A 230,686-nucleotide genomic window follows, 5' to 3' on the forward strand; every position below is an offset into this window, starting at 1 on the left:
TGACGCCGGGGCGCGGACCGGAGGAGCGGCTCGGCCTGTCGGTGACACTGTGTGCGCTGCCGTGGTTGGGGTTCGTGCCGACAAAGTGGCCGCTGCGCCGCCGGTGGAGGTGGCACGGCTGGCCGAACCCCAGGCGAGGTCCTTCAGTGGCTTTGTTCGAGCCGACGGTTGACCTTCAGCGGACACGCGGGAGGACCTTCGTCTGGATGTGCCGACCAGGCGAGATGCCGTCTCATTAAGGGTGTCCGCTGATCTGTCCGATGCGGGGGTGCTTACCGTACGCTTCCCGCGTGACTGCAACCCTCATCGGCTACGCTCGATGCTCCACCGACGAGCAGGACCTTACTGCGCAGCGACAGATCCTGTGTGGGCTCGCAGTCGCCGAAGATCGGATCAACCTCGACCATGGCCTGACCGGCACTCGCCGCGCCCGGCCAGGTCTCGACCAAGCTCTCGCGGCCGTCCCGGCCGGCGACTTCCTGGTCGTCCCCAAACTCGACCGGCTCGCCCGTTCGGTGCCCGACGCCCGCGAGATCGGCGACTCCCCGGTCGCACGCGGTGTGAAGCTGTCGTTGGGCGGCACCATCTACGACCCGACAGACCCGATGGGCAAGATGTTCTTCAACATCCTGGCCACCTTCGCCGAATTCGAGGTCGACCTGGTGCGGATGCGCACACGCGAGGGGATGGCCGTTGCGAAGGCACAGGGCAAGCTGAAAGACAGGCAGCCTAAGCTTTCGGTCCGCCAGCAGTCCCATTTGCTGCAACAGCACCGTTCCGGCGAGCACACCATCGCCGATCTCGCCGACCTGTTCTCCGTGAGCCGCGCGACGGTCTATCGGGTCCTGGAACGCCAGAAGTCCACGGTTTCCTCGTCTACCAGGGCAGGGCAGTGACGTGCTGCCCTACACCTACCGGGTCACCAAATACGACCCCGCCGACCGCGACGAGTATGGCAGCTATACCGGCGCCGAGGACGCGCTCAGTGACCACGGGCCGATCGAAGCTGCTTACCTGCAGGCGGTGGCCGCCTTCACCGAAGACACCGGCGTCGATCAGCTGGCCATACGAGAACCGCAGATCACCGGCCTCGTCCACTTCGGCCTGGAGCCGACTATCGAAGGCCACGGTCTGGCCGGGCTCTTCCCGACCGATCTCACCGGTTTCCACGACGGCGCGCCGGTGCCGGTGGCCGTTGGCCTGGAACTGATCCGGGCAATGCTTCGCGACAACGGCGCCTCATGCCGTCTGGAGGTAGAGGACGTGTTCGCCGTGCACGTCGGGTGGGACCAGTACCTCTACGTCGGCACCAACCAGCCCTGTGAAAGGGCGCTGTCCCGTACCCGCGCACTGGGATTGTTTCCCGAACGGCTCGAGGCATCCCCCTACGATGCGGTTTTCGACGCCGAGCCCGGCGAACAGCGACCCGCCGACGACATTTTCTGGGCTCGGCTGCGGTGGTGCATCGCCACACACCAAGCTGTCCTCTTGGAAGAGGGATACATCCTCAACGCGTCGCGTTGGCACCGACTCACCAGCGACACTGTGGACGCGGTACGCGCAGAACTCACCCCTCGTGCTCTACTCACCGTCTGGCCCGACTTGTCGACCGACGTCGACGAGGTCCTTGCGGCTCTCCCCGCCGAAGGCTCGATCGAACTCGTCTGGGAGGACGAACACGGACAGATCACCAGCGTCATTGCCGACGAGACCCAGTTCACTGAACTGGCAGCGCAGGTCACCGGCGCACGTGCCGCAACCGCGATTTCCCTGTACGTCGACGAACGCCACCCCCTGTTCACCGCCGTCCTACCCGACAGGGACGGCGTCCTGCGAGCCCGGTGGAGGACCGAACTCACCCCCAGCGACCGCAACTGGGCATTGTTGAAGACCTTGCACCCAGGCCAGGTCATCAACGGCACCGTCAGTGAGATCGCCAGCTTCGGGGTGACGTTCGTCGACATCGGCGGCTTCACCGCGATGATCAACATCCCGGAACTGTCCTGGCGACCCGTCAGCCACCCCTCCGCGATCCTCACCGTCGGCCAGGAGATCACCACACAGATCCTCGACGTCGACACGGTGTGTGAACGTGTGGCTCTGTCGCTCAAAGCGTTGCAAGAGGATCCCATGCCGCAGATCGTCCAGCAGGTCGGCCAGATCGTCCGCGGTCGCGTCACCAAGCTCGTGCCGTTCGGCGCGTTCGTCCGCATCGAGGACCGCCCAGACGGCTTCGAAGGACTGGTACACAACACCGAACTGGCCGCGGGACACGTGGACAAGCCCGAAGGCATCGTGCAAGTCGGCGACGATCTCCACGTGAAAGTCATCGACGTCGACTTGAAACGCCGCCGAATCACCCTGTCACTCAAACAGGCCGTTGCAGCCACCTGCTCGACCGGCTCGGCCGGTCCCTCGAGCACCTGATCGAGCTGTCCAAGGCAGTTCGGGATCGCGGTGTGGACCTGATGGCGCTGGATCAGGGCATCGACACCTCCACCGCCGTCGGTCGCATATTCTTCCAAATCCTCGGTGCCATAGCCGAATTCGAACACGTTCTGATGTCGGAGCGCCGGGCGACGGCCTGGCCGCAGCCTGCTCCCGCGGACGTACCGGTGACCAGAAACCCGAACTCGGCCCCCGGCAGGTCCAACTGGACCGGGACCCCGATCCGGGCGCACAAATGTGGGCGGTTCGGTCTCACTGCTCGGGGAACCGGCGTGTCGAGGCTTCGGACCGAAACGTGTCGGGGGCGGTGGCGATAGACGGGGCAGTCCCACAGGTGTCAATACTGTGTAGGGCCGAAAAAGGCTGTAGACCAACAACTCTGGGTGCGGTCCGTACGGCGGTGATCCATGGTGAGACGCGTTTGCTCCTCGTCGGGGAAGCGGCCTACCGAAGCCGGCGCCCGGGACGCGCGCCTCTACCTCGGAATCGGGCAACCATGGCAATAACACGGCGACATGCCGTCGTCCTCATCGCTTTCGTGGCAGTCACGCCGGCAGCTTCGGCGTGTGGCACCCAGGCCACGTCGCCACCGTCAACCAACGCGCGGCTCACCACCTCGACGGCACCCGCCACCCGCGCGACACCTACCCCGACGGCAACCATCTCGGTGACAACCGCTTCGGTGATACCGACTACACCAGCCACGCCACCAGGGATCATTGCGCCCGTACCGCCTGTTGCGGCGCCCGCGCCGGCCGCACCTCCAGCCACGGCGCTGGGGCCGACAACCCCTGCGCCTCCCAGTGTCTATTACCCGAACTGCGCCGCAGCTCGGGCGGCGGGCGCCGCGCCGCTACGACGAGGCGAACCCGGCTACAGTTCGAAACTGGACCGCGACAACGACGGCGTCGCCTGCGAGTAAAGCCCTGCACAGACACCGAAAGCCGCTGCGCCACACCCTTGCTCGGGGAGCGGGTGCGGTGACAGTTATCGCGCGTGTCCGAGCCGACCGCGTGCGCTGTTGCGTCGTCGAGGCGGCGCGGATCGGGGGCAGGACACAGTCGGAATGCGTTTCACCTACCGCGTAGGGGTGGTTGTGGTGGAAGGTGTCGCGTGCGCGGAAGTGGTGCTCATGGTCTCGGGAATGCCGAGCTTGACCTTGATAGTGGGCTTCAGAAGGGTCTCCCACGCGGATCGCATTCTGTTGTATTCGTCGACACACCCGGCGGCACGCTGGTAGGGCAGGCGGCCTTTTTGCTCAGGCTCGTCCGGTTGTGCCAACAGAACGCCGAGCGCGCTGGGTAGGGCGCCGTAATCCCAGCACAGCAGGTTGTAGGCGCGTACCTGGGAGAGTGAGTGTTCGTCGGCGAAGGTGCGCGCGTCGAGACTCGCCGGATCATCGGAGATGTCGAACCAGAAGTCGGCCGCGGCGGCCACGCTACCGACGCCGACGGGGCCGGGAGTGGTCAACTCGAGCAGCGCCCCGAGCTGGTCGGCAGAGTCCTCCTCGCGTCCCGTTGTCGGCAGCGAATACAGGTTGATCGCCATATGCGCGGACTCGTGAAAGGTGATCATGCGCGTGACGCCGTCGAAGTACAGGTTGAAGTAACCAGGCGTTCCCTCGGACTGCAGCTTCGCATATTTCTCGGCAACCCCGAACATCTCATAGCAGAGGACAATCTCCTGCTTCTCCGGATCCCAGTATGCGTTGAATTCTCCGCATTCCTTGCCGACGACGGGAATGTCCTTGGGCAGCTTGTACACCGCGCCCAGGGACTCGGCAAGGTCTTCGATGACCTTGTTGTCTTGAGTGACGGTCTTGCCGTCCTTGGCCAGTTGCGAAAGCATCGCACGGTCGTACTTGGGCACGAACTTTCCGGTGTCCGGCACCTGGCTCACAGTCGCTGTGCCTGCAGTCCCTGCAGAGCCAGGTGGCTCCGGCTTTCCCTCCTTGTTCGACGAACACGCCGCGGTCGCCGCAATCAGGATCGCCACCGCCCCTGCCCGTCGGCACCATGTGGGAACCATTGCAATCCGCCTCTCCACACCGCAGAGTTCGAAGCTTGCTAGATAGTAGCAAGCGCGAGTGCTCGGCACGGCGGATTTGCGTCGCATCACTCAGGCGTCGTCGCGAACCGACACCTTCTCCGACCCGTCGGTCGATCGTGGCCGTCACCGAGAAATTGTGCTCTGAACTGCAATTAGCTAAGTTATCCGAGTCGAGTGCGCGAGCGAGAGAGGCCTCCGTCGCAGGGCGGCGTTTGGTCGTTGACGCGTCGGTTTCGCACGCCGCTCCTTGGGAATATTTGTGTTGCTGCTACATAACTCACGAGCTTTCGGACGCTGATGAGGCCAGCCTGAAGCGCTGCACACCTCGGAATGCGGCAGCGGTTCGCCGGCGCAGTGGAGGCATGATCGCAGGTTCGGATTCGTTGCTGTCGGAGCGGAATTACATTGCGGCCGAGCGGGAGCGCTCAGACCGTGAGGACCATGCGGTATCGGGCTCGTCCTTGTTCCATCGCGGCATACGCCTCGGCGGCTTGGTCCAGTGGCCGTTCCTGGATTCGCGCCCGCACGCCGGATCGGACGGCGAATTGCATCGTTTCCTCGATATCGCGCGCAGTGCCGGAGGCGTGGCCGGTGACGCTGAGTCCGGCCACGATCAGCTGCATCGGGCTGATCGGGAATGCCTCGGTCGTGACGCCGATGGCGATGAGTTCACCGCGCGGCAGCAGTCCACCTACCGTTTGGGCCATCGCTGTGGCGCTGCCCACGGTGCCCAGCACGACCGACGCACCGCCGAGCCCGCGCAATGCTTCGCTGACGTCGCCGGCGGTCGAGTCGATATAGCGGTGGGCGCCGAGAGCGCTGGCGTCTTCGGCTTTGTCGTGGCCGCGGGCTATCGCAATCGTTTCGAAGCCCATCGCGCGCGCGAACTGCACGCCGAGGTGACCCAGTCCGCCAATTCCCAGAATGGCCACGCGGTCGCCGGGCACCGCCCTGGATTCGCGAAGCGCGTGGTAAGTGGTGACTCCGGCACAACCCATCGGTGCGGCCTCGGTGAGGGAAAGCTCGTCGGGGACGCGGGCCAGTGCGTTGGCCGGTACAGTCACCGACTCGGCGTAGCCGCCGGGGTATTGCCAGCTGGGAACCTGCAAGTTCTGGCAGTGGATGAAGTCGCCGTTCCGGCATGGGATGCACTTACCACAGTGTCCACCGAACCAGCCCACAGCGACACGGTCACCGACGACGTAGTTGTCGACATCGGCGCCGAGTTCGGCGATCGTGCCTGCGATCTCATGCCCGGGTGTTAGCGGCCATGCCGTGTCCGGGAACGCGCCGCCGACGAACGCACGGTCGGTGCCGCAGATCCCACACGCCGAAACCGCGAGGCGCACATGGTCGCGAGGCGGTGAGGTCGTTTCGACATCGACGAGTTTCAACGCCGCACCTGCGGACTGCACGTGAACAGCCTGATGAGTAGACATCGATTTCCTCGCTTTCCTCGGGGAGCGGTCAGGAGCGGCGAGGGCCTCACCGCAGCGGGATCGAGGCAGCGGCGCCGGCAATTCTCCAACGGCCGTCCGGCCATCAGGTGACAATCGCCGATGCCAGGTCTTGGATGAACGCATGCATGCCCGCCAGCGTGTGCGCGGGCATCATGATGTCGCAGTATGGCAGGGCTGCCGCCATCGCACCGGTGGCCGGTCGGAATCGGGAGTCGCCCGCACGGGGATTGAGCCAAATGACGCGCCAAGCCCGGCGTCGAATCCTGGCCATCGCACGGGCGAGGACATCAGGAGTGTCGCTGTCCCAGCCATCCGATGCGATCACGACGACGGCGCCGCGCACCGCGTTGCCGGGCGGCGTGGCGAGCAGCGCGCCGAGGCATCGGCCTATGTGCGTGCCGCCGTAGCGGTCGACCACCTTGTCGTTGGCCCTGGCCACCGCGACCTCCGGCGAACGGTGCGCCAGCACCGAGGTCAGCCTGGTCAGCGAGGTGGAGAAGGCGAACACCTCGGGGCGATCGGGCGAACGGCGCTGCATCGCGGCCCGCATCAGGTGCAGGTAGATCGTCGAATACGGCTGCATCGAGCGGCTGACGTCGCAGATCATGACGATTCGGCGGGGGCGGCGCCGGGGCCGAGTGCGGACCAGCACCGCCGACTCCCAACCGGTGCGCCGGGAGTTGTTCATCGTCGCCCGGAAGTCGATCCGCTTGCCGTGCGGATGGTTTTCGTAGCGCCTGCTGCTGCGCTGCGGCCAGTGCGCCGACGCCTGCTCCAGCCAGGTTCCGACCGTTCGCAGATCGTCCGGATCGAAGTGGTCGAACGGTTCCTGTGCTCGCGCCGCGAACCGGCTCGGCAGCATGTCCGGCAGTGTCACACTCTGGTCGGTCGATCCACCGGCATCGATAGCCGATCGCATTGTCGCCCAAGGGACTTCGCCGCTTTGCTGCGACTGCCCACCGCCGCTGACACGCGGTGCCGACGCGCGATCGGTCGGTAGTCCACCCGTTCGGCTCGGCGGGTCCACGCCCAACACCGCGTCGGCGAACACTGTCGCGAAGACCGCGTCGAAGGCCGCGAGATCCTGCATGCGATCGACGAGCGTGAGTCGCGCGGCCCAGTAGAATTCGGTGCGCGACCGCGGCGCCATGCGGCGCAGGGCACGCACGAACAGCGCGGACCCGCTCGGCGCCACCGCGACGCCGCCACGCCGCAGCCGTGCAACCACCGCGACCGCGAATGCAGCCAGGTCGACACCCCGCAGCAGCACTGCCCGTGTCATCGCTTCCTACGCATCAGCTTGCGTACCAAGACAATTGCGACCGCGGCGGCAACCCCGAAGGCGATCGCAGGCGCATACTTCTTGATGATCGCGGGCCCGACCAAATCGACGAGATCGAGTGGTGCCGGTTCTGATTGTGCGGCCGGTTGCGGCCGCATCCCTCGGCTGTCCGGCCCGACCACCGGCTGGGTGACGACCGAATCGCCCACCGCGAGTTTCGCTTCCAGGGCTGCCACGAACTGACCGACCAGTTTCTCGGACACCTGCTGCAGCATCCCGCTGCCGAATTGGGCAAGCTTGCCGACGATCTTGAGGTCGGTGTCCACGGTGACGCGGGTCTTGTCGCCGTCTTCACGCAGCTGCGTGATGATGGTCGCCGCTGCGTTGCCGGATCCGCGTGAATCCCGGCCGCTGCCGTTGATAACGGCCCGATGGTCGTGTTCGTCGCGTTCCACGAAATGTGCCTTCCCAGTGAATTCGCTGATCACCGGGCCGACTTTGATCTTCAATTTGCCGAGGAAGTCGTCTCCCTCCCAGCCGACCATTTGTGCGCCTGGCATGAGCGGGACCACCTGTTCGAGGTCGGTCAGTACCTCCCATGCCTGCTCGACGGGTGCGTTGACGGTGAACTCATTGGCGATCTTCATCGACGTGTCCCTCTCATCCGGTAGCCAGGCCTTGGGTGTACTCGACGAATGCCGCCTGCACGGTGGTGCGGTCGTCGGGTGTCTTCGCCAGTGCGCTGAGCGCGGCGACCGCCTCCGGTGCGGTGAGATCGGCGACGTCGAGCGTCGCCAGCGCGGCGATCCAGTCGATGGTCTCGGCGACACCGGGCGGTTTGTCGAGATCGAGATCGCGGGCGCGGCCGACGAATCGGGTGGCGTGCTCGATCAGTGCGTCGGTTGCCCCGGGCACGGTGCGTCGCACGATCGCCACCGCGCGGGCCGGCGCTGGGTAGTCGATCCAGTGGTAGAGGCAGCGCCGTCGCAGCGCGTCGTGCAGGTCGCGACTGCGGTTCGAGGTCAGCACCGCGGTCGGCGGGTGTTCGGCGACAAAGGTCCCGAGTTCGGGAACGGTCACCGTGGCCTCACCGAGGAATTCGAGCAGCAGAGCTTCGAATTCGTCGTCGGCACGGTCGATTTCGTCGATCAACAGCACCGGGGGCATTGGACCGCGATACCGCACGCAGCGCAGGATCGGGCGGTCCACCAGGAATGCCTCGGTAAAGAGGTCGGCTTCGGTGAGGTCGGTGCCCCGCGCCTCGGCGAGCCGGATGCTGAGCAGTTGACGTTGGTAGTTCCAGTCGTACAGCGCTTCGCTCACGGTGAGGCCCTCGTAACACTGCAGGCGGATCAGCGGTGCGCCGAGCACGGTGGCCAGGGTCTTCGCCGCCGTCGTCTTGCCCACTCCCGGTTCACCTTCCAGCAGCAGTGGCCGTCCCAATGTGGTGGCCAGATAGAAGGCGGCGGCTGTTCCGGTATCGAGCAGGTAGTCGTCGGCGTCGAACCGTCGCATCACATCCTCGATATCTTCGAACGGTGACATCATGGTGAGGTCGCGGCGCGCAGGCGCTCATAGTCGTCCCAGGTGTCCACGTCCAAGGGCATCGGTGCGTCGATGTCGAGTCGCGACACCGGGACGCGGCCCGCCTCGATGATCTTCCACACGGCCTTGTCGCCGTGCGACCGGGCCAACTCGCCGAATATGCTGCGACTCAGCCAGAATGGATGCCCGATGCCGTCGTGGTAGTGGCAGACCGTGATCGCGGTGGACATTCCCTCGGCGATCAGTCGGTCGACGGTCGCCGCCGACACACCCGGTTGATCACCGAGCATCAGCACGATTCCAGCAGCCCGGGGATGCACCGAGCTCAGGGCCGAACGCAGCGAAGACGAACAGCCCGAATCGAAGTCATCCGCCATGACAATCTTCACCCCGGTGAGATCGACCTGCTGACGCACCGCCGCCGCCGCGCCGCCGAGGGTGACGATGATCTGATCGAAGGCGCAGGATCGCACTACGTCGAGGGTGGCACCGAGAACCGTCGTATTCCGATACGACAGTAACTGTTTCGCAGTGCCTAGACGCCGTGAGGTGCCGGCGGCGAGTACCACTCCGGTGACGACCCCGTTCGTCATGATCCTGTCTTCGTCGCTGCGAAGGAGGCGCGGCAGCCGGAGCTGCAGAACCAGTAGTCGACATCGTCGATAATGAGATGTGGCGTGTCCGGCCCGACCGTCACCGTCATGCCGCACACTGGATCGAGCACCTCGACCGCGACATTCGCCCCGCGGGGTGTGACGACCAGGCCACCCTTTCGGACCGCCTGGATCACTTCCGCGACAATCGAGACGGCGATCTCCCCGGATGTCTTCGCGCCGATCGGTAAACCCACCGGGGTACGCACACGAGTCCGCTCCGCGTCGGTCAATTCGAGTTCGTCGAGGATCGACGCGCCCCGAATCCTGCTGGCCACCAACCCGACATACCCCACACCCGCGTCCAGCGCGACCCGGATCATCGCGGCCTCCGGGCCACCGTGGCTGGCGATCACCACCGCCGTCGTATCGGCCAGCGACTCCATCGAGTCGAATTCCGCAACACCGCGCCGGACCCCGAAACCCACCAATTCGCACGCGTTGGCCAAGGCGTCGGCGATGGGTGTCGCGCCGCAGATACCCACCAGCGGCGCCGGGATCTGCGGCTCGAGGAAGATCTCCAGCGCTCCGCCGGATAAACAGGGATTCACCACCACCGCCGCGCCGGGCGCTTCAGGAAAATGCAGGTCACCGTCGGGTAGCACGCGCAGTAGCACACTCTCGTGCGACTGCAGCGCACCCAGCGCCGCCTTACGGACCGAGTTCTGGGCGCACTGGCCGCCGACGAAGCCTTCGATCGTCCCGTCCTGCAACAGGATCGCCTCATCCCCGGCGTGCGCCGAGGTCGGCTGCTGTGCGCGCACGACGGTTGCCTGCACGAACGGAGTCCGGGTGCGGACCAGTTGCTGTGCGCGCTCGGTCATCTTCATCGGTGATCCCTCACTCAGATGGGCGGTGTGGCCCGCCCCTGCATCGCTTCCCACACCCGCGACGGTGTCAGCGGCATGTCCGCGTGCCGAACTCCGAACGGCGCCAGGGCATCCACCACCGCATTGACCACCGCCGGCGGTGATCCGACCGTGGCCGATTCGCCGATGCCTTTGGCACCGATCGGGTGGTGCGGCGACGGGGTGACCGTGTACCCGGTCTCGAAATGCGGAACCTCGAGCGCCGTCGGGATGAGGTAATCCATCAGGGATCCGCCGAGGCAGTTGCCGTCCTCGTCGAAGGCCATGATCTCCATCAGCGCCATGCCGATGCCGTCGGTGAGGCCGCCGTGCACCTGGCCCTCGATGATCATCGGATTGATCCGGGTGCCGCAGTCGTCGACAGCTAGGAAGCGCCGGACCTTTACCACCGCCGTCCCCGGGTCGACATCGACAACACAGAAGTACGCACCATACGGGTAGGTGAGATTCTCCGGATTGTAACAGATCTGCGCGTCGAGTCCGCCCTCGATGCCCTCGGGCAGATCACCGGCGCCGTGTGCGCGCATCGCGATCTGCTGGATTGTCACGGCCGCGGACGGATCACCCTTGACGTGGAACGAGCCCTTCTCCCACTCGAGGTCGGCGACGGAGACCTCGAGCATGCCGGACGCGATGATCCGCGCCTTGTCGCGCACCTTCCGCGCCACCAGTGCGGCAGCGGCGCCCGAGACCGGTGTCGACCGGCTGCCGTAGGTGCCCAGGCCGAACGGAGTCTGATCGGTGTCGCCGTGCACCACGTCGATGTCGTCCGGCGGGATGCCGAGTTCTTCGGCGACGATCTGGGCGAACGTCGTCTCATGCCCCTGACCCTGGGTCTGAACCGATATGCGCACAACAGCTTTGCCGGTCGGGTGCACACGCAGCTCGCACCCGTCGGCCATACCGAGTCCGAGGATGTCCATATCCTTGCGTGGACCCGCGCCGACGGCCTCGGTGAAGAAGGACATCCCGATGCCCATCAACTCGCCGCGGGCGCGCTTGCCCTGCTGCTCCTTGCGTAAGGCGTCGTAGCCGATCATGTCCATCGCCAGGCGCATGGTCTTCTCGTAGTCGCCGGAGTCGTAGACCCAGCCTGTCTTGCTGGTGTACGGGAACTGTTCGGGGCGAAGAAGATTCCGCAGCCGCAGCTCGGCTGGATCCATTTTCAGTTCGTAGGCGAGGCAATCCACCAACCGCTCGACGAAGTAGACGGCCTCGGTGATCCGGAACGAGCACGCGTAGGCGACGCCGCCAGGGGCTTTGTTCGTGTAGACCGCGGTCATCTTGCAGTAGGCGGCTTCGATGTCGTAACTACCGGTGAAGACGCCGAAGAAGCCGGCCGGATACTTCAACGGAGCGGCCGTACCGTTGAACGCGCCGTGATCGGCGAGGACGGTCGACCGGATGGCCAGGATTTTCCCCTCGGCGGTGGCGGCGATCTCGCCGACCATGATGTAGTCGCGGGCGAACCCGGTACTGGTGAGGTTTTCGCTGCGATCCTCCATCCACTTCACCGGCTTGCCCAGCAACAGCGACCCGACGATGGCGCAGACGTATCCCGGATAAATGGGCACCTTGTTGCCGAACCCGCCGCCGATATCGGGTGAGATCACCCGGATCTTGTGCTCGGGCAGTCCGGCCACCAACGCATAGAGCGTGCGGTGGGCATGCGGTGCTTGGCTCGTGGACCACAGCGTGAGCTTTCCCGTCACCGGATCGAGATCCGCGACGGCCCCGCAGGTCTCCATCGGGGCGGGATGCACTCGCGGATACACGATCTCCTGCTTGACGACGACATCGGCGCGCGCGAACACCGCCTCGGTCGCGGCGGCGTCGCCGGTCTCCCAGTCGAAACACCGGTTGTCGGTCTTGCCCTCGAGATCATCGCGGATCACCGGCCTATCGGGCGCCAGTGCGGTCCGAGCGTCGATCACCGGATCGAGCATCTCGTACTCGACGTTGATCAGCTCCAACGCATCACGCGCGCAGTAGCGGTCCTCGGCGACGACGAAGGCCACCTCTTGGCCCTGGAACCGGACCTTGTCCGTCGCCAGCACCGCCTGCACATCGTTGGACAGCGTCGGCATCCAGGCCAGTCCCTTCGCCGCCAGATCCGCACCTGTGACCACTGCCTTGACCTTCGGATGTGCTTGTGCCGCGGAGACATCGACGCTCACGATCCGCGCGTGCGCGAACGGGGAACGCAGGATAGCCAAATGCAACATGCCGGGCAGCGACACATCGTCGACGTAATTGCCGCGTCCGCGAATGAACCGTGGATCCTCCTTGCGCAGCATCCTGCCGTGACCACACGGCTTGTGGTCGTTGTCGACACGGTCTTCGGGCCGGGACTCGACGGCGGTCATGACGCGCTCTTTATCGGCGCCGGTGTGGCAACGGGTTCGGGCTCCACCGCTTCGCCTCGTTGCTTCGCCGCGGCCCACTGGATCGACCGCACGATGGTGGTATATCCGGTACAGCGACAGATCTGGCCCGAGATCGCCTCCCGGATGGTCTGCTCATCCGGATCAGGGTTGCGGTCGAGCAGGGCGCGGGCGGTGATCATCATGCCGGGCGTGCAGAATCCACACTGCAACCCGTGACACTGCATGAAGCCCTCCTGCACGGGATCGAGTTGGCCGTCCACCTCGAGCCCCTCGACAGTGCGTACCGCACGACCGCCGGCCATGACGGCCAGCATCGTACACGACTTCACCGGTTCGCCGTCGACTTCCACCACACAGGTACCGCAGTTGCTGGTGTCGCAACCCCAGTGGGTTCCGGTGAGCCGCAACTGGTCTCGCAGGAAATGCACGAGCAAGGTTCGCGGCTCGACCTCCGCGGTCACCGACTCGCCGTTGACGGTCATAGTTACCTGCATGGCTAATTCCCTTCCAGCGCAGGAGAATTCAGCACGCGCTCGACCGCGGTGCGCAGCACGCGAATCGTCAGTTCGGACGCGAGATGACGTTTGTAGTCCGCGCTGCCGCGCGCATCGGAGGCAGGTGAGCACGCTGCGCTCGCCCGGCGGCCCGCCTCCGCGAAGGCCTTCTCGGTGGGCGGCTCACCGAGAAGCACATCCACCGAGGATGCGAGCGCCACCGGATCGGGGTTGACCGCCGTGAGACCCATCCGCGCGGCGGCGATTGCCCCCTCTCGCAGTGTCACCGTCGCGCCGGCCGCCGCGATCGCCCAGTCGCCGACCCTACGCTCCACTTTCGCGTAGGCACTCGATGTCCGATGCCGTACGGGAATTCGGATCTCGATGAGAATTTCGTTGTGCGACATAGCAGTTTCGTACGGACCGACCAGGAAGTCGTCCATCGTGATCTCCCGTTCGCCGGACGGTCCGCGGACCAGGCAGGTGGCACCGAGGACCGTGCAGACCGTGGTGAGATCTTCGGCGGGATCGGCCTGGCACAGCGAGCCGCCGATCGTGCCGCGGTTGCGCACGACCGGATCGGCGATCACGCGCTCGGCGTCACGGAAGATCGGGCACACCGCGGCGAGGCGGTCTGATTCGAGCAAGTTCCGATGCCGGACCATCGCACCGATTCGCACCAGGGTCGGATCGGTGACGATGTAACCCAGCTCGGCCGCCAAGTCGTTGATGTCGATGAGGTATTCCGGATTGGCCAGACGCAGCTTCATCATCGGCAGCAGGCTGTGCCCGCCCGCGACGACGCGCGCCTCCTCCCCCAACCGGTCCAGTAGTCCGATGGCGTGGTCCACGCCCGTTGCGCGCTCGTACTCGAATGGCCCAGGAACTTGCATGTGATCGACCTCACATCAGCGGGAATGAGATCAGCCTCTGCCCCGCCGATGCGGTCGTCAAGAGCGAGTTAAGGAATCACTTAATTCGCTGTTCACGACCGGTGTGTGATGAATTCGGCCGCCGGTTTGGGCAAGTGAGCGCCCGCGTCCGCCCCAGCGGCGTGCGATGATCTCGGCCGCGATGGACACGGCGGTCTCCTCCGGCGTCCGGCCACCCAGATCCAGCCCGATCGGGCTGGCGAGCCGGGCGAGCTGCTCGTCGGTGAGGCCGGCCTGTCGCAACCGGGACAGTCGCTCGTCGTGTGTGCGGCGCGACCCCATGGCGCCGACATAGCCGATTTCCGGCGCGCACAGTGCCACCTCGAGCAGCGGAACGTCGAACTTGGGATCGTGGGTCAGCACGCAGACGACGGTCCGCGAATCGACCGCGCCTGCCGCAATCTGCGCGGCCAGGTAGCGGTGCGGCCAGTCGACGACGACCTCGTCGGCGGTCGGGAACCGGGCGGAGGTCGCGAAGACCGGCCGCGCGTCACAGACTGTCACCCGGTACCCGAGGAACGATCCCTGCTGAGCGACGGCGGCGGCGAAATCGATCGCCCCGAACACCAGCATTCGTGGCCGTCGGGCATAACTGGCGACGAACACCGCCATGCCCTCGCCGCGGCGCTGCCCGTCCGGACCGTAGGACAGCACCTCGCTGCGGCCGGCCGCGAGCAGCCCACCCGCGTCATCGAACACCGCATCGTCGGCACGGTTCGACCCCAGCGTGCCCCGCGCATCACTCGACCGGATCAGCAGTCGTCGCCCTACCCGCGCGGTGTCGGGGTGCTCGATAACGGTCGCGATCGCGACCGGCCGCTGGTCGGCGATGTCCGCGGCGACCTCGCCGAGTTCCGGGAACGTCTCCTGTGAGATCGCTTCGACGAAGATGTCGATGATTCCTCCGCAGGTGAGACCGACGGCGAAGGCGTCGTCATCGGAAAGGCCGTATCGCTGCAGCACCGGACGACCGGTCCGGACGACGTCGGCGGCGAGTTCGTAGACCGCGCCCTCGACGCAGCCACCGGAGACCGAACCGCTGACCGTCCCATCCGGGGCGACCACCATGGCCGCACCCGGCGGTCGTGGCGACGAACGGAAGGTCCGCACGACTGTCGCGACCCCAGCGGTGCCCCCGGCGTTCCAGGTTGTCATCAGATCGGTGAGCACGTCCTGCACGATGTCCTCCAGGCACTATGCGGCTGTCGGCGGTGCGTCCACCTCCAACGTAGACTCGAATTGTGACGCCCGCCCAGCTTCGGGCCTACTCGACCGTGGTGCGGCTCGGCTCCGTCCATGCGGCGGCCAGAGAGCTGGGGATGTCGGATGCCGGTGTCTCGACGCACATCGCCCAGCTGCGCAAGGAACTCGACGACCGCCTGTTCACCCGCGTGGCGTCGGGTCTGGCTTTCACGCCCGGCGGGCTGCGTCTGGCCAGCCGGGCAATCGAGATTCTCGGTCTGCAGCGCCAGACCGCCATCGAGGTGAGCGAGGCGGCGCACGGCCGACGACTGCTGCGCATCGCGGCTTCGAGCGCGTTCGCCGAACATGCGGCGCCCGGGCTCATCGACCTGTTCGCGGCGCGGGCGAAGGATCTGTCGGTCGAGCTGAGTGTGCATCCCACCAGCCAGTTCCGCAGCCTGATCGAGTCCAGGGCGGTGGACATCGCGCTGGGACCAGGGCAGGACAGCACCGACACGACCATCACCGCCCGGCCGTTCCTGAAGTATCAGATCATTTCGGTCGCGCGCCCCGACAGCCCACTTGCGGATGTCGCACCGCGCCCAGCGCTGCTGCGAGAGCAACAGTGGATGCTGGGCCCTGGCGCTGGCAGTGTCGACGGGCACATCGCGACAATGTTGCGCGAGTTGGCCATTCCCGAATCACACCAGCGCATCTTCCAAAGCGATGCTGCCGCCCTCGAAGAAGTCCGCCGTGTCGGGGGTGTCACCCTGACGATCGGCTTCGCCGTTGCCTCCGACCTCGCGGCCCGTCGGCTGAGCCACATCAAGGGACCCGGCCTTCAGGTATCCGATGAGTGGTGCGCGACCACCCTGCCCCCGGACACCCGCCAGCCCGCGGTATCGGAACTGCTCCGGTTCATCACTACCCCGCGCTGCATGCAGGCAATGATCCGCGGGTCCGGCGTAGGCGTGACGCGGTTCCGCCCGAAAGTGCATGTGACGCTGTGGAGTTGAACACGGGCACTGCGGTGGACTGCGGGTCCGCTCCTGCTTCGATGGGTCACACTGGGCCGGTCACACGCATGACGAGTGGCGTGCGTTGGGGGTAGCAGCAGCCGTCGATGCCCGCGGCGAGGGTGCCTATCATCGTGCCCGAATCGTCACCCGCTCGTTCAGTCGCGCGGCGATCCTCGCACACCAGTCTTACCGTCGCGACGAAAATTCGTCACCATCGTAGATACATCGCGATTGCTGAGGCAACGCGGCGAGGTCGAGATTGTCCTCCGGTGACAATGCCCGCCGTGAATTTCATTCATGCGCGACGGTGCCGAGCGACCGCATGATTTCTACCGTTGTCGTCATGCCCTGACCCCGTCCTGAGGACCGCTCATGAATCTTTCGACTCTCCCGGACCGTCGCGCCGCCGCCGCACCGGACGCAGCCGCCGTCGCCGACGACAGCACCGACCTGAACAACACAGGATTCTTGGACGCTGTGCGGCGCGCCGCCGGTACCCTGCGCGCCGCGGGAGTCTCGAGCGGCGACGTGGTCGCAATCATGTTGCCCAACACTGCTGCCTTTGTCGTATCCCTGTTCGCTACCTGGCGTGTGGGTGCCACGGTCACCCCTATCGACCCGTCGCTGACCGCCGCAGAGGCCGACCGCCAGCTGACCGACACGGGCGCCAAAGCCCTGATCACCGCAGGGCCGCCCGCCACCGGCGCTCCGGTCCACGCCGTCATACCCGCCGATGATCTCACCACCGCAGAACCCGATGCCGTGGAACCCGCACAGCCTCGCAACGACACACTGGCGCTGCTCATTTGTACCAACGGCACCATGGACAAACCCAACAGCGTGACGGTCGACCATGCCAACCTCAACGCCATGTGCTCCATGGTGATCGAGGCATTCGAACTCACCGGAGCCGACCACAGCCTGCTGACCCTGCCGCTGTTTCACGTCAACAGCATCGTGGTCGGCACCTTGTCACCGCTACTGGCCGGTGGCCACGCCACCATGGCCTTCAGCCCGAAGACGTTCGTCGACCGAATCGAGCGCAACCGTGCCACATACATCTCCGCAGTCCCGACCACGTATGCACTGCTGTCGGGTCTGCCCGACGAAATTCGACCGAACACCTCATCGGTACGATTCGCCATCTGCGGCGAGGCTCCGGCAGGCATCGAACTGCTGACCGAATTCGAACACCGCTACGGAATACCGATCATCGACGGTTATGTCTCCGAAGTTCCCGCACGCGTACGCTCGTACTGGTCACCGGAATCCGCAAGACGGACACCGTCGGAATTCGCTTGCCGGGCAAGCTGATTCGGGCCGCTGTCCGGAGCGTTCCGGTCGGGCCTCTCGATGGAAACGGCCGGCCACCAAATCCCGCGAATGCATGGCGACCTGCTCCACGACGCGTGAGGCTCATCGGAGGTGACACGTTCGGCCCCTCCTGGTGCGGAGTGACCGTGTTCAGGGCCGCGCCACGCTGAGATGACGGCGGAACCAGTCGAGGGCCAGATCCGCCACCTGCTCGAGTGCGCCGGGCTCTTCGAACAGGTGTGTCGCGAGAGGAACAACATCGATCTCGCTCGGACACGGCATTCGCAGCCGGGCCTCTCGATTCAGTTCCAGTACTCGCTTGTCGTTACCGCCGACGATAAGCAGCGTCGGTACGCGCACCAGCGCCAGCCGTGGACCGGCCAGGTCGGGGCGGCCGCCTCGAGAGACGACGGCGGCAACCTCGATACCGGGTTCGGTGGCCGCCCACAGAGCGGCACCCGCTCCGGTGCTCGCCCCGAAATATCCGGTGAGAAGGCCGCTGACTGCAGGCCGCGTGCGCAGCCAGCAGGTGACGTCGACGAGACGATGGGCGAGCATCTCGATATCGAAAACGCGGGCACGATCTCCCTCCTCGTCCGCGGTAAGCAGGTCGACCAGCATCGTCGCGAATCCCGCACGATTCAGTACATCAGCGACGAATCTGTTCCTCGGACTGCGCCGACCACTACCGCTCCCGTGCGCGAAGACGATCAGAGCGGCGGAGTTCTGCGGGACGGCCAGTAGCCCCGTCAGCCGGACAGACTCCGACGGCACGGTGACCTCGTCGGACCACGTCAAAGGATCGGATGCAGAGGGCGGCATCGAACACCTCCTGGTATTTGGAGTACTCGACCAGTCGGTCATGCGCAAGAGGTAGGGCAATCCCGCTGCGGCAAGCCAGCGACTGGATCGGAAACCGCCCGGCGCGGTAGGCGGCGCTCGGCGGATCACCGTCCGCGCGACAGCGCACCCACCGCATGTCGCACGAAGTCGGACCCGCTTCCGTGAGTGTGTTCCTCGAGCACTCGACCGATCTCGGAAAGCACTTCGGGCGTGGTCATCTCGTCGTGCGTGACGTCGAGCTGATAGGTGGCTACGGTTCCCGCGATATGCCTGCGCCAACGCCGTGCCGCGGTGTTCGGATCGGCCTTCACGGCGCCCTCGTGGTCGCGTGCCGCGGCGAAGAAGACCAGATCGCCGTCGTATCGCCGCGGATGGTGGCACTCGACCATGCGCACCGCCGCGTTGTAGGAGGCGGTCCACCGCTCCAGGTCGGCGCCGGTCACGTCGAGTGCGCCCGCCGGACTGTGCCGGAGTGCCGCGGCGGCCGCCGTCGCACTCAGTGCGCTCGATTCGATGGGCAGGCCGAGCATCGGGCCGAACTTGTGGACGAATTGACCGGGGGTGAGCTGATCGGGTGGCTCGAGGTGCCGCACCGCCAGATCGGTGTCGAGCAACACCAGCCGCACATGCTCACCGGCGCGCCGCAGCCGTGCCGCCATCTCGTGCGCGACGAATCCGCCGAAGGACCAGCCCAACAGCTCGTACGGGCCGCGCGGCGCGATCTTGCGGATCTCGCGCACATAGCGGTCGGCGTACTGACCGATGGTCGCCGGACCGCAGCCGCCGGGTCCGGCCGCCAATGTCGGCGACTGCAGCCCGTAGATCGGGCGGCGCGGGTCGACATACGCGCCGAGCCCGGCATAGCACCAGGCCACGCCCGAGGCGGGTGCTACACAGAACAGCGGTGGCAGGTCGATGCCCTCGGTTCTGGCTCGGATCGGCAGCACCACCTCCACGGCCGCTCGCATCGCTGCGGCGGTTTCCTTCGGTCCCGCCGCGCCCTTGTCGATGCGTTCGGCCAAGCCGGCGACTGTCGGATCGGTGAACACGGCCAGCACCGTGACCTCGGTGTGCAAGGCCGCCCCGAGCAGCCGTGCCGTCATGACCGCGCTCAGTGAATTGCCACCCAGATCGAAGAAGGAATCGTCGATACCGATGCCTTCGATGTCGAGCACCTTTTCGAATACATCGATGATGGTCCGCTCGCGGTCGGTCCGTGGCGCCCGGTGGGCGCGGCGCGGCGCGGCGCGTAGGTCCGGTACAGGCAGGGCAGCGCGGTCGAGTTTGCCGACCGGTGTGATCGGAATGCTGTCCAGCGAGACGATGACGGCGGGCACCATAGAGGCGGGCAGCGCCGAAGCGATCCGGCGGCGTACCTCATCGATATCCAACCGCACCCCGTCGGTGGGCAGTACGTAGGAAACCAGCAGGGTGGCGCCCGCCGGGCCTTCCTGCCCGGTGGTGATCGCGAACTCGATCTCCGGCAGCCCGGTAAGTGCGCTGTCGACTTCGCCGAGTTCGACCCGCAGGCCGCGAATCTTCACCTGAAAGTCGATGCGGCCCACATATTCCAGCGTGCGGGCATCCGCGCGCCAGCGCACCAGGTCCCCGGTGCGGTACATCCGCGCGCCCGCGGTGTCGAACGGATTCGCGACGAAACGCGTGGCGGTCAGGCCGCACCGGTCCAGATAGCCGCGCGCCAACGCAGGACCGGCCAGCCACAGTTCACCGACCGTGCCCGCGGGCACCGGCTGCAGCCAGGAGTCCAGCACCAGCACAGCCGTGCCGCAGATCGGGGTGCCGATGGAGACCGGCTCGTCGGCAGCCAGTTCGCTTCCGGTTGCCCAGATAGTGAATTCGCTCGGGCCGTACAGATTGAGCATGCGACGGCCGGTTGCCCACTCGGCCACCAGTTCCGGACCGCATGCCTCGCCCGCGACAGCGAGCACCTGTAGGTCGGGTAGATTGGTCGGCTCCATGGTGGACAGCACCGATGGGGTAATCACCACGTGGCTGACGTGTTCGTCGCGCAACAGATCTTCCAGTGCCGCACCGGCATACACCTCCGGGCGCGCCACCACCATCCGCCCACCGGATCCGTGCGCCATCAGCAGCTCGAACATCGAAGCGTCGAAACTCGGCGACGCCACATGCAGGACGCTCGCGGCGGAATCAACGAGCAGCGATTTCTGTTGTGCGGCAACGACACCCGCGATGCCACGGTGCCCGATCTGCACCGCCTTCGGCGTGCCGGTGGAACCGGAGGTGTAGATCAGATAGGCGGCCTGATCCGGGTGTATCCCGCCGCCCCGCTCGCAGTCGGTGATCGGCGCGGTCGAGCGGGTGACCGAGGCAGCCGCGGTGGCGACATCATCGAGTTGCAGCCAGTCCACCGCATCCGGCAGCTTCGCGCGACAGCCGGTGGTGGTGAGGCCGAGATCGGCCCTGGCATCGGCGACGAGGTAGGCGATCCGGTCGGCCGGATGGCCGGGATCGAGCGGGACGAACGCGGATCCCGTCTTCGCGACAGCCCACACCGACACCACCGATTCCACCGAGCGGGCGAGGGCGAGCAGCACCCGCCTGTCGGGGCCTGCGCCGTGCTCGAGCAGCAATCGAGCCAGCTGATTCGAGCGCAGGTCCAGTTCGCGGTAGGTCAGGTGGATGCCATTGCACGACAGCGCGATCGTCTCGGGTGCGCGGGTGACGACCGCATCGAGGATCGCGGGCAGCGTCTGCGGTTCCGGCGCGGGCGGTCCTGACACCATCGCCACCGCCGCGGCCGGATGGAGGGCGGCCAGCTTTGTCCTGTTGCCAGTGGCGAGTTGTGCCAGCAGCCCCTCGAAATGGTCGAGCAACCCGGCTGCCAGCGGGGTGTCCATGACGCCCCTGCGGTACTTCAACGTCACCTTCAGCGTTTCGGTCCGCTCGCCATCGGCGTCGTCGGTGCGGCGCGGCAGTACTTGCAGACACAGCGGATAGGGCGTGCTGTCGGTGGCGGTGACGTCGAGCACCCGCATACCGGCAATGTCGGGCATCTCGGCCAGCGCCTGTCGATCGAGCGGATAGGACTCGAACACAATTGCGGTGTCGAATAATTCGCGATGCCCGACAACATCGAGGGTGTCGACCAAATCGGCGTGCTGATGGTCGAGTAATGCGGCCTGCTCGGATTGGATGCGGCACAACAGTTCGGCGATGGTCAGGCTCGGGTCCAGCCGCACCCGGACCGGAACCGTATTGATGAACAGGCCGATGGTCGATTCCACATCGGCAAGCTGGGGTGGGCGACCGGAGACCGTGGCGCCGAAGACGACGTCGTCGTGGCCGGTGCGCGCGCGGAGAACCAGTGCCCATGCGGCCTGCACGGCGGTGTTCACGGTGACGCCCAGGGTGCGGGAAAACTCCCGCAGCCCAGCCACTGTTCGGGTGTCGATCTCGCACGACACCGCACCGGCCGCTGCTGCGGGAGAGCCCGCCGCGGCCGCCAGGGTCGGTGCGTCGATCCCCGTGAGGGTCTGTGCCCACGCGTTTCTGGTCGCTTCCGTGTCCTGTGTCGCGAGCCAGGCCAGAAACTCCCGATAGGACGGTGCGGCTGGCAGTCCGCGCGTATCGCCGTCGGTCGCATACAAGGTCAGCAGCTCCCGCACCAGTAGCGGCGTCGACCAGCCGTCCAGCACGATGTGGTGGTTGGTGAACAGCAAGCGATAGGTCTGGGCTCCGAGGCGGATCAAGTGCAGTCGTAGCAGCGGCGGATGTGCCAGATCGAAGCGCATTGTCGCGTCCTCGGCGACCAGTCTTTCGTATTCGGCGCGTGCCGAGTCCTCCGGTAGCCACGCCAGGTCGGTGGTGCGCCAGTCGATCTCGGCCGACCCGACGACGAGCTGTCGAACCCCGCCGTCGGAGGCCACGAATGCGGTCCGCAGACTGTCGTGGCGAGCCAGCGCCGCGGCCGCGGCGCGACGCAGCCGATCATCGTCGACAGTTCCCGCCAGTGACAGTACGAGCTGCACTACATAGTCGTCGACACCGTTGTCGAAACACGCATGGAAGTACAGTCCGAACTGCAGCGGCGAAAGCGGCCACACATCGGCCAACGTCGGGTATTGCCGCTCCCAGCCGTCGATATCCCGCTGTGTGCAGGCGGCGAGCGGGAAGTCCGACGGGGTGTGTCCGCCCGTCTCGACCTCTTCGGCATGTCGGGCCAGCGCGCCGAGCGCCTCGACCCAGAGGTGCGCCAGCGCCTCGACCTCGTCGGTGTGAAGGATCTCGGCGGCGAAAGTCCAGGTGGCGGCGATCTCGTCGCCGTCGGACATCGCATCGACATCGACCACCGCGGGCAACGCCATCGCAGCATCCCGGGTGACCGCGAACGGTGCGCCGGAACCGGAAATCGCCGGGCGGGGCAGCCACGGCCCCGACAGACCCCGGGTAGGGACTCGGCCGAGATAATTGAAGCCGATCTGCGGGGCGGGCAGGTCGGCCAGCACGGTCGCCGTGTCGGGGTTGAGGTGGCGCAGCAAGCCGTAGCCGATGCCGTTGTCCGGCACTGCGCGCAGCTGCTCCTTGATTTGCTTGATCGCCCGGCCGGCATGCAAGCCACCGGCGAAGGCATTGTCGATGTCGATCCCGCTGAGATCGAGGTCGACGGGGAACACCGTGGTGAACCAGCCGACGGTGCGGGCAAGATCCGCCCTCGGCGCAGGTGTATCCCCCCGTGCGACAGCAGGACTCACATCAGCATCCCCCGGGTCGGCACTCGATCCGGGTGCAACGTCTGCGCCGCCGCGGGATGCCGCGTTGCGGGCGGCGTCCTCCTCACGGCCGTGGCCTTCCAGCGCAACCAGCGTGTGTGCAGTCTCCACCGCGCCGCGTTCTGCTCGCCAGCGGGACACCGCCAATGCGAGCGCGGTCAACAGCACGTCGTTGGCGCCGCCGTGGAAGCGTTCCACAGCAGTGCCGAGCGCAGCCGCCGCGATGTCCGCGGGCACCCGGATATCGATACGACCCATAGTCGCCGCGGTGTCGCGGACCGGATCCAGCTGCCGCACATCGAGACCGGCGTCACGCAGGTCGAGCGCCTCCCGCCAGAAAGGCAATTCGGCGGCCCGGACCCGGTGTACCGCCTCGTCGGCCAGCGCCCGCGCCCAACGGCGCAGCGTGGTGCCGACCGGTTCCAGCGCGGGCGGCTGCCCCGCCATCAGCTGCGCCCACGCGTGTGCCAGGTCGGGCAGGATGATCCGCCACGACACCCCGTCGACCACCAGATGGTGCAGCACCAGCCACAACGAATCAGTTCGATCCCCGCTGCGTTCCAGCCACACGGCCCGCACCATTTCGCCGGCGGCCGGATCCAGCTCGTCGGCGGCGATCCGCAACTTTCGAGCGGCCCAGCTGCCGTCTCCAGCAGCGGTGTCCTGGGTGGCACGCTCGCCGCTGCCGGCACCCGATCGACCCGAAATATCGAGGCCCGCACGCACTTCTCGACCGGCGACCCCGTCCGATGTTGCGGCGGGCCCACGGTCGGACTCGGCCCGATCGACGACGGAATCGAAGCGGCTGTGCCGCAACACGGATTCGGCACGCACCGTGCCGACCGGCCGAGTGACCATCGTCCACGTCTCGCCGGTCCGGTCCAGCCGGGACCGCAGCACGTCGTGGTGGTCGATGACCACCTGCAAGGTGGCGGTCAGAGTGGCATGATCGATGCCCGGTGGGAGTTCGACGAGCACCGCTTGGGCGAAGTGGTCGAAGTTGCCGTGCGCCAGTACCTCGTCGGCGATCGGCATCGGCGCTATCACGCCGATGCCGCCGCCGGGTAGCTCCTCCAGTATCGGTGCCGCACCAGCTACCTCGGTGGCGACGGCGGCCAAGCCGGCAACGGTCTTGCGCTCGAACACATCCCGCGCGGTGAACGCGAGACCGGCCGCGTTCGCCCGCGCGACCAGCTGTACCGAGACGATGCTGTCGCCGCCGAGTGCGAAGAAACTCTGCTCCGCTCCCACCTCGTCCAAGCGCAAGACCTCCGCGAACAGTCTGGCGAGCAGGTGTTCGCGTGATGTCGCGGGCGGGCGCGAGACCTGTTCGTGCGCACCGAAATCCGGGGCAGGCAGTGCGGAGCGATCCACCTTGCCCGCAGTGGTCAACGGCAGCGCCGCGAGCAGCACCACGGCCGAGGGCACCATGTAGTCCGGCAGGAAATCGGCGACGAAGATCGTCAACTCGGCCGGGTCCGGCGCCGAATCCGGCTTGGGCGACACATAGGAGACGAGCACAGTACCGCCGGCCGGTGTGGTGGCGGGGACAGTGACCGCCATGGCCACCTCCGGATGCCGTTCCAGGCAGCTGTCCACCTCGCCTGGCTCGATGCGCAGGCCGCGAATCTGGACCTGCAAGTCGCTGCGGCCGAGGAACTCGAGGCCAAGGCCGTGGTCGGCCCACCGCGCGATGTCACCGGTGCGGTACATCCGGGTGCCGGACGCGGCGAACGGCGCGGCGACGAAACGTGCCGCAGTGAGGGCGAATCGGCCGAGGTAGCCGCGGGCCAGGCCGGGTCCGGTCAGATACAGCTCACCGGCGACGCCCACCGGGACGGGACGGAGTCGGCGGTCGAGAACGACAGCCGTCATCCCGGGCATCGGCCCACCGATCGCGTTCGGAGCATCCGGGTGCATGGGGTCGGTCATTGTCGCCGCGACGGTGGCCTCGGTGGGCCCGTAGCTGTTCACCAGGCGAACCCGGAAGGCCCAACGCGACACCACATCTACCGGGCACACATCCCCGCCGACGACCACCGCACGCAGCGCGGGTACCTCGGCGGGGTCGATCGAAGCGAGCACCGCCGGGGCGATCGAGAGCTGGGTGACGTCGTTGCTGCGCAGTACCGCGGCGAACTCCGGTCCCGCGTAGGCCTGCGGCGGCACGATCACCAAGGTGGCGCCACAGGCGAAGGCCACGAGCAGTTCCTCGATGGAGGAGTCGAAACTGGGCGAATCCGCGTGCCCGAGACGGGATGTCACATCGACGTTCAACGCGCGGCGCGACTCGGCGACCAACGTTGCCAGTCCGCGATGGGTAACGGCTACGCCCTTGGGCAATCCGGTGGATCCGGAGGTGTAGATCACATACACGGTGTTGTCGAGGCGGACCGGGGCGCGACGGTCGGTGTCGGTGATCGGGGCCGCATTCTGCCGTGCGCACAACGTGTCGACGCGCGCGTCGTCCAGGACGAGCCAGTCGATGCCGACAGGCAGCCCTGCCTGCGCCTCGGCGACGGTCAATCCGATGCTCGCGCCGCAATCGGCGAGCATGTGGGCGATCCGATCCGCGGGCAACATCGGGTCGATCGGGACGAAGGCCGCACCGGTTTTCGCCACGGCGGACGCCGCGAGTACCGACCGCACGGACCGTGCGATCACGATGGCGACCGCGCGTTCCGGGCCCGCACCGCGCGCGATGAGCAGCCGGGCCAGCCGGGTCGATTGCGCATCGAGCTCGGCGTAGGTCAGCTGTGTTTCGTCCGAGACAACCGCGACACCGTGCGGATTACGGCGCGCCCCCAGTGCGAGAAGCTCCGGGAACGATTGCGGCGCAACCGGATCCGCTCCCCGCACGGGCGTCAGCTGGGCGTACTCGCCGGGGTCGAGCAGTTCTACCGACGATACCGGCCGCTGCGGCCCGGCCGCGAGGAACCGGTGCAGGTAGCCGACGAACCGCCGATGGTGGCGCGCCAGTTCCGCCTCGGTGTAGAGATTCGGGTTGGCTTGGAAGTCGATATTGGTGCTCTCGCCACCGATGCCCGGATACAGATTGACGAACAGGTCGTCGATGACCCCCGAGGTGAGCACTCGCAGCCGACCGACGGCTTCGCCGAGGACCACCTTGGTATCGAGCGCCATGATGTTGACCGAAGGGCCGAAGCTCGCGACTTGATCGCTCGCGAAGCCGAGGTCTCGGAAGATGTCTTCCTGGCGATAGCGTTGCCTGCGCAGCGCGCCGGTGAGTTCATGCTGAGTGGCGCGGATGGCCGCGCCGACCGTGATCTCTTCGTCGATGGTGATGCGCAGTGGCACCACATTGGCCACCATGCCGCCGGAGTGACGCAGTGCGGCGGTGGTGCGCGCCGAAATAGGCAGGCTCAGCAACACATCGTCGCTCTCGCTGTCCCTGGCGCCGCTGGTGACTCGGGATAGATACGCCGCGAACGCGGCGACCAGAACCGGCGCCGGGCTCGAGTTTGCCGCCCGAGCCACCGATTCGAGCAACTCGGCGGTCTCCTTCGGTAGCGTCGCGCTCACCAGAAGTGGATGCGCATCCGCCACCGCCACCGCGCCGGACAGGCTCACCGCGGCCGGTGCCCCGTCCAGCCGCTGGGTCCAATACGCACCGTCGGAGTGGAAGCGCTCGGAATCGCGGTAGGCGGCGTCAGCAGCGACGATGTCGGTCAGGCACTGCGCCCGCGACGGCGGCACCGGCGTCCCGTTGACGGCGGCGGTGTAGAGTTCGGCGATCCGGCCGACCATCGTTGCGGCCGCGTAGCCGTCCAGCGCGATGTGGTGGATCCGGCAGTACCACAGCCAGGTGTCCTCGCCGATGCGCAGACCCGCGCCCTTCACCAGGCGATCGTGCAGGAGATCCAGCGGCGCGGTGTAGTCCGCGTGCATCCATTCTCGGGCCGCTCGCATCGGATCCGGTTCCGCGCGCAGATCGATGATCGCCTGCTCGGTCTCCATCGTCGGGTCCACGATCTGGTACGGGATGCCGTCGATCTCGATCAGGCGCAGGTAGCCGGTGCCGAACTCACGGCCGGCGCGACAACTCGCAGCGATCATGGCATCGAGGTCGATGTCGCCGATGCTCTCGATGTACTGAGCCATGGAGATCGGCACGGAACCGGCGACCTGCTGTGCGAACCAGATACCACGCTGCGCCGCCGAGAGCGGAAACGGCCCGGCCTCCATATCCCGTGTCGTCGTGGGATCGGTGTCTACATCCGCCGGTCGGTACCGCATGTGTTCCTCGCTCGAGCTATTCCTTGCCACCGACCACCGGGTGTAAGGACGCTCCCGCAAATCGCCGCATTCGAACCTCTCGCTGCACGCGTCTTACATCCTGATGCCACGTCTGGATGACCCGAGGGGGGCGTATCCTTCGCCCTGTCAGGCGTACGACCTGCCCTGGACCTAATCCTGTCTACCACTGAATCGTGCCACCGATGTTCACGGGTTACACGACAAAAACGAAATGCGGTGTGCGAGAAGTTCACCTCCGTGCCGAAATGATCGAAAAATCTCGTCGATCCAGAAACGAAAACCACTGCGTGACCGGCCGTCGCGGATCTTGCTGAGCGCTATATCACCGCGCGACAGGGTGGGGATGCGGTGTTCGATCGGCCACGATCGACATCGGCGCAGCGAGCGAGGCCATTCGGTGACCAGAATTCTCTGCTGGTCACGTCGACGCGCATCAGCGGTCGTTTTCAGGAGCACGTCCCTGGCGTCAAGGCTCGATCTCAAGGCGAGGTTCATGCTTTTCCGCATCGACTACGTCATGACCAGTATTACGACTACCAAAGAGGTCGCTCGTCGCGAACCCGGAGAGAATTCGCCGAGCGCAGTACCAATGCAGCGCGCATGTTGTTCTCTCGCGCACACAACCGCCACCGAATAGACCTCCTTCATTCGGTGAGTTCTGGCCGTATGTCTTCGACGTGAGCGGGTACGCAATTGGGTGCGAATTAGCGTGACATTTCGCATTCCTGGAATTCAAAACACAAAGTTCCCTGTTCGCACCGCTTCATTGTTCAAGTCTTGTTCGTCGACTCGAGAGTTCGCTCCTATTGCTGGGAATCACATTGGGGCACACGGAGATCAGTAGCGGAGGCCATCGGCGGCAGAGCATAGCCCCCGCATCCCCTCGTCCTTCGAATACATCGGTGTAACAACACAATTAGGCCCGCGCGCCGTTAGCTACTACTGCTCGACGCGGCGCACCCTGGCCAACCAAGCCGCTTCGTCGACCGTACTGCCCGGGGCGAGTCCGAGCTGCTCGGCCTCGACAACCACCTCGGTGACACGACCGCGGTAGCGAACGGGCCGCAACTCCTCCAGCACCCAGCCGCCACCGAACGCGTCGGTAATGGCCTCGCGCCCGATGCGTGGACCGAAACCCGGTTCGGCGGTCGAGAGGGCGAGGACATGGACCAGCCCGCCGGGCTTGCACACCCGGTGCAGACTGCGGACGTAGTCGGTCGGGTCACCGTCGTCGTGTGCGAAGACATGGAACAGCGCGCTGTCGATGATGGTGTCGTAGCGAGGCGCTCGGCCGAGATCCAGCGCATCGGCAACCTCGAAGCGCGCGGAGACACCGTGTGCGTCCGCATTGGCTCTGGCGTAGGCGATCGCGCTCGGCGACAGATCCACCCCGAGTACGTCATAGCCGAGCCGGGCCAGATGAATGGTGTGTTCACCGGCTCCACACCCGACGTCGAGCACCGCGCCGCGCACCAGGCCCTGCGCGATCACGTCGACGATCGCGGGCTGCGGCTCTCCGATCACCCATGGCGCAGCACCGCTGTCATAGACGGAATTCCAGAACTCGGCGGATTGAATCATGCCTCCAGTGTCCAACCTCGACTTTGATTGATGTCAATGCCGATCTCGCTGATACCTGGCACAGATGACAGAGGCCGATGCGGCCGTGGAGCTATGTAAGGCGCGGGACGAAGACGCGGAGTCCATTGCGGTGATCGGGTACGCCGGAGCCCGACAGCCATCATCGACGATGCGCCATGTCGTACCACTCGTGGGGAACCGACCAATCCCACCGCACGGCAGGCTGTGTGTCGACGGGGTTGGCGCGAGCCCACTCCGCGTAGCACCGCGCCGATCCGCCGAAGCACGCTCCGCACAGGATCAATCCACGAAGCAGGGAGCGCCACAGGGTGCGGCCTGAATTGCGTCGCGGCATCGCGACCTCCTCGACGGTGACAGCGGTTCCGAGCAGCCAATGCCTCAGGTCACGGACGATACCGCCGGGTGACGCCGGAGGAACGCGAAATGAAAGTTGTCGGTGCCCAGTGGCACGATCGGTGCATGGTCACCGTCGAGGACGTGCGCGGACTTGCACTCACCCTCCCCCGTTCCTACGAGGCGATCGTGGCGGACCGCGTCAAGTTCCGCGTCGGTCGGATCGTGTATCTCGCCTTCTCCCGCGACGAGTCGATCATGGGCTTCGCCTTTCCCAAGCAGGAACGCGCCGCACTCATCGCGGCCGAACCGGAGAAGTTCCGAATGCCGCGGGTGTCGGATCAGCGCTACAACTGGGTCGACTGCTGGACGGCCGCCATCGACGAGCAGGAGATGCGCGAACTCGTCCTCGACGCGTGGCGCATGGTGGTGCCGAAATTTCTGCACGATCACCCGAGCACGTCCGACCAGTAGTCCGGCTCGCGTCCATCGCGCCCGCGGCGGCTCGGCACGAGCGATCGCGGCTGCCGCGGCCGTGCCGACGGTTTAATCTCGGGTATGCGAACTACGTTGCCTGCCAAGGTTGTGGAGGCGATCAACGGCGGATTGCTCGCCCATCTGGTCACGACCAACACCGACGGCTCACCGCACGTCCGCTGCGTGTGGACGCACGCCGAGGCCGATGCACTCACCATTGGGTCGATGGGCCTGGACAAACGCTACGTCCGTAACCTGCAGCGCGATCCCCGCGTCGCGGTGTCCTATGAATCAGGCCGGATCGACGACCACGGTCTTGCCGAATATGCGGTTGTCGAGGGCAATGCCATGGTGGCCGGGCCCGGTGGCCGTGAGCTGCTGAACCGGCTGGCCAAGTTCTACATCGGACCCGACTCCGACTTCCTGTCCGATCCGGCGGCCGGTGCCGGTGACCTCATCCACGTGACCATCACCAAGGTCAGTGGTATCGGCGACTGGCTGAACTGACTCACCTCTCCACCGTGTCACCGAGCGCGGCCGTTCAGGTTCCGATGGCCCGGCGTCCGATTCCCGTTAGCATGCACCGTATGACGCAGAGCCGGAGATGGCGTACGTCGGTGCTGGGAGCCTGCGTGGTCGCGCTGGCCGCCACGGGATGCATCGGTGCAGTCGATCGCGGCGACTTCGAGAACCTGGTACACGAACGGGGCGGCGGGTTGGTGACCGCACTGCCTGCCGCGGCGATCGAGGCATTGCGGGAGCGCTTGGGGGTGGCGGACTTTCAGACCAACGTCATCCTGTTGACCGCGCCGAACTCATCGCAGTTGCGGATCGTCGTGCCCGATCAACCGACCCAGCTCACCCGATTCTTCAGCGAGAAACACGACCTCGCGGGCCCGCAAGCGATGGCGCACTTCCGTATTCGGGTGCCGCAGCAGCCGGAGCAGCTCGACGACTACACGTTCGGTCAGAGGTCGCTGAGCAAACCGACGCCGGTCCAGGTGTCGGCGTCCGATAACCTGGACGGGGAGACGTTTGCGGTCAGCGAGGTGACCGGCTTGTCGCGGATCGAGGACATAGTCGATACTGCACTCGCGCGTAGCGGTCTCGAACAGGGCTATGTATCAACGATTTTGGCGAATCGCTTCACCCGCGACATTCGGATCACAGTCAACGTCACCTCGCCTCGTGCCGCGGCGGTCGCCCAGTTCGACAACGCCGGAGTATTCATTCGGGTGCAGCGAGTATGAGGCTCGGGAAACTGGCGGGGGTCCTCGCCGTGATCGCCGGATGCACCGCGCTTGTCGGATGCTTACTGCCGATTGCGATCTGGCCCGGAGAGGCGAAGCTGACCGCACCGTTGTTCTGCACCGCGCCGTATACCGAGCCGATGGTCGTATCGGATACCTTCGTCGACTCCGAAGGCACCGGGACAAATTTCACACTGTACTGCGTGGGCGATCGCGGCCAGTCCACCGACGAGGGCTTCCTACTGCCGTGGCTCGCACTGTGGGCCGCGCACACGGTGCTCGTCGGCGTAGTGGCGCTGCTGATCGCCGCATCCCACCGCGGCAGGCCTGAAGGTTTCGACGCCAGGCCCGAAATCTCCGACCCGTTGTAGTTCGGGGCACGGGCCGTGCTGTGTGCCGGGTATCGGCATTGCCAGGGTAACGCCGACCAAGACGTGCCCTACCTGCGAAAATAGTGGAGATCCCCGGTGTTCAGGCGTCTGACCGAACCAGCGCACGGTGGCAGAGATCGACGACGAAGCCTTCCGAACTCATCCTCACCACCGCCGGGATAATCCTTGCCGGATCCGGAACCATCGAATGCTCGACGCCATGGGCGGGGCCTGCACGGACCCTGGTCGTCCACCTGACCGACGACCATACGATCGGCGAGCGTCAGTAACGCCAACGTCGTTCGCCGGACCCGACGCTCGGGGCTGGCGTGCACAGCGAGTGGAAGATGTACTGAGGCAAGTAAGTTGAGTCCATGAGTGTCTGGATGGGCCTGATTTCCTTCGCCGCTGTGGCAGGATTGCTCACGTTGATTCCCGGCGTGGATACCGCACTGGTGCTGCGCGCAGCCATTGTCCGAGGCTCCCGCCACGCCTTCGCGACGGCGCTCGGTGTGGGGACCGGTGTGCTGGTCTGGGGCGCCGCCGCGGCGTGCGGCCTTTCGGTGTTGCTCACCACCTCGCATCTGGCCTACACGGTGTTGCGGATCGCGGGCGCTGTGTATCTCGTCTGGCTCGGTGTGAAGACCCTGGTCACGCTGTGGCGCGGTCGCGGGTCCACCACCGACGCCGACCACGCCGAAGGTGACGCGAGCGGTGGTCTGCTGCGCGCGTGGGCGCGCGGCGCGGCCACCAATCTCCTCAATCCGAAGATCGGCGTCTTCTACATCGCGATGCTGCCCCAGTTCATCCCGCCGGAGGCGCCACACCTGGCCATGGGGGTGGCGCTCGCGGTGGTTCACGACGTCGAAGGCATGCTGTGGTTCAGTGTGCTGATATTCGGCGTGCAGTTCACGAGGACATGGATAGCCCGCCCCTCGGTCAAACGGGCGATGGAAGCGATGACCGGCTCGGTCCTGCTGGCATTCGGAGTGAAGCTGGCATTGTCCGAGACACCATGAGCCTTGCGGCTATTTCTCGATTCCTTCGAAGTCGAACAGTCCGTTCCAGGTGAGCTCGGCCTTCCGCACTCGGTCCGACCGCCCCGCGGCAGCAACGTAATCGAACAGCGGGATGTCGGCCATGTCCGCGAGCAGCAGAGCCTGAGCGCGGGCCACGATCTTGTAGGACTCCTCCAAGGTCGCAGCGGCGAGCGCGGCATCGAGCAGGGCGTCCAACTCAGAGTTCTTGTAGTCGACATTGTTGATCGTGGAGAAGCTGTAGTACATGGAGGTCAGGAACTGCAGCATGGTGGGGTAATCGCCCTGCCAGCCGTAACGGAACGCCCTGCCGATGGTCCTCGAATTCACCAGATCTCGAATGTTTTTGAACGTCGGATACGGCGCACCGACCGCATCGATGCCGAGGGTGTTCTTGATGCTGTTCGCGACCGCTTCGACCCACGCTTGGTGGCCACCGTCGGAGTTGTAGGCGATCTCATAACGACCTGACCACGGTGAAATGGCATCCGTCTGCGCCCACACCTTCCTGGCCTCTTCCGGGTTGTACCGCAATACCTCGGAGCCCGGCAGATTTCCGTTGAATCCGGGCAGGGTGCTCGCGGTGAAATCCCGCGCGGGCTTCCGAAGGCCCTGGAAGATGTTCTCAGATATCTGTTCTCGATTGATTGCCATCGACAACGCTTTGCGACGCAGCAGCCCCTCCTCGCCGCCGAAGTGCGGAACATTGGTCTGGATGCCGAGGCATGCTTTGTACGCGATCGGCTTGGTGATCGCTCGGTCGCCCAGCTCTTTTTTGTAGGTCGAGAGCGCCGAGTCCGGGATGATGTCGAGGGTATCGAGGTTGCCTGCCTGCAGATCGGAGTAGGCCGTGTCGAACGACTGGTACATCACGAATCGCAGGCCCTTGTTCTTGGCGGGGCGCCCGCCTCGGTAATCCGGGTTGGGCACCACATCGATCTTGACGTTGTGCTCCCACCTTTCGAACTTGTACGGCCCGTTGCCGACCGGGTTCGCACCGAAGGCCTTCATGTCCTTGAACGCCACTTCGGGTAGCGGATAGAACGCGATGAAGCCCAACGCCGTCTCGAAATCGATAGACGGTTGCTTCAACTCCACGGTGAAGGTTCGGTCGTCGACGACTTTCAGCCCCGACATCGTCTGTGCCGTCGGCTTTTCCGCTGATACCTCGTCATATCCGAGGATCGGGTCGACCATCGAACCCTGCGGCTGCGCATTGGTGGCGAGTGCGCCGTAATTCCAGGCGTCGACGAACGACTTCGCTCCGCGAGGGTTTGTCCCGGATGTAGTTGCGTTCGATCTGCCCGGCGACGGCCAGGACCGCGAAGAACATCGCGCCCATGCCGTTGGGGTCGTAGATACCGGTGTCTCGGGCGCGGCCTCTTTCACCTGGTGGGCCGGCGCGAGCACCCGCTCGAGCTCGGGCCGGACCCTGACACGGGTGCTGGGTTGAAGCGGTCCCCGGGGTGGCCGACTGGACAGTCCCGGCGGGATTTATCTTGCGGTTGAGCATTGCACTTGGAGCGGGCTGCATTGTGTTGGTACGGGTTAGGGCTCGAGCACGATTTTGCCGTGGGTGTGTCGGCGTTCGAGTTCGGTGTAGGCCTGGCGGACCTGTGCCAACGGGTAGACGTTCGCGATCGGGACTTCGAGGTGTCCCTCAGCGATCAGGGCGGCCAATTCGGCGAGTACCTCAGCGCCCGGCCTGGCGTTCGTTCCGGGCTCGGTCATGACTCCGTACTTCGCGGCCGCGGCGAAATCGGCGATGGTATCGATCCGCTCGACCGCGACACCAAGAGCCAGTGCCAGTTCGACGTACCCGCCGCCGTGGGTGTCGATAAAGGCATCGATGCCGCCCGGTGCGGCTGCCTTCATCCGGTCGATGACGCCGTCACCGTATACGACCGGGATCACACCGTGGCTTTGCAGCCACTCGTGGTTGTACTGGCTCGCCAGGCCGATGACCGTGGCTCCGGCACGGCGCGCGAGCTGAACGGCGAGCGAGCCGACTCCTCCGGCTGCGGCGGAGACGACAACGGTCTCCCCCTTGTCGAGTTGCACGGAATGTACTGCCCCCCAGGCAGTCACCCCGGCGACGTACAGGCCGCCAGCCACCTCCCAAGGTACGTCGTTCGGTTTGGCTGTGAGGTTGTCGACGTCGACCAGGACCAACTCGGCCTGAGCGGCCCGCTTCTCGGAGAACCCGATCACCTCGTCGCCGACCGAGAATCGGTCGACTCCGCCGCCGACTTCCGCGACAACCCCGGCGAGATCACTGCCCTGCCCGGACGGAAAGGTCGAGGGAAAGATCTCAGCCATCGCGCCGGATCGGATGGCTGCCTCACCAGGGTTGATGCCTGCCGCTTTGACCCGCACGAGGACCTGCTCGTCCCCGGGCACCGGGCGGTCGATCTCGTCGACCCGCAAGACCTCGATTCCGCCGAACTTGTCGTATCTGACTGCCTTTGTCATTGTCGTGCTTCTCCTGCGACACGCGACGCGCGACTGACTTCGAGAACCGAAATGGTGGCCACCAGTGCGTCTGTCACCAGGACACCGTTCCGGCGTCGTCGAAGAATCCTCCGGTCGGGCCGTCGTCGGGCAGGGTCGCTAGGTGAATCGCGATGGCCGCACCCTGTTGCGGTGTACGGACGCCGCGAAAACCGTTGAGGTCGGTCGCGGTGAAACCCGGGCAACCGCTGTTGATCAATATATTGGTGTCGGTCAGCTCTTTGACGTATTGGATCGTGACGGCGTTGAGAAACGTCTTCGATGCCATGTATGCGGTGATCGCAAAAGAACCGATCTCGGTACTGGGCAGACCGGGCGTGGTTTGCAGGGTGAGAGAGCCGACGCTACTGGACATGTTGACGATGCGCGGAGATACGGAATCGCGCAGCATCGGCAACATCGCGTTGGTAACGCGAATGACACCGATCACATTGGTTTCCACGACGGTCCGCATGGTCGCGGGATCTACCGTGGTGGGTGTCTGTGGATGATCGCCGACGATTGCCGCGTTATTGACCAGGACGTCCAGACCTCCGGCGTGGTCGGCGATGAAACCGGCCGCCTCGGTCACACTTGCGTCGTCGGTCACGTCGAGCGGCACACCGAACGCATCGGTCCCGGCCGCGCGCAACTTCTCCACCGCGGTGTCACGACGGAGCCGATCCCGCGCACCCACACCGATTCGCCAGCCGAGCGCGCCCAGGCCAGCGGCGATCTCGTATCCGATTCCTTTGTTCGCGCCGGTCACCAGCGCGATCGTCTGTTCACTCACATCACCGATCCTGCTGCGGTTGCGGGTGCAGCGTCCAAGACCGATCGGGTGGGCGGCGATACCGCACGGGTATTGGTCGTGGTCATCGCCGGTTACCATGACCTGGTGGAGACGCGGGAGTTGCGATATTTCGTCGCCGTCGCCGAGGAGTTGCACTTCGGGCGGGCGGCACAACGGCTCGCGATGGCGCAACCACCGCTGTCGCGGGCAATCCAGCTGCTCGAACGGCGGCTCGGAGTCGTCCTGCTGCACCGTACCGCTCGCGCAATCACTTTGACCGAGGCCGGGGCGGTGCTGCTGCGGGAGGCCCGGACTGCGCTCGACGCGGTCGAAGCCGCTGAGCGGCGCACCCGTCGTGCCGCGGCCGACCGGCCCGGTGTGGTGCTGGCCACCAAGGCTGGAGCGTCCAGAGAACTGTTGTCGAAGCTGCTGCACGCCTACGCCGCCGAACCGGGCGCCGTGGCAGTCGAGGTGATGCTGTGCGGGCCCGGCCAGCCGGAAAGTCTGCTGCGCAACGGGCGTGCCGATGTTGCTCTGCTCCACCGGCCGTACGACACGACAGCCGGATTCGACACCGAGGACCTGCATACCGAACAGCAGGTCGTGGTCCTGCCCGCGGGTCATCCCTTTGCCAACCGGGCGCATGTGCCGTTGGCCGAGGTCACCACCTTGGCGAACCTGCCCCTGCCGCGCTGGCCTGGACGGGATGGCAGCTATCCGGACGGCCCCGGCCCCCAGGTGCGCGACCATACTCAACTATTCCAACTGATCGCGCTCGGGCTGGCCTGCGCGGTCGTGCCCGAATCGCTGCGAACCCAGCTGCGCGACGATCATGCCGTCGTGCCCGTGCCAGACGCACCGGCCGTCACGACCGTCATCGCTTGGCCACCACACAGCAGATCCAAGGCCGTTGCCGACCTCGTCCACACCGCGACACGCCTCTAACCCGACACCACTGTTCGCCGGCCGTACCGAGCATCAGCGATCTTTCGGGGTACATCCGGATTCGGGGTGCATCCGGAAATGCCGTGTGGCGTGCGGTTCTGAACGGCCACAGCTGAATGTCGAGCACGACCGGTGACGTCAGATATCAGAACAGTGTGTCGCGCATTCGTAAGGGTCGATAGCCGGTCGGCCCGAGTTGCGCCAGCTCGGCGTCGATATCGATATCGACCTCGATCGCGCCGAAGTAGTTGATGTTCTCCCCAGTGGGCCGGGGACACATGCGCCGGCACCTCGTGTCGACCCGGCGGCCTTCGCGCCGCATTTGCTCCACCGCGAGACCGAAATATTCTGTTGCCCAAACGATTACCGCATTCGTCGCCAGGGTCAGGCGCCACATTTGTTCGGCCTGGTCTCGAGATGGCATGCGACTCGATCTCCGAGCGCGACCTCGGCCGGTACAGGGTGATCTTGCCCAGATCCCGGATTCGGGGCGAGAGCTGCAGGCCGAGCAGTTCGAACAACGCGAAGTTGACCAGGGTCACCCCGTGGGTATCGGTCGCATGTCCGGTGATCGGCAGACCCTTGGCGTTGCCCAGGATCTCGTCCAACACGTAGTGCGCCTCGCGCCGCGTCGTGACGATCACCATGGTTCCGTACATGGTGTGCTGATCGGTGACGTGAGTGTGGGTCGACAAGTTCTGGTCGGCGAAGAAATGCGGGACCGTGCGGGCGGTGATCGACTTGCCGCGAGTCGGGAACCGCTGCCTGTCGCTGGAGGACAGGGTGCCGCCGTCGAAAGTCGCGGTGAGCGGCAGCCTTTGGCGGTAGACGCCCGTCGTCAGGGTTCGCCGCGCGCAGCGTATCCTCCCGCACGTCCCCTTCCTCGGTCCACCGCAGAATGTCGTTGGAGATGCCGCAGGCGTCGGCCATGCTGTACAGCCCGAGGTTGGTCGCGCCTGCCAAGCAGGACCGCGATGAGATTGCGTTTCAGATCCGAGCTGCGGGCCTGCTTGCCGGTGGCGTGGGTTACTACCGGAACCCCGATCATCAGCCACCGACCGGACGAACAATGCGACTTGCCAACCACCAGCCACGCTCGACGCGAAGGCACCAACCCATACAAAAGTCTCCGACCGACAAGGCCACAACACACCACAGGAGCTCTGCCACTTCGCCCCTGGGCTCGACACTCACCTCGGTACGGCAACCACCGACGCGGACAGCCCACGCCTACCGCAGTGAACTGTTCCAAGTCAGCAGTGGCGCCCGAGCCGAATGCATCGCATCGGGTTCCCATCGCTGGGAGTCCGACCTTGCCGTGGGGGTGGCGACGAAATGATACGGAACTGGGGTGAGCCATATGACTGAATTGATCGAACAGGTCGAGAAGCTGGCACGAGAGTTCGCGGCGAGCGGCGCGACAGTGGGAACGGTGGAGCTGCACAACGGTGTCGGCGGCTACGGCGCGTGGACTCGCGACATGGTCGGCGTGCAGAGACCGGTGCGTCTGGACCCCCTGCTCATATCGGCGGCGGTGCGTGCTGAACTGGGCGCGGAGGCGAACGACATGACGCAGATGCGGCTGCGGCTGTTCGGCGATAGCTATGAGTTCCAGTACCGTTGCGAGTCAGGGCGTTACTACGACGTCTTCGAGTGGGAGTTTGCCCGACAGGTGATCTGCGACCCCGCTTACCGCTATCCCGGCCATGCTATCCCGGTCCCGGTCCCGGTCACCGACGCCGCCCCCGATGGCCGCCCCACCGATCCGGAGTTGGTCGCGACCGTGGCCGACCTGGTCCGCGAGTACGTGGAGTTGCGCACTCGGCAAGAGGGCCACACGCCGCAGTTGGGCGGCGGGAACACCGAAGCCGAGATTGTCGCAGCCGAGACGCGGATCGGTTTCCGGCTGCCGGAGGAGCTGCGTGCGCTGTATCGGGTGGTGAGCTATGACGATGACCTAGGTCTGCTGGCGTTCACCCGGCTGTTGCCACTGGCTACCGTCGCCGCGGCCCACCTCAACGATGACGTCGAGACGGCCGGCCTGGACTACGGCAATGGCACCATCGGAGCGTGGCCGGACTCGCTGTTCGGCGGCCGCGGAAGCAGCGTGTTCGAATCTTGGCCCCACGGCGTGGTGCGCCGAGTCTCGCGCAGCCCGAAATGGCTGATTATCGGCACCTACGACCGCGATGTGACCGCTGTCGACCTCGACCCTGGCCCGATCGGCGTGTCCGGACAGGTGATCGATTTCGAACCCGACGGGACTTCCTCCGCAGTCCGGCGGGACGATTCCGTTCTCGCAGTGCTGCGGCGGACAGTCGAGTCGCTGCGCGCGGGCAAGTCGGTGCTGGAGGAGTACGACAACCCCCATCCGCTGGCTTGGGCGTGCCTGCGCGGCGTGGATGAATCGGTCGCGGAGCTTCCCGGTGCGATCGCCGTACAGGGTCTCACGGTCGAGGGTCGTGACTCGTTCGACGCCGCGGAACTGGCGGCGCTGCCGCTGCTGCGGGCGCTGCGCGTGCGCGGTGTGGAATCGGTGCAGCTGTCCGTGCCGCACACGGTTCCGCTGGAACAGTTGGAGCTCACCGCACCGCGTATCGATCTGGAGCCGCTGGCGGGCCACCCGACTCTGTGGGACCTCACTCTCCGTGGAGCGACCGAGCCCGTGCACATCGGCCCGTTGGCCACACTGCCGTCGCTGCAACGCCTGGACGTCTCGGAGATCGAGGTCTGGGACCTCGAGGCGGTCGCGGCGCTTCCGACCTTGCGGGTGCTGGTGGCCACCGTGCGGCAGTGGCAGCTGCTGCGTGATCGGGACGCGGTGCCCGCCGGACTGGCCGCCGCGGAGCTGGCGGGTGACGCCGCCTTCGACGACGAAATCACCTGGGCCGCAGGTTTCGGCGTGGACCCCGTCACCGCTTCGCTGCCGATCGTGCGCGGCACGCTCTGACGAGTTCCTCGATATCTCGTACTGGGTGATCGGAGCTACACCCACGACCTCCGACCGGTTTAGACCTGCTGATGCGTGCCTGGTCCGATCGCGGCTGGGCGACGCGAACCGATCGGAATACGCGCCCACGCACCACCGTTTACGGACGCACCTTCCGACAGATACGGTCGCACTATCGCGCAGAGTATGAACGGCTATCTCATCAGATCCAGGTTGAGTGCCCGCAACCGTTGGTCGGCGGCTGTAGCCGGTCCGAATGTCAGGCAGGGCCGGTCGGGAACAGCGCGCGGCCCGAGGTCCAGGCGCGTGATCGGCTCCCCCTCGGGTGGGGTGAGGTTGAGCACCCAGTCGCCGAAGCGGCGGATCGTGCGCGTGATGTAGGGGGTGATGGTGGCGAGGTCGTCGGGGTCGACCGGATGTCCTTGCGCGGCCAAGGCGTTGGCGTCGTCGGTGATGTGCAGGGCGGTCGAGTAGATCGTGCAATTCGCGACCAGTTCGTTGAACTTCACCACCCGTTCCTCGTGAACGGGATCGTTGTGACCGATCAGCTTGCCACCGAACATCAGCCACGCGGCGAACCCGTGGAACGTTTCCACCCGGTTGGTGATCGCGGTGATCTGCTGCCGCAGTTCGGGTTCGGACAGAAACCGGGCAGCGTGATAGTCCTGATGACGCGCCCAGCCGCTAACGGACATCCGAGCGATGACCAGTCGATGATGTCGTCCGGTGCGCTGGTCGCGCTACGGGCAGCTGGTCGTGAGCGGCCCACCCCGCAGTGCGGTATCGATCAGCTCCCGTACCGCGCTGTCGACAGGTTCGTCGGCGTGGCCGACCTGCCGTCCGGGACAGAACGACTGAAGGCTCCTGTTGGTAGCCCCCGGCAGTGAGTTCGTCTCTCCCCCGGCACCTTCGGTGAACAAGTGATAGGCGGGCAGGCCGGGCGGCACTGCGGGGTCAGCGTTGAGTTCGTGAGGAACTCCGATCCAGGAGCCATGTCGCGACAGCCCTCAGACCACACTGCACACAGCCATCCAAGGGGTTCACCGAGTTCGGGCGTGCCGAAGTCGACGTAGGTGCCGACCTGATCCGATCCGCCGAGGAACTTGGTGTAGTGCCGTTGGGCCAGGCCACCCATGGAGTGGCCGGCCAGGTCGACGTGCACCGCGCCGGTCTCGCGCCGGATCTCCGCAACCTTGTCGGACACAGCCCGCGCCGAGTCGGCGATCGCCGCGGTTCCGGTCGGGTTGCCGCGCAGCACCATCGAATACGCGGCATACCCGCGCGCGTCGAGCCAACTCCGCAGGCTTTCCAGTTTCTCTTGATCCGCGTCGTAGCCGCCGATCACCAACACCGGATTTCGACCAACGGCGGGGGTCGCGGCCGCATGGCCTGCGACCGAACCGACTGCCGCGCACACCATGACGACGGCCAATCGAACAATCCGCGCGAGCATCAGCACCGACCCGCTTTCATCGACAGTCCCCCGTTCGGCTGAACCTTACCGGCGTGCCATCGACCGTACGATGCCACCTGGATCACACACGTCGAGCCCCGAAGGGTGTTGGGCGATGCCGCACGACCAGCTCCGCGCGAAATTCCTTGCCGTCGACACCACCGCACTCTGCGACGCCGACAAGGCAACGCGCGTGCTGCACAGCGCCATTCGAGCCCGCTCCGCCACCACCATGATTTCGGGCCCGCATACACCGTCCGATGCCGAGACGACTTCTTCGCCGTCTTGCGCGCCATCGAATCCGCTACGCCCGGCGATGTCATCGTCGTCGTCGTCGTCGTCGACGGCGGTCGGGAGATCGCGTTGGCCGGCGAACCCTTCGCCCGCGGCGCCCTCGCCCGGAAACTCGGTGGCATCATTATCGACGGCGGCTACCGCGACATCACCTACGTCCGTACCTGCGAACTCCCGATCTGCAGCCGCTATGTCACCCCCATGGCAGGCACCACCGCAGCCCTCGGCGAACTGCAGATCCAGATTACCTGCGGCGGCGTCCCGGTGGCCCCTGGTGAGCTGATCCTCGCCGACGACGAAGGCGTCGTCGTCGTGGATCCCGCCCGTGCCGAGGCTCTCCTGGACGCGGCGGCAACCGTCAAAGCCGCCGAAGCAGCCGTCATTGCACAGTTGAACGCAGGATCGACCTTGAGCGATGGACTCAATGTCGCCGAACACACCGCGCTATTGCTGGACGGTGAGCCGTCGTCACTCCGATTTCTGTCCTGATTCCGGCGCACTGTCGAATCCGCAGCACGTCGTCAGGCGCCTCGGTTCTTCGCGACGTAGTCGTCGATCTCACCGAGGTGAACGTCCAACCGGGCGGACGTAATAGGGTTCCGGGTAGCAATCGTCGAAAATCGGGCGGATGCGGGCGTAGCTCCTGGTTGGGGTGACTTCGTGGTTGGGCTGCAGTGCGGGGTGGTTGGTCGTTGACTTGGCGGCCGATGAGGTTGGTCGGTGGGCTGGGGTTTGTGGCGCCACATGTGTTCGGGGATGAGGAGCTGGCGCTTCTGCGGGGGTCGTCCGCTGGTCCACGTTTGGGTGATAGCTACCGCGACCCCTGGTCGGTGTTTATCTGTGTCGCCGACTACGTATTCCAGAATGGGTCGCCCGCTTCCTTGCGGAGTCGGCGTTGCACCAGGAAGGGAACCACGCCGGGCCATTGCTTCCTCGGTGTGCTCAGCGCCGCGGCCATCTCCGCCGTGTTCGCCACGGTCATAACTGTCGTCTGGTCGAGTTCCGCGCTCGCCAACCCGAGCGCCGGATTCACGATCGACGGCCCCGGATGTAGCTGGCTGCCACTCCGATTCAGCTTGTTGTGCATGCATTCGTGGAACGCCAACTTCGCGAGCATTTCTGCATTGTGGCCGAGCCCGCGGACCTCGGATAGCATTTGCGAAGAACCATTCACGGCTCTGATCAACGTTCTACCCCCGAGCAACGGCGCACCCTGATCGTTCGCGAATTTCTCGATCGCCGAGAGGTCGTCCGGGATGAAATGCACCTCGAGAAATCTATCGTCGATGGCGAATTCGGCGGGCACCGGCAGAATCAGCGCGCCGTCCGCGAACCCGGCCTGCGTGGCGATCGGATCGAAGAAGCCCTTCAGCCGATTCATGACGTCGATCAACTTGCTGGCGGGCTGTAGGACTCCGAAGACGTCGCTGAGGAATACGTTGTAGGTTGCCATGGCGCCTCCCGCCATCGAACTTCGCCAACGCACGGGTCCGTTGGCTTTCCAGATCCCATTCGACACCAGCGTTCGGCCGTGATCGCGAGTAGTCAGCTACTTGTCTTTGCTGTTCGGCGGTATGCGCGGGCCATCATGTCGAGCAAACGCCCGGCAGTGGAACTATCACACATGTGTTCGAGTTCTGGTCACCGAAAGGACAGCAGGCCCGAATGACCGCGGCGAGATCCGATGACATGCAGCCATCATCCCCCGCCGATGCCGCCCGACCGGGCAAAGGCATCGATTCCACGACGAGCTCGTCACGCCGAAGACCCCGATGCCGATGAAAAGGCTGCCCCCTCAGAGCTTTACGCAGCTCGAGCGACCGCGCGGCAGGTCGCCGGGCGGTCGCTCGACGGCGTCATCCGGGCATGCTCAGGGCTTGTGGCGCGGATACGAGATAAACCGATGGCGGTGGTGGCGATGGTGATTGCGTTGCCGGCCGGGGCTTTCGGGTGGTGGCGGCGCGAGACGAGCAGGCCGCGCTCCGTGCGGTGGACCGTCGGCGGATCGCGAACCCGAACCTCCGCGATGCTCGACGGTGCGTGGCAGCCCGGCGAGTCCGCTGACATGGGGCGCGAAAGCCCGTTGCCAGGACCATATTCCGGATTGCGCCCATCTGATGCAGTTGGCGGCAGGCGAGTCGCTACCAGGGCCGATCGCCATCCAGCGACGGTTGCGCCGCCCGTCGAGGCCGGCTGCCGCCGAGCAAACTCCGTTGTGCTCCGCGCTCGACTCTCAGCGGGAAGTTCCCCGGTTCGTACGCCGCGTGATGCGCCGCCACCAACTCGCCTGCTCGGCTATGGATTCCGATTCGTGCTGCGGTGGAATCGCTTTCATCGGCACGGCGGTGTTCGGCTGTGCCGTGCCACGTTCGGTGCGCCACTGCGCGACGATGTCGTCGGCAGCGACCGGCGCGACCGGAACGTGCGGCCCGGTCGGCAGCCGCAGCCATTCGACGATCCGCCGGTTGAGCTCGGTCACTGTCTCGCGTACCTGCTGTTCGGTGTCCAACTCCCGCACGACCTCCGGCAGCCGCTCCACATCACGACGCAGCAGCAATGACGGCGGCAGCATCGCATCAGCGCTCGCACCTTCGCGCCGGAGGTAGTTCTTCAGCCACCAGTTCTCGTCATCCACGCCACCGGCCCCGGGAATAGGCTTTCCCGCACCGGGCAGGTTCTGGAACTCCCCACGCTCGGTCGCCTCGCGGATCTGCTTGTCGATCCACGATTCGAAGGAAATGCCCAACGGCTTGCGCTCGGTCATCGCCACCATGTCGACCGCACGTGCATACCGCGATATTACCGAGGTGCGGAATCGGAGGCCGTGCGAAGAATGTTCATCGAAACCGCCCTCGGCGGGTGCTTGTGTTCGGCACGGTGGGGAGCAGGCTCGGTACGAGAGGAGACTGGCAGGATGACCACACCGACGAACCCCGGCGCTGTCGCGCGTCGGTACATCGAGGCGATCGCGGCGCAGGACTGGGAGACGGTGGCAGCGTGCTGGCAGCCCGGCGCGATCGATGACTTCGTCGGGATCGCCCGACTGCGCGCGCCCGAGGACGTTGTCGACTACTTCCGGGCGATCCATCGTGCGGTGCCCGATTTTCGGGCCGAGATCATCTCGGTGACCGAGCAAGATGACCGAGCAGCGGTGCACTGGCGCATGTGGGGCACCTTCGACGGCACCGAGCCCTTGATCGGGGTCGCACCCAACGGGTGCGCGCTGAATATCCTCGGGACCGACGTGTTTGTCGTGCACGATGGCGCGATCGCGGCGAACACCGCAATCGCGAACGGCCTCGAGATCGCCAGGCAGTTGGCGATCATGCCCGCACAAGGTTCGAGGGCCGAGCGGTTGATGTTCATGCTCGTCAATTCCGTTGCGCCGGTTACCAAAGCGCTGCGTGCTCGGCGGCGGCGTAGCCCGGTAACCTGACCGACCGCCGCTGCCGCGTGCGGGGAGAAAGTCCGTCGTCCTGCTCGAGCGCGAGGACCCGCACCAGCGAACACGACGCGCGTCACCGTCGAGGTAGCGACGCGATCGCGCCGTGCGCCGATGACGGAGTCCGAACGGTGCATTCGGCCTGCCCGCCGGAGTTGGCTGCCAGCCAGTCGGCGAAGGGTCCGGCGATGCAATGGGGCAAGAGTTCGCGTTCGGTATCCGCCGCCACTGTTTCCTGCAATCCCAGTCGAGATGCCGACAATTCGGCCGCCGCGCTGGACATATCGATGACGACATCGATGCCGCGCGGCGTCCGGTCGGATCGACCGATCTCGACGACCTCGTGCCCCTCGCGGCGCAGCGCCTCGACAAGTTCTCGCCCTGCGCGTCCGGTGGCTCCGACCACCGCAAACCGGCTCAGGTTGTTCATCCCAACACTCCATCCCATCCACTCACCGGTGATCCGGCAGCTTCAGGATGTGCGGGCATGTTGATAATTTCGCGATACGTCCGCGATGGAGCGCTCGGTCCGGACGGTGGACGAGGCTTCCCTTCGGGCGCTGCCACCGCGCCGACTTGTCCGAGGCTCGGCGCAATCACCAGGTGCGGAAAACGCTCTCCGGATCAATACGATCACCGGCATGAACGACACGAACGAGCTGACTTCCCCGGCCGCAACCCCTACCGATGCGGTTGCGGAGAATACCGGGAACCCACTGCGCGGCTGGGAGAATGAAGATCACATCAGCCGCACCCAGTACCGGAAGGCGCTGGCGCAATACGAGTCGACGCGTCGGGCGGTGCTTGCCGCACTGTCGGACGATCCGACCATCGGGCGAATAACCGAAATCGGCCGCGAGTACGGAGAAGCATTCAACATCCTCGAGGAACAGGATCCCTTCATCGACACCGCCGACCGCGAGGATCTTTTCGATGCCCTCGACCACATCCTCGATGAAGCGGAAGCCGAGCTGAGACTCGACCTCGATTGGGCCCGTGAAAGCCTCATCGAAGGCGCCGAGTCCGTCCGCGACTGGTAGCCGCCGGGTACCTGGTCACCGCGCGTAACGCTCGGATCTGAGGTCGGGCTTGATCCGTCCGGCGGCGACCAGGGTTTGGAAGGCAACTCGCTTCCACGGGCACGACTCGACTCGGCAGTCCCGGTGCGTGCGCATCAATGTGTGTGCCTCATCGATGCTGAAGGCCTGGGCCGCATCCTGCGGCGGGGCATCGGCCGTGGGCCATCCGAGCGAACAGAACGCCTCACGGTCGACACGATCGCGAGACTCGTAGGGAATCGGCTCTTCCCGGCGTTCGTTGAGGACCGACGTCGCGAACAGCACGCCCGCGGTGACCGCGACGACTATCAGCACGACGAGAATCCACTGCCAACTGGTCATGGCCGGTCGCTTTCTGTGCTGTGCCGCACGCCGCGGCGCAAGGTTTGGTGCGGGGTGATGATGATCAAGTCGGCAACCACGAGCAGCGCACGAGCGAAATCGGCCACATGGATGTGGCTGGGTGTGATCACCGCGTCGGCGTCGGTTCTGCTCACCGCCACCAGGATCCGGCTGAACGGGTGTGGGACTTCCGGGCCGACAGTCACGATGGTGTCGAGCCGGTAGCCCTCGGCCGCCGCGAGATCATTGATCGCTTTTTCCTCGACCTCCCGGTCGTCGCCGGAGATGTCGCGCCGGAGGAATCCGATCGCGCGTTTCATCGCATTCCGGCCAGCTACGCTGGACATGCTTCAGGGGGCCCAATCTTCTGAGGTATACGAAAGGCTGAAGCGGCTGGAACCGCTTTGGTGCTTGTGGCCCCCGGTGGCTGGAACCACCGGGGGCCGCTCTTGTCGAGACCCGGAGCGATCACGGGCCAACTCCCGATCGGTCTGCTATGTGAAACCGTCCACCTCCGGGTCGTGATCGAGTCTCATCCGGAATACGAAGGCGCTGTACCGATCGCGCGGATAGCTGACGTCGGAGATCATCACCACTTCGTCGGCGGCATTGATGAATCTCTGGTGCACGGTCTTGACGAGTTCGCCTGCGGCGGTGCCCAACCACGTCGCGTGTTCAGGCACCGGCGGCCGGTCGGTGATCGTCTCCTCCAGGTACGCCGGGGCCTTCTGTACGTGGTCGACGGGCTGAAAGGTATCGGAGATCGAGATCGGTCGCCCATCCTCGGTGACGCGGGTGATCACGTGCATTACCTCGTCGTCGGGAGCGATGCCGAGCAGCTCCGCAAGGTTGCCCGCTGGACGTCGGCGGACATCGCGATCTACGCACACCGGACGATCCGACTCGTTGCCGAAAGAACCCTCCGCGCTTTCGAACTGCCGCTCGGGAGATACCCGGACCAGATCGGGTCGCTCGGAGACGAAAGTTCCCTTGCGGGCCACAGTGCGGACAAGCCCCTGACTGAGCAGCAGTGCGACCGCCTGACGGATGACAACACCCGAGACCTCATACCGCTCGGCCAGTTCCGAATAGCTGTGCAATTGGGTACCGGGCGCCAGCTTGCCGGTTCGAATCTGCTTCGCGATTTCGCCGGCGATGGCAACGTATGCGGGTTCCGGCATCGCGAGGTCCTTTCGACAGCGTGAGCCGAAGTGTATACGTCGCTGTGTATACACAATGCGGAATCGCCGAAAGTCAGGAGCGTCGGCGCCAGCACTGCGCGGTGTCGTCGAGGTTCCACCATGCGACGAAGTTCGAATCCTGATCGAGCAGCTGCCACTCGGCATCGAGGGTCTCGAAGAAGGCGTCGTTCGCCGTCTTTCCGCCGCGCGGCTCGCCGATATAGATGACGCGATCACCCCCTGCCCGCCGGTAGGACGCGAGCGCTTCCGACGCCATCGGATTACCCCAGCCCGGCGGCCAGCACAACAGCAGTACACCCGCGCCCTCGGCGCTCGCGGCGCGCAGCGCCGACAGTTCCTCCAGATCGCCCACCCGACTCCAGGTGGCGGGTTGACCTGCGGCAACGGGGAAAGACACGTTGTCGTGAACGCCGGGGGGTTCGGAATCGAATGCGAGCACCTCGCCTCCGCCCCTGGCAATCTGAGCGGCCCAGTATCCGCGACCGGCCCCGACTTCGAGCACCCGCCTGCCTCCGCACACCTGCGCGATCCAGCTCAGGGTTTCCGGCGAAGGGATGGCGTAGGCATAGGCAGCCTGCAGAACGGTCTGTGCGTACCCCAGTCGCGCGCTTCCGTTGTCTCGCCCCCCGTTCACCACCCGACCCGGCTCCCCCGCCCGGTCAGTGACAGCGGGAGCGACGATGTCCCAATACGGGTTGTCGCTCGGCCCGCCGGTCATGTAATGCAGCAGTCGAATGTCGAACGCACGATCGGCCTCGTCATCACCGCTGCCGGGCAACCGCGGGACGGTATCGAGGTAGTCCGCCACTGTCGGATACTCGGCCCGAAACCGCGCGTCATCGCCGAGCAGGGCAGCAAGCTCGTCTCGCCGCTCGGGTGCTAGTAGGAATTCGGTCACTCTTTGATTCTGACCGTCTCGTCGCGCCGCCGCCGTATCAACGGAAAATCTGTTGTCCGGCAATATCTTTCGTCAGAGACAAGATCATGACGCCGGCCCGGTGCCATCGCGCGCCCGTTTCGAGCGTGACCAGCCGAAGGTCAGCGATACCGCGCGCTTCCAATTGTCGTATTCCTCGGCACGCAGTTCGGGATCCATCTGTGGCATCCACTGTCCTGCCAGGCGCCAGTTGTTGCGCAGGCCTTCGAGGTCCGGCCAGTAGCCCACGGCCAGCCCAGCGGCGTAAGCCGCTCCGAGAGAGACGGTTTCGGGGACGAAGGGGCGCATGACGGGGATGTCGAGTACGTCGGCGACGATCTGCATGAGCAGGTTGTCGGAGGTCATGCCGCCGTCGACACGCAGGGTTTCGGCTTGCAGGCCGGAGTCGGCGTTCATCGCGTCGACCACTTCACGAGTCTGCCACGCGGTGGCTTCCAACACGGCGCGGGCAATGTGGCCTTTGGTGATGTAGGAGGTGAGGCCCGCGATGAGGCCGCGGGCGTCGCTGCGCCAGTGCGGGGCATAGAGACCGGAGAAGGCGGGGACGATGTAACAGCCACCGTTGTCTTCCACTGTGCGGGCGAGGGTTTCGATTTCGGGGGCGCTGGCCACCAGGCCGATATTGTCGCGGACCCATTGCACCAGGGAGCCGGTGACCGCGATCGGGCCTTCCAGGGCGTAGACCGGCTCGGGGCCGATCTGATAGCCGATGGTGGTGAGTAGACCGTGGGTGGATTGCACCAGTTCGGCGCCGGTGTTCATCATCAGGAAGCCGCCGGTGCCATAGGTACACTTGGTTTCCCCACGGGCGAAACAGGTTTGGCCGAACAGGGCCGCGTGCTGGTCGCCGAGAGCCGCGGCGATACGAATGCCGGGCACGACGCGGCGCGTGGTGCCGTAGTCCCCGGTCGAGGGTTGGATCCGGGGCAGCATCGCGGCGGGGATGTCGAAGAAACCGAGCAGCTCCTCGTCCCAGGTGAGCGTGGCCAGGTTCATCAGCAGGGTGCGGCTGGCGTTGGTGACATCGGTGACGTGGCTGCCGCCGTCGACGCCGCCGGTGAGGTTCCAGATCAGCCAGGATTCCATGGTGCCGAACAGGACTTCGCCGCGTTCGGCCCGCGCGCGCAGACCAGGAGTGGTGTCGAGCAGCCAGCGCAGCCGAGGTGCGGCGAAGTAGGTGGCCAGGGGTAGGCCGCACAGTTCACGGATCCGGTCCGCACCGGGTTTCGCCGCCAGTTCGTGGACCAGCTCTTCGGTGCGCACGTCCTGCCAGACGATGGCGCGGCGCAGCGGGGTGCCGGTGGCGCGATCCCATACCACCGTGGTCTCCCGCTGGTTGGCGATGCCGAGGGCGGCGATCTGATCGACGGTGATGCGGGAGTCGCGCAGCACCTGCGGCACGATGCGGTCGATATTGCGCCAGATCTCCATTGCGTCCTGCTCGACCCAGCCCGGCCGCGGATAGTGTTGCTGATGTTCACGCTGCGCCACACCGACCAGGCGGGCTCGCTGATCGAACAGGATGCACCGGGTGGAGGTGGTGCCCTGATCGATCGCCAGCACAAAGCGTTGTGTCATCCGCAGCTACTTCCTGTCGGGATCGGTGGCCGCATCCGCGGGTCACGGCCGGAGAGCGAATTCGGGTCGTACCCACGGCGGTCGAGTAACCACCCGGTACGGCGCGGGAAGGTCAGTGTCCCGCACCCAGATCACGCGACACGGCGTGCGCGGCGTCGAGCACATGACCCACCAGCGCGGGCCGATGCCGCAGCTTCGCGTCGCACAGCCGGTCGACGGGGCCGCTGATGCCGATGGCGCCGACCACAAGTCCACCATGGGCGCGGATCGGCGCCGCGATGCCCGCTTCGCCCGGCCGGAATTCCTCGGTGTCACCGGCCCATCCGGCCTGGCGCACCTCGGTAAGCGCCCTGGTGAGCAGGACGCGGTCGACGATCGTTCTCCGGGTGAGCGAGGGCAGGTCGCTACCGCGCACCGCGGCCGCCAGGTCGGAGTCGTAGGCCAGCAGCACCTTGCCGAGCGCGGTCGCGTGCGGCGGCAGCAACTCCCCGACCTCGAGTGCCTGTTCGCTGTTGTCGGGTCGAAAGACGTGATGGACCACCACCACAGTCCCCTCGGCCGGGGCTCCGATCCGCACCGACTCCCCGGTGCGCGCGGCAAGCCCGTCGGCCCAGTTGATCGCGCGTGAACGCAGCTCGTTGGCGTCGAGGTAACTGGTGCCCAGGTGCAGCAATGCCGCGCCGAGCTGGTACCTGCCGCTGGCCGGGTCCTGTTCGACGAACCCGACACCGTGCAGGGTGCGTAGGATGCCGTGCGCGGTGGGCTTGGCAAGACCGAGCGCCCCGGCAATATCGGCGACGCCGAGGCGGCCGGAACCGCGAGCGAGCAACCGCAGTACGGCCGCCGCTCGCTCGATCGATTGGATCGGACCTGGCATAACCGGAAACTTAACCGGAACCCTGGGGTTCGACAATGTCGAACGCGCGGCAATCTCTGAGCAATACCCGAGTCGCTCGGCAAGACCTGCGCCATAGCGACCTTCTCGACGCCCGAACAGTAGCCGCGTCAGCACCGCGCCGACGCTTCGATCGTTCAGCATTGTCGAACGCGAGGTGTATCCGATGACGAAATCCGTCCGTAACGTCGCATCGACGGTCGCGGTCGCGACCTAGCACGGCGAACGGAGACTCAACGGTGAACTTCGGCTCGATCTTGGTGGGTGAAGCACTCGGCGCGGGTGTGCTGATGCTCCTCGGAGTCGGTGTGGTCGCGAATGTGTTGCCGACCACTACAGGGTGGGCGCTCAGGATCGCCACGAGCGAGCACGTCATCGACGCACGGCACCTCGGCGCCCCGAAGCCGCGCATCGGCGAGGCGCAGTCATGAGCAGATATGTCGGCGCCATCGATCAGGGCACCACGAGCACCCGATTCATGGTGTTCGACCACGGGGGCAACGAAATTGCCCGTCACCAGCTCGAGCACGAACAGATCCTGCCGCAACCGGGCTGGGTGGAACACAATCCCACCGAGATCTGGGAACGCACCAGGGCCGTCATTCAGAGCACCCTCACCAAGGCCGATCTGACCGCCGCAGATTTCGCCGCCGTCGGCGTCACCAATCAGCGCGAAACCACGGTGGTGTGGAATCGCCGGACCGGCCGCCCCTACAGCAATGCCATCGTCTGGCAGGACACCCGCACCGATCGCATCGCCGCCGAGCTCGAAAGCGCAGGCCACGGCGAAATCATCCGCCGCAAGGCCGGTTTGCCGCCCGCTACCTACTTCTCCGGCGGCAAGCTGCGCTGGATCCTGGACAACGTCCCCGGCGTCGCGGCCGATGCGCAACGAGGCGAGGCGATCTTCGGCACCACCGACACCTGGCTGCTGTGGAACCTCACTGGCGGCACCGATGGTGGTGTGCACGTCACCGATCCCACCAACGCCGCCCGCACGATGCTGATGAGCCTGGAAACCCTCGACTGGGACGAAGAACTGTTGTCACTGTTCGGAATTCCGCGCCCCATGCTGCCTACCATCGCCCCCTCCGCCAACCCCGAGCTGTTCGGCACCACACGCACCGACGGACCGTTCGGCGGCACGGTGCCGCTGGCGGGCATCCTCGGTGATCAGCAGGCGGCCACCGTCGGGCAGGTGTGCTTCCGTCCCGGCGAAGCGAAGAACACCTATGGCACCGGAAACTTCCTACTGCTCAACACCGGTCACGAAATCGTGCGATCCACCCACGGGCTGCTCACCACCGTGGCCTATCAGTTCGGTGCCGAGAAGCCGGTGTACGCGCTGGAGGGCTCGATTGCGGTGACCGGCTCGGCCGTGCAGTGGCTACGTGATCAACTCGGCATCATTTCCGGTGCTGCACAAAGTGAATCGTTGGCGCGCCAAGCCGAGGACAACGGCGGGGTGTACTTCGTGCCCGCATTCTCCGGACTGTTCGCGCCCTACTGGCGATCCGATGCCCGTGGCGCGATCGTCGGTCTTTCGCGCTACAGCACCAACGCCCATCTCGCGCGCGCGACCCTCGAATCCATCTGCTACCAGACCCGCGATGTCGTCGAAGCCATGGAGGCCGACTCGGGGGTGCGGCTGGACGTGCTGCGCGTCGACGGCGGCGTCACCGCCAACGAACTGTGTATGCAGCTGCAGGCCGACTTCCTCGGCGTTGCCGTGTCGCGTCCGATGGTCGCCGAGACGACCGCGCTCGGCGCCGCCTACGCCGCCGGTCTCGCCGTCGGATTCTGGGGCAGCACAGACGAACTCGTGCAGAACTGGCACGAGGACAAACGCTGGAACCCGACTGGCAGTGAACACCAGCGCGAGCGCGGCTACGCCCGCTGGAAAAAGGCGGTCGCGCGCACCCTCGACTGGATCGACGGCGAGGACTGAAAAGCCTCGACAACCCGTTATCGACTACTGACTAGCACTGAAACAAGGAGAACGCTGTGTCCGCTCGTTTGGACCCCGCCTACCGCGCTGCCGCGCTGAACACCTTGGGCGACCACGAAATCGATGTCCTCGTCATCGGCGGCGGCGTCGTCGGCGCAGGCGCTGCCCTCGATGCCGCCGCGCGCGGCCTGTCGGTGACCCTGGTGGAAGCCAGGGACTTCGCGGCAGGCACGTCGAGCCGGTCGAGCAAACTCATCCACGGTGGACTGCGCTATCTCGAGCAGCTCGACTTCGCGCTGGTGCGCGAGGCACTGAAGGAACGCAGTCTGCTGTTGCGCAAACTGGCGCCGCACCTGGTCCGCCCGGTGTCGTTCCTGCTGCCGCTCCAGCATCGGGTGTGGGAGCGCGCCTACATCGGTGCGGGCGTCGCACTCTACGACACCATGGGCGGCGCACGGGCACTGCCGATGCACCGGCATCTGTCGCGTACACGGGCACTGGGCTTGGCGCCCGCGCTGCGTGCCGACGCGATGACCGGCGCCATCCGCTACTTCGATGCACAGGTCGACGACGCCCGCCACACCATGACGATTGCCCGCACCGCAGCGCAGCATGGCGCCACGGTACTGACCCGCACCAAGGTGACCGGCCTACTGCGCGACGGTGCCCGCGTCGTCGGCGCGCACGTCACCGATGTCGAATCCGGCCGCGAATACAGCGTGCGCGCTCGCCGCGTGATCAGTGCGACCGGCGTGTGGACCGACGAGATGAACCAGATGACCGGCGTGGAGTTCCCGTTTCATGTCCGCACCTCCAAGGGTGTGCACATTCTGGTTCCGCGCGAACGCCTCGACCTGGGCACCGGGCTGATCATGCGCACCGAGAAGAGCGTGCTGTTCGTGATTCCGTGGGGCAACCACTGGATCATCGGCACCACCGACACCGATTGGTCTCTGGACAAGGATCATCCCTCGGCAAGCAATGCCGACGTGCAGTATCTGCTCGACCACGTCAACGCGGTCCTGCGCGAGCCGCTGACCCGCGCCGACATCGTCGGCACCTATGCCGGTCTGCGCCCACTGCTGTCGGGCGCCTCCAGCGACACCGCCACCCTCTCGCGTGAACACGCTGTCGCCGAACCGGTTCCGGGCCTGCTGGTGATCGCGGGCGGCAAATACACCACCTACCGGGTGATGGCCGCCGACGTCGTCGACGCTGCCGTCGAGGGTCTCGGGCGCGCGGCCGCGCCGTCGGTGACCGAGCATCTGCCGCTACTCGGCGCGGTCGGCTACCAGGAACTGGCCGCCGACGTGCACAGCGTCGCTCAGCGAGCCGGACTGTCCACCAGCACCGTCGAACGACTGCTCGGCCGCTACGGCTCCGCCGTCTGCGACCTGTTCGAGCTGATCGCCGCCGACGCCGACCTCGGCAAGCCGATCACCGGCGCCGAGGAATACCTCGCCGCCGAAATCGTCTACGCGGTCACCCATGAGGGTGCGCTGCATCTCGACGATGTCCTTACGCGTCGCACCCGGATCTCCATCGAGTCCAGGGACCGCGGCCTGGCCGCTGCGCCGGAGATCGCCTGGTTGATCGGCCCCTACCTCGGCTGGGACGCTGCCGACACCGACCGCGAGGTCGCCCGCTACCGCGACCGCGTCCAGGCCGAGCTGGCGGCCAACGAGGCCGCCGACGACGAAACCGCCAACGCGGCTCGCTTGGTCGCCTGCGCCTGACCGGTCGGCGGGGAAGGCCGCGGCTAGGATTGCCGCCATGGACGAGATCGCCCGCAAGCCAACCGTGCTCGCCGTCGAGGCCGCCCTGCGTGCGGCCGGAGTGACCCCAGCGGTTCGGGTCCTGCCGGAGACCGCTCCCACCGCGGTCGCCGCGGCCGAACAACTCGGTTGCCCGGTCGCGGCGATCGCCAACAGCCTGATCTTCGATACCGGCGGCAGCCCGCTGTTGGTACTCACCAGTGGCGCGCATCGGGTCGACACCGGCAAGGTCGCCGCGCACCTGGGCGTCCCCGAACTCGCTCGTGCGAGTGCCGCATTCGTTCGCGAACACACCGGCCAGGCCATCGGCGGTGTGGCCCCGGTCGGGCACCCGGCTCCGATCCGGACGGTGATCGATGAGACCTTGGCCGTGCAGCAGCAGATCTGGGCGGCCGCCGGACACCCGCACACCGTTTTCCCGACCACTTTCGACGAGTTGGTCGCGGTCACCGGCGCCGAGGCGATCGCGGTCAACTAGCCCGATTCGGACGGCGCCGACGTGCGAGCGTCTCCCCGACGAGAACGCGCGCCGCGCCGCCCACGAACTCTGGTCAGCTCTGTGGTGACCGCAACACCAGGACGGTGATCTCGCTGGGCGCGAAAACCCGCAGCTGCGGGCCCCAGAATCCGGTGCCGCGGCTCGTGTACAGCTGGGTGCCCGCGCTGTGCCTGCTCAGTCCCGCGATCACCGGCTGCTCGAGCCGAACAAGGTAGTGGAACGGCCAGATCTGACCGCCGTGGGTGTGGCCGGAGATCTGCAGTGCGACACCCGCGGCGGCGGCTTCGGCAACCTGGCGGGGCTGATGGGCGAGCAGCACGATCGGTGTGTTCGGTTGCGCGCCCGCGAGGGCGGCAGACAGGTTCGGGCCATGGCCTTCGAGCCCGACACCGGTCGGGTCGTCGATGCCCGCCATCACCAGGTGATCCCCGCCACGGCCGACGGTCTCGTGCTGATTGTGCAGCGGCTGCCAACCGATCGAGGCCATGTGCTCGATCCAGCCGGGCGCATCGCCGAAGTATTCGTGGTTTCCGGTGATGTAGAACCTGCCGAGCTCGGCCTCCACCTTGCCGAGCGGATCCACCTGCGCGCGCCGCTTCGCGACCGACCCATCTGCGAGATCGCCTGCGTGGCAAGCGATATCGGGCCGCTGCGCGTTGACGACCTCGACCACCCGCTCCGACCAACGCAACCGGTCCAGCGCCGCGAAATGGGTATCGGTGATGACAACCATCCGCAGCCCGTCGAGTCCGCGCCCGAGTCCAGGGATCGACACCTCCACTGTGCGCACCCGAGGCACCCGCCGAGCCTCGACGATTCCCCACACCGTCAACACGGCCGCCACCGCGAGCACTCCGGCCGCGACGATGCGCGACCGCCCCGGATCCTCCACCCCGGCGACGATCAACCCGACCCGGGCAAGGTTGCCGATCACCGACCAACTGAACACCACCCACATCACACCGAGCAACGTGTCGCCGACGATGGATGCGGCATCCGACTGTGCGGGCCCGTGTCCGAGGAACATCGTCGCGGGCAGGCAGAGGAACCCGAGCACAAACACCGCCGACCCCAGCCAGAACAGCGCGCCTGCGCCGCCGGTCGGCGCCTCGACCACCGTCCACCAGGGCAGCAGGAACAGCACGGCGGGAATCGCCAGGAACAGAACAACACGCGGAACGTACTTCAACAGGATTCGTCCTTGTTGGCGCAGGGTGCAGCGCACGGTCCACTCCCGCCCGGCGCTATGGGCGCTATCGACGATAACAGCGTTAACCCAACGTCGGCGTCGACCACATCCCAGTACAGAACCTACGGCTGATAAGGCGGCGCGACGCCCCAGCCCCAATGCGGCATCGGCGCATCCAGTGGCGGGTGTGCCTCGGGCTGTGAGTTCGTCTGCGCGATACGGGTGCCCCACTCGATATAGGAGGCGAACGCAGCGCGGAATTCTGGGTCGGCGGGCAGACCGACCTCGTCGGCGGCGTCCATGAGCAGATTCACCCAGCGCCGCCGCTGCGGTTCGGTGATCGCTTTGCCGAGGTGCTGACGCACCATGTGGTGGTAGCCGCCGCGCTCGCTGCTATAGGTCTCGGGCCCACCGAAGACTTCGGCAAGCCACATCGCGACATATTTCGGATGCCCGGGGTCCATGCCGCGAAACAGTGGGCCGACCACATCGTCCTGCAGGACCTCACGGTAGAACGCGGTGGTCAATGCCTCGAAGGCCGACATGCCGCCCGCCCATTCGAACAGGGTCGGTACGGCGGGATCGCCGACAGCAGAGTCCGTCACCAGCCCACCCTACACAAAATCCGGACTGCACCACCGCGCGCGAACGTCCGTTGGGCGTCGGATTATCCAGGACTTCCCCCACTGCGGCATCACTCCGGCGAGGGAGACCAAATCCCCACCGGAGGTGATGATCTCAGCGGTTTGCACCCCTACCATGGCGGCGGTGACCGTTGCCGCTCTTGCCGTTCGCGGCCGTGTCCTGCTCGTCACAGGACTGTGCGCGCTGTTCGTGTCCGTCTGCGTGGCATCGGCGTTCGCCGACTCGCCCGCCTCGGGCGCGGACGTGTCGGTCGCCCAAAGCCTCGGAGATCGTGAACTGACTCTTGTGCTGCGCCGGGTGACCAGCGTGCCCGGCCCACTTCGCGTAGACGTCGTCACTCACACCGGGACTGCCGCAGGCCGACTCACCCTGGCGGCGACACCGACCGGAGCAGCAGCGCACCCGAGGGCACCTGCCCCGGGAGCGCCCAGCACCGAGACGGTGATCGACCTCGGCGGCACACCCGGGATGTACTCGGCCACACTGGTAATGGATCGGGCCGGGCCCTGGGAGCTGGCCGTCGGCGACGGCGTGCGCGTGGCGCGGATCCCGTTCATCGTGCCTGCACAGGTCACCTCACCGCCGGAGCGTCTGGTCTACGGCGGGTTCTTGGTCGCGGGGGTGCTGCTGCCCGTGTCGATTCTGATGGCTGTTCGCGCCCGCCGCAGCGGGTGGGCGCTGCTTCCAGCCGGTGGGATGGTGGCCGCACTCGCGGCGTCGGTGACCGCGGCGCTGCTCTCGGCGTCGCTGCCGCTTCCTCCGCAACCCGGCGGCCAGCTGGACCCGACGGTGGACAATGTCGAGAACCCCTATGCCCTACGACAACCGCTGATCTCGGACTTCTCCCGTCCCCCGGTACTGCTCACCGTCGCAGGTGGCCCATTGTCGGCCGGGCGGCCGGGCGAGCTCGATCTGGTCGTGATCGACGCGGCCACCGGCGCGCCCGTCGACGACCTGCTCGTCCACGACAGTGCGCTGATGCATCTGCTGGTGGTCGGCCCGTCCGGTCGACTGTCGCATCTGCACCCGATCCGGATCGCCCCCGGCCGCTATCAAGTCCATCTAGCCGCGCCCGAGCCCGGGCATCATGCCCTCTCGGCCGAGCTGGCCCGCCGCGGCGGCGGGATCCAAATGGTGCGCGCCGCAACCGGTTTCGTTGTCGCACCGGGTGTGACAGCACCGGTGCCGCCGGTGCGCGCGGTGTCTCTGGGCACAACGTCCACCACCGCATCGACGGTCGTGGACGCCAACCCCATCACGGTCAGGACTACGACCGCGGTAGCAGGCACACCGATCACCCTCACTGTCGAGGTCGGCGACACCGCAGACTTGCAACCTTGGCTCGGCATGGTCGGGCACTTGATCATGGCTGGACCGCTGCCGGATACCGATCGCACCGACATCGCTGCGGCCGTGGAGGATTCGCCCGTCTGGGGACACGCGCACTCGATGGGCTCGACATCGATGGCAGGTATGTCGGGGATGAGCGGTATGCACGAGATGGGTGGCACAACTGCGGCCGCGAGTCGGGGAACCATGCTGATGCCGTCCGTGAACGGCGACAGCGCCCCCGACGAAACCGTGGCCGCCTACGGACCCGATGTCCCTTTCACCTATACCTTTCCTTCCGCGGGCCGATATCGGCTGTGGATCCAGGTCGAACGGCACTACACCGTGCTCACTGTCCCGGTCGTACTCGATGTAGCGGCCGCCCCGACGGCGGGAGCGCACCGGTGAGCGCCACGCCGGTGACCAGCCGGGGTTCGCGGCGGTGTGGTGTTCTCGTCGGTGGTGGTGGCGCCGTCATCGTGGTCATCGCCGTCCTCGTGTGGCTCGTGTGGCCACGCTCGGCCGGCCCGGTGGTGCTGAACACCGGCACAGCTCAGCACCTCGTAACCGTCACTGTCGACAGGCTGCGCCTGGGCATCACCGACATCGACGTCACGATCACCGACCGGGCCGGTGTTCCGATCGACCATGCCGCAGTGCAGTTTCAGGCGAACCAGTCGCTCATGGGCCACGCCGGACAGCCGGTAACGGCGGCGCCCACGAGGCCCGGCCACTTCCATCTGACCGATGTGGCGTTGATGATGACCGGTCCCTGGGACCTGCGGCTGTCCATCGATACCCACGACGGCGGCGAGCAGCTCACGCTGCCGGTCTGGGTCGGTGGCTGACATCGAGGCCACCCACACGCGTCAGGAACAACCACCGCAGCAGGACCAGAGAAAGGACTGCCCGTCATGAGCACCCCAGCATCGTCCGACACGTCCGCAGACCGTGCCGGACCGTCGGTGACCACCGCGGAACCGGCTGCCGCCTCCGACAATGGCACGGCGGCTCGTATCGGGGCTTGGGGTGTCGTACTCGGCACCGCTGTCACACTGGTGGGCTTGAGCTGGGATATCCAGTGGCACAACGAAGTCGGCCCCGACACCTTCTTCACCCTGCCGCATCTGTTCCTGTACTCCGGCAGCGCGATCTCCGGGTTTGCCAGCCTCGCCATGGTTCTCATCGCCACCTCCGCCCAACGCGCCGGACGCCCGGTGCCCCGTATGGGCGGCACACCCATACGGGTGTTCGGCAGCAATCTCACCGCACCGCTCGGCTACATGATCGCCGGAGCTGGTGCGGCATTGTTCCTGCTCTACGGTCTCCTCGATCTGGAGTGGCATTCGATCTACGGCTTCGACGCGGTGCTGAACACCCCCTCGCACGTGGCGCTGTTCCTGTCGATCACGCTCACCATGATCGGCAGCGTCATCGTTTTCGCCGCCCATCGTGACCATCGCTGGGGCCGGGTCGGCATCGTGGTGGCGATCCCGATCCTGATCACCTTTGCGCCGATCCCCACCAACGCGTTGAACAACCTGCAGCTGCCCGCCGATCCGACCATTCTCGGAATCGTGTTGTTCGGGCCGATGCTGCTGATCCTCGGCGCCGCGTTGCTGGCCCGCGCCGGGGCAGCCGTCGCCATCGCAGGTTCGCTGGGAGCGATGCAGGCGATCCTGTGGTGGTTCTCGCCGTGGGCTGCCGAAACCTATGCCTCGGCGATCGGGCTGCCGCTGCGTGACGGTCTCACCGGCCGGCCACCGGAGCTGCCCGCGATCATGCCGATGTTCTTGATCGTGGCGGCCCTGGTCGTCGAAGGGTTGTTCTGGTCGGCCCGCACTCGCGGCTACGACGCCAAGAAGATCGTGTTGGTGGCCGGTGTCGCGACCGGCGTGATCGTCGGGGTGAGCTTTCCGCTGCAAATGAACCTCACCCATGCCACGTCGCACCTCGCCTTCGCCGATGTTCTGACGGTCACGCTGCTCGGGATTCCGCTCGGATTGCTCGCCGGGTTCCTCGGCGGCCGATTCACCACCATGCTGCCCGCACTCATTCCCGCGACGGAGGACCATCGATGATCGTGCCGCGCAGACTCGCTGTCGCCGTGCTCGCCGCTGTCACACTGTCGCTGGTCGCGATCGCACCGGCCGCCGCGTACGCGCCGGTAGACATCGTGCACACCGAGCGGGTCCAGGCCGGCCCCTACAGCCTCACCGTCGGGTTCTCCACCTGGCCCCTGCGTGCGATGAAGTCCCTGGACTTCACTTTTATGCCCGATGGCGGTATCGCAGACAAGTCCGGAACCTTGCGCGTGACCGGCCCCGCGATCAAGCCCGGACGCCGCGCCGCCCCACTGGTGCGGCACCCGCGCAAACGCGATTCGTGGGGCTTGGATGTCAAAGCGTTCGACGACCCCGGCAGCTATCGCTTCGCCTTCGCCATCGACGGGCCGCTCGGGCACGGTGAAGGGACCCTCGACGGCGTCGAAGTTCTCGACCAACCCGGACCACCCCTGCCGCTGAGCTGGACCATCGGTACCCTCCCGCTGCTGGGTCTGATCGCGTTTCTTGCGGTGGCCTGGCGTCGCACCCGACCGGACCGCCAACCCTTGATCGTCTAGAACCTGACCATGCGCGAATCGCGGTGCTGTCAGGCCGATTTCCGAGCGGTCGCGACCCGCCCGACAATCCAGGCCACCAGCACCGCGGCCAGGAACGACAACAGTGACGCGCTCATCCACGGCTGTTTGGTGAAGTGCAGCCTCTCCTGGATGTTCACCCAGAAGTCCGTCCAGACGCCCGCGTCACCCGGGTTGATGAGCTGATACACCGACAAGCCCACCAGCCAGGCGACGATCATCCCCCAGCGCGACGGTGCATCCGGTGCGGTATTCCAGTTCCCCTTCGCGCGCAGGAAGAAGTCGGCGACGAGCACACCGAGCAGCGGGACGAACACCGAACCGATCAACCCGAGGAAACCGAAGTAGTTCTCCATCTTCAGCTGCAGCGCCAGCACCGTGATCAGCGCGCCGAGCCCGATCGACAGCACCCGACGGTCGATGCGCGGCGTGAGGTTCTGGATAGACACCGCCGTGGAGTACACATTGGCGAAGGACTGATCGGCCTCTCGCAATACGAAAACGAAGAAGAACACCGCACCGAGACTCACCTGCAGGAACGGCGTGTACTGGCCGCCATCACCGGTCGCGAGGGCCAGCGCGAACAAGCCGAGGATGTAGGCGACGATCTGGGTGATCGCATACGCCCCGCTTGCCGCGCCGAAGGCGGCGCCGGTGCTGCGGGAATGGCGGGTGTAGTCGGCCGCGACCGGCACCCATGAGATCGACACGGCCAACGCCGCATCGGTGGCGATCCAGAACAAACTCCAGTCGACACCGAACGGCCCAGCACCCTTGGGGCCGGGATTGGTGGTCAGGTCGGGCAGACCCTTGTGCAGGAACTGGATGTAGAACCAGATCAGAGCGATCACGACACCGACGGTCACGAACCGGCGCAGCATCCGGACCGAGCCGAGCGGCCAGATCGTCAGCACCGTCGTCAGCACACCGGCCACCACCACATACAGCCAGTGCGGACCGCCGTCGAACAGCTCTTCGGCGGCATTGCCGATGACGATCAACTCGAAGGTCCCCCAGCCGATGAGCTGAGCGATATTGAGCACCGTCGGCAGGTAACTGAGCTTCGCGCCGAACAGGCCACGCAGCAACACCATCGCGGGCTTGCCGGTCTGTGCCCCCGGCACCGCGGCCAGCCCGAGCATCACACCACCGAGGACCGTGCCCACGATCATCGCGAGGATGCCGGCGGCGATCGAGATCTGCGGCGCGTACTCGGTGTTCGGAGCCAGCACGGTATACGCGCCGGTGAATGCGACGAGGCTGACGCCGAGATTGGCCCAGAAGGCGCTCTGGTCCCAGAACGACAGCACCTTCGGTGCGGGCTCCTCGAGGGTCAGCGGCGCCTCGTGCCGTTCGGTTTCATCCAGGATCGGTGCGGACATGCCGGAGCACTACTCCCTACGCCGGCATTACCCGGACAGGTTCATGCGGTCGGCGAAACATCGGGTCCGCCCTCTCAGCCCGGCCGTGCCCGAGCTCCCGCGGTGGGGTCTTTATTCGGGCGAATAGTACACGCGACGAACCGTGTCACATAGCTTTCGGTCTTCGATCGAATCCAACGACTGGGCGTAAGCACCCACGGCCCGGTGTTCGACCACCAACCTGTCGGAAATCCGAAAGATGTGCACCTGCGCCCAGGCCACCGGTCTTCCCTCGATGAGACGACCGTGCCACCGCCGGAACCCATGGCCGATGTGCCGACGGCGGAGGGTGCACCACACACCATGACGCGGTTCTCGCTCGACATCACCTCGTGCAATTCCGCGCTGCGGTCTGCAAAACTCGTATCGCACCACTGAGTGACGACGTCGTCCAGCCCACGGCCACGGACGTTGCGGTAGAAGTCCGGTGCGAACAAATGCGAACGAACTCGGCACGGCGCGGCGCCGTGCAAGGTGTAATCGAGCCGATCGGTGGCCGATGCACGAGCCGTCGAAGGACGACACAGTTCGAGTGTTCACCGTGCCGCGCAGGCCGTCGCGGGATGCAGCGAATGCTGTTGTGCAGGCGGTGAACTTCGCCGAGGAGAGGCGGGCGCAGTTTTGATCGGAACCACACGTCGCGCGGTCGCCGTGCTCGGCGCGATCGCGATGCTGGCTGGGTCGGCGGCATGCGCGGCCGAAGACAAACCGTCCGCAGACAGCCCCGCGATCTCGACACCCGCCGCGCAGACGACCCGCGGCGAGATCGTCTCGGAAACACCGGTCGCCCAGATGTCGGCAGCCGACACCAGCACGTACCTGAACTCCTCGGTCCGCAACGGTGTCGACGCCTATCGCGTCGTGTACCGGACCATCGACACCAGCGGCCGGCCGACGACCGCAAGTGGCCTGGTCGTGCTGCCGCGCACCGACTCCCGCAGGCTGCGCGTGGTCAGCTACGCGCACGGCACGCTGTCGCTCAAGAGCGATGCACCGTCGGTGAACGGGGCCACCCGCCCGGACCGGGCACGCACGATCATGTTCGCCGCGGCAGGCTATGCGGCGGTCGCGCCGGACTATTTGGGACTCGGCGAAGGCCCGGGGTTCCATCCCTACACCCACGCACCGACAGAAGTCAGCGCCTCGGTCGACTTGTTGCGCGCGGCCCGGACGGTAGCAGCCCGCGCGCAACGCGAACTAGACCAGGACATCCTGGTCACCGGATTCTCTCAAGGCGGCCAGGCGGCGACGGCGCTGGGCAAGGCCCTGCACACCGGCCAGGTCCCCGACTTCGGACTCGCGGCGCTGGCCCCGGTGAGCGGACCCTACGACCTGCAGAACGTGCAGACGCCCGCAGCACTGGACGGCCGGGCCAGGCCCGCGAGCGCGGTCTTCTATTTCGCATACTGGCTCACCTCGATGAACCGCATCCACCATCTCTACAACAGCCCCACCGAAGCATTCCAGGAGCCGTATGCCGCCGAAGTAGAGGCGCTCTTCGACGGCAACCACACCGAAATCGCTATCGGCGCCGCGCTGCTCACCGCGCCACAACAACTGTTGACGCCCAAGTTCATCGCCTGGTCACGCAACCCCACCGGAGTCGCACGCGACGCCGTCGCCGACACCGACGGCACCTGCGACTGGACACCGCGCGTCCCGGTCCACCTCTATGCCGCATCCGGCGATCGCGACGTCCCTTACGCCAATTCCGAGCACTGCCTACAAGCACTGCACAGCGACAAGGTCACCCTGATCGACCTCGGCGATATCGACCACGGCAGCACCGCCGGCATCGCACTGCCACAGATCCTGGCGGCATTCGAACAACAGGCTCCACCCACCTGATCCGCCTCGCACCGCCGACTCGTGCCGCGGTACCTCGAGTCCTTGCTGTCGACGAACTCCGTCAGGTCCGGCCGGTCCTTGCTCAACGCCGTCACCAGCCGCGCCCGAGTTCGTAGACCACTGTCTTGAACAGGGAGCAGACCACAGACCGGAGTGCAGTGGAATGCGTGCGACGCTGGTCAACCACGGCGCGACATGGGACGATCGCCGAAGTGACCAGCAAACCCGCCACGGAACAGAACCTGCGCGACCTCGCGCGACTGCGCCGCGTCCGCGACCGGATGGACAGGGAATACACACAGCCACTGGACGTGGAGGCGCTCGCCCGCGACGCACACATGTCGGCCGGGCACCTCAGCCGCCAGTTCCGCCTCGCCTACGGCGAATCGCCGTACGGCTACCTGATGACACGACGTATCGAGCGCGCGATGGCGCTGCTGCGTCGTGGCGACCTCAGTGTCACCGAGGTCTGTTTCGCGGTCGGCTGCCAGTCGCTGGGCACCTTCAGCACTCGCTTCGCCGAGCTGGTCGGGATGCCGCCCAGCACCTACCGGCGCGAGGCCGCGCTCGCGACGGCGGGGATGCCGTCCTGCGTGGCGAAACAGGTGACCCGACCGATCAGGAATCGAGAAGCGCAGGTCGCCGACCCGCAATTAGCCTGATTGCCATGGACATCACCATTCACTCGAGCTTCCTGCCCCAGGACGACCCGGACGCCGCACTGGCCTTCTATCGCGACACCCTCGGCTTCGAGATCCGCAAAGACGTCGGATACAACGGGCTGCGCTGGATCACCGTCGGCCCCGCCGACCAGCCCGGAACCTCTATCGTCCTGCATCCGCCTGCCGTCGACCCCGGCATCACCGACGACGAGCGCCGTGTCATCCTCGAGATGATGGCCAAGGGCACCTACGGCGGCATCCTCCTGGCTACCAAGGACCTCGATGGAACCTTCGAGCGGATGCAGGCCAGCGACGCTGAGATCGTTCAAGAGCCGACCGAGCAGCCGTACGGCGTTCGCGACTGTGCGGTCCGTGATCCCGCGGGCAACCTTATCCGCATCCAGGAGCTGCGCTGAGCCGTCCGGCGATCGCGGCAATGACCTGCACAGACGGCACCTCGAGGAGCACGTGCATCGAGCGGCGGCCGTCACCCCGCACGACCGATATATGCCGCACAGGCTCCCGGGCGGCTCGAGACCGAGCTCAGCTATGGGCGTAGATGGCCGGTGACTCGTCGCCCGCACCCGGGCCATCACGTACTGAATGACCTCGCGGCGCATCGAGGCTCGGCGCGAGGTCGACGAGCTCGACCGCGAGCTGCCACCGGTCGATCCGACGACTCGGCCGGGCACGCCGACGAGGGATGAACCGACCGCACTGGTCGAAGCCTGATTAGATCGAGCGAGGCCACGACGACGGACACCGCCAACACGGCCCGCGCAACAGATGGAGACACGATGACCACGGCCACGAGGACGAAAACGACATCGCCGCACGCTGCCGATAGCCACGATCTGATCCGTGTGCACGGCGCCCGCGTGAACAATCTCCAGGACGTCAGCATCGAGATCCCCAAGCGCAGGCTGACGGTGTTCACCGGCGTTTCCGGCTCGGGCAAGAGCTCGCTGGTGTTCAGCACCATCGCCGCAGAGTCGCAGCGGCTGATCAACGAGACCTACAGCACCTTCGTACAGGGCTTCATGCCGACCCAGGCGCGGCCCGAGGTCGACGTGCTCGAAGGGCTGACCACCGTGATCACCGTCGACCAGCAGCGGATGGGTGCCGACCCACGCTCCACAGTCGGTACCGCCACCGACGCCAGCGCGATGCTGCGCATCCTCTTCAGCCGACTCGGGCAGCCGCACATCGGCTCGCCCCAGGCGTTCTCCTTCAACGTCGCCTCGATCAGCGGAGCGGGTGCGGTCGCGATCGAGCGCGCCGGACGGACCGTGAAGGAGCGTCGCAGCTTCAGCATCACCGGCGGCATGTGCCCGCGCTGCGAAGGCCGGGGCGCAGTCTCCGATATAGATCTCACTCAGCTCTACGACGACTCCAAGTCGCTCGCCGACGGCGCGTTCACCATCCCGGGCTGGAAGTCGGACAGTTTCTGGACGGTGCGGGTCTACGCCGAGTCGGGCTTCGTCGACCCCAACAAGCCGATCCGCAAATACACCAAGAAGGAGCTCAACGACTTCCTCTACAAAGAGCCGACCAAGGTGAAGGTCGACGGTGTCAACCTCACCTACGAAGGGCTGATCCCGAAGGTGCAGAAGTCGTTCCTGGCCAAGGACCCCGATGCGCTGCAGCCGCACATCCGGGCGTTCGTGGACCGGGCGGTCACCTTCACCACCTGTCCGGAATGCGATGGCACTCGGCTCAGCGAGCTGGCCCGCTCCTCGCGGATCAGCGGGATCAACATCGCCGACGCTTGCGCGATGCAGATCAGCGACCTCGCCGAATGGGTCCGCGGCCTCGACGAGCCGTCGGTGGCGCCGTTGCTCGCTGCGCTGGGGCACACCCTCGACTCGTTCGTGGAGATCGGACTGGGATACCTGTCGCTCGAAAGGCCGTCGGGCACGCTGTCGGGCGGTGAGGCGCAGCGCGTCAAGATGATCCGCCATCTCGGGTCGGCGCTCACCGACGTCACCTACGTCTTCGACGAGCCCACTATCGGACTGCATCCGCACGACATCCAGCGGATGAACGACCTGCTGCGGCAACTGCGGGACAAGGGCAACACAGTGCTCGTTGTGGAGCACAAACCGGAGACCATCGTCATCGCCGACCACGTCGTCGACCTCGGCCCCGGTGCCGGTACGGGGGGCGGCACCGTCTGCTTCGAGGGCACCGTCGAGGGGCTGCGGGCCAGCGGCACCATCACCGGCCGCCATTTCGACGACCGCGCCGCCGTCAAGGAGGATGTGCGCAAGCCCACCGGCACTCTGGAGATCCGCGGCGCGACAACACACAACCTCCAGGACGTCGACGTCGATATCCCGCTCGGGGTGCTCTGCGTCGTCACCGGCGTCGCCGGCTCCGGCAAGAGCTCACTGGTGCACGGATCGATCCCCCGCGGCACGGAGGTGGTGTCGGTCGACCAGGGCGCGATCCGCGGCTCGCGGCGCAGCAACCCGGCGACATACACCGGACTGCTCGACCCGATCCGCAAGGCGTTCGCGAAGACCAACGGCGTGAAGCCGGCGCTGTTCAGCGCCAACTCCGAGGGCGCCTGCCCCAACTGCAACGGCGTCGGGGTGATCTACACCGACCTGGCGATCATGGCAGGGGTCGCCACCACCTGCGAGGAGTGCGAGGGGAAGCGGTATCAGGCGTCGGTCCTGGAATACCACCTCGGCGGCCGCGACATCAGCGAGGTGCTGGCGATGTCGGTGACCGAGGCCGAAGAGTTCTTCGGCGCAGGCGAAGCACACATACCGGCCGCGCACGCCATCCTCGGCCGCCTCGCCGACGTCGGGCTCGGCTACCTCAGCCTCGGCCAGCCGCTCACCACGCTGTCCGGCGGCGAACGGCAGCGGCTCAAACTGGCCACCCACATGGCCGAGAAGGGCGGCGTCTACGTCCTCGATGAGCCGACCGCCGGCCTCCACCTCGCCGACGTCGAGCAGTTGCTCGGCTTGCTCGACCGCCTCGTCGACTCCGGCAAGTCGGTCATCGTCGTCGAGCACCATCAGGCGGTCATGGCGCACGCCGACTGGATCATCGACCTCGGCCCCGGCGCAGGCCACGACGGCGGCCGGATCGTCTTCGAAGGCACGCCTGCCGACCTCGTCGCCGCCCGTTCCACCCGCACCGGCGAGCACCTCGCGGCCTACGTCGGCAGTTGACCGAGGAACACACGGTAGAGCCACCGGCCACCGCGCGTCGCTCGGGGCCGGTGTCGGGCCCGCCTCGTCAGCAGAATTCGTACAGAGCCGATATCGGCTTCGGCCCGGCAGCGGCTGAGAGATCTCAACACCCGCCGGACCCGGCCGAAGCTGGGGCGGTTGTTCTTCGTGGACAACATTCACCCGGACGTGATCGCACCACGATGGCCTCGGAAATCCTGAAGCTGTCAGGAAGCGCAAAGTAGCTTCGGCGGCAACCGAATTCGTCTAGCGTGACCGGGCGTGCGTCAGGACTTGCCCTCCCCGACACCGCGGTCACCGGTGAGGACACGCTGCTTCTGATCCGCGGTCGGTCGGTGTCCGATCTGCACCGATCACCCGTTGGAGGGCCCGGAGTGGGGGCGGAAGTTCGTTCGGGCACGGCGGCCTGGGATGGACGATGCCGCCGAGAATGCTCGAGCCCCAAGTGTGTTCAGCTCGCGGCAGCATCGCCACACGGCGCGTCACCGATTCGGAAAGGAGCATGTCCGCCCACGGTGGACCACAAAACCGAAGGCAAGGAGATTACTCACTCCCTGCCACTATCAACATATAACGCACCAGGGGCCTTGCGGCAATACCCGGGTCGTGCTGCAGAATCTCCGGTCGAAGCCAGAACCTGCGGAAATCGGGATTCGTGAAGTACGTGTGTTTTTCGATGAGCGGGTCTCGCGGGATGCCGATCCGCCGCTGAGACTCACGGTGCGGATCGGGCGCTCTGTACGGAAGTGCGGGCGCGCGCCGCCGGACTGCGCGCAGCAGGTGGCCGAAATGCAACCTTGTCGAATGGGGGTTTTCATGATCGATGTGATCGTTGCCGGCGGCGGACCGACCGGTTTGATGCTGGCCAGCGAGTTGCGGCTACACGGCGTGCACACGCTCGTGCTGGAGAAGGAGTCGGAGCCGACCAGGCAGGTCCGGTCGCTCGGCCTGCATGTGCGCAGCGTCGAGGTGATGGACCAGCGCGGTCTGCTGGAGCGGTTTCTCGCGCACGGCCAGCAGTATCCGCTCGGCGGCTTCTTCGCCGGCATCACAAAGCCGCGGCCCGACCGGCTGGACACCACACATCCGTATGTCCTCGGCATCCCGCAGCCCGTCACCGAGCGCCTGCTGGCCGAACACGCCATCGAACTCGGCGTCGAGATCCGGCGCGGCTGCGAGTTGGTCGGGCTGAGCCAGGACGATCGCGGGGTGACCGTCGAGGCGGCCGACGGCAAACAGCTGCGCGCGCGCTACCTCGTAGGCTGCGACGGCGGCCGCAGCACGGTGCGCAAGCTGCTCGGCGTCGACTTTCCTGGCGAGCACACCCGAGTCGAATACCTGCTGGGCGAGATGGAGGTGGCCGCGCCGCCGGAGACGCTGGCCTCCGTGGTGGCCGAGGTCCGCAAGACCCACAAGGGGTTCGGGGCCGGGCCGTCCGGCGACGGATTGTACCGCGTGGTCGTGCCCGCCGCGGGGGTGGCCGAGGACCGGTCGGTCGCGCCGACCCTCGAGGAGTTCAAGCAGCAGCTGCGGGTGTTCGCGGGTACCGACTTCGGCGTGCACTCACCGCGTTGGCTGTCCCGCTTCGGCGACGCCACCCGGCTGGCCGAGCGCTACCGGGTCGGCCGGGTGCTGCTGGCCGGCGACGCGGCGCACATCCACCCACCACTGGGCGGGCAAGGCCTCAACCTCGGCGTCCAGGACGCGTTCAATCTGGGCTGGAAACTGGCCGCCGAGGTGAACGGCTGGGCACCGGAGGGTCTGCTGGACAGCTACCACACCGAACGGCACCCGATAGCCGCCGACGTACTGAACAACACCCGCGTGCAGTCCGAGCTGATGTCCACCGAGCCAGGTCCCCAGGCAGTACGCCGGCTGCTGTCGGAACTGATGGACTTCGAGGAGGTGAACCGGTACCTGACCGAGAAGATCACCGCGGTCGGGGTCCGCTACGACTTCGGTGCTGGGCATGAACTGCTCGGCCGGCGGCTACGCGACATCAGGTTGAAGCGGGGTCGTCTCTACGAGCTGATGCGCGGCGGCCGCGGCCTGCTGCTCGACCAGACGGGCCGGCTCTCGGTGGCGGGCTGGGCAGATCGAGTCGACCACGTCGTCGACGTCAGCGAAGAACTCGACGTGCCCGCGGCGCTGCTACGACCAGACGGCCACGTGGTGTGGGTCGGTGCAGACCAGCAGGATCTACTCAGCCGGCTGCCCAAGTGGTTCGGGGCTGCCGTTAGCTGAGCGAACAGCTAGGGGTCGAGGGACATCTCTGCGAAGTGGTTCGTCAGCATCCTCGCCGAAATTCCGGCGGCGCGAGATCAACAGCGACTTACAGGTCGTGCAGAACTGGAACTCCGCCGATGGAGTTGTCTTCTAAGGCAAGGGTTCTCAGCTCACCGGCGCCGACCGCGAGCCCACTGAGGTGTCGATGCTGACGTTGCACTTGCCGCAATCGCGATGGTGCAATCAATACCCTTCTGTTGCAAGCGGTCTCGGAGGAACCGAAGTTCCACGACCTGGTCGGCGACGGCGACCGTCGGTGCACGACGGTTCCCCAAGGCACGGGAAGGTGTTACAAGGGAGTTCACAACGAGATTTTGCAGCAGACAGGGATTCAGAACATGACCTCGATAAGCAAGCTCGCGGTCGTCCTTGTCGAATACGAGCCCTTACCAGTCCCACACCCCCGTTACGCTCCCGATCAGGCCTCGGTACCCAGGAGTTCGGCGGTGTAGGAACCAGGTTCGGGCAGAAGTTCCCTGTCCCACCACAGGACTTGCGCGCGGATGGCGGTCGTGTCGGTGCCGCGTGAGGTGTCGATGCGCACCGATATCGGTGCGGGCAGGGCCAGGAACGCGGTGACGAAGGGCAGTGACTCGGCCAGTTCCCACAGGGTGCGGGTCCGTCGAACGCCGTGCGCATGCGAACGTGCGCAGGTCACCGTCCAACCCGAGTGCATCGAGTCGCCGAGCGAATCGCGCGAGAGCGTCAGCGCGGACACCGTCTCATCTACGCAGTCGGCGACGGCGGCCAACTGGGTGTCAGCGGGAAAGTCAATGCTGGCCTCCAAGCCCAGTCCACCGACCACCTGCCGCTGTGTCCACGACTCGCGCAGCGTACGGTCGACCTGTTCTACCCAACGGTCGCCGGTGACGCGTTCCTCGAGGCCCAGCCGCCCATCGGGCCGCTCGACCAGCCGCAGCGTGCGCCAGCCGGACCGCACAGTCTGCCCGGCGGTGAATCGGGTGCCGTCGGCGATGGCGTCCTGGATGTCGTCGAGCACCCACGCCACCCACCACGCCCCGGATTCCGCCGCCGAGGTCAGAGCGACCCGGGCGACCACATCGGGCAGGCCCAGCTGCTCACCGATCATTGTGCGGGTCAGCCCATCTCCAAAACTCCCGAGCCCGTACCGCGCCCGCGTCATGGATAGCGGTGCCCGTCGCGGCCCGAACCAGATGCCGCCGTGCGTGATGTCCGCACCGTGACGCGACACAGTGGCGAGGACGCTGCCCGCCAGTGTGACCGGCGGTTCCATGATCACGGTGGTGTCCGGCGGCAGCGCCAGGAACTGCCGCAGGTACGGCAACTCCGCCAGCACCTGTCCGAGCGTCGAGAAGCCCGCGGGCTCATGGTCGTGCTCGTCCAGGCAGATGAGGAACCAGCCCGACATGCCCGGTTCTGGGGTGCCCACATTCCGGCGGAACCCGAGTTTGCCCGCGGTACGCGCACACGGACGCAGTGGCACTAGATCCGGTCCGGCGGCACCGCCGTCGGACATCTCCAGTTCGAGTCTGGCGCACACGGTCTGCTGATAATGCAGATCGGTGACGGTCTCGTCGACCTGTTCCGACCACACCTCGGGCGTGATCTCCTCCTCGAGCCCGAGCGTGCCATCATCGCGCGCGATGACCCGCAACAGCCGACCGCCGATGCGAACCACCTGCCGCGGTTCGATCCACTGGCCACCGAGAACCGTGTCGCGCAGCAGATCCAGGATGGCCCGCACCATGGCGGTATCGGGCACCGGCTCTCGCACGATCACCGTGAATTCGGCGTGCCCGGAGTCGGCGGCCGTCGTCGTTCGCAAACGCATCACCGCAGTGTTTCTACCTGCCATACCGTCGATTCCCAGTGGTGGGCAGCATTTCGGATTCAGTGCCGAACACATCACCCGAATCTGGTCAGCCGCCGGAGGCACCTGGAAGACCTACGCCCCCCGGGACCATCGAACACCTTGATCACCCAGGGAATTGATCACTCGAATACGAGTCCTAACACCAGTCTCAACCCCCAGCTACTCCGCTACGGGTGTGTTCGCCGCGCCCATGCGCCGCGTCTGGGCGAGCAGCTCGTCGAGTTGGGCTTCGGCACGTTGGGCGCGGGTCAGAGTTTGGGTGCGGGCTTCGTCTAATGCTTCGATGCGGTGGGCCGCCTCGGCGCGTGCCTTGTCGATGGCTGTCGCCGCTTCCGTGCGCACCGCAGCGAGCTCCGCGATAGCTGTGTGGCGCGCCTGCGCCAGCTCGGTGCGCGTTGCCTCGAGTTCCGTACGGACCCGGCGCCATTCCTCACGCGCTTCGTTGGCTGCCTCGACCCGTTCCACCGCGGCTTTCTCCGCTCGTTCGGTCGCGCGTTCGGCGTCTGCGGCCCGCTGGACGGCGAGGTCGCGTTCGGATTGCGCGGATGCCACCCGAGCCGCCGATTCGCGTTGGGCGTGCCCGATTTCGGTGTCGGCGCGCCGCTGTGCCTGCTGCACCTGTTCGGCGGCCTCCTGCCGGATCCGCTCGATTTCCTCGGCTGCTTCGCGGCGTACAGTACGGATTTCGGCTTCGGCGGCGCTGCGGGCTGCGAACACATCATCGGCGGCTTGTCTGGTCGTGCGTTCGACCTCGCGCAGTGCGTCGTCGCGGGTCGTATTCGCGACGACGACCAGACTTTCCGCGCGCTCTGCCGCCGCAGCGGCATCTTCCGCTGCGGCGTCGGCAATCGCCCTGGCTTCCTCAGCGTCGCGTCGGGCCTGCTCGGCGGCGACACCGGCCATCTCGGCCTCGGCGATTCGTCGGGCTGCATCAGCCTGAACGGCCTGGACCTGCGCTTCCGCGATGGAGGGGTCCGACAGCGTGGACAGTTCGGCAACGGCGGTGTTCAGAGTGGTGCCCAATTGCTCGGCCAGTCCACGGAACTGGGTGAGCAGCTCGTCGGCGCGTAAGCGGGCGACTGTCACCGGACCCTGCGGCGTCACAGTGACGGAAGTGGTTGCGGCTTCCGACTCCTGCTGTTGCCGTTGACGTTCGCGCCAGGCTCGCCATCGCGTGTGCTCCGGATGGTCACAGTATTCCGATGGTCGGCCGGGACCGCCGCCGCGAGTGATGGGTCGGGGGCAGCCGGGATAGTTGCATACGGTAGACACCACAGAATCGTAGCGTTTATTTCGTCCGATCCAACGTATTGAAACGAAACGAAATATCCGTCGCGCCAACATGTCTCATTTGGTGACACGAGATTCTGACCGCCGATAAGTGAACCTTATCGGCGGTCAGACTCCGCTAGACTTAACGATTGTCGATGTAAGAGTTCCGTTTTCGTTTGGTTGCAGCACACGAAACGAAACTGTTACGGAATCAAGAGAAAACTAGGGAGCTGATTCGTGGACGATCGAAACGCCGTTGTCGCGGTACCGGACTCGGTCCAGACCGAACTGCGCAAAGGAGTCCGCAGCGTCCTGATCGACGCTGCCGCACTCCGATTGGTGCGCGAACGCTTCGACGACAACCAAGCGGGATCGCTACGCCGATACCTCGAGGCATCGCAATCCGCGAATACCCTGCGCGCCTACCGCACCGACTGGATCGCCTGGGCCGCCTGGTGTGCGGTAGAGAATAGGCAAGCTCTGCCCGCCGACGCCTTGGATGTCGCGGTGTATTTGGCCGCCGCCGCCGACGCACGGCGTCACACCGACCCAACCACATTGCGTCACAGTGACAGCGAATCCGAGTCTCAGCACTGGGCTTTCAGTGCAGCTACCCTCGAACGCAAGGCTGCCGCCATCGCTGCTGTCCACGCTGCCAACGGACTACCCTCCCCCACCCGCTCCGACGTGGTTCGACTGACCCTGCGAGGTATTCGCCGCACCCGTCGTACCCAACCCACGCGCAAACGCCCCGTTCTGCTGCACACCCTCGAACAGTTGCTGGCAGGTCTACCCGAGCCGGGCTGGCCGACCGAACCCGCTCGCCGCCGCGACACCCTCGCGCTGCTCGTCGGATTCGCTGGTGCATTGCGGCGCAGCGAACTGGCCGCCCTGCGCATCACCGACATTCGCGTACACCTCGACCACCGCACCGGCGAACCACTCCTGCTGGTCCAACTGCCGACCACTAAAACCGACCCGACCGGCATCAGCGAACACCGCGTCGCGCTGCCCCGTGGCCAACACCCGCACACCTGCCCTGTCTGTGCCTTCGCCGACTGGATTCACCTACTCGAAGCCCACGCCGCCGACGCACTGCAATCCTGGCTCGCCGACACCCCACCGACACGACCGGACATCCACCGCTGCCACGGTTTTCGAGGCACCACCCTCGCCGACCAACCCCTGTTCCCCACCATCACCCGACACGGCGGCATCGCCGCCCGCCCCATGTCCGGGCGCGCCATCGCCGAACTCGTCAAGCGCTACGCCGCCCGCGCCGGCCTCGACCCCGCACTCTTCTCCGGCCACTCACTGCGCGCAGGCTTCGCGACGCAAGCCGCACTCGGCGGCGCGAGCGACCGCGAAATCATGCGCCAAGGCCGCTGGACCAACCCCCGCACCGTGCACGGCTACATCCGTACCGCAAACCCGTTGGAAGACAACGCCGTCACCAAACTGGGCTTGTGACAACGCACAATCGCCACTGCTTCCCGGCAAGCGCCGGCCGCACCGCACATTCTCGCCCGCAAGCGTCGGGCCTAGGGCATCAGCACCCTGACCTCCCGCAACTCAGCCTGGGCACACGAGATCCCCGGCCCCATCACCGCCGACATACTCGGTATCAACATCAGCACCGACCTGCCGGCGACCGACATCGAGACCGCTCTCGGCTTCGAGGTACACATCGACGAAACGATCCCCGAGGACCTCCGCCGACAACCTTCCCCACCGGGATAGTGGATCGAATTCACCATCCCGGCCTTGAACATCGTGGTTGGCTGTACCCCCCGGCAAGCCACAACCCCGGCGGTGTAGCGTGCGAACTCGCCCAGTGCATCCACGACGACGTCCCGGCTCGCGCCGGAAAGATCTGGCCCGCCGACCCTGAGGGCAGGGACCAGCCGTTGCTCCCCACCGATGACGGATGGCAGGGGCCGGGCGGCTCGATACCGTACGGGCAGGTCAAGGCGACGAAGGATCCCGATCCGAGCCTCGACGGCGTGGTCCGATGGTGGCTGTCCCGCAGCTACGACGGACTCATCGCCAGCCACTTCGGCGACATATGGTTCTCCCTCTGGCAATACGACGGCGACGAACAATGCATCACGTCAGGCATGCCGGTGACATGGCTCATCGGCGAAGGCCGACACGGAAAGTACCGCAAGGCAAGGCGAAGTCCGACCAGCGCAGCAGTAGCCGAGACGGCTCAGCATTCCGGTCGAATCGGTGTCGTCGTCCGGACAGCCCCGGGCCGCACCCCTCAGAACTACCAGCGACCACTCGCCGAAGGTGCTACCAGAGTGTGTGACGTAGCCCTGGAGTGCGGCCGGGTGGCGGCTGGTGACCCGATCCTTACCGGTACCCCTGATTCGGTACTTGGAAGCCGCCGATCTTCTGCTCGAGCAGTTCAGCCAACCGCAGCGGGGTGCGGTCCTCGAACATGGGACCGATGAGCTGCACTCCCACCGGCAGCCCCTCGGGGGACCGGCCCGCGGGTATGGCGGTGGCAGGCAGGCCGGGCATAGTGGCCATACCGGCCCAGACGAGCTGGTCGAAGTACGGGTACTCGATGCCGTCGATGTCGATGAGACGGTTCTCCAGACCTCCGTTGTGGTCGTGGGGGAAGGCAGGAGTGGGCGTGATGGGACACACCACGGCATCGAACTCGGCGAAGAGCCGCCGCCAGCCGTGACGGTGGAGTTCGCGACCGTTGTTCGCCTCGACCCAGTCGCGGTGACTGAGCACCATGCCGCGCAGCCGCGCCGCATCGAGACTCCGATCGTCCGCGCTCAGGGCGGCGGCGCGGGTCTGCAGCTGTTCGTACACGTCGACGGAAATGCCTGCGGCGGCGTGCGACAGCATCAGCATCATGTAGATCGTCGCCGCTTCGGTCGGATCGGGCAGCAGCCGACTGCGCCGTTCGACGCGGGCGCCCTCGTCGATGAGCGCCTCGGCGACCCGGTTCACGCCCGCCCGCACCGCCGATCCGGTCGGAATGAGCGGATGGTCCTCGACGATCAGGACACGGAAGTCCGACAGCCGCTGATGGCGCGCGGGCGGTAGTGCGAGGTCGGAGGCGACGCCGTGGGTCAGCGGGTCCGGTCCGGCCATCACGTCGAGCAGCAGCGCGAGGTCGCGGGCGGTGCGCGCCATCGGACCAACGACGGCGAGGTCGAGGTCGATCGGCAAGGCCGGCGCGGGCGGCGCGACCATGCCGCGGGTCGGCGCCAGCCCGAGCGTCGGCTTGTGCGCGTAGACACCGCAGAAATGCGCGGGGGTGCGCAGCGAACCGGCGAGGTCGGAACCGATGGACAGCGCACCGAATCCAGCCGCCAGGGCCGCCGCCGAACCGCCGGACGACCCACCCGACGTGCGGCTGTGATCCCACGGGTTGTTGGTGGTGCCGTAGATCTCGTTGAAGCTCTGGATATCTCGCAGCACCAACGGCACATTGGTCTTACCGAGCACCACCGCGCCCGCAGCCTTCAGCCGCGACACCTGTACCGCGTCCTCCGCTGGCACATAGTTCCCGTGCTGCGGCATGCCCCAGGTTGTGGGCAACCCGGCGATGTTGTAGGACTCTTTGACCGTCACCGGAATACCGAGTAGCGGCCCGCCCTCGTCCCGGGCGAGCGCCTGGTCGGCGCGGCGCGCGGCGGCCCGCGCACGGTCGAAGTCCGGCACACAGATCGCGTTGATCACCTTGTCGTCGCGCTCGATACGGGCGATCGCCTCGTCGGTCAGTTCCACCGAGGTCACTTCACCGGCACGCAAGGCGGCCGAAAGCTTCTCGGCCGACAGAAAGCTCCAGTCCATGAATCCGAATCTAGCGGTCTGCCGCAGGCGCTCGGCCCCACCTGAGTCGCCCACATCCACCCGAAGAGTCGAAACAGGCCACCTTGATTGGCAAAGTCACGCACTCGTTCGGCCGTCGAAGAGTGCCCGCCCGAGGTCACAGCGTCGGCAGCGGGCCAGGTCCATGGGCATAGAACACGACAGGACATAAAATGCCGCTTCGCACAACGGGATGGATATCTCCCTATTGATCATGTTCTGCTCCGACTTAACCGTTCGACCGACCACATGGCCATGGCGATGCCTGGCGGGGTCGGTGAGGGCCTGGATGTTCAGGAGACCTCCATCGGACACCCGCGCACTTGGCGAGAGGCTGCGCACCGACGTATGCCCGGACAGCTTCCATCAACACCGGCGCGGATGCGCCCTGCTCTGCACCATGGGGACAACCGCGAGTGCCGCAGCTGGTGCAAGGGTAGCGATGCGTTGTTCCACGCTGGTCACTGCAGAACTCCGGGTGGGTGGGGGCTGCCGCGGCGGGTCGCGGGTTTGGTGCTCGCGGGCGGGAGAGCGAGCTGTGCGTGCCACCGGGGAAGCGCTCGAAGCTCGAGTTGTCTTCGGCGATAACTGCGGATTCGCTTGCGGGGCTGAGTAATCGGGAGAGCGAACGCAAGCACGCTGTCGGGAGGCACACGGTCGCTGCGGCGTTGTCGTCGCCGCTCCCGCTGTGCGTAAGCCGTATCCGCGGCGAGGGTCGAATCGGGATCCCTACAAGCCGGCGATCGACGCGATGCTGCGTCAGGATCTCGATGCTCCGCGTACACAACGGCACACGATGAAACGGATCTTCGACCAACTCGTCGATGAGCACGCCATGACCGATGTGTCGTATCGGCGGGTGCGTGACTGTGTGGCCATGCGGCGCCGTGAGAGCCGCATCGAGGCGGGGCGCGGCCCGGCGGAGGCATTCATCCGGCAGACCCGTCGCCCCGCTGCGGAAGGCGAGGTCGATTTCGGCGAGGTCGGAGTGCGGTTGCGCGGAGAGTTGGTGACGGTGTATTTGATTTCGCTGCGGTTGTCGTTCCCAGGCAAGGCTGTGCATCGGGCGCACGCTCCGGTGAGCTCGAAGCGTTCTTCGAGGGCCATGTGCATGCTCTGGAAACTTCGGGCGGGGTCGGCAGCGTTGATCTTCGAGATACTGCCGCGGCTGGTTCGAACCGCGCGCGCTGCGACGAGGCAGGGCAACCTAGCGGTATGAACGGCTCACGAAACCGTCAGGCCGGACCAGCACTGTCCCGTAGGGCCAGCCGTCCACGACGTGCACCGGAACGTCGGCCTCCACGCCGGGATCGGCCGTGAGTACGCACCACTGCGATCCGACGAGATCCAGCGTGGACACCCCGTCGGTCACCCACATGTGCGGCAGGCGTGATCCCGGCGACCCGTCGAGGGCGAGGGCTACGTCCTCGGTGGAGGGGAGCTCCGCGCCGCCGTACCGGTAGCCCATGTGGACCACTGGCGCGTTGATCGCCCCGGCTGCCCTGCGCGCCTGCGCCATGTCCTTCCCCCAGTGCAGGGACGGATCGTTGAACCGCAGGCGCGCCTGCTCCATCGTCATGAGGGCCACCGGATGGCGCTCGGCGTGATAAGTCTCCAGCAGCTCGGGTCCGGCTTCGCCGCGCAGTACGTGCGCGAGCTTCCACGCCAGATTGTGTGCGTCGGCGATGCCGGTGTTCAACCCGAACGCGCCCAGCGGGGGGATGGCGTGCGCCGCGTCGCCCACCAGGAAGACTCGCCCGACGGAGAGCCGATCGGCCACCTGGCCGCACCCCCGGAACCTCAGCACACTGCGGATCTCCACCTCGATCGATGGGTCGCCGAGCGCGATGCCGATGATCTCGGCAGTCGGCTCCGTGTCGAGGGTGGTGAGGAACACCCACTCGCGTTCGCCGTCGACGGTCACCAACAGGCCGGTCGCGTCCGGATGCTCGATAGTGCACATTGCGAACGGCTTGCGGGGACGCAACTGCGCGTCGAACAGGATGCTCGTCGTTTCCCGACCGATCGCACCAGGGCCGGTGAGGCCGATACCGAGGATCTGCCGAACCCGGCTGCGCACACCGTCGGCCGCCACCAGATAGCGCGCCCGCACGACACGCCCGTCGGACAGGGTCGCCGTGACACCGCTGGAATCCTGTTCGCAGGAGCCGAGCGCCACGCCGAACTCCACGTCGCCAGCCTTGGTGATCAGCACGCGATCGAGACGGTTCTGTGCGCAGGTGCCGCGGATCCGGGCCGGTGTGTAGGCGAGTTCGGCCGCGCTTTTCGTCCACTCCGCGCTTTCGGTGAAGTCGGCCTCGGCGAGCGTGCGTCCTCTGATCTTCCCCGCCCGCAAGTCGACCGCGGCCTCGTTGACCGCGTGATCCAGGCCGACCTCGCGCAGGATCTCCACCGACCGCGATCCGATGCCGGTGGCCCTGGGGTGGGGCGAGAGCTCGGGCTTCTTCTCGACGACGAGGGGCTCGACGCCGTGGTGGCGCAACAGCACCGCGAGCATCAGCCCGACGGATCCGCCGCCGGCGATCAAAACATCTGTGGATACAGTGTGCCCGTTCATGGGCACACTGTATCCACTTCGGTAGACTCCTGTCCATGTCGCTTATCTGGGAGCGTGAGCCGTACCGGTCGAAAAGACAGGCCCTGAGCGTGGAGCGCATCGTGCACGCGTCCATCGCCATCGCCGACGCCGAGGGGCTAGACGCGCTGTCGATGCGCCGCGTCGCCGCCGAGCTGTCGACCGGCACGACCTCGCTCTACCGCTACGTGGACAGCCGCGACGACCTGCTCGACCTCATGGCCGACGCGGTACAGGACAACCACGTGCCGCTGACGGGAGACTGGCGCGCCGACCTCGAGACCTACGCCCACCACGAGCGCGAGCTGTGGCTACGGCATACCTGGCTCGCCCCGCTGCTGGCCAGCCGACCATCGCTGGGCCCCAACTGGCTGCGCGGCCTCGAGCACGCCCTCACCGCAGCCGCCCCGTTGACCTCCGACATCGCCGACGCGGGCTCGGCCGTCGGGCTGATCAGGGACTACGTGCGCGGCGCGGTCATGCGCGAGCTCGCCGAGAAAGAGACCCAGCGGCGCACCGGTCAGACCGAGGACCAGTGGCGCGCCGCCGTCGCCCCCTACATGCGCAAGGTCATCGAGAGCGGCGCATATCCCCGGGTTGCGCGCATGACCAAATCCGCCGACCTGAGCGCGGCCGAACAGTTCTCGTGCGGCTTGCGCCGCATCCTCACCGGGATCGCGGACGCTCAGCAGGCGACACAGTGACCACGAATGCACCGAGGCCGGTCCCGCCCGAAAAGGAACCATGGACGTAGCCGGTGCTTCACTTCCAGCAAGCGGGAGACAGGCTTATCGCCCACACATCCCCCACCTGGCGTTCGGCAGGATCGTCCGGATCTAGATCGCCGTGTCCGTATGGATCAACATCGGCGATCACGAAGATCCTCGCGCCGGCCTCGGACACCTTGTACCGCTCGATGTCCGTGGTGCTCGCGTCGTTGTCCGATTCGATGGAATGGCCCAAGCCAGTGATGACCTCGGCCAACTCGCCGAAACGCGCCCGCGGCGCGAACTCGCCATACGCGTTCAGCAGAGGCGCTGGCACGGCAGATGTCGCACCCCACCTGAGACGCTGCACCTGCAGACTGATGCCGAAGCATGGCCACGTGCCCTCGTCCTCCTGGAACGAAAGCTCCACAAGTCCGTAGTCCCGGCGCATGAGGGCCCGCGACCTGTCGTCCAGGTAGTCGGATCCCAGCGTCGCTTCCCACTCGGCAGGTTGGGTGCCGATCCCTGCGCCCAGCACTTCGCCACGCGTGGCGAAGTGCGCATAGAAATTCAGGTCGGGCATCTACATCTTCTCCACTGCCTCGATCAGAGCTTTCGCTTACCAGCCGATCCAACTGTCCTGCATCGCAAAGAAACCCGGCCACTCACTACAAACCCGCCAACCTTCGATCCACCAAAGCCGTCGGACAACTCGCCACCACACCGACGGAACGCTCCGCCGCGTGACATTTGGCGAAATCGGAGGTCTGTAGTGTTCGTCGATGCCGTGGTTCGTGCCGGGTCGTGGCGGCCGTCTGTGAGGCTGGAGTGGGATTTCCCTCGCGCCGATAGGGCTCGTCGTGAATCGCCGCCGTCTACCTCAACAGTGTTGCCGGCGGCGGTATCTCACTCGCCTCCGCCACCCCCACCGCAACCACCCCCACCGCAACCACCCCCGCCGCTGCAGCCGCCGTCCCCACCTCCACCGCAACCGCCACCGTTGATGTAACTGCCGAGTGCAGCGCCACCGCCGGCCTGAGCCGCCCGAGCCCGGCCCGCGGCCGTCCACGACGCGGCACGTTTGCGCTGACGGAGGAAACGGATACCACTGACCCCCACCAACACGACCGCAACGAAGAAAGCCGCGCCGCCCGCGACGGGATAGAACCCCACCAGCACAGCGCCCGCGAGCACAAACACCATAGCCATCAATACGTACATCAGAACCTCCCCGCCGAAGCAATGCACCCAGTTTATCGGGCGCTACCGACACAACCACGGAACAACCTGCGGCACTGGATGATCGATGCCGGTGCCGCACACTATGTCCTCCATCACGACAACCCCGCTCTGTGCACCGATGCCGATCGGCTAGACCATGCGTCGACTACTGTCAATCGGACATTCGACCGGTCGTATGCGGGGAGGTTTGGGCATCCGGCCGGTTGGGCACTGTACCGAGGGGTATCGAAATTTGGAGGTTACGCGATGGTGGGCGGACGGCCCCGACAGTTCGATGCCGATGCTGCTCTCGACCGGGCGCTGGAACTGTTCTGGCGGCAAGGATACGAAGGCACGGCGCTCTCGGATTTGACCGAGGCGATGGGTATCAACCGTCCCAGCCTCTACGCCGCGTTCGGCAACAAGGAGGATCTCTTCCGCAAAGTCCTCGACCGCTACGTCGGGGGCCCCCGCGCGTTCGCGACACACGCGTTGAATCGCCCCACCGCGGTCGAGGTCGCCGAAGCACTGATGTCCGGAACGATCGCGCTCACCACAGGCCCGAATACACCCCGCGGCTGCCTGCTCGTCAGTCACGCACACGCCTGCGGCCCCGACACCGACACGATCCGAGACGAAGTCATCGCACGGCGCACCGCCAGCACCGAGGAACTGTGTCACCGCCTCGAACGCGCCCGCGCCGAAGGCGATCTTCCGATCGAAGCGGACCCGAAAGCCCTGGCCTACTTCGTCACCGCCATCATCGACGGCATCGCCACCCAAGCCGCCAACGGCTGCAGCCACGAAGATCTCCGCCATATCTCCGAACTCGCCCTGCGCATGTGGCCGGCCCGAACCTCGGTCTGGGCCGCCGATCTCAGTCGACCGCTCTACCGAAGCCGACCCGTTCGCGCGGCCACTTCGTAAACGAACTCCACGCCATCGATCGGGTCGAGCTGCTCACCCACCCGCACGAAGCCGTACCCGCTGACCAACGCCAGAGATGGTTGGTTGTCCTGCCCGATCGATGCACGAACAACACGCACGCCCGGCGCACGCGCCGCCCGATCCAGCAACACCTCCAACGCCGCCCGCGCATACCCCCGACGCCGATACTGCGGGTCGATGGCGTACCCGACTTCGACCATGCCACGCGCATCCGGTGGACCGTGATACCCGGCGCACCCCACACAGATTCCTCGCTGCCGGTCCAGCACCACACCCGTCGTCCACGCGGCCACCGACGAGTCCGCCCGAACCTGCTCGTAGCGCAACCCCCACGCCCGCCGTAGATCCGGTTCGGTGAGATAAGCGATCATCGGCAGCCCAGAGGTCCGTGCAGCAACACCCACGTCGCCGTCGGCGAGCGCCCGCAGTGTCGGCAACCCCGGCGAAACCACCTCCACCAGAACTGCCGCTCGGGATTCTCCGACCATCACCACTCCTGTGCCGAACATCGCGTCGTCTCGTAGTGTCCCCGCGATTCGGCAGTGCGCCACAGCGCTTTTCGTGAAGTCGCCCGAGAAGTGCCGACCGGGCTGGCGAAGTTCCCGGCACCGGGCCGAAGGATCAGAGCCCGCGCCCCTTCGGCCGGTAATCTCCTCAGGATGCTCGGACAACACACGCGTGCCCGCCTGCGGCGAATCACGGCCCTCATAGCGGGTTGGACAGTCGTCACGGTAGTGGCGATCCCCGCGACGGCGCAGGAACCGGGCCAATTGCCCGCCACAAACGAATTGCGAGTGTGCACGCCGGGGGACTATCCGCCGTATTCAGTGGGCGACGGCGCGGGCGGATACATCGGGATCGACATCGAACTCATCCGAGGCTTCGCCGATGTGCTGCACCGCTCGATCCGTTTCATCCCGGTGACCTGGGCAACGCTGGCAACCGAATTCGCGCCGCAGCAGTGTGATGTCGCGGTCGGCGGAATCTCCGACCTGCCGGCACGCCGCGGGTTCTCCGACTTCTCGATCTCCTACGGCACCGATGGAAAAGCCCCGATCACGCGGCGCGCGAGCGGCGCCGATTACGCCACGATCGCGCAGATCAATCAACCCGGCGTGCGGGTAATCGCGAACCGCGGTGGTACCAACGAAGCGTTCGCGCGCAGGAACTTCCCCGACGCCCAACTAACTCTGTGGAACGACAACCTCACCCTCTTCGACGAAATCGATCAGGGTCGGGTGGATGTCTTCGTCACCGACTCGGTCGAAGGCCGATACCGCGTCCGCAACCACCCCGGTCTGCAGGTCCTGCACCCCGAGCGTCCATTCGACTCCTTCCAGAAGGTGTTCCTGCTGAAGAAGAACGACGCGGTCCTCGCCACGACCGTGAACGCGTGGCTGACAACCCAACTCGCCACCGGAGCCGTCGACCGCTCCTTCGCCCGATGGATCGGCGAGGACGCACCCACCAGCGGCAACTGAGTCACCCGCAAGATGGGCGCGCATGGTGTGTGCTGACCCAACTGAACGAAGTCCGGCGCCGAGCAGAATCCGGCGCGGTTCGAGGCGGTGGAGGAACCTCGCGACATCCGTGTCATCGTGCCTGCGTTGATCAATTGCGGAAGCCTTGCCGTTTCCGACGATCTAGAGTGTGCGCGATCGCAGATGCGGTCGCCGCGATCGTCCGGTCGCCGTCGTCGGCAAGCTCGGCGAGGACCCCCCGTGCCGCAACGCCGGGAATCTCGGCGAGCGCCTGCGTGATCCGCAAACGCGTCGGGGCATCGTCGGTGTTGTCGAGCTTGTCCTGCATGGCCAGGACGATGACGTCGGCAGCGGCCGCGACCTCCGCCAGCACTCCCAGGACCTCAGCGGCCTCGACATCGGACCGCCCCTCGACGACCATCCCGAGGAGGACAGGTATCGCATCGGCGACATGCCGGGAGCCCAGAGCCAGGGCTGCCCGGCTTCGCACCATCACGTCGCCGTCGTCGAGAGCCCTCCTCAGCAGCACCGTTGCTTCAGCGGTGGGCACTGCCGCTATCGCGACAGTCGCCCGACGCCGGACCTCGACCACCGCCGAATCCAGACCGATCGCCAGATCCGTCAACCCTTCACCGGCTGCCCGCGCCAACGACCACCGCAGTGCTCCGGCGACATTCGGGTCATGCTCCGACAGCGCTGCCGCGGCCAGCGCTTCGACGGGCAGCGACGCGCCCTCGTTCTGTGACAGCACCGCTTGTTGACGGCGGGCCCCGGACTCCGATTCGAGAGCGCGCAGCAGCGTGACGATGCCCATGACGTCCGCCCACTGCGCGGGCGCGGCCGCGTCGACGCGCTCGAGCTTCCTGAGTAGTTCCGCCTCGGCGGCGATCCGCGCTCGCGTATGCCCGATGAGCTCTCCCACCAGCTCGGACGGCGCAAAGTCGGGCTCGTCCAGCGCCCGCTTGGCTTCGTTCAGCGACAGTCCCAGGGTTCTGAGGCACTCGACATGGAAGAGGCGACGGATGTCGTCGGCGGAGTACTCGCGGTAGCCGTTGGATGTGCGGCCGGTCGGTTTCACCAGACCAAGTGCGTCGTAGTGACGCAGCATGCGGGTACTGACGCCGCAGCGCTGCGAGACCTCACCGATCAACATCCCATCGCCTTCCTTCTATGCGTCCAGACCCGTCACGGCGACGCGCGTGGCCATTTCGAGCGAGAGGGTGAACCCGCTGTCAGGGTCGCGACGGAGCCGCTGGGTGGCCTCTGCATGAGCACGAACGCGCGGATCGGGACTTGCCATGGCGACATCCAGAACGGGTGCACTGGCCGCTCCGAGAGCCGCCAGTGCACGGCTCAGGCCGAGCTGCACATGGTGATCACCCCGTCCGAGCGCGGTCGCCATATCGGCGGCGAGCTCACCCTCCTTGCCGGGCGGAACAAGCACCGCGGCGGCCCGCCACGCACTGAGCGCGACCTCGTCGTGTTCATCGTGCAGCAGTGTCGACACCGCAGGCCAGGCACTCCGGTCGCCGACCTTCGACAGGGTGTGCAGCGCCTGGCTGCGGGCCTGCGTGATGTCGGACCCGAGCTCCCCGAGCAGTCTCGGTACCGTGATCGCGGCAGGCAAACGACATAGCGCCCAGGTCAGCATGTCCCGGACGAAGAAGTCCGGTTCGACGGCACACCGGGCGACGAGGGCCTGCGCGAGACGCGGATCGCCCAGTGTGCCGGCCGAGAGCGCCGCCCGCAGTCGAGTCGACGAATCGGCACCGGCGAGAGCGTCGACGAGGCGAGCATCCGGCTCACCATGGTTGGTTGTTTTCAAGGCAACCACCTCCTTCGTCGACCACTCAAATCCTTGTCACTGTGTCAGGGTCAAGCCTTGGAGTCACAGCCACGCCGCGCCGAGCCGGTATCGAAACGGGTTGGGGCAGCTGGTTGCGCTCGTCCAGGAAAGGAAGGCGTGCGGGTCCGAGCCCGGTTGCTCGCCGCACGCGCGCCGGATTCTGCGGGCACTTCGGACGCGTTCATCGGCCTGACGTCCAACAAATACCGCCTCCGCTTCGCCGACAGCCAGGCAGCACGTGACCGACACCCTGTGCGTGAAGGTTCACGGAGTCGGGGTCCCCGTAGAAACGGCGCGGAAAACAACGGTATGGCGTATAGCCCCGTTAGAGGGCAGTTTTCACGTTCCGGGTGCGGGTCCGTGCTGTTGGTGCTTGGCTTGGCTGCCGATGATGTCGGTTGGTGTGCCGGAGGTCGAGGTTCGTGGCGACGCGGGTGTTCGCGGACGAGGAGCTGGAGCGTCTGCGGGGGTTCCCGGAGATCAGCCGCGAGGAACTGTTCCGGTATTTCACGCTGACCCCGGCGGACCTGGCGTTCGTGGATCCCGGCCGCGGCCGGGGCCCTGCGGAACGGTTGGGCCTGGCGGTGGCCCTGTGCACCCTGCCGTGGCTGGGGTTCGTGCCGGACCGGGTGGTGACTGCGCCGCCGGTGGCGGTGGCGCGGCTGGCCGAGCAGTTGAAGGTGGATGCGACCGATATCGGTTCCTATGGTCGGCGGGCGCAGACCCGTACCGAGCATCTGCGGTTGGTTGCGCAGTATCTGTCCGGCCGCACGTTCGAGCAAGCCGCCGTCATCGAATCCATCTTCGAGTAGTAGACCCGAACCTCAGCGCTCACGGGGCCCCGATCACGTGCCTATACCTGCGTGGTGATTCGGTCGATCGCCGAAGCGCAGAGTGTCACTAGCTCCTCGTCCTTCTCGAGAAAGCCGGACATGTGAAGGCCCGCACGCGCGATAAGGCGTCGCGGCTCAGCCAGCTCATTACGCAGCAGGGGCAGAAACGATTCGGCCGCCGCGCCGAGCATGCCCACACACTCGGCGATCCTGTCGCGCCCATATGTCTGTTCTTGCCACTCAGCCGCGAAAACCGGTAGCACCGGTACGGCTTCCCCGGTGATGCGGACCAGCGCCTCCCCGGCCTTGATCCTGTCCCACTTCTCGTCCGAGGCCAGCAGGGGAAGCAGGGATTCGACCAACGGCACACCGTGCTCGCCCATCTGCCCGGCCACCATCGCCGCTTGATCCGACTCCTCGGTACCGAGCCAGGACCGCACCACCGGCACGACCAGGTCGCTGTCGCCGGTGATCGACCACGCTGTCTCGGCCGCGCGCAGCGACACACTCGGGTTCGGACTCCGCATCAGCTCACCGACCATCGGCAGCGCAGCGGCCGCTGCCGGCCCGAAGTATTTCAGTGGGTACAAGGCTTTGTACACAATCGAGTCGTGCTCGGCTCGGATCGCGGCATCGAGTATCCGCTTGACATCCGGCAGCGCCTCGTACACGCCGAGGCAACCAACAGCCGTGAGGAGGTTGTCGAGCGCCGAACCACGGCCGCTACCGAGTTCCCGTGTGGTCTCGGCGACCTGCTCCAGGAGAGCAGGGACGAACTCGTGGCGGTGCGCGGTATATGCGCCCAACCTACCAACGAGCCGTCCCGTATCGTCACCGTTGTACAGTGCCGCGACCATTCCGGGAACGGCCCGCGCGTCGCCGAGCCGGGCCAAGGCGCACAACATCCTCCGATAGTGGGCCTGAATCTCCTCGTCAGGGTGACACCACGACTCCGGTCCGGCCGAGATCACCTGCTCGGCGAGGGCGTCCGCTGCCGGCGCAGCCAGATTGTAGGTGTCCGACAATACTTCCGCCGCCGCATGGCGGACCTCGCGCTCCGGTGCACGGAGCCGACCGCCGATCATCTCGATCAGATGCTCGAACGATCCGCGCCAACTTTGAATAAGCCAATCACTCAGGTGTAGCGCGTCGACGCGTCGCCCCGGATCCGGGTCACACAGACGGTGTTCGAGGAGCGCGATGCGATCGGCCGTGCGTCCGGTGAGCGCTTTGTCCAACTCGCGCAGAAGATCCCCGGTCCACTCATCGGCACGGGCCGCCTGTTTCGGAGCGAGCTCACGCAGCATCCCGAATAGGGTCGGCGTGAACGGTCGGTCGTCCGGCGGGGCGGCGGTGTAGCCGGGAAATTCACTGATCTCTTGCAGCAGGGCAACGGTTTTCGCGCCGAGGTCATCGACCCATTGCTCCGGCGCCAGCCGTGTGGCATGGACCAGCGCCGCCAGGCGCGTGCCGGGATCGTCGGCATCGACGGCAGTCCGCCCCAGCCAGTCGGCAACGGACGAGGTGTCGGCGCGCAAAGCCACGTCGGCAGTGGCACGGATCAGCGCGATGCGGCATTCGATCTCGGGCTCCGATTCCAGCTGTCCCCGCAACGATGCCAGCGCATGTTCGGTGTCGGCCGAAAACAGCGCCAGCGCCGCGGCGGCCGCCGACCGTACCTCGGCATCCCGATCCGCCAGCAGCGGCACAAAGTCCTCGGCGCGGTCCTGGATAGCCAAGTGCGCCTGCGCATATGGCGCGCGCTTCTCGGACTTGTCGGAGTCATCCGCGTCTCTCGCCGCGGCGGACTCGCCGATGGAGACGAACAGCTTTGCCACCGGCCCACGGTCCGCAATGGAAGTGTCCGTGATCAATTCGAACAGAAACGGCAAACACGCGACCGTCGAATCATAGACATCACCTTGGTGGTGCACCGCCCCCAGAAACCGATCCAGAGCAATCTCCCGCTCGCACGGATCTTCCGACGAGAAGCCCAGCAGGATCTCCGGCACATCCCCGGCCGGACCGTAGGCGTGTTGTAGTGAAGACCAATCGATATCGAGCAATCCAGCGAACATAACCCGCACTATGCTACCACCGCACCGACATCTCGATGCCGGCCGCGGGGGTGACGCGCTCATGCCGCGCTGTTGTGGAATCGCCCGTGCCCCACGGTCACTTGTGGCAACGGCACGACCGGCACCGGGCGACTCCGAACGCCTGCATGCACCAACGATTCTCGGACGCTCGGCGTCGAGCGTCGACGGTGCGGTAATGCTCACAGCGCGACCCCCAACTCCCCCATGAACCCACGGTAGTAGTTCCGCAATAGATTTCCCGCCTCAACAGTATTGAAGTATGCGGCGCCATCGGCAGGACCGGCTGGGCCGCGTGTGAAGAACCATGCGATTCCTTCGGCCCACAGCTCCCCTGGCTGCTTATAGTGCTCGATGTCCAATGAACTGGTGTCCTCTAGAAGGCGCATCACCTTCTGGGCCTGGAAAGAACAGCGACGGTGGCGTTGTCGGGAACGCCAGGGTGGTCGGGTGGTGTACTCACGGCAGCCTCGACCAAGGCATCGGCAAGCGCCTGAGCATCGTCGACGTGAGCGCCGATCAGGCCCCGATCCGGTCGCCCACTGGTTTGTGCACGCCGTCGCTGGTGATGAGGATCAGGTCCGCCCGCAGTCGGGCATGGTGTCGGCGGCGGCCATGATCCCGGCCTGAGCGGCACGGTGTCAGGCGACGACCGCGGCGGTGTCGGCGGCGCGCCGCGCTGCGGTGACAACGGCGGGATCGGAGCCGACTATAACCACGAAGCGCTTCCATGAATCGGCGGTGCTCGTCGTCGGACATCTCCATCTCAGAATCGATCATCAGGCACTCGCTTTCGGCCCGCACCCTTCACCTATAAAGAGCCTCAGAGCACCCGAAACTGCTACACCTCAGCGGAAAACAGACACCAGCCCGGCGGTCACCGAACAACCCACCGCTCAGCCAGGAGGGCGAGTTGCGGCATATCCGTTGTTTCCGCGCCGTTTCTACCGGGACCCCGAGTCACCAGATTCGCCTCCGGAGATCCGCGTATGGCTCAGCCCAGAGGCGAACCTAGCATTGGCGCTAGATTGCTAGCATGCTAGCATCACTTTCGTGGGCGACGAGGATGTGAAGCAGTTCAACGTCTACCTGCCGATCGGACTGATCAAGCAGGTCAAATATCAGTCGATCGAGTCGGGAATGTCATTGTCGGCACTGGTCGCCGACGCGCTGCGGGCATACCTCGACGACGCCCACCGGCAGTCATCGTCAGGAGAGGATTGATATGACGACCGAAGGTATCGAAGCCGTGCTCCTAGAGACCCACAATTGGGGCAAGGCGGCCAAGTTCCTGCAGGAGCTGGGATTCGAGGTGGAATTCGAGACCGACCACAACTCGGGCCAGTTCCGCAACGGTGACGGTCCCGCCGTTTTCGTTGCCGAGGTCCCTGCGACTCGGCAACCGCGCACGCAGCTGGTTCTGAAGGTCGCGGGCACCCAGAGCCGCCCCGGCGGCGAAGTCGATATCGTCACCGAGTTCGAGCAAACCCACTACGGCACCCAGGAGATGACCGTCCGCGACCCGGACGGGCGACTCTGGAGTCTGCAAGCACCGGCGGACAAGCAATGATCGCCATGCCGGACGAGCAGGTCGCCCCGGATAGCACCGCGATCCGGGTCGCGCTGTGGCGGGCGATGCACGTGCAGATCGATTCACCCCCTTACGTATTCCACGACGAAATAGGTCTGCGGCTGGCCTCACCCGAGGAAAGTTGGCGAAGTCGCCCGGACATGGACCCGCAAGCCACCAGTCAGATGCGAGCAGGCATCGTGTCCCGGGCCCGCTTCATCGAGGACCTCCTCGCTGAACAGATCGAGCATGGCGTAGATCAGTACGTGCTACTCGGTGCCGGACTGGATACCTTCGCACAACGCCGGCCCGAGCTCGCCGCACGGCTGACGGTGTTCGAGATCGACCAACCCGGCCCCCAAGCGTGGAAGCGACAACGCCTCGCCGAACTCGGATACGACATCCCGGATTGGTTGCGTCTGGTACCCGTCGATTTCGAAGTGGACTCGTGGTGTGATCGGCTGACAGCCGCCGGTTTCGACCCGCACCGCCCGGCGGTCGTGGCATCCACCGGCGTCTCCATGTACCTCACCAAGGAAACGAATATCGCAACCCTGCGCCAGATTGCGAAGCTCGCGCCCGGCACCACTCTGGCCACGACATTCATGGTGCCGCTCGAACTCGTCGGCCCCGAGGAACAACAGCTGCGCCGATATGTTGAGCAAGGTGCCCGCGCATCGGGCACTCCGTTCATCAGTTTCTTCGGTCCCGACGAGATCGTGGCGCTGGCCGAGGACGCGGGTTTCGCTGCCACCCAGCACATTTCGACCAGCGACATCGACCGTCGCTACTTCGCCGACCGCGCCGACGGTCTGCACCCCACCGAGTCGGAGCAGATTCTGGTGGCGACGTCCTAGTGTCGCAACTGTTCCGAGGTCGCGGCGCGCGGATGTAGTCCTTCGAAACCGTACCGTCCGAACAATATTCGCCACTTGCTGCCTCTCGGCAGGACCTCATCGCCGTCGCCGCGCCGGCGACCGCCGAAGCTTGTACCGCGCCCATCTCACGGGCGCGGTACAAGCACAACAGTGTGCTGTGGCCGACTGATCCAGAGTGGGACGCCGTGGCCTGCTCGGTGCTCAGCTCACCGCTTTTTCACGTGCTCGCCGATCCTTGCCTCGTCGGCGGCACCCGACGTCGTCAATGCCGAAAGCAGTCGGTCTCGAGACCATGTCGTCGTCGAGATTCGCCGCATCGCCGAACCCGAATGTCGCATACCGCGACTTCGAACTTCGCCGCGCTTGCGGACACTCGGTGGCCGGTTCGGACTGTGCGGCATGAGCGGAAGTCCACACGTCGGGATTCGAGTAGCGGCTACTCGTGTGTGCGTGGCGTCGCGGTCGTATTTTCGGGCACACCCTCGACCATCAACGCAGGAGGTGCGCGATGCCTCAGATCTACACCGTCGAGCATGGCGACACACTGTTCGGCATCGCGCTGCGGTTTTACGGCGACGGGATGAAATTCCCGATCATCGCCCAAGCGAACGGAATCGCCAATCCCGATCTGATCTTCCCGGGCCAGAATTTGCAGATACCGGACCTCGTGCCCCCACCTCCGCCTCCGCCGCCGCCGCAGCCTGCGCCCGGGCCCAAATCCGAACCGCCCCCGCGTCCGATCCTTTTCCGGCTACTGCGTCCGGCGGATCTATTGAACCTGCGATGTGAGGCGATCGGATGCCGAGTCCACACCGACGAAGGTCCGCCGGTCCCCGCGATGACCACCCACACTGTGGTATCCGGCGACACATTGTGGGACCTGGCGCAACGGTTCTACGGCGACCCGCACCTGTTCCCGTTGATCGCCGACGCCAACCGGATCCCCAACCCCAACCTGATCTTCCCGGGCCAGGCGCTGATCATCCCGTCGCGGCCGGCACCGCCTCCGCCCGCTGCGCCATTCACTCACACGGTGGTATCCGGCGACACATTGTGGGACCTCGCGCAGCGATTCTATGGTGACCCGTTCAAGTATCACCTGATCGCCGCGGCGAACGACCTCCTCGACCCGGACTCGATCTTTCCCGATCAAGTTCTCGTCATCCCCGAGCTGAACGGTCAGCCCGGTCCCACTCCCGATCACCCCCGCGGCCCGCGCCTGGTCGCGGTCATCGAAGACGCACACATCATCATCCGCTTCGGCGTGCAGAACATATACGAGGAGGCAACGTTCACCGGAACACCGGAACCGCTGGTGGCGCGGGCCCGGGCAGCCGACGACTCACGAGTGGTGTTCGAGCTGCCCAAAGGAACAGAACTGCCGTTCACCGTGTCCGGTGTGTTGAGTGCACTGACCACACTGGGACTGCGGGTACCGCCGCTGGCGATACCACCGCTGAAGGACGGGCAGCGCCGCCCACCCCAGGCCACCGTGGCGCCCACGGCACCGGCGCCCGACCAGACCGCGATCGAGGCACCCTATCGGCTCATCGTCTCACCCGATTCGACGGGCGGATTCATCCACGCGATCGACGCCGCAACGGCGCCAGGGGATTCCACTCGCGTAGAGCTGTGGCAGTCCCGACTCGGGATCCGCAAGACCGTCGACGGCACGTTCGTCGAGGTCGACGAGGACGCTGCTCGAACAGTACGCGCGGTGTGGGCGCGCGACCTCGACCCACAGGAGAGCGTGACCCCGGACTTCGGCTCACTGAAAGCGGCAGACCGCAAGGCCATCGTCCGTCAGACCGCCGACCCGACCGTCGTCGGAGGCCAGGGCGTCATCGAGCCCGAACCGCTGCATGTCGAGAAGTTGCATCTGAGCGCGCTGGGCGCGTGGGTGGACTGGCGTGTCGCCTGGCCCCGGGTCGAGGAGTACCCGGACTCTCCGCTGTCGGCGTACCGGCACCTGGCGCCGATGGGTCGCGACAGCTATGTACGGGTCGAAACACCGGTCTATCTTTATCCTTTCGGACATCGCGGCACGCTGGTAGAGATCACCGAACGCAAGATCGAGGCCGCCGAAGGCAATCGAGCCGCCCGACTGCTCAAGCGGAACTTCATCGTGTTGCGCGAGCACACTCGAACCTTCGAGTACGTGAAGCCCTTCCGATTGCCGTTCACATCGGTGTCGATCGCCCCCGTGGTGTCGCCGGATCTCGATGAGGTGGTCGACCGAACGAAGGTGTTCGTACCGATGGTTGCGAGTCAGCGCTACCGCTGGAAAGTCACCGGCATCGACTACGCCGGCCGCGAGATCGCCATGATGACACCACTGCTGGCCGTTCCACCCGCCGACTTCGGCCAGGCATTGAAGGAGTGGAACAAGATCGCCGGTGTGATCGACGTCGGCGGCGCGGAGGTCGCGTTCGGCCCATGGGAGACACCCGGAGACACTACCGCTCGCGCCCAGTACATCGACTTCACCGGCGATGCGGACCGGTTTACCAGCACCCCGTGGATGGTGCGGGCGCACATCACGATTCCGGCGCTGGCAGCGGTGAACCGGGGCGGTGGCCCGGTGGCCGTCCGATACCCATCGGCTTATGTGCAAGGCGGCTTCCAGCCTGCGGACCCCGCGAAAATCTTCCTCACCCTCGACAGCGAAAGCACACTCGACTTCGCAGGCGGCAGTGACCGCGGCGGCGGATTCATCGAGCCCAGCGTCGCGGTGAACGCGTTGTCCCGCTCACAGGGTGCGGTCGGCGACGCGGGTAAGACGCCCGGTGTAGGCATCACGACAGGCAAGTTCGATCCGGCCGCGTTCCTGGGTGGTGCGCTGCCCAAATTGTTCGGCCTTTTCGACCTCGGCGAACTCCTCCTCGCCGGACCGCTGGCGCAGGCACCGAAACTCATCGCCGAACAACTCGACCTGATCGGCTCGGTCGGCGCCGACTTCGCTGAGCTCGTCAAGGCGTTGGAGAAAGCGCGCGAAACGCTGGACGCGGACCTGACCGCCACGACGACCGCCGGGGCCGGGCAGCGGCTGCAGGAATTGCGCAACCAGGTTCAGCAGGCGCTGGACGCGCTACCGGCCAACGCGGTGCAGCCGCTGATCGATGCGCTCAACCAAGGCCCACCCGCCACCGATGGTGCCAATCCCGCGGCCGACGCGGCAGGCCGGATCCTGGCGGCCCTCGACACGGTGGAGACGCTGCGCACGAGCCCATTCATCGCGGCCTACCTTCGGGCTCTGATCGAACGACCGCACAAAGCACTGCATGCCGCGTTGCAGACCGTGCAGGACACCGCGAAACTCGTTGCCGCCCTCCAATCGCCGCTGGAGAACTCCACTATCCGCTACGACTGGACCCCGAAAATCAAGGACTGGTGGCCCCAACGACCCCCCGACCCCACCCCGGAGCAGATCGAGAAGAACGCGGTCTTCCTGCCCAAGGACCCGGCGCAGGCACTCGCGATCGCCGTCGAGATCCGTACCGGTCCGACCGGCGAGCCGCAGTCCGACGTCAGCGCCCAACTGCGTAACTTCCAGCTGCGGCTGCTGCCGGGCGAGCCATTGATGGCAATGACGTTCGGGCGCATCGGGTTCCGGGTCGCTACCGGCGGCAAGCCCGAGGTCGACGTCCAATTCGACGGCATGGAGTTCCTCGGCGCACTCGGATTCATCGAAAAACTTCGACAGCTCATTCCGTTCGACGGCTTCGCCGATCCGCCATATGTCGACATCACCGCCGAGGGCGCGACCGCGGGTTTCGACCTTGCCTTGCCCAGCGTCGCCGTCGGCGTGTTCACCATGGAGAACATCACGCTGGCCGCCGACTGCCGGGTGCCCTTCCTCGGCGAGGCTGTCACGGTCGGGTTCGGGTTCTGCAGCAAGGAGTCGCCCTTCCGGCTCACGGTGTCGGCGATCGGCGGCGGCGGTTGGGTCGGTATCCGGTTGGCGCCCAAGGGATTGGTGATGCTGGAGATGGGACTGGAGGCAGGCGCGGCGCTGAGCGTCGACCTCGGCGTGGCCTCCGGGTCGGTGTCGGTGATGATCGGGGTGTACCTGCGGTTGGAGGACAAGAAGGGCCAGCTGACCGGATACTTCCGCATCCGTGGCGAGGTGGAGGTGCTCGGCATCGCCTCCGCGTCGATCACCCTCGAGCTGTCGCTGACCTATCACTTCGACACCGGCAAGCTCATCGGCCGCGCCAGCCTGCGCATCGAAGTCGAGGTGCTGTTCTTCTCCGCGTCGGTCGAAGTCACCTGTGAGCGCAAACTTGCCGGGTCCAAAGGCGATCCCGCGCTGGCCGACATCATGCCCCCGGCCCAGGGCGGACAGGCGCTCTGGGACCAGTACTTCTCGTCATTCGCGATCGGAGTGTGACCCCCATGGCTACCACCCGGGTGATGACCACCGTCCTGCCCTATTCGGTGGATCCGGCGGACCCGTTCCACGTGTCCTTGTTCTTCTCCCATCGCCTCGAGGGCGGCGGTCGGCTCGGCGACTACCCGGTGATGCTGAACTGGGTCGCCACACTGCGCACCGCGAGAATTCGCCTACTTGCCGACACCAGCGTGGTACCGATCGCCTGCACGCCGTTGCTCGCGCCGACCGGTGACCCACGGATCGTTCCACCCAACGACACAGCCTGGCAGACAGCGTTTCCGGCGACCACCGCCGTACGGGATTATCCCCGACCCACGCTGACCGATGTGCCGTGGAACAGCTACCCCGCACACCGAACTCCCGATCATGCCCTCGAAGCGCACTACGCGTCGAACTGCTCGTGCCCGGTCAGCAGGCCCGGAGTAGTCGGCAACCCGCTCGCCGAGGAAGTGCTGAAGGTATTCGGGGGCATCGAAGGCGTCAGTGGCCTGGTCGACCGGCTGAAAAACTATGTCGTTCGCCGCACACGGCACCGGGATGGAGTCATTGCCGACCGCGACCGCGCCGCCCGCGACGCGGTCGCTCCGACACGTCCGGATCCAGCGACCATCGGGCCGGACACCGGCGGTAGTGAGGGCGATGGTGGCGGCGTCATCGTCAACGTGGCAGGACCACCACGCAGTTGGCAGTCGCCGATCGAGGCTCTGCTCGACCCCGACAACATCGACAAGCTGATCACCGAGTTCCTCAACGGTCTGCTCAACGACCCAACCGTCGACGACAATCCGATCCTGGCGATGCTGCGCGATGTACACGCCGCCCAGCGCTACTACAACCGCCCCGAGGAGCAGACAGCGCACAAGCAGCGGCCCACCGCAGGCGCGCAGCTCCCCCGCACCCCACACCCCACACCCGACTTCCACGAGCGGGCGGCATCCGCAGGTAACGTTCCCGCACTGGCCCGCACGCTCGGCTTAGTCGTGGACCTTCGGGTCGACGATCCGGCCGTACTACGTACCGCCACCACGATCCGGTGCGACGTGATCATCAACGGGGCCGAAGAGTACCTGTCTCCCGAAACTCTCTGCACCACAGTGGGTTCACGATTCCTGGCGGTTCCACAGACCGATCGGTGGCGCGCCGGGCGGCTCGCGCTCGGCGACCCCACGCGCTACCGCGTGATGGACCTCGACCCCGACGCGTCAGGCCTGTCGCTCGAGCAACTGCTCCGTAGTGTGGTGCGCGCCTTGGCAATCGAACTCAACGGCGACCGCGCCACCTTCGCCCCCGCAGGACTGCGCGCCACCGGATTCTCCCTCGCCGAACTCGGCCGCCCGAACGAGCTGCGACAACGCATCGCCAAGGCCGAGGCCATGGAACCGGTCGTGGAGCGACCAGGGACACCCCAGACACGCGAGCAGTTCCACTACGAAGAGCTGCTGCGCGGCATCCGCGTCGAGGTGTGGGACGACGCCACCCGGCTGTGGCACAACCTGCACCGGCGGCAAGTCGCCGCGACATTCGGCAACCAGCCCGTCGCCACCCTCTACGACATCGGCTATCTGCAGAATCCGCCGCTGAGCCGCACCCCCGGCAACGACGCCCACCCGTACTACGTCCACGAAGTGCTCGCCGGTTGGGACGGATGGAGTCTGTCCGCGCCGCGACCGGGCCGGATGGTCATCCACGATGACGGCAGGCACGGTGACGCGGGCAGCGAGCACATCACCGACCAGCCCGAAAATGTGGCCGACGACGCGCAACCCCCCGGCCTCGAGGTCCGTTCCACGCCAACACCGAAGTCGCTGCCTGCGTTGCGCTACGGCCGCCGCTACTCCTTCCGCATCGCCGGTGTCGACCTGGCGGGCAACAGCGTCCCGATGGATCCGCTGCCCACCACAGACCCACACGACACCACCGTCGCCGCCGCATCCGCACACCTCGACGCGCTGCGCGCAGAGGCCGCGCAACGCGACCAGAAGGGACTACTCGCGGCACTGAAGGCCAGGAAGATGGCAGCTCCGCGCGCGCTCACCGACGACGGGATGCGCGGCGAGGTCGAGCGCGCGACCGCATCGGTGGTCGAGAACGCGACATCGCTGCGGACCCACCCCCAGTGGGACATCGCCCCCGAACAACTGGCCGCCCTGTTCACCGATTCCGGCGACCCGAACACGGTCAGCTCGCCACGGCAGTTTCTGCGCTGGGACCCGATAGTCGCCCCGACACTGGTCCCTCGGGTGGCGTACACGCCAGGAGAGTCGTTGCAGCGCATGGTGATCCGGACCGGGCTCACCGACGGACCCGGACTGAGCCAGCGCCACCTCGCACCGCCGAAAGGCAGCCAGCTCGAAGCCGAGCAGGACGGTCGATTCGATGCACTGGTGCGCGCAGGCGAGCATGTCCGGGCCTACGCCACCGCGCTGAAGGAACGGGGCAACTTCTTCCACACCCGAATTCAGGACCTGAACTCACCCACCGGAAGCATCGCACAACCGGGCATCTCGCTGCTGGCCGCACCCAACGCCACCGGGCTCAAAACCCTCGCGGAGATCCAGGATCCCGAGGTACAGCCCGCCGAAGGTCAATACATCGCCCACGACGTCGATAACCTCGTGCTGCCCTACCTGCCGGACCCGTTCGCCGACGGCGTGGCGCTGATGTTCTACGAGGCAGGCGCGGATCACCGCTTCGCCAATCCACGTCTGCTGCAAACGGTAACGATCAAATACGCTGGTGTATGGCCCGAACTACAGCCGCTGCGACTGGTGGTCCACAACGCGCCCCGCTTGGATGCGCGCCAGGACGGTAACGTCATCCACGTCGGTCTGCCACCCGGTGAGCAGGTCGCGGTCGCCTTCTCGACGACGCTGGACCCCGAACATCTGGAGAAGATGGCGCTCTGGCGTTTTCACCCGGTCCACGACCCCGCGGTGCCCGAGACAGACCGCCGAACCCTCGCCCGCGCCGCCCGCGACGGCTGGCTGTGGTGGCTCACCCCGGATGAAGATCTGCGGCTGGTGCACGCCACGGCACGGCCTGCGACGCCACCGATGATCTCGCGACTGAAGGCGCGACCCCGCAACGCCAACGTTGTGACCGCCGACCTCGACGGTGTCATCGAGGTGCACGGCGCCAGCACCGAGAAGATCGAGCTACGTGCACGATGGGACGACCTCGTCGACGACCCGACCACCGATGAACCCGCGCTGAGCGGCACCAAAGCGATAGTTGTCGATCATCGTATCCAGGAACACGAGCGCGGGTCGCTGTTCACGCTCTTGGACCGCGGGCACGAGGTCGGCACGCGGATCACCGAAATGGGCGTCCGGACCGCCATCCACAGCCTGCCGGATACCAAGGCCCGCACCGTGCACTACCGATTACACGGCATCTCACGCTACCGCGAGTTCTTCCTGCCCAGCGAACTACCCAGCGCCGATGACGAGGCGTCGGCGGGCAACGAGGTCGCGGTGAACATCCCGAGCTCGGCGCCGCCGCTACCACCAGTGGTACGCGATGTGATCCCGATGTTCCTGTGGGAGCAGACGACCGAGCCCGAACACCCCTTCGCTGTCCGGCGGATTCGGCGCAGCGGTGTCCGCATCTGGCTGGACCGGCCGTGGTACTCCAGCGGCGACGGCGAGATGCTGGCCATCCTCACCACCGGCGATCCCGAGCTCGCCAAGGGCAAAGACGACGAGGTCAGCCTGTGGGCGCGCGACCCGATCCTGGCCGGCCCCGAGATGCGCAACACCTATGAGGTGCCGGTGCTTTCCGCGTGGGAGCAACGTGCGGTGCAATTGACGCTGGTACCACAGGACAAACCGGGTCGCCCGGTCGCGCACGTCGTCAGGGAACGCAAGTCCGACAAACCCGAGGACAGGGACAAGGTGATCAACGCCTATGCGTTCCGCCCCGAGTTTCATAAGGAGCGCAAACGCTGGTTCGTCGACGTGGTCCTGGACTCCGCACACGCGATCTGGCCGTTCCTGCGTTTGTCGGTCGCCCGGTATCAACCCAACTCGATTCCGGGCATGGCGTTCTCCGAGGTCGTCGCTACAGACTTCGTACAACTGCCACCAGAGCGAATCGGCACGTTGAGCCGACCGGAAGACGGCGAAGTACGGGTCAGCGTAACCGGTGTGACCGCCGTGACCGCGACGCCGGACTCCGACCGACCCACACCCCCAACCGACCGCGACACCTTCCGGAATGCGCTGTCGAAGTCGCGACGGGTGGTGGCGACGCTGCAGGCCCGGAACACGGCCTCCGGCTCCGACATCGACTGGGTCGACATCGTCTCGGTGCCGTGCGAGCCGGCCGGCGTACGCCTCGGGTCCTTCGAAGCGACCTGGTCCGCGGCGCTGCCCCTGAAGCCCGAGCAGCAGCTGCTGACACCGGGGACATCCGACGATCTGCGGGTACAGGTCGAGGAATACGAGGTGCTGCCCGCCGACCCGGTGCCCGGCGAGCAGACTCCGGGCACCACAGAACGATTGGTATACGCCGATCACTTCAGCCTGTAGGGCCCTCGGGAGTGGTCGCCGACACTTCAACGAAATTCGACTCTGCGCTGTGGAAGGCCGATGTGCCGGTTCATGCTGCGGGGCAGAATGTTTGGTGGGTGGCCCAGCTGCCCATGATGTCGGTCGGCGCGGGCGGGAATGCGGTTCAGAGGCCATTGCCCAGAATGGCGGCCGCTTGGTGGGCCTGCCGGCGCACTGTGTCGATGTCGTCGTCGAACATATTGGCGTAGAAGGTGATGCGCGCCGTGTCGGTGATGCCAGCGAAACGCAGCCAATAGTCGAAATAGCTGGCGTGGAAGTCGGCGCCGAACTCGTCCGGGCTGTTGGGGTGGTAGACGGCGGCCGTGTAGACCGAAACGGCCTTCTTGCCGGTGAGCAGGCCGCGGTACCCGGCCTGCTGGTCGATGGCGAACAGCAGGCCGTTCTGAGAAATCACGTCGATGAAATGTTTGAGGATATAGGGCAGTCCGTGATTCCACATGGGCACGCTGAACAGATAGTGCTCGTAGCTGTCGAAGCGGCGAAAGGTGTCCAGCACCCGATTCCAGCTCTCGCTTTGAGCGTCGGTGAGGGCGGTGCCGGTGAGGGCGTTCATCTTCGCCTGCGCGGCGGCCGGTCCCATCTCCGGAAGATCGGTCTCCCAGAGATTCCATTCGTCGATCACCGCGTCCGGATGGGCATCCAGGTAGGTGGCCAGGAAGCTGCCGGCCAAGGCGATCGATTCGGACTGTTCGCCGCGCGGCGAAGCCGAGACGTGAAGCAAACGTGTCATGACAATCCTCGAAGGTGTCGGTGGGATTCAGCTGTAGATCTGCTCGTAGAGGCCGCGAATCTCGGTATCGGCCGGGACACGCGGGTTGTTGGCGGGTGAACCCGAGGCCAGCGCCTGCTCGGCCATGACCGGGATCAGCTCGTGCCACCGGTCACTGTCGATTCCGTAGGTCGCTGGCGTGGGCACTCGCAGGTCTCGGCACAGCTCGGTCAGCGCCGAGACGAGATTGCCTGCCGCGGTGGCATTGTCGTCGAGGCCGGTGGCCACCCCGAGCGCGCGGGCGCAGTCGCCGTAGCGGGCCGGTGCCGCGCGAACCGAGAACGCCGTGACGGCCGGCAGCAGCATGGCATTCGAAAGACCATGCGCGACACCGAAATGCGCGCCGATCGGTCTGCTCATCCCGTGTACCAGAGCAACACTCGAATTAGAGAACGCCATCCCCGCGGTGGTGGCGGCGAGCATCATCTGCTCGCGGGCCTCGAGATCGTCACCATCGGCGTAGGCGCGGCGCAACACGCGACCGATGGTGCCGATCGCGACGAGAGCGAGGTTGTCGGAAAAGGGATTCGCCTTCGTGCTGACGTATGCCTCGATGGCATGGGTGAGTGCGTCCACACCGGTGTCGGACGTCAGACGCGGCGGCATCGAGACCGTCAGCTCGTAGTCGATCACTGCGGCGACCGGCAGGAACGCGGGCCCGACGCACAGCATCTTCTCGCCACCGGAACTGTCGCTGATCACCGTGAACTGCGTTGCCTCCGAGCCGCTTCCGGCCGTCGTCGGGACCGCGATGACCGGGAGCGCCGGACCGGAATTGGCGCGCGGAGCCTTGTAGTCCCGCATCTGCCCGCCCTGCCGGCCGAGCAAACCCAACGCCTTGGCGGTGTCCATCGGACTGCCGCCACCGAATCCGATCACCGAATCGGAGCCGTGCTCGCGGATGGCGAGCACACCGGCGGCAAGCGAATCGGTAGTGGGATCGGCGACCGTATCCGCGAACAGCCTCGGTGACACTCCAGCGGCCGTGAGGTCTTTGATCATTCGCTCCGCCGCGCCGGTGCCGACGAGGAACGAATCGGTGACCACGAGCGGGCGGGTCAGCCCGAGACTTGCGACCACGTCACCGATCTCACGGACCGCGCCGCCGCCGAGGCGCAGGATGCGCGGTAGTGCGAGGTGTGCGATCACTGTCGAATCTCCTTCCTACTCCGGTCGAGTCTCATGCGACATGTCGCAGATCGCAATCACTAAATCAGCACAGCGCTGTGCGTCTTCGCACAGCCCGTTAGCATTCGATGGTGATCGATGCGGATTCTCTCCGGTACTTCCTCGAGGTTGCCCGAACTCGCCGGCTCGTTGCCGCCGGGCAGCGGCTGGGCGTCAATCACACGACCGTAAGTCGCCGAATCGCCGCGCTCGAGCGCTCACTCGGAATCCGCCTGTTCGATCGGGCGCCCAGCGGATGGGTACTCACCGACGCGGGATACCGCCTGCTGGCCCACGCCGAGGCGGTCGAGTCGGCCCTGCTGGCCGCCATGGACAGCATCGCGACGGCTGGCCGTCTGTCGGGCACGGTACGGATCGCCACTCCCGATGGGTTCGGCGCGTTCCTCCTAGCACCGAATCTGGCCGAGTTGTGCGCACAGCATCCCGACCTGGATATTCAAATCGTTACCGCGACAAGGCAGGACGTCGTCGCGACCCGGGAATTCGATATCGCGGTCACCCTCGAGCCGCCGTCACCGAGGTCCGTGGAAGTCAGCGAACTCGCGGACTACCAGTTGGGACTGTTCGCGACGCGCGGCTACCTTGCCGCACATCCCCGCATCACTCGCGTGCTCGACCTGCGCGACCATCGACTGATCGGCTATGTCGACGCATTGCTCGACATTCCCGCCCTCCGGATTCTCGATGACATCCTCCCGGGGCTTCGCGTGAGCATTCAGACCAACAACATCACCGGCCAGTGGACCGCCGCCGCCGGTAGCCTGGGTATCGCCGTTCTGCCTCGCTATATCGGCGATTCCGATCCGCGGCTCGAGCGCGTCCTCGCCGAGGAGGTCACCGTCACACGGAAATATTGGCTCGTCGTACCGCGGGACCTGCACCGGCTCGCCCGGGTGCGGACCACGATCGCGATGCTCCGCACCCTCGTGGCGACCCAGGACGGCCTGATACCTCGCCACTAGCCACATCACGGGTTGGGGTTCCGGTAGCAAACCTCGAAAAAACAGCGGATACGGCGTAGCTGCTTGGGACGTGGGTTGATTCACTGATTCGACCTGCGGTGGTGGTGTTTGCTGGATGGCTCGGCTGCCAATGATGTTGGTAAGGGTGCCGGAGGTCGGTTCGTGGCGACGCGAGTGTTCGCGGATGAGGCGTTGGCGCATCTGCGGAAGTTCCCGCAGATCAGCCGGGACTGCGAGTGCGCGACACGCTGTTCCGACCACCCAGACCTCCGGCCTCCGCGGCCTCGAACACGCTCCGAACAGCCACTACAGTGCCCACTCCATGAGTGCCTGTCCGGACAGTTCAGAATGCATCACCCCGGGAGAATAGTCTCGGAAGGGTGTCGTGTTGCCGAACGCGTCGGCAGAGCGGCGATGAAGTCGATGAGGGTCGCTCCCCATAGAGTCGACGTCCCCTGAGTCGATGCCCATCTCGTAGACCTGACCGTAGGTCGGTCCCGGGCGATGATCAATGAACAGGACACCGGCATCGCTGGAATGCGCGATGCCCACTGCTGCATGCGGCCGAGCGGATCGTTTTCGGATCACCACCCCTACACCTTCAGGGTCTGGTTCAGCTCGATGTACATCCGGTGAGATTTGGCGACCTGGCTTGTATCGAGAAGCCCGTGCCGGTGCGGCAGGAGTTACGAGGCAATCGCCGCGCTGGGTCTCGATGACTCCGTTGTATCGTTCGAGCAGCACCCGCAAGTCTGGGTGCAGGGTGAATCCGAATGGGATCAATCTTCGAGCACCTGCGCCGCGGCCTGCCGGAACCCCGGGTTATGGCCACACCCGCGGCTGATCAGGCGACTTCAGACCCGTCGAAGTTCGAAAATGCGGAACTCGCGGCCACCGGAGAGCTCGCACTCCATCTCATAGCCGGGCCAGAACTCCACGGCCAGGTCCCAAGCCCGTTTACGGTCCGCTCCGGTGATCTCGGTGACGGTGACCTCGAGCTGTTCGGACTTCGTCCGCACGGTAGCCGTGCTCGCCGCACGCAGGTTCGCCGACCACACCGGATGCTTCGCGCTGCCCCAATTGGACCCCAGGACCAGGAAGTTCTCCTCGTGTGGCACATACAACAACGACGTCGTGCGCGGCAGCCCGGTTTTGCGGCCCATGACGGTGATCTCGATCGACGGCAGCCCCGCCAGATCGAGGATGCCACATTTGCCGCCGCTCACCCGGCGCACCACACGCTCCAGCCACAGCACCACCGGCGCTGTGCGCATGACCCAGCGTCGCGCCGCGAGCCATCGGGCGACAGCGGGCAAAGGATTGGACACCATCCTCGAATCCTGACAGACATCGGCACCCGACGAGCGCAGCGAAGCGCGCACTGAGACCACCTTCACTGCCTTACCCTCGATCCGGCTCGTTAAAGGTGGCGGGCAACACACTTAGGAGATCGCGGGTGGACGGTCGACTGCCAGCTCGGGCACGGTGCCCGCAAACCGTTCGATCTCCACCAGCGCGAGCTGACCGGTACAGCCCTGACTCAGCCGGGAGGTGCCGCGATCTGAGGTGAGCACATTCGGGTTACCGTGCCTGCAAAAGCTGGGATCTGCGGGGTCGGGGTCATACCAGGCGCCCGTCGACAGTTGCGCGACACCGACGCGCACCCCGTCATCGACAACGACGCCCGCCAGGCAGCTGCCTCGGTCGTTGAAGATCCGCACAATATCGCCGTCGCCGATGCCGCGCGCACCCGCATCGTCGGGATGCAACCGCACCGGTTCTCGCCCACCAATTTTCGCGGACCGACTGTGCGCGCCGATGTCGAGCTGACTGTGCAGCTTCGTGCGCGGCTGATTGGCGATCAGCTGCAACGGGAATTGTGCCGCCGCCCGCCCGCCGAGCCATTCCTCCGGTTCCATCCACACCGGATGCCCAGGACAGTCCGGATAGCCGAAACCTTCGATGGTTTCGGAGAATATCTCGATCCTCCCGCTGGGCGTGGCCAACGGGAAACGCTCCGGGTCGGACCGGAACCGCGCGAACAACACCTGATCGGGGTCGGGTATCGGAAGCTCGAGCTGCTCGCTGTCCCAGAACACCTCGAAGTCCGGGACTTCGTCACCGCGGTGGGTCTGCCACTCCCGATACAGCTGCCGCAACCATTCTTGCGCCGTGCGACCCTCGGTGAATTCCTTTCCGACACCGAGGGTTTCGGCCAACTCGGCAAAGATCGCAAAATCGTCGCGCGCCTGCCCGTGCGGCCTGGTCAGCGCGGGCATCGGGAAGAAGACCCGATCGTTCTGCCCAGCGCCGTAGTCGTCACGTTCGATCGACATCGTCGCGGGAAGCACGATGTCGGCATGGCGGGCGGTCGCGGTCCAGAACGCATCGTGCACAACCACCGTTTCCGGGCGCGCGAACGCCGCACGCAACCTGGCCAGATCCTGATGGTGGTGAAAGGGATTCCCGCCGCACCAGTACACGAGCCTGATGTCGGGGTAGGTCAGTGTCCGACCGTCGTAGTCGTAGTCCGCACCAGGGCTCAGCAGCATGTCGGAGATCCTGGCGACCGGGATGAATGTGTCCACACCGTTGCGGCCCTGCGGGAACCTCGGCACCGAATAGGCACATGCAGCCTCACCGACATGCGCCGTCGACCCGTACCCATGGCCGAAACCGCCACCGGGCAAACCGATCTGACCGAGCATCGCCGCCAGCACCACCCCCAGCCACAGCGGTTGCTCACCGTGCTCGGCACGCTGCAACGACCAACTCACGGTCACCATCGTCCGCGCCGCGGCCATGTCCCGCGCCAACGCCCGAATCGTACCGGCAGCCAGCCCGGTGATCGGTGCCGCCCATTCCGGCCCCTTCACGACCCCGTCCCGCTCGCCACGCAGATAGCCGGCGAACCGCGCATAACCGACGGTGTACCGGTCGAGGAAGTCGTTGTCCGCCAACCCCTCCGCATCCAACACCTGTGCCAACGCCACCATCAGCGCCGCGTCGCTGCCCGGTCGCGGCGCCAGCCACTCGGCCTGCGCTTCGGCCGGGATATCGTCACGCAGCGGGCTGATCGACACGAACCGGCAGCCACGCGCCCGCGCCGCACCGATCCAAGTCCGCGTGTTGTGTCGTGACACTCCCCCCTGAGAGACCGCCGAATTCTTCGGTGACAACCCGCCGAAGGCCACCATCAACTCCGTGTTCTCCACGAGCACACTTTTGGCCGTCGCATGCCCGTCCAGCACCGACATATCGGCGATCACATGCGGCAACAGCACACTCGACGCGCCGAGGCTGTAACTGTTCACATGCCGCACATACCCACCGAGACAGTTCAGGAACCGATGCACCTGACTCTGCGCGTGATGGAACCGCCCCGCACTCGCCCACCCATAAGACCCGCCGTACACCGACTCCGCACCGTGCTCGCGATAGACCCGACCCAGCTCACCCGAAAGCAAACCCACCGCGGTCTCCCACGACACGGGAACAAACGGCTCGTCTCCGCGCCGAGCGGGCCCCGGCCCCTGTTCCAGCCACCCCCTACGCACATACGGCTGGTCGATTCGCGTCCGATGATGCTGCGCCGAGGCGACATTGTCGATCAACGCCATCGGCTCCGGATCACCACGCCACGGCCGCACCGAGGTCAGCCGCTCACCGTCACTATCAGCCTCGAACACTCCCCAATGCGTCAGATGCCCGGCCATCACACCACCGTAGCCCGCATACCGGAGCTCCCGCTTCCACCAAGTGTCCCGTAGTTCCGAAACACCGGCGGATCCTGAAAGACATGGACAACATGTCGAGCGCCGACGGCCTGAAGCCGCGAGCAGCTGGCTGCTCGACATCCGCGCCGATCCGCATGTCGAACTGCGCATTCGCGGCGGCAACTACACCGGCACCGCACGCCGGATCAACGACCCCGACGAACTCTGTCCCGCCCGCACCACCCTCTGCGAAACAGTCCACCGCACCGACTACGGCGAATTGGCCCTACATCTGCACGGTCGCCCGACACGGGCGAAAATCCAAGAGCTACAACACTATTGGTTCGGCACCGGAACCGCTGTCACCATCGACCTCGACAAGCGCCGTAGCGTCATGCCCCGACCACACCGAGCCGATCGGCGGGGTCGGAGCGCACACGACAACCCCGGGCCAGCTCAGGATTCGAACTCGACCGGCAGACCCGCTTCGGTCCAGTCCTGGATTCCGGCGCGGTAGGCGCGCACGTTCGTGTAGCCGAGCACGCGCAGTCTTCCGGCGACAACCTCACTGTTCTGGCACGACAGGTTCGAGCAGTAGGTGACAACGGGCGCATCCCTATCCGGAAGCAGCTGGGCGGCAAGGGAATCCACGTCCGCCGCCACAAGGCTTAGCGCGCCGGGCAGATGCGCCTTCTCGTAGTAGCCCGCACCGAGGGTATCGAGCACTGTCACCGCGCCTGCCTCGATCGCGGCGGCCAGTTCGGTCCGGGTGATCACTGTGGTCATGAGAATTTCCCTCCTCGACAACACGCATATATGTGCGTGCGCACACACTACTATGAAATGTGCAGGCGCACACAATGAGTAGGATCACCACGTGACGAACTCCGAAAAACACCGCCACGCCGCCGCCGCATGGTCGGCACTACTCCGCGTGCACGCACAGCTCGTCCCACAACTCGACACCGACCTGCGCCAATCCTTCGGGCTACCACTGGCCTGGTACGACGTCCTACTCGAACTCGACGACACCGAACCACTCCGCATGACCGACCTCGGCGACCGCGTCGTCCTCAGCCGTACCCGAGTCAGCAGACTCGTCACCGAAATGCAGACCGCAGGCCTGCTCACCCGCCGAACCAACCCCGACGACGCCAGATCCGCCTTCGTCTCGATCACCGACGCAGGCCGCACCCGCCTACGCGAATCCGCACCCCACTACCACACCACCATCGACAAGCACTTCGCCGACAAACTCGACGCCGACGAACTCACCACCCTCGCCACCACCCTCGGCAAAATCCTCGGCCCCACCCACCTCCCACTCACCACCACACCCCATAACCCACCACCACGCACACCCACCGACACGCCGATATAGTCGGTGGCTTGTCACTCGTGCAGCCCGCACTCGGTCTCATACCGAGAGCCCTACCGCTCCAAGGCGATCCAACATCGCGAACTACTGAAGTTCACCGCCGTCGGGGCCCTCGCCTGGTTCATCGACACCGGCGTCGTCTACACGGTCACTCACCGTCCTCGGTGAAAACCACTTACCGCAAGACTTCTCTGGCGTACTCATCGCCTCCTACCTCCTCAACCGCGAATAGTCCTTCCGCACCAGAGGCGGCCGCCAACGCCACCACGAAGCAACGCGCTTCTTCGCCATCAGCGCACTCGGCATCGGCGTCACCCTGCTCCCCAAGCCATCTCGCTCTACCTACTGCACCTCAGAACGCCCCACGTCGGGCCCCCCACCCAGGCCGTAGCCAACATCATCACCGGCCAAATCCTCGGCGTCCTCCTCGCCATGGTCTTCCACTTCTGGGCATTCCGCCGATTCGTCTTCCCCAACGACCTCCCCGAAGCCGAAAAGCACAGCATCTGAGCACACCAGCCCCATCTGTACCTTTGATGACAAGCACACCGTGCGTCCACCCGCGGAAAGGATGCAGCCCCTTGTCGACCGGCGCAGCACAACCGAGACCATCGTCGGCCCAGCCGAGCCGCCACCCGACGCAAGGAATCGGCTGATGTTCGCACGCTGGGGGAATCTCGTCCATCGCTTCCGCTTCGCCGTCCTCGGCATCACCGTCGCAGCACTATTGGCCCTCAGCAGCTACGGCATCGGCCTCGAAGACCACCTCAGCTCCAGCGGACTCGATGACCCCACCTCCGAATCCGCCCGCGCCGGCCGCCTCGCCGACGAAGCGTTCGGGCGCAACCACGACGGCGACGTCATCCTGCTATTCATCGCACCCACCGGCAAAACCGTCGACGACCCCGCTTTCAGCACCGCGGTAGTCGACCACCTCAACCGCCTCCCCCGCGACCACCCCAACGAAATCACCCGCATCAACGGTGCCTACTGGCACACCGAAACCGGAAAGTTCAGCGCCGCACAGGCCGCCACCAACGACAAGACCACAGCCTTCGCCGCACTCGCCATCCGCGGCGACAACGACACCGACATGGTGCGCAACTTCCGAAAAGTCAAGGAAGCCTTCCCCCTTCCTGGCATCCAAGTCCAGATCGCCGGCCTCCAAGCCGTCGGTGGCACCCTCAACGACACGATCACCACCGACACCAAGCGCATGGAGAAAATCGCCCTTCCCGCCGTCGCGGTGTTGCTGTTCTTCATCTTCGGTGGCCTGGTCGCCGCCGCACTACCGCTCATCATCGGCGGCCTCACCGTGCTCGGCGCGGGCGGCGTCGTCCGCATCCTCACCAACTTCACCGAAGTCAACTCCTTCGTCAACGGCGTCGTATCCATGGTCGGACTCGGCCTCGCCATCGACTACGGCCTCTTCATAGTCAGCCGATTCCGCGAAGAACTCGCCGAAGGCTACGACACTCCCACCGCCGTCCGGCGCACCGTCATGACCGCAGGACGCACCGTCGCCTTCTCCGCCACCATGATCATCGCCAGCCTGGGCGGACTACTGCTCTTCCCGCAGGGCTTCCTCAAATCCCTCGCCTACGGCGCCATCGCGACCGTCTCACTCGCAGCCCTCACCGCCGTCACCATCCTGCCCGCAATCCTCGCAATCCTCGGCCCGCGCGTAGACATGCTCGGACTCAAACGATTCCGCACAACAAAAACCGCCGACCAAGTAGAGAACGGCTTCTGGGGACGTGCCACCGGCTGGGTCATGCAACGCCCACTACACATCGCTGTCCCCCTCTGCATCGGATTGTTCCTGCTGATCCTGCCGATGAAGAACCTCGTCTTCGGCGGTATGAGCGAGAAATACCTACCCACCGACAATCCGGTCCGAACCGCCCAACAGAACTTCGACGAACTCTTCCACCTCCGCCAGACCGATCCACTACAGCTGATCATCACCTCCGACAATTCACTCGCCGTCGGCGAAGTCACGCGACGAGCCAACCAAGCACCCGGCCTCGCCCAGCAATTCGGCGTCCCGACACCTGCCCCATCGCATCCCGGCGTATACCGACTACAGGCTCCGCTCATCGATACCGCCAAGGGCGGCACAACCATCGAATACCTACGCGCCATGGATATTCCCGACGGCGTCACCCTCATGGTCGGCGGCAAACCTGCAATCGAAAAAGACAGCATCGACGCGCTGCTGTACCGCATGCCCATCATGATCGCGATGGTCCTGCTCATCACCACCATCCTGATGTTCCTCACCTTCGGATCACTGGTCCTTCCGATCAAGGCCGCACTCATGAGCGCACTCGGATTGGGCTCCACCCTCGGCATTCTGACCTGGATCTTCATCGACGGACACGGCGCAAGCCTGCTCAACTTCACCCCGCAACCGATCATGGCGCCGGTGCTCGTGCTCATCATCGCGATCATCTACGGCCTCTCGACCGACTACGAAGTCTTCCTGCTCTCCCGCATGGTCGAGGCCCGCGCCAACGGCGCGAGCACCAGCGAAGCCATCCGCACCGGCACCGCACACACCGGCCGCATCATCACCGCCGCCGCGCTCATCCTGCTTGTCGTCACCGGCGCCTTCGCCTTCTCCGATCTCGTGATGATGCAGTACATCGCCTACGGCATGATCGCCGCACTGTTCATCGACGCCACCATCCTGCGCATGCTCCTGGTCCCCGCGATCATGAAACTCCTGGGCGACGACTGCTGGTGGGCACCGGCCTGGATGAAACACATCCAACAGCGCATCGGCCTCGGCGAACCGATCCTCGACGATGAACGCCCCGGCACCAGCGAACTGCACGATCTAGTGAAGTCCACACCCATCACCGACCCGGTCACCAGGAAACTCCCCGTGGTCAGCACATCACGCTCCGAGCACGTCTGACAGCGCCCCGCACGCCGAAACCGCTCGGCAGCGCCGTCCACGGAGGTACGCTCACCGCCGGAAAGCGTCACCGCCGGCCACCGGACCGAAGGACGACCACCGATGAGCAGCCCTCGCTTCGAAGTCGAATACGCCGATCCGACGCCACTGCAGGCGCGCATCGACACACACCGGAAATACTCAGAGAAGCCCGACGACCCCGGCGCCGACGTGCTCGCCGCGATCGCGCTGACCGGAACCGAGCACCTAGCCGATATCGGCTGCGGCGATGCCCGATTCCTCGCCGATCTCGCCGCCCGCGGACACCGAGGCCCACTGGTCGGCATCGACACCTCACCCGCCATGGTCGCCGCGGCCGCGGCCGTCCCCAACGTGCACGCGGTACTCGCCTACGCCGAGCAGATCCCCTTCGACGACAACACCTTCGACGTCGTCACCGCACGGCACATGCTCTACCACGTGCCCGACCCGAGAGCCGCCCTCGTCGAGTTCCGACGCACCACCAAGCCCGGCGGTGCCGTGGCCATCGTGGTGAACCACCCCCACACCTGCCCGCGCACCGCGGAACTGATCGCCGCCCATGCGGGCAGCTACGGCGTCACCACCACCGCGGCCTTCGCCGCGACCGTCGATTCCGACACGCTGCCCGCGATGATGACCGACATTTTCGGCACCGTCCGGATCCACCGCTCCGACAACGCCCTCGTCTTCGATGCCGCCGCACCGCTGATCCGCTTCGCCGAAGCGTTGTTCAGCTTCCACGGCATCACCCCCGATCACCCCGAGCGGCAAGCGATCCTCGCCGACATGAGTGCAGACATCGAGGATTGGTTCGCCTACCATCCCGGCCAGAGCTGGCGCGATCCCAAGGGATATATCGTCGCCATCGCGGCAACATAGCGCGCATTGATCCCGGTCTCCACTCCTTGCTGCTTTTGTTTATTAGGAGTAGAGATGCGCCGGGAGCGACGGGGTTGTGTCAGAAAAGTAAGCTACATGTCGAGATGCGCATATCTACGTAGGTTCATGTTTTAGCGGGTCCTACTTTTCTTCTGTGCTGGATTCGTTTCACCGACGACCGAATCACTTGGCCTGCAGAAACTCCCCTGCGTTCCCAGCCCGGGGCCCGATCCCTCCGACTCCTCCCCCTGACAGGTCTGGCACCGCTCGATGCGCCACCCCCGCCCCGCCCACGCAGCCGATGGGGATTGCCCACTGAGAACTCCCCCACCCTGGCAGGCCTCCGAATCCTGAAGCCGTCAGGAAAAATTGCAGCGTAGTCTCGACGGCGACCGAATTCGTCTAGCGTGACCGGACAAACCTCAGCGTGATCTGCGGCTGCCCCCAGACGTAGGGGCTGGATCGACCCCGGCGGCGAACACCGCAAGGGCAAACAAGATGGTGGTGGCCGTCACCCCGGGCGTTATGCATCGAAGCTCGCCTTCGGTCATGGTGGTGCAGAGTTCGGAGACCGGCGTCGTCGGCGCTGCGGCCGATCCCCCGCGACACCGCGGCCACGTGAGGTGTAGCAGTGCAAGGCGATGACCGACCGCAGCGCTGCCCGCGAAAGCCTCTCGCGGACAACCGAGATCGCATGCTCCACGCGTGGCCGGGCCGGATCGAACGATCCGGCGCCCGGCCGGGGTCCGCCTGCCGATCAGTCGAGCACGGCATCGAACATGCCGCGCTCGTAGGCCCCTCCCTGCTGGCGCACGATCACGCCGAGCCGGTTCGCCGCGTTGATCATGGCGACCAGGTAGACCAGCGCTGCGATCTGGTCGTCGTCGTAGTGCGTGCGAACCTGTGCCCAGGTCTCGTCGGACACCCCCTGATGGGCGTCGGCGAGCCGGGTGCCCTCCTCGGCGAGCGCGAGCGCGGCCCGCTCGGCCTCGGTGAACACGGTGGACTCACGCCAGACGGCGACCAGGTTGATGCGGACCGCCGTTTCACCCGCGGCCGCGAGTTCCTTGGTGTGGACGTCGGCGCACCAGCCACAGCCGTTGATCTGGCTGGCACGCAGCTCTACCAGTTCCAGCGTGGACTTCGGCAGCGTCGCCTGCGTGATCGCCAGGCTGGTGTTGGCGAACCGCTTGCCGATCTTTGCGCCGAGCTCGTTCGTGGACAGGTTGAATCGGGGTTCCATGACTTGGTCCTCACTCGCGGTGCTGAATTGAACGACCATGAGACGGCGGCGACCAGATCCGCGTAACAGCGCGCTGACGTGACTAGCGCCACTCACACTTGGTGTTATAAAACGGCGGGGCCCGGCGTCTGGTGGGTGACACAGTCGAGAGTGAACCAGGAGCCACCCATGGCCGGTACTTCGCAGACCACGCCCGACGATCGCAGGGACAACAGCGGCCGCGGCTACCGCCCGGACCCCGCCACCGAGGGGTTCCTCGCCCACCGCAACCTGTTGTTCACTGTCGCCTACGAGTTGCTCGGCTCGGCCGCCGACGCCGAAGACGTCCTACAGGAGACCTGGCTGCGATGGGCGGGTGTCGACCTCGACACCGTGCGGGATCATCGCGCCTACCTCGTCCGGATCACCACCCGCCAGGCGCTCGACCGGCTGCGCACGCTCGGCCGCCGCAAGGAGTCTTACGTCGGACCGTGGCTGCCCGAACCGCTGCTGACCGCACCCGACGTTGCCGAGGATGTCGAACTGGCCGACAGCATCTCGATGGCAATGCTGCTGGTGCTGGAGACGCTCGCGCCCACCGAGCGGGCGGTGTTCGTGCTGCGCGAGGTGTTCGATCTGGGGTACGACGAAATCGCCGCAGCTGTCGACAAGAGCCCCGCCGCGGTCCGGCAACTCGCGTACCGGGCACGGGCATACGTTGCCGCGCGCCGACCGCGAGGGGTCGTTTCCGCGGCCGAGACCAGGGACGCCCTCGAGGCATTCCAACGAGCGGTCGAAACGGGCGACCTACAAAACCTGCTCGACATACTCGCGCCCGATGTCGTCCTCCTGAGTGACGGTGGCGGAGTTGTGCAGGCCGCGCTGTCGCCCGTCGTCGGGGCCGACGTAGTGGCTCGCGCGCTTGGCAGGATCGCCGCCGAGGCGGCACTGCGGCCTGCGCACGTCAATGGTCACCCGGCGCTGATCATCGAGCTCAACGGCAAGGTCGACACCACCGTGACAATGCGCTTCGACGACGGCCTGATCACCGGGCTCTACGCCGTGCGCAACCCTGAGAAGCTCTCGCGGATGCAACGCGAGACCGCCCTACGCCGATGAGTCGGGTATCGACCGAAAGCTACGAATGGGGCTCCTGCACAGCCAGATTCGGCCTCCATCTACTGCAATCCTGCGTCGTGTGCACCATTGCACCGATTGCCGCTTCAGATAATGCCTCAGCGTGGGAGTGTCGACTGGTCCAGCACCGGCAACGAGATTATGCTGACTTCGCCGTGGGACGTGGCGGCGTCCGCGCGGCGCACGGGGAAGCGGCCCGCCCGGCTCCGCACACGCGGCGTCGGGCGGGCCAACTCGGCCGATGTCCTCCAGCACATCGCGGTCACCGATGGGGCGCACCGCCGAGCATCTCCTTGCTGCCGGCAGGGGTTGCCACGCGCACGCGGAGCACTTACCGCGAAGCCTTACAGTCGTCGAGGATGAAATACCCGGGGGCAATCATCATCGAGCTCGTGCTGGTGGCGGTTATCGTCTTCGAACCCGTTGGTCTGGTGGCATTGGCGGTGCTGCTCGTCCGCAGCAGTCGCCGATTCGAGGCGCTGCAGCGGAGGCTCGACTCACGATCGCTCTGGATGAACGGTAGTCGCGAGGCGGTCAAGTGTGGGAGACCGCGAACCGGGTGCGCAAGAAGGGCTTCCGTGGCGCGGTTCTGAGCTCGATCGAGGAGCTGGCGGACTGGGTTCGCGACGAACGCCCCGACCTCACCAGACTTACTCCGACGGCCACGTCGTGATCGCGTTCTCCGATATCGAAGGGTCCACCGCACTCAACGAGCGGCTCGGTGATCGTGTCCGGGTCAAGCTGCTCGACCGCCGCGACAGGCTGATCCGCAACTTCGTCACCGAGCACGGTGGGCACATCGTGAAAAGTCAACGGGATGGCTTCATGATCGCCTTCGCCCACCCGGAGCGGGCGGTGCGGTGCGGATTGGATGTCCAGAATGCGCTCGGCAACGGGGTCGAACCCATCGGCATCGAGCGGATTCGCGTGCGCATCGGCATTCACATGGGCAAATCGGTCCGGCGCGGCGATGGCCTGCTCGAACGAAACGTGGCGATGGCAGCGCGGGTAGCCGGCCAAGCCGACGGCGGCGAAATCCTGATCAGCGCAGCAGTCACGGACGCTGTCGATGGCGACCCCGACATCGTTCTGGAGCAAGGACGCGAAGTAGAACCGAAGGGTTTTGCCGGCACCCACCACCTCTACCCGGTCGAACGGGCCTGACTGCGGGCTCGCCCCGCCTCCTCGGCGGAGCGACGGGAACCGGGGCAGGCCTGCCATTGGTACTGTTGCCCGGCAGGCCGGTACGCAACAACCGGCCTGCCGCGACCGATCGCGCCGAGTGGGCACCGTCAGGGCTACGGACGGCGGGACGTGGCAAGAGGTTCCACGGTCGGGTGTGCGGCCTTCGGCATGGTGGCGGCATCGGTAGGGGTGGGAGCCGGTGCGCGCCAACGGAACAGACGGGACGTGGGGGCGAGGGCCAAACCCTCCGGCACCGCGCGAGCACCGACGTCGCGCACGGCGGCGCGCCACCTGGAGTTGGGCATGTTGTTGCGGGTCGCCTGGCGCGACATCCACGACACCGCCTGCACCCGTCGTCGCCGTGCCTTCGAATACGCTCGCAGATCGGGTGCATGGGCCGCGAGTGTCACCGCGTCCTCGAGGGCCATGGCCGCACCTTGCCCGAGTTCTGGGCGCATCGCATGCGCCGAGTCGCCGACCAACGCGACTTTTCCGACGGCAAGTGTTCTCGGCACCGGCACTTCGAGGAACTCGTCCCGCAGAATCCGTTCCGGGTCAGCCGCTGCGAGGACTTCGGGCACCGGCGACGCCCACTCGGCGAAATGGTCGAAACTGTCGAAGCCGGGTTGGGCGGCCGCGAAGAAGTAGGTGCGTCCACCCGACATCGGTAAAACGCCGAATTCCGCGTGCACGCCCACGATGCCACCAGCGAACCCGGACACAGGGGTGTCGAGCACGCCCCGCCAGGTGGTGATCCCGGTGCGACGGACGGCGGTGTCGCCGGGCCAGAGACGCTGCCGGATCGCGCTGTGCACTCCGTCGGCGCCCACGATCAGATCGTGGCGTACCGTCTCGCCGCCGATGCGCAGGGTTCCGTCGAGGTCGACGTCCTCGACCGTGCTGCCCGGCCGCAGGCAGTCGCCCGGCAGCGCTTGTACGAGAAGGGAGATCAGGTCAGCGCGGTGCAGCACCGTGAAGCCGCCCGTCAGCGGTTTCGCCCAGCGCGTGAACAGGACTCGCCCGGCGGCGTTGCGGATCTCGCCGGGAGCCTCGCCGACTCCCGCAGCTCGTAGAGCGGCACCGACGCCGAGCGCGTCCAACGCGGTGATCGCGTTGGGGAACAGAGAGATTCCCGCGCCCACTTCGGTGAATTCCTGTGCCCGCTCATAGACGGTGACCTGCCATCCGTCATTACGCAGTGCGATTGCGGCAGCGAGGCCGCCGATCCCACCACCGACGATCCCGGCGCTGCGGCCTTGCGACATAGAATTCGACATGCTCTGCCCCCGTTGATATTTCAGCTCGGCGCACCCGAGGCTCATGTTACTCAACGGTAACAACACGCCGGCGCGATTGTCCAGAGCCAGGTACGCGACCGCGCTGCGGCTGGGCACCGCCGAGTCGGAGTCGATCGTGCGCCGGTCACCGCGGTGGCCCGAAACACCCCACCTACCAGGCCCTCGAAGAACGCGGCCGTGCGGTGCGCACCATCGTCGCTTGCGAATACCTCAGCTCCGAGGGGCTGCGTCACGAGATCCACAGCGGGTTGCAGGTGGTGCAGAACTGGAACTCCGCGACGGCGTCATCTACTACGGCAAGACGGCGCATTGATCGGCCCGGACCGCGAGCACACCGAGGTGTCCATGCTCGCACTGCACCTGCTGCAATGATCGCTGGTCCACATCAACACCCTGCTGCTGCAACGGATACTGCAAGACCCGGAGTTCCCGTAACCTCATGGGAGACAACGAGCGCCGCGACCTGTCGGCGCTGTTCTGGTCCAACATCAACCCCTACGGGCGGTTCCTGCTGGACATGAACCGTCGCCTCGACCTAGCCAGGCAGGCCGCATAGTAGCGGGTTCAGCGTTGCGGGTAGTCCCGGTCGCGGCCGGACCGAGTTGGCGCAGCTCGGGCCGACCGGGTACCGGCCCCTGAGAATGCGACACCCTGTTCTGACATCGCCGCAGGTCGGCCGGGGAGTGCTGTGCCCAGCCCTCGACGATTCTGGTGCCCCAGCGTATCTCGTGGTCGAAACCGTCGTTCCCGAGAATTCGACCTTTCCGCGCACATCAAGGCAACTGAAATGACTTGGACACGTTCAGCTTTGCGCGTATCGCGTGGCTGCATCAACTCGCCGCATCCTCGGCTGGGGGACTTGATTCAGCAGGTGCGTCGCCCCTATCTGGACGAGTAGATCGACGACTGGCAACGAGTACAACGACACTCACCAACCACACCATTACCCCGATTACCCCGATCACCCCGGTGAAGGTCGTTCCCCACGGCATGATGTACGGCCCGTAATGCGCCACTCGGGCCCAATATCCGCAGGGGCCCACATCTTCCGGAATGGTCGCGCATTCGGGGTGACCGATGGCCGCGAAGGCCAGGGTCGCGAGCATCGGAGTCGCAAAAGCCACACCGAGTACGACCGCCAGGTTTACGATCGCCAGGCTTACTATGCGGCGCGACAGGACTGCCATGCCGTCAAACCTAAGGCGCAGCGGGGGACGATGTCCACGCGCACCCGCGGCCATCAAAGGCCCGGCCGGTCTTCGTGCCAGCAACCCAATTCGGTCAGCCGCGCGTCCAGACCTACCGGCACATCGTGGCGCAGCTGCCCAGCCGAGTCGTCGCCGGAAACCATGCACCCAGTCCCGTCGGTGACATCCAGGAAGTCCTGAAGCGCCGGGGTTTCAAATCAGTCCACACGGACCGGTTATACCCAGCAAACCAGCGATTGTTGCCGGGGGCTTTGTAGCACGGCTGGGTGATCGAATACACCATGCCGCCGGCCTTTCACTTGGTGCGCGCTATGGCGTCATCGGCAATGTGGCGCATGGCCTGGACCACCGCTGTGGGAAAGGGGGCTTTGTCGAGCACGCGGTTGGCTTCAGCCCAGCGTGCCCGGATCATCCGGTGGACGGTTTCCTTGGCGGTGGCGGCAACGATGTCCCGGCAGACGGCCGCACCTCGGTCGTCCAGTTCGGGGTCGCCGAGCAGGGTGCGCAGGCACGCGGACTGTTCGGCGTCGGCGTGCTCGAGGGCAATCGCCACCAGGACAGTGTGTTTGCCGTCGCGCAGGTCATCGACATTGGATTTGCCGGTGCGTGCGGGATCTCCGTATACACCCAGCAGATCGTCTTGGAATTGGAAAGCCTCACCGAGCGGTCGGGCATAGCAGGTAAGGGCATCGTGAACCTGCGCGCCCGCATCGGCGATCGCGGCACCGAGCTGCAGTGGGCTGTCGAAGGTGTAGGCGACGGTCTTGTGGCGGATGATCTGCAGCGCGCGATCGATGTCGTTCGAAGGGCTGCCGGTGGCGAGCAGATCGAGATATTGGCCGTACATCACATCGCTGCGCATCGTGTCGACGACAGTGCGGGCTGCGGCGAGTTGTATGGCCGAGAGCTCAGCAGTGTTCAGTAGTTCGGCCGACCAAACCAGCGCGAGATCGCCGAGGATGATCGCCGCGTCCGCGCCGAACCTGCTCGGATCGGGTCGGTCGTTGTAGAGCTTGGCCAATGCGCGGTGGACGGTCGGTCTGTCGCGACGCGTATCACTGTTGTCGACGATGTCATCGTGGATCAGCACCGCCGCATGGAACATCTCCAGCGACGCCGCGGCCTTGATGACGAACGGGGGCAGTTCCGCGCTGCCGCCTGCGGCCAACCAGCCGAGAACGCACAGTAACGGCCGGATCCGCTTGCCTCCCGCAAAGAGAACAGCATGTAGCGCGCGGGTGACTTCCTCGGGTAGCAGAAGCGTCCCGGCGGTACGGGCCTTGTCGCGCATGAAGTCTCCCAACGCGGCATCTATCTGTCCGCGGATGGCCCGCAGATCGAGCGGTTCGGCGATGTGCACAGAGGTGGTCACGGTGTCGTCTCCGTTCCGTGGAGGTCTTCCTGTTGCGTGAGGGCGAACGCTGTTTCGAGCAGTGCGTCGACGACGAGGTGCTCAGGGACGGTGCGGATGATCCGGCCCCGGACGAGGACTGCCCCTTGCCATTGCCCGAGGAGATGCCGCCGTCGGCCACGCGAGCTTCGCCGGGACCGTTGACAGCACAACCCATTACGGCGACCCGCATAGGATGCGGAAACCCCTCGAACGCGGCTTCGACACGATTGGAGAGCCGACGGATATCGACCTGGACGCGACCACAGCCCGGGCAGGAAACTATGTCGAGTTTGCGTGGGCGAAGTCCGAGGGACTGCAGGAGGTGATTTACTGCGTTCACTTGATCGGCCGGCGGTGCGGAGATCGAGACGCGGATAGTGTCCCCGACTCCTTCCGACAGCAGGATCGTGAACGCGACAGCTGATGTGACGGTTCCCTGGAACATCGGACCGGCCTCGGTGACGCCGAAGTGAATCGGATAGTCGCAGCCCTCGGCGAGGTGCTGGTCGGCGAGTCACACGGGTCAGCGGGTCATGGTGTTTCACGGCAGTTTTCGAATCCCCGAAGTCGTGTCCCTCGAACAGCGCCGCCGTCCACAGTGCCGATTCCACCAGCGCCTCGGCGGTCACGGAGCCATGTTCGGCCAGCACCCTCGGGTCGCGGGAGCCCGCATTGACCCCGACGCGGATCGGTTTCCAGGCTGTCGCGCGCCTCCTGATTCCGATGGGCAGGCCCGTACTGCGGTCGACGGCCTCCGGCCCGAGCATCGCAGCCGACGAGGCCACGGTAATGGGCACTGGTGCGGTCATGAACGGCGCCCGACGGGCGCCGGGGCCGCGAAGGCAATGTCCTCCACAGCGGTGCGGTGCTCGCGGACCGTGACCGGGCCCATCGAGCGCAAAGCATCGATAACCCCTTCGATCAACCGCTGCGGCGCGGATGCCCCAGCGGACAGACCGATCACCCTCGCCGCCGTGAGCCAGTCCGGGTCGATCGCGGCAGCGTCTTCGATGAGATACGCCGGAATACCGTGGCGCTCGGCGACCTCGACCATCCGCTGCGAGTTGGAGGAATTGGTGGAATCGACGACCAGCACCAAGTCGCTGCGTCCGGCGATCGCTTCGACCGCATGCTGCCGGTTGGTGCTGGCGTAGCAGACATCGGCCCTGCCGGGACCACGCAGCTGCGGAAAGCGTTCGTGTAGTGCCCGAACCGTGCGTTCGGTCTCCTCCACCGACAAGGTGGTCTGGGTGAGGTAAGCGATCGGCGCGCCGTCCGGGATCTGCAGCGCGGCAACATCATCGGGACTATCGATGATCACCGTCGATTCCGGCGCCTCCCCGAAGGTCCCCTCGACCTCCTCGTGCCCGGCGTGCCCGACGAGCACGATCGTGTCTCCGCGCGCGGCGAAACGTATGGCCTCGGCATGGACCTTGGTGACCAGTGGACAGGTGGCGTCGACGACCGTCAGCCCACGCTGCGCGGCCTGTCGGCGAACCTGTGGTGAAACACCGTGTGCGGAGAACACCACTGTCGCGCCACGCGGAACCTCATCCAGCTCCTCGACGAACACCGCGCCGCGGCCGACGAGATCATCCACCACGTGTGCGTTGTGCACGATCTGTTTGCGGACATACACCGGTTCGTGCCGGTCGGGGGCGGCAAGCAGATATTCCACCGTATCGAGTGCGCGCTCGACGCCTGCGCAGAACGACCGTGGCGCGGCCAGCAGTACTGTCCAGTGCCTCGACATCGGCATCAGCCCCTTACGGCGACGGTGTCGACATGCCCCATAATGCCGATGGCGTCGGGGACCAAGATCGCCACCGCCACGATCGTGTCACCTACGTGGAAGGGCCACGGCCTCAAACGTTGTGACAGGTCCACGAGCAGTGCCGGATCATCGAAGCTGCGCAGCACGGGAATCCCCGTCACCGTCTCGGGAACGACTCGCACCTGGTCGGCCCCGGACTCGATGAACGACACCCGTCCCCGCATGGTGCACACCGTGCGGCGCTGGTTGACTCGGTACGCACCACCGCCTACCTCCACCCGAGGAACTTGCCGCAGCAGCCACCGGGAGGTGATCGTGGCCATTCGCCGCGGAGTCTCGGCGGTGGCCAGATTTCGGGCTGCAGCGGTACTCGGGGACAACTGTTCGACTCGCCCAGGGGAAGCGCCGGGCCCGTCGGTGACGGTCATTTCGGGATCGATAGACATAGCGGCACCTTCTCGCTGTGGTGGGTTGTTCGCCGGCGACCGAACGCACTCGACGGCCCGAGCACCGGGCGTGTCCTGCATGCTGTGACCGAGAGCAGCATTCGACCACATGAACATTCCAATTTTGATGACGGCTCGGAATAGTGTTGTTTGTCAACATATTTCACGAATTCGATGAAACGTCGAAAGTCTCTTCCGGGGCAATATTGATCGCCACCCCGCCGAATACAGCGGCGACGAAGAATTCATGCGCTGTCTATCGATCTCTATGTTTCACAAAGTGGGCCAAGGCCATCCGATCATCGACCGAGATCTATTCGGGCAGCGCATCGATTCGCGCTGCCCACCGCGGCTGCCGCACAGAGATGTCAGCGCCAGCCGCAACGCCTCCCCCCGCCTGGTTCGCATCGACGCCCCGACGCATCCCACCAGCCGAAGTGATAGCCGGTCATCAGACGCGACGGATCAGGCGGCACCTCTACCGAGTCCCGCAACAGCGGCTCGCACATTCGTCGGGACCACGTCAAGACTTCCCCGGCTCGGCGCTGTAAGGATGCCGAAGTTCTCGCCGTCGCCATACAGACCCCCTCCCTACTCATATGGTTTATGGCCGGCTATCGCGCCGGTCCCATAGCGGATAAAGCCGATCAATTCTTGAACGATTAGCGCTCGCTACACATGATTCGATGACAGAAGGGCCGATCGATAAATCGAATCGGCTATCCGGATTGAGGTGGCGATCTATGGGACACGACGTATCGGTAAGGCTGCGCAACCAGTTCGATGGAGCTCCTACACCGGACCGACGGCCCGGCACCTGTCACCAACTGCGTTATGTAGATCGAGCTCCAATACTAGTGTTCGAACGACCACCGGTACAGCCCTTACGGGCGAGTAAGTTTCGACCTCTCGGATCAGATGGACTCCGGATGATAGTGAGTACCAACTACTTCCGTGCACGATTTGCCGATATCGATCCGAAACCATCGAATCGTGTACGACCGAGCGAGTTTCCCGACTCGACGATCGTGATGCCCCGAGCCGGAGTACACCGGCGTCCAGTCGTAACGTATGAACGCCGTTGCGCCGGTCACCATCCGCGTCGAACGCGTCCGCGCGTTGGAAGCGGGGCCGGCGGACCCGAGTACATGTCCGATATCGCGGGCAAACACCCCATAGGCAGGCTCGGCGAACCCTACGAGGTGGCCGAAGCCATCGACGTCCCGGTCTCCGACGCCGCCTCGTTCATCACCGGCGTGATCCTCCCCGGTCGACGGCGGCTATCTCGCCCGATAACGGTTGGTGGATGTCACCGCGGAGGGCTCGATAGCGCCGAACATCGATCGGAGGGGTCTGCCATATGACCGAGCCACCCGAACGCTGCGTTTGCGTACGCTGCCGATACACGGGCATGCTCAGCGTGGCGGGTTCCACGGGATCAGGACGATCTTTCCGCGGACGCGGCCGGACTCGCTGAGTCGATGAGCTTTTGCCACCTCCGACAGGCTCAGCACCTGGTCAATCTCGACGCGGAGTTCGCCACGTTCGACCGCGGCCGTGACCTCCTCCAGACCGGTGCCCGACGGCACGACATAGTGGCGGCGATACCGAGGGTCGGCTTCGGCATCATTGCCTTGCGCATCGATGAGGCGACCGCCCGGAGCCAGCACCGGCAGCGAGCGCGAGCCGTATTCCCCACCGACGAGATCGAGCACCACGTCGATGTTCGCCACGGCGCTGGCGAAATCGGTTGTGGTGTAGTCGATCAGCTCGTCTGCGCCGATGCCACGAAGGAATTGATGGTTGACACCTCGGGCAGTGCCGACCACATGCGCGCCGCGGGCTTTGGCTATCTGAACCGCAAGATGGCCGACGCCACCCGAAGCCGCATGCACGAGCACCCGCAGACCCGGGCGGAGATCCGCGAGGGCCTGCCAGGCCGTCAGCGCGGCGGTCGGCAATGCCGCCGCGCGCACGTGATCGAGGGTCGCCGGTTTGGCGGCAAGGGCAACCTCCTGCGCGACAACATATTCGGCGTACGCGCCGAATCGGCTGAACACCATCCCGTGCACCTCGGCACCGAGCTGGAATCGCGTCGTGCCCGGACCTAGATCTTCGACGACTCCGGACACATCGAAGCCGAGAGTGAAAGGCGGATCTCCGAGTTCGCGGATCAACCCCGACCGCACCTTCCAATCCGCCGCGTTCACCGCGGTCGCAGCCACCCGGACCAGCACCTCACCTGTCCCCGGCCGAGGCCGATCGACCTCTACCGTCTCGAGAACTTCGGGACCGCCATATGTCTTCTGTGTGATTGCCAGCATGCTCATGATTCTCGGGCGGTCTAGTATCATTTGGGAAGAAGGCACCTTTTCGATACCGAGGTACCCAATGGATACTACCTGGGACCGGGAATCATCCCCGAACCTGGTCGACAGCTATCTCCAGCACTGCCCGGCGCGGGATGTGCTCAGCGTCCTTGCGGACAAATGGGTACTGCTGGTGCTCGGCGTGCTGCGCAACAGCAAGACGCCCGTCCGTTTCAACGACCTGCGTCGCCGTCTCGACGGCATTACTCAGAAGATGCTTACCAAGACCTTGCGCGGACTGGAACGCGACGGCCTCGTCCGCCGCGACGTGTATCCGACAGTCCCACCCCGAGTGGAGTATTCACTCACCGAACTCGGCGCCAGCCTCGGTGAACTCAGCCACGCTATGGGCATGTGGTCGGAGCGGCACCACATCGAAATCCGCACGGCACGTGCGGATTTCGATGCCAGGGCAGCCAGGGAACCCGAACCGCTCGGTTAGCGCAAGCGAGCAGCGAGCCGAATCGCGTTCATGTAAGCGATGGCTTCGATCGAGACCATCGGATTCACGCCGGATGCGGTGGGAAAGCAGGATCCATCCGCGACAACGAGATTCGAGTAACCCCACACCACACCGTCGGGGTCGGTGGCCGAATCCGCCGCCGATCCACCCATCCTGACCGAGCCCATGATGTGCAGCGCGCCCATCGCGCACCGACCAGGGTCGTAGCCTGCGTTGCGGCACTGGGCGACGAACTTCTCGTAGGAACCGCGCACGCCCGGCTCGTACGCCGGCCCCACCTGATGCCCCGAGGAGATTCGCCGCGCTCCAGCAGCTTCGAGAAGCCTCGCCGCGCCTTCGATTCCGGCGTGCATGTGCTTCTTGTCGTACTCCGACAACCGGTATCGGACCACCGCTTCGCCCTCGCGATCGGTCGACACCTCACCGTGGTCACGATCGCGTGTGATGACCCCCACCGCGACGGTGTGCGCGAGATCCAGCATGGCGTCGCGATGGGCGGCACCACCACGCCAGTTCATGAAGCCCACCGACATAGCCGGCGTCATAGGCCCGGTCTCGTAGATGACGCCGTAACCCGTGCCGTCCAGGTCGGCATGCTGCGTCGAGTAGCGGGTTTGCATGCCGCCTTCCCACGGCCTTATTTCTTCGTCGAACGTCCCGAACACCGCGGTGGCCGGGTGCAACCGCAGGTATCGGCCGATATTCTTGCCGGTAATACCGGATCTGCGCAGCAGCGCCGGTGTCTGAATAGCGCCCGCGGCAACGACAACCGCGCGAGATCTGATGGTGATCGACTTTCCGTCGGTGGTGACGGCTTCGACACCGGCCGCGGAACCGTTGTCCACCAATACCTTTCGCACATCGGTGTTGATCAGGATCCGCGCGCCGCGTTCGGCGGCGTCGGCCAGCCACGTCTTCGCGACAGATTGTTTGGCACCGATCCGACAACCGAATCCGCAACGACCGCACTCGACTCCAGCATCACAATCGCGGACATTGCGCGGCATCGCGTCGATATGCCACCCGAGCTCGGTCGCACCGCGCTCCAGTACGGTGTCGCGGGCGGAGATGGCGGAATGGTCGCGATTCACCGAAATCCTGCGCTCCACCGCATCCAGTGCCTCAGTGAACTCATCGGCCGCAAACTGTTCGGCGCCCAGGCTCGCCCATTCGTCGCGCACCGAGTCCGGTGTGCGGAACGAGGTGGTCCAGTTGACGACGGTGCCGCCGCCGAGGCAGGTGCCTGCCACGAGACCGAGTTGCCCCTCGGCGGTGGTGACCGGACCGGGAGCGTACAAACGCAGCAATCCCTCGAGTTCGCCGGAACCGAAGTTCGCGTCGTCGTAATAGCCGCCGCGTTCGACGACCACCACCGCCAGACCGGCCGCGGCAAGCACCCCGGCCGCGGTCCCGCCGCCTGCGCCGGACCCGATCACCACGACATCGCAATCCAGGGTGGTGCCCTCGGTCGGCTGCACCGGCCGCAATCCCGGGGCCGGCGCATCGGGTAGCGGTCCCGGCGGCGGCGCGAATCCCATTCGCTCCCAAGCGGGATGGATGCCGGTCGGCCCGGAGGCCACGTAGTAGGCGGTGACTGCCGCGGACTTCAACGCCTGGAACACCGCGCGCTTACGCGCGATACGGGAGCTGCCGAGACCGAGCAGTGCCTGCTCACGGTCGTGCGGAGTCAGCGAGGAGAATCGGCGTGCGCCGCGACCCGTGAGCAGACCGAATGTGCGGGAATCCCAGGCATTCAGCAGCAGGTCGAAGGCCTTCCCGTCGGCCGCACTCGGATTGCGTTCGAGCAACTGCTCGACAACTTCGACCGCGCCTATTTGCGTCGCGGACGGCAGCTCGGCCCCGTCTCCTGGTGTGAAGGTATCGCAGATGAGGCCGAGCGTGGCTCGCTGCTTGGCAGTCAATGGCATGACGAGAAGCATATTGCCCAACTGACTCAACGGCAGCAAAAGCGTTCCCGAAGACGGTGGCACACATGGTCAGGACAGGGACTCGGGCAACCACATCGCGGCCGCCCGTGTGACCATGGGCGCGGCGTCAGCCGAGTGGGGCCCGCTCGAACTCCCGATTGAGCACTCCCGAACGGAATGCCTCGACCTCCGCCGGACTGAAGCGCAGCTCCACACCGCCGACCGGCTGCGGTGCGGCGGCATCCGCACTGAACACGTAGACGCCGTCGTCGTGCCGCGTGCTCAAATACAAGTCGGGTCGGCCGGTACGCAGGCCCTCTTGAAAAGCGTCGAACTGCTGATCGGTGAAATACAGCAGCTGCTCGCCGGACACGGTCGTATCGAGGGCAGTGTCCTCGTCGGCCAGTTTGTCGTCCCAGACGGCGGTCCAGCCGTCTCGGCGGGCAATGCGGACACAGTTCTGGTTGGGTGAACTGGCCGCAGCCTTGATGAATTCGCCAATAGTGAAGGTCGGCTCCATTGTCGTTCCTTTCTACGGGGCAAAGCTGAGGCGGCGCAGGGACTCGGGAGCCCTTGCCCGCCCCGTGTTACGGCGTATAGCCGACGGCGGCGAAATTACACGGACGCGCCGGATGATCGATATCGACGGCTAGGTCCGGTCGCCAGTCCGGGGCATAGACGATGCCCGGGTCGACCAGTTCGAAGCCGTCGAAGAGCGCCGAGAACTGCGCGCGACTACGCAGCGTGACCGGATCCGAGGTTTCGTCGTACAACTCGGCGGCCGCGGCGATCTGCCGCTGCACCTCGGTGCCCGCGTCCTCCAGCGACACATGGGTCATGGCCGCGTAGCTGCCGGATGGTAGCCGGTCGCGCAATCGAGCCATCAGCGCCAGCGGTCGTTCGGACTCCGGCACGAAGGGCCAGACGCTCACGATCAGCAAGCCGACCGGCTGATCGAAGTCGATGAGGCGACGTGTATCGGTGTGATCGAGGATCAGATCGGGGTGGCGCAGGTCGGCTTCGACGATCGCCGTCGTCTCGAGTGCATGCTGGTGTAGCAGCAAATCATGGGCGCGGTTCACCGCTTCCAGGTCGTTGTCGACATAGACGACATGTGCGCCGGGAGCGAACTCACGGACGATGTCGTGGGTATTGCCGCCGGTCGGCAGGCCCGAGCCGATGTCGAGAAACTGCCGAATATCCTGCTCGACCATGAATCGCGCAGCGCGCCCGAGGAACTCGCGGTTGTGATGCGCCCAGGTGTCGAGGTGGGAAAAACGCGCGAAAACTCGCTCGGCGAACAGCTTGTCCGCATCGAAAACGGGTTCGCCGGTCAGGTAGTAGTGGTAGAGGCGGGCGGCCGACGGCACACGCGGATCGATCTCGCGGGACTCGAAATCGTTGGTGGCCATGAGGGCTCCTGTTCGTGCGGCTACGATCGGTTGGCTGTTTTGCGACGAAACGAGCGGGCGACGTGTTCCATGAACTGCCGTGAATCCTCGGCGCTCAGCGCGGCGGCGCTCAGCCGCGACCACACGGTCTCGCGGCGCGCGACGGCGGGTTTTTCATCGATGTAGCGGATGTCGCCTTGCAGTTCGTCGATCGCCATCTCCAGGTCTCCCGCGGCACCGGGCGAAGGCACTCGAATCAACGTGTACCGGTCCTCCATGCCCGCACCGTTGGTCGGGATCGCGAACGGCAGTACCTGGATGAGGATGTTCGGTCTTCGAGACAGCTCGTGCACGTGCTCCAGCTGATCGAGCATGACGTCGCGGTCACCGTATTCGCGACGCAGACAGGACTCGGACAGAATGGCGCGGAACTCGGGCGGATGACGCTTGACCAGGACTTCCTGCCGGGCCAGCCGCGCCTGCACCGAGTCCTCGACAGTGCTGCCGTCGGCCTCGCCCGCACCAGGGATCTCGGGCTTGTGCAGGGCACGAATGTAGGACTCGCATTGCACGAGGCCGGGCATGATCTCCGACTCGGCCGTGCGTAGCAGATCGGCGTGCGCCTCCAGATCGACAAGCAGTCGCAGCTCTTCGCTGTACGCGCGTCGATGGCTGGTACTCCAGTAGCCGCGGCGATGATTGTCACGCCTGAGCTCGAGCAGGGTGTCGACATAGCGTGCGTCACCGAAACCCAACCCACCCGCCAGCTTTTCGAGATCGCCGACCGAGATCGTGCCAATGCCATTGATCAGCCCGTTGATTCGGCTCTGACCGACCTCGATGATCTTTCCCGCGTCGGCCTGGCTGATGCCTGCGGACTTGATCATGTGCTCGATCTCGCGTCCCAGCAACAGTTTTCGTGCGGTCCGCAGTCGCGTAGCCATGGTTCCCAACGTATCCGACTGCACCGATATCGCCACTCCGCTTCCTGAAGCGTGATAATCACGGTACATTTAACACATTCACGATATCACGGAACGCCAAGGCAGCGGGCGTCATCGCTCGCAGTCCCCGCAACCCGGAGAGGGGCATCGGCTGATGACAACCAGACCGATCGCCGACGACGAGATGCGTGGGAAAACCTCAGCACCGCAATCTATTTCAGTCCGCAAGCCCGTCGCCGGAACCGTGCCGGCAGCCGGGAAGCGGATCGCCGCCCGCCATCACTGCTGCCGGCCGGACGGCACCGAACCGGACCTGAACGACCTCACCGCACGTGCGATCCTGGCCGCCGAGCACACGCTGCCGTGTGATCGCTGGCTGGCGGCCGCCGCATTCATGTCGGCCGACTTGGACGACGACTAAGGGCATGGATCGAATCCATACACGGCGACGCCGGTTGGAGCGGCGTCCGCGAGCGGAGCAGAGATGACTATCCATGACGCACAACAGTTTCGGCAGCCGCAGATAGCAATGGCGGCAGGCGAGCCTGGATTGCTACCGAGCGCCGACGAACTACTGGGCGCAATCCAGGACGACCGGTCCAGCAACCATCCACTCGCAGTGTCGGCGAGTCATGCGGGCAGCTTGCACCGCCGACGCATCGACGACCCCACGCGCACAGCCGAAATCGACACCCACCGATCCACTCTGATGCGCGCGATCGACCTGTGGGTGAGCCGAAACGTGCCGACCGCGCACACCGGCCCGACCATGCACACGGAAGGACTCGGGCCCGTCGTCGACCGACTTGCCGAACGGCTCGTACAAGCCGAACAGGCCACCCGCGCGCTGCCGGAGCACGATACGCGGGCGCGCCGAGCGCGCAATCGCCTCGATGAAATCCGCGTCGGTTATGACGTACTGATCGCCGAGGTGCTCGAGGGCAAACGTCAACTGCCCCGCACTGCCGCTCGACAATGATCAGCAGATCGCTGCGACCAGGACACCGATGGCCGCGCGAACCCGACCAACTCGGTCAGAGGTCGTGCTGGGCTCGAGGGCGCGAACCCGGTGCAGGTCGACACCTGTCGGAGGCGAACGCCTGCCGCACCGACATCTCGCGACAACGCTGTCTGCCACTCGACCGTGCGATCCGAGTCGCGCTAGCCACGACCCCTGGTGCCGCCATGGCATTTTCCTGAGTCGGTGCTGGTAGTTCGGGTAAGTTGACGCCAAGCGGAACACGTGGACGGCGACGCGCCCGACCCGGGCGATCAGGGTCGCGATCGAACTCACGGGCGAGTGGCAGCACGGCACCTTCTCCGAGGGAGCAGCGCTATGGATCTCAACACGATCACCGACATCGTTCGGCGCCCCCCGGACCGACCGGGTGCGGTCTGGCGCGATGGTGACGCATGGCTCGCAGGCGGCACGTGGTTGTTCTCCACCGAGCAGCCGGAGCTGCGGCGTCTCCTCGATCTCACCGCACTCGGTTGGGACAGCTTGGCGCCCAGCGATGCTGGGCTCGAGATCGGCGCGACGTGCACAATCGGTGAACTTGCGGCCTTCGTGCCGCGGAGCGACTGGCGCGCGGGTTCGCTGTTCGCCACCAGCTGCGAGGCGTTCCTATCCTCGTTCAAGATCTGGAATGCGGCGACTGTGGGCGGCAACATCTGTATGTCACTGCCCGCAGGACCGATGATCACCATGACAGTCGCGCTCGAAGCCACATACACACTGTGGGCCGCGGATGGGTCCGAACGCACCGTCGACGCGGCGGCCTTTGTCATGGGCAACCACCTCAACGTCCTCGCCCCCGGCGAGGTCTTGCGGCGCATCGATATCCCGGTCAGTGCGCTCCGCAAGCGGCAGGCACACCGACGCTTCACCCTCACGCACCTGGGCCGCTCGACTGTGTTCATGATCGCCACGCAGTCGCCCGGCGCCGCCGACCTGCTGCTGACCATCACGGCAGGCACCACACGTCCGGTGCGCCTGGCATTCGACACCATGCCCGATGCCGAGGAACTGCGGCAGTGCATCGATGCGATTCCCGCAGATCTGTGGTTCAGCGACCCGAACGGCACGCCCGACCACCGTCACCACCTGGCCAGGCACTTCGCTGAGGAGATCCGCATCGAGCTAGCCGAAGGATGCCCGCCATGACATACACCGTGAACGGAACGACCTTCGAAGACCGGCCGAACTCCGGTCAATGCCTGCGCACATTCGTGCGCTCGCTCGGCTACCACGGTGTCAAGAAGGGTTGCGACGCAGGCGATTGCGGTGCGTGCACGGTGTGGCTCGACAACATTCCGGTGCACAGCTGCATCACTCCCGCCTTCCGTGCGGAGGGGTGTGCGGTCACGACGATCGAAGGCCTCGGTTCGCCGGAGGACCTGCACCCGATGCAACGGCAGTTCCGCGACGCCCCAGGCTTCCAGTGCGGCTTTTGCACCGCGGGCATGATCATGACCGCGGTGGCGCTCACCGACGCCCAGAAGGCAGACCTGCCCCGCGCACTGAAAGGCAACCTCTGCCGTTGCACCGGTTATCGAGCGATCGAAGATGCGCTGAACGGCGTCGCCGGGATCGAGGTCGCCCTGCCGGGCCGGGCAGTCGGCGCGAGCGTGGGCGCGCCCGCGGCCACCGAAGTGGTGACGGGTCGCGCCGAGTTCACCATGGACACCGCCATCGACGGCATGTTGCATCTCGGGGTGTTGCGCTCACCCCACGCCCATGCCCGCATCGTGTCCATCGATAAGACCGCGGCGCTCGCGGTACCCGGTGTGCACCGGGTGTACACCTGGGCGGACGTACCGCGCAAACGGTTCACGACGGCGATACACACCGATCACCTCGTCGATCCGAGCGACACCTACATCCTCGACAACACGGTGCGCTTCGTCGGCCAACGAGTGGTCGCGGTGCTGGCCGACACCATTGCAGCCGCGGAAGCGGGCTGCCGCGCGGTGACTGTCGAGTACGAGGTGCTGCCCGCAGTCTTCGACCCGGAAGCCGCGATGGCCGACGGCGCGGCCCAGCTGCACGGCTCGGATGACCCGTTCGTGCATGATCCCGAGCACAACATCCTGCTCGAGATCCACGGGCACGTCGGGAACGTCGAGGCGGGGTTCGCCGAGGCCGATGTCATCCATGAGGGCACATACGTTTCACCACGCGTGCAGCACGCACACCTCGAGACGCACGGATCGATCGCGTGGATGGACGACGGTCGCCTGCACGTGCGCACCAGTTCGCAGTCCCCGTCGATCGCCAAAGGCAAGCTCGCCCATCTCTTCGACCTCCGGCCCGATCAGCTGCGCGTGTTCAGCAAGCGCGTCGGCGGTGGGTTCGGCGGCAAGCAGGAGGTCATATCCGAGGATCTGGTCGCCCTCGCCGCCTTGGACACCGGGCGGCCGGTCTGTCTCGAGTTCACCCGCGAGGAGGAATTCACTACTGCCTCACCGCGACACCCGATGGCGCTGACGATCAAGCTCGGCGCGCGAGCCGATGGCACGCTCACCGCGTTCCAGGTCCGCAATGTGTCGAACACGGGCGCGTATGGCAACCACGGTGGCGAGACACTGTTCGCGGGTGGGGCCGCCGTGGCGATCTACCGCTGCCCCAACAAGAAGTTCGACGCCTACGCGGTCTACACGAACACTGTGCCCAGCGGCGCACTGCGCGGCTACGGCATGACCCAGCCCGCGTTCGCGGTGGAGTCGGCAATGAACGAGTTGGCGATCGCGCTCGCCATGGACCCCTTCGAGCTACGGCGGCGCAATATCGTACGTCCCGGTGACGCCCTCATTTCGCTCGACGACAGGCCCGACGACGTCGGGTTCCGCGAGGACGGCCTCTCGCAATGCATCGATCTCGTCGACACGGCGCTGCGACGCAACGCTGACGGGCCGCCACCGGGAGACGGGTGGCTCGTCGGCACGGGCGCTGCCAGCTCGTTGCACGAGACCGCGCCCCCGACCGACCATCTCTCCGAGGCGTGGGTGACCCTCGGTGAAGACGGCGTCTACGAGCTTGCCATCGGCACCGTCGAGTTCGGTGAGGGCACCTCGACCGCCCACCTGCAAATCGCGGCCGACCAACTCGGCACCACGCCGTCGCGGATACGCCTGGTGCAGTCCGACACGGACCGAACGGGTTTCGATACGGGGGCATTCGCCAGTGCGGGCCTTTTCGTCGCAGGTAACGCTGTACTGCGGTCAGCCGAAGCCCTGCGCGATCGCATCCTGGCCTTCGCCGCGGCGCATGAGCGGGTCGATGTCGCATCGTGCTCGATGGACGACGACGGCGTCGTCTGCGGCGGCCGCCGTTTGTCCCTGTCCGAGCTGGTCGAACTGGCGCGTCGACGCGGCATCCGATTGACGGAGGCGCGCAAGGCTTTCGGGTCCCCGCGCAGCGTGGTCTTCAACAGTCACGGCTTCCGCATCGCCGTCCACCGGGTGACGGGTGAGGTCCGCATCCTCTATAGCGTGCACGCCGCCGACGCGGGAGTCGTCATCAATCCGGCGCAGGTGCGAGGCCAGATCGAGGGGGGCGTTGCCCAAGGCATCGGCTTCGCGCTGACGGAGAATTTCCACGTCGACGAGTACGGCGTCATGGTGAATCCGAACCTACGCAATTACCGCATCCCGACCTATGCCGATGTTCCCCGCACCGAGGTGCTCCTCGTCGACTCGACCGATTCTGTCGGACCGATGCATTCGAAGGGCATCGCGGAATGCTGCATCAACCCGGTGGCGCCTGCACTGGCCAACGCACTCGAGAATGCGACCGGGGTCCGATATCGAGCGCTGCCGTTCACACCGGAGCGCATCTACCGCCGGCTCGTCGAAAACACCGGTTTCAGTGCGGGCTGAGCCGTGAGGAGATCGTGATGGAAGCCGGAGAGCTCACCGACAATGCCGCGACTGTCATCATCGGCCAGAAAGTCCGCTCTGGTTTCGGGCGGGCCTTCAAGACCTGGCAGCAGGAAGTGAACGACGCGGCCGCGGGCTACGACGGATTTCTCGGCGCCGAGATCGCCGCCCCCACGGCCGCGCAAACCGAGTGGGTGGTGGTCTACCGCTTCGATTCCGTCGCTCACCTGCAGGCCTGGATCAACAGCGCCACCCGTCAGGACTATTTGGACAAGGGCAGGCAATACTTCGACGGCCCCGCCACCCAGCAGGTCATCAGCGGCGGCACGCGACCTACGGATCCACTCGTGACAGTCGTTGTCACCCACCGCGTCAATCACGACTGCGTTGCCGATTTCGTCGCGTGGCAGAAGCATCTGGCCCAGGAGGAAGCGAAATTCGAAGGCTTCCGCGGCAGCGAGCTTTTCCGACCTATCGAAGGCATCCAGGACGAGTGGACCGCGCTCTATCGTTTCGACACCTCGGCGAACTTGGCCAGGTGGCTCACCTCGGACCGGCGCCGGGAGCTCCTCGCCGAGGGCGAGAAGTTCAGCGAATTCCAGTTGCGCACCATCGACAATTCGTTCGGCAGCTGGTTCGCGTTCGACGAGAACGGCAACACCGCTGCCGCTCCGTCGGACACCAAGACGGCAATCGCGGTCTGGGTCGGTCTCTATCCGACCGTCGTGCTGCTCACCCTCGCGTTGTCGCCGTTGAAAATGCCGCTGTGGCTCGGGCTGCTCGTCGGCAACCTGTTGTCCAGTTTCACTATGAGTTTCTTCACCATGCCGTACTACGTGAACCGTCTGCTGAAGCAGTGGCTCCGGCCACCCCCGGACGCACCCGCCGCGAAGACGAACCTCGAGGGCCTGGCAGTTGTCGCCGCACTCACAGTGGCCTGGGTCGTCATCTTCTACGTAGTGACCAGGCAGCTCTGGTCGCTCCCCTGAGCGGGCGGGTACCCGCTAGCGACCGGCCAGGGGTGCAATCCCGGCCGATCCGGGGATTAGGGCAAGCGAGTTCAACAGCCGTGGGACAGGGTCGTGGCACCCGTAGCCGTTCGACTCAGGCTCGTACCATCGGACCTCGCCTCGGTTCTCGCCGAGCCCACTGACGAGCAGATCCGCGCCGACGGTCGTGCTTGTGGTCGCCACCTTTACCGCGGTGCCGTCGATGAAGGGGGCGAATGACATTGTCTCGCTGAAGGAAACTGCGACCGAGTGGTGGTTCGGGCTCTCGGTGTACATGGCGGGTTCGCCGTCGAGCCGCGATCCACTCGACCAACCGGTGACGAGGTCGAGGACTCCGTCACCGTTGAGGTCCGCCATGGCGACCGTTGGCGTGCCTTCGAAGGCGGTGCACGTTCGGATACGCCTGCGGCCCATCGTGAGTCGCGGTCCACTGCGCGCCGAGGCCACCCGCGTCGGGGGGCCGCCTGCCCGGACTGCGCCGACTACCGGTACCGGCTCCCAGGTCGTGGCGTACAGCGGCGTCGGCGGTCCTACTGGCGGGTAGCTGTAGCGTCCGACACATGGCCGGACAACAGTGGCTTGTGCCACATCACGAGAACCCGAGCATATCCACCAGCCGGTCGAGCTGCAGCTCGAACAACTCCGATCGATCGACGAACGTGTCGCGGCCGTACATGTCGAACACATCGAAGCTCACAGCGCCGAACATCGCGCTCCATACCGTGATCCCGCGCGCGAACAGCCAGTCCGGCGCATCCAGCCCGAACTCGATGCGGATCTGTGCGAAATTCGCTGCCAGCGAGGGAGATACGGCGACAGGCCTGGAAGGCTCGGTGAGCAGTCCGCCACGATAGGCCTGACCGTAGATTTGCAACAGCGCAGCGATCACCCGAACTCCCGGAGAGACGGTCTGTTCGGCGGGCGCGTCGTAGCCCGGAACCGGCGTGCCGAAAAGTAGCCCATACCAAGCAGATTCGGCGAGCGCCCAGGTGCGCACGGTCCGGCCGACCACTCGCAGCCGTTGCGCCGGGTCTTCGGGGGCCGCCGCAAGGGCCGCGTCCACGGCATCGCCCAACGCGTTGTAGCCCTCGACAACAAGCAGGGTGAGCAGCTCATCTCGGCTGCGCACATAACGATAGACCGCCGAGGACACGACGCCGAGGTCGCGTGCCACCGCACGCAACGACAGTGCGGCGGCACCGTCGGTCGCCAGATGTTCGCGGCCGATCCGGACGATATCGGCCATGGTTTGCGCCCGGGCCCGTGCGCGGGGAGTAGTCGACACGATTCCACCGTGCATTTCCCGGAGAGCATTGTCAACAACCGTGAGCAATGCTCTTGACAATACAGCGGGACTGCCGCATCCTGTCAAGAAAACGAGAGCATCGCTCTCTAGAGAGTCGGGGAGCCAATGACCGAACTGCACGTCGTCACCGGAGCCGGACCCACCGGCACCACCATCGCCGAGCGCCTGGCCGCCGCGGGTAAGCAGGTGCGGTTGCTCACCCGTTCCGGCAGCGGGCCCGCACACAACCTTATCGAACGGCGAGCGGTGAACGTCACTCTGCCCGAACAGCTTTCGGGCCAATTCGACGGCGCCACCGCCATCTATCACTGCGCAGGCGCCTCGCGCTACGCCGCGAAGACATGGCAGGCCGAGCTACCCCCTACCGAACAGGCGGTCATGGACGAGGCCGGAAAGGCCGACACCGTGGTCGTTTTCGCCGAGAATCTCTATTCCTACGGCAAGGTAGCGGGACCCATCATCGAAACCGGGCCCCGCAATGCCGATTTCGGCAAGCCCGCGGTCCGGACCCAGCTGGTGCGGGCACGGACCGCCCACGCCACCCCCACGGTGAGCGTCGCGGCCTCGGACTTCCTCGGCCCTTACGTGCGCGCCTCAGTGGCGGGCGAACAACTCTTCACCCCCATCCTCACCGGCAAGAAGGTGCAGGCGCTCGGCGAACTCGACGTCCCGCACTCCTTCACCTACGTGCCCGACCTCGCCGCCGCCATGATTCGGGCGGCCGTCGAGGAATCGGTATGGAATTCCTTCCTGCATGCGCCGACCGCGCCGCCGATCACCCAGCGCCAGCTCATCGACGGCATCGCCACCGCCGCCGGTGTCACCGCACCCAAGGTGTCCGCCGCGCCGATCACGTTGATCCGACTGCTGGGCCTGTTCAGCGCGCAGCTGCGCGAGCTCGCGGAAATGAGCTACCAGGTCGCACGTCCGTTCGTGCTCGACTCCACCGACAGCCAGCAGCGGCTCGGCCTGCACCCCACGCCCCTCGACGAGGCCGTCGCCACCACCGTCGCCTGGTGGAAAACTCAGCTGTGAAATGTCACTACCTGCTCATATCCACCCGATGACAGCCCATACTCGGGCGTAACCTACCGAGTAGTAGTGTTAGCGGTGTCACTGGCGACACCGATCGAGGAGCACCACATGGACCAGCGAGAGACGGATTTCGACGTACTCGTCGTCGGTTCAGGATTCGGCGGCAGCGTGACCGCGCTGCGGCTGATCGAGAAGGGCTACACGGTCGGCGTGCTCGAGGCAGGTCAGCGCTACGCCGATAGCGAACTGCCCGAGACCAGCTGGGACCTGCGGAAGTTCCTGTGGGCGCCCAAACTCGGCTGCTACGGCATCCAGCGCATCCACCCGCTGCGCAATGTCCTCATCCTCGGTGGTGCTGGCGTCGGTGGTGGGTCCCTGAACTACGCCAACACGCTGTATGTGCCGCCGGAGCCATTCTTCCAGGATGCACAGTGGCGTGACATCACCGACTGGCGTGCCGAACTGACACCGTATTACGAACGTGCACAGAGAATGCTCGGCGTAGTGCGTAATCCGCACATGACGCCGGCCGACGAGATCTTCAAGGAGGTGGCCGAGGATCTCGGCGTCGGCGACACCTTCGTGCAGACTCCGGTCGGCGTGTTCTTCGGTGAGCCGGGCAAGACCGTGGCGGACCCGTATTTCGGCGGTGTCGGCCCTGAGCGCACCGGCTGCCTCGAATGCGGTGAATGCATGACCGGCTGCCGGCACGGAGCGAAGAACACGCTCGTCAAGAACTACCTGTATCTTGCGGAAAACGCAGGCGCGCAGGTGATTCCCATGACGACGGTCACCGAACTGCGCCCGCTGCCGGACGGCACCTGGGACGTCGCGACCGAACGCACGGGCGCGTGGGTGCGCAAGCGTCCCGCGACATACACCGCTCGTCAGGTCGTCCTGGCCGCAGGCACCCTCGGCACCCAGAAGCTATTGCACGCGATGCGCGACAAGGGTGTGCTGCCCGAACTCTCCGATCGACTCGGCGAACTCACCAGGACGAACTCCGAATCCATCGTCGGAGCGGCGACCAAGAAGGTCACCCCCGGTGTGGATTTCACCAAGGGCGTCGCGATCACTTCCTCCATCCACCCCACCCACGACACGCACATCGAGCCGGTCCGCTACGGCAAGGGCTCCAATGTGATGGGCCTGCTGCAGACGCTGATGGTCGACGGTGGCGGCAGAATGCCACGCTGGCTGCGGTTCCTCGGCGTCGTGTTGCGCAACCCCTTGACCCTGCTCACCTTCCTCAGTGTGAAGAACTGGAGTGAGCGCACCATCATCACGCTGGTGATGCAGCACCTGGACAACTCCATCACGACCTACACCAAGCGCGGCCTGTTCGGCCGCAAGCTGACCAGCAAGCAGGGCCATGGCGAACCGAACCCGACCTGGATTCCGGCGGGCAACGACGTCACCCGCCGGGTCGCCGAGAAGATCGGCGGCATCGCAGGCGGCAGCTGGGGTGAGATCTTCAATATTCCTTTGACCGCGCACTTCTTGGGCGGTGCATCGATCGGCGCAGACCGGGAAACCGGTGTTATCGACGCCTACCACCGGGTATACGGCTACCCGACTCTGAGCGTCGTGGACGGTGCCGCGGTGTCGGCGAATCTCGGCGTCAATCCCTCGCTGACGATCACCGCGCAGGCCGAACGCGCCGCGGCCTATTGGCCGAACAACGGCGAGCAGGACACCCGCCCGGCACAAGGCCTTGCCTACCAACAAATTTCGCCGGTGGCGCCCAGGAATCCTGTCGTGCCCGCAGGCACGCCGACTGCGCTGGTGCTCCCGATCGTCGAGATCCGTACCGGCCGCGGCGCGGCCGACGAGAGTGCGACCGCCTGAATCCGCGCTCAGCTGGGGGGCGCGATCTTGGTGATGACGATCGAGCCTTCGCGATCCGCCACCGTCACGATCTGCCGATAGGTCCGCACAGTCGCAGTGGGACGACTCTCGGTGATCACCACATCGAATCGGCCATCACTCATCGGCACGATCAGGACACAGTGCTGACTGCCGGGCGGAATGGACGCGATACCCGCGTCGATCACCTCGATTTTCGGCACCGCCGCGTCCGGTGTGGTGACCGCCCGCGCTGCCTGTCCCGAACGCTCCACATAGTAGGCGTGCTGGAACGCCAGAATTACCTCCGGCCCGGTTGCGCTCGAACCGATGCCGTTGCCGCGCACCAGCTGTTCGGTCCGGGCCGCCTCACAGCCGGGCCGACCGCCGAGCACCGGATCGACGACCGTCGCTGACTGGCGCGGGTCGGTCGCCGCGGCACTGTAGACCAGCACAATCGCCGCTGTCGCCAATGACCCACCGATCGCGAACGCGCTGAGCCACCACAGTCGCAGCGGTCCGTGGTGCGCGCGATCAACACGCCGCCGCGAGCGGCGTTGGTGGCCGAGGCTCCGCCGTGGGTCCACGCGCTGCGGCGGCTGAAGCCGCCGTGGTGGCTGGAGCCGCTGCGATATGTCGAGACGTTGTGACAGTTCCGATGAGATCATGCCCGGCCACAACGGAACGGCCGACGCCCTACCCCGGCCACGACCCGCCGCGATATGGCCGCCGGACCCGGATGTGTTCGACGACGACATACTTTCGCCACACCCCCTTCGCCGACGCCCGTGGGCGAGCTCGGGATTCCTATGAATGCCGTTGTGCAATAACAAGATTGCACACCTTTGCCGTTTATGCGACCGAATGACCGATAGACTACCGAAAGGTCCACCAGTTATCTTCTGGCACATCATATTTCGGCTGCGCCGAGCCGCCGGCACACGGGCTGAAGTGGTGCCGCACCGCCCTCAGAACAGGCCGCGTTGCCGCAGATCGGCAACATACTTGCGGATCAGCGACGGCGACAAGTGTGGAATATCGTTGTCGGGGCCGATGTTCACGGCCCGCACCGCGGCGGTGAAGCCCTTGGCCGGAATCACCGATCCATCGACGGGCAGGCTGGGACGGCGATAGGCGTCCAGCAACGGCAACAGCGAGGCCTGCCGCTGCCGCTCGGGTAGACCCCGAAGCGCGGTGTCGAAGCGGGCGAACCACTCTCGATAGTCATCGATCCGCCGGATCGGGTGACCCGCCTCGATCAACCAGTCCACGAACACGTCGAGCGAAATACCGTCGGCGTGCGGGTTCAACACATCGAAGGTCTGGAAGCCCGCAGTCGTCTGCGCGCCGAGAGTGGCGATCGCCTCGGCGGTGAAGTCGGCGGGCAGCCCGTCGTAATGCGCACGCTGCCGAACACCGTCGGCAGCTGTCTCGTAGAACGAATACGGCGCGATGCCAGTGGCAAGCAGGCTGATCAACAACCGCGTGAACATGTCGGGTACGTTCAGCTGACCTGCGTAGCGGCTGTGGGCCAGGATCATGTCCGACCGGAAAACGGCGACCGGTAGGCCGCAGAGGTCGTGGGCTTCCCGCAGCAACACTTCGCCCGCCCATTTGCTGTTGCCGTAGCCGTTCGCGTAGCTGTCGTCGATGGTGCGCACTGGACTGATCTCGCGGATGTCGCCGTCTTCCTCGAAGATCGCAGGTGGAATCTGAGCGGCCACCGCAACCGTCGAGAGATAGTTGACGGGCTTGAGTCGTGTGGTGATAGCCAGGCGAACGAGTTCCGCGGTGCCGACAACATTGGGTCCGAACAACTGGCTGTAGGGCAAGACATGATTCACCAGCGCGGCTGGATGCACGATCAGCTCGACGCGGTCCGCGAGACGCTGCCATGTCGTGTCGTCCAAGCCCAGATTCGGTTCTCCGATGTCGCCTGCGACAACCTCCAGGTTCCGGCTCGCCAAATCCCGGAAGTGCCTCAACAGTCCGGCGTCGCCGCTGTCGAACGCCGCCTCGAGCCGTGCGCTCGCCGCGGCCGCGTCACGCCCCCGGACGAGACAGATCAGCGTGCCGCCGGTTCGATCCAGGCGTTCCAACCATTCGAGGCAGAGGAACCGACCCAGATACCCGTTCGCCCCGGTCAACAGCACGGTGCGGGCGGTCGCGGCGCGCGGGAGATCCCGTGCCGCAGCGAGGGTTCGGATGTCGATGAACTTGTCGAGTGTGAGATCACGGGCTCGAGCTCGGTCAACCCCGGAGCCGTGCACAACTGCGACCGTCGGACGTTCGGCCACGGAGTTCTTTACTGCCTCGATATACGCCGCGAGCCGATGGAGATCGTTGGCCGGGCTGGCGATGACGCCGACCGGCACCTCGACACCGAGGATTTCCCCGAGCAGATTCGAAAAGGACAGCGCAGCAAGGGAATCGCCACCGAGGTCGGCGAAGTGAGCGTCTGGCCGCAAATCCGTGGTCGCACAACCCAGCAACGCTCGGGCCGCACGGCCGATGGTGTCGAGCACGGGGAGGTGCGCGGCCGCGCGCCGCAGCGTGAGCAATTCGTTCGCCTGCCCTTCGGCAAGCTCGGCATACAGCTGCTGGAGCCGCGCACCGTAACGCTGGGTGAGCTTGGGCCGCAGCAGTTTACCGATCCCGGAAAGTAGGCCGTTGTCGGTGGTGAACGGCTCGGTCTCGACGAGGAAGTCGCGCGGGATCTCGTAAGAGTTCAGATCGCCTTCTTTGGCGATCCGTTGGAGCGACTCGGCCAGCGACAGCTTCAGCGCACCCGAGTCGGCGGCGGCAAGCGCGTCCGCGACGGGAACGATCACCGCAAGGAGATAGGCGCGTTCGCTACTGCCGTACACGAAGATCTGGCGAATCAGTGGACTATTGGCGAACACGGCCTCGAGATGCGACACGGCCACGAACTCACCCTGGGATAGTTTCAGCACGTTGTTGCGACGATCGACATAGACCAGCCGATCCGGTTCGAGCTCGGCCACGATGTCACCGGTCTTGTAGAAGCCGTCGGCGTCGAAAACTTCTGCGGTGGCCTCCGGCCGTTTGTAGTACCCGGGAATCATGGTCGAGGTCTTCAGCAGCAATTCGCCGCGTGGGTGCGGCTGATCGGTACGGAAGTAGCCGAGTTCGGGCACATCGACAAGTTTGTAGTCGAGCACCGGCGGCCGCCGCACCTGGTTGTCGATCACCAGACCGCCGCCGGCCTCGGTCGAGCCGTAACCGTCGTGCAGATCCAGGTCGAGCAGGGACTCGATGAACACCTTCGTCTCCGCGGCCAGCGGCGCGCTTCCGCAGAGTGCCGTCATGAACCGACCGCCGAAGAACTCTTGCCGCAGTTGCGCTTTGACCTCGCTGTCGAGCGCCGCGAGGTCGATGCCCGGCGTGGTGCGGCGGTCCATCTCGCTCTGATAGCGCTGAAACAGCATCTCGCACACCCGCGGAACGAAGAACAGCTCGGTCGGTCGCACCAACGCGATGTCATCGAACAGAGTCGAAATATCGCTCTTGGCGGCAAAGTAGGCGGTGCCGCCGCGAGCGAGCACCCCGAACAGGGACATGCGCCCCGCGACGTGGCTCATCGGCATGTAGTTGAGATTGATCGCGGACACCGGCGGCGCGCCGAGCCACATCGCTGCTACCAACCGGTCGGTGTACATCGCGCCTTTCGGCGTACCTGTGCTGCCAGAGGTGTAGATGAGCAGGGCCAGCGGATCGTCGTCGGGCTCAGGTACGGCAAGCGGAGCCTGCGGGAGGACGCGACCCTGTTCGAGGACGGTCGACAGTGATCGGACATCCACCGCGCTGCCCGCACGTGCGAGACGACGGCGCGCGGAGTCGAACGCTGCGCGCTGGTCGTCGTCCTCGGGGTGGTAGTCGAATACGATCAGCTGCCGCGGTGGGGTGCCCGCCAGAATACAGTCGACTGCGGCCTCGAGATGCTCCGGAGTCGCGGCCAGAATGCGCGGAGCGGTCTCCGCGATGATGGCCGCCAGCTGGGAGACCGACGCGCTCGCCTGCAGCGGGACGACGACCGCGCCGAGATGTACGCAGGCCAGATCGATTGTGGTGTAGTCGCGACTGGTGAAACCCAGAATCGCCACGAAATCGCCGGTGCGCAAAGGCTGTTCGGAATCTTGGTGCCATGCGCTCGCCACGACGGTCACCCGTGCCCACAGTTCGCCGTAACTGATCGTCTCGAAAGCGGGCAGCAATCGCAGCGAACGACGGCCCGTCGCGGCATCCACGGTTGGCTCCAGGGCGCGCTGCCCGAGGGCGGGGCGGTCGGCATAGGCACTCATGATCGCTGCCACCAGCTGCGCGAGACGCATGTGAGGTTGCCGAATCGTCTCGGTGACGGTGTCGATCGGTTGCGCGTCGCGAATCTGCTGCTCGGAAGCATACAAGTCGGCGATACGTCGCATGAGCCGCTCGCGTGTGTCGGGTGCCATTGCCTGCCTCGTGGGGTCGTTGCTCAACCTTCGGTCGCTTCGTGCGCTCACAACAGACACCTTTGTCCAGCAATACGTTAGCTTGTCTAAGTATTCCAGGACGGGCGCGGATCCGGCAATGGGCGAAATCGGGTGTGGTCGCGGCAGCCGGACCCCAGGTGCGGAAAGTGGACTACGGCCCCGAGAGTTCGGCCTACCGCTTCCGCTATGACGGGCCGGTGTTGCTCGCACATATCAGTGACCAGCACGCTGCACGAACCTGGCCGGAGAATCTCGGCGCCGCTGTCGTCCTACCCGCATAGCCCCCGATTGGCATTCCGGCCGGCAGTCGATCCGGCGTCGGACAGCTGCGCATAATCTGCGCCCAGCCGCCGATCACTGTGTCACAACGGCGGAAGTTCGAGATTCTCGCGGAAGGTTCCGCCGAGGTAGTCGTTCCCGACAATGCCTCGGCGGCGCAATTCGGGAAGTAGTCCGTTGGTGAGGAAGTCACGGGTCCGTGGGTCCTCGAGACCGCCCAGCGAGATGACCTCCAGCACTCCAGCCGAGTAGCGCTCCTCGATCGCGTCCGCAAGCTGCTCCGGAGTGCCTGCCGCGGCCCAGTGTCCGGTGTCTTTGGCAGCGATGATCAACTCGCGCAGGGTTCGGCCCGAGGCCGCGAGTTTGGTGAAGATCTCGACGCGCCCACGTCGACGATTCACCGAGGTCACCTCGGGCAGCAGGTGCTGTGGGATGGGTTTGTCCAAGGGGAGTTCCGAGAGGTCGATGCCGCCGCCGAACATGTCTGCCAAGCGGATTCGACCCGCGTCGAGATCGGTGGCTTCGGCATCCTCGCGGACCAATCGGCGCACCTCATCCTCCGTCGCCCCGTAGGTGGCGTGGAAAGAACTCATGATCAACGGTAATGCGTCGGCGCGGCCGAGTTCGGCCGCGCGGGCGCGCACCGTTTTCGTATAGGTGACGGCATCTTCGAGGGTGGGCAGTGAGGTGAACACGACTTCGGCGAACCGGGCGCCGAGCTCGATCCCACCCGCGGACTGACCCGCCTGGAATTGCACAGGTCGCCGCTGCGGCAGCGGCGGGATGTTGAGCGGCCCTTTCACCGTAAAGTACTGTCCCGCATAGTCGATCGGTCGCACGCGCGTCGCGTCGAGGGCCACGCCGCCGTACCCGTCGGGCGTCAGTGCGCCCGCGTGCCAGCTGTCGAACAGCGCGTTGACCACCTCGAGGGATTCGGATGCCCGCGCGTACCGTTCCTCCGGGGTCGGCAAGTCCTGGTCGCCGTAGTTCTCTTCGCCGACCGACGACGTGACGACGTTCCACGCCGCACGGCCGTTGCTCACATGATCGAGCGTTCCGAACAGCCGCGCCAGGTTGTACGGGTGGTGGAATGTGCTGGTCACGGTGGCAATCAAACCGACGTCCGTGGTCACCGAACTCAATGCGGACAGATAGATCAGCGGCTCCTGTGCGCCGATCGCGCCTTGCGCACCGAAGCTGAGCAGGTCGGCGGCGAACAGGGCATCGAACTTGTTGGCCTCCGCGATCTTCGCGATCTCGATGGAAGACGCGACAGTCGATTGCTGTGGATCCATAGCGGCCGCATACACACTTACGGCGCCACTGACTCCGGTGACCGTCTTCAGTGTCCGGCGTCGGACAGCACTCATCGTCTCTCATCCCGTCACGAAATCGACAGCGACTTCCGCGCTCTTCTGTGCACGCGAACACGGCAGCCCGGCCACCGGCACGACCCGGCACCTCGTCGAGTCCAACACTCGTCGCGCTCTGCGACGATGGTTCGGATCAGCCGAATTCAAATGACACGGGTGCCCAGATCCCCGAGTGGGTACAAGACCATTACGACGCAACACAAGTCGGCACCGCGATGGTCCACGACCGCGCCCGGCCGACCGGCTCCGATCCACCTGTCCAGGGTGTCCGCACCGCAACGGCGCGAGGCGGACACCCGCTCGGTGGCCACGTGAGGCGACTGTGAGCGAATCAGTGGCGTAGCCCACAACTCGCCTCTCGTAACCCGGCACCGGGTCGTCGCCGAACAGCGCACCCCTCAACTGGAATTGCCTGGAAGGCAGGCTATTCGGGCCTGTCCGTGAAGGCCGCGGATACCACTGCGGCAGAGGGTGTTTCGCATCGACTTACGCAATCACACCACTCGTCGGAACTTTCTCGTTGATGCGGCCGACCCATAAAACGCACTTCGAACCCTGACCGAACGTGCACTGGTCGAACCGAACCCAGTACCCATCGATGGCACCGCACGCTGTCGCACACCTCTCGGTCGAACCGGACCGAGGAACCCGAGTACGAGAAACGAGAAACTGTGAACACTGTCTCCCGAGCAGCCGCGATTGCCGTATTGGCAATCGCCGCGACGGGCGTCACCGCCGGTATGGCAGCGGCCGCACCCGCCGAGCCTCCCGCACCGGTGGCAGCGCCCTCCTTCAGCAACGAGAACACCGATGTCCTTGCCACCGTGCACGGTACAGAGCATATGACGCCGAACACCGGCGGTGTGGATCGGAATGCGGAAATCGACAAGGCGGTCGAGACGGTCACCGAGGCGTTCAATCACGCCAGCGCAGATGGTCGCATGATCGGCACGGTCGCGGGCGTCGTCGTCGGCTGCCCGCTCGGCGCGGTAACCGGAGGCACCCTGACCGTGCTCACCACGGCCGGCGTGCTGACCCCGATCGGCGTGGTCGGCGGTTGTATCCTCGGCGGCCTCACCCTGGGTGGCCTCGGCGGCACCATCGGCGCCGCGATCACCGGTCTGCCCGCACTCGCCGCCACCGCGAACGAGCAGTACAACGCGCTGCATGCCAAAGGGTTCGTCGCCGCACCGATCGATACACCCGCTCCTTAGTCCTCGGCCTGCCGCCGAGGGCGGTATGGCCTCCGCACCACAGCTGGAAGCGAGCATTCTCATGAAATACCCCACTCGGGCAGCCACCGTCACCGCACTGACCGCCGTGGCCGTTGCGATCGCGGCGGGCACCGCAGGCGCCGATCCGGCGCAGGCTTCCGACGCCCACACGGTCTCCGTCGAAGTCATGCCCGGTGTCGAATTCACCGGAGCGGCGTCGGACAATTCGTCCGTCCTCGACACACCGATCGGGTCGGTCACGATGCGCGACGGTCAAGTCGCGGTGCAGGATGCAGCCCAGCGGCCGATTCTCGGCACGCCGTTGGACACCGCGGCGGGCAGTCCGGCCGAATCGGTGACGATACCGGCCGCGCCCATCGCGACCGGTCAAGGCGACCTCCTCGCCGACATGCATCAGGCATGGCACCAGGCAGGACCGTACACCGGGCTCGCAGCCGGCATCGGTGGCACCGCAGGCGCTTTCGCGGGCATGGTCGTCGGCTGCCCGATCGGCGCGGTCACCCTCGGCAGCATGGCCACCGTCATGTCGGCGGCTGTACTGACCGTGCCTGCCATGATCGGCGGCTGCTTGGCAGGCGCAGGTACCACCGCCGCTTTCGGCGGCATGGTCGGTAGCGTCGCAGTCGGTGTGCCGGTCGGCATCGCCGTTGCCGTCGACAAGTACAACCAGATCCAGGCCAAGCGCGCCAACGGAACCGACGCGGCACCGCTGTCCTGACCACGCCGACGCCACTGGTGCGGTCATCACCGGATGACCGCACCAGCGTGCATATCAGGACCGCTCGCTCAGCACTGATCCCCCGGCCGCATCGGTCGCGCACCGCTCGGTGCGATACATCGACGCGGCACCCGACCTGGCGCACCAACCCGGTCGGTACCGGAGACCGGGACTCGCGTTGACTACGCTGTTGCGAATGCCCGAATCTGTGCCACTGACGAGGCTCCTCGACGATGCGGGGCTGCTGTCGCTCGAGCACCGGATCCACCTCGAAGATGTGCTCGGCACACATGTCTGGCAAGCCGATCTCGAGGGACGTCGACTCGAATTCATCGGCGAGCATCAGTCATTCGAATGCACCGACGTCCACCTGCTCGGCACCGCCGACGCCGAGACGTGGTTGTGGGGATGGGCAAATCCCTGGGGCTATCCGCCGTCACTGATCGAGGCGGCGAGGACAGTGCGCGAGTTCGGCTTCCAGTACGGAGTCGCCGAATTGTGTGCGGCGGAAATGCCGATCGCCCTCGCGGGCGCGGCACCGGAGCCCCACCAGGTGGCCACTCTCCTGGCGGACGCCGCGAAGATCGTCTGCGGACGCTGGAGTTCCTACTGCGGCGTCACCGACGGCACCTACGTCGCGTTTCTGGTCGACCATCCGGCGTTCCTGTTGCCACCACCCACCGCGTCCGGCCTCGCGCGCGTCATGGCACACGGCGTTCGCGCACTGCCGCTGACAGATCATCGACGCGCCGCACACAGCTACCTGACCCGACGCGGCCTGCGCACCGCATTCCTCGACGACTACGTCTTGCTCGCATTCAGCGGCCACGGTGTCGAAGGTGACATCGAATTCGATGCTTCCGGCCATATCGCAAACCTCGACATCCGAATGGTCACCGATCGCATCCCCCTGCCACCCGGGTCGAACGCGCAGTCGGCCCACGTGTACTAGATCCGCGTGCTCCCAGGTGGTCAACCGACCGCCACGCAGACCGTCGGCCGTGCAATTCCGCCAGTCCGTTCTAGGCTGTGACGGTGTCGCTTCAGCCAGGTGCCCAGTTCGCGGGCTATATCGTTCGCGCGCCGCTCGGCAGGGGCGGCAGCAGCGATGTGTATCTCGTCGACGATCCGGCGCGCTCGGGTCGGGCGGTGCTGAAGATCCTCGACCACCCGGCGACCGACTTATCCAGCGCACGAAAGCAATTCCGCTATGAGTTCGATATCGCCGGCACACTGCGTCACCCCAATGTCGTGGAGATGCTCGAGTATGGAGAGTTCCAGGATCAACCGTGGATGACCTACACCTATCGCGAAGGCGAACCCGGTTCCGGCCTGCTTCCGCGGCGACATGAAGAGATCGATCTGGCACGAATGCTCCCGGCGCTGGCCGGCATCGCCGCGGGATTGGACTACATCCATCAGCACAACGTGGTGCATCTCGACGTCAAACCGCACAATATGCTCATCGGCCCGCAGGGCACGGAGGCGGTGTTGACCGATTTCGGGATCGCGCACCGGCTCAGTGACAGTTCGCCGCTCGCCGGACCCGATGGGCTGGTGCCCGTATCACTCCCGTACGCAGCACCGGAGGTGCTGCGCGGCAAGCCGGTCTCCCCCGCGACAGATCAATATTCGCTGGCCTGTGCAATGGTCGAGTTCTTCACCGGCCGCCCGCCCTTCCCACTACCGACTCAGTTCGCGATCGCCGATGCGCATCTGTGGGGCATTCCCCCCGACGTGTCGTGGCGACGCCGGTGGATCCCGCACGCCGTCGACTCGATATTGAACAAGGCATTGGCGAAGGATCCGAACGCGCGATACGACTCGTGTGCGGAACCGATCCGCCTGATCACTCGGGTATTGCGTGACGTGGAACCACCGAAACACCACTGACGCACGCAGTTCCCCTATTCCGATCGGTGTTCCCGGCCGGGGTGTTGCCGAGGCAGGGACCGAGAGGAAAGCGCAGCGGCCCGACGTGGCCGACATCGACCGCCAGCGTGTGCCCATGGCCACTTGCGAAGAGCGCCCGCTGCTGTTCCTCGATGTCGACTGGCCGAATCGTGGACTCGGCCGCATCCACCAACCGACTACCGTCGCAACTCAAGCCCACGGCGGCCGATGGAAACCTGGTGAGGCCGCAGTGATACACAGTGCGCCGACACCTTGATCGGACACGGTGAACTCGTACCAATCAGGAGTACGCGCATGGCCGATGATTCCGTGGTCGCCGTCGGTGGTGTGGACACTCCAACCGCGCTTGCGCCATTCCACTATCACCATTTCGAGGTAGGCGGCGGTTGTGTCCGCAGGCAAACCCGCGAGCCAGTAGCGCGCATCGAGACGGTCGACCTGATAGACGTTTCCGGCCTCATCGTCGAAGGGCAGGATCAGTTCGCCGTCCATGCCGTGCTGGGGACGTAGGGTCGGCCCGCCCGGCAGAGCGTCGAGCAGGTCGGCGAGATAGTCACGAATCTGCTCGCGCGCGGTCGACTCGTCCAGCGAGCGATTCCATGAGACCGCCCTGGCCACGGGTTCCAACATCGGAAGTAGGCCATCATGAGCGGTGATCTCGGCCAAGTGCGGGAGCTTGTCGCGACTGAGCACGAACCCCTTGCTCATGAAGGCGTCGAAGGTCGAATCGAAGGGCTGCGGGCTATCGATATTGCCGCCGAGCGCGAAGCCGATCGTGCCCGCAGGCAGGTCCGGCGACACGCAGTAGCGGATGTTGCTGATGGCATCGGCGACGAGGACCACCCGGCTCGGCGAGATCTCGATGTCTCCATCCCAGTTGTGGACCACCGCGTCGCCGACGCCGAGCTCGGCGTAGGTAACCATGTCGCGTGGGCGCAGCGGGCCGAACGACTCGCCTTCAGGGGCGGTGAATCCAGCGTGGACGGTGTGCAGAAATGCGCGCAGCGGCTCCGGCAGACAGTCGAAGAACGGCGGCTCGCCTGCACCGAATGTGCTCGGATCCCAACCGATCCGGATAGCCGGTGGCTGGTAGTCCCGGCGCAATACGTAGAGCAGTACCCAATCACCGCGCAGCAGCGCCACCCGAACGTCGACGAGGCACTCCCCCAGTAGGGCACTGAACCTCGGCATCACGTTGAGAAAATCTAGATTCCATTGCGCGACTGCGAGATCCCGGCGGTCCTGCGGCCGCATGGCCCGCGCGATCGCCTGCCACCGAGGCGGCACATGTTCGACAGTGGGCGAACCGGGCTCGACGAGATCGGCGACCGCTGGTCGTAATGCATCGATGATCTCGGCGGGGCCGATCTCCTCCATACGAATTCCATCCTTCGGTGCGTGAGGCAGAACCTTTCAACGTACTTCGACATTCGCCGCGTCCGCCCCCATAGCTGGGAACTCCGATGCCCGGATCGGCTATGTCGCCGAGGCTTACCGGTTGCTGGCGAACCGTGCGTTAGCGCAACCATTCCCGCTCGGTGGCGGGCTGCGTCAGGCCGAGTAGAGGACTGCGGTGGGCTGCTCGGCTCGTCGGAAGCCGCTCGATGCCCGGTTCGAGCAGTGGCCGACGCTCGACTCAGTGCTCAGTGACGCCGCTGAGCTCATTCGGGGCGGCGTCCAAGGTGATGCTCGCTGCGACGGTGCCCGTCGCAAGGTCGATGCGGTGGACCTTCTTGCTGGCCGGGTCGGAGACATAAGCCGTCCCGCCGCGTGCGAAGAGCGCCGGGCGGGCCTGCTGCCACTGCAGCGGTTCCTGCCAGGCATCGATGACCGGGATGGCGCGGGTGACGGTGCCCGCTGCGGGATCGATCACATGGATGCGACCGTCGGTGCCGAGTACCAGCGCTTCGCCCTGCGGGCCGCGGGCCAGCGATCGGAAAGTGTAGCTGGTGCCGAGATCGACCAGTCGGAGTGTGCCGGTGGCCGTGTTGATGAGTGAAATCTGCTGTGGGCGTTCGAGTTCGGCGTCCTTGTCGTGCTTGTAGTCACCGAGCACGATCGAAGAGACAGCGCTGCCCGCGGCGTTCCCGATACGGCCGTATGGGGTCGGGCTGGTCACCTTGGTGATGACACCGTCGCGGTAGACCAGAACACCTGTCTGGCATCCGATCACGACTGCCTCGTCTTCGGCGGCGGCTTCCCCGTGCACGCCGGGGCAGTCCTCATTACGGGCGATTTCCCTGCGGTCCTTGTCGAGCACCGCGATGCCGACGCGCTTCTCCTCGGTGCCCAGCGTGATCACCAGTTCACCGTTGGCTAGTTCGACACCAACGCCGTGATGCGGTGCGGCGGCACGGTAGACGGTCGTCGTCGGCTTCTCTCCACCGAGTTTCGCGGGGTCGAAGGAGGTGACTTCGCCGGAGCCGTCCGCAAACAGAACCGTACGCCCCGCGTGCCGCACGACGTGGCCCGGCTCGGCAGCGGGGAAATCGGTGCCGGTGAACTGAGCGCCGACCGCGTCGAATACCCGGAAGCCGTCCTTGGTCGACACGATCAGATGACGATGATCCCCCGCCGGATTCAATCGGTTGAACCCCGCGAGTTTCGCCTCGCCCGTCTGCGCGAGGGTCACCGCGTCCAGGACATAGATCCCGCCGTCATAGGTCACTGCGATCGGCTCGCCACCCGAGGCGGACACCTTCTTCGAGTCGTCCGCGCCGCAGCCTCCGAGGACGACCACCGAAGCGATGAGCCCGGATATGACCGCTGATGTCGTTGCTCGTGATCGAATATGCATTACTACTCCAGTTCTCGTGCGGTATGCCACATTCACGCGGTGAGCCCGCGCGCGATCGCCTCGGTGTTGATGCGCATCATTTCCAGGTAGGCGCCGGCGCCCGCACCGGGTTCGGTGAGCGATTCGGTATACAGCCCGATGACCTGCACATGCACGCCTGCCTGTTCGGCGAGGACGCGGGCGAGCCGGTCTGGTTGCGATGAGCCGACGAAGATCGCGGGGACACCGGCGGCTCGGATCGCGTCGGCAAGGCCTTTGAGGTCGGACGAACTCGGCGACGCGAGCGTCGTCCCGCCGGGAATCACCGCGCCCACCACCCGGAAGCCGAAACGGTCTGCCAGATATCCGAATACGTGGTGATCGGTCACCAGTTGGCGGCGCTCTACCGGAATCGTGGCGAACCGCTCGGTCATCCAACGGTCGAGCTGATCGATCTCGGCCAGGTAGCGATCGGTCCTGGTCCGGAGGACTGCGGCATCGATGCCGCCGACATGCTCGATGATCTCGGCACTGATCACCTCGACGGCCTTGCGCGTCCGCTTCGGATCTGTCCAGAAGTGGGGATCGGCACTGCTCGCTGATTCGTCGGAGGCGTAGCTGAGCGGGTCGAGGTGATCGGCGACGGCGACCGTTGGGACACCGGCATTTTCGGCCGCCGCCACGTTGCGGATAACCCCTTCCTCCAAGCCGAGTCCGTTGTGCACGACCAGAGCGGCACGGTCGAGCAGTGCCGACTGTTTGGCAGATATCGCGAAAGAGTGCGGGTCGGCATCGGCAGGCATCAACACCGTGACTTCGGCGGCGTCACCGACGATTGCGCGCGTCAGATCACCGAGAATATTGGTGGTGACCACGATTCCGGCTCGCTCACCGCTAGTTGTCGCGCAGGCGGCGACCACCGGCAGCAGCATCGCCAAGACCGCGGCTATGCGCGTCACGGTTTTCATTCGCCGGTCTCCACCATGAGTGTCGGGTCGATACCGACGGTGAATGTGCGTGCCAGGCGTAGGTTGTCGTTGTAGGCGATCTCGTAGACCTTCCGTCGAGCCGCGTCGTTGACATAGGCGCGATTCGAATCGACCCGGATCACCGGCGGTATGGTGTTGTCGGCCAACGGCTCCAACAGTGCGATTTGCGCTGTCTCCCTATGACTTTCGGGATCAAAGCTGCGCAGCACTCCGTCTCGCGTCAGCACCAGCAGTGACGATCCCTCCCCCGCCGTGTTCACGGCCCGCACCGACCCGACCGACGCGAACGTCCACATCTTCTTGCGGACATCCAGCGTCCAGATCCCCTGCTGCCCGGACTTGGCGGTAAGCGTCGCGCTGCCAGGACGGTGAGTGAACTCCATCGCACGATCTGCTTCGACCACGTCTCGCGGGTAACCGATCTTCGCGCCGGTGAACACTCCGTCTTGGCGGGTCACCACCAAAGCCCCATCAGCACAACCGAAGACGACGCCGCGACGGGTCACCGCCCGACCGTGCGGGTTGATGCAGGGCTCTGCGACGGCCGTCACCTGCGCGCCGTCGCGGGCGCGAACCTCGACTCGCCCACTCGGGACCGCGACCAGCAGATGTTCGGCGTAGGGCACCACGCTACCGTCGGCGATCCGGCCCCGTTCGGAGACCGTCCCGCGCTCCAGGGCAAGCCGGTCGAGCAGGAGTGTGGGACCGCTCTCGAACGCCACCGCGACCACGGCACCGTCGCTGAGCACACCTGCCACCCGGCCGCCCACGATGGCGCCGATACCGCGGGCCGACGCGCGGTAGTAGTGGACGTGATCGCTGTGGTCGACCGTCCATCCACCGCTGTCCACGACATGTGCCGAATCCGCCGAGCCGACAAAGGCGAACCGCCCGTCGCCCGCAATCCCACGCGCGCCCTCGGCCCGACCGACCTCGACGACCTGCCCGGTGATCAGGTCGAGCACCTCGATGGCGCCGGTTCGCTCGTCGGCCAGGATCAGACGCGACTGCGCATCCGCAGTCTCCTCGGCTCCCGCCACGTAACCATGCGGCGTTTCCGCCGGCTGCCGACTCTCGGCGCCGATACCGCACCCTGCCAGTGGCACCGAAGCGACCGCACCTGCCGCCAAGGCGGCATAGCGAACACCCCTGCCGCGCAGCCGATCACGCAGTCCCGCAGCCAGCGCCGAGAAGAAGAACACCCCCACAGCGACCGTCGCGATCGTCGCACCGCCCGCGGTTCCGGCATGCCACGAAATGATCAGTCCGACAACGGTGGACAACGCGCCGAGCAATGCCGCAACGAACATGACCGCCGGAATACGATCCGCCCAATATGTCGCGGCCGCGGGCGGGGCGATCAGCAGCCCGAAGACCAGCAGAGTGCCGACGATATGGAACGACGCGACGATCGCCAGCGTCACCAGACCAACCAACGCAACCTGCGCGAGTCGCGGGCGCAGACCGAGTGTGTGCGCCTTGCGCGGGTCGAAGGTAAGCGCCACGAAACCGCGATGGCCGAGCATCGCGACCGCCACCGCAACGATCAGCGCGACAGCCAGATACCACAGATCTCGCTCACGCACGGCCAGCACATCACCGAACAAAAACCCGGTGAGATCTACGGCGAACGACTGTGAGCGGGAAACGATGATCACCCCTGAGGCGAGCATGCCCACGAACAGCAGCCCGATCCCAGTGTCGGCGGACAGCCGTCGATTGCGTCCGACTGCCGAGACACCGAATGCCATCGCCGCACAACTGATCGCGGCACCGAGGACCAGATTGCCGCCCAGTAGCGACGCCACGGCGACTCCGGGCAGCATGCCGTGCGCCATCGCGTCACCGAGAAATGCCATGCCGCGCACTACGACCCAAGTTCCGGCCAGCGCACAGATACAGGAGACGAGCAGGCCGCCCCACAATGCCCGTTGCACGAAAGCCACCTCGAACGGGGCGAATAGCCAATCCATGGTCGGCCACGATATGATGAAAACGATTATCATTACAAACGAGGTGACATGTCCCACACTCCCGTCCCGGCCGCGCTGCGCATCAGCGGACTATCCGCCGGCTATTCCGGCGGCCCGGTCCTCCACGACCTGACTACCGCCATCCCGTGCGGCCGCGTCACCGCCGTAGTCGGGCCCAACGGGTCGGGAAAATCCACGCTGCTCGGCGTCATCGCGGGCGTCATCACGCCACGAACAGGGACCGTGTGGCGACGATCGACGGAGCGGCCCGCATTCGTCGTGCAGCACACCGCGATCCCCGCAACACTGCCGCTCACCGTCCGCGAGACCGTCGCCATGGGGCGCTGGGCGCACCGCGGTCCATGGCGGTGGCTGTCCCGGCAGGACCGCAACATGGTGCACGCCTGCATGGAACGACTGGATATCACCGACCTCGCGACCCGCCGCCTGGACACCCTGTCCGGCGGACAACGCCAGCGAACCCTGGTCGCTCAAGCACTCGCCCAGGAAACGTCGCTTCTCCTACTCGACGAACCCGCCGCCGGACTGGATTCGGCAGCACAGCAAGAGATCTCCCGCGCAATCGGCGAGGTCAGCAGCCACGGCGTCACCGTAGTGCAGGCCACCCATGATAGGGACGAGGCGATGCGCGCCCACCATTGTCTGCTCCTGCGGGACGGCATGTTGATCGCCGAGGGGAAGCCGTCTGCCGCACTATCCGAGCGCTGAATCGACCTCCATTCACCGGACTTTCGCGACGCGGGACACCCACCGATAAACTGCGCCTTCTCCGCAACGTCCGACGAGGACGTCCAAGCGACCGTATCCAGCCCCTGCACACCGACATTGATCTTTCGCTGAACGCTTGTTATCCGAACGCGCCAGTCGAACGGATGACCCACAGCACCAGGAAGGTGAGCACGTGCGCGAAGCACAGGACATGATCCCGAAAGATGGACCGGGACAGGCGCGTCTGTTCCGCGCATGTATCGCAGCGCCTGCCGAGTCGCACCGCGTTGGGCACAACTCGGGTGAGCGCCAAGAGGATCGGGCCACCCGCGAGTAGCGCCGACAAGATCCGCAGCCAATCCGGATCGTCGCCGCGAAAGCCTTGAATACCCAACGCGCACAACAGAATAAGCATGACCCCTGCGATCAGCAGACTCATCGGCTTTTGAGGTCGTTATCGCCCGCGATAGTACTCAGCGATGGACGCGAGCACAGGTTCGGTTAGCTCTCCCCGACGCCCCCGCACCTGGACATCGAAGATCAGGTCCATCCATAAGGTCGACAGCAGACACCCAGAGAGGGCTACACGCCTGTCGCGTCCGACCGACCTTGGTTGAGGCACCTATCTCGTGATCATTTGCCGGTCGGGTCGCCGCCCCACGGGACTGCCACCGGCCTCGCTCGCTTGCGTCTACTCGGAGTGGCGCCAGCTCGGTGCGATGGTTGACCGTTGCCACCTCGCACCGAGCCACTACCAGCGACCAGGCCCGTCGATCTCAACAAACGACGGGCGCGGGCTCGCCGCGAACCCGGCCGTCGAGCCACTGCATTACCGCAGGGGCGCCCTGTGCCGCCGCGGACAAATGTTCGGGCGCGGACACCAGCATCGTCTGCAACTGCACCCCGGCCGCGCACCAGCGGCGATCGGTGTTGTTGACGGCGTCGACCGGAATCAGCGGATCGCTCGGCGAATGCCATTCGAACATCGGTATTTCCGGCACCCCGGCGTAGAGATCCAGACTGTTCTCCTCCACCACCGACCGGGCCTCGGGACTGTCGAAGACCGAGGTGCTGGTGACGTACTCACGAGCGCTGCCGTTGGCGCCGATGGCGAGGATATTGTTGGTGCAGCTGTTGGCCATGGCGTCACGGAGCGCGAGGCCACGCGGGTTGAGATACGCGCTGGTCGGCAGACGGTCCGGGTACTCCCGTTCCAGGCCGATTGCCGTTGCCATGGCCAGCCCGAAGGCCGGGTGCGGCTCGAAGCCCAGCGCCTGCGCCATCGTCACCAAGTTCGCCGGGTAGCCGCCGATGGCCGCGCCCACGAGCTGCAGCTCAGTTGCATATGACGGCTGCAGCGCTGCCGCCCATGCAGTGGCCAGGCCACCACCGGAGTAGCCGGCCATCACCGCTGGGCTGTGCTGCACGGCGAGCTCGGGCAGCCGCTTCACCGCCCGGATGCCGTCCAGTACGATTTGGCCACCCAAACGCCCGGCTCCGAGAGCGAACTGCGGTCCGAGATGATCCGGCAGCGCGACACTCCAACCTCGCTGCAGCACCGCATTCAACATCGGCGTCGTCGCCGTCAGATTCAGATCGCTGTTGTACAGCGTGTGCGATATCGCGCAGCCGGTACCGAGCGAATTGATGAAATGCTGATACGACAGCAACGGCGCGTCGGGCCGGTGCCCGACGGGGGTAAGGATCGTGGTGGTCGCCGCGATGGGCGCACCGTGCGTGTCCGTGGACCGGAACTTGACCAGTGAGACGGTGGCACCGGGGAATAGGGGTAGCGGCGGCATTCCCCGCACGTCGAGCACGTCACCGGGTCTGTGCGCTTCCAGATCCGCCGGGGCGGCGTAGAACGGGTCCGGATCGGGTTGCGGATATATCGGTCCCGCGGTTGCCGTTGTCGTCAGCAGCAGCGCGAGTGCCACGCCGCCGACTACACCGAAGACATGGGCCCAACCGCTGCGCTTACTGCCAAGGGAAGGAAGAAACGGACGAGTCAAGACCTTGACCTCCAAGGGTTGTGCGTGGCATTCGTCGATCAGCCAGGCTGAATTCAAGCGTTACCGCTGGCAAACTTACAGCGACACACTGAATCGCGAGCCGAATATGTCGAAAAACGACGCTTCGCCTCCCATGCGGTCCCGGGCCGGTAGCACTGTCGCCGAGCTTTTCAGAGCAACACCGCGGATACGTCGCGCCGAGATGGCCTGGAACAGTGGGTAAGCGCAGCGTCGAAATCCGGGGGGTTCGGCTTCGCGGGACATCACTTCGTAGCGGGCCGGTTCGAAGGAATGCGGTCCGTCGGCAGACGGTAGGCCGCGTCCCAGCTCGGGTCGCAATACTGATCAGCTGACGACGCCGCCGGCATCTGTCCACGCGACAGCCCGCAGCGGAAACGAGCCCATCCCGCGCACTGGCGCAGGCAGTGCGACCAGCCTGGCACCGGTGTCGGGAACCGCGTCCAGATTCGTCAAATGCTCGATGATCGGGATTCCCGCAGCGAGCAGAGTGTGGTGGCACGGCCGCGTCGGCAGGGACGTGTCGTCGACGTCGAGCGAGTCGATTCCGACCAGCGCCACATTGGCGGCGACCAACGCATCCGCGACTTCGCCGACCAGGAACGGATGCCCAGGGCCCCGGTATTCGGACGAACCCCACCGAGCCGACCACCCGGTGTGGACGAGCACCGCTTTGCCCCACAGCCGCGCCGGGTCGCCGAGCACATCCGGTCCCACCACGCGGACCCCCGCCACGCGGATCATCACGATCGGCACATTGAACAGCCGCTCCAGCGGCAGCTCGGCGATATCGGCACCATCGGCGTGGAAATGGAAGGGCGCGTCGATATAGGTCCCGGTTTTGCCGACCATATCCACGCGCGCGATGTCATAGGTCATGTCGATCAGCGGCGACTGCTCGCGCGAAATATCGGTGGTTACTCGCGGTCCGGGCAGGCTCGGATAGGTGAGCATGCCATCCGAGATCGGATGGGACAGCTCCCACATCGCCTTGCTCATGCTAGAGACCGTACCGGCCGGTCCCGCTGTGACCGGCGAGCTCATACCCAGTGCCTGATCGACAGGGCGAACTGCCGGCAATCGCTCACCGTCTTGCCGAGGTCGCCGCGTACCGGCCCTGTACACGCCACGTGTCCCCCGTCATGATCGTGGTCGGCTTACTCCTCGGAGGCGGGCTGTTCTTCCTCCGCCTACTGAAATTCAACCGCGAGGCGCTCGAGACCGAGCCCGCAGACGTGAGCGTCTTCGAACACCGACCGAGAGGTGATCGAGCGACTGCACCGCGCCATATGCGGGACACTAGCCTTGTCGCATGGCACGCGATGAGCGCGGTGTGACCGCCCAGAGTGAGGATTTCGCTTCCTGGTACAACGAGCTGGTTCTGAAGGCCGGCCTCGTCGACCGGGGTCCAGCCAAGGGCACGATGGTTATCCGACCGTATGGCTATCGCGTGTGGGAGTTACTACAAGCCGAACTCGATGAGCGGATCAAGGCGAGTGGGCACGAGAATGCGTACTTTCCACTGCTGATTCCGCAGAGCTACCTCGAGCGCGAGGCTGACCACGTCGACGGGTTCGCACCCGAATTGGCCGTGGTTACCCACGCGGAAGGCAAGGAGCTCGAGGAACCTCTGGTCGTACGGCCGACGTCGGAAACCATCATCGGGGAGATGATGGCCAAGTGGATCTCCTCGCATCGGGACCTGCCCCTACTCCTGAACCAGTGGGCCAACGTCGTCCGTTGGGAGATGAGGCCGCGAATGTTCTTGCGCACCACCGAGTTCCTGTGGCAGGAAGGCCACACCGCGCACGCCGATGAGCAGCAAGCGCGCGAGGAGATGCTGCTCGCACTGGGCATTTATCAGCAGGTGGCGCGCGACTATGCGGCGATGCCGGTAGTGCCCGGCGAGAAGACACCCGGTGAGCGGTTCGCGGGCGCGGTCTCGACGATGACGATCGAGTCGATGATGCGCGACGGTAAAGCCTTGCAGGCCGGTACATCGCACTACATGGGCACGAACTTCGCGGCAGCGTTCGGCATCCGCTATACCGGCGTTGACGGGCGAGAAGCATTGTGCCACACCACGTCCTGGGGCATGAGCACCCGAATGCTCGGCGGGATCGTGATGACTCACGGCGATGATCGGGGCCTGGTGCTGCCACCTCGGCTGGCGCCCTATCAGGTGGTGATCGTACCGATCACCCGCGGTGCCGGCGCGGACGTGGTAGCCGCGGCACAGACGCTGGCCGAGGGGCTGCGCGGGGCCGGAGTGCGGGTGCACGTCGATGACCGCGACCAGCTCAGTCCGGGATTCAAATTCAACGACTGGGAACTCAAGGGTGTCCCGGTCCGAGTCGAGTTGGGGCCCCGTGATCTGGCGGCCGGGACTGCCGTGCTGGTGCGCCGCTTGGGCGATCAGGGTAAGCAGTCGGTGCGGTTGGATACATTGCCGCAGCTCATGCCAGGCATTCTCGAAGAGTTCCAGATGTTCCTGCTGGCGCGGGCAGCCGAGTTCCGCGATACGCACACCTCTGACGTGGAGGACTGGGCGGCGTTCGAATCCGGTGTCGCATCGGGATGGGTCCGAGCGCTGCACTGCGGGCAGCCGGGTTGTGAGGACGACATCAAGACGGTGACCTCGGCGACGCCGCGATGTGTCCCGCTGGATGGGCCGCCGCAGACCGGCCGTTGCGTGCGCTGTGAGGCACCGGCCGTCTACGGCAAGCGGGTGATCTTCTCCCGCGCTTACTGAACCGACGGTGGATCACCCCATCCAGGGTGATCCACCTAGTTCTCCGGTGGGCTGGGCGTTTCGCCTCGGCCTACGGATCACCCATCACCGCGTCCACCGCCTCGCCGGGTAGTCCAACGATTGCTTCATGCCCTCACCTGAGCGCCGTTGACCTGCGGAAACCAGCCGGCCGACGCCGTCGCTTCCACATCGCGCGGCGTCAAAGCCTCGAGCGGCGGGCACCGCGGCGCCGTGGACGCAGCTGGAACAGGCGGTACCAGGCCAGCGCGAGGAAGATGACCCCTAGGCCGGCGACGGCTCCCATGTCGACCAGCCACGTGCCGAGGGTGTGTTCCCACAGCGGGTCAGGTCCGCCCGTGTGCGGTGTGAGGGTGTCGAGGTCGAGGGTGGCGGCCGCCGCGCCGAACCCCCAACGTGACGGCGACAGGTAGGACAGTTGCTCCAGGACGGGTGTGCCGGGGAGCCGCACCATCCCGCCCGTGAGCACCAGTTGTGCCATCGACAGCACAATCAGCAGCGGCAGTGTCTTCTCCGAGGTGTTCACCGACACCGACACGAGCAGGCCCAATGCCAGTGATGCGATACCGAGCAGCGCCATCACGAGAATGAGCTCCAGCTCGACCTTGGTGAAAATCCCCTTCGGCGGCATATCCACGCCGATGGTGCCGATCACGACCAACACTGCCGCCTGGAGGGTGGTTATCACTCCCAGGACCAGCAGTTTCGACATCAGGTAGACCCCCGCTGACAGGCCTGCCGCGCGTTCTCTGCGGTAGATCGTCTGTTCCTTGACGATCTCACGAATCGAGTTGCCGGTGCCGACGAAGCATGCCGCGAATGCCAAAACCATGAGCTTGGTCGGGGCATCGACGTTGGATCCCGGCGGCCCGGCGAATCCCTCGCCCGCGGGCACTGCAGCGATCAAGCCACCGAGAAGCAGGGGCATCACGCCCAGGAGCGCCAGATAACTTCGGTCCGAGGCAATCACCGCCAGATACCGCCGGCACAAGGTGCTGAGCTGGGCAAGCTTGGACTGCTGGGCGGGCGGCGGTGCCGGTGGGCGCACTTCCGCTGGGCCGACATCGTCGGTCAGGCCGACCGCCACGTAGTTCTCGAAGCGTGGCGACATCCGGAACTCACCGGCCCAGTCACGGTCATCATCGCGATCGAACGCCTGGAACACCTCGGCCCAGGTGCGCTGCGCGAATTGCTGTAGCCCCTCTTCGGGCGGCCCGTAATAAGCCAGCCGACCGCCGGGCACCAGGACCAGCAGGCGGTCGCAGGAATCGAGATTGGCCACGCTGTGCGTGACGACGATGACGGTCCGCCCGTCGTGCGCCAGTTCCGACAGCATTTCCATGACCGTTTTGTCCAGGCCCGGGTCGAGGCCGGAGGTCGGTTCGTCGAGAAACAACAGCGACGGTTTGGTGAGCAACTCCACTGCGACGCTCACCCGTTTGCGCTGCCCACCCGAGAGCTTGTCGATACGGGTATCGGCGTGCCGCGTCAAGCCGAGCTCGTCGAGCACCTCGTCGACCCGCTGCTCGCGCTCCTCGCTGCGCGTGTCACCAGGGAAGCGCAGCTCTGCCGCGTAGAGCAGCGCACGCCGCGTCGGAAGCTGGTTGTGCAGGATGTCCTCCTGCGGGACCAGCCCGATCCGGTGACGAAGCTCGTCGTAATTGGTGTACAGGTCGCGTCCGTCGTAGCGGACCGTCCCCTCCGTCGCCGGCCGCAACCCGGTGACCGCGCCGAGCAGCGTCGACTTGCCCGCCCCGCTGGGCCCGATGACCCCGACGAGCGAGCGCTGCGAAATGGGGAACCCCACCCGGTCGAGGAGCACCTTGCCTTCCGGTGTCCGCACGGTGATGTTCTGCACCGAGACCGACACGTCACCGGTGTCGACGAACTCCCGCAGCTCGTCGCCGACCAGCCGGAACGTGGTGTGCCCCATGCCGATCAAGTCCGATTCGGAGAGATCCGCGGCGTCCACCCGGGAACCGTTGATGTAGGTGCCGTTGTGGCTGTCGAGGTCGACGATCCGGTACCTGCCGTCGCCGTCCATGTGCAGCTCCGCGTGATGGCGGGAGACCATCAGATCGGGCACTACAACGTCGTTGTCGGCCGCGCGTCCGATCCGAAGCGTGGACGAGGTGATGCGGACGACCGCGCTGGGGTGGGCCGCCGGAGGTGAAGACCGAGAAACTCGCCGGGGCCGGCCCGGGTCGAACTTGACCGTTGCTTCATCGTCGAGTTTGTAGCCGGGATCGGGGACGATTATCGTGTCTCCCCCGATATCGCCACCGGACGCGTGGCCGGGTGGTGCTTCCACCGAGCAGCCAAGCTGCTCGCCATCCACAGCGTGTCCGAGCTGGAATGTCTCGTCGCGGTCGATCACCATCCGCTCGACGCGACGACCCGCGAAGAAGGTGCCGTTGAGGCTACCGGCGTCCTCGATTTCCCAACCGTCGGCACCCCGCTCCAAAACGGCGTGCAACGAAGATGCGCGCGGATCGGTCACAACGATGTCGGATGTCGGATCGCGACCGACTTTGTATGCGCCCCCGGCACGTAACCGATAGACGCGTTCTCTGGTTTGCACCACAAGAACCGGCGCCTCAGAGAATTCAGTGGAGGACGATTCATCCGCCATACCGCGAGTATACGACTGTCACCGCAAATGATCGGCAACCTCGAGATCTCGGTGCGGTATCCGCCCGCCTCGAGCCTCGTACTCCGCCCAGGCGAGGGTGGGCCGGTCAATGGCTTGCCATCGTGGGTGTGCACCCGCGCCGCCGCGCCCGGAACCGTCGCCACCAACCGCCCCGAACAGTCGATGGCGCTGCTCAACTCCGCGCGATCCGCGCCGATGTCAGCAAGCGCGCCCCTCCAGGTGCGCTCACGTGCTCGGTGGAGAATCGCGAGTTCGGCGGCAGCGTCGAGGAGTGAACGCCTACGTCGTCGGCCGCGGTTCACCTGACGGTCCAGGGCAGGCGTCGAACATCGCCGTACGCACAGATTCGACATCACACTGCGGTACCCGCATCCGGACACCGAGGATCGCCAGAACGACAGTGACTTGTTCTCGCTCTACACCGATCAGCGCCCCAACGTTCCCCAATGGCATGTCGTCAACTAACAGCAAATCCCGTCCGACCTTTGTGTGTCGTCGATACGAGCCCAAAGCATTGAAATTCGAATTCTCCGAACACAACTCGACGATGAACTTCTCTCAGTCCGGATCTCCGAGGTTCTTGGCATAGGCACCGAGCACGACTGTGTCGATGTCGCCGTGTTTGCTCACCGTCCACCACCGTCCGCTTCGGTGACCGAGCCATAGCGCACCACGCTGCCGCGCCGAGCGCTGCGGTGCCGAGAAACCACACTCGGCGGCCGAATGCTCCTGTCCACCAGCACTTCTGGCGTTCATCGCTATCATCGGCCGGTGACCGATGAGAACAAGGCAGTCGTCCAAGACATGTGGCGCGCGTTGGCCGAGCAGGACTTCGACTGTTTCGCCGACTATTTCGCCGACGACTTCCCTCGCCTGTTCATGGAGAATGTCGCAATGACCTGCCACGGGATCTACGCCGAGGGTGACCGAGTCATCGTGGAGCACACCATGAGTGCCACCCTCGCCAATGGCGACCCCTACCTCAACAACTACTGCTTCGTCTTCGAACTCCGCGAAGTCGCGGAGGGCGAGATACCTGAATCAGCTCAATGTCTGTCGTTGAGGACACCCACTTCGGGCGCGCCTGCGAGGCCGCTGAGCCGGGCGCGTGCTGCGCACCCCGCCCGACGGACAACTAGCTCGAGTTTTACCTCTGAACTGGCGTTTTGCGAACCCGGGTGATCATGGGTGAAGCCCTTGGTCGATCACGTGCACATCAAGACCAGCAGTGACCAGAAACCTTCCGAAACCGCAGGGCCACGCCCCCACCGAAAGTCGACAAAACACCAGTTCAGTGGTTAAAACTCGAGCTAGCCGATCTTGGCCATCACATGCTTGACGCGGGTGTAGTCCTCCAGCCCGTACATCGACAGGTCCTTGCCGTGCCCGGAGGACTTGAACCCGCCGTGCGGCATCTCAGCGATCAGCGCGGTGTGGGTGTTGATCCACACGCAGCCGAAGTCGAGCGCGGCCGACACCCGGAGCGCCCTCGACACATCCTTGGTCCACACCGAAGACGCCAGCCCATACTCGACGCCGTTGGCCCACCGGATCGCCTCGTCTTCGTCGGCGAAGGACTGCACGGTGATCACCGGGCCGAAGATCTCGTGCTGGCTCAGCCCGTCATGCTGCAGCAGCCCGCCGATGACCGTCGGTTCGACGTAATACCCGTGGTCGCCCTGCCGGTGCCCACCGGCCACGACCGAAGCGTGATCGGGCACGTCGCCGAGAAAGCCGAGCACCCGCTGTAATTGGTCGGCGTTGTTGACTGGTGGCACCCAGGCGTCCTCATCATCGGAGGCCTTGCCGAACGTCGTTGTTGCACGGCCGGCCTGCTCGGCCAGCGCCGCAGTCAAATCATCGGCCACCGACACGTGACCGAGCACCCGAGTGGCCGCCGTGCAATCCTGCCCGGCGTTGAAATAACCCGAGGCCGCGATACCCTCGGCAGCAGCAGCGATATCGGCGTCGGGGAACACGATTACCGGTGCTTTTCCGCCCAACTCCAGATGTGTGCGCTTCAGACGGCCTCCGGCCGACTCGGCGACCGCACGGCCTGCGGCCACCGAACCGGTGATCGACACCATCTTCGGGGTCGGATGCGCGACCACCGCCGCACCGGTCACCCGGTCACCGGTCACCACGTTGAGCACGCCTGGCGGCAGATGCTTGGAGGCCAGTTGGGCCAACATCACCGTCGTCACCGGCGTGGTGTCACTCGGCTTGATCACCACGGTGTTGCCCGCCGCGATCGCGGGAACAAACTTCCAGATCGCCATCATCATCGGGTAATTCCACGGCGTCACCTGGCCGACAACGCCGACCGGCTCCCGGCGGATCCACGATGTATGGCCCGCCAGGTATTCGCAGGCCGACTTGCCCTCGAGTACCCGTGCCGCCCCCGCGAAGAATCGGGTCTGGTCCAGCATCTGCGGGATCTCCGCAGCCGAAGTGACGTGTTTCGGCTTGCCGGTGTTGCGGCCCTCGGCCTCGACAAGCGCGTCCGCGACACGCTCCAACTCGTCGGCGAAGTCCAACAGCGCCTTCTGGCGGTGCGACGGCGTCGTACGCTTCCAGTCGCACAACGCCCTGGCCGCCGCCGCGTACGCATTGTCGATGTCCTGTTCGTTGGACACCGGGGCGGTGCCGTATTTATCGCCGGTGGCAGGGTCGACCAGCGCCATCGTCGCACCGCCGACCGAGTCGACGAGCTTGCCATCGATGAAGTTCTGGACCACTGTCATGCTGCCTCCTCGGCCGCTCTCTTCCGTCGGCAATTCTCTGGCACAGGACGTTCGGGCGACTTGGCATCTGATCGCCGTCGCCTGCTACTCATTGTTCATTAACATTCGATGCTATCGACACCGAATGCATTGAGCTTACTCCTTTTGTCGCGACCGAGGGCGATAGAGTCGGGACATTGCTTATACGATGATCGATATCGTTTCGTCTTCCATTGCAATGACTTTCGACTACACAACAGTGTAGCCATTCGAATTCAGCAAGGGTATGGGTCGTTACACCTGCCTTCCAAGCACGAAAAATCCTGTCTAACGGCAACTGCGGGCTCGAGCCGATCCCCTGGTCCGGCACGACCGGTCTCACCTTCACCCACTTTGTCTATGCTGACGCAGTGTTCGTCATCGCCTTGCCACCCGTTCGTAGGGTGTGCCTGTGTCCGGAATCCGGCATCAGCTGGTTGCGCATAGACCACGCCGGGCAGCGTTTACGCGGATTATTCGGACACGAAGCGGCCCGAACCCCATGCACCGTCAGCACGTCCGTCAACCGAGACAAATACGCCTTCTCCGCCGCATCGAACGACAGCACCCAATCAATGTCGAACACAACAGATTCGCTGCCGAACTCGCGGTGATCATGTCGCAAATTTTCAACCAGGAATAGGCATAAGTACGCCGATCGGATGCGTACTATCTAGCCGGCGACATCGAGCCTCTTCGGAACAGCGGGGTGCCTCCGGTGTACCCTTCGCGCCACGCGGTCGAACGGTAGGCCGCCCCGATGTCCGACTACACCCCTCGACAGTCACGCTGTGGGCGGCGACCCAGGCCACCGCCCGCCCTGGTATCCCTATCGCGGCGGCGTTTTCGTCGTCACAGATCTCGACATGGCCAGTCGGGAGTGGTCATCGATGACGTTGCGGCAGAACGCTGTTCGGAGAGCGGGTGTGACGATTCGGGCTCCATCGTCCGGTGCGCCGGGAGGTCGCCGACCGGTTCTTCCTGCCTTGTGCCCGGCCGACACAGCGCCAGCCACCGCCGTCAGGGATAGTGCCGACTTGGTGACACCGACGTGGATCAGCGAGCCGGGGCAGTCGTGTTCGGAGCAGCGCGACGGCTCACCGGTCACCCGATCGATCCGCGAGAGCCTGTCGGCCCGACACCGCACCAGCACCGCATGCGCGGTCGAGGCCGCCGGACCGTGCCGGCCGGCGATCTGGACCGAATCGAGCCGGTATCGCCACCGCGGCCCGATCACCTACCGCACCACGGGTTCTGGCGTCCTGGTCGGGCTGTGGCGGGCCGCGAGCTGCGGTCGTTCTCCCGGCCACTCCCTCGGTAACAGCCGGCCCATTTGCGATGGGAGGCGGCATGATGAGAGGGACAAGCTGAATGGACGGCTATCGCACCTGTTGCGCAGGCAGCGCGACACCGCACCCAGCGCCCGGCCCTGCCCTGCCCTGAAACCCCGAGCGCCCCTACATCTGCTGAGTCGAGGGGCTATTCGGGCGGTTACGGGAGAGCTCTGCGATCCAGTTGGTGGGGCGCTGCGCGACGGGCGGCTGGAGCACGGGCTCGGTCGTCCGAGGCTCAGGCAGCCGCCGTGCCCTTCGTGCCAGCAAAACCATACCGGCGACAAGCACCCACCCTGATGCCGAGGTACCGAGCGTCGATAGGAGGAATCCCGCGAGCAGCGCGCCGATCGCCGTGCCGCCGTGGGTTATCAGCTTCGTTGCGCCGAAAACTCTACCCACGAGATCCTCTGAGAAAGCGCGAACTCGATACAGGGTCAGCGCAACACCCACGATCGGCGCAGTGAAGCCGACACTCATCCAGCACACCGCAAGCACGGCCGGATTGGAGCTGACCGCGATAGGCACGCACAGCACGGCCCACGTCCACAGGGTGCCGGTGAGGACGATCCGGGGGCTGATACGACTGGCAAGCCCGGCCGCCGGAGCAGCACCGAACAGGCCGCCCAGACCTGTACTACCCAACACCACACCGACTACCCAGGCTGGGTGGCCGGCATCTCTGATCTCCATGGTCGTCAGCAATATGAGGACCTGGAAAATCATGTTCGTTGCCCCGATAATTGCCGTCGCGGGTCGAACGAACGGTTCGGCCCACACGCTCCGCACGCCGCCCCAGGCATGGTTCCAATCCCAAAAGCGATCGGGCATCTCGTCATGGACTTCCGGTTTCTCCGGAACCCTGTCGCGCATTTTGGACAGGGTCCACAGACAGAACAGGTAGGAGGCGGCGTTCGCGAGAAATGGCAGACTGCGAGCAATGCCGAAGGCTGCTGCGCCGAGCGTGCGGCCCACCATGTTTGCGATCGGTTGCTCGGCCTCGAGGAACGCGAACGCTGCTGGACGCTCGTCCTCGCTGACAATGTCACGGACCAGGCCGAGCTCACCGATGTTGAAGAAAACGTATGCCGTTCCTTCGATGAACGCCGCTACAGTAAGGAACAACGACAGACCTGGCGGCCGTACGACGATCACCGCCGTCGCCAGCAGAGTTGCCGCCAACCCCATCCGTTGGCACATCATCAACATCCGCCGACGATCCCAGTAATCCGACGCGACGCCTGCGGGGACCTCGAATATCAAGCTCGGCAAGGTAAGCGCGAATCCCACCCAACTAGCTGCGATCGGTGAACCGGTGAGCCCCAGCGCCAACAGCGGGTAGGCGAGGCGGACACCCTGTAGGCCGATGTGCGAAGCGGCATTGCCGGACCACAACAATAGAAAACCTCTGTTGTTGTGAATGCTCGATTTGGCCACGGTCACATCAGCCTGGCAAGGGCAGCGACGACCCGGCGCAGGCTGCCGCGCCACGCCTTCACCACCATCAATGCAGCCAACCCGAAAGCGACTGCGGCCGAGGCGAACGCCCACGGGGTCAGTTCGGTTACCGGGAGTGCCACCTTCTCCCCCGGCCACGGGTAGGCAGACGTGCCCCGGAGCGCGCCGACCACCAGTCCTAACTGAGGGCCCAGCTCGTGGGCCATTCCGAGCGAAGCCTGCACCTGGGGCATTTTGCTGTCGAGGGTGAGCACATCGGTCAACACGAGCGCCGCGACCACAATTGCCGCGACGGCAGTGATGCCACCGGCCGTTTCACTGCCGTGAAGGATTGTCTGGATTGCCGCAGCGACCATGACGAATATCGCGACCGTGGCAAAAATTGCCAATTGACCGCTCATCCGAGCACCGGACGGTGCAGATACCGACCAGAGATTCAAATGGTTCGTCGTTCTCTTGATGCTACCGAAAGCGTTGACGGTGGCCGCGCCGTCCCAATTCGAGGCTTTCATCCAAGGCTGCCACATCATGCAGAACAACAATAAGCTCCCTGCTGCCGCCACAGCATAGGGCCATGTCTCCTTAACCGCCGGGGCGGGTTGTAGCTCCGGACCGGGCCGCGGGTGAGCAACGGTTTGTTGCGACGGCGATGGTTGCGCCATCAAAACAGCCCACGAACACGGAGTGGTGCCATTGTTTTTGTCAGGCGGTGCGCGATAACGCAGACCTGGGCAGCCAACGAGTTATTCGGCATGGGCGCAGTCTTCCATGCCCAAAGCCCAAACTTCTTCCCAGAGACGGGAATTCGCGTGGACGGCGCGCAAAACCATCGCGTTGATGTTTCTGAACGAAGTCTCGACTCCCGAGTATATGGAGCACATCGAGGGCTCCGGACCACCGGTCTCACCCAGAGACTCGATTTACGTTGTTATACCAGCGAATGCGGAGCGGTCGGGCCGGTTCACGAGGGGTCACCAGCCCGGCCGATGCGAAGCACTTGCTCACAGCCGACGAATTCGAGCGAGCCATGCGGCTACATCGACGAGGCCCTGCTCAGGCCACCCCTTGGCGCGAGCCCGATCGGCAATGGATTCGGTAATCCTGCCCCGATAGCGGGCCGGGCGCAGTTCTTCGAGGTCCCATCCCACACCGAATGCGTCGCGGATGATCTGGTCACTGACGCGCGATCCGAACGACAGGATGTGGATCAGTCCACCCGGCTTACACCCGGCGTGCAGACTGTGAACGTAGGCAGCCCGATGATCGGCATCGAAAACATGGAACAAGGCACTGTCTATGATCGTATCGTAGGTGGATCCGCCGAGCAGGAGCGCATCGCCGATCGTGAATCGCGCAGGCGATACGCCGATATCGAGGGCTTTGCGGCGGGCGGCGTCGATCGCCGGCGGGGAGACATCGATGCCGTGCGCATCGTAGCCGCGTCTGGCGAGGTGGATCACGTGTTCGCCTGTGCCGCAACCTATGTCGAGCACCAAACCCTTGATGCCGCCAGAACGTTCCAATGCCACGATTTCCGGCTGCGGCTCTTCGATCACCCACGGAGCAGATTGACTGCTGTACAACGAATTCCAGTAGTCCGCGACGTCTGCCATACGTTTCCCCACCCCTCTCTGATCACTATCAGTTATCGAAATTAACACCGCCGCTGAACCTCTCACACATTCCAGGAGTCCGCAACGCCGGGCACGCGACGTCCTCACTCCCATCCGATCACTTTCAGTTATCGAAACCGACACTGCCGCTGCATATCTCACACCTGTCCTGCAGTCCGCAACGCTTGCCATCCGACTCCCCACCCCCCCTTCGATCACTCTCAGTTATCGAAATCGACACCGTCGCTGCACATCGCACGTATTCCCAGAGTCGGGAGGCTGAATCGTCATGTCCCGGAGCATACTTGCGGCCGTCTGCATCGATATCTTCATCTCATATCGGTGAAACATGTTGGCGCACAGAATCACAAGGAGAACCGCCATGAACAACGAGACCCTTACTCTGTCCGAGTTGTCGAGCGTCGAGCTCGAAAACCTGCTGGAGAGCGCAACTCCGGCACTGCGCAGGGCCGTGCTGCGCGGGCAGGACGCCGGTGACGGCAACGACGTCGGCAGCTTCTGCTCTTTCATCGACGCCGATCTGGCCGAATAGTCGACTCGCACACCGGTCGCGAAGGGATGGTTACCAATTGTCGAACTCCGCCTCATGGCCGGTCGACACACTTGATGTGCAAGCCCTTCGCGATCGTGGCTGGCAACCGTTCCCGTTTACCGAGTTCGTACTGAAAATACATAGTCGCTGCAATCTGGCCTGCGATTACTGCTACATGTACGAGATGGCCGACCAGGGCTGGCGCCAACAGCCGAAAGTCATCTCTCCGCAAGTGATCGAAGCTACCTGCCGAAACATCGCAGAACACGTCGACGAACACACCATTCCACAGGTAAGTGTCGTACTGCACGGTGGAGAACCATTACTCGCCGGGCATCAGGTGGTCGAGTCGGTGGCACGCCGGCTGCATGAGCACTTGGCCGACAGGACAACATTGCGACTCGGCATCCAGACCAACGGCCTGCTCCTGGATCAGGAATTTCTGGATATCTTCCGGCGCTGGGGCATCAGGGTGGGCGTGAGCCTGGACGGGTCCGAAGTCGGGCACGACCGCCACCGCAGATATCGCAGTGGCGAAGGGAGTCACGCGCAGGTAGTCGAGAAGCTGAAGCTGCTCACCGAGCCGGAGAACCGGAGTCTCTACAGCGGCCTGCTCTGTGTGATCGATCTGGAGAACGACCCGATGGAGACTTATGCCGGCCTCTCCGCCTGCGAGCCGCCCGCGATCGACTTCTTGATGCCCCATGGAAATTGGGACCAGCCGCCACCCGGTCGGACGGCGAATCGCGACGACACCCCGTACGCGGATTGGCTCATTCCCCTGTTCGACTACTGGTACGAGTCGACACGGAACGAGCCGAGTGTTCGGATCTTCGAGGACATCATCGATATTTCCCTCGGTTTCGGCCGCGCATCGGAAACTGTGGGATCAGCGCCGATGCAAGTGGTCGTCATTGAAACCGACGGGCAGATCGAGCAGGTCGATACGCTGAAATCAGCCTTCCCGGACGCGACGAAACTGGGCGAACATGTTTCGCGCAGCCCGCTGTCGAACGCCCTGTGGAACCCATCGATAGTGGCGCGACAGCTCGGCTTGGAGGCGCTGAGCCCGGCATGCCTGAAATGCCCGATCCACAACATCTGCGGTGGCGGCCATTTCACACACCGGTATCAGTCGGCAACCGGATTCCTCAACCCCTCGGTGTACTGCCCGGATCTTTTCGCGTTGATCAGTCATGTCACCCGGCGCCTTCGCTCGGACCTCGACGTGTCCCGACGAAACGGCTCCGCGCGGTGAGCCGGGTCGAGCTTCGTGGCCGTGCCGCGGAGTTGGGCTCGGGCTATGGTGGCGCGGACCTGATCGTCGCGTTGCGGGCCGGGCAGCTCGCGAAGCGGCTCGCGATGCTCGGCCTGCTCGTCCGAGAAAGTGGTCGAGTGTGTCCCGCCGATGTCGAAAAGTCCGGCTTCGACGAAGCCTATAGCGCGCTGTGCGCACTGTATCGCACACAGCGAACGACGGTCGACAACCTACTGGCATACCCGAACACCGGAGTATGGCTGGCATATTGCCTGCGACGTATCCGAGCTGCGTCGGCCGAGCGCGCCCACATCTGGCCCGACCTCGGCTATCTGGGCTGGCTGACAGCCTCGGCACTGATCGAACTGGGAACTCCGGCCGAGCGGCCCGTGGTGGTGCGCGATGGCCACGTCATGCTACCGGCCGTAGGCTCGGCACGAATCGCCGCGGCCGATGTAGACGGTGTGGGGCGACTGCGCGTACGCGGGCCGGGCGCGATCACGATCGAATTCGACGGAACGAAGCTGGACATCCCGGATCTCACACGCCGGGACCACCCCGGCTGGCGACCACTGCAGCGGCTACGGGCGGGCGGCGGCAGCGATTTCGAGATCGTCATCGACGACCTCGACCCGTTCCGGGAATTCAACAATCTGTCCCGGTCCGCCCCGGCTGACAGCCGTCTGCCGTCGCTGTCCGAAAGCCAATTGAGCGACTGGTGTGCGGCATTCTCGGCCGCCTGGGTGTTGCTGGAACGAGATCATCCCGGTTACGCGCGGCCCATTTCGGTCGGTTTGCGCTGCTTCGTGCCACTCACCGCGGAACCGGTCTCGCCGAGTTCGAGCCGTACCTCCTACGACTCGTTCGGCTGCATCGCCGCGTCCTCGACGCGCAGTGCCAGTCAGCTGGTGCTGACCTTGATCCACGAGTTCCAGCATGCCAAGTTGGGGGCATTGACCGATGTGGTCGAACTATACGAAGACGACCCTCGGGAACGTTTCTATGCACCATGGCGGGATGATCCGCGTCCCATCGAATGGCTCATCCAAGGCATGTATGCGCATCTCGGCGTCACCGATTTCTGGCGTGCCGAGCGCCTACGCACGGAATCCGAGCTCGCGCACGTGGAATTCGCCCGCTGGCGGGCACAGGTGCATCGGTCGATCGCCGAAATCCTCGGTTCCGGAGTACTGACCGCGGCCGGCGAGGAGTTCGTTCGCGCGGCGGCCGAAACGCTGCGGCCGTGGCTCGACGACCAGGTTACTGATTCGGCAGCGCGCGCCGCCGACGACGCAGCCACCGGTCACTGGGTGGCGTGGTGTGTTCGAAACCTGCAGCTCGACGATGATGCACTGGAGGATCTGTTCTCATTGTGGAAGGCGGCCGGAGCCCCAGCGCTGCAGCAGGTTCCGCCCGGCCTGCCCACACGCCCGGACCGGAAGCGGCCGGAACTCCGAAGCCGGTTGCTACCGAGCTACCTTCGTCTACTGGAACAAGCGACGCGGGGGGGTTTCGACACCACACGAGACCTCGCGCCGGGTGATATCGCATACGGATCCGGCAACTACGCGGCGGCGGTAACGCACTACACGCGCGAGATCGAAGCGGGCCCACTGTGTCCCCAACCCTGGGCCGGGTTGGCACTCGCTCTGCAGCAATCGTTACCCCAGCATGAGGTGTCGGCTCTGTTGGCGCGAGCCGAAATCGTCGCGCAACTCTATTCCCGCATCAGGGCGTCCGGGCTCAACTGTGCCCCAACGGATCTGGTCCGTTGGTTGTCACGCGAAACACCGCAGCATGACTGACCGCGACGCCACGACGCGTGCTGGTGAGCTCCTGGCCGCCTATTGCGATCTCCGCAGCGCAGCTGGGCCGATCCATGCCCGAATCGTCGCGGACCTCGGCAATCGGCTGCTGTCGGGAACTCCATTGCCCTCCTACCAAGGAGTGACTCCAGGCTTGCTGCGGGCGCTGATCTCCCTCGATGCGCCGCACGTCCCCTACCTGGAGGATCCGCGACAGCTGGCCACGCCCGATCGCTCCGAACCGTGGAACTTCGTGTGCAACCAGCTCGACAGCTGGGACGATCTGTCGGGCTCACAGCGCCTGCGCGTGGCCCAGGTCCTGACGAAACTGGGATTCTGGCAACTCGTTATAGATCTCGCCTCCACCGAACAGACCGGCACCGATCGGCCGCAGACACGGCCGCTGGCCTTCCTTCATGCCACGGCGCTCTTCCGGCTCAACGAGCGGGACCGGACCGGTGTCACCCGTATGCGCGACCTGTCTATCGCCAAGGCGCTCGACGAGCGGCTGCCCACGTCGGCTCGCATCTCTGCCGCGCTGAATGTCGCTGTCCATTACGCGAGGACTTCTGGAGGTATCGATAACGCCAAGCACTGGCAAGCGATTGCCGAGTCATTCGTGTCGTCCGCATCGCTGGAGCGCCTGACCCCGCTGTTGCGCAGCGCATACTGGCGCGGCTTCGCCCTCATCCAGTTCGTGGAAGGCAGCTATGCCGAGGTCACCCGGATGATGGCGCGCTCCGAAGACTGTGCGCGCCAGGCCGTCGCCGATGCTAGCGATTCCGAGTCGCTGGCCGCCCTCGAGAACCTCAACGCCGTGCTCGAGACGTGTGCCCGGGCGGCATGGACCTCCGGTGATCACGACACCGCCGAGCGCTACTTCCAATGCCACCTCGACAACGATCCGTGGGACCCGAAACCACATGTGCGCCTGGCAGATTTCCTGTTCGCAACGGGACGAATCGACGATGCGCGAGACCGATATCAACGCGCCGCCGCGCTCGGCGCGCCCTACACGATATACGCCAGAGCCCGACTAGCACGATGCATCTCGATTCCGATGGCATCGACGGGCCATGAATAGTCCCGCCGCCGTGGTCACCCACAGCGCTCCAGCCGGCCGATACCCACCTGTCACTATCCCGTCGCATGTAAGGAAAACGATATGGCCATCGAGGCAGGGCAACTGCGCGATCACATCGATTTGATGACCTCGGCACGGATCCTGGCGGATCCCACGTGTGCCCGGGAAGCGCTCGATGAATTCGAAAATTTCCTGGCGGACTATCACGGTGTCGATGGAGTCAACCAGTTGGATCGACGCCCGGAGACCGCCGCGATGCTCGTGCGCCAGGACCTGCGGCGCAGTATTCAGCGGGTGGTGACCCATCGCGTCGCCGCAGTGCTGCTGCCCCTCGTGCTGGACCTGCTGGGCGATGATTCGAAGGCAATGGATCGCTTGGTGCGAGAACGGATCACCGAGGTCGACGAGTGGGAAGGCGCCCGGTATCGAGTATTTCGCGGTGACGAGGCGAAAATTGGTGCTGCATACGAGTATCTGTTCATGGCGGCGGCCGAACGAGACTTGTTCTCATGTTTCACGCCGGAACAGGCTGAGGCGCTGCGCCGGATCAACTACGACGCGACGGTCGCGGTGCGTGATGCAGCGTCGGCGACACGCGACGGGGAGTATGCGGAGTCGCCCGCGATGGATGTGCTCGCGGCCGAGCCCTATGTCACAGCCGGCGACGCCGCGCGGGCAACCATGCGCATGCGGACGGTCTCCTTCCTGAGTAACAACGCCGCCCCTGTCAGGGCCAACAACGGCTTGCGGCCTGACATCCTCAGCCAACTGCACACCAACGCGGTCGGTTTCGGTGAATTCTACGGCTCCGCGGTCGGCAGGATCCTGCCGCACACCTTCACATCGGATGGTTGCCCGAGGGATGTCTGGTTGGCAACCGAGCTCGGCAGCATCGCACCGATCTCCGCGGTGGCGGCACTCAAGGACGGGCCTGCCGGCACGTTGCTCTTTTCGGACCGCGGCAAGCGTGTCTACCGAGCCGCAGACAGCGACGGACGCTGGACCATACGGGCGGTCAGGCAACCGCTCACCTCGACTGCTGAACGCGTGGCCCGCGCGGAGGCCAGAGACCTGGGCCGAAAAGGTTTCCTGGGGCAGTGGGGACGCTGCCCCTCCAACCAGGGCCTCGCGCCGAATCGAGCGGAAGTGGAGCAGCACGCCGAGATGGTTGATCGAATCGACCAGATCACCGGCGGGCATGCCCCTGAGCACCTCCGGAGGATCGTCACCCCCGCCGACGTGTGCGCGATCGTGGCGGTGGGTTTGGTAGCCGCGCTCGAACGGCGCGGCATAGTGCAGCTCGATCCCGTGTCCGTCGAACCCGTTCTGCGTCGCGAACCGACCGAGCTCTAGGTTGTTCGAGCACGCACCTGACCTGCTTCGCCCAAGGCGGCGACAGTAGCAGTGTTGCCACACTCGAGTCCTTCGGCTCACCGCGATGGCGGAGGCAGGCTCACCACTTGCATTCGTCGCGCCCCTGAGTGGTGTCTCTACGCACCGGGATGAGACCGCCCGGCCGCGGATCGGCCGACTTGGTCCGGCCTGATGCCAAATGTCAGCGAATGCTGTAGCGCGGCAACGTCGGTCACGGGCCGACCGCACCGGAACACTCTCTCGGCCCGATGTCGGCGGTAACTCGAACAACTGGAAGTCGCCTACGTGCGTCGGATGCTCACGCAACTCTGACATCGAAACACCGAGTCCGTCGGCGTGAACCCGTCCCGGTGACGCGAGGCTTGGATCCCACCGCCAGCGGGGTCGACGTGGCTGGATCCAACACCAGAACCTGTCCTGCGCCCTCGGTGCAAGGCGAGTACGCTTATGTGTCTACACCGATCAGTAGCGTGTGCCGCCGGTTCGCCGGGAGGTGGAGGTGCTTAGCGCCACCGAGCAGTTCAGCAGGGAACGCGCCCCGTGCGGGAAGCTGAGGGACGGGGCTCGCCACCGCGAAGACGACGAATCGGGCCTGGTCATTGACGATCTGCGTGACGACTGTGGCTGCCGCCGGATTCGGCACATATTCCACGACGGCAGCGTTCGAATCAGAACCGTGCGCCATGACAGCGAGGTCCTGATGGACGAGCACAGCGCCGACTCCGAGGCCTGACCGACAACGACGCCCGGTGGTGCCACCATGACCGCTTCTCACGACATAGTGATCGTTGGCGGGGGTGGTGCGGGCCTGCGTGCGTCCATCGCCATCGCGGAACACAACCCGAGGTTGAGTATCGCGATCGTTTCCAAGGTCTATCCGATGCGCAGCCACACCGTCTCCGCCGAGGGTGGCGCAGCCGGAGTCGTCGGTCCCGGCGACAGCTTCCAAGAGCATGCATACGACACGGTCTCCGGCAGCGATTGGCTGTGTGATCAGGACGCTGTCGAGGCGTTCGTCGAAGAAGCACCGCGAGAACTGCTCCAGTTGGAGCATTGGGGCTGTCCATGGAGCCGCCGACCGGACGGGCACATCGCGGTACGGGCGTTCGGCGGAATGACGAACAATCGCACCTGGTTCGCAGCCGACAAGACCGGTTTTCACTTGCTGCACACCCTGTTCCAGACCGCACTGTCTTATCAGGACATCATCAGATACGACGAGTGGTTCGCAACAACATTGCTCGTCGACGACGGCAAGGTATGCGGCATCGTAGCCGTAGAGCTTGCCACGGGACGCGTCGAAACCATTCTCGCCAAAGCCGTCGTCGTATGCACTGGTGGCTGCGGCCGCGTGTATCCGTTCACCACCAACGCCAACATCAACACCGGCGACGGTATGGCGTTGGCTTACCGGGCGGGCGCGCCGCTCAAGGACATGGAATTCGTCCAATACCACCCGACCGGCCTTCCGTTCACGGGCATATTGATCACCGAGGCAGCGCGTGCGGAGGGCGGCTGGCTGCTCAACAAGGACGGTTACCGCTACTTACAGGATTACGACCTCGGGACGCCATCAGCGGTGCCGGTGATGCGAAGCATGGAACTCGGACCACGCGACCGGCTTTCGCAGGCGTTCGTGCACGAACTCCACAAGGGCCGGACCATCGGCACACCGTACGGACACGTCGTCCACCTCGACATCCGACACCTCGGTGCGGATCTCATCGACACGAAATTGCCTTTCGTGCGTGAGCTGTGCTCGAAGTACCAGAACATCGACCCGGTCCGGGAGCTGATACCGGTACGTCCCGTCGTCCACTACATGATGGGTGGCATCCATACCGACATACACGGCGCGACACCGCTGACGGGTCTCTACGCCGTCGGAGAGGTCGCCTGCGTCAGTATCAACGGCGCCAACCGGCTCGGGTCGAACTCCCTTCCCGAGTTGCTGGTCTTCGGTGCGCGAGCCGGTCGTGCCGCCGCCGAGTATGCGAGTTCTGCCACGGCCGACCGGACGGCGGCGGTTCTGGCACTCGGCCGCGCCGAACACGACCAGCTGGAACGGGATCTCACGCGACACACCGAGGGATCCGAACGCATCGCGCACATCCGCACCGAAATGCAGGAGACGATGGAGACCAGTGCCGGGATCTACCGGGACGGCGGCTCCCTCGCCGCGGGTGCCGACACGTTGTGCGAACTTCGCGATCGGTTCGGCCGCACATGCCTCGATGACCATAGCCGGGCGTTCAACACCGAACTGGTTGCGGTGCTCGAGCTGTCGTGCATGCTCGATGTGGCGGAATGCATCGTCGCCTGCGCGCTGGCGCGCGAGGAATCCCGGGGCGCGCACCAACGAACCGATTTCCCCGGCAGGAACGACCAGGGATTCCTTGCTCATTCGGTAATCCATCGGCAGCCGGACGGCACGGGCCGCGTCTCGTACCTACCGGTGACGATTACTCGCTGGCCGCCCGGCGAACGCGTATACGGGAGGTGATGGCGATGGTAGACCGGATAACTCTGCAGGTCGCACGCTATCGACCGGATCGAGAGGACGAACCGGTATGGCAGTCGTACGAAATTCCGCTGCGCAAGGAATGGACGGTGCTCGACGGCCTCAACTACATCAAGGACAATCTCGACGGAACAGTGTCCTACCGATGGTCCTGTCGGATGGGCATCTGCGGTAGCTGCGGGATGACCATCAACGGCGATCCACAACTGAGCTGCGCGACGTTCCTGACCGACTACGCGCCGGGGCCGGTGCGGGTCGAGCCATTGCACAACTTCCCGGTGATCCGGGATCTCGTGATAGAGATCAGCGACTTCATGCACAAGCTGACCGAGGTCGAGCCATGGCTGATCAGAACACGACACCAGCCACTCGAAGACGGTGAGTACCTGCAAACGCCGTCCGAAATGGACGACTACCAGAAATACAGCATGTGTATCAACTGCATGCTCTGCTACTCGGCTTGTCCCGTCTACGCGCTGCAGCCCGGGTTCCTCGGTCCGGCGGCGATCGCGCTGGCCCAACGCTACAACCTCGACTCGCGCGATGAGGGAGCCGAGGATCGGCGCGACGTCCTCGCGTCCGCTGAGGGAGTGTGGTCCTGCACCTTTGTCGGTGAGTGCACCACCGCCTGTCCGAAGGGGGTCGACCCGGCAGGCGCGATCCAACGCTACAAGCTCACCGCAGCCACACAATCGCTCCGAGATTTTCTCATGCCTTGGCGGACACGATGACCACGACATCACGGCTGTACCGAAAGCCGATCTCCACATTCTGGTGGGTGCGACGCCGCTCATACCTGATCTTCGTCCTGCGTGAACTCAGCAGCGTGTTCGTCGCCTGGTTCGTGGTATTCCTCCTGCTCCTGGTCAACGCGGTCAGTTCCGGAAGCGACGAGTACCAGCGGTTTCTGAGCTGGAGCGGCCGCCCATGGATGCTGGCAATGAACAGCGTCGCGCTGCTGTTCGTGCTTCTACACACGGTCACCTGGTTCAACCTCGCACCCAAGGCGATAGTGGTCCGCGTGCGTAATCGGCGCGTCGCACCGGTCGTGATCCTCGGGCTGCACTATCTACTGTGGGGTCTGCTGACGGCGATCACGGTGTGGGTGGTGCTGCGATGACGAAAAAGAGATCCCCGGAACCCTTGATGTGGCTGCTGTTCAGCATCGGCGGGATGGCCGCTGCGCTGCTCATACCGGTACTGCTGTTCCTGTTCGGCCTAGCTTTCCCGCTGAGCTGGCTCCCCACGCCCGACCACGTATACCTGCTGTCGGTGTTGCGTCAACCTGTCACCCGGGTGGTCCTCTTCGGACTCTGTGTACTGGCGCTATTCCATTCGGCACACCGCTTGCGGTACACGCTGTACGACGGCTTGCGGCTGGAGAAATTCAGCGCATCGATCATCCTGGCCTGCTACGGCGGCGCCGTCATCGGCTCGGGAGCCGCCGCTTACTTCCTGCTGCGCGCCTGACACGCGGGATAATCAGGTAGATAACAGCTCGTCGTTCTCCTCGAGTGGAGCCCGGCGTGCCTTACTCACCGAACCGGTCTCCCGATACATGGTCATCCATCCGACAGTTGTTTCGGCGCCCCTTCTGACGCGGTGATGATCTTGATCACCGCGGCAACAATCGGGCCGTCGGGATCGCTGAGACGCGGCAACGAACTCCGATTTACCAGCAGAGATCCGAGCGTGAGATCTACCAGTTCAGCACCGACCTGCTCGGCAGAGCTACGCCCTTCCGGCTCGAACCATGTCCACGCCCATTGCGCGGCACCGAAGATGAGCAGGCTCCGGATACTTCTATCGAACGGCCGGAACTCACCCGCCGCAATGCCCGCATCGAGCACACCGTGCATGATTCCGATGTAATGCCGGCGCAACTTACGCCCCTCAGAACTCTCGTCCTGCTGGGCGAACCGCGCGACCTCGCGCTGGAAAGCGACAGTCCGATTTCGATCATGCACCTGGTAGAGCATGGACGCGTGCAGAAGCCCGGCCAGCCGTTCGGTCGGCGTAGAAAACTCCGACACGATGCGCTCTGCCTCATCGATCCGCTGCCGCATATAGGAAATGTGCAGGGTTTCCAGCAACCGCGCCTTGGTTCCGTAGTGATGCACGATGAGGCCCTGCGAGATGCCCAACTCACGTGCCACACCGCTGAAGCTGGTCCCGTCGTAGCCCTTCTCGGCAACATGGCGCGTGAAAATATCGAGAATCGCACCCGACTTGCCATGCTCCGCCGCACGCCTACTCACCGATGCCACCCCTCCTCGTCCACAATTCCCGCACCCTCTCGCGTCCACCGACTACCCAACCAGTCGTTGACTGAGTGCGCAGTCAGTATTAGCATTATGCGCCAAGTCACAGCGGCGAACTCGCCGCATCAACCATTCATCTACATTCGAGCAATCAGATATGCAACAGCACGCCTATCCAGCTGAGGCCGCGATCGAACAACGCGCCTCCGATCTCCACACCCGAGCCTGCGTCCGCGGCCTGTGGAATCTGCGCGTCACAGCTTCACCAGCCGCAGCGGGTGGTCACCCCGCGCCATGAACTCTCGCCGCCAGCTGGTCACGATCCACCGCGTTACGGCCCTCGACTGCGAGCAGACAACCCCAACGAAGGCCACCACCTGGCCATCGTTGGCGACGAACCTCTTTGTCACACAACATAATTCGCTGTCAACCCTTCTCCTCGACTGCGACAGCCCGGTGACGAAGGACCATCCGGCATACCCGAAGCGTCAACCCGCGATGAAAGACATGTGATCCATGGACGCGGGTATGGCGGCGGCACCGGAGGATCCGGAGACGGCTGCGGGATCTCTGTTGTCGCCGGATCAACTATTGGCCGCGATCGCCGGTCGTCTCGCTGAGCCGTTGCCACTGATCGCGTGGGCGAGAGAACTGGGTGATCTACACGCCGCCCTTATTTCGGCGGTTTCGAATCCGCGGCGGCCTCCGCCAGAGGTCACCGAGACGGCCCTCCATGCGGACATCGCGAAGGTCATCGACAAGATCAACTCTTGGGCGGTGTTCTACGTCCGCCACAGCCGGTGCGCCCGCCGCCACACTCACTCCTTCGGTGAGGTGATCAGTCATGTCGCAAAGACCTATGCCGAGGCGTGGTGGACGGTACTGCACACCGACTGCGAGGAGCTTCGGCACTCGGCGTGGGTCCATCTCGGCGAGGTCCGTGAAGGCTACGCGCAACTCATCGGCGATATCCGGGACGGCCGCGTCCAACTCCCACTGGGATGGCGAGGCATCCGACATACCCGACAAAATGACAGCTCGTTCACCAAACAGGAAACCGACGGGGCCGAGGAGCACCAGGGCAAGCAGTAGCGGGCAGCAGCCCGCAGGCGGCGCGCCTCGGATCCGCATCAGGCTGGGTTGTCGCGTCGAGCGGTCAGCGATGGAACCGATCAGCTGCTGATACTGGTGGCGACCTCCGGGTCGGCGTTCGCCGAGTCCGGGCAATGGCGCTGGTCTCGGCGGGGTTTGTCGTCATGAATCAGGCTCGTTTCGTTGCGGTTTCGCCCGCCGCACCGAGAACGTCGAGCGCGGCGGCGACAATGCTGTCGGTGTCCAGACCGTGGTAGCGGAACACCTCATCGAGCGATCCGACCTGCCCGTACCGACTGACACCGAGCGCAATGTGATGTACACGATTGACACCGGCCAGGAACGCCAGCGTGTGTGGATGACCGTCGAGGACGCTGACGATCGGGTTCGCACGCGTGGCGGGAAACAGCTGATCGAGGATCCAACTGTCGGCGGTGCCACGGCCGTGGCGCGCCTGCATCGCCTCGAACAGCAGCCCGGGACTGGTGACGCAGACCACATCGGCGGCGACACCGGCCGACCCCAGCCGTTCGACGGCCGCCAACGCCTCGGTCATGACCGCGCCCATCGCGACTATGGTCACCACCGCGCCCGCACGGCGAACGATCGGATATCCGCCCGCCACTACTTGTTTGCGGCGGCGCTCCCGCGCGGCAGGATCTGAAGGTACATCGGCGAGCAGCTGGTCGACCGGCCTGGTCGACAACCTGAGGTACGCGGAGGTGCCGTCAGGGCGACCCAATCGGGCCAGGCTGGCCAGCAGCGTCCATTCCACGTCGATGACGAAAGCCGGCTCATAGGCGATCAGGCCCGGCGTTTCGATTCCCACCGACGGCGTCGTAATCGATTGGTGCGCACCACCTTCAGCAGCCAACGTCACCCCCGACGGGGTACCGATCAGAATGGACTGTCCGCCTGCGTACATGCCGTAGGTCCACGGTTCCAACGCACGCTCGACGAAGGGGTCGTAGAGCACACCGATCGGGAACAGCGGCTCTCCCCATCGGCTCCAGGTCGCGCCCAGCTCAGCGATCAACCCGACCAGGTTCGTTTCGGCGATACCGAGCTCCATATGCTGACCCGTCGGCCGCTCACGCCAATGCATCAGTGTCTCGGCGTCATCGGCGAACCAGTCCTGGCGCTCCGCGGTCGACCACACCCCGACCTTGTTGATCCAGCCCGCCAGATTCGTCGTCGAGCTGACGTCCGGGCTCACAGTGACCACCCGACCGGCCGCTTCCGGGGCCGCGCGAGTCAAGTCGAGCAGTGTCCTACCCAGCGCCGCCTGTGTGGTGGCCGAGCCCTTCGGAGTCCGGCCGAAATCCGCGGGAACAGCGGGCAGCGTGGGCATCGGAGCCGGGTCCCGGCGCAATCGCGCCGCCGTCTGCGCACACAGCTGTCCAGCAGCGGTCGCGATGTCGAATCGGCCCCATGGCCGCTGTGGGTCCATGGCCAGGTCCCCTGCGAGTGATTCGTACTCCGCGACCGTCAGCAGCGACGAATGGTTCTGCGGATGCCCCTGGGAGGGCAGACCGTAACCCTTGATCGTGTAGGCGATGATCACCGTCGGCCGTGTGTCATCGATGCGTTCATAAGCATCGACCAGCGCCTGCATATCGTGACCGCCGAGATTGCGAATCGCGGCCGACAGTGTTGAATCATCCAGGCCCGCAATCAGTTCCACGATCCGCGCACCATTCGGACCGGTACCGGGCAGCCGGGCCCGCAACTCGGACGCGTCACAGCGCAACAGCCGCTGATACTCCGGATTCGGCATCTCCAGGATCCGGGCGCGCAGCGCGTCACCACCGGGCCGGGCGAACAACGACTCGAGCAACCGACCGAACTTGACGGTGATCACCTGCCACCCGGCCGCCTCGAACATCGACTCCAATCGGCCCGCCGCGATATTCGGCACCACCCGATCCAGCGACTGCCGGTTCAGGTCGACGATCCACACCACCTCACCGAGATCGACGGTGCCGGGATCCACGATCGCCTCCCAGACCGCGCCCTCGTCCAACTCGGCGTCGCCGACCAATGAATACTGCCGACCGCTGCCCGCATCCGCGCCCAGGGTGGAATTGACGTAACGGCGCGCCATCGCACCCCAAATCGGTGCCGTGGCACCGATACCCACCGAACCGGTGGAATAGTCGACCGGATCAGGATCTTTGGATCGGCTCGGATACGACTGCAAGCCACCGAACTGGCGCAGCGTCGTCAGATACGACTCGTCCAACTCGCCGAGCAGATAATTGATCGAATGCAGTACCGGGGATGCGTGCGGTTTCACCGACACCCGGTCACCGGCCCGCAGCTGGGTGAACCACAGCGAGGTCATGATCGACACCATCGACGCGCACGATGCCTGATGTCCACCGACCTTCAGCCCCGAGGTATTCGGCCGCACCCGATTCGCGTGGTGAATCATCGCCGTCGACAACCACAGCGTGCGCCGTTCGATCTGTGCCAATGCTTCGAGATCGGCCGCCGGGCCGATATTACGGCTGTGATCGTGCTCGGTGACCGTGGTCATCAACGTGCTCCTAGTCTGCGGTTGTACAGCGTGGACGCCGGTGCGAGAGCGACACCGAAGCCTCGGCAGTGGGGGCGCACAGAAGCCACAACCGAGACCCGGTGGATCCGCACACCCCGGCGAACCTTGCCGGGTCCTGTCTTCACGTGCGCAGATCGCACAAGATGTTCATGCCATGCACGCGATCGGCGCAACCGTGTCTTAAAATAATGTGCATACTGCCAACGAGCAGCCGTAGCGAAGGCTCACCGACTTGTCGAATCGACAAGCGCCACAGCGACCGGCAACGAATGGAGGCCGGTGCCATGGCCCGCGCTTTTCGCGCCGATCCGATCGATATCCGGATCCTCCGCGCACTCATCGCCGAACCACGCGCGAGCGCGATGGCGCTCGCCCAGCGAACAGGGTTGTCGCGAAACACGATTCAGGCACGGCTGAGCCGTTTGGACGATCGCAACGCGCTCGACTCGTTCGAGCGGTGCATCGACCCCGCGACCCTCGGGTACCCACTGCGCGCATTCCTGTTCGCCAACGTCACCCAACGCAAACTCACCGCCATCGCCGCGGATCTGGATGCGATCCCGGAAGTCCTGGAAGTACTGGGACTCAGCGGCACAATCGACCTTCTGATCCAGGTAGCCGCCCAGGATGCCGACGATCTCTACCGAATCGCAGGTCAAGTCCTGGAGATCGACGGAATAGACCGAACGACAACGGCACTGGTGATGCGCGGCCTGATCGACTATCGCATCACACCGCTGCTCCCGGATGACAAGTGACAAGGTTGCGATGTCGAGGCGCCGGTTCATCGAGGGCTCGGCGGCGGCCGAGGCGGTGCGCAGTTTGCGGACGTCACGCATCCGCTGTCGACGAATTCGCGATCGGTGCGCCTGTGCTGAACGGAGTAGGCGGCGGATGGCCTCGCTGACGGCGAGCGCAGTGTCGGCCCATTCGGCGCATTGCCACGCAGGGGACCCTGCCGCAGTGGACCACCGGAGCGTGTAGGTCGACAGGCCGGGAGGGCCCGGGCGCTGCGATGCTCGACGCATCCCGCGCCGGGCAACACACCCACGGTCCCGCGTGGCGGGATCACTCGAGATGGGCCGACAGCAGCCAGGCCGGAACCGACTTGCGGCCGCTCGGCTCGTCGCGCATACCCTCGAATTGGAAACCCGCGTCCGCCGGCAACACCGCAGGCAGATTGCCATGGATTCGCGCCGGCCTGATCTCATCGATCACCCAGTACTTCGACACCACCTCACGAAGTTCGTCGGCGGTGACCGGCGATGGCCCCGGATCAGGCACTTCGGGCAGAGCGGCCCGGTCGAACACCAGCACGAAATACGCCGCGCCCGGCGCAGCGGCACGCGCAACCGACTGCTGATAGCCCTCCCGCGACTCGACCGGGATCGAATGGAACAACGTGCTGTCGACGATGGTGCCGAAACGGTCGTCGTAGCCGGTGAAGGCGGCGATGTCGGCGACCTCGAACGAGGCGTTGACCAGGCCGCGCCTGGCGGCCTCGGCTCGGGCCAGCTCGACCGCGGTCGGCGACAGATCCAGGCCGACAGTGGTGAAACCCCGCTCGGCCAGATACAACGAGATCGCTGCCTCCCCGCATCCGACATCGAGGACATCGCCATGGAATCTGCCCTGCTCGATCAGCGCGGCGAGTTCCGGCTGGGGTTCCCCGATACTCCACGGCGGCTTGACGCCCGGCCCGAATGGGCCCCCTGTACCTCGGTAGATTTCTTCGAATTCGAAATCATGAGGGGTAGTCATCGACAATCCCTTCGTGTCACGTGTGAGCACCGCCGCGAAGCCAGTCGGGCCAGGGGACGCTCCAATCGCCGTTCTGCCAGACATCGAGGGGGTCGCCGCCGGTGTTGCGGACCTCGACGACGTCGCCGGGAATGACGAAGTCGTAGAACCACGACGCATCGTCGGGCGAGATGTTCAAGCAGCCGTGCGAGACGTTGGTGTTGCCTTGGGCCCACATGCTCGCGGCCAATTCGTGCACGAAGATTCCGTCGTGGCTGATGCGGACCGCGTGATTGATGCTCGTGCGGTAGCCGCCGGAGCTGGTCGGCAGGCCGTAGCTGGCGGAGTCCATGATCACCGGGTCGTTTCGGTCCAGCACGGTGTAGATGCCGGGGCGGGTCCAGAACGACAGGTAATTGGACCCGACGGCCGCGGTGCCGCCCTTGCCCATCGAGGTGGGCATGGTACGCACCAGGTTCCCGTTGTCGAAGACCTCGATCTGTTTGGTGTCGTCATCGGCGATCGCGATGTGCGCAGGGCCGATGATCACCGACACCCGTTGGTCGCGTAGGCCGTAGCGGCCTGCGCCGAGCGCGAGGCCGAAGAGTTCCGCCGCGATCGTGATCCTGGTTCCCGGTGCGTGATAGTGCTCCGGCCGCCAGTGTGCGTTCTGATCGTCGAGCCAGTACCAGGAACCGGTGACGGGGGGCTGGGTGGTGACCTTCAGGTGGCGTTCTACAGCCGCCCGATCGACGGGTTCGTCGAAATGGGCGACGAGCACGAAACCCACTCCGTAGGTGTCGTTTTCGGCCAACTCCACGAGATTGGCGGAGCGCAGCGAGAGGTCGATGAGCTGATCGGGTCGCACCGTGGTGCAGGTTGTCGTTGCGGTGACATCGCCGGTTTCGCCGTGTGCCACGGCTTTCGCGGTGTAGGTGTGTCCGTAGCCGAGCGGTTCGGCGCTGGTCCAGGTTCGCTGATCGGGTGCCGGTGTGCCCGGCAGGGCTCTGCCCGTTTCGTCGATCCATTCGACCGACCGCAGCATCCCTTCGGTGACCGTGACTGTACCGAGGCTGCGCGCGTCGACGTCGTGGGTGCCAGGTGGCGGATCGAACCGAAGTGTGGCGGGTTGGGGAGGCGCGGGTTCTCGCCCACACCCGGCCAAGGCGAGGCCACCCGCACCGGCGAAGCCGATCAGCAGCCGACGACGTCCCAATGCCACCGCGTATCTCCCTTCACTGGGTGCAGCAGGCCCGAACTCTGTCCGCCAGCATGTGGTAGCTATGTGCTTGCTGGGACGTCAACTGGCGGAATCTCCACCGATCCGTCGCACAACCGACACCGTTCCGCGATCGGTCCGGGTTCTGGCAAAACGGTCGTCCAGGTCTACAGAACTGGACGGTCACGAGCAGAATCCCCTCGCGGCGGCGGCACCGCCCAGCCCGTTCGTCGGTTCCAGCGCCGCAATGAAACCTATCAGCGATCCGCTAGCTAACGGGTTGTGAGCAACGCGCGTTGCCGGGGATTAACTTGCCGTGAGCGGGTATCCACCTCCTGTGAGGCTGATACGAATGCCGGGGGTGTATCGACCGCAGGCCGATACGACCTTGTTGATGCAGGCGATGCTCACTGCCACGATTCCACTCGACAAACGAGTACTCGACATGGGTACCGGCACGGGCGCTCTGGCGATTCGAGCAGCGATGGCGGGTGCTCGCAGTGTGACCGCCGTGGACATCTCATGGCCTGCGATCGTTTCGGCGTGGCTCAATAGTCGAGCACGCGGTGTCCGACTCGAATTGCTGCATGGGGAGCTTTCGCGCGTGCCGCACCGGAGGCTATTCGACTTGGTGCTTGTCAATCCGCCGTACGTGCCTTCTCCAAAGAAAGTTCCCTCCCGCGGTCCAGCGCGCGCATGGGAAGGCGGCACCGAGGGACGAGCTGTGCTGGATGTGCTGTGTCGGATGATGCCGCGCATGCTCGATAGTCACGGCGTCGGACTGATGGTCCATTCGGCGTTGTGCAAGCCGGAGGCTACGTTGTCACAGCTGCGCGAGGGTGGACTCAAAGCTGCGGTGGTGGCACGCGAAATGGTGGCCTTCGGGCCCAAAATGCGTAAACGTGCGGACTGGCTGGAATCAGCTGGGCTCATCGAGCCAGGACAACGACATGAAGAGTTGGTGGTGATCCGTGCCGACCGAACACAAGCGTGAGCGCCGCAGAGTAACCCTGACCCGAGACGGACCCGCATTGATCGAAGGTCCCGTGGAACTGGTGATGGACGACGGCACCGTCGTCACGTCGGACCGGTTTCTGGTCGCTGTGTGCATGTGCCGACGATCAGGCAACTATCCATTCTGCGATACCAGTCACCGCAAGCGCCGAACGAAACCTATCGCGGACTGAAAATGCCCTGCTGCCTTGCGCCGTATCCATGTCGATGACTTCACCCTGACGATCCGGATCGAGCTCATCACGAATGGTGTGCTCATAGTGATCATGGCATTAGTCGCTGGATACCTCTGCACTATCCGAGTCGAGCGAGCGTAAGGAGCTGCGTCCGGAGCGCCAGCTTCCGAGCACATGCTCTGCGAATCGATCCTCCAGCAAATTCGTCGCCTGAATGCCGAAGACAACTGATGCTGTCAGTTCGGGTTCCTGAGTAAGTAGATTCCCGATGACGTCGCGGCGCATGACTTGTTCGTGTACAGCGTCGGCCTCGACATGCTCGGTATAGAAAAGCACACAGGCAGGATCCGCATCCAGTCGTTCCAGTGCCTCCACCATCCGCCGCGATCCAGGTGGCGAGAGTATTTCCACCGACGCGAAATGACCAACCAATGCTCCGCGCAGGTCACGATGAAGCCCGAACAGCGACATCATGTTCACCAACGCAAGCATTGGAGCGGGAACGACGTTCAGATAAGAGAGATAGCCGGATGCCAGTCCGGCGCCCGTCAATAGGTCCGCAAACAACCGGGCGTGTATTCGATCGCCGCGCCCGCCGCCGAACTCGTCGAATTCAACAGCAACCACCGATGCCTTGGCCTGTCCGCGCAGCCGCGGAATCACCCAGGCGTAGGGGTCGGCCTCCTTGTGGTGATAGATCGAGCGGTGTACGAAATATTCACAGACATGCCACCATTCGCCGTCATCGCGTAAGTGCTGACTGACTCCGGTCGAGTCGACGGGCTCGACGAGCAAGCTGTCGAGCTCCTTTTTCAGCTCCTGGCCGCCCACGACGTCCCGCCGGAGAGCTGCCAAGAATCGGCACTCCAGTTCCGCGCGGAACCCGAGGAGGTTGGGATCCCATTCCCAGCAAGGATCAACCGACTCGAAGCCCCGGTAGTGCAGCTCGTAACAGATGTGTAACGCCAACTGCAGATCTTCACCGTAGGGGTCGGCATTATCGGGGCCGACTGCGATAGCGGCGCCGGTTCGGCCGCGCAGCAGGTCCACCACCGCGCGCGAGAGCGGGCCTCGCGGCGGCGGCAGAGTCGGGAACTCGATGTCGATCATGCTCGACGCATACCCACACCGCGCCCGGTTACGCGCGAGCGGGTCGGGCCGCGGATGATTCATTCGACGGTGTTGCCGAGTGGGTGGATAACGATAGTGAGCCAGCTCTGACCCCGCGTCGACTACCGCTGACGCTGAGGGTGCTCAGATGACAGCGTTGAACGCGACCGGGTCCTAGCGCGAACGTGCTCCAGAGGTCAGTAGTAATGCCGCCGGCCGCCGACGGCGCGACCCGTCGACCCCAACAGCAGTAACACGAGCCCGATGATCAGCACCACGATCCCGATCGTCCAGAGGATCGGGATGCTGAATATGAACCCAAGAACAAGAAGGATGACTCCGAGAACGATCATGGCCGGCTACCTAGTTTCGCTGCAGTATTCGAAGGGCCCGAGAAACCCTCCCGTGCTCCTATACGATCGTGGGTGCATGTCGGCACCAGTCATCACCCACCCAACTGTGGCCATGGGAAGAACAAACATGATGATCAACCCGAGGTCCTGCATATTCCAGTAGACGCCTCAGGACCAGGGATGTACATACCTGTTTTATCGCAGCTCAACAGTTGTGGCGGCGTGTTCGGGTTCGGCCGCACTGCATACAGATCAGCCGAATTTGCGGTCACGGTATGCTCAGTGCGACTCAATAGTCGCACTTCGCAGCCTGCCCCTCGAGCTTGCGGAAAAGTAGATCGCCGATGATGTCGGTGAGCTTGTCGATGCTTTTCGACTGACCAGCGACCGTACGTCCCTTGCCGCCGACCGACATGATTACTCCGCCGCAGTCGCATATCCCCCGCGGACCCACGCTATGAACGAAGACACCGACCCAGGCCCGAGCGAGCACCCCCGCACCGCCGACGAGGCGGAGCAGGCCCACAGCGACCTGGTCGCGCAACCCCACACCACCGACGAAGGCGGGCCCATCATCGCCGCGGAAGCTGCGGCGGCGCAGGCAAGTACGACGGAGAATCCGCTGGGGAAGCCGGGGCGTCGATTCGATCGGCGATCGCCGTTCATGGTCGGTATGGCGGGTGCGGCGGGCGTCGCGGTGACCTACGGCGCGATCCAGGCAGTACTCGCCGCGAGTCAAGTGCTGGTACTGATCACCATCGCGTTGTTTCTGGCGATCGGTTTGGAACCTGTCGTGTCGTGGCTGGTTCGACCATGGTTCCCGCGATGGGCCGCAGTGACCGCAGTATTCGTGGTGGCGGTCGGCTTGCTGGCAGGGTTCCTCGCGGCCGCGATACCTCCCTTGGTCACCCAAACCAGCGCGCTGGTCCACAACGCTCCGGACTACATCAACCATCTTGCGCAACGGTATCCACTCATCGACACGCTCGACACTCGCTTCCATCTCCAGGACCGACTCCAGGAAGGGCTCGGGTCCGATCCTTCGAAGCTGGCCGGAGGTGTCCTCGGCGCGGGGCGGATCGTCTTCAGCATTGTCAGTGGCACTGTGATCGTCGCCGTGCTGACCGGCTATTTCATGGCAAATTTCGCGCAGGTTCGCGCGTCGATCTACCGGCTGTTTCCGCGCTCCCGCCGCCCACGGGCGATCCTGATCGGCGATGAGATCTTCGTGAAGGTCGGCGGCTACATTCTGGGGAATCTGGTCATTTCGGTGATCACCGCGGTGTTGACCTTCATTTGGCTGATGATCTTCGATGTGCCGTACCCGCTGTTACTGGCCGTCCTGGTCGCTGTCCTCGACTTGATCCCGGTGGTGGGCTCTACCCTGGCGGGCATTATCGTGGCCCTGGTCGCGCTCACCGTGTCGGTGCCCGTCACGGTGGCTACCATTATTTTCTTCATCGTCCTGCGGTTGTTCGAGGACTACGTACTCGTGCCCAGAATTATCGGCAGAACGGTGCGGGTGCCTCCGATCGTGACGGTGGTGTCGGTTCTCGTCGGGGGCGCTTTGCTCGGGATTGTCGGTGCGCTGCTCGCCATTCCGGTCGCTGCCGCAGTGCTGCTGATCGTCGATGAAACGGTGCTGCCGTCGTTGGACGAGCGCTAGCTGTTCGGGTTCGGCTCACCCGGGGGCGCGGCCGATACAGGCCAACACGACTATGGCCGCCACCGCCTCGAGCGATTGAAATATGCCGGTGGACACGGAATCGGCACCCGTCGAGCGGATGACCTCGCCAGGGTCACCCGCTCGCGATCGACGCTGGCGGGCGCCGAATCAGTGGCGGAATGCGTCCTTGACCTTCTCGCCCGCATCCTTCAGGTCGGACTTGGCCTGATCGGCCTTGCCCTCGTGCTTCTTGTCCTTGTCGTCGGTGGCCGCGCCGAATTTTTCCTTGGCCTTACCGGCGAGTTTCTCGGCCTTGTTTTTTGCCTTGTCTACACCGCTCATGGTGCGAGCCCCTTTCCTCGAAGGTGCCCGGCCTGCATTTTCCAGCCGGTCCTCTTGCGGATAGCCGGTATTCGCGCCACCAAACAACGGTGCAGAGGCGACGCCCAACTGATGGGGGAGCTTGTCGGTTCCCAGCCACGGCTGCTCGGGCGAACGCGACTACATCTTGCTGTGTCGGGCCATGGCGAAGCTGTAGACGCCGTAGGTGATGATGCCCAGGCCGGACAATATGAGCAGGACGACTCCGTAGGGCTGAGCCCCCACGGTTTTGAAGGCGCCGTCGAGTCCGGCGGCTTTACCCGGATCGGAGCGACTCACGGCAAGGATCACCAGCAACCCGACCGCGGCGATGGCCAGCCCTTTCGCGATGTATCCGACCGTGCCCAGCCTGCGCACGAGGCCGCTGGTTGTGCCCTCGAGGTCATCGAGGAAGTTCTGGCTAACTCCTTTGTAGACGTGGTAGCCGCCGACCGCGATGATGAACAGCCCGCCCGCGATGAGGGCGATCGTGCCGGCGGTGGTGTGCATCATGCGGGCCGTGATCCCCGCACTTTGGCCGCTGCTGGACTCGCCGCTGCCGCGGGTGAATCCGAACGCGGAGACGGCGAAGGCGAAATAGACTACTGCCAGGGCAAACGCCTTGATCCGTTCAATCGCTTCGGACTTCTTGCTGTCGGCCTCAGGTTTGGACGAACTGCCGAGCGCCGCTTCGGCGAGCCGCCACAGCGCCATCGCCACAAACGCGACGACGCCGACCCACAGGGCGACGACGCCACCCGGTTTGCCGGCCAGTTCCGACATGGCCCCGGATTGGTCGGCGGTGCCGGCGCCGCCGAGGGCGATCCTGATCGCGATGTAGCCGATGATCAGGTGCACGATTCCGCTCACAATGAAGCCCGTTCGGGCGAATCGTTCGAAGATGCTGTTCTGGGCCAGCTGGACTGCTGTGGACGACGAGTTGTCGCTGGACGCCGGTGACGATGCGCCGGAGGACATCGGGGACGGGTTTTTGTCAGGCATGGTGCCTGCCTCGTATCGGTAGTGGTGGTACAGCTCCGCTGGGGTGCGACGGGCGGTATACGCGGCCGAGGCCGATTGTCCGACTGGCTCCGTCGTCTCGGGAACTCACCCGATATCGGTGATCACGGGGTGTCCTCCGAGTGGGCTCGCCGCGCTGTCAGCGTAGCAAGGCCACTCCCGCCGCCGGTAGCTCCGGACGGGATCAGCCCGTGCACCCGAGCGCTCATTTTCCCAGCTCGGAGGTAGTGAAGTGGCGTTAGGGTAGAGGGGGGAGGGTGCGAGGAGTCGAAAGATGAGCACCACCATTGTGATCGTGATCGTCGTTATCGCGGTTGTGGTCGTTTTGCTTGCGGCCTGGTTGTTGATGCGTCAACGGCGCGAGCATCTGCGGGTCGAGGCCGCGGGCATCCGCAACCGTGCGGCGGAACGGGAATTCGAGGTCGGTGAGCAGCAGGCACGGGCGGAGGAGGTCGCTGCCCGGAGTCGGGCGGCGAAGGCGGAAGGTGAGGTCAAGGCGGCGCAGGCCGCGCAGCTTGCCCAACAGGCGCAGGTGCATCGCAGCGAGGCGGCGGATTCGCGAACCGAGTTGGACAAGGAGTGGGAACGCGCGAATAAGGTCGATCCGGACTCGAAGTCGAGTGAGACGCACCAGGTGGCTGATCAAGAACAGCCGCCGCACCGCCCCTCACATTGATGCTGAGGTTTCTTCGGCTGACCGGGGCTCCGGAACATGAGCACGCCATCACCACCGACTCGGGGTCCTCCACCAACTGGCACGCCCGATGCCCGCGCATGCCCGGACAGATGCGGGGACCGCTATCAGGAACCTTGGCGCACATGGGCCCCGGAGTGCTGTGGGCCATCGGCGCGAAGTTTCGCACATCTAAATCGGCCGGTCATCGCCCCGGTCGGTGACGGAGCCATGCAGATGAACGACCTGGCCGAGTTGCACACCATGGTGCGCTATTGCTCTCGGTGGACCGATCCACCGCTAGTCGTCCGCGTCTTCGGCAACAACGACCTCAACCAGGTGACCTGGGAGCTGCGAGCGATGGGCGGCGCACCGAAGTTCGAAGAATCCCAGTCACTTCCGGAGGTGTCCTACGCTGACCTGGCACGCGGTATCGGGCATGTCCTCGATCGCGGTCGAGGACACCGACGACCCGGCCGAGGCATGGAAGCACGCATTGAGCACGGATCAGCCGACCCGCTCGATGTTCGCTGCGTCCCCGAGGTTCTACCGATCCCGCCCCCACACGACGTGAGCAAAGGAAAGAAATTGCGTAGGCCGTCCTGCGCGGTGATCCCGGAACCTGGCACCTCATAGCTCAGGACGCCGAAACCGAAGCGCAGGAATTCATTCCGCATATGGGCGAAAGGAACTCCTCATGCCTACCGAAAATCATCAGGATGTCGTCGAGTTACTCACTGCACAACACGAACAGATCAAAGATCTCTTCGCCCATCTGAAGTCGGGCAACGGCGACAAACAACAGCTGTTCGCCGAACTTGTGCGCCTCCTCTCGGTCCATGAAAGTGCCGAAGAAGAAGTGGTACATCCAATTGCCGCCCGTGCCCAATTCGGGGCTGACCACTTGGTGGCCGAAAGACTCGAAGAAGAGAATGATGCCAAACAAGCACTGGCAGAGCTGTATTCGCTCGGAGTCGACCATCCGGCCTTCGACACCAAACTGGCCGCGTTCGCCGAAGCGGTGACCGAACACGCTACTCACGAAGAGAACGAGGAGTTCTCACTGTTGCGCAGGCAGTATTCGGCAACTCAGTTGGAACACATGGCCGGGTCTGTTCGTGCCGCCGAAGCGATCGCCCCGACCAGACCGCATCCGCACGCAGGAGAATCAGCGTTGGCCAACGTGCTCACAGGTCCCCCCTTGGCATTGTTCGACCGGGCTCGCGACGCGGTGCGCGCGTGGCATCGAAAAGACGGCAAGTGACGGGAGGCCGTCGCTTGGTGGCGGCACCGGTACTGCTGTAGACGGCAGCCTTCCGACTGCAATTCATTGTGGCGTCAGGCCTCCGGGATGCCGTCGCGATCGGCCGCCTCGGCCTGTTCAGCCGTACTGACCCCTTACGCGTGCCCACGGTTTCGGTTACTTGCCCACGGCATAAAGGTCGCAAAACCAGTCGCCATGATCCGCTGATACGACGACCCGCTGATGCGAGCCAGCACATCGAGAGCCTTTGCCTCCCAACCGATCACGATCCGGGCACTGCCCTTGCGGACTCCGTTGAGGATCGTCGCCGCGGCCATTTCCGGCGAATGGATCGCCAACCACTTGTCGAAGAACTCCGCAAACGTCTGCGCATCCTCGTCCTCGGCAACCCTCGCGTTACGGGCGACTGCGGTCTTGATACCTCCGGGATGCACACACGTCACCTTGACCGGGTGCTCGGCAATCAACATTTCCTGGCGCAGTGCTTCGGTAAAGCCGCGCACGGCGAACTTCGCCGCGTTGTAGGCGCTCTGACCGGGAACGGCGACAAGACCGAACAGGCTCGAGATGTTGACGATGTGTCCATCGCCGGATGCGATCAGATGCGGCAGAAAGGCTTTTGTTCCGTTGACGACGCCCCAGAAGTCGATGTCCATGATCCGCTCGATGTCCTTGAACTCGGACTTCTCGACGGTGCCGTTGTAAGCGATGCCGGCGTTGTTGTAGATCTGGTTGACCGTGCCGAAATGTGCGACGACACCATCGGCATATGCCAGCACAGCCTCCCGTTCGGCGACATCGAGCCGGTCGGACTTGACGTCCGCGCCGAGCGCTGTGGCCTGGCGGACGGTTTCGGCAAGCCCCTCGGTGTCGATGTCGGAGAGGGCAAGCTTTGCGCCCTTCTTTGCCAGATCGAGGGCGAGGGCTCTGCCGATGCCGGATCCGGCCCCGGTGATGACGGCGACTCTGCCTTCGAATCGGCTCATCCGACGACAACCTTTGCCTCGTTGCTGTGGATTTCGCAGGTACCACGAGAAAGGACGTGAGTGCGCAGTTTCGCGCCGAGGTCGGCTACCGCCTCGGCCGCCTCGTCGAGAACGCTGACCTGAAGGTGGAAGTCGTGCCAGAGGTTGTCGAACCGGCGATGGTCGATGATGCCCGTCGCGGCCGCGATGGCTGCTTCGATCTTGTCCGCGTCGACAGAGATCGGATCGTCGCAGGCAGTCTGCATGACGATCGGCGGAAGGCCGGTCATGTCGCCGTATACCGGGGAAATGCCCGGCAGCCTCGGATCGAGGTTGCCGGCATAGCGCGGCGCCCATTCGGCCGTCATGGACGGAAGGATCAGGGGATCGCGCAGCATGCGTCGCGACCCATCGATGTCGATCGCGAGGTCGGCCCAGGGGCAGATCAGACCGAGTGCGGCCGGGGCAGCGATTCCGCGCTCGCGCAGTGCCATCGCGACCGCCAGTGTCAGTCCGCCCCCGGCAGAATCACCCGCGATGACCGCCGTTTTCGGGTCGAGGCCGGTTTCGAGTAGCCGGGCATAAACCGCCACCACCTCCTCGAGAGCGCTCGGATACCGGGCTTCCGGTACGCGGGAATAGTCCGGGATCACAGCGGTCATCCCGGCCGCTGCGGCGAGGTGTGCGACCAGGCCGCGATAGCCCCTTGCGCTACCGAGGGCATATCCGCCGCCATGGAGGTAGATCAGCGTCCCTTCGGGTTCGGCGTGCGCTGTCTGCGCCCGCTCGACCGGGACGCCAGCGATGGTGACACGCTCGAAGCGTGTGTCCTTGGGAGGGCGTGCGGTGGCGGTGAGCATCTCGACCATTCGGCGCTTCGCGCCGACGGAAACGCGGCGGGACGCGAACAGCGGTCGCGAGCTGCGCAGACAGGCCCGGATGACATGTCGATTGATTTTCACGATGAACTCTCGGAGAGGTTGGTAGTTGCCCTGTTCAGCGGATGGTGTGATCGGTGGCGAAATGCGTTGGCGTGCCACGCGTGTTCAGACCAGTTCCTCGAACCGCAGCAGGCCGTCTTGGATGGGGTCTTCGAGGAGCATCTTGGAGTCCTTCTCGTAGTGCATGAGCACCTTCCACGGTTCCTTGGATCCCTGTCGAGGCAAGGTGTCCTTGGCGCGCTGCACGTAACCGGACTGCAACTGGTCGAGCATGCCGACGTCCAGCATGGAATCCTCGACATCGGTGGGAGTGGCCACCGAGTGGCCGCTGTCGTCCATGTGCTTGAACAATCTGCACAGGTAGGCGCCGGCGATATCGGACTTCAGGGTCCACGGCGCGTTGGTGTATCCGAAAACCCAGGCCAGATTGGGAATGCTCTCCACGAGGACACCCTTGTAGGTCATCTGGTCGTGCAGCTCCCGCGCCTCACCGTCCACGGAAAGCTTCATTCCACCCAGCATCTGGATATCCAGGCCGGTGGCTGTCACGATGATGTCCGCCTCCAGTTCCCGCCCCGACTTCAGCAAGATGCCGGTCTCGGTGAAGGTCTCGATGTGATCGGTGACGACCGATGCCGCACCGGACGCCAGAACCTTGAAGAGATTGCCATCCGGCACAGCGCACAACCGCTCGTCCCACGGCATGTAATTCGGGGTGAAATGGCTCATGTCGAAGGCAGGGCCGACCTGGCGCCGGACCTGCCAGAGCAGAAGTCGGCGCATCGGACCAGGCCAGCGACGGCAAGCCAGATAGAGCCCACGCTGGATGCCGATGTTGCGCTTGCGCGCGAATGAGTACACCCATTTGTCGGGGAGGAATCGACCCAGGACCTGGGAGATCTTGTCGAGGGCCGGTACCGAGAAGATGTAGGACGGGGAGCGCTGCAACATGGTCACGTGGCCCGCGGCATCGGCCATCGACGGGACCAGCGTGACGGCTGTGGCGCCACTGCCGATCACGACGACCTTCTTACCGGTGTAGTCCAGATCTTCCGGCCAATGCTGAGGATGAACGCACCGACCCTGGAACCGGTCCACACCCGGGAACGTCGGCAGGTAGCCCGCGTCGTAGTTGTAATAGCCGGTGCAGCTGACGAGGAAGCCGCAGCTATATGTGCGGGTCTCCCCCGTCGCCTCGTGCAGTGCCGTCACGTTCCAGCGGCCCTCGGTCCTCGACCAGTCCGCGGCAATGATCTTCACGCCATAGTGGACCTTCTGATCGATGCCGTACTCCCTTGCGGTGTCGGCAATGTACTCGCGAATCGACGCACCGTCCGCGAGCACCGTCGAATCGTGCCACGGACGGAACTTGTACCCGAACGTGAACATGTCGGAGTCGGAACGAATACCGGGGTAGCGAAACAGATCCCAGGTGCCGCCTATCCGGGCCCGCCGCTCCAGCACGGCGATGGTCTTGTTCGGGAATTCGGCCGTCACCTGGCAAGCCGTACCGATGCCGGACAGCCCGGCACCAATGATCAGGATGTCGAAGTGTTTCGTACTCATGGCTTCCTCTTGTTTCTGGTGCTGCGTTCGCGGAGCGTCGTAGAAACAGAATGGCCGTGTGCCACATCACACGTCTTGACATCTTCCGACATACTTTTATCATTTCCCGACACAAGGGGTGGATCCGATGGGCAGCCTGATTCGCGCCACGAACCTCTGGGGGTACGGAGACCTCATGCGGGAACTCGGCGCCGACCCGGCGCCGTTCCTGGCGCGCTTCCACATCCCGTCAGGTATCGAAGACCAAGAGGACGCGTTCGTCTCGTTCGAGGCGTTCGTGCGTATGCTCGAAGCCAGCGCCGCCGAAATGGGTTGTCCGGACTTCGGACTTCGCCTCTCACGCTGGCAGGGTCTGGACATCCTCGGACCGATCGCAGTGATCGCGCGCAACGCTCAGACGTTGTTGGGCGGGCTGGAGGCGATCGCGCGCTACCTGTATGTCCATTCCCCCGCCTTGAAGCTGACGGTCAACCAGCGCACCGAGGAGACCGACCTCCAGTTCACCTTCGAGATGACCGAACCAGGTCTCTCCGACGTGCCCCAGGGCTACGAGCTGAGCATGGCCAACGGCGTACGCATGATTCGCCTTCTGGGCGGACCGCAAGCCGGCCCCCGCTTCATCTCGTTCATGCACGACAAACTGGGTCCAGACACCGCGTACGACGAAGTGCTGGGTTGCCGGGTGCTCTTCGGGCAAACGTGGTGCGGGTTGGAGCTACCCCTGGATCTGGCCGGCCGCCGCATCGACAGTGCGGATCCGGAGACCCGACGTATCGCCACGAAGTATCTGGAGTCCCACTATCTGCCCAGCACCGCTGCGCTGTCCGATCGCGTGACAGAGCTGACCCGGCGTCTGCTGCCCACCGGCCAATGCACCGCGGAAGTCATCGCCGACCAACTCTCGATGCATCCGCGCACCCTGCAACGGCGCCTGGCTGCGGAGGGTGTGCGATGTCAGGACCTCATCGAACGGGAGCGTCGCGACCATGCGGCGAGGTACCTCGCCGAACCGAGGTTGCATCTCAGCCAGATCGCCGCTCTGCTCGGCTATGCCGAACAGAGCACCCTCAACCGATCGTGTCGGCGGTGGTTCGGGAAAACACCTGGCCAGTACCGAGCGGACCTCCCGGGGGCACCGCGCAGCACGGACTTTCGCAACCCGACATGACCGGCAATGTCCGCGCATCGGCCGGTGCCGGACCGCGTTGCGGGCTCCATGCCCTGCATCAGGAGCCCCTCGATAGTTGAAGTCCGCGTTCGATCAAAAGCAGGGACACCCGCACTGGCCGCCTTCGCCGCAGCCTTCCCCGACGATCTCGACCTTCACCCGCTTCATGCGCCCTGATCGGAAGAGGCGAGCTGGTATGTCGCGAAGATGCCTTTATGGTCGCTGCCCCACTGCGCCGGCGAGCCGAGGAAATTGTCCTGGGTCGGTTCTTGGAATCGGGTACCGCGCACTATGGACCCGCGCGGGCCGATGATGCCGACAGCAGATAGGCACAGCTTGTCACCATGAGCGAAGATGTAATCGACACGGTCGCGTTCATCGGCCTCAGGAGCCCAGGCGAGCTCGGAGACATCCACATCGACGTTGTCCGAGGGCCAGGTAAGTCCGGGATGGGTGGCCGGGTCCGGATACATCGATCGGTAGGCATCGATGAAACCGGCTTGTTGCAGGCGTCGAGTGGTCTCCCACGCCAACACCACACCGTTGTGGTCGAACAAGTTCGCGGTGGCGGGCGTCCAATCCAGCAGCGACGGCTCGTTCAGATCGCCACCGATGATGACCGAAGACCCGTCGGCGATCTCGGCTTTCGCGTCGGCGAGAAAGTTGCTGATGATCTCCGGGCGGCTCGAGGCCGCGTTGATGCGCTCGATCACGACGGGATCGGTCACCGGGCCCTCCGGCAGCTTGTTCCACTCGTGCTCGGCGAACTCGCCCGGCGCCGGGGCCCCGGGCCCGTACCCTCGGGGCAGGTTGGAGGCATACCAGCGATACTCCAGGTGCGCGGAGTAGACGGTGAGGCGCTTTCCGTCGATGTTCAACCGCGCCTTGACCATCCATTGCAGATCAGCGCTGTCCTCGACCGGGAACACCGACAGAATTCCCGTGTCGTGCGAAGAGACGGCGTTGAACTCGTGCCCCCGCCGCACCAGCTCGGCTGCGACGGCCGTCGTCGCTTCGGTTGCCTCCGAGAGCAGCACGACCGAGGCCTGTGTCGAGACGACGAGATCGGTGATCAGCTCGATACCACGGGAGATCTTGCTGCCACTGTGCCACGTGTTCAACGCAAGCACTCGGATCTTTCGTGCCGTGGGGGCAGCAGCGGCAACGGACATCACCGCACCGGCCGCGAGCGCTCCGTCTGCCCCTGCCGACCCCAAGTTGTCGTCGCTTCGCGTCATCAACCCATCATGGCCTGCATCGAATGCCAACGATTGCGACAGTGCCGCTGCAGCACATCCGGGCCCAGGTGAGCGCCGGCGGTCGGACCCCCTCCGGCACGCCGGAGGGTTGCCGCACCGACAGCCCGATGCCCAGCCGCGGGAAGGCTTCTGGGCGTGCGCATTCCCGCTATCGGCGGCGGCTGGGCCCAGTGACCGTTCGATGACTGGCGTCCTGTGTTCCCACTCAGCTCGGTCGCAACGCCTTCGCCATCACTGTGTGCCGAGAGTGCCTGCAGGCAAGGCCGAGCCGCAATCGAAACCCACCAGATCACCACGATCAGGACACTGTCCACAACGCACAACACCGGATCAGAGCAGACAAGGACACCGACAGCCCTGGGGGAACACAAGTTCGGTGAACGGCGGTTCGGACGGGGCGGCCTCGGTAGCCGCTCCCACGCTGCGGACGACGCTCATGCGCGGTGACGACGTCGGCGCATGAGGGTGCACGCCGCTTGTGCCGCCTGCCCGGCCGCGCTGATCGTCTGCGGGTCGAACAGTATGCTGCTCGCCGCCCGAACCCCGCCAAGGCGCCTGGCGCTATATCGCGCCTGACATCACGTAGCCGATCACCTAGTTCGCAGGTTTCAACGAAGAGTTCTGCGCCCATTTGCTCGCACCGTCGGGCGCGTTGAGCGTGTCGATCAGCTCCACGGCGGAAAGCACCAGGACCGGTCCCCCGGCAGCAATTGTCCCCAGAATGCCGCCGATCCCCGCACCGGCGATCGCCGCAGGTATGCAGCCCACCCCCAACAGCGGCAAACCCATAATGCATCCGGTAATCCCGCCGACGACCAGACCGATCGCGGTGCCGACGAATGTGCCGATCGTGGTGGCCAGGCGCAATCGCGTCGAGAACTCCGACATCGCGGCCTGGTTCTCGAGGGCCGATGCGACCGGCATCGCGGCCAAGGCAGCGGCGGGTCGCAGCTCACCGGGCGTCAACCGCAGCTCCTTCGCGTCTGTGCTGAGTGTGGAGTCAACTGTGAGCACCTGGTCGCCAATGGTGAATCGCGTTGGCACGACCATCACGGGCGCACCGCTCTCATCGCGAATCGTGAACGAGCTGTGATCGCGGTCGAGGACGAAGGTCCCTCCCGATAGGGTGGTTGTCACAACACGTTCCACCGTGGCGACCTTGTACTCGATGTCATGTTCGGTGGGTGCTTCCGCCCGGGCGGTTACCGATGCGATTGCTGCAAAGCATGCGATACCGACCGCCGCGATGCGCGAGGTTTCGATCACGAAATGTCCTTTTCTATTTCATGGAATCTATTTCATGAACCAGGGAAGCGAGATGGACCTGCTGAGTGTGCGCGACCGAAGACCGGCAGCGATGAGCCAACACGAAACCACAGCCACACTGTCCTGACCACCTTCACCCCGAGAAATAGGTGATAGGTACGAGCAAATGTCGGGAAATCAGGCAATGGGCATACCGAAAGTACGCTTCCTTGCCAGTGTTCGCTGACATCGGATTGGGATAGGGGATCGCATCGTCGTCCGCGCCTCAGTCGCCATCAACGTGCCCATCCGAGAAGTAACTGGGGACGCACGCGCGATCCAGCCGGGCGGGATAGGGGTCGCCCAATCGAACCGGCAGGCGACCTTTTCGGTATGCGCGGTCCACGTGGATCTGCGATAGCGGTTCGGACCCGAGTGCCCGGAACTCCCACCGTGTTCCCGTGGAATCCGGTTGCCAACCGTTCGGGTCGAGCCCGTATACCCGCGCGACGAGTCGGTCGACGACAACGATGGCGTAATGGGCGTTGCGTCTCGCGGCGCTGCTCACCCGCCACCATCGCCGATCTCGCTCGTAGAGCACTTCGGGGGACCGCAGGGCAGACGGCCCGCCATCCGGCCACGGCTGCGAGATGATGAGCGCGATACGTTCACCGACCGCGGTGAGGGCGCCCCAGCGCTGGAAGGCATGCGCCCGGTCCAGGCCCGTGACGGAGGCGACGTCGCCCAGCCCGGCCGTATGGTCGAGGGCGGCGGCGGCGGCTTCCAACATCGCGGCGTCGATCTCGTCCGCGAGCACACTGTGCACACGCAGCAGGGCTAGTTGGAACTCACGCGCCTCCACGAATTCCAACTCACCGTCTTCGTAGCGAGTCCATGCCTGTGGCCCGAGCCCGCTCAGTTGGCCAGCGAGTCCGACAAGGATGGTCCGCACGGACCGTGAGAGCCACAACCTCTCGGTTGCCCACATATCGCGCGCAAACGAATACCCGCCGCCGCTTACCTGCATATCAGTCATAGCCAGCGACTCTAGCGAGGATATACATCCAGTTCACAGATTTACCGGATCGATCTTAATTAAATTTCCTCGAAATAGCCGGTCGTTAGCCAAGCTCCTGCCGGTTGGTTCGTAGCTACCTTTTCGACGACATGGGTCGAAACGGTCTTCCGATCCACGACATCCACTCGAACAAAACCTGGACCCCAGATAGCAGGCCTCGGGCAAGGCAAATACCCGAAGCCCTCCCCCAACCGATCGGCCAGCGTAACGATATGGCGTCCTCCTACCGACGTCTGGGCAACTATGCGTTCCGCGACACTGTCAATGCTCGAAAAGGGAGTACACACTGATTGCGACACCGACGAACCCGATGACATCCACGGCCGCCGCCGAACCCGCCGCCACGGCCAACCGGTTCGATTGGTCGATCAGCCACGCCGACGACACGCTCGTGGTGACGTTCGGAGTGGAACGTGCCGGAATCGAGCTACCCGCTCCACTGCGAATCGGGGTGGAGTTGTTCTTTCAGGACAACGGCCTGTCGGGACCCACCATCGCTATCGGTGGTCCGGTCGGGCGCCACATCCGGCTCGTCACCGGCATCAGCAAAGCCGATCGGGCTATCGAGTACCTCCAACACTGCGGGGCGGTGCTCCACGTCGGCCGCGCCGAATTGCCCCTGCCTCCCGTTTCGGGACTCGACCCAGCATGGTCCGCGGGCGGCGGACACGGCCATCGCCATCGCATACCCCCGCTCGTAGCGGTGGCCGCCGCGGTTCGAGCGGTACGCCTGTACACCCCCGACGGACTCCAGCAACTCCCGTAGGCGACAAAAATCACGCGGGTCGTCGAGCCTCTTGGTGTTGATGGGAGCAGCTTGGAGCCGAATTCCAGACCGAAGGCGAACAGGCTGGTCCACACACGATTGCCTTGCGAGTTGGTGCCTGACGTGCTGTGCGGCCGGTGTCGAAACCGTCAGTGCCGCTTGGTGACTACGACAGGTTTGACCTCGGTAGGTATGCCCGACAGGGTGGACTCCGGGATGTTGAGCACAGTGGCCAGTACCGAGCGTGGGATGGAATTCATCGCGGCGAGAATGCCGATGTCGTCGTTGGTCTCGGCGGCGCTGGTGTTGAAGACGATGAGGACCTCGAGGGGTGTGTCGGTCCGGGCGTTTTCGAAGTAGTGGAAGAAGCCCTGTGGCGCGAACACGAGATCGCCCGGGTGCGCCTCGAAAGCCTCGGTGCGGTAGCTGCCGTCGGAGTGGGTACCGAGGATGGTCCATTTCGCGGTTCCGGAGATGTGGTAGTTCAACTCCCAGGCGCTGGGGTGCCAGTGCGGCTCGCGGATACCGCCCGGCTCCAAACGCACGAAGTAGACCGATCCGTTCTGCCCGGCCAAAACCGGGAAGTTGCCCTCATGGGCACCCTGGAGCATGCCGCCATCGAAGCGTTGCGGATCCGCGCGGGTGAGATGGAACAGGTGCGAGGAGTTCTGGAGGTTCTCGACGACCTCACCGGTGTTCGGCAGTTGAGTCGCCACCGTGTCGGCGCATGCTGCCGCCGCCATCAGTCCCGCGCCCAGCGCGGCACCACCCAGCGCCGCCGCACCGGTACCGAGTGCCGCGCGCCGGTTGACTCCTGTCATTTCGGATTCAGAATCGCTTGACATACGCCTCCGTTCGCAACGCAGACAGACAGGTGAGCAGCTATGCCGCAGCAGTCGACAGTGTATGACCCGCTCCCTCGGAACGGCGGTAGGACGCCGCACCGGTTCCAGCGCGCGGTGACCGTGCCACGGCCGGATCGATTCGCCGACGTTCACCCGTCGCGAGCCAAATAGTGGGTGCAGCTACTTTTAAGTGCGTTGCCGGTTGCATGCACACGGGATGACCACAGCAATACCAACAATGACACTGTCAAGTCATCAGACCGAGCAGACGTCGTGACCACCTACCGCGCTGGCTGTATCGTCGGCAAGCTCTCGCAGAACCAGGTTCCCAGCGGTCGGCGCACCGCTGGCGAATGCGGCGACAGGCTCTGCCATTGAAGTCCGGGCGCGAGTGGGCCGCGGTGGCGGCCTCGATATCGGCGGGATCGAGATCGTCGCATCCGATGCCGTGCACGTCACCTCGATACCTGCGGTGACGCAAGCGATCTCGGGGCCCATATGTATCGGGATCACAGTGCTCGTACCGCCCAGATGTGGGAACTCCTGTGCCGTGAGGTCGGCATGTTCGCTGTCGACCTTCTGCCACCCGGCAACAGTCGTCGCATCCCGACGCGCCAAAGTCGTGAACCCACGACAGCGTGTCGTTCGGATTGTCGATTCGAGGGGTGGTCGTGCGTCGGATAGCTGAGTGGCCCGCACGGTGGGCCGCGCCAAAAAGACGGAGGAAATGCGATGAACATGACCCGAACGGACGACGCGGCGGCCATCAGGCAGGTCTTGGCCGACCAGTACAAAGCATGGGTAGCCGGTGACGCGGACACTTTTGTCGCGGACTACACCGAGGACGCCACCGTGCTCATGCCCGGGTCCTACCGGCGGAACAGGGAGGAAGTTCGGCAGAGCATGGCGGCAAGTTTCGCTACGTTCCTCGAAAACTCCACCGTGACCGATGAGGTCCAAGACATCCGGTTCCTCGGTCAGGACTACGCAATCGTCGTCAGCAAGGCCGGGATCCTGTTCGCCGGCGAAACCGAAGTGCCCGCCGACCGGCTCGTCAATGCGACCTGGGTCTTCCAGAGGCGTGACGAGAGGTGGTTGGTCGCCGCCTACCACAACAGCCCTACCGACCCGAGCTAACGAACCCAGAGGCTGGGCCACCGCGCACATCACATCGGTGGCCCAGCTGTCGAAACTCGAGAGTCCAGGTGTTGCGGACCGCGAGGGCCTGTTCACCGGTGAGTGACTGTGGAGCAACGTCTTCGGCGATACGCACCGACCGGCCGCATCGTCCCCTCTCGCGCACAAATCCACTCATCGGCATCGCCTTCTCCTAAACGTGTTCGCGTGCTCTCATGCGCTGGCCCGAACTGCGAGAACATGATCGCGCCGCACCGAGTGGGCAGACCGCGCGCCCCGTCGACCACTTCGACGTCTGTCAGCACCCCATGGCAACGTCAGGCACCGGCCGATCAGCTCGAATTCCTCGCGCGCATCCTCGAATGTTCGTCTCCTGAAATCAGAAGGTGAACTGGCTGCCGTAGGCAGTGGTCTGCACCGTCCCGACCGCCGTACTCACCGTGGCAGTGATGAAGGGGACAGCCGATACCGGTGAGGCACACTGGCCGACGTTCAGCGCGGCGTTGTTGAAGATGAAGTGGTACGGGAACACCGTCCTGTCGTCCAGGTTGGCAGTCACCGTCGTGACGGTGGTGATCTGGCCCGGTGCCAACGTAGCTTCCAAGACCTCGGTCAAGCCCAGGGTGCCACCGACGGTCGGTCCGAGGCTCGCAGAGGGTGGGCTGGCCGAGGCACTCGGGGAAGTGGTGGCTGCGCTCTGGGAGGTGGGGGCGGCACTCCGGGAGATGGGGGCGGCACTCCGGGAGATGGGGGCGGCACTCCGGGAGATGGGGGCGGCACTCCGGGAGATGGGGGCGGCACTCCGGGACGTGGCTGCGGGACTCGGCGTTGTAGGCCTCGGCGTGAGCGTCACACTCGGCAGGCGGGCGGCAACGTCCGACTGGCTGAATTCGGGGGAAATACTCGCCAACAGCCCCTGATTGGGATCGATTCCGACGGTGAAGCCGTTGTCCAGACTGAGCGCGCAGCCGAGGAGGAACCCCGCGACGGCCTGGCCAGACGTTATTCCATTGCCCTCCACGGTCAGTGAGTAGTCGCCGGATAGCTGCGCGGCATGCGCGAACGTCATGAGGAAGTTCGGCATACGGTCGCCCGGTGGGTCCACTTTGACGTTGTCCACCGAAGTCGTCAGATGAATTCCGGCACCGGTTACGTCCGCACCGGGCGGTTGGGCTTGACTCAGCTCGGCGCCCGGCCACAGAACCAGCGCTAGGACGGCCGCGACCACACCGGTCGCGATAACGACGAATCGAGGTCGCATATTTGATCCCGTTTCGAATCGGATGTGCATCAGCGAAATCGTCTAAATAGATCTACATGGCTAATGCATGGCAAGCATAGTTGGATACCAGCCCGATGCGTCGAGGTTGCAGGGTGTGTCGCGCACCGACTGGGCACAGCCACAGATTGCCGGGCGCACACAGGATTCGATAATTCTCCCTGCCCCGGCCGCGTCATCCACTGAAACTATCCGCGCCGCAACGTACGACGAATACTCGAGGTCGAACGCTGGCAGAGGTCCAGGAGGCGCGAATCGCACCCCTCACCCACTCCTCGTGCAAGCGCATGTCGCATGCATGGCTTGGCGCCGCGACCAGAAACAGAGCTGAATCCTTGGCAGAACGCAGTACACGCCGTCGACCTGGCTGGTCAGACCGTTCTTGTAGCGATGCAGATCAGCCAGCGATCCGACGCCCCACCGCATATCTGGTTTCCACTGAATCCGCGAACGCATCGATGCCTATTCCTTCTCTACACACTGTGGGCTGAGTCAGGCGAATGTCACGGACGCTCATGCGGTGGGCACTGAAGTCCACATCGATGCCGAACTCGACCCCACCGGCTAATCAGCCACTGCGCATCCCCGAAACTCTGTTCTGATCGACATGCAGGGACCTTTTACCCGGGTACCGCGACGCGCCCTGGACAGTCCAGGCCCCGGTAAGAGTCTGCACCGCCGAACCATCCAGGTCGGCGAGCTTCACCGCGGCGAAAGCGCGCACGGCGTCGGAGGTGAGGAGCCGGAACGGAGGCCGCTGCGCGGCCAGCAGTTCGACCATGCGCCAGGAAGTTGACCTCCATGACCGCACGCACGGTGGCCACCACCTGCCACCCGCTCCGCGCGGCGGCGACGGCGGTGGCCAGACCGATACCGGAGGAGGTGCCAGTGATCAGGACGGTCTTGCTGCTCATCCTCTCAACCCCTTTCATTTACTGATCGAAACGGCACGAGAACGACGCCGACAACGCCATAAAGTCGTCAACTCCTTCAGCACCGGTCAGTTCCGATCTGCCAGAATGCCTGAAACCGCCGCCTGCCAAAATAAGTGGGCAATTTCGGGATGCGCGATGTCGCTATGGGATCCCACCGCCCCCTTGATCTTTGCAATGATGCGACTTGCATCGATGTTGTAATCAGTACCCGGGTCCAGCCCGTACTCGGCGTCGGCATCGAGGATTCCGTGGTCCACGGTGGGCTGACCGCCCTGCATCCCGAACGCCCCGATTGCTCCGTACTCGGGAAAGTGATTCCCGTCCAATAGCCGCTCTCGCCCAAGTTTCGCGCCGATCGGGAAAAATCGCCCGACGGCATGATCGTGAACCGACGTGGTCGTGACAACTGGACCAGCTACGAGCCGGTTCGAATCGAGCACTGGCCGAAAGTAGCCCGGCAAAGTCGGCGGAAACGGCAGCACCTCGGCGAAGGACCACAGCGACATCGCACCCTGGACGAGGAACAGTGAGCTCACCGGGCGCGGCAGTCGTTGGGTGAGCGTGCCCCCCGCGACTGGTCCCGCGATTGCGGCGGACACGACTATGCACCCGAAACTGTGCCCCATCAGGTGAATCCGCAGCGGGCGCGCGCTCTGCTGCAGTCGAATCAGTAGCTCGTGGACACCTGATTCACCGACCACACGGGCGCGGTGTTTCATCGACCAGAATGACAGCTGACGGGCTGGTGCAAGGATTATTTCTCGGGCCTTGACTCGACTACCACCACCCAGCAAACCGGGCTTGCCCACACCACCCGACACCGGCTCCGGTCCGACGGCGACCGCCCATTCTTTGGCAGTCTCAACCGGGGAGAATCCCTCTTGATCACTACCTGGCGCGGCGGTTGCGCCTGCTGACTGCAGGCCTGCCTCGCCGAACAACGCCTGATATGCCTCGTCGACTTCGGCTGAAAGATCAATGCTGTCGGTGGGCACGTCGTAATCCCCAGCATCGTCGGCTGCGGAGACGACCACGGTTAGGGCCCGGCGGGCAACTTCGGTGTCGGCTATGCGTTGGGAGTACAGGTCGACCAGTCCGGCGCTATCCAACTCACGTTCCGCCGCAAACTCGTCGCCTTCGCTGCTCAATAAGGCCGCACCCACAGCTTCGACTCCCCACGGGAGACTGGGCCAGTGAATTCCGATCGTCAGGGGTTTGAAGTCAGGAACCAACGCTTGCGCACGCGCCAGATCACGAGATCGGCCCTGCATCATCGGGATCCAGTCGTTGTACTGACTGATCGCTGCCGGTATGTCGCCCTTCCAGCCGTGGCTGGCGATGAAGACGTCCGTCACACCGTCGCCCGCCACCTCGGCGATTGTGTTGCTGAGCAAACTGCCGTCGGCCTCCGGACGCTCTGCGCCGTTCTCGTCGAAGAGTAGGAGGTAATAGTGCGATGATGTCGACGGGATCACACGTGCGGGCATGGTTCCTCCGTTGGCTAGTCGGCGGCTTCGGTACGGGGCAGCGGCGGACTGACTCTGGTGTCGACGTCGCAGTGCACCGTGTACAACAGTCCGAGCGGGTTGTTGTGCTGCTCCAAGAACATTCGCCGTGCACCGAGTACTGCCTCACCCAACGACGCCCCATCCAGCATCTTTTCCAGGAAGGTCTCGGCCCAGCGGATCCCGAACAACACAGGAGTCTTGCACTCCGTTCCGATAACTCCGCGTGCACCCTTGGCCATGAAGTACGGCACGAATCCGTCATAGAAACGTGGCGAAAGGTTCGCTGAGTCACACGCATTGATGAATACCAACGGCCGCTCCGGCAACCGCGAATCGGTAGAAGCGTTGCGATTGAGATCGGCCAGGGTTGCACTCTCGCCATCGCCCATGCTGAAGGCCGCAAGGTCCGGATCGCCGTCCGGGCCGGGACCTGTCGCGTGGCAGAAGAAGTAGATGAGCTTGTCGCGGTTCTCCCCATTGCGCAGCGCCCGGAACACGTCATCCCGCGTCGACCTCGAAAACAACTTCAGGCCCGAGCGCGCCGCCGCGATCTCGTTCCAGCGGCTCTGATGCTCTGCGACCAGGGTGATCCCCATCTGGGTATCGATCATCTGGTTGATGTTCAGGCTGACCTCGAGCGCGGGCCGACTCTCGATGGCATTCTGTTTGGAACCCCTCAACGTTTGAAGTGGCAACTGCTCGACGATGTGACGCAATCCAAGGAAATTGTTCCAATCAAGCTGTGCTCCATCGGAAGTCTCACCGAGATAGAGGCAAGCCCACGGAATAGGCAGGCGTTCAGCGAATACCTGGAGCTCGAGTTGAATCGCGGGGTCTGTGGCGTACTCTTTCAACCACTCGCCGACTGCTCGGGCATCTTCGCCAGCTCCTGGATGCAGGAATACCCGTTGGAACAATCGCGCGCCCGCAGGTGCCAGCAGCTCCAGCGCCTGCCGCTGCGCTCGCTCAGGAATGGTTACCTGATGCTGAAAGACCAGCTGTCGGTCGTGGGTGAGCGTCACCACCTTCAAGAGCGCCTTCCGGACCGTCTCGGCGGCGTCGGTCAGCTCGCCGACGGTGATGGGAAGCACAGCGCGGTTTCCCACCGATCCCAAAGCCCTGCAGAGATATCCGCTCGCCGGAGCAGGCTCGATCACAAGACAGATGTCTCGAGGTTCCAGCGCAGTAACGCTTTCGGGAGGACGCCCGGTCATCGTCGCGTTGACGGATGCCGGCGCGCTTCCTCCGACCTGCAGTGTCAGCTTCATCTGCGATACGAAGTTGCCGTCGAGGTGCGTAGTCGCGATCAGTTGACACAGTCCCTCACGGACCGCAGCGATCTCGAACCGCGCCTTCCCCCTCGAAGGGCCTGTTCTGGGCAATCGCAGCGGCCGCGTCCGCGGGCCAAGGATCTCGAAATCCGGCGAATCGAGCTGAACCGTCAGCGCGAACATATTTATGCTCGTGTCGGCGCCAACGAACACATCTTCGGGCCAAACACCCTCGACTGTCACCGAATTCGATGAAGACCCGACATCGAAGGCTATGGTGTATTGCTCATCGAGGCGCAAAGGTTGCGTGTTGTCGTGATCCTCGAGGTTCGCGTGGAAGAACCGCTCCTCGTGTGGGGCCGTGTCCGAGGCGGCCTGGATGGGCGGCACTATATCCAACCGCTCGACGCGTTCGGCCGTAGACTCGGTCAGCGATCGACGCCGGCTTCGACGGAGGCGGCGCCGCGGCATCTCATCGCCGCTGAGTGTGCCGGCTTCGCGAGACGTCCGCTGCTCGAGATCTGCGAGAACTCGCTTCACTGACAGCGGAACTCGCCCCCGTTCCCGATACCGCGAGCGCATTGCCTCGAGCGAAGCATCGTCAGGCGCCACCGCCAATGCATCGATTATCGACACAACCATGCGCAGTCTGCGCGCTTCCGTCGCCCCGAGGGGACCGCGGGGGAGATGACGAATGATCTCGTCTACCAACAGCTTGGAGTCGACAGCCCGCAAGCGAGTCAATTCGCTCAATGCGCCGAGGCTCAGCGGCGAAGGCCATGTGTCGATAATCCGGATCGCTAGTGCCGCAATCGAGGACGGTTCGGTCATGTCTCCCCTTCCTCTGGCTACCTCAGCGAAGGCGCCGTCAACCGATCGTCGAAAATGCAGTCTGATCGGTGGCGGCCGAATACGGTCGTCCGACGCCGAAGAGAGTAAAGCCCGCCCAGTCGCGAATCTGCGCGCCGTTCCGAGCCCGCACGACGCACGCGCTCTGTAATGCTCGGGCCGGACCCGAACCGGGTACGCCCCGATAGAACTCGGCCATCCAGTCGGCCGCCGCGTAGTCATCTATGTCCCACAGCGGCGCAACAATATTGATAGCGCCAGCCGCAAAGAACGCGGACAGCAGACCCAACGGCTCGTCACCGGGCCCAAAGCGGATCAGCGCTCCGTCACACACACTCAGCACAACCAGCTGGGCCGCGCTCAGATCTGCTCGACGGACCTCTTCGGCGTGCAGAAATCCATCGTGACAGTCGTCGGCCGCCAGCACAATCCGGTGCATGTCGAGGGCGTCGTTCTCGGGAAAGTCGCCATGGCTGGCGATGTGAACGAAATGCTTGCCAGGAGTGTCCCGATAAAAGGCGGATTCGCTTGCGGCCGCTCCTGTATGAACGTAAGTCTCGAATCCTTGCAAATGGTCAACGATCCGAGCGATCTCACGTTCGGCTTCGGGCAGCGATTCCCACTCTGGTGGCATCTCAGGATTCCCGAACCCAACAAAGGTCGACGGCGCGGGCATCTGCGACTGCCGCTGAGCGAGGTGCTGCCAGACCGAGATGCTCGGTGCCACCACCACTGGCGCCAGCTCGATAAGAAACCTGCCGTCAGAGTTTCGTAGTGCCGAGAACGGAACCGAATGGAGAACGCCCGACGGCACGATGGTGATTCGACTGAACTTCGATGCTGAAAACCCATACGTCTCGAGAGGGGCAATCAACATTCGATACAGCTGGGACAGGTCCTCCTCTATCAGGGCATCCTGCCCTTCACGAATGGCATACCGGGTCATCGCGATGAGGTTCATAAGAGGTCCGACATCGAGCGGCTGTTGGCCGTCGGCTTGTATTCGACCGATGAACTCCAATTTGCCGTCGTAGATGAGCGGCAAGTGAAGCGTCAGTGTCCGTTCGCGGGTGATCCACATGACCAACAGTGTGCCGCCGGGGTCGAGTTCTTCAAATGGAATGTGGTAGCTCACAATCGTTTCGTCGCCGGCGAGGCTTGCACTGACATCGGCGAGGTCGGTGATCGCCGCACTGCCCACGAAGCCCCCATCGGCAGCCGCATAGGTCCGCTCGAGCAGGTCGAGTTGCTCGATATGGTCGCCGATGCCCGTGAGACCGCCGAACGGCAACCTGCTGAGGAGTTGAAACTCGTCTGCGGCGGGCGTCGCTCTATTGGGCGCCGGCAGATGCAGCAACTGGATTTCCGTAGCCAAAGCCTTCCGGGCAACAACCGGATCACCGATTTGGCGCACGACGCCGTTGATCTCGTCCAGGAGACATCTCGCCTTGCCGATTTCCATCGACTCGAATGCCGCTGCGGCATCGGGTTCTAACTCATCGGCGAATTCATCGGCAACCATGCTGCCGATCGAGCGGTCGAGCACCTCGGCGATCTGCAATCTTCCGGCGCGGGAACGCTTGGAGCGTCGAACATCCTCGAGCCCCGTCTGGTATTCGCGACGCAGATTACGTAGGTGTTCGCTGAGGCGGGACGATGCCCGCTCCCCCTCATAACGGGTTGCCGACGCTGCGATGAACGTCACCACATCGCCCTCTGTGGCGGCTCGATCAACGACACCGGACAATCGATCGAAAGCCTTGTCCGGGCTACCGTACCGATACGAGAGCCTCGCAAGAATTCTCGCGTCCACCAGCAATTCGGCGGAGGTTGCGCCGGGAGGGGTCTTCGTACCAAGAAAGGATTCGAGTGCTAACGCAATCCGCCGGAGAGATTCCGTCACGGTGGTCCTGTCCGACCCGTCTTCGGAATCAAACCAATGCAAGCCCATGATTCGTTGCGCGGTGGCGAGCACCATACTCAAGAAGCTGGACCCACGTCCTGGAGAAGCGGCCGGAAGCAAACCAATCGCCTGCACAGCGTCGGCCAACGTCGTCAATAGCCATTCGCGATGCTTGCCTAACTCGCGCTGCTCCTCCAACGCTTCTGCCGCGAAATAGGCGCTGTCGGCGGCGACTGCCAGTGCAGCGAACTGCGAGGAGGCGCGCTTCATCCGGCGAGAGAGGCCAGCCATGACCTGCGCGTAGCTGCGTGCAGCCTCGTAATCCGGTACATCGACTGCGATGACCTTCATGACATCGGCGATGCGGATGCCGGTATCGACCGTGCCGGCGAGATCGCCGAGCTCCTGGCAGGCGGCCTGTTCGATGAACAGTGCAGCTTGCGCACGATCGAACTCGTTTCGTTCGATCGCATCGGTCGCCGCTTCATGCGCCACGAACCTCAGCTCGGTGGGAGTCTCCAGCGCCCCCAAAAGGCGTGCGAACTCCTCGCGATCGGCCCCGAAAAACCCTATGAGATCTTCAACCGTCTTCCGCGACCGCTCGGTGAGGTGTGCCCCGTCTGCCATATCCGCCTCTCCGCGAACATCGACGTCACTCCCGCTACCCTCAGTCGCCAGACCCCGATTGGCAGACCGACGACCAAGGTCCAACCGAATGCAATCGATCTGCACGGCACAGCGGTCGTACCTGAGGGTACCGCTGCAAACCGGCGATGGCGTCTCCTTTCGGAGACGAGAACAACGCTCGGATATTCAGGCCTTGGTGAACCGTTCGCCGTTTGCGTTCCGCGCACGAACCCCGAAGGTCGTCACCGAGCACTCGATCGGAACCGGTCTTCGAACCCACCGTTCCCGAGGACTGCCGGATCGACGGACAGCGGACGAAATGCGGAGTGTTCGACGCACATGCTGAACAATCAACTAACACCCCGGTGTCCGGGTCTCGTCTCGTGAGGGAACTCGAATGCGTAGAGCGGCAAGGATTCTGACCATAGCCGCAGCCCTGGTGAGCCTCGCTTCCTGCGATACCCCACCGGCGGGCGAGGGCGCTCCCGGAGGTCTTGCCGTTGGCAATCCCGTCGAGTTCGTCGTGGACACAATGAAACTCCAGATCGCGGAAGGGTGCACAGCCGTAGCTCTCGGCGATGCCTGCGTCGACATCGAGACAAAGGCCAAGAACACCGCGGAAACCCCGCAATATCGGCCACTCCCGCCGAAGTACCCGAGGACAGGCAGCTTCGTCGCCTACGTGGGCATGAGCAAGACATTGCCCGCAGGAGGTGTAGGGCGCGGGCCAAGCTCAATGCGGGCCAGACGCTGTACATCTACACCGAGAAGTGCGAGCCCGAGGACATCGTCGACACCTCGACCGAACCCGTGCCGCCGACCACGACCACCCGTGCCGCGCCTCCCTTGTCGACGACGGAGCCGCCCACAACCACCACCTCGCGCACCAGTGGCTGACAACGCGCCCGACGACCGGCAGGTCCGCGGAACATCGTTCGCCGATCTGTCGCAGCTGGCGCAGCTGATCGCGCAGTTTGTCGCCCCCGCAACGGTATTGGCGGGACTGCTGTACTACAGGGGGTTCTTCCACGCCAAAGGCTTCTGCGCCTATTTCGGGGTGGAGTCGACATCGCTGGGACCGTTGCCGGGACGCTCTTGCTGCTGAATGGGTTGTCCCAGTTGTCGTTCGAGACACCGATGAACCGCGGGCTGGGAGTCGCACCTTTCTGCGTCATCGCCGGAGTGCTGCTGTTATGGGCCGTCGTGCGCGCACGGCGACGACAGCTCATGACAGGATCGACCACAGCCGCACCGGCGACGACGCCGCTCGAGTGGGTATTGGTCTTCCTCCTCGTCGCCCGCACCTTCTTCTGGGGCGCGACGGCCTACTCCTTGGCGGTGGGCAAGGGGCGGGCGATCAAGTTCGAACGTTCCCTGCCCAGCGCCGCGGTGCTCACCCTCTATACCGAGAAGGCGCTCGATCTCACCGTCGGCGGCGTGCGGAAAGCAGCATGCACCGACCCCGGCTCTGCCTACCGTTACCGCTGCGACGGCCTGGTTCTGGTGATGAGCACCAGCGAAAACTACGTCATGCTGCCACGGACCTGGACCTATAAACAGGCCACAGCGATTGTGCTGCCATGGAATGGACCGGGAGCGCACCGACTGGAATTCGCCCGGTCGATACCCACCACACCACCGCCGGTCTGCTGACGCGTACCGAACCCGCGCCCGAGGGCCTGGATTCCGCCCACGCCTCTGTGCTGGGCATCCAGCAGCCGGTCATCGATCATCTGCTCGAAGAACATGCGATCGAACTGGGTGCGCCGGTCCGGCGTGGTTGCACGGTGACCGGTTTCGAGCAGGACCATGAGAGTGTGGCCGTCGATTCCACCGACGGGGAGCGGCTGCGTTCGCGTTTACCTGACTCTTCTGCTCGACGTGCTCGCTGCCAAGAGCTACGAGAAATCCTCCTACTCGATTCACGAAGTTGGTCGTATCGCTCAGAGGTACGCTGAACTTGCGACAGGTCTGTTGACGAATTTCTGGGCACGATCCGCTCACTCGTGCCGCTGGCGGGGCAGTGCCCAGCCGCGTACTTGCCGGCATGAGCTGGGAAATTCACGCGCCGACTCTCGACTGTCCGGCCTGGCTGAGTCAACCAGTGTGGGGCTACCCGCTCGAGCGGGGGTTGGAATGCAAGCAAGTACACCGTTTGCCAGTCGGGTGGTCACAGGACGGCACAATGGATGACACGTCAGCAGGTGGCGGGGACGCCACGTGGGGGCCAGCGGAGGCGTTCGGACGCTATCGGCTTCTGTCGCTGCTGGGCCAGGGCGGTATGGGCCAGGTGTGGCGGGCACATGATTCGCTGACCAACCGGGTGGTGGCGCTCAAGGTATTGCCCGAGCGCTTCGCCGATGACGAGCAGCTGCGCGAGCGCTTCCGCCGGGAGTGCCGGGCGGTGGCGCAGTTGACCGAGCCGCATGTGATCCCCATCCACGACTTCGGCGACATCGACGGTCGGCTCTATCTGAATATGCGCTTGATCGAGGGCACCGACCTGCACAAGGTGATCACGCAAGAAGGGGCATTGTCGCCGCGACGGGCAGTGGCGATCATCGCACAGGTGGCCGGCGCGCTGCAGGCGGCACACGACGCCGGGCTGGTCCACCGCGACGTCAAACCCACCAACATCCTGCTAGGGGCCGATGAGTTCGCCTCCCTGATCGACTTCGGGATCGCCCACGCCACCGACGACCGTACGCTGACCACGATCGGCGAGACCATCGGCACCGTCACCTACATGGCGCCGGAGGAGATCGGCACGGAGATCAAGGCCGATGCCCGAGTGGACGTGTACGCGTTGACGTGCGTGCTGTATGAGTGCCTGACCGGCCGGCCGCCGTTTGTGAGCGAATGGGGGATGCAGGGTGTGATCGCCCAACACCTCCACACCCCGCCGCCGCGTCCCAGCACCACTACATCCGATGTACCGACTGCGTTCGATGCGGTCATCGCCAAGGGAATGGCCAAAAATCCCGACGATCGTTACCAGACCGTGCGCGAGCTGGCCGCGGCGGCCTGCGCCGCGGTGGGCGATTCCGCGGTCAGCACCTCCGGGGGCGTGGCTGCGCGCCACGGGCGGCGAATCAGATTGTCGCCCAAGACCGCCGTGCTGCTCGCCGCCGCGGTCGTGGCTACGGCAGTGGCCGCCGTAGCTGTCGTCATCGGTGTCCAACGGGAATCAGGCGGCGGTGGCAACTCGCCCGCACCTATCGCCCCGGCTTACTCGTCACAGACTCCGCTGCCGTTCACCGGCGTCAGCCTGCCCACCGGTGTGGCGGTCGACACGGCGGGCAACATATACGTCACCGACATAGGTAACGATCGGGTGGTGAAATTGGCGGCGGGCGAGACGACGCCGACCCCACTGCCCTTCACCGGCTTGAAGAATCCCCAGGGCGTAGCGATCGACACGGCGGGCAACATATTCGTCACCGACACAAGTAACAATCGAGTGGTGAAATTGGCGGCGGGCGAGACGACGCCGACCCCACTGCCGTTCACCGGGCTCAAAGATCCCCGCGGTGTGGCGGTCGACACGGCGGGAGACGTGTACGTCGCCGACCGGAGTAATGATCGGGTGGTGAAATTGGCGGCGGGCGCGTCGGCACCGACCCCACTGCCGTTCACCGGGCTCAAAGATCCCCAGGGTGTGGCGGTCGACACGGCGGGCAACGTATACGTCACCGAATTGGGTACCGAGCGGGTGGTGAAGTTGGCACCGGGCGCGTCGGCACCGACCCCACTGCCGTTCACCGGGCTCAAAGATCCCCGCGGTGTGGCGGTCGACACGGCGGGAGACGTGTACGTCATCGACTGGGGTAACGAATGGGTGGTGAGGTTGGCGGCGGGCGCGTCGACGCCGACAACGCTGCCGTTCACCGGCCTGAAGAACCCCCAGGGCGTGGCGGTCGACACGGCGAACAATGTATACGTCACCGACCAGGGCCCCGAGCCGGTGTTGAAACTCCCGGTCGGCTGACCCTCGTTCCGCGATGTTGGGCCCGCTACACCAGCGACTCCCCATTCGAAGCCGACGGTTCGGCCGGGACTCCGGTTGACCGCAGTGTCTTCGTGGAGTTCACGAGGCGTTGGCGGGTACACGAATAGACCACCGGACGAGGCGCGGCGAGGCCGAACGACCGTAAACAGCCGTCGAACGCCGACACGCACCGAACGCGTTGGCGGCCTGCGCCGCCGCGGTCACGGCCATGCGGTGCGGATTCGATGTCTCCCACCGCAGCAGGCACAACGACCTTCTCACGCACATCGCCAACACCCGCCCGGTCGTGTCCAATCCGACACGGCAACCACCTGCGCACGCCGCCGCCGTGACACGAGTGGGACCACGGCCGCTTCGTCGAACACGGTAGGAGTCGCCTGATCGGCGAATGATGCTGTACTGCAGTGAAATTCATCGGTACGAATCCGCGGGTTAGAGCATGATCACTGTTCCAACCCACGGCTGGTGCGTTTATCTACAGCACCCTCGTCACTGCGGTTGCTTGTCCCGGTCCGATGTCATACCTCCGTGCCGTTGACGATTAGTGCGACGTCGATGTTCCCGCGCGTGGCGTTGGAGTACGGACACATCTGGTGTGCTGCGCGGACGAGGTCCGCGGCCTGCTCGGGATCGTCGATCGACGGCAGTGTGATGTCCAGTTCGACTCCCAGCTTGAACGCGCCGCTCCCGCTCGGGATGAGCATCACCCGTGAGCCGATCGCCGCGTCGTCCGCGTCGAGCTTCCTGCGCGGCGCCACCAGGGTCAGCACAGTTGCAAAGCACGCGGCGTAGCCGATCGCGAACAGCTGCTCGGGATTGGTCCCCGCACCGTCGCCGCCCAGTTCCTTCGGCTGCCGCAATTCCACCTCCAACCGGCCGTCGGTCGTCCGGCCGTGGCCTTGGGCGCGTCCGCCGATTACATGCGCCTGAGCCGTGTAGAGCGGCTTCGTCATAGTCCCTCTCCTCTCATTGACTTCCTGAATTGGAACTGTATGGTTCAAAAACAAGAAGTGCAAGATGACTCACTAGGAGATGCCGTGACGGGATGGCAAGTCGGCTACCTGGTCCCCGCCCGCGACCAGACCGTTCGCGGCGACCATGAACCGGGCCTCGCCGACGGAGTGCTGCCGCTGCTGCATCAGGGAGAGCAAGGATGACCACTTTCGTACTCGTTCATGGGGCCTGGCACGGCAGTTGGGCCTGGGATCGAGTCATCCCGCTGCTCGCCCAAGCCGGGGCACACGTCATCACACCCGCTCTTACGCTCGACAGTGACGTCGGGCTGCACGATCATGTCGACGAGGTCGTGACGGCGATCGACACCGCGACCGATCGGAACGTGATTCTCGTCGGTCACAGCTACGCCGGCCTGGTCGTCCGACAGGCAGCCGATCGGAGGCCGGAGCGGGTAGTCCACGTTGTCCTGGTGGAAGGGTGGGCGGGCGCTGATGGTGTCAGCGTGGCCGGCCTGGCTCCGAACTGGTTCATGACCAGGATCCGTGCGGCCGCGGGAGGCGGCTGGCGCATTCCCGCCCCGGCCCCTGCGTTGTTCGGCATCACCGATCCCGGCGATGCCCGATGGCTGGAACAGCGTCTCCGCGGCCATCCGCTGCGAAGCTTCACCGAACCCACACTCTTGTGCGGGGCCGTTGACCAGATACCCGGAACGGGCATCTACTGCCGACCGCAGACCTTTCCGTTCGCCCGGTTCATCGCGGAGATCGGGTATCGGCCGTTTGCCCTGGACGGTCCGCACGACGTGATGCTGAGCCATCCACAGAGCGTGGCGGGCATACTGCTGACGTTAAAAAACGAGAACCTCGAAGCTTAGAATGAGGAAGTGGACCAGCGAACGTACAACCAGTATTGCGCCACCGCGCGGACCCTCGACCTCGTCGGCGAGCGCTGGACACTGCTTCTCATCCGCGAGTTGCTGACCGGCCCCAAGCGGTTCGGTGATCTGCAGAAGTGCCTGCGCGGCATGGGTACCGGCCTGCTGGCGAGCCGGATGAAGTATCTCGAACGAGAGGGCCTGGCCGAGAAGGTCATGCTCCCCGCACCTGCACGCACTCCTGCCTATGCCCTCACTGACGCCGGCCGGGAGCTCGGGCCTGCGGTGCTGGAGTTGGCCCGGTGGGGCATGAAGTGGGCGATGGGCGAGCGGCGAGACAGTGAGACATTCCACCCGGGCTGGGCGGTGCTGGGCCTGGAAGCCTGCTTCGACGCCGAGGCCGCGGCCGCAGTGCGGGCAGTCTACGAGTTCCGCGTCGGTGACGAGGTATTCCATGTCCGCGTCGACGACGGCACGATCGAAGCGCTACACGGTCCCGCCCAGCATCCCGATGTAGTCATCGAGGCCGACTACGAGGTGTTCGCCGAACTGGCCGACGGCCGGTTGAGCCTCGCCGACGCAATCAAGAACGAAGCCGTCTCGACCTCCGGTGACCAACAGGCGCTGCGTCGATTGGGCACTCTCTTCCGCAGGCCGCGCCCCGTGGCTCGACGGGAGTCCTGACCCGGCCGGGCATACTTCTCAGCGTCACGCCACTATGCGACTGCTCCAGATCGATGGTGGCGTAACAGGGTGTAATTAGGTGAGGGCTGGCTGCCGATTCACAGTGTTACGGGCAGCGGAGCGATGCGCGGCCAGGGTGGCCGCCACACCCAGAGTGGCGATGGCGGCCAGTCCGAGCTCGAGGAAACGGGCCGAGCGCAACAGCGAGGGTTCGCCGAGGTTCACCAACACACCGGAGATAGCGGCGCCGAAGGCGGTGGCGATCAGCTGCACGGTGCCGATCGCGGCAGCGGCCTGCTGCGATTCGGCCGGATCCGGGCTACTGTCCATGACCGCCGCCGACAGGTGCGGCCATGCCAGCCCGATGCCACTGCCCGCGAGCATCATGCACAGCACCCACATCAGCAGCGCGGACAGGCGCGTGTCGCGGATCTGTGTGAGGGCGGTGAGCGTCAAACCGACGGCCAGCACCGCGGGACCGGCGATCCGCAGCCGATCGATGGTACTCGGCCGCTGCGCGCCCGCGCTGACGACCTGCGCCAGCGTCCAGCCCAGTGATGCTGCCGCACCGACGAATCCGGCCGCAAACGGGGCCAGCCCACCCAATTCCTGAGCGAAGAGTGGTACGAAGTTCTCCAAGCTGATGCCGATCGCGACCGCGACCATGGTCAAGTAGATCCAGCGCAGAGGCGAACTCTGCACGAAAGTCAGCCGCGGCAGCACCGTCACCGCGGCGCGCCGCTCCCAGGCCAGGAATCCGGCCACAACCGACAGCGCTGCCAGCACACCGGCCACGGTCCAGCCACCCCGCGGCAGCACGCCGGCGATGCTGACCAGCGCCGCGGCCACCATCAGCAACGTCAGCGAGACCACCGGAATCCGCTGCGCGTGACCGGAGTTTGCGGTGCCGCGCAGTGCGAACGGCACGATCGCCCCGACCGACACGGTCAATACCGCGAGGCATCCGAACGCCAGCCGCCACGGCCCCAGCTGAGCGAACACACCACCCAGCGCGGGTCCGATAAATGTTCCCACGCCCCACATCGCCGATACCAGCGCCGCCGCCCTGGCGCGCAGCGCGGCCGGATACGCCTGGTGAATCACCGCGTACCCCAACCCCATCAGTAGGCCACCGCCCAACCCCTGGACCGCCCGGCCCGCCAGCAGGACCGGCATAGACGGGCTCACCAAGCAAATCACGGTGCCGATCGAGAACAGTCCGAATCCGGTGAGATACGACCCGACCGGACCATTGGCGGCGAGCATCGAGCCCACGAGCGTCGAGGAAACGATCGAGGCCACCACGAAAATGGTTGTAGCCCAAGCTAAGTAGCGCGCACCGCCGATGTCGCCGATCGCTGTCGGCAGTAGGCTCGCGGTCACATAACTACTGATGGCGTACAGGGCTGTACCACCGGCCAACACGATCGTCACACCCAGTCGGTCACGAGTCAGCAGATCGCCCCAGCGGGCGCCGACTTCGGGCACAGAGTTCATCAGACTTTCTCAATCTCACTCATAGCAGCATGAATACGGACAGTGGCAGTCCCATGCCCGAACCGGCGGCCGGTCCGGCCGCCGGCGCGACGTCAGCCCAGAACTGGGAAGTTGGCGCGAATAACGTTGTGCGGATCGCGGTTTCGCTTGATCTCCCGCAGCCGCACCAGGGTGTCCGAATCGAATGCCGCGGCGGCGGACTCACCGGGAGCGAGGAACGTGTAGGGCTTGACGCCGGTGATGCTCGCCCCGAGCGCGCCGATGATCTCCTCGAACCGGTCACCGATGGCGCCGAGCAGGTGGGGCAACCCGAGCCCGAGCAGGTAGAGCGCATACGGTTCGGTGAGCGCTGCGCGCGCCCCGCTGTCGGGCCGATCCTGGGCGAGCGCGCCACCCAAACCGCGGATCTGCACATTGAGCAGCGGTGCGACGGGTGCGTCGATGAGGGTCTTCACCACCGCGTCACCGAGATCGGTGAGCAGTTCGCCCCGCGAGAGCGACGGGCTGGGATCGGTGGGTTCGGCAGTGATCCTGCCGATCTCGGCCGGGCTGAGTTCGCCTCGGGTATCGGCGATGATGCCATCGATCGTGTCGAGGCGACGGGTCAGGTGCCGTCCCTCGGCGGGATCGCCGAGGTAGGCGAAGTCGATGGCGACGGTCGGCGCCGCGCCGGGAATCTGGTAGCGCTGCAACCACACCGAAAGTTCGGCGGGCGCGCCGGCGGTGAGTTCGGTGAACAGGTCGAAGACCTCGCGGGTGCGGTCGACCGGCCACATCACCCGCCCGCCGTAGAGCCGGGGCAGCGCGAACAATTCGAATTCGAGACCGGTGACGATCGCGAAGTCGCCACCGCCGCCGCGCAAGGCCCAGAACAGGTCCGGATCGGAGTCGGCGGTGACTCGCTGCGGGCGCCCGGAGGCGTCGACGATCTCGACCGCGCGCACCGCGTTCGCGGCCCACCCGTATTTCCGGGCGAACCAACCGAACCCGCCGCCCAGGGTGTATCCGGTCACACCCACGACCGGGTTGCTCCCGGCCAGTCCCGTCAGTCCGTGCCGAGCCGCCGCGGCCTGCACCTGACCCCAGTGCACACCGCTGCCGACCCGAGCCATGCGCTGCTCGGCGTCGATGTCGATGCTGTCGAAGCGTGTAGTGCGTACCAGGATCGCGCCGTCGATATCGCCGGTCGCACCGTGCCCGGTCGGCTGCGTCACCACTGCACGACCCGCCCGCCGGGCGTACTCGAGCACCGCCGCCACATCCAGCGCATCGGCCACCTCGACAACGCCGGCCACAGACTGCGCGACTGCCGTGTTCCACGGCTGCGCCGCCCGATCGAAATCGGCGTCGCCCGGCAGGATCACACCGCCACGGACCGCAGTGCGCAAGTTATTCATAGACATTCTCAATCCTCGTTCATCATTGTCGTGCCGGGTTGTCTATTGGTCGACGACATAGGGTCCGTCAGTGTGACACGAGCTCCTCGCCGACGAACTCACCTGCGGGACTGGTGAGGGCTGTGCGACACGGGTGCCGAGGACGAATCGGGGCTCCCCGTCGCCAGGCTTCAAGAGCTGTTGACGACGGCCCGGAGTCCACATCGATGCACTGCCGCTGGATGCGCTGCCGCAGCAGCAGGCCGAAACGTGGTGGCCTCGAAGTGGATGCGGGGAGGACAGGCCGATCAACTCGGAGCCCAGCGTGGCGAGGGTCTTGTGTGTCCGCGACTGCTCGACGATCATGACCGTTTCGCCGCAATGGGTCAGCCAGTCGGCGAGGGCCGGACCCGCGATGCGCGCTCCAGAGACAAGGGCAGTCTTGTCGGTGACCTGCTGTGTCTCGATCATGGAAAGCAGCTTCGTGGGCGTCGCTCACCATCGGCTCACCATCGGCTCACCGTCACTCACCGACCAGTGTGGCCACCGCCTCAACGGGGTATCGGCGGCCCTTGACGAGCCGCTGCGCCAGCGGCGGCTCGGTACGCACCGCCGCCGGTGCCCGCGCGCTGATCCGGCCTCCACCTCGACGCGACGCGCCGGGATTTCCAGGGCCTCATCGTCGAAGCTCACAGACGTGTTCGCTCCAGCCATCCCGCCGAAGCCGGTAGGTGTTCCCGGAACTCGGTATGAGGAACACCCACCGCCGCTACCAGGCCCCTAGCACAACGCGCCAACCGGCTCGGTTTCCCCAGGTTGATCCGCACGAGATCTGAGATCGGTCAGCGGCGTAGGTCTCTGCGCCGCGACAGGTGGATCACACCGCGATGGACGGCAGTGTCACCGTCCGCCGGGTGTCGCGGCACATGTTCCGGTTGTAGGCACACCGCGCAATCGTTGATCCAGCCAATCCATGGTCGCGCCATAGGAGCTGACGTAGGCCGCCAGATGTTCACCGCCGACGATATTTTTCGTCGCCGCCACCCCCAGAGCACATTGCTCGCTCCACAGCTGCTCGGCCTCCGGCACGGGAATCCAAGGATCGTTGATACCGTGGTAAATGAACAGCGGCACTCCCGATTTCCGACCGTTCATACTCACATATTGGAAGATTGCCTCGGCCGATTCGCTGTCGAGCGACTTATCGATCGTGGCCATCGTGTCGACCGGGATGGGCATTATCCCGAGTGCACCGAAACTACTGCTGCAGATATCTTTGATGGGGGACGTCGCCATCCATTGCGCCGCATGGTTCATGAGCCTGAGGATTTCTGGGTGCTCCCGGCCGATCGCGAGCACGGTGGTGAGCAGGAATGCGGAGATATAGGAACCATCGAAGGCGTGGGCGAAGCGGCGATAGTCGGTGACCAATCCACCGAAACTCGCGCCAGCGAAATACGGGATCAGTTCCGGTGCGTGTTCCTCCACCAGCATGGCCGCAGCGTGGGAAGCGATGGCACCACCGGAGTATCCGGTCGAGGCGAAACGGCTCTCGCCGAACTGATCCGGGGCGAAATTGCGGACCGCGCGGATGGAGTCGAGCAGGTTGTGTCCGGCGACAGCCGGCTCCGCGTAGGCCATCAGGGGGCCCTCATGGTCGGGGATAATCAGCGCGTAGCCGTGCTCGATCGCCCATGCGGTCGGCGACGGGGTGAAATCGTTGCCGGTCGGGACTTCGATGCCGTGGGAGAGCACGTAACCGGGGGTGCAGCGCTTGCTGAGCGCGTTGATGGCCGGCGCGTTCACCAAGACGGGCTGGCTGCCGGGTCCGGCCCACGCCTTGGGGGGAAGGACCAGTGTCGCGGTGCCGATGGAGGGCTCACCGGCGGAGTTGGTGGTGCGGAATTTCAGGAGAGTGGCGCGTGAAATCGAGGTGAGGTTCAGGAGAAGCATCGTCGGCGCGGCCGACGCCGTCACATCCCGCCATTCCAGAATGTCGCCGGGCGCATAGCGGGCGAGATCCGCAGGCCAGGTGTCGAACAGCGGGTCACCGGTCGGCGCGGACTGCACAGCATTCCAAAGCGCTATCAGTTCCTGCGGCAGATCGCTCGGTGCCGCAAGGGGCCGCGACGCTCTCGGGAGCATCTTGGGCGGCGCGGGAAGATGAGAATCGATCCACTGCTGCAGCGGGTTCGCCCCCTCCGAAACACCAACGGACGGGGCAACCGACACCGAAGATTCCGGCGGATCCGTCTCCGCCCGGGCAGGTACCTGCCCCATTGTGATCGAAAGACCCAGTACCATCATGGCCGCAGTCAACGGATGCTTCACGATTCATCAAGTTACGACATGAAAGCTCGCAAACGTGGGATTTAGGATCCTGTTCATTCATGAACTTGCGATAATCGGCTACTTCTCGTGACAACGCGCGAAACGCGCCATTACCCTGCGTTCGGATGACCCTCCGACGCCTCGACCCGGCAGAGTTCTTTCCCTCCGGGTCTGCCAGTGCGTGCTACGTGACGGCGCCGGCGTGGCCGATATCGGACTTACGCGCACGCTGCCGATTGGTTGTCGTACTCCTCGCCGGGGACCGTCGTGAACAGGCCGACCTCACCAGAACACTGTATGGCTGGATCGGGCTCTCGGTGAGTTCGACGCTTACTTCCCGCTGCGACGCGGGTGCTGGCAGGCTCAATGGTGTGTCTATCGCCCAACTGCGCTGCACCGACTCGCGCAGCGACAACAACCGGAGGTCGATGATGACAAAACGACGCACTGTGCAAATCCGCAGAATCTACGACGACCCAACCCCTCGAGACGGCACCCGCGTCCTGGTGGACCGTCTCTGGCCCCGCGGCGTCAGCAAAACCAGAGCCCACCTCGACGAATGGTGCAAACAGATCGCTCCATCCACCGAACTGCGCACCTGGTATGGCCACGACCCAGAACTCTTCGATGAATTCGCCCGCCGGTATCGCGACGAACTGACCGGGCCTGACCGCGCCGCTGCCCTCACACACCTGCGCGAACTCGCAGGTCAGAACAGACTCACATTGCTCACCGGCACCAAGAACACCGACATCAGCGAAGCAGCCGTACTCGCCGATCTCGTCGCACAACCGAGCAGATCCCCCGAAAAGTGATAGAACGCAACGCAGGTCGGCCGTGGAAGCAGAACTCCCGCCGTATACATCGCCCGCGTCCACAACTCGAGGCCTTGTTCACACGAGCCGCGCCACCGCAGATCTCATCTGGTGGATACGGCGCGCAGTATTGAAGGCGTCCATCCAGATGCACCAGTGTCGCGAAAGCTGGACCGACGTCCTTGTCCACCAACGTCTACTGGTCACGTCGGGTGCCTGATCGCGTTGCACCGTCGATTCGACACAGGAGCGGCTCATGGTGACATTGGACCGGCTAGCGAACGTACTGGGTGGCTATGGGATCCGTCTGCGGTTGTGTTCGGTTCCCCGGTCCACCCAATTGCGCAGTGTGGTGATCCACGGGACCGATCAGGACCCCACGGAAGCGGGTGATGTGCTGCTGGGCATCGGGGCACGCTCGGTGCGGGAGGTGGTGGACTGGGCGGTGTCGGCGCGGGCTGTCGTCGCGCTCATCCGTGGGGATGAGGAGATCGCGGATGAGCCGGAGATCGAGGGTGTGGCGGTGATGGTGGTCGATCCTGCGGTGGCCTGGAGCGAGGTTGCCGCGGTGGTCTACGGGTTGGTGCTAGAAGGCCGCGAGACCGAGGCCGGGCGCGGCCCGACCGATTTGTTCGCGTTGGCCGACAGCCTGGCCGACGCGGTCGGGGGTGCGGTGACGATCGAGGACCGGATGTCTCGAGTGCTGGCCTATTCGAGGCCGCAGCAGCACCTCGACCCCGCACGGGTCGAGACGATCCTGGGCCGGGAGATGCCGCAGTGGCTGCGGGCGGTGTTCGATGCGCGCGGCGTCTTCACGCACTTGGCGGTCTCGGAGGAACCGTTGTTCGTTCCAGCGCAGACAGAACGTGGAGTGACAGGGCGGATGGTCGTGGCCGTGCGTGTGGGCCGGCAACTGCTGGGTTCGGTATGGGTGTCGTGCCCGGCACCGTTACACGGGGCTCGACGGGTGGCCTTGGCCGACGGCGCGCGCACGGTGGCCCTGCACCTGTTGCGGTCAAGAGCCAGCGCGGACCTGGAACGTCAAGTGGAATCCGAACTGGTGATCAGTTTGCTGGAGGGCGCCGCGGACGCGGCGACGGTGGCCAGCAGGCTGGGGTTGGCGCCGGAGAGTTTGCGGGCGATCGCGCTGCGCGCGCCGATCGCCGACGAGCAGCACGCGGCGCTGCTGCTGATCTTCGAGCGAGCAACGACCGGATTCGGCTGGTCCCGTCCGAGCCGCAGCGCCCTGGTCGGCGACACCATTTACACCGTGCTGCCCGCAGATCAGGCGGCGACCGCACGCCACTGGATCAGCGAGTTACAGGCGGCGCTGCCCGCGCAGATGACAGTGTTGGCCGGCATCAGTGGTGGGGCCAGGGCCACAGAATTGGCGTTGGCGCGCCAAGAGGCCGAGGAATGCCTGGCGCTACACGAGGCCCACTCAGCGGATGCTGCGCCCCCCGCCTATGACGAGTCGTGGGACGAGATCCTGCTGCAACGATTGCGCGCCGCGGGGCTTTCCGGACGCACCCCCGCACGGGGGCCGGTGTCGCAGTTGCGACGCCACGACCAGGCGCACTCCACCCACTACGTGGCCACGCTGCGCGCCTGGTTACAGGCCCAAGGCGACCCCGCCCAGGCGGGCGCACAGCTCGGCGTGCACGAGAACACCGTCCGTAACCGGCTGCGCAAGATGGCAGAGGTGACCAATCTGGGCTTGGACGACCCTCGCAAACGGCTCGCCATGATGATCGAACTCGCCATCACCGAGAACGAATGACTGTGCTGTGCCATCGCCACAAATCTCGACGCCTCGATTGTCGGATCGGCGCAACTGATCGCCTCGACAACCACGCCATCATGGAGTTGACAAGAACGCCACCGGCGGCAGGACTGACACGGTGAGCGTCAATCGGCCCGACAACCGACCATAGCCAGCCATTGTGCCAACGACGCGGCTACGGACCGGACACGCCGGGCGCATCGATTCGGCACGAGCCGAGCACCCGCGATACCTGTGGGCCTCAGCGACTCGGACCCGGCCCGACATCAGGGCCTGCGCGTTGTCAGGGGCGGCACCGCCGCCTTGGCCCGCCCCTGACAACAGAACAGTCCAGCGAAGGATTTGCCCCGTCGTGCCCAGCCGGTAACTAGCTGAACGGAGTTGAACGGAATGAAGAACATGCGGGTATGCGAGGTCATGCAACGACCGATCACCGCCGTGCGGCGCAACAGCACGGCACGCGAGGCGGCGATGATGCTCGCCGAACTGGGCTACGCGGCGTTGCCGGTTCTCGACCAGGACGATCGCCTCCTCGGGATACTCACCAGCGGTGACCTCTTGCGGGCCGGCGAACTCAACGGCGCGGTCAGTGCAGTGATGACCACACCGGCGATCTCGGTCCCCGACCACGCTGCACTGGCCGAGGTCATGAGCAGGCTGGTAACGCACGGACTGCGCAGTCTGCCAGTCGTCGATGGCGACAGCCGCGTCATCGGGATATTCAGCCGCGGCGACGCATTGCGACTCATGCTCACCCCCGACGACGCACTCGCCGCCGATGCGCAGAACCTGCTGGATCAGTACACCGGCGCACGACGCTGGCATGTCAACGTCCGCGAAGGCGACGCCACCATCTCCGGCCGGTTCGCCGACGAATCCGAGCGGCGAATCACCATAGCCCTCACCCGTACAGTGCCCGGTATCCGCACCGCGACCATCGCGACCGCAGCGGCCGCAGCCGTGCACTGACCCGGCAACCGCAACAGTCCGAATCCAACCTTCGACGTCAGCGGCGTACCGCCACAATCGGCGGATTCAGGGCTGTGGCACCGAACGTGGAACAGATTTGCGTCCGCTGAAAGAGATGCGCCGAGTATTGGCGCACCCGCAATCGTCGCGGACGCACAAGCGCCGCCGTTCCATGTAAACGATCCTGGCCTTGTCAGCGAATATTCGGATGGCGTGGTGGTGATACAGGGGCCGCTGGCAGGGCGGCCCATCCCTTCTCACTCGACCGCATCTCGAAACCACATTCCCACCACCAGCCCTGGAGACCCCGGATGACCCACGCACACCCCGTCTCATGCGCACGTCTTGTCGACCACCTACCCACGCTGCGGGCCACACTGCACGAGCAACGCCGCTTCCGCCTGCAGCAGTTGGCCGAACTCGAAGCCGAAATCAGCCGCACCGCCGCACCCGCCAACGCGGCTGATACGGCCAGACATGAGGTCACCATCAAGTTGGCCGCAGCAGCACGACAAGCGTTGGCCGACCTCGATGAAGCCCTCATGCTCATCACCACCGGCCGTTACGGCCGCTGTCGCCGCTGTTATGCCGAGATCCCGATCCACCTTTTGCAGACCGTTCCCACTTCACGGTGGTGCCTGAATTGTCGGCAGCGTCTCACCGCCGCCGGC

188 protein-coding genes, 11 pseudogenes and 1 riboswitch (2 of these 200 cut by a window edge) are annotated in these 230,686 nt (G+C 65.1%); of the genes and pseudogenes, 96 read left to right on the forward strand and 103 right to left on the reverse strand.

Annotation, left to right across the window (positions count from 1 at the left end; genetic code table 11):
- The 5 genes and pseudogenes from AB0M74_RS00275 to AB0M74_RS00295 all read left to right on the forward strand — a co-directional run.
- A pseudogene (locus AB0M74_RS00275) lies at positions 1-127 on the forward strand (DUF4158 domain-containing protein) (its annotated part extends 84 nt beyond the left edge of the window); the annotation flags it as partial.
- A gap of 163 nt (positions 128-290) precedes the next feature.
- Positions 291-896: a recombinase family protein gene (locus AB0M74_RS00280; protein ID WP_364899954.1), complete on the forward strand. Its 606-nt coding sequence runs from the start codon at positions 291-293 to the stop codon at positions 894-896.
- 1 nt (position 897) lies between these two features.
- Positions 898-2,427, forward strand: a complete 1,530-nt coding sequence (locus AB0M74_RS00285; RefSeq protein ID WP_364899956.1) for a S1 RNA-binding domain-containing protein — start codon at positions 898-900, stop codon at positions 2,425-2,427.
- Between the two features lie 5 nt (positions 2,428-2,432).
- Positions 2,433-2,765 (forward strand): recombinase family protein, encoded by a 333-nt coding sequence (locus AB0M74_RS00290; protein ID WP_364901889.1) that lies wholly within the window; start codon positions 2,433-2,435, stop codon positions 2,763-2,765.
- A gap of 179 nt (positions 2,766-2,944) precedes the next feature.
- Positions 2,945-3,370 (forward strand): excalibur calcium-binding domain-containing protein, encoded by a 426-nt coding sequence (locus AB0M74_RS00295; protein ID WP_364899958.1) that lies wholly within the window; start codon positions 2,945-2,947, stop codon positions 3,368-3,370.
- Between the two features lie 155 nt (positions 3,371-3,525).
- Here AB0M74_RS00295 and AB0M74_RS00300 read toward each other — a convergent pair whose 3' ends face one another.
- From AB0M74_RS00300 to AB0M74_RS00350, 11 genes are all read right to left on the reverse strand, one after another.
- A complete protein-coding gene (locus AB0M74_RS00300) occupies positions 3,526-4,338 on the reverse strand; it encodes a DUF4344 domain-containing metallopeptidase (protein ID WP_364899960.1) in 813 nt (270 codons plus the stop codon).
- 584 nt (positions 4,339-4,922) lie between these two features.
- Positions 4,923-5,936: an alcohol dehydrogenase catalytic domain-containing protein gene (locus AB0M74_RS00305; RefSeq protein WP_364899962.1), complete on the reverse strand. Its 1,014-nt coding sequence runs from the start codon at positions 5,934-5,936 to the stop codon at positions 4,923-4,925.
- A 103-nt stretch (positions 5,937-6,039) separates the two neighbouring features.
- The gene (locus AB0M74_RS00310; RefSeq protein ID WP_364899964.1) at positions 6,040-7,239 is read right to left on the reverse strand and encodes a VWA domain-containing protein; all 1,200 of its coding nucleotides are present in this window, start codon (positions 7,237-7,239) and stop codon (positions 6,040-6,042) included.
- Entirely contained in the window at positions 7,236-7,886 is a 651-nt protein-coding gene (locus AB0M74_RS00315) for an SRPBCC family protein (RefSeq protein WP_364899966.1), read from the reverse strand. Before AB0M74_RS00315 ends, AB0M74_RS00310 begins: the two co-directional genes overlap by 4 nt.
- A gap of 13 nt (positions 7,887-7,899) precedes the next feature.
- Complete coding sequence (locus tag AB0M74_RS00320; protein WP_364899968.1) at positions 7,900-8,787, reverse strand: MoxR family ATPase; 888 nt, start codon at positions 8,785-8,787, stop codon at positions 7,900-7,902.
- On the reverse strand, positions 8,784-9,377 hold the full coding sequence (locus tag AB0M74_RS00325) for an NTP transferase domain-containing protein (protein WP_364899970.1): 594 nt from the start codon (positions 9,375-9,377) through the stop codon (positions 8,784-8,786). Before AB0M74_RS00325 ends, AB0M74_RS00320 begins: the two co-directional genes overlap by 4 nt.
- On the reverse strand, positions 9,374-10,267 hold the full coding sequence (locus tag AB0M74_RS00330; protein ID WP_364899971.1) for an XdhC family protein: 894 nt from the start codon (positions 10,265-10,267) through the stop codon (positions 9,374-9,376). Before AB0M74_RS00330 ends, AB0M74_RS00325 begins: the two co-directional genes overlap by 4 nt.
- Before the next feature lie 14 nt (positions 10,268-10,281).
- The gene (locus tag AB0M74_RS00335; RefSeq protein WP_364899973.1) at positions 10,282-12,672 is read right to left on the reverse strand and encodes an aerobic carbon-monoxide dehydrogenase large subunit; all 2,391 of its coding nucleotides are present in this window, start codon (positions 12,670-12,672) and stop codon (positions 10,282-10,284) included.
- Positions 12,669-13,187: a (2Fe-2S)-binding protein gene (locus tag AB0M74_RS00340; RefSeq protein ID WP_364899975.1), complete on the reverse strand. Its 519-nt coding sequence runs from the start codon at positions 13,185-13,187 to the stop codon at positions 12,669-12,671. Before AB0M74_RS00340 ends, AB0M74_RS00335 begins: the two co-directional genes overlap by 4 nt.
- A gap of 2 nt (positions 13,188-13,189) precedes the next feature.
- Positions 13,190-14,080, reverse strand: coding sequence for a xanthine dehydrogenase family protein subunit M (locus AB0M74_RS00345; protein WP_364899977.1), 891 nt, complete (start codon positions 14,078-14,080; stop codon positions 13,190-13,192).
- Between the two features lie 57 nt (positions 14,081-14,137).
- Complete coding sequence (locus tag AB0M74_RS00350; protein WP_364899978.1) at positions 14,138-15,298, reverse strand: XdhC family protein; 1,161 nt, start codon at positions 15,296-15,298, stop codon at positions 14,138-14,140.
- Between the two features lie 62 nt (positions 15,299-15,360).
- Between AB0M74_RS00350 and AB0M74_RS00355 the strand changes: the two genes are divergently transcribed.
- Together AB0M74_RS00355 and AB0M74_RS00360 are read left to right on the forward strand one after the other, a co-directional pair.
- Positions 15,361-16,317 carry a LysR family transcriptional regulator gene (locus tag AB0M74_RS00355; protein WP_364899980.1) on the forward strand — a complete coding sequence of 319 codons (957 nt, stop codon included), beginning with the start codon at positions 15,361-15,363 and terminating at the stop codon, positions 16,315-16,317.
- 375 nt (positions 16,318-16,692) lie between these two features.
- Positions 16,693-17,634 (forward strand): AMP-binding protein, encoded by a 942-nt coding sequence (locus AB0M74_RS00360; protein ID WP_364899982.1) that lies wholly within the window; start codon positions 16,693-16,695, stop codon positions 17,632-17,634.
- A 150-nt stretch (positions 17,635-17,784) separates the two neighbouring features.
- Here the strand turns inward: AB0M74_RS00360 and AB0M74_RS00365 are convergent.
- The 3 genes and pseudogenes from AB0M74_RS00365 to AB0M74_RS00375 form a co-directional block, all read right to left on the reverse strand.
- Positions 17,785-18,348, reverse strand: a pseudogene (locus AB0M74_RS00365) (phosphoribosyltransferase); the annotation flags it as partial.
- A 233-nt stretch (positions 18,349-18,581) separates the two neighbouring features.
- The gene (locus AB0M74_RS00370; RefSeq protein ID WP_364899984.1) at positions 18,582-27,488 is read right to left on the reverse strand and encodes an amino acid adenylation domain-containing protein; all 8,907 of its coding nucleotides are present in this window, start codon (positions 27,486-27,488) and stop codon (positions 18,582-18,584) included.
- Positions 27,489-28,448: 960 nt separating this feature from the next.
- Positions 28,449-29,090, reverse strand: coding sequence for a class I SAM-dependent methyltransferase (locus AB0M74_RS00375; RefSeq protein ID WP_364899986.1), 642 nt, complete (start codon positions 29,088-29,090; stop codon positions 28,449-28,451).
- 444 nt (positions 29,091-29,534) lie between these two features.
- On the opposite strand from AB0M74_RS00375, the gene AB0M74_RS00380 reads away from it, so the two are divergent.
- The 5 genes from AB0M74_RS00380 to AB0M74_RS00400 all read left to right on the forward strand — a co-directional run bounded on the left by AB0M74_RS00380 (position 29,535) and on the right by AB0M74_RS00400 (position 32,561).
- Entirely contained in the window at positions 29,535-29,918 is a 384-nt protein-coding gene (locus tag AB0M74_RS00380; RefSeq protein ID WP_364899988.1) for an MmcQ/YjbR family DNA-binding protein, read from the forward strand.
- A gap of 84 nt (positions 29,919-30,002) precedes the next feature.
- Entirely contained in the window at positions 30,003-30,428 is a 426-nt protein-coding gene (locus tag AB0M74_RS00385; protein ID WP_364899990.1) for a pyridoxamine 5'-phosphate oxidase family protein, read from the forward strand.
- Positions 30,429-30,508: 80 nt separating this feature from the next.
- A complete protein-coding gene (locus AB0M74_RS00390) occupies positions 30,509-31,171 on the forward strand; it encodes a hypothetical protein (protein WP_364899992.1) in 663 nt (220 codons plus the stop codon).
- Positions 31,168-31,542 carry a hypothetical protein gene (locus AB0M74_RS00395; protein ID WP_364899994.1) on the forward strand — a complete coding sequence of 125 codons (375 nt, stop codon included), beginning with the start codon at positions 31,168-31,170 and terminating at the stop codon, positions 31,540-31,542. Before AB0M74_RS00390 ends, AB0M74_RS00395 begins: the two co-directional genes overlap by 4 nt.
- 374 nt (positions 31,543-31,916) lie before the next feature.
- Complete coding sequence (locus AB0M74_RS00400; protein ID WP_364899996.1) at positions 31,917-32,561, forward strand: LysE family translocator; 645 nt, start codon at positions 31,917-31,919, stop codon at positions 32,559-32,561.
- Positions 32,562-32,570: 9 nt separating this feature from the next.
- On the opposite strand, the gene AB0M74_RS00405 is transcribed toward AB0M74_RS00400, so the two are convergent.
- From AB0M74_RS00405 to AB0M74_RS00415, 3 genes are all read right to left on the reverse strand, one after another.
- On the reverse strand, positions 32,571-33,989 hold the full coding sequence (locus tag AB0M74_RS00405) for an ABC transporter substrate-binding protein (protein WP_364899997.1): 1,419 nt from the start codon (positions 33,987-33,989) through the stop codon (positions 32,571-32,573).
- A 138-nt stretch (positions 33,990-34,127) separates the two neighbouring features.
- The gene (locus AB0M74_RS00410; RefSeq protein ID WP_364899999.1) at positions 34,128-35,051 is read right to left on the reverse strand and encodes an NADP-dependent oxidoreductase; all 924 of its coding nucleotides are present in this window, start codon (positions 35,049-35,051) and stop codon (positions 34,128-34,130) included.
- A 73-nt stretch (positions 35,052-35,124) separates the two neighbouring features.
- Positions 35,125-35,862, reverse strand: a complete 738-nt coding sequence (locus AB0M74_RS00415; protein ID WP_364900001.1) for an SDR family oxidoreductase — start codon at positions 35,860-35,862, stop codon at positions 35,125-35,127.
- Positions 35,863-35,967: 105 nt separating this feature from the next.
- Here AB0M74_RS00415 and AB0M74_RS00420 point away from each other — a divergent pair, with 105 nt between their 5' ends.
- Positions 35,968-36,807, forward strand: a complete 840-nt coding sequence (locus tag AB0M74_RS00420; protein ID WP_364900002.1) for a LysR family transcriptional regulator — start codon at positions 35,968-35,970, stop codon at positions 36,805-36,807.
- A 145-nt stretch (positions 36,808-36,952) separates the two neighbouring features.
- On the opposite strand, the pseudogene AB0M74_RS00425 reads toward AB0M74_RS00420, so the two are convergent.
- Positions 36,953-37,834: pseudogene (locus tag AB0M74_RS00425) on the reverse strand (Tn3 family transposase); the annotation flags it as partial.
- A 333-nt stretch (positions 37,835-38,167) separates the two neighbouring features.
- Here AB0M74_RS00425 and AB0M74_RS00430 point away from each other — a divergent pair.
- On the forward strand, positions 38,168-39,757 hold the full coding sequence (locus tag AB0M74_RS00430; RefSeq protein ID WP_364900003.1) for an SMI1/KNR4 family protein: 1,590 nt from the start codon (positions 38,168-38,170) through the stop codon (positions 39,755-39,757).
- A gap of 194 nt (positions 39,758-39,951) precedes the next feature.
- Here AB0M74_RS00430 and AB0M74_RS00435 read toward each other — a convergent pair whose 3' ends face one another.
- Together AB0M74_RS00435 and AB0M74_RS00440 are read right to left on the reverse strand one after the other, a co-directional pair.
- Positions 39,952-40,452 carry a Tn3 family transposase gene (locus AB0M74_RS00435; protein ID WP_364900004.1) on the reverse strand — a complete coding sequence of 167 codons (501 nt, stop codon included), beginning with the start codon at positions 40,450-40,452 and terminating at the stop codon, positions 39,952-39,954.
- 92 nt (positions 40,453-40,544) lie between these two features.
- Complete coding sequence (locus AB0M74_RS00440; RefSeq protein ID WP_364900005.1) at positions 40,545-41,210, reverse strand: alpha/beta hydrolase; 666 nt, start codon at positions 41,208-41,210, stop codon at positions 40,545-40,547.
- Between the two features lie 105 nt (positions 41,211-41,315).
- Here AB0M74_RS00440 and AB0M74_RS00445 point away from each other — a divergent pair, with 105 nt between their 5' ends.
- Positions 41,316-41,993 (forward strand): RraA family protein, encoded by a 678-nt coding sequence (locus AB0M74_RS00445; protein ID WP_364900007.1) that lies wholly within the window; start codon positions 41,316-41,318, stop codon positions 41,991-41,993.
- A 361-nt stretch (positions 41,994-42,354) separates the two neighbouring features.
- On the opposite strand, the gene AB0M74_RS00450 is transcribed toward AB0M74_RS00445, so the two are convergent.
- Together AB0M74_RS00450 and AB0M74_RS00455 are read right to left on the reverse strand one after the other, a co-directional pair.
- Positions 42,355-42,957 carry a hypothetical protein gene (locus AB0M74_RS00450; protein ID WP_364900009.1) on the reverse strand — a complete coding sequence of 201 codons (603 nt, stop codon included), beginning with the start codon at positions 42,955-42,957 and terminating at the stop codon, positions 42,355-42,357.
- A gap of 780 nt (positions 42,958-43,737) precedes the next feature.
- Positions 43,738-44,268: a DUF1992 domain-containing protein gene (locus tag AB0M74_RS00455; RefSeq protein WP_364900011.1), complete on the reverse strand. Its 531-nt coding sequence runs from the start codon at positions 44,266-44,268 to the stop codon at positions 43,738-43,740.
- Positions 44,269-44,418: 150 nt separating this feature from the next.
- Between AB0M74_RS00455 and AB0M74_RS00460 the strand changes: the two genes are divergently transcribed.
- The gene (locus tag AB0M74_RS00460; RefSeq protein WP_364900012.1) at positions 44,419-44,940 is read left to right on the forward strand and encodes an ester cyclase; all 522 of its coding nucleotides are present in this window, start codon (positions 44,419-44,421) and stop codon (positions 44,938-44,940) included.
- 82 nt (positions 44,941-45,022) lie between these two features.
- On the opposite strand, the gene AB0M74_RS00465 is transcribed toward AB0M74_RS00460, so the two are convergent.
- Positions 45,023-45,376 carry a hypothetical protein gene (locus AB0M74_RS00465; RefSeq protein ID WP_364900014.1) on the reverse strand — a complete coding sequence of 118 codons (354 nt, stop codon included), beginning with the start codon at positions 45,374-45,376 and terminating at the stop codon, positions 45,023-45,025.
- A gap of 211 nt (positions 45,377-45,587) precedes the next feature.
- Between AB0M74_RS00465 and AB0M74_RS00470 the strand changes: the two genes are divergently transcribed.
- Entirely contained in the window at positions 45,588-45,986 is a 399-nt protein-coding gene (locus AB0M74_RS00470) for a hypothetical protein (RefSeq protein ID WP_364900016.1), read from the forward strand.
- Positions 45,987-46,001: 15 nt separating this feature from the next.
- Here the strand turns inward: AB0M74_RS00470 and AB0M74_RS00475 are convergent, their stop codons facing one another.
- From AB0M74_RS00475 to AB0M74_RS00500, 6 genes are all read right to left on the reverse strand, one after another.
- Positions 46,002-46,346, reverse strand: coding sequence for a hypothetical protein (locus tag AB0M74_RS00475; RefSeq protein ID WP_364900018.1), 345 nt, complete (start codon positions 46,344-46,346; stop codon positions 46,002-46,004).
- Positions 46,343-46,666, reverse strand: a complete 324-nt coding sequence (locus AB0M74_RS00480; RefSeq protein WP_364900020.1) for a hypothetical protein — start codon at positions 46,664-46,666, stop codon at positions 46,343-46,345. The genes AB0M74_RS00475 and AB0M74_RS00480 overlap by 4 nt, the downstream gene beginning before the upstream one ends.
- Positions 46,667-46,840: 174 nt before the next feature.
- Complete coding sequence (locus AB0M74_RS00485; protein ID WP_364900021.1) at positions 46,841-47,527, reverse strand: GntR family transcriptional regulator; 687 nt, start codon at positions 47,525-47,527, stop codon at positions 46,841-46,843.
- A 73-nt stretch (positions 47,528-47,600) separates the two neighbouring features.
- The gene (locus tag AB0M74_RS00490; protein WP_364900023.1) at positions 47,601-48,446 is read right to left on the reverse strand and encodes a hypothetical protein; all 846 of its coding nucleotides are present in this window, start codon (positions 48,444-48,446) and stop codon (positions 47,601-47,603) included.
- Positions 48,447-48,530: 84 nt separating this feature from the next.
- The gene (gene glpK / locus AB0M74_RS00495) at positions 48,531-50,063 is read right to left on the reverse strand and encodes a glycerol kinase GlpK (protein ID WP_364900025.1); all 1,533 of its coding nucleotides are present in this window, start codon (positions 50,061-50,063) and stop codon (positions 48,531-48,533) included.
- A 112-nt stretch (positions 50,064-50,175) separates the two neighbouring features.
- The gene (locus AB0M74_RS00500; protein ID WP_364900027.1) at positions 50,176-50,940 is read right to left on the reverse strand and encodes an IclR family transcriptional regulator; all 765 of its coding nucleotides are present in this window, start codon (positions 50,938-50,940) and stop codon (positions 50,176-50,178) included.
- A gap of 257 nt (positions 50,941-51,197) precedes the next feature.
- Here AB0M74_RS00500 and AB0M74_RS00505 point away from each other — a divergent pair, with 257 nt between their 5' ends.
- The 4 genes from AB0M74_RS00505 to AB0M74_RS00520 are packed head-to-tail and all read left to right on the forward strand — an operon-like array spanning position 51,198 to position 55,159.
- Positions 51,198-51,389 (forward strand): hypothetical protein, encoded by a 192-nt coding sequence (locus AB0M74_RS00505; protein ID WP_364900029.1) that lies wholly within the window; start codon positions 51,198-51,200, stop codon positions 51,387-51,389.
- Positions 51,386-52,906: a glycerol kinase GlpK gene (gene glpK, locus AB0M74_RS00510; RefSeq protein ID WP_364900031.1), complete on the forward strand. Its 1,521-nt coding sequence runs from the start codon at positions 51,386-51,388 to the stop codon at positions 52,904-52,906. Before AB0M74_RS00505 ends, glpK (AB0M74_RS00510) begins: the two co-directional genes overlap by 4 nt.
- Positions 52,907-52,962: 56 nt before the next feature.
- Positions 52,963-54,642: a glycerol-3-phosphate dehydrogenase gene (gene glpD / locus AB0M74_RS00515; RefSeq protein ID WP_364900033.1), complete on the forward strand. Its 1,680-nt coding sequence runs from the start codon at positions 52,963-52,965 to the stop codon at positions 54,640-54,642.
- A 37-nt stretch (positions 54,643-54,679) separates the two neighbouring features.
- Positions 54,680-55,159: a YbaK/EbsC family protein gene (locus AB0M74_RS00520; RefSeq protein ID WP_364900035.1), complete on the forward strand. Its 480-nt coding sequence runs from the start codon at positions 54,680-54,682 to the stop codon at positions 55,157-55,159.
- Between the two features lie 73 nt (positions 55,160-55,232).
- On the opposite strand, the gene AB0M74_RS00525 is transcribed toward AB0M74_RS00520, so the two are convergent.
- On the reverse strand, positions 55,233-56,369 hold the full coding sequence (locus tag AB0M74_RS00525; RefSeq protein ID WP_364900037.1) for a metallophosphoesterase: 1,137 nt from the start codon (positions 56,367-56,369) through the stop codon (positions 55,233-55,235).
- Between the two features lie 122 nt (positions 56,370-56,491).
- On the reverse strand, positions 56,492-56,974 hold the full coding sequence (locus AB0M74_RS00530; RefSeq protein WP_364900038.1) for a group II truncated hemoglobin: 483 nt from the start codon (positions 56,972-56,974) through the stop codon (positions 56,492-56,494).
- A 163-nt stretch (positions 56,975-57,137) separates the two neighbouring features.
- Between AB0M74_RS00530 and AB0M74_RS00535 the strand changes: the two genes are divergently transcribed.
- The 4 genes from AB0M74_RS00535 to AB0M74_RS00550 all read left to right on the forward strand — a co-directional run bounded on the left by AB0M74_RS00535 (position 57,138) and on the right by AB0M74_RS00550 (position 60,966).
- Entirely contained in the window at positions 57,138-58,751 is a 1,614-nt protein-coding gene (locus tag AB0M74_RS00535; protein WP_364900040.1) for a hypothetical protein, read from the forward strand.
- Positions 58,748-59,191, forward strand: coding sequence for a hypothetical protein (locus tag AB0M74_RS00540; protein WP_364900042.1), 444 nt, complete (start codon positions 58,748-58,750; stop codon positions 59,189-59,191). Before AB0M74_RS00535 ends, AB0M74_RS00540 begins: the two co-directional genes overlap by 4 nt.
- A 66-nt stretch (positions 59,192-59,257) precedes the next feature.
- Complete coding sequence (locus AB0M74_RS00545) at positions 59,258-60,424, forward strand: hypothetical protein (RefSeq protein WP_364900044.1); 1,167 nt, start codon at positions 59,258-59,260, stop codon at positions 60,422-60,424.
- The gene (locus tag AB0M74_RS00550; RefSeq protein ID WP_364900046.1) at positions 60,421-60,966 is read left to right on the forward strand and encodes a hypothetical protein; all 546 of its coding nucleotides are present in this window, start codon (positions 60,421-60,423) and stop codon (positions 60,964-60,966) included. The genes AB0M74_RS00545 and AB0M74_RS00550 overlap by 4 nt, the downstream gene beginning before the upstream one ends.
- A 29-nt stretch (positions 60,967-60,995) precedes the next feature.
- Here the strand turns inward: AB0M74_RS00550 and AB0M74_RS00555 are convergent, their stop codons facing one another.
- Positions 60,996-62,366 carry a cytosine permease gene (locus AB0M74_RS00555; RefSeq protein WP_364900048.1) on the reverse strand — a complete coding sequence of 457 codons (1,371 nt, stop codon included), beginning with the start codon at positions 62,364-62,366 and terminating at the stop codon, positions 60,996-60,998.
- Positions 62,361-62,477, reverse strand: a riboswitch (TPP riboswitch). (Overlaps the previous gene by 6 nt.)
- A gap of 549 nt (positions 62,478-63,026) precedes the next feature.
- On the opposite strand from AB0M74_RS00555, the gene AB0M74_RS00560 reads away from it, so the two are divergent.
- The 6 genes from AB0M74_RS00560 to rox all read left to right on the forward strand — a co-directional run bounded on the left by AB0M74_RS00560 (position 63,027) and on the right by rox (position 70,365).
- On the forward strand, positions 63,027-64,253 hold the full coding sequence (locus tag AB0M74_RS00560) for a hypothetical protein (RefSeq protein WP_364900050.1): 1,227 nt from the start codon (positions 63,027-63,029) through the stop codon (positions 64,251-64,253).
- Between the two features lie 212 nt (positions 64,254-64,465).
- Positions 64,466-64,915, forward strand: a complete 450-nt coding sequence (locus AB0M74_RS00565) for a helix-turn-helix transcriptional regulator (RefSeq protein WP_364900052.1) — start codon at positions 64,466-64,468, stop codon at positions 64,913-64,915.
- Positions 64,916-64,920: 5 nt separating this feature from the next.
- Positions 64,921-65,331: a VOC family protein gene (locus tag AB0M74_RS00570; RefSeq protein ID WP_364900054.1), complete on the forward strand. Its 411-nt coding sequence runs from the start codon at positions 64,921-64,923 to the stop codon at positions 65,329-65,331.
- A gap of 187 nt (positions 65,332-65,518) precedes the next feature.
- A complete protein-coding gene (locus tag AB0M74_RS00575; RefSeq protein ID WP_364900056.1) occupies positions 65,519-65,647 on the forward strand; it encodes a hypothetical protein in 129 nt (42 codons plus the stop codon).
- 65 nt (positions 65,648-65,712) lie between these two features.
- The gene (locus AB0M74_RS00580) at positions 65,713-68,100 is read left to right on the forward strand and encodes an excinuclease ABC subunit UvrA (RefSeq protein WP_364900058.1); all 2,388 of its coding nucleotides are present in this window, start codon (positions 65,713-65,715) and stop codon (positions 68,098-68,100) included.
- A gap of 837 nt (positions 68,101-68,937) precedes the next feature.
- On the forward strand, positions 68,938-70,365 hold the full coding sequence (gene rox / locus AB0M74_RS00585) for a rifampin monooxygenase (RefSeq protein ID WP_364901891.1): 1,428 nt from the start codon (positions 68,938-68,940) through the stop codon (positions 70,363-70,365).
- Between the two features lie 460 nt (positions 70,366-70,825).
- Here the strand turns inward: rox and AB0M74_RS00590 are convergent, their stop codons facing one another.
- Together AB0M74_RS00590 and AB0M74_RS00595 are read right to left on the reverse strand one after the other, a co-directional pair.
- The gene (locus tag AB0M74_RS00590; RefSeq protein ID WP_364900060.1) at positions 70,826-72,220 is read right to left on the reverse strand and encodes a hypothetical protein; all 1,395 of its coding nucleotides are present in this window, start codon (positions 72,218-72,220) and stop codon (positions 70,826-70,828) included.
- Between the two features lie 201 nt (positions 72,221-72,421).
- Complete coding sequence (locus AB0M74_RS00595; RefSeq protein ID WP_364900063.1) at positions 72,422-73,366, reverse strand: hypothetical protein; 945 nt, start codon at positions 73,364-73,366, stop codon at positions 72,422-72,424.
- A 405-nt stretch (positions 73,367-73,771) separates the two neighbouring features.
- On the opposite strand from AB0M74_RS00595, the gene AB0M74_RS00600 reads away from it, so the two are divergent.
- A complete protein-coding gene (locus AB0M74_RS00600; RefSeq protein WP_364900065.1) occupies positions 73,772-75,004 on the forward strand; it encodes a site-specific integrase in 1,233 nt (410 codons plus the stop codon).
- An 885-nt stretch (positions 75,005-75,889) separates the two neighbouring features.
- Here the strand turns inward: AB0M74_RS00600 and AB0M74_RS00605 are convergent.
- Complete coding sequence (locus AB0M74_RS00605) at positions 75,890-77,353, reverse strand: amidase (RefSeq protein WP_364900067.1); 1,464 nt, start codon at positions 77,351-77,353, stop codon at positions 75,890-75,892.
- Positions 77,354-78,167: 814 nt separating this feature from the next.
- On the opposite strand from AB0M74_RS00605, the gene AB0M74_RS00610 reads away from it, so the two are divergent.
- Positions 78,168-78,590: a hypothetical protein gene (locus tag AB0M74_RS00610; RefSeq protein WP_364900069.1), complete on the forward strand. Its 423-nt coding sequence runs from the start codon at positions 78,168-78,170 to the stop codon at positions 78,588-78,590.
- Here the strand turns inward: AB0M74_RS00610 and AB0M74_RS00615 are convergent.
- Complete coding sequence (locus AB0M74_RS00615; RefSeq protein WP_364900071.1) at positions 78,579-79,949, reverse strand: FAD-dependent monooxygenase; 1,371 nt, start codon at positions 79,947-79,949, stop codon at positions 78,579-78,581. The genes AB0M74_RS00610 and AB0M74_RS00615 overlap by 12 nt on opposite strands.
- A gap of 35 nt (positions 79,950-79,984) precedes the next feature.
- On the opposite strand from AB0M74_RS00615, the gene AB0M74_RS00620 reads away from it, so the two are divergent.
- The gene (locus AB0M74_RS00620; protein WP_364900073.1) at positions 79,985-80,671 is read left to right on the forward strand and encodes a TetR/AcrR family transcriptional regulator; all 687 of its coding nucleotides are present in this window, start codon (positions 79,985-79,987) and stop codon (positions 80,669-80,671) included.
- A 58-nt stretch (positions 80,672-80,729) separates the two neighbouring features.
- Here AB0M74_RS00620 and AB0M74_RS00625 read toward each other — a convergent pair whose 3' ends face one another.
- Together AB0M74_RS00625 and AB0M74_RS00630 are read right to left on the reverse strand one after the other, a co-directional pair.
- Positions 80,730-81,257, reverse strand: coding sequence for a hypothetical protein (locus AB0M74_RS00625; RefSeq protein WP_364900075.1), 528 nt, complete (start codon positions 81,255-81,257; stop codon positions 80,730-80,732).
- A gap of 323 nt (positions 81,258-81,580) precedes the next feature.
- A complete protein-coding gene (locus AB0M74_RS00630) occupies positions 81,581-81,895 on the reverse strand; it encodes a hypothetical protein (protein ID WP_364900077.1) in 315 nt (104 codons plus the stop codon).
- Between the two features lie 267 nt (positions 81,896-82,162).
- Between AB0M74_RS00630 and AB0M74_RS00635 the strand changes: the two genes are divergently transcribed.
- A complete protein-coding gene (locus AB0M74_RS00635) occupies positions 82,163-82,822 on the forward strand; it encodes a TetR/AcrR family transcriptional regulator (RefSeq protein WP_364900079.1) in 660 nt (219 codons plus the stop codon).
- On the opposite strand, the gene AB0M74_RS00640 is transcribed toward AB0M74_RS00635, so the two are convergent.
- Positions 82,786-83,331, reverse strand: a complete 546-nt coding sequence (locus tag AB0M74_RS00640; RefSeq protein WP_364900081.1) for a GNAT family N-acetyltransferase — start codon at positions 83,329-83,331, stop codon at positions 82,786-82,788. The two genes, AB0M74_RS00635 and AB0M74_RS00640, sit on opposite strands and share 37 nt — an antisense overlap.
- Positions 83,332-83,502: 171 nt before the next feature.
- On the opposite strand from AB0M74_RS00640, the gene AB0M74_RS00645 reads away from it, so the two are divergent.
- Positions 83,503-84,324, forward strand: a complete 822-nt coding sequence (locus tag AB0M74_RS00645; RefSeq protein ID WP_364900083.1) for a transporter substrate-binding domain-containing protein — start codon at positions 83,503-83,505, stop codon at positions 84,322-84,324.
- Between the two features lie 130 nt (positions 84,325-84,454).
- On the opposite strand, the gene AB0M74_RS00650 is transcribed toward AB0M74_RS00645, so the two are convergent.
- Both AB0M74_RS00650 and AB0M74_RS00655 read right to left on the reverse strand, forming a co-directional pair.
- The gene (locus AB0M74_RS00650; RefSeq protein ID WP_364900085.1) at positions 84,455-85,477 is read right to left on the reverse strand and encodes a MerR family transcriptional regulator; all 1,023 of its coding nucleotides are present in this window, start codon (positions 85,475-85,477) and stop codon (positions 84,455-84,457) included.
- Positions 85,478-85,492: 15 nt separating this feature from the next.
- Positions 85,493-86,158: a HEAT repeat domain-containing protein gene (locus AB0M74_RS00655; RefSeq protein WP_364900087.1), complete on the reverse strand. Its 666-nt coding sequence runs from the start codon at positions 86,156-86,158 to the stop codon at positions 85,493-85,495.
- 434 nt (positions 86,159-86,592) lie between these two features.
- Here AB0M74_RS00655 and AB0M74_RS00660 point away from each other — a divergent pair.
- Positions 86,593-86,967, forward strand: a pseudogene (locus tag AB0M74_RS00660) (DUF4158 domain-containing protein); the annotation flags it as partial.
- A 56-nt stretch (positions 86,968-87,023) separates the two neighbouring features.
- Here AB0M74_RS00660 and AB0M74_RS00665 read toward each other — a convergent pair.
- A complete protein-coding gene (locus AB0M74_RS00665) occupies positions 87,024-89,081 on the reverse strand; it encodes a hypothetical protein (protein WP_364900089.1) in 2,058 nt (685 codons plus the stop codon).
- Positions 89,082-89,281: 200 nt separating this feature from the next.
- Complete coding sequence (locus AB0M74_RS00670; RefSeq protein ID WP_364900091.1) at positions 89,282-89,488, reverse strand: hypothetical protein; 207 nt, start codon at positions 89,486-89,488, stop codon at positions 89,282-89,284.
- 664 nt (positions 89,489-90,152) lie between these two features.
- Between AB0M74_RS00670 and AB0M74_RS00675 the strand changes: the two genes are divergently transcribed.
- From AB0M74_RS00675 to AB0M74_RS00695, 5 genes are all read left to right on the forward strand, one after another.
- Positions 90,153-90,323: a CopG family transcriptional regulator gene (locus tag AB0M74_RS00675; protein ID WP_364900093.1), complete on the forward strand. Its 171-nt coding sequence runs from the start codon at positions 90,153-90,155 to the stop codon at positions 90,321-90,323.
- A gap of 1 nt (position 90,324) precedes the next feature.
- Positions 90,325-90,669 carry a VOC family protein gene (locus AB0M74_RS00680; RefSeq protein ID WP_364900095.1) on the forward strand — a complete coding sequence of 115 codons (345 nt, stop codon included), beginning with the start codon at positions 90,325-90,327 and terminating at the stop codon, positions 90,667-90,669.
- Positions 90,666-91,526 carry a class I SAM-dependent methyltransferase gene (locus AB0M74_RS00685; protein ID WP_364900097.1) on the forward strand — a complete coding sequence of 287 codons (861 nt, stop codon included), beginning with the start codon at positions 90,666-90,668 and terminating at the stop codon, positions 91,524-91,526. Before AB0M74_RS00680 ends, AB0M74_RS00685 begins: the two co-directional genes overlap by 4 nt.
- Before the next feature lie 529 nt (positions 91,527-92,055).
- Positions 92,056-95,937: a LysM peptidoglycan-binding domain-containing protein gene (locus AB0M74_RS00690; protein WP_364900099.1), complete on the forward strand. Its 3,882-nt coding sequence runs from the start codon at positions 92,056-92,058 to the stop codon at positions 95,935-95,937.
- Positions 95,938-95,942: 5 nt separating this feature from the next.
- A complete protein-coding gene (locus tag AB0M74_RS00695; protein WP_364900101.1) occupies positions 95,943-100,469 on the forward strand; it encodes a hypothetical protein in 4,527 nt (1,508 codons plus the stop codon).
- Positions 100,470-100,614: 145 nt separating this feature from the next.
- Here AB0M74_RS00695 and AB0M74_RS00700 read toward each other — a convergent pair whose 3' ends face one another.
- A complete protein-coding gene (locus AB0M74_RS00700) occupies positions 100,615-101,241 on the reverse strand; it encodes an NAD(P)H-dependent oxidoreductase (protein WP_364900103.1) in 627 nt (208 codons plus the stop codon).
- Positions 101,242-101,268: 27 nt separating this feature from the next.
- Positions 101,269-102,429 (reverse strand): iron-containing alcohol dehydrogenase, encoded by a 1,161-nt coding sequence (locus AB0M74_RS00705; RefSeq protein WP_364900105.1) that lies wholly within the window; start codon positions 102,427-102,429, stop codon positions 101,269-101,271.
- A gap of 107 nt (positions 102,430-102,536) precedes the next feature.
- On the opposite strand from AB0M74_RS00705, the gene AB0M74_RS00710 reads away from it, so the two are divergent.
- Complete coding sequence (locus tag AB0M74_RS00710) at positions 102,537-103,430, forward strand: LysR family transcriptional regulator (RefSeq protein ID WP_364900107.1); 894 nt, start codon at positions 102,537-102,539, stop codon at positions 103,428-103,430.
- Between the two features lie 854 nt (positions 103,431-104,284).
- Here AB0M74_RS00710 and AB0M74_RS00715 read toward each other — a convergent pair.
- The 3 genes from AB0M74_RS00715 to AB0M74_RS00725 all read right to left on the reverse strand — a co-directional run bounded on the left by AB0M74_RS00715 (position 104,285) and on the right by AB0M74_RS00725 (position 107,932).
- Positions 104,285-104,761: a nitroreductase family deazaflavin-dependent oxidoreductase gene (locus tag AB0M74_RS00715; RefSeq protein WP_364900108.1), complete on the reverse strand. Its 477-nt coding sequence runs from the start codon at positions 104,759-104,761 to the stop codon at positions 104,285-104,287.
- A 111-nt stretch (positions 104,762-104,872) separates the two neighbouring features.
- Positions 104,873-107,146: a molybdopterin-dependent oxidoreductase gene (locus AB0M74_RS00720; RefSeq protein ID WP_364900110.1), complete on the reverse strand. Its 2,274-nt coding sequence runs from the start codon at positions 107,144-107,146 to the stop codon at positions 104,873-104,875.
- A gap of 456 nt (positions 107,147-107,602) precedes the next feature.
- Positions 107,603-107,932 carry a rhodanese-like domain-containing protein gene (locus tag AB0M74_RS00725; protein WP_364900112.1) on the reverse strand — a complete coding sequence of 110 codons (330 nt, stop codon included), beginning with the start codon at positions 107,930-107,932 and terminating at the stop codon, positions 107,603-107,605.
- 91 nt (positions 107,933-108,023) lie between these two features.
- Here AB0M74_RS00725 and AB0M74_RS00730 point away from each other — a divergent pair, with 91 nt between their 5' ends.
- The 3 genes and pseudogenes from AB0M74_RS00730 (at position 108,024) to AB0M74_RS00740 (ending at position 112,347) form a co-directional block, all read left to right on the forward strand.
- Positions 108,024-108,527, forward strand: coding sequence for a MarR family transcriptional regulator (locus AB0M74_RS00730; RefSeq protein WP_364900114.1), 504 nt, complete (start codon positions 108,024-108,026; stop codon positions 108,525-108,527).
- Between the two features lie 652 nt (positions 108,528-109,179).
- Positions 109,180-111,339: pseudogene (locus tag AB0M74_RS00735) on the forward strand (MMPL family transporter); the annotation flags it as partial.
- 210 nt (positions 111,340-111,549) lie between these two features.
- A complete protein-coding gene (locus AB0M74_RS00740; RefSeq protein WP_364900116.1) occupies positions 111,550-112,347 on the forward strand; it encodes a class I SAM-dependent methyltransferase in 798 nt (265 codons plus the stop codon).
- A gap of 757 nt (positions 112,348-113,104) precedes the next feature.
- Here AB0M74_RS00740 and AB0M74_RS00745 read toward each other — a convergent pair.
- Positions 113,105-113,590, reverse strand: coding sequence for a carboxymuconolactone decarboxylase family protein (locus AB0M74_RS00745; RefSeq protein WP_364900118.1), 486 nt, complete (start codon positions 113,588-113,590; stop codon positions 113,105-113,107).
- A 168-nt stretch (positions 113,591-113,758) separates the two neighbouring features.
- On the opposite strand from AB0M74_RS00745, the gene AB0M74_RS00750 reads away from it, so the two are divergent.
- Both AB0M74_RS00750 and AB0M74_RS00755 read left to right on the forward strand, forming a co-directional pair.
- Positions 113,759-114,688, forward strand: coding sequence for an RNA polymerase sigma-70 factor (locus tag AB0M74_RS00750; RefSeq protein WP_364900120.1), 930 nt, complete (start codon positions 113,759-113,761; stop codon positions 114,686-114,688).
- A gap of 377 nt (positions 114,689-115,065) precedes the next feature.
- A pseudogene (locus AB0M74_RS00755) lies at positions 115,066-115,870 on the forward strand (adenylate/guanylate cyclase domain-containing protein).
- Between the two features lie 134 nt (positions 115,871-116,004).
- On the opposite strand, the gene AB0M74_RS00760 reads toward AB0M74_RS00755, so the two are convergent.
- Positions 116,005-117,168, reverse strand: coding sequence for an FAD-dependent monooxygenase (locus AB0M74_RS00760; protein ID WP_364900122.1), 1,164 nt, complete (start codon positions 117,166-117,168; stop codon positions 116,005-116,007).
- Positions 117,169-117,185: 17 nt separating this feature from the next.
- Here AB0M74_RS00760 and AB0M74_RS00765 point away from each other — a divergent pair.
- Positions 117,186-117,473 (forward strand): annotated as a pseudogene (locus AB0M74_RS00765) (Tn3 family transposase); the annotation flags it as partial.
- A 1,219-nt stretch (positions 117,474-118,692) separates the two neighbouring features.
- Here the strand turns inward: AB0M74_RS00765 and AB0M74_RS00770 are convergent.
- The 5 genes and pseudogenes from AB0M74_RS00770 to AB0M74_RS00790 all read right to left on the reverse strand — a co-directional run bounded on the left by AB0M74_RS00770 (position 118,693) and on the right by AB0M74_RS00790 (position 124,334).
- Positions 118,693-119,769 carry a polyprenyl synthetase family protein gene (locus AB0M74_RS00770; RefSeq protein ID WP_364900124.1) on the reverse strand — a complete coding sequence of 359 codons (1,077 nt, stop codon included), beginning with the start codon at positions 119,767-119,769 and terminating at the stop codon, positions 118,693-118,695.
- Positions 119,766-120,482 (reverse strand): annotated as a pseudogene (locus tag AB0M74_RS00775) (flavodoxin-dependent (E)-4-hydroxy-3-methylbut-2-enyl-diphosphate synthase); the annotation flags it as partial. The gene AB0M74_RS00770 and the pseudogene AB0M74_RS00775, both read right to left, overlap by 4 nt.
- A 113-nt stretch (positions 120,483-120,595) precedes the next feature.
- A complete protein-coding gene (gene ispH / locus AB0M74_RS00780; protein WP_364900126.1) occupies positions 120,596-121,543 on the reverse strand; it encodes a 4-hydroxy-3-methylbut-2-enyl diphosphate reductase in 948 nt (315 codons plus the stop codon).
- A gap of 5 nt (positions 121,544-121,548) precedes the next feature.
- Positions 121,549-122,010 (reverse strand): hypothetical protein, encoded by a 462-nt coding sequence (locus tag AB0M74_RS00785; RefSeq protein ID WP_364900128.1) that lies wholly within the window; start codon positions 122,008-122,010, stop codon positions 121,549-121,551.
- Between the two features lie 1,415 nt (positions 122,011-123,425).
- Positions 123,426-124,334: an NADP-dependent oxidoreductase gene (locus AB0M74_RS00790; RefSeq protein WP_364900130.1), complete on the reverse strand. Its 909-nt coding sequence runs from the start codon at positions 124,332-124,334 to the stop codon at positions 123,426-123,428.
- Between the two features lie 67 nt (positions 124,335-124,401).
- Between AB0M74_RS00790 and AB0M74_RS00795 the strand changes: the two genes are divergently transcribed.
- Positions 124,402-124,821 (forward strand): helix-turn-helix domain-containing protein, encoded by a 420-nt coding sequence (locus tag AB0M74_RS00795; protein WP_364900132.1) that lies wholly within the window; start codon positions 124,402-124,404, stop codon positions 124,819-124,821.
- On the opposite strand, the gene AB0M74_RS00800 is transcribed toward AB0M74_RS00795, so the two are convergent.
- From AB0M74_RS00800 to AB0M74_RS00815, 4 genes are all read right to left on the reverse strand, one after another.
- On the reverse strand, positions 124,818-126,770 hold the full coding sequence (locus AB0M74_RS00800) for a GMC family oxidoreductase N-terminal domain-containing protein (RefSeq protein WP_364900134.1): 1,953 nt from the start codon (positions 126,768-126,770) through the stop codon (positions 124,818-124,820). The two genes, AB0M74_RS00795 and AB0M74_RS00800, sit on opposite strands and share 4 nt — an antisense overlap.
- A gap of 127 nt (positions 126,771-126,897) precedes the next feature.
- Entirely contained in the window at positions 126,898-127,290 is a 393-nt protein-coding gene (locus AB0M74_RS00805) for a hypothetical protein (RefSeq protein ID WP_364900136.1), read from the reverse strand.
- 67 nt (positions 127,291-127,357) lie between these two features.
- Positions 127,358-128,182 (reverse strand): SAM-dependent methyltransferase, encoded by an 825-nt coding sequence (locus tag AB0M74_RS00810; protein WP_364900137.1) that lies wholly within the window; start codon positions 128,180-128,182, stop codon positions 127,358-127,360.
- Positions 128,183-128,202: 20 nt separating this feature from the next.
- Positions 128,203-129,105 (reverse strand): helix-turn-helix transcriptional regulator, encoded by a 903-nt coding sequence (locus tag AB0M74_RS00815; RefSeq protein ID WP_364900139.1) that lies wholly within the window; start codon positions 129,103-129,105, stop codon positions 128,203-128,205.
- Positions 129,106-129,259: 154 nt separating this feature from the next.
- On the opposite strand from AB0M74_RS00815, the gene AB0M74_RS00820 reads away from it, so the two are divergent.
- From AB0M74_RS00820 to AB0M74_RS00840, 5 genes are all read left to right on the forward strand, one after another.
- Complete coding sequence (locus tag AB0M74_RS00820; protein ID WP_364900141.1) at positions 129,260-129,526, forward strand: hypothetical protein; 267 nt, start codon at positions 129,260-129,262, stop codon at positions 129,524-129,526.
- 63 nt (positions 129,527-129,589) lie between these two features.
- The gene (locus tag AB0M74_RS00825) at positions 129,590-130,084 is read left to right on the forward strand and encodes a DUF4254 domain-containing protein (RefSeq protein WP_364900143.1); all 495 of its coding nucleotides are present in this window, start codon (positions 129,590-129,592) and stop codon (positions 130,082-130,084) included.
- A gap of 357 nt (positions 130,085-130,441) precedes the next feature.
- A complete protein-coding gene (locus AB0M74_RS00830; RefSeq protein WP_364900145.1) occupies positions 130,442-131,269 on the forward strand; it encodes an FAD binding domain-containing protein in 828 nt (275 codons plus the stop codon).
- A complete protein-coding gene (locus AB0M74_RS00835; RefSeq protein ID WP_364900147.1) occupies positions 131,266-133,983 on the forward strand; it encodes a molybdopterin-dependent oxidoreductase in 2,718 nt (905 codons plus the stop codon). The genes AB0M74_RS00830 and AB0M74_RS00835 overlap by 4 nt, the downstream gene beginning before the upstream one ends.
- 17 nt (positions 133,984-134,000) lie before the next feature.
- Positions 134,001-134,972 carry an antibiotic biosynthesis monooxygenase gene (locus AB0M74_RS00840; RefSeq protein WP_364900148.1) on the forward strand — a complete coding sequence of 324 codons (972 nt, stop codon included), beginning with the start codon at positions 134,001-134,003 and terminating at the stop codon, positions 134,970-134,972.
- 15 nt (positions 134,973-134,987) lie between these two features.
- Here the strand turns inward: AB0M74_RS00840 and AB0M74_RS00845 are convergent.
- Positions 134,988-135,305: pseudogene (locus tag AB0M74_RS00845) on the reverse strand (copper oxidase); the annotation flags it as partial.
- A gap of 277 nt (positions 135,306-135,582) precedes the next feature.
- Positions 135,583-136,278, reverse strand: a complete 696-nt coding sequence (locus AB0M74_RS00850) for a WHG domain-containing protein (protein ID WP_364900150.1) — start codon at positions 136,276-136,278, stop codon at positions 135,583-135,585.
- Positions 136,279-136,404: 126 nt separating this feature from the next.
- On the opposite strand from AB0M74_RS00850, the gene AB0M74_RS00855 reads away from it, so the two are divergent.
- Both AB0M74_RS00855 and AB0M74_RS00860 read left to right on the forward strand, forming a co-directional pair.
- Complete coding sequence (locus AB0M74_RS00855; RefSeq protein ID WP_364900152.1) at positions 136,405-137,334, forward strand: NAD-dependent epimerase/dehydratase family protein; 930 nt, start codon at positions 136,405-136,407, stop codon at positions 137,332-137,334.
- A 108-nt stretch (positions 137,335-137,442) separates the two neighbouring features.
- Positions 137,443-139,182 carry a GMC family oxidoreductase gene (locus AB0M74_RS00860; RefSeq protein ID WP_364900154.1) on the forward strand — a complete coding sequence of 580 codons (1,740 nt, stop codon included), beginning with the start codon at positions 137,443-137,445 and terminating at the stop codon, positions 139,180-139,182.
- A gap of 8 nt (positions 139,183-139,190) precedes the next feature.
- Here AB0M74_RS00860 and AB0M74_RS00865 read toward each other — a convergent pair whose 3' ends face one another.
- A complete protein-coding gene (locus AB0M74_RS00865; RefSeq protein WP_364900156.1) occupies positions 139,191-139,652 on the reverse strand; it encodes a hypothetical protein in 462 nt (153 codons plus the stop codon).
- Between the two features lie 495 nt (positions 139,653-140,147).
- Positions 140,148-143,651: a carboxylic acid reductase gene (gene car, locus AB0M74_RS00870; protein ID WP_364900158.1), complete on the reverse strand. Its 3,504-nt coding sequence runs from the start codon at positions 143,649-143,651 to the stop codon at positions 140,148-140,150.
- A 167-nt stretch (positions 143,652-143,818) separates the two neighbouring features.
- Here car and AB0M74_RS00875 point away from each other — a divergent pair, with 167 nt between their 5' ends.
- Positions 143,819-143,953, forward strand: coding sequence for a hypothetical protein (locus AB0M74_RS00875; RefSeq protein WP_364900160.1), 135 nt, complete (start codon positions 143,819-143,821; stop codon positions 143,951-143,953).
- 81 nt (positions 143,954-144,034) lie between these two features.
- On the opposite strand, the gene AB0M74_RS00880 is transcribed toward AB0M74_RS00875, so the two are convergent.
- Positions 144,035-145,321 (reverse strand): NtaA/DmoA family FMN-dependent monooxygenase, encoded by a 1,287-nt coding sequence (locus AB0M74_RS00880; protein WP_364900162.1) that lies wholly within the window; start codon positions 145,319-145,321, stop codon positions 144,035-144,037.
- Positions 145,322-145,995: 674 nt separating this feature from the next.
- On the opposite strand from AB0M74_RS00880, the gene AB0M74_RS00885 reads away from it, so the two are divergent.
- The 4 genes from AB0M74_RS00885 to AB0M74_RS00900 all read left to right on the forward strand — a co-directional run bounded on the left by AB0M74_RS00885 (position 145,996) and on the right by AB0M74_RS00900 (position 149,170).
- Entirely contained in the window at positions 145,996-146,538 is a 543-nt protein-coding gene (locus tag AB0M74_RS00885; RefSeq protein WP_364900163.1) for a hypothetical protein, read from the forward strand.
- A 61-nt stretch (positions 146,539-146,599) separates the two neighbouring features.
- Positions 146,600-147,277: a hypothetical protein gene (locus AB0M74_RS00890; RefSeq protein ID WP_364900165.1), complete on the forward strand. Its 678-nt coding sequence runs from the start codon at positions 146,600-146,602 to the stop codon at positions 147,275-147,277.
- Between the two features lie 196 nt (positions 147,278-147,473).
- On the forward strand, positions 147,474-148,229 hold the full coding sequence (locus tag AB0M74_RS00895; RefSeq protein ID WP_364900167.1) for a DUF6882 domain-containing protein: 756 nt from the start codon (positions 147,474-147,476) through the stop codon (positions 148,227-148,229).
- 83 nt (positions 148,230-148,312) lie between these two features.
- Positions 148,313-149,170, forward strand: a complete 858-nt coding sequence (locus AB0M74_RS00900; RefSeq protein WP_364900169.1) for a serine/threonine-protein kinase — start codon at positions 148,313-148,315, stop codon at positions 149,168-149,170.
- A gap of 210 nt (positions 149,171-149,380) precedes the next feature.
- Here AB0M74_RS00900 and AB0M74_RS00905 read toward each other — a convergent pair whose 3' ends face one another.
- The 4 genes from AB0M74_RS00905 to aztB form a co-directional block, all read right to left on the reverse strand.
- On the reverse strand, positions 149,381-150,568 hold the full coding sequence (locus tag AB0M74_RS00905) for a hypothetical protein (RefSeq protein WP_364900171.1): 1,188 nt from the start codon (positions 150,566-150,568) through the stop codon (positions 149,381-149,383).
- A 259-nt stretch (positions 150,569-150,827) separates the two neighbouring features.
- The gene (gene aztD / locus AB0M74_RS00910) at positions 150,828-151,988 is read right to left on the reverse strand and encodes a zinc metallochaperone AztD (RefSeq protein WP_364900172.1); all 1,161 of its coding nucleotides are present in this window, start codon (positions 151,986-151,988) and stop codon (positions 150,828-150,830) included.
- 32 nt (positions 151,989-152,020) lie between these two features.
- Positions 152,021-152,935 (reverse strand): zinc ABC transporter substrate-binding protein AztC, encoded by a 915-nt coding sequence (gene aztC, locus AB0M74_RS00915; RefSeq protein WP_364900173.1) that lies wholly within the window; start codon positions 152,933-152,935, stop codon positions 152,021-152,023.
- Positions 152,932-154,929, reverse strand: coding sequence for a zinc ABC transporter permease AztB (aztB, locus tag AB0M74_RS00920; RefSeq protein WP_364900175.1), 1,998 nt, complete (start codon positions 154,927-154,929; stop codon positions 152,932-152,934). Before aztB ends, aztC begins: the two co-directional genes overlap by 4 nt.
- Positions 154,930-154,977: 48 nt before the next feature.
- Between aztB and aztA the strand changes: the two genes are divergently transcribed.
- Entirely contained in the window at positions 154,978-155,658 is a 681-nt protein-coding gene (gene aztA / locus AB0M74_RS00925; RefSeq protein WP_364900177.1) for a zinc ABC transporter ATP-binding protein AztA, read from the forward strand.
- Positions 155,659-155,797: 139 nt separating this feature from the next.
- Here the strand turns inward: aztA and AB0M74_RS00930 are convergent, their stop codons facing one another.
- The 3 genes from AB0M74_RS00930 to AB0M74_RS00940 all read right to left on the reverse strand — a co-directional run bounded on the left by AB0M74_RS00930 (position 155,798) and on the right by AB0M74_RS00940 (position 158,687).
- The gene (locus AB0M74_RS00930) at positions 155,798-156,097 is read right to left on the reverse strand and encodes a hypothetical protein (protein WP_364900179.1); all 300 of its coding nucleotides are present in this window, start codon (positions 156,095-156,097) and stop codon (positions 155,798-155,800) included.
- Between the two features lie 337 nt (positions 156,098-156,434).
- Positions 156,435-157,670, reverse strand: a complete 1,236-nt coding sequence (locus AB0M74_RS00935; RefSeq protein WP_364900181.1) for a lipase family protein — start codon at positions 157,668-157,670, stop codon at positions 156,435-156,437.
- A 345-nt stretch (positions 157,671-158,015) separates the two neighbouring features.
- Entirely contained in the window at positions 158,016-158,687 is a 672-nt protein-coding gene (locus tag AB0M74_RS00940; protein WP_364900182.1) for a cyclase family protein, read from the reverse strand.
- 313 nt (positions 158,688-159,000) lie between these two features.
- Between AB0M74_RS00940 and proS the strand changes: the two genes are divergently transcribed.
- Positions 159,001-160,440 carry a proline--tRNA ligase gene (proS, locus tag AB0M74_RS00945; RefSeq protein ID WP_364900184.1) on the forward strand — a complete coding sequence of 480 codons (1,440 nt, stop codon included), beginning with the start codon at positions 159,001-159,003 and terminating at the stop codon, positions 160,438-160,440.
- 199 nt (positions 160,441-160,639) lie between these two features.
- Here proS and AB0M74_RS00950 read toward each other — a convergent pair whose 3' ends face one another.
- Together AB0M74_RS00950 and AB0M74_RS00955 are read right to left on the reverse strand one after the other, a co-directional pair.
- Positions 160,640-163,090, reverse strand: a complete 2,451-nt coding sequence (locus AB0M74_RS00950) for an FHA domain-containing protein (protein WP_364900186.1) — start codon at positions 163,088-163,090, stop codon at positions 160,640-160,642.
- Positions 163,091-163,669: 579 nt separating this feature from the next.
- The gene (locus AB0M74_RS00955) at positions 163,670-163,867 is read right to left on the reverse strand and encodes a hypothetical protein (RefSeq protein ID WP_364900188.1); all 198 of its coding nucleotides are present in this window, start codon (positions 163,865-163,867) and stop codon (positions 163,670-163,672) included.
- A gap of 15 nt (positions 163,868-163,882) precedes the next feature.
- Between AB0M74_RS00955 and AB0M74_RS00960 the strand changes: the two genes are divergently transcribed.
- A complete protein-coding gene (locus tag AB0M74_RS00960) occupies positions 163,883-164,293 on the forward strand; it encodes a nuclear transport factor 2 family protein (RefSeq protein ID WP_364900190.1) in 411 nt (136 codons plus the stop codon).
- A gap of 128 nt (positions 164,294-164,421) precedes the next feature.
- On the opposite strand, the gene AB0M74_RS00965 is transcribed toward AB0M74_RS00960, so the two are convergent.
- From AB0M74_RS00965 to AB0M74_RS00980, 4 genes are all read right to left on the reverse strand, one after another.
- Positions 164,422-165,855, reverse strand: coding sequence for an aminobutyraldehyde dehydrogenase (locus AB0M74_RS00965; RefSeq protein WP_364900192.1), 1,434 nt, complete (start codon positions 165,853-165,855; stop codon positions 164,422-164,424).
- Positions 165,856-167,330: 1,475 nt separating this feature from the next.
- Positions 167,331-168,755: an MFS transporter gene (locus AB0M74_RS00970; RefSeq protein WP_364900194.1), complete on the reverse strand. Its 1,425-nt coding sequence runs from the start codon at positions 168,753-168,755 to the stop codon at positions 167,331-167,333.
- Complete coding sequence (locus tag AB0M74_RS00975) at positions 168,644-169,201, reverse strand: hypothetical protein (RefSeq protein ID WP_364900196.1); 558 nt, start codon at positions 169,199-169,201, stop codon at positions 168,644-168,646. The genes AB0M74_RS00970 and AB0M74_RS00975 overlap by 112 nt, the downstream gene beginning before the upstream one ends.
- A 462-nt stretch (positions 169,202-169,663) precedes the next feature.
- Entirely contained in the window at positions 169,664-170,419 is a 756-nt protein-coding gene (locus tag AB0M74_RS00980; RefSeq protein WP_364900198.1) for a class I SAM-dependent methyltransferase, read from the reverse strand.
- Positions 170,420-170,657: 238 nt separating this feature from the next.
- Here AB0M74_RS00980 and AB0M74_RS00985 point away from each other — a divergent pair, with 238 nt between their 5' ends.
- From AB0M74_RS00985 to frdD, 9 genes are all read left to right on the forward strand, one after another.
- Entirely contained in the window at positions 170,658-170,828 is a 171-nt protein-coding gene (locus AB0M74_RS00985; protein WP_364900200.1) for a hypothetical protein, read from the forward strand.
- Between the two features lie 76 nt (positions 170,829-170,904).
- Positions 170,905-172,086 (forward strand): FxsB family cyclophane-forming radical SAM/SPASM peptide maturase, encoded by a 1,182-nt coding sequence (locus AB0M74_RS00990; protein WP_364900202.1) that lies wholly within the window; start codon positions 170,905-170,907, stop codon positions 172,084-172,086.
- The gene (locus AB0M74_RS00995; protein ID WP_364900204.1) at positions 172,083-173,891 is read left to right on the forward strand and encodes an HEXXH motif domain-containing protein; all 1,809 of its coding nucleotides are present in this window, start codon (positions 172,083-172,085) and stop codon (positions 173,889-173,891) included. The genes AB0M74_RS00990 and AB0M74_RS00995 overlap by 4 nt, the downstream gene beginning before the upstream one ends.
- Complete coding sequence (locus AB0M74_RS01000) at positions 173,884-174,975, forward strand: bacterial transcriptional activator domain-containing protein (RefSeq protein ID WP_364900206.1); 1,092 nt, start codon at positions 173,884-173,886, stop codon at positions 174,973-174,975. Before AB0M74_RS00995 ends, AB0M74_RS01000 begins: the two co-directional genes overlap by 8 nt.
- Positions 174,976-175,056: 81 nt before the next feature.
- On the forward strand, positions 175,057-176,328 hold the full coding sequence (locus AB0M74_RS01005) for a hypothetical protein (RefSeq protein ID WP_364900208.1): 1,272 nt from the start codon (positions 175,057-175,059) through the stop codon (positions 176,326-176,328).
- 781 nt (positions 176,329-177,109) lie between these two features.
- Positions 177,110-178,852, forward strand: a complete 1,743-nt coding sequence (gene frdA / locus AB0M74_RS01010) for a fumarate reductase (quinol) flavoprotein subunit (protein ID WP_364900210.1) — start codon at positions 177,110-177,112, stop codon at positions 178,850-178,852.
- A gap of 5 nt (positions 178,853-178,857) precedes the next feature.
- Entirely contained in the window at positions 178,858-179,601 is a 744-nt protein-coding gene (sdhB, locus tag AB0M74_RS01015) for a succinate dehydrogenase iron-sulfur subunit (RefSeq protein ID WP_364901892.1), read from the forward strand.
- Positions 179,598-179,990 (forward strand): fumarate reductase subunit C, encoded by a 393-nt coding sequence (locus tag AB0M74_RS01020; protein ID WP_364900212.1) that lies wholly within the window; start codon positions 179,598-179,600, stop codon positions 179,988-179,990. Before sdhB ends, AB0M74_RS01020 begins: the two co-directional genes overlap by 4 nt.
- Positions 179,987-180,340 (forward strand): fumarate reductase subunit FrdD, encoded by a 354-nt coding sequence (gene frdD / locus AB0M74_RS01025; protein ID WP_364900214.1) that lies wholly within the window; start codon positions 179,987-179,989, stop codon positions 180,338-180,340. Before AB0M74_RS01020 ends, frdD begins: the two co-directional genes overlap by 4 nt.
- A 92-nt stretch (positions 180,341-180,432) precedes the next feature.
- Here frdD and AB0M74_RS01030 read toward each other — a convergent pair whose 3' ends face one another.
- Positions 180,433-181,128 carry a TetR/AcrR family transcriptional regulator gene (locus tag AB0M74_RS01030; protein WP_364900216.1) on the reverse strand — a complete coding sequence of 232 codons (696 nt, stop codon included), beginning with the start codon at positions 181,126-181,128 and terminating at the stop codon, positions 180,433-180,435.
- A gap of 519 nt (positions 181,129-181,647) precedes the next feature.
- On the opposite strand from AB0M74_RS01030, the gene AB0M74_RS01035 reads away from it, so the two are divergent.
- Complete coding sequence (locus tag AB0M74_RS01035) at positions 181,648-182,223, forward strand: hypothetical protein (protein ID WP_364900218.1); 576 nt, start codon at positions 181,648-181,650, stop codon at positions 182,221-182,223.
- Positions 182,224-182,392: 169 nt separating this feature from the next.
- Here AB0M74_RS01035 and AB0M74_RS01040 read toward each other — a convergent pair whose 3' ends face one another.
- A complete protein-coding gene (locus tag AB0M74_RS01040; protein WP_364900220.1) occupies positions 182,393-184,762 on the reverse strand; it encodes a pyruvate dehydrogenase in 2,370 nt (789 codons plus the stop codon).
- 305 nt (positions 184,763-185,067) lie between these two features.
- Here AB0M74_RS01040 and AB0M74_RS01045 point away from each other — a divergent pair, with 305 nt between their 5' ends.
- A complete protein-coding gene (locus AB0M74_RS01045) occupies positions 185,068-185,541 on the forward strand; it encodes an Lrp/AsnC family transcriptional regulator (RefSeq protein ID WP_364900221.1) in 474 nt (157 codons plus the stop codon).
- A 310-nt stretch (positions 185,542-185,851) separates the two neighbouring features.
- Here the strand turns inward: AB0M74_RS01045 and AB0M74_RS01050 are convergent, their stop codons facing one another.
- Together AB0M74_RS01050 and AB0M74_RS01055 are read right to left on the reverse strand one after the other, a co-directional pair.
- Positions 185,852-186,544 carry a class I SAM-dependent methyltransferase gene (locus AB0M74_RS01050; RefSeq protein WP_364900223.1) on the reverse strand — a complete coding sequence of 231 codons (693 nt, stop codon included), beginning with the start codon at positions 186,542-186,544 and terminating at the stop codon, positions 185,852-185,854.
- A 16-nt stretch (positions 186,545-186,560) separates the two neighbouring features.
- Positions 186,561-187,745: an Ig-like domain-containing protein gene (locus tag AB0M74_RS01055; protein WP_364900224.1), complete on the reverse strand. Its 1,185-nt coding sequence runs from the start codon at positions 187,743-187,745 to the stop codon at positions 186,561-186,563.
- A 349-nt stretch (positions 187,746-188,094) separates the two neighbouring features.
- On the opposite strand from AB0M74_RS01055, the gene AB0M74_RS01060 reads away from it, so the two are divergent.
- Positions 188,095-188,736: a HemK2/MTQ2 family protein methyltransferase gene (locus AB0M74_RS01060; protein WP_364901894.1), complete on the forward strand. Its 642-nt coding sequence runs from the start codon at positions 188,095-188,097 to the stop codon at positions 188,734-188,736.
- Positions 188,714-188,929 (forward strand): CDGSH iron-sulfur domain-containing protein, encoded by a 216-nt coding sequence (locus AB0M74_RS01065; protein WP_364900226.1) that lies wholly within the window; start codon positions 188,714-188,716, stop codon positions 188,927-188,929. The genes AB0M74_RS01060 and AB0M74_RS01065 overlap by 23 nt, the downstream gene beginning before the upstream one ends.
- A gap of 99 nt (positions 188,930-189,028) precedes the next feature.
- Here the strand turns inward: AB0M74_RS01065 and AB0M74_RS01070 are convergent, their stop codons facing one another.
- The 3 genes from AB0M74_RS01070 to AB0M74_RS01080 all read right to left on the reverse strand — a co-directional run bounded on the left by AB0M74_RS01070 (position 189,029) and on the right by AB0M74_RS01080 (position 190,810).
- Positions 189,029-190,042, reverse strand: coding sequence for an iron-containing redox enzyme family protein (locus tag AB0M74_RS01070; protein ID WP_364900227.1), 1,014 nt, complete (start codon positions 190,040-190,042; stop codon positions 189,029-189,031).
- Between the two features lie 197 nt (positions 190,043-190,239).
- Complete coding sequence (locus tag AB0M74_RS01075; RefSeq protein ID WP_364900229.1) at positions 190,240-190,395, reverse strand: DUF6131 family protein; 156 nt, start codon at positions 190,393-190,395, stop codon at positions 190,240-190,242.
- Positions 190,396-190,684: 289 nt separating this feature from the next.
- Positions 190,685-190,810: a hypothetical protein gene (locus tag AB0M74_RS01080; protein WP_364900231.1), complete on the reverse strand. Its 126-nt coding sequence runs from the start codon at positions 190,808-190,810 to the stop codon at positions 190,685-190,687.
- Between the two features lie 42 nt (positions 190,811-190,852).
- Between AB0M74_RS01080 and AB0M74_RS01085 the strand changes: the two genes are divergently transcribed.
- Positions 190,853-192,061: an AI-2E family transporter gene (locus AB0M74_RS01085; protein ID WP_364900233.1), complete on the forward strand. Its 1,209-nt coding sequence runs from the start codon at positions 190,853-190,855 to the stop codon at positions 192,059-192,061.
- Positions 192,062-192,229: 168 nt separating this feature from the next.
- Here AB0M74_RS01085 and AB0M74_RS01090 read toward each other — a convergent pair whose 3' ends face one another.
- Positions 192,230-192,403 carry a CsbD family protein gene (locus AB0M74_RS01090; protein ID WP_364900235.1) on the reverse strand — a complete coding sequence of 58 codons (174 nt, stop codon included), beginning with the start codon at positions 192,401-192,403 and terminating at the stop codon, positions 192,230-192,232.
- Between the two features lie 159 nt (positions 192,404-192,562).
- Entirely contained in the window at positions 192,563-193,291 is a 729-nt protein-coding gene (locus AB0M74_RS01095) for a DUF1206 domain-containing protein (protein ID WP_364900237.1), read from the reverse strand.
- A 31-nt stretch (positions 193,292-193,322) separates the two neighbouring features.
- Between AB0M74_RS01095 and AB0M74_RS01100 the strand changes: the two genes are divergently transcribed.
- The 4 genes and pseudogenes from AB0M74_RS01100 (at position 193,323) to AB0M74_RS01115 (ending at position 195,378) form a co-directional block, all read left to right on the forward strand.
- The gene (locus AB0M74_RS01100) at positions 193,323-193,445 is read left to right on the forward strand and encodes a hypothetical protein (RefSeq protein WP_364900239.1); all 123 of its coding nucleotides are present in this window, start codon (positions 193,323-193,325) and stop codon (positions 193,443-193,445) included.
- A 270-nt stretch (positions 193,446-193,715) separates the two neighbouring features.
- Positions 193,716-194,117: a hypothetical protein gene (locus AB0M74_RS01105; RefSeq protein ID WP_364900240.1), complete on the forward strand. Its 402-nt coding sequence runs from the start codon at positions 193,716-193,718 to the stop codon at positions 194,115-194,117.
- Positions 194,118-194,164: 47 nt separating this feature from the next.
- Positions 194,165-194,785: pseudogene (locus AB0M74_RS01110) on the forward strand (thiamine pyrophosphate-dependent enzyme); the annotation flags it as partial.
- Between the two features lie 26 nt (positions 194,786-194,811).
- Positions 194,812-195,378, forward strand: a complete 567-nt coding sequence (locus AB0M74_RS01115) for a hemerythrin domain-containing protein (RefSeq protein WP_364900242.1) — start codon at positions 194,812-194,814, stop codon at positions 195,376-195,378.
- A gap of 134 nt (positions 195,379-195,512) precedes the next feature.
- On the opposite strand, the gene AB0M74_RS01120 is transcribed toward AB0M74_RS01115, so the two are convergent.
- From AB0M74_RS01120 to AB0M74_RS01130, 3 genes are all read right to left on the reverse strand, one after another.
- Positions 195,513-196,364, reverse strand: a complete 852-nt coding sequence (locus AB0M74_RS01120; RefSeq protein WP_364900244.1) for an SDR family NAD(P)-dependent oxidoreductase — start codon at positions 196,362-196,364, stop codon at positions 195,513-195,515.
- Positions 196,361-197,305: an alpha/beta hydrolase gene (locus AB0M74_RS01125; RefSeq protein WP_364900245.1), complete on the reverse strand. Its 945-nt coding sequence runs from the start codon at positions 197,303-197,305 to the stop codon at positions 196,361-196,363. Before AB0M74_RS01125 ends, AB0M74_RS01120 begins: the two co-directional genes overlap by 4 nt.
- An 84-nt stretch (positions 197,306-197,389) precedes the next feature.
- Positions 197,390-198,850, reverse strand: a complete 1,461-nt coding sequence (locus tag AB0M74_RS01130) for an NAD(P)/FAD-dependent oxidoreductase (protein ID WP_364900247.1) — start codon at positions 198,848-198,850, stop codon at positions 197,390-197,392.
- Between the two features lie 127 nt (positions 198,851-198,977).
- On the opposite strand from AB0M74_RS01130, the gene AB0M74_RS01135 reads away from it, so the two are divergent.
- Positions 198,978-200,018 carry an AraC family transcriptional regulator gene (locus AB0M74_RS01135; RefSeq protein WP_364900249.1) on the forward strand — a complete coding sequence of 347 codons (1,041 nt, stop codon included), beginning with the start codon at positions 198,978-198,980 and terminating at the stop codon, positions 200,016-200,018.
- Positions 200,019-200,182: 164 nt separating this feature from the next.
- On the opposite strand, the gene AB0M74_RS01140 is transcribed toward AB0M74_RS01135, so the two are convergent.
- The 3 genes from AB0M74_RS01140 to AB0M74_RS01150 form a co-directional block, all read right to left on the reverse strand.
- Positions 200,183-201,256 carry an endonuclease/exonuclease/phosphatase family protein gene (locus tag AB0M74_RS01140; protein WP_364900251.1) on the reverse strand — a complete coding sequence of 358 codons (1,074 nt, stop codon included), beginning with the start codon at positions 201,254-201,256 and terminating at the stop codon, positions 200,183-200,185.
- A 615-nt stretch (positions 201,257-201,871) separates the two neighbouring features.
- The gene (locus tag AB0M74_RS01145; RefSeq protein ID WP_364900253.1) at positions 201,872-202,243 is read right to left on the reverse strand and encodes a hypothetical protein; all 372 of its coding nucleotides are present in this window, start codon (positions 202,241-202,243) and stop codon (positions 201,872-201,874) included.
- A gap of 565 nt (positions 202,244-202,808) precedes the next feature.
- Positions 202,809-203,558 carry a hypothetical protein gene (locus tag AB0M74_RS01150; RefSeq protein WP_364900255.1) on the reverse strand — a complete coding sequence of 250 codons (750 nt, stop codon included), beginning with the start codon at positions 203,556-203,558 and terminating at the stop codon, positions 202,809-202,811.
- Between the two features lie 352 nt (positions 203,559-203,910).
- Between AB0M74_RS01150 and AB0M74_RS01155 the strand changes: the two genes are divergently transcribed.
- On the forward strand, positions 203,911-204,366 hold the full coding sequence (locus AB0M74_RS01155; RefSeq protein WP_364900257.1) for a hypothetical protein: 456 nt from the start codon (positions 203,911-203,913) through the stop codon (positions 204,364-204,366).
- Between the two features lie 149 nt (positions 204,367-204,515).
- On the opposite strand, the gene AB0M74_RS01160 is transcribed toward AB0M74_RS01155, so the two are convergent.
- Positions 204,516-205,187, reverse strand: coding sequence for a cupin domain-containing protein (locus AB0M74_RS01160; RefSeq protein WP_364900259.1), 672 nt, complete (start codon positions 205,185-205,187; stop codon positions 204,516-204,518).
- Between the two features lie 762 nt (positions 205,188-205,949).
- Here AB0M74_RS01160 and AB0M74_RS01165 point away from each other — a divergent pair.
- Positions 205,950-206,348, forward strand: coding sequence for an SgcJ/EcaC family oxidoreductase (locus AB0M74_RS01165; protein ID WP_364900261.1), 399 nt, complete (start codon positions 205,950-205,952; stop codon positions 206,346-206,348).
- Between the two features lie 379 nt (positions 206,349-206,727).
- Here the strand turns inward: AB0M74_RS01165 and AB0M74_RS01170 are convergent, their stop codons facing one another.
- From AB0M74_RS01170 to AB0M74_RS01195, 6 genes and pseudogenes are all read right to left on the reverse strand, one after another.
- Positions 206,728-207,609: an MspA family porin gene (locus tag AB0M74_RS01170; RefSeq protein WP_364900263.1), complete on the reverse strand. Its 882-nt coding sequence runs from the start codon at positions 207,607-207,609 to the stop codon at positions 206,728-206,730.
- Between the two features lie 586 nt (positions 207,610-208,195).
- Positions 208,196-208,408: a hypothetical protein gene (locus AB0M74_RS01175; RefSeq protein ID WP_364901982.1), complete on the reverse strand. Its 213-nt coding sequence runs from the start codon at positions 208,406-208,408 to the stop codon at positions 208,196-208,198.
- 25 nt (positions 208,409-208,433) lie between these two features.
- Positions 208,434-208,559 (reverse strand): annotated as a pseudogene (locus tag AB0M74_RS01180) (SDR family NAD(P)-dependent oxidoreductase); the annotation flags it as partial.
- Between the two features lie 68 nt (positions 208,560-208,627).
- Entirely contained in the window at positions 208,628-210,049 is a 1,422-nt protein-coding gene (locus AB0M74_RS01185) for a hypothetical protein (protein WP_364900265.1), read from the reverse strand.
- A 14-nt stretch (positions 210,050-210,063) separates the two neighbouring features.
- Positions 210,064-212,172 (reverse strand): CHAT domain-containing protein, encoded by a 2,109-nt coding sequence (locus tag AB0M74_RS01190; RefSeq protein WP_364900267.1) that lies wholly within the window; start codon positions 212,170-212,172, stop codon positions 210,064-210,066.
- 37 nt (positions 212,173-212,209) lie between these two features.
- Complete coding sequence (locus AB0M74_RS01195; protein WP_364900269.1) at positions 212,210-214,720, reverse strand: CHAT domain-containing protein; 2,511 nt, start codon at positions 214,718-214,720, stop codon at positions 212,210-212,212.
- Between the two features lie 889 nt (positions 214,721-215,609).
- Between AB0M74_RS01195 and AB0M74_RS01200 the strand changes: the two genes are divergently transcribed.
- The 4 genes from AB0M74_RS01200 (at position 215,610) to AB0M74_RS01215 (ending at position 218,708) form a co-directional block, all read left to right on the forward strand.
- Complete coding sequence (locus AB0M74_RS01200; protein ID WP_364900270.1) at positions 215,610-215,825, forward strand: hypothetical protein; 216 nt, start codon at positions 215,610-215,612, stop codon at positions 215,823-215,825.
- A gap of 122 nt (positions 215,826-215,947) precedes the next feature.
- A complete protein-coding gene (locus AB0M74_RS01205) occupies positions 215,948-216,373 on the forward strand; it encodes a hypothetical protein (protein ID WP_364900272.1) in 426 nt (141 codons plus the stop codon).
- Positions 216,301-216,678, forward strand: a complete 378-nt coding sequence (locus AB0M74_RS01210) for an FAD-dependent monooxygenase (RefSeq protein ID WP_364900273.1) — start codon at positions 216,301-216,303, stop codon at positions 216,676-216,678. Before AB0M74_RS01205 ends, AB0M74_RS01210 begins: the two co-directional genes overlap by 73 nt.
- A gap of 227 nt (positions 216,679-216,905) precedes the next feature.
- On the forward strand, positions 216,906-218,708 hold the full coding sequence (locus AB0M74_RS01215) for a serine/threonine-protein kinase PknD (protein ID WP_364900275.1): 1,803 nt from the start codon (positions 216,906-216,908) through the stop codon (positions 218,706-218,708).
- 539 nt (positions 218,709-219,247) lie between these two features.
- On the opposite strand, the gene AB0M74_RS01220 is transcribed toward AB0M74_RS01215, so the two are convergent.
- The gene (locus tag AB0M74_RS01220) at positions 219,248-219,682 is read right to left on the reverse strand and encodes an organic hydroperoxide resistance protein (RefSeq protein ID WP_364900276.1); all 435 of its coding nucleotides are present in this window, start codon (positions 219,680-219,682) and stop codon (positions 219,248-219,250) included.
- A gap of 200 nt (positions 219,683-219,882) precedes the next feature.
- Between AB0M74_RS01220 and AB0M74_RS01225 the strand changes: the two genes are divergently transcribed.
- Positions 219,883-220,560 (forward strand): alpha/beta fold hydrolase, encoded by a 678-nt coding sequence (locus AB0M74_RS01225; RefSeq protein ID WP_364900278.1) that lies wholly within the window; start codon positions 219,883-219,885, stop codon positions 220,558-220,560.
- 9 nt (positions 220,561-220,569) lie between these two features.
- The gene (locus AB0M74_RS01230) at positions 220,570-221,244 is read left to right on the forward strand and encodes a winged helix-turn-helix transcriptional regulator (RefSeq protein ID WP_364900280.1); all 675 of its coding nucleotides are present in this window, start codon (positions 220,570-220,572) and stop codon (positions 221,242-221,244) included.
- Between the two features lie 75 nt (positions 221,245-221,319).
- Here the strand turns inward: AB0M74_RS01230 and AB0M74_RS01235 are convergent, their stop codons facing one another.
- From AB0M74_RS01235 to AB0M74_RS01245, 3 genes are all read right to left on the reverse strand, one after another.
- Complete coding sequence (locus AB0M74_RS01235; protein WP_364900282.1) at positions 221,320-222,741, reverse strand: MFS transporter; 1,422 nt, start codon at positions 222,739-222,741, stop codon at positions 221,320-221,322.
- A gap of 92 nt (positions 222,742-222,833) precedes the next feature.
- Positions 222,834-224,144, reverse strand: a complete 1,311-nt coding sequence (locus tag AB0M74_RS01240) for an FAD-binding oxidoreductase (protein ID WP_364900284.1) — start codon at positions 224,142-224,144, stop codon at positions 222,834-222,836.
- 873 nt (positions 224,145-225,017) lie between these two features.
- Positions 225,018-226,187, reverse strand: coding sequence for a lipase family protein (locus AB0M74_RS01245; RefSeq protein ID WP_364900286.1), 1,170 nt, complete (start codon positions 226,185-226,187; stop codon positions 225,018-225,020).
- Between the two features lie 386 nt (positions 226,188-226,573).
- On the opposite strand from AB0M74_RS01245, the gene AB0M74_RS01250 reads away from it, so the two are divergent.
- The 4 genes from AB0M74_RS01250 to AB0M74_RS01265 all read left to right on the forward strand — a co-directional run.
- Positions 226,574-227,263, forward strand: a complete 690-nt coding sequence (locus AB0M74_RS01250; RefSeq protein WP_364900288.1) for a DUF488 domain-containing protein — start codon at positions 226,574-226,576, stop codon at positions 227,261-227,263.
- A 256-nt stretch (positions 227,264-227,519) separates the two neighbouring features.
- Positions 227,520-229,043 carry a helix-turn-helix domain-containing protein gene (locus AB0M74_RS01255; RefSeq protein ID WP_364900290.1) on the forward strand — a complete coding sequence of 508 codons (1,524 nt, stop codon included), beginning with the start codon at positions 227,520-227,522 and terminating at the stop codon, positions 229,041-229,043.
- A 393-nt stretch (positions 229,044-229,436) separates the two neighbouring features.
- Entirely contained in the window at positions 229,437-230,015 is a 579-nt protein-coding gene (locus AB0M74_RS01260) for a CBS domain-containing protein (protein ID WP_364900292.1), read from the forward strand.
- Positions 230,016-230,425: 410 nt separating this feature from the next.
- Positions 230,426-230,686, forward strand: the 5' portion of a protein-coding gene (locus tag AB0M74_RS01265; protein ID WP_364900293.1) for a TraR/DksA C4-type zinc finger protein. 48 nt of this gene lie beyond the right edge of the window; 261 of the gene's 309 nt are visible here — the first part of the coding sequence; its start codon is at positions 230,426-230,428; its stop codon lies beyond the right edge, outside the window.

This window comes from Nocardia sp. NPDC051463 (genome assembly GCF_040681975.1).
Taxonomy (GTDB): domain Bacteria; phylum Actinomycetota; class Actinomycetes; order Mycobacteriales; family Mycobacteriaceae; genus Nocardia.

Coding starts and splice junctions, on each gene's coding strand:
- AB0M74_RS00295 (WP_364899958.1), top strand. CDS start 2,945: ATGGCAATAACACGGCGACATGCCGTCGTCCTCATCGCTTTCGTGGCA.
- AB0M74_RS00305 (WP_364899962.1), bottom strand. CDS start 5,936: ATGTCTACTCATCAGGCTGTTCACGTGCAGTCCGCAGGTGCGGCGTTG.
- AB0M74_RS00310 (WP_364899964.1), bottom strand. CDS start 7,239: ATGACACGGGCAGTGCTGCTGCGGGGTGTCGACCTGGCTGCATTCGCG.
- AB0M74_RS00315 (WP_364899966.1), bottom strand. CDS start 7,886: ATGAAGATCGCCAATGAGTTCACCGTCAACGCACCCGTCGAGCAGGCA.
- AB0M74_RS00320 (WP_364899968.1), bottom strand. CDS start 8,787: ATGATGTCACCGTTCGAAGATATCGAGGATGTGATGCGACGGTTCGAC.
- AB0M74_RS00325 (WP_364899970.1), bottom strand. CDS start 9,377: ATGACGAACGGGGTCGTCACCGGAGTGGTACTCGCCGCCGGCACCTCA.
- AB0M74_RS00330 (WP_364899971.1), bottom strand. CDS start 10,267: ATGAAGATGACCGAGCGCGCACAGCAACTGGTCCGCACCCGGACTCCG.
- AB0M74_RS00335 (WP_364899973.1), bottom strand. CDS start 12,672: ATGACCGCCGTCGAGTCCCGGCCCGAAGACCGTGTCGACAACGACCAC.
- AB0M74_RS00340 (WP_364899975.1), bottom strand. CDS start 13,187: ATGCAGGTAACTATGACCGTCAACGGCGAGTCGGTGACCGCGGAGGTC.
- AB0M74_RS00345 (WP_364899977.1), bottom strand. CDS start 14,080: ATGCAAGTTCCTGGGCCATTCGAGTACGAGCGCGCAACGGGCGTGGAC.
- AB0M74_RS00360 (WP_364899982.1), top strand. CDS start 16,693: ATGAATCTTTCGACTCTCCCGGACCGTCGCGCCGCCGCCGCACCGGAC.
- AB0M74_RS00370 (WP_364899984.1), bottom strand. CDS start 27,488: ATGCGGTACCGACCGGCGGATGTAGACACCGATCCCACGACGACACGG.
- AB0M74_RS00375 (WP_364899986.1), bottom strand. CDS start 29,090: ATGATTCAATCCGCCGAGTTCTGGAATTCCGTCTATGACAGCGGTGCT.
- AB0M74_RS00380 (WP_364899988.1), top strand. CDS start 29,535: ATGAAAGTTGTCGGTGCCCAGTGGCACGATCGGTGCATGGTCACCGTC.
- AB0M74_RS00385 (WP_364899990.1), top strand. CDS start 30,003: ATGCGAACTACGTTGCCTGCCAAGGTTGTGGAGGCGATCAACGGCGGA.
- AB0M74_RS00390 (WP_364899992.1), top strand. CDS start 30,509: ATGACGCAGAGCCGGAGATGGCGTACGTCGGTGCTGGGAGCCTGCGTG.
- AB0M74_RS00395 (WP_364899994.1), top strand. CDS start 31,168: ATGAGGCTCGGGAAACTGGCGGGGGTCCTCGCCGTGATCGCCGGATGC.
- AB0M74_RS00400 (WP_364899996.1), top strand. CDS start 31,917: ATGAGTGTCTGGATGGGCCTGATTTCCTTCGCCGCTGTGGCAGGATTG.
- AB0M74_RS00410 (WP_364899999.1), bottom strand. CDS start 35,051: ATGACAAAGGCAGTCAGATACGACAAGTTCGGCGGAATCGAGGTCTTG.
- AB0M74_RS00430 (WP_364900003.1), top strand. CDS start 38,168: ATGACTGAATTGATCGAACAGGTCGAGAAGCTGGCACGAGAGTTCGCG.
- AB0M74_RS00435 (WP_364900004.1), bottom strand. CDS start 40,452: ATGTCCGTTAGCGGCTGGGCGCGTCATCAGGACTATCACGCTGCCCGG.
- AB0M74_RS00440 (WP_364900005.1), bottom strand. CDS start 41,210: ATGCTCGCGCGGATTGTTCGATTGGCCGTCGTCATGGTGTGCGCGGCA.
- AB0M74_RS00450 (WP_364900009.1), bottom strand. CDS start 42,957: ATGGCAACCTACAACGTATTCCTCAGCGACGTCTTCGGAGTCCTACAG.
- AB0M74_RS00455 (WP_364900011.1), bottom strand. CDS start 44,268: ATGACCGAGCGCAAGCCGTTGGGCATTTCCTTCGAATCGTGGATCGAC.
- AB0M74_RS00460 (WP_364900012.1), top strand. CDS start 44,419: ATGACCACACCGACGAACCCCGGCGCTGTCGCGCGTCGGTACATCGAG.
- AB0M74_RS00465 (WP_364900014.1), bottom strand. CDS start 45,376: ATGAACAACCTGAGCCGGTTTGCGGTGGTCGGAGCCACCGGACGCGCA.
- AB0M74_RS00470 (WP_364900016.1), top strand. CDS start 45,588: ATGAACGACACGAACGAGCTGACTTCCCCGGCCGCAACCCCTACCGAT.
- AB0M74_RS00475 (WP_364900018.1), bottom strand. CDS start 46,346: ATGACCAGTTGGCAGTGGATTCTCGTCGTGCTGATAGTCGTCGCGGTC.
- AB0M74_RS00480 (WP_364900020.1), bottom strand. CDS start 46,666: ATGAAACGCGCGATCGGATTCCTCCGGCGCGACATCTCCGGCGACGAC.
- AB0M74_RS00485 (WP_364900021.1), bottom strand. CDS start 47,527: ATGCCGGAACCCGCATACGTTGCCATCGCCGGCGAAATCGCGAAGCAG.
- glpK (WP_364900025.1), bottom strand. CDS start 50,063: ATGACACAACGCTTTGTGCTGGCGATCGATCAGGGCACCACCTCCACC.
- AB0M74_RS00500 (WP_364900027.1), bottom strand. CDS start 50,940: ATGCCAGGTCCGATCCAATCGATCGAGCGAGCGGCGGCCGTACTGCGG.
- glpK (WP_364900031.1), top strand. CDS start 51,386: ATGAGCAGATATGTCGGCGCCATCGATCAGGGCACCACGAGCACCCGA.
- AB0M74_RS00520 (WP_364900035.1), top strand. CDS start 54,680: ATGGACGAGATCGCCCGCAAGCCAACCGTGCTCGCCGTCGAGGCCGCC.
- AB0M74_RS00545 (WP_364900044.1), top strand. CDS start 59,258: ATGAGCACCCCAGCATCGTCCGACACGTCCGCAGACCGTGCCGGACCG.
- AB0M74_RS00550 (WP_364900046.1), top strand. CDS start 60,421: ATGATCGTGCCGCGCAGACTCGCTGTCGCCGTGCTCGCCGCTGTCACA.
- AB0M74_RS00555 (WP_364900048.1), bottom strand. CDS start 62,366: ATGTCCGCACCGATCCTGGATGAAACCGAACGGCACGAGGCGCCGCTG.
- AB0M74_RS00570 (WP_364900054.1), top strand. CDS start 64,921: ATGGACATCACCATTCACTCGAGCTTCCTGCCCCAGGACGACCCGGAC.
- AB0M74_RS00575 (WP_364900056.1), top strand. CDS start 65,519: ATGACCTCGCGGCGCATCGAGGCTCGGCGCGAGGTCGACGAGCTCGAC.
- AB0M74_RS00580 (WP_364900058.1), top strand. CDS start 65,713: ATGACCACGGCCACGAGGACGAAAACGACATCGCCGCACGCTGCCGAT.
- rox (WP_364901891.1), top strand. CDS start 68,938: ATGATCGATGTGATCGTTGCCGGCGGCGGACCGACCGGTTTGATGCTG.
- AB0M74_RS00590 (WP_364900060.1), bottom strand. CDS start 72,220: ATGCGTTTGCGAACGACGACGGCCGCCGACTCCGGGCACGCCGAATTC.
- AB0M74_RS00605 (WP_364900067.1), bottom strand. CDS start 77,353: ATGGACTGGAGCTTTCTGTCGGCCGAGAAGCTTTCGGCCGCCTTGCGT.
- AB0M74_RS00610 (WP_364900069.1), top strand. CDS start 78,168: ATGAAACGGATCTTCGACCAACTCGTCGATGAGCACGCCATGACCGAT.
- AB0M74_RS00615 (WP_364900071.1), bottom strand. CDS start 79,949: ATGAACGGGCACACTGTATCCACAGATGTTTTGATCGCCGGCGGCGGA.
- AB0M74_RS00620 (WP_364900073.1), top strand. CDS start 79,985: ATGTCGCTTATCTGGGAGCGTGAGCCGTACCGGTCGAAAAGACAGGCC.
- AB0M74_RS00625 (WP_364900075.1), bottom strand. CDS start 81,257: ATGCCCGACCTGAATTTCTATGCGCACTTCGCCACGCGTGGCGAAGTG.
- AB0M74_RS00630 (WP_364900077.1), bottom strand. CDS start 81,895: ATGTACGTATTGATGGCTATGGTGTTTGTGCTCGCGGGCGCTGTGCTG.
- AB0M74_RS00635 (WP_364900079.1), top strand. CDS start 82,163: ATGGTGGGCGGACGGCCCCGACAGTTCGATGCCGATGCTGCTCTCGAC.
- AB0M74_RS00640 (WP_364900081.1), bottom strand. CDS start 83,331: ATGGTCGGAGAATCCCGAGCGGCAGTTCTGGTGGAGGTGGTTTCGCCG.
- AB0M74_RS00645 (WP_364900083.1), top strand. CDS start 83,503: ATGCTCGGACAACACACGCGTGCCCGCCTGCGGCGAATCACGGCCCTC.
- AB0M74_RS00650 (WP_364900085.1), bottom strand. CDS start 85,477: ATGTTGATCGGTGAGGTCTCGCAGCGCTGCGGCGTCAGTACCCGCATG.
- AB0M74_RS00665 (WP_364900089.1), bottom strand. CDS start 89,081: ATGTTCGCTGGATTGCTCGATATCGATTGGTCTTCACTACAACACGCC.
- AB0M74_RS00670 (WP_364900091.1), bottom strand. CDS start 89,488: ATGCGCCTTCTAGAGGACACCAGTTCATTGGACATCGAGCACTATAAG.
- AB0M74_RS00680 (WP_364900095.1), top strand. CDS start 90,325: ATGACGACCGAAGGTATCGAAGCCGTGCTCCTAGAGACCCACAATTGG.
- AB0M74_RS00685 (WP_364900097.1), top strand. CDS start 90,666: ATGATCGCCATGCCGGACGAGCAGGTCGCCCCGGATAGCACCGCGATC.
- AB0M74_RS00690 (WP_364900099.1), top strand. CDS start 92,056: ATGCCTCAGATCTACACCGTCGAGCATGGCGACACACTGTTCGGCATC.
- AB0M74_RS00695 (WP_364900101.1), top strand. CDS start 95,943: ATGGCTACCACCCGGGTGATGACCACCGTCCTGCCCTATTCGGTGGAT.
- AB0M74_RS00700 (WP_364900103.1), bottom strand. CDS start 101,241: ATGACACGTTTGCTTCACGTCTCGGCTTCGCCGCGCGGCGAACAGTCC.
- AB0M74_RS00710 (WP_364900107.1), top strand. CDS start 102,537: ATGGTGATCGATGCGGATTCTCTCCGGTACTTCCTCGAGGTTGCCCGA.
- AB0M74_RS00715 (WP_364900108.1), bottom strand. CDS start 104,761: ATGGTGTCCAATCCTTTGCCCGCTGTCGCCCGATGGCTCGCGGCGCGA.
- AB0M74_RS00720 (WP_364900110.1), bottom strand. CDS start 107,146: ATGGCCGGGCATCTGACGCATTGGGGAGTGTTCGAGGCTGATAGTGAC.
- AB0M74_RS00725 (WP_364900112.1), bottom strand. CDS start 107,932: ATGACCACAGTGATCACCCGGACCGAACTGGCCGCCGCGATCGAGGCA.
- AB0M74_RS00740 (WP_364900116.1), top strand. CDS start 111,550: ATGAGCAGCCCTCGCTTCGAAGTCGAATACGCCGATCCGACGCCACTG.
- AB0M74_RS00745 (WP_364900118.1), bottom strand. CDS start 113,590: ATGGAACCCCGATTCAACCTGTCCACGAACGAGCTCGGCGCAAAGATC.
- AB0M74_RS00750 (WP_364900120.1), top strand. CDS start 113,759: ATGGCCGGTACTTCGCAGACCACGCCCGACGATCGCAGGGACAACAGC.
- AB0M74_RS00760 (WP_364900122.1), bottom strand. CDS start 117,168: ATGTCGAATTCTATGTCGCAAGGCCGCAGCGCCGGGATCGTCGGTGGT.
- ispH (WP_364900126.1), bottom strand. CDS start 121,543: ATGTCGAGGCACTGGACAGTACTGCTGGCCGCGCCACGGTCGTTCTGC.
- AB0M74_RS00785 (WP_364900128.1), bottom strand. CDS start 122,010: ATGTCTATCGATCCCGAAATGACCGTCACCGACGGGCCCGGCGCTTCC.
- AB0M74_RS00790 (WP_364900130.1), bottom strand. CDS start 124,334: ATGCTGGCAATCACACAGAAGACATATGGCGGTCCCGAAGTTCTCGAG.
- AB0M74_RS00795 (WP_364900132.1), top strand. CDS start 124,402: ATGGATACTACCTGGGACCGGGAATCATCCCCGAACCTGGTCGACAGC.
- AB0M74_RS00800 (WP_364900134.1), bottom strand. CDS start 126,770: ATGCCATTGACTGCCAAGCAGCGAGCCACGCTCGGCCTCATCTGCGAT.
- AB0M74_RS00805 (WP_364900136.1), bottom strand. CDS start 127,290: ATGGAGCCGACCTTCACTATTGGCGAATTCATCAAGGCTGCGGCCAGT.
- AB0M74_RS00810 (WP_364900137.1), bottom strand. CDS start 128,182: ATGGCCACCAACGATTTCGAGTCCCGCGAGATCGATCCGCGTGTGCCG.
- AB0M74_RS00815 (WP_364900139.1), bottom strand. CDS start 129,105: ATGGCTACGCGACTGCGGACCGCACGAAAACTGTTGCTGGGACGCGAG.
- AB0M74_RS00820 (WP_364900141.1), top strand. CDS start 129,260: ATGACAACCAGACCGATCGCCGACGACGAGATGCGTGGGAAAACCTCA.
- AB0M74_RS00825 (WP_364900143.1), top strand. CDS start 129,590: ATGACTATCCATGACGCACAACAGTTTCGGCAGCCGCAGATAGCAATG.
- AB0M74_RS00830 (WP_364900145.1), top strand. CDS start 130,442: ATGGATCTCAACACGATCACCGACATCGTTCGGCGCCCCCCGGACCGA.
- AB0M74_RS00835 (WP_364900147.1), top strand. CDS start 131,266: ATGACATACACCGTGAACGGAACGACCTTCGAAGACCGGCCGAACTCC.
- AB0M74_RS00840 (WP_364900148.1), top strand. CDS start 134,001: ATGGAAGCCGGAGAGCTCACCGACAATGCCGCGACTGTCATCATCGGC.
- AB0M74_RS00855 (WP_364900152.1), top strand. CDS start 136,405: ATGACCGAACTGCACGTCGTCACCGGAGCCGGACCCACCGGCACCACC.
- AB0M74_RS00860 (WP_364900154.1), top strand. CDS start 137,443: ATGGACCAGCGAGAGACGGATTTCGACGTACTCGTCGTCGGTTCAGGA.
- car (WP_364900158.1), bottom strand. CDS start 143,651: ATGGCACCCGACACACGCGAGCGGCTCATGCGACGTATCGCCGACTTG.
- AB0M74_RS00880 (WP_364900162.1), bottom strand. CDS start 145,321: ATGAGTGCTGTCCGACGCCGGACACTGAAGACGGTCACCGGAGTCAGT.
- AB0M74_RS00890 (WP_364900165.1), top strand. CDS start 146,600: ATGAAATACCCCACTCGGGCAGCCACCGTCACCGCACTGACCGCCGTG.
- AB0M74_RS00895 (WP_364900167.1), top strand. CDS start 147,474: ATGCCCGAATCTGTGCCACTGACGAGGCTCCTCGACGATGCGGGGCTG.
- AB0M74_RS00905 (WP_364900171.1), bottom strand. CDS start 150,568: ATGGAGGAGATCGGCCCCGCCGAGATCATCGATGCATTACGACCAGCG.
- aztD (WP_364900172.1), bottom strand. CDS start 151,988: ATGCATATTCGATCACGAGCAACGACATCAGCGGTCATATCCGGGCTC.
- aztC (WP_364900173.1), bottom strand. CDS start 152,935: ATGAAAACCGTGACGCGCATAGCCGCGGTCTTGGCGATGCTGCTGCCG.
- aztB (WP_364900175.1), bottom strand. CDS start 154,929: ATGGATTGGCTATTCGCCCCGTTCGAGGTGGCTTTCGTGCAACGGGCA.
- aztA (WP_364900177.1), top strand. CDS start 154,978: ATGTCCCACACTCCCGTCCCGGCCGCGCTGCGCATCAGCGGACTATCC.
- AB0M74_RS00930 (WP_364900179.1), bottom strand. CDS start 156,097: ATGAGTCTGCTGATCGCAGGGGTCATGCTTATTCTGTTGTGCGCGTTG.
- AB0M74_RS00940 (WP_364900182.1), bottom strand. CDS start 158,687: ATGAGCAAGGCGATGTGGGAGCTGTCCCATCCGATCTCGGATGGCATG.
- proS (WP_364900184.1), top strand. CDS start 159,001: ATGGCACGCGATGAGCGCGGTGTGACCGCCCAGAGTGAGGATTTCGCT.
- AB0M74_RS00950 (WP_364900186.1), bottom strand. CDS start 163,090: ATGGCGGATGAATCGTCCTCCACTGAATTCTCTGAGGCGCCGGTTCTT.
- AB0M74_RS00955 (WP_364900188.1), bottom strand. CDS start 163,867: ATGAACGCCAGAAGTGCTGGTGGACAGGAGCATTCGGCCGCCGAGTGT.
- AB0M74_RS00965 (WP_364900192.1), bottom strand. CDS start 165,855: ATGACAGTGGTCCAGAACTTCATCGATGGCAAGCTCGTCGACTCGGTC.
- AB0M74_RS00985 (WP_364900200.1), top strand. CDS start 170,658: ATGAACAACGAGACCCTTACTCTGTCCGAGTTGTCGAGCGTCGAGCTC.
- AB0M74_RS01000 (WP_364900206.1), top strand. CDS start 173,884: ATGACTGACCGCGACGCCACGACGCGTGCTGGTGAGCTCCTGGCCGCC.
- AB0M74_RS01005 (WP_364900208.1), top strand. CDS start 175,057: ATGGCCATCGAGGCAGGGCAACTGCGCGATCACATCGATTTGATGACC.
- frdA (WP_364900210.1), top strand. CDS start 177,110: ATGACCGCTTCTCACGACATAGTGATCGTTGGCGGGGGTGGTGCGGGC.
- sdhB (WP_364901892.1), top strand. CDS start 178,858: ATGGTAGACCGGATAACTCTGCAGGTCGCACGCTATCGACCGGATCGA.
- AB0M74_RS01020 (WP_364900212.1), top strand. CDS start 179,598: ATGACCACGACATCACGGCTGTACCGAAAGCCGATCTCCACATTCTGG.
- frdD (WP_364900214.1), top strand. CDS start 179,987: ATGACGAAAAAGAGATCCCCGGAACCCTTGATGTGGCTGCTGTTCAGC.
- AB0M74_RS01035 (WP_364900218.1), top strand. CDS start 181,648: ATGGACGCGGGTATGGCGGCGGCACCGGAGGATCCGGAGACGGCTGCG.
- AB0M74_RS01040 (WP_364900220.1), bottom strand. CDS start 184,762: ATGACCACGGTCACCGAGCACGATCACAGCCGTAATATCGGCCCGGCG.
- AB0M74_RS01045 (WP_364900221.1), top strand. CDS start 185,068: ATGGCCCGCGCTTTTCGCGCCGATCCGATCGATATCCGGATCCTCCGC.
- AB0M74_RS01050 (WP_364900223.1), bottom strand. CDS start 186,544: ATGACTACCCCTCATGATTTCGAATTCGAAGAAATCTACCGAGGTACA.
- AB0M74_RS01060 (WP_364901894.1), top strand. CDS start 188,095: ATGCCGGGGGTGTATCGACCGCAGGCCGATACGACCTTGTTGATGCAG.
- AB0M74_RS01070 (WP_364900227.1), bottom strand. CDS start 190,042: ATGATCGACATCGAGTTCCCGACTCTGCCGCCGCCGCGAGGCCCGCTC.
- AB0M74_RS01075 (WP_364900229.1), bottom strand. CDS start 190,395: ATGATCGTTCTCGGAGTCATCCTTCTTGTTCTTGGGTTCATATTCAGC.
- AB0M74_RS01080 (WP_364900231.1), bottom strand. CDS start 190,810: ATGTCGGTCGGCGGCAAGGGACGTACGGTCGCTGGTCAGTCGAAAAGC.
- AB0M74_RS01085 (WP_364900233.1), top strand. CDS start 190,853: ATGAACGAAGACACCGACCCAGGCCCGAGCGAGCACCCCCGCACCGCC.
- AB0M74_RS01090 (WP_364900235.1), bottom strand. CDS start 192,403: ATGAGCGGTGTAGACAAGGCAAAAAACAAGGCCGAGAAACTCGCCGGT.
- AB0M74_RS01100 (WP_364900239.1), top strand. CDS start 193,323: ATGCTGTTCTGGGCCAGCTGGACTGCTGTGGACGACGAGTTGTCGCTG.
- AB0M74_RS01105 (WP_364900240.1), top strand. CDS start 193,716: ATGAGCACCACCATTGTGATCGTGATCGTCGTTATCGCGGTTGTGGTC.
- AB0M74_RS01115 (WP_364900242.1), top strand. CDS start 194,812: ATGCCTACCGAAAATCATCAGGATGTCGTCGAGTTACTCACTGCACAA.
- AB0M74_RS01120 (WP_364900244.1), bottom strand. CDS start 196,364: ATGAGCCGATTCGAAGGCAGAGTCGCCGTCATCACCGGGGCCGGATCC.
- AB0M74_RS01130 (WP_364900247.1), bottom strand. CDS start 198,850: ATGAGTACGAAACACTTCGACATCCTGATCATTGGTGCCGGGCTGTCC.
- AB0M74_RS01135 (WP_364900249.1), top strand. CDS start 198,978: ATGGGCAGCCTGATTCGCGCCACGAACCTCTGGGGGTACGGAGACCTC.
- AB0M74_RS01140 (WP_364900251.1), bottom strand. CDS start 201,256: ATGACGCGAAGCGACGACAACTTGGGGTCGGCAGGGGCAGACGGAGCG.
- AB0M74_RS01150 (WP_364900255.1), bottom strand. CDS start 203,558: ATGACTGATATGCAGGTAAGCGGCGGCGGGTATTCGTTTGCGCGCGAT.
- AB0M74_RS01155 (WP_364900257.1), top strand. CDS start 203,911: ATGACATCCACGGCCGCCGCCGAACCCGCCGCCACGGCCAACCGGTTC.
- AB0M74_RS01160 (WP_364900259.1), bottom strand. CDS start 205,187: ATGACAGGAGTCAACCGGCGCGCGGCACTCGGTACCGGTGCGGCGGCG.
- AB0M74_RS01165 (WP_364900261.1), top strand. CDS start 205,950: ATGACCCGAACGGACGACGCGGCGGCCATCAGGCAGGTCTTGGCCGAC.
- AB0M74_RS01170 (WP_364900263.1), bottom strand. CDS start 207,609: ATGCGACCTCGATTCGTCGTTATCGCGACCGGTGTGGTCGCGGCCGTC.
- AB0M74_RS01175 (WP_364901982.1), bottom strand. CDS start 208,408: ATGGTCGAACTGCTGGCCGCGCAGCGGCCTCCGTTCCGGCTCCTCACC.
- AB0M74_RS01185 (WP_364900265.1), bottom strand. CDS start 210,049: ATGCCCGCACGTGTGATCCCGTCGACATCATCGCACTATTACCTCCTA.
- AB0M74_RS01190 (WP_364900267.1), bottom strand. CDS start 212,172: ATGACCGAACCGTCCTCGATTGCGGCACTAGCGATCCGGATTATCGAC.
- AB0M74_RS01195 (WP_364900269.1), bottom strand. CDS start 214,720: ATGGCAGACGGGGCACACCTCACCGAGCGGTCGCGGAAGACGGTTGAA.
- AB0M74_RS01205 (WP_364900272.1), top strand. CDS start 215,948: ATGACAGGATCGACCACAGCCGCACCGGCGACGACGCCGCTCGAGTGG.
- AB0M74_RS01210 (WP_364900273.1), top strand. CDS start 216,301: ATGGAATGGACCGGGAGCGCACCGACTGGAATTCGCCCGGTCGATACC.
- AB0M74_RS01215 (WP_364900275.1), top strand. CDS start 216,906: ATGGATGACACGTCAGCAGGTGGCGGGGACGCCACGTGGGGGCCAGCG.
- AB0M74_RS01220 (WP_364900276.1), bottom strand. CDS start 219,682: ATGACGAAGCCGCTCTACACGGCTCAGGCGCATGTAATCGGCGGACGC.
- AB0M74_RS01225 (WP_364900278.1), top strand. CDS start 219,883: ATGACCACTTTCGTACTCGTTCATGGGGCCTGGCACGGCAGTTGGGCC.
- AB0M74_RS01235 (WP_364900282.1), bottom strand. CDS start 222,741: ATGAACTCTGTGCCCGAAGTCGGCGCCCGCTGGGGCGATCTGCTGACT.
- AB0M74_RS01240 (WP_364900284.1), bottom strand. CDS start 224,144: ATGTCTATGAATAACTTGCGCACTGCGGTCCGTGGCGGTGTGATCCTG.
- AB0M74_RS01250 (WP_364900288.1), top strand. CDS start 226,574: ATGACCCTCCGACGCCTCGACCCGGCAGAGTTCTTTCCCTCCGGGTCT.
- AB0M74_RS01255 (WP_364900290.1), top strand. CDS start 227,520: ATGGTGACATTGGACCGGCTAGCGAACGTACTGGGTGGCTATGGGATC.
- AB0M74_RS01260 (WP_364900292.1), top strand. CDS start 229,437: ATGAAGAACATGCGGGTATGCGAGGTCATGCAACGACCGATCACCGCC.